The organism is Sinorhizobium sp. BJ1, assembly GCF_002531555.1.
Taxonomy (GTDB): Bacteria; Pseudomonadota; Alphaproteobacteria; order Rhizobiales; family Rhizobiaceae; genus Sinorhizobium; species Sinorhizobium fredii_B.
In genome coordinates this window covers 57,672-280,833 of sequence record NZ_NWTH01000005.1, presented here as the reverse complement: position 1 = coordinate 280,833, position 223,162 = coordinate 57,672, and the positions used below count along the sequence as shown (strand labels likewise).

General features: G+C 62.0%; 217 protein-coding genes, 8 pseudogenes and 2 riboswitches (2 of these 227 only partly in view). Of the genes and pseudogenes, 89 read left to right on the top strand and 136 right to left on the bottom strand.

What is annotated here, in order from left to right; translation table 11 throughout:
• A protein-coding gene (locus tag CO676_RS09815) for a VOC family protein (protein ID WP_097520626.1) crosses the window boundary here: on the top strand, positions 1–314 show its 3' portion. 109 nt of this gene lie to the left of the window's left edge; the window shows 314 of its 423 coding nt (coding positions 110–423); the start codon falls outside the window, past its left edge; its stop codon occupies positions 312–314.
• A gap of 114 nt (positions 315–428) precedes the next feature.
• On the opposite strand, the gene CO676_RS09810 is transcribed toward CO676_RS09815, so the two are convergent.
• From CO676_RS09810 to CO676_RS09790, 5 genes are all read right to left on the bottom strand, one after another.
• Positions 429–1,307, bottom strand: a complete 879-nt coding sequence (locus CO676_RS09810; protein ID WP_014764767.1) for a cytochrome c1 — start codon at positions 1,305–1,307, stop codon at positions 429–431.
• Between the two features lie 32 nt (positions 1,308–1,339).
• Positions 1,340–2,620, bottom strand: coding sequence for a cytochrome b N-terminal domain-containing protein (locus tag CO676_RS09805; protein ID WP_014764768.1), 1,281 nt, complete (start codon positions 2,618–2,620; stop codon positions 1,340–1,342).
• 14 nt (positions 2,621–2,634) lie between these two features.
• A complete protein-coding gene (gene petA, locus CO676_RS09800; protein ID WP_014764769.1) occupies positions 2,635–3,213 on the bottom strand; it encodes a ubiquinol-cytochrome c reductase iron-sulfur subunit in 579 nt (192 codons plus the stop codon).
• A gap of 309 nt (positions 3,214–3,522) precedes the next feature.
• Entirely contained in the window at positions 3,523–5,388 is a 1,866-nt protein-coding gene (locus CO676_RS09795) for an ABC transporter ATP-binding protein (RefSeq protein WP_097520624.1), read from the bottom strand.
• 103 nt (positions 5,389–5,491) lie between these two features.
• On the bottom strand, positions 5,492–7,345 hold the full coding sequence (locus tag CO676_RS09790; RefSeq protein ID WP_014764771.1) for an ABC transporter ATP-binding protein: 1,854 nt from the start codon (positions 7,343–7,345) through the stop codon (positions 5,492–5,494).
• Positions 7,346–7,827: 482 nt separating this feature from the next.
• Here CO676_RS09790 and CO676_RS09785 point away from each other — a divergent pair, with 482 nt between their 5' ends.
• Positions 7,828–8,289, top strand: a complete 462-nt coding sequence (locus CO676_RS09785; protein WP_014764773.1) for a tRNA (cytidine(34)-2'-O)-methyltransferase — start codon at positions 7,828–7,830, stop codon at positions 8,287–8,289.
• A 101-nt stretch (positions 8,290–8,390) separates the two neighbouring features.
• On the opposite strand, the gene CO676_RS09780 is transcribed toward CO676_RS09785, so the two are convergent.
• Entirely contained in the window at positions 8,391–8,963 is a 573-nt protein-coding gene (locus CO676_RS09780; RefSeq protein WP_097520622.1) for an NADPH-dependent FMN reductase, read from the bottom strand.
• A 78-nt stretch (positions 8,964–9,041) separates the two neighbouring features.
• Here CO676_RS09780 and soxR point away from each other — a divergent pair, with 78 nt between their 5' ends.
• Positions 9,042–9,539, top strand: a complete 498-nt coding sequence (soxR, locus tag CO676_RS09775) for a redox-sensitive transcriptional activator SoxR (RefSeq protein WP_014764775.1) — start codon at positions 9,042–9,044, stop codon at positions 9,537–9,539.
• On the opposite strand, the gene CO676_RS09770 is transcribed toward soxR, so the two are convergent.
• Positions 9,449–10,714 (bottom strand): MFS transporter, encoded by a 1,266-nt coding sequence (locus CO676_RS09770; RefSeq protein WP_014764776.1) that lies wholly within the window; start codon positions 10,712–10,714, stop codon positions 9,449–9,451. The two genes, soxR and CO676_RS09770, sit on opposite strands and share 91 nt — an antisense overlap.
• Positions 10,715–10,888: 174 nt before the next feature.
• Positions 10,889–11,149 (bottom strand): hypothetical protein, encoded by a 261-nt coding sequence (locus tag CO676_RS09765; RefSeq protein ID WP_014764777.1) that lies wholly within the window; start codon positions 11,147–11,149, stop codon positions 10,889–10,891.
• A 229-nt stretch (positions 11,150–11,378) separates the two neighbouring features.
• Here CO676_RS09765 and hemF point away from each other — a divergent pair, with 229 nt between their 5' ends.
• Together hemF and CO676_RS09755 are read left to right on the top strand one after the other, a co-directional pair.
• Positions 11,379–12,290, top strand: a complete 912-nt coding sequence (gene hemF, locus CO676_RS09760) for an oxygen-dependent coproporphyrinogen oxidase (protein ID WP_097520620.1) — start codon at positions 11,379–11,381, stop codon at positions 12,288–12,290.
• Between the two features lie 78 nt (positions 12,291–12,368).
• On the top strand, positions 12,369–12,647 hold the full coding sequence (locus tag CO676_RS09755) for a BON domain-containing protein (protein ID WP_014764779.1): 279 nt from the start codon (positions 12,369–12,371) through the stop codon (positions 12,645–12,647).
• A 19-nt stretch (positions 12,648–12,666) separates the two neighbouring features.
• Here CO676_RS09755 and CO676_RS09750 read toward each other — a convergent pair whose 3' ends face one another.
• The 4 genes from CO676_RS09750 to CO676_RS09735 all read right to left on the bottom strand — a co-directional run bounded on the left by CO676_RS09750 (position 12,667) and on the right by CO676_RS09735 (position 16,796).
• Positions 12,667–13,281: an ABC-type transport auxiliary lipoprotein family protein gene (locus tag CO676_RS09750; RefSeq protein WP_014764780.1), complete on the bottom strand. Its 615-nt coding sequence runs from the start codon at positions 13,279–13,281 to the stop codon at positions 12,667–12,669.
• Between the two features lie 79 nt (positions 13,282–13,360).
• Complete coding sequence (locus tag CO676_RS09745; RefSeq protein ID WP_014764781.1) at positions 13,361–14,731, bottom strand: MlaD family protein; 1,371 nt, start codon at positions 14,729–14,731, stop codon at positions 13,361–13,363.
• 87 nt (positions 14,732–14,818) lie between these two features.
• Positions 14,819–15,628 (bottom strand): ABC transporter ATP-binding protein, encoded by an 810-nt coding sequence (locus CO676_RS09740; protein ID WP_097520618.1) that lies wholly within the window; start codon positions 15,626–15,628, stop codon positions 14,819–14,821.
• A 13-nt stretch (positions 15,629–15,641) separates the two neighbouring features.
• Positions 15,642–16,796 (bottom strand): ABC transporter permease, encoded by a 1,155-nt coding sequence (locus CO676_RS09735; RefSeq protein WP_014764783.1) that lies wholly within the window; start codon positions 16,794–16,796, stop codon positions 15,642–15,644.
• A 205-nt stretch (positions 16,797–17,001) separates the two neighbouring features.
• Between CO676_RS09735 and dgcA the strand changes: the two genes are divergently transcribed.
• Entirely contained in the window at positions 17,002–17,985 is a 984-nt protein-coding gene (dgcA, locus tag CO676_RS09730; RefSeq protein ID WP_097520616.1) for an N-acetyl-D-Glu racemase DgcA, read from the top strand.
• Here the strand turns inward: dgcA and CO676_RS09725 are convergent.
• Positions 17,937–19,157 (bottom strand): MFS transporter, encoded by a 1,221-nt coding sequence (locus CO676_RS09725; protein WP_014764785.1) that lies wholly within the window; start codon positions 19,155–19,157, stop codon positions 17,937–17,939. The two genes, dgcA and CO676_RS09725, sit on opposite strands and share 49 nt — an antisense overlap.
• A 93-nt stretch (positions 19,158–19,250) precedes the next feature.
• A complete protein-coding gene (locus tag CO676_RS09720) occupies positions 19,251–20,090 on the bottom strand; it encodes a UDP-2,3-diacylglucosamine diphosphatase (protein ID WP_097520614.1) in 840 nt (279 codons plus the stop codon).
• 176 nt (positions 20,091–20,266) lie between these two features.
• On the opposite strand from CO676_RS09720, the gene CO676_RS09715 reads away from it, so the two are divergent.
• The 4 genes from CO676_RS09715 to CO676_RS09700 all read left to right on the top strand — a co-directional run bounded on the left by CO676_RS09715 (position 20,267) and on the right by CO676_RS09700 (position 25,706).
• Positions 20,267–22,579: an NADP-dependent malic enzyme gene (locus tag CO676_RS09715; RefSeq protein WP_097520612.1), complete on the top strand. Its 2,313-nt coding sequence runs from the start codon at positions 20,267–20,269 to the stop codon at positions 22,577–22,579.
• A 172-nt stretch (positions 22,580–22,751) separates the two neighbouring features.
• Positions 22,752–23,489, top strand: coding sequence for a LuxR family transcriptional regulator (locus CO676_RS09710; RefSeq protein ID WP_014764788.1), 738 nt, complete (start codon positions 22,752–22,754; stop codon positions 23,487–23,489).
• 154 nt (positions 23,490–23,643) lie between these two features.
• The gene (locus tag CO676_RS09705; RefSeq protein ID WP_014764789.1) at positions 23,644–24,288 is read left to right on the top strand and encodes an acyl-homoserine-lactone synthase; all 645 of its coding nucleotides are present in this window, start codon (positions 23,644–23,646) and stop codon (positions 24,286–24,288) included.
• Positions 24,289–24,587: 299 nt separating this feature from the next.
• Positions 24,588–25,706, top strand: coding sequence for a DUF2865 domain-containing protein (locus CO676_RS09700; RefSeq protein ID WP_041415462.1), 1,119 nt, complete (start codon positions 24,588–24,590; stop codon positions 25,704–25,706).
• Here the strand turns inward: CO676_RS09700 and bluB are convergent.
• The 4 genes and pseudogenes from bluB to CO676_RS09680 all read right to left on the bottom strand — a co-directional run bounded on the left by bluB (position 25,660) and on the right by CO676_RS09680 (position 30,155).
• Complete coding sequence (gene bluB / locus CO676_RS09695) at positions 25,660–26,415, bottom strand: 5,6-dimethylbenzimidazole synthase (RefSeq protein WP_014764791.1); 756 nt, start codon at positions 26,413–26,415, stop codon at positions 25,660–25,662. The two genes, CO676_RS09700 and bluB, sit on opposite strands and share 47 nt — an antisense overlap.
• 43 nt (positions 26,416–26,458) lie before the next feature.
• Positions 26,459–26,670, bottom strand: a riboswitch (cobalamin riboswitch).
• A gap of 112 nt (positions 26,671–26,782) precedes the next feature.
• Positions 26,783–27,598, bottom strand: a pseudogene (locus CO676_RS09690) (SDR family oxidoreductase).
• Positions 27,599–27,645: 47 nt separating this feature from the next.
• A complete protein-coding gene (locus tag CO676_RS09685; protein WP_097520610.1) occupies positions 27,646–28,470 on the bottom strand; it encodes a TolB family protein in 825 nt (274 codons plus the stop codon).
• A 2-nt stretch (positions 28,471–28,472) separates the two neighbouring features.
• Positions 28,473–30,155 carry an NAD+ synthase gene (locus tag CO676_RS09680; RefSeq protein WP_014764794.1) on the bottom strand — a complete coding sequence of 561 codons (1,683 nt, stop codon included), beginning with the start codon at positions 30,153–30,155 and terminating at the stop codon, positions 28,473–28,475.
• A gap of 266 nt (positions 30,156–30,421) precedes the next feature.
• On the opposite strand from CO676_RS09680, the gene CO676_RS09675 reads away from it, so the two are divergent.
• The gene (locus CO676_RS09675; RefSeq protein WP_014764795.1) at positions 30,422–32,341 is read left to right on the top strand and encodes an LTA synthase family protein; all 1,920 of its coding nucleotides are present in this window, start codon (positions 30,422–30,424) and stop codon (positions 32,339–32,341) included.
• A 601-nt stretch (positions 32,342–32,942) separates the two neighbouring features.
• A complete protein-coding gene (locus CO676_RS09670) occupies positions 32,943–33,869 on the top strand; it encodes a hypothetical protein (RefSeq protein ID WP_041414453.1) in 927 nt (308 codons plus the stop codon).
• Between the two features lie 88 nt (positions 33,870–33,957).
• Here the strand turns inward: CO676_RS09670 and CO676_RS09665 are convergent, their stop codons facing one another.
• The 5 genes from CO676_RS09665 to rpiA form a co-directional block, all read right to left on the bottom strand.
• Positions 33,958–34,353: a GFA family protein gene (locus CO676_RS09665; RefSeq protein ID WP_014764797.1), complete on the bottom strand. Its 396-nt coding sequence runs from the start codon at positions 34,351–34,353 to the stop codon at positions 33,958–33,960.
• Between the two features lie 118 nt (positions 34,354–34,471).
• On the bottom strand, positions 34,472–35,845 hold the full coding sequence (locus tag CO676_RS09660; protein ID WP_014764798.1) for a 3-deoxy-7-phosphoheptulonate synthase class II: 1,374 nt from the start codon (positions 35,843–35,845) through the stop codon (positions 34,472–34,474).
• Positions 35,846–35,974: 129 nt separating this feature from the next.
• The gene (gor, locus tag CO676_RS09655; protein WP_014764799.1) at positions 35,975–37,366 is read right to left on the bottom strand and encodes a glutathione-disulfide reductase; all 1,392 of its coding nucleotides are present in this window, start codon (positions 37,364–37,366) and stop codon (positions 35,975–35,977) included.
• A 181-nt stretch (positions 37,367–37,547) separates the two neighbouring features.
• Positions 37,548–38,093 (bottom strand): DUF2059 domain-containing protein, encoded by a 546-nt coding sequence (locus CO676_RS09650; RefSeq protein ID WP_014764800.1) that lies wholly within the window; start codon positions 38,091–38,093, stop codon positions 37,548–37,550.
• Between the two features lie 118 nt (positions 38,094–38,211).
• Positions 38,212–38,907: a ribose-5-phosphate isomerase RpiA gene (gene rpiA, locus CO676_RS09645; RefSeq protein ID WP_097520825.1), complete on the bottom strand. Its 696-nt coding sequence runs from the start codon at positions 38,905–38,907 to the stop codon at positions 38,212–38,214.
• A gap of 218 nt (positions 38,908–39,125) precedes the next feature.
• Here rpiA and CO676_RS09640 point away from each other — a divergent pair, with 218 nt between their 5' ends.
• Entirely contained in the window at positions 39,126–39,809 is a 684-nt protein-coding gene (locus CO676_RS09640) for an HAD family hydrolase (RefSeq protein WP_014764802.1), read from the top strand.
• Positions 39,810–39,832: 23 nt separating this feature from the next.
• Here the strand turns inward: CO676_RS09640 and CO676_RS09635 are convergent, their stop codons facing one another.
• Complete coding sequence (locus CO676_RS09635) at positions 39,833–40,240, bottom strand: GFA family protein (protein ID WP_097520823.1); 408 nt, start codon at positions 40,238–40,240, stop codon at positions 39,833–39,835.
• Positions 40,241–40,331: 91 nt separating this feature from the next.
• Complete coding sequence (locus CO676_RS09630; RefSeq protein WP_097520609.1) at positions 40,332–42,227, bottom strand: murein L,D-transpeptidase; 1,896 nt, start codon at positions 42,225–42,227, stop codon at positions 40,332–40,334.
• Between the two features lie 509 nt (positions 42,228–42,736).
• On the opposite strand from CO676_RS09630, the gene fumC reads away from it, so the two are divergent.
• Positions 42,737–44,128, top strand: a complete 1,392-nt coding sequence (fumC, locus tag CO676_RS09625) for a class II fumarate hydratase (protein WP_014764806.1) — start codon at positions 42,737–42,739, stop codon at positions 44,126–44,128.
• A gap of 159 nt (positions 44,129–44,287) precedes the next feature.
• Complete coding sequence (locus CO676_RS09620) at positions 44,288–45,358, top strand: GGDEF domain-containing protein (protein ID WP_097520607.1); 1,071 nt, start codon at positions 44,288–44,290, stop codon at positions 45,356–45,358.
• A gap of 52 nt (positions 45,359–45,410) precedes the next feature.
• On the opposite strand, the gene CO676_RS09615 is transcribed toward CO676_RS09620, so the two are convergent.
• Both CO676_RS09615 and CO676_RS09610 read right to left on the bottom strand, forming a co-directional pair.
• A complete protein-coding gene (locus CO676_RS09615) occupies positions 45,411–46,019 on the bottom strand; it encodes a pyridoxamine 5'-phosphate oxidase family protein (protein WP_097520605.1) in 609 nt (202 codons plus the stop codon).
• A gap of 91 nt (positions 46,020–46,110) precedes the next feature.
• Entirely contained in the window at positions 46,111–47,028 is a 918-nt protein-coding gene (locus tag CO676_RS09610) for an alpha/beta hydrolase (protein ID WP_097520603.1), read from the bottom strand.
• A gap of 47 nt (positions 47,029–47,075) precedes the next feature.
• Between CO676_RS09610 and CO676_RS09605 the strand changes: the two genes are divergently transcribed.
• The gene (locus CO676_RS09605; protein ID WP_014764810.1) at positions 47,076–47,561 is read left to right on the top strand and encodes a MarR family transcriptional regulator; all 486 of its coding nucleotides are present in this window, start codon (positions 47,076–47,078) and stop codon (positions 47,559–47,561) included.
• Between the two features lie 14 nt (positions 47,562–47,575).
• Here the strand turns inward: CO676_RS09605 and CO676_RS09600 are convergent, their stop codons facing one another.
• Complete coding sequence (locus CO676_RS09600) at positions 47,576–47,950, bottom strand: DUF971 domain-containing protein (RefSeq protein WP_014764811.1); 375 nt, start codon at positions 47,948–47,950, stop codon at positions 47,576–47,578.
• A 262-nt stretch (positions 47,951–48,212) separates the two neighbouring features.
• Here CO676_RS09600 and moaA point away from each other — a divergent pair, with 262 nt between their 5' ends.
• Positions 48,213–49,262, top strand: coding sequence for a GTP 3',8-cyclase MoaA (gene moaA, locus CO676_RS09595; RefSeq protein ID WP_097520601.1), 1,050 nt, complete (start codon positions 48,213–48,215; stop codon positions 49,260–49,262).
• Between the two features lie 71 nt (positions 49,263–49,333).
• Here moaA and CO676_RS09590 read toward each other — a convergent pair whose 3' ends face one another.
• Entirely contained in the window at positions 49,334–51,886 is a 2,553-nt protein-coding gene (locus CO676_RS09590) for a methyl-accepting chemotaxis protein (protein ID WP_097520599.1), read from the bottom strand.
• A 461-nt stretch (positions 51,887–52,347) separates the two neighbouring features.
• Here CO676_RS09590 and CO676_RS09585 point away from each other — a divergent pair, with 461 nt between their 5' ends.
• Genes CO676_RS09585 through mobB form a run of 3 tightly spaced genes read left to right on the top strand, consistent with a single transcriptional unit; the run spans position 52,348 to position 54,437 of the window.
• Positions 52,348–53,256 carry a DMT family transporter gene (locus CO676_RS09585; RefSeq protein ID WP_097520597.1) on the top strand — a complete coding sequence of 303 codons (909 nt, stop codon included), beginning with the start codon at positions 52,348–52,350 and terminating at the stop codon, positions 53,254–53,256.
• Between the two features lie 12 nt (positions 53,257–53,268).
• Positions 53,269–53,925 (top strand): molybdenum cofactor guanylyltransferase MobA, encoded by a 657-nt coding sequence (mobA, locus tag CO676_RS09580; protein WP_097520595.1) that lies wholly within the window; start codon positions 53,269–53,271, stop codon positions 53,923–53,925.
• Positions 53,922–54,437: a molybdopterin-guanine dinucleotide biosynthesis protein B gene (gene mobB, locus CO676_RS09575; RefSeq protein ID WP_014764816.1), complete on the top strand. Its 516-nt coding sequence runs from the start codon at positions 53,922–53,924 to the stop codon at positions 54,435–54,437. The genes mobA and mobB overlap by 4 nt, the downstream gene beginning before the upstream one ends.
• A 184-nt stretch (positions 54,438–54,621) precedes the next feature.
• Here the strand turns inward: mobB and CO676_RS09570 are convergent, their stop codons facing one another.
• Positions 54,622–56,916, bottom strand: coding sequence for an OmpA family protein (locus CO676_RS09570; RefSeq protein WP_097520593.1), 2,295 nt, complete (start codon positions 56,914–56,916; stop codon positions 54,622–54,624).
• A 390-nt stretch (positions 56,917–57,306) separates the two neighbouring features.
• Between CO676_RS09570 and CO676_RS09565 the strand changes: the two genes are divergently transcribed.
• The 4 genes from CO676_RS09565 (at position 57,307) to CO676_RS09550 (ending at position 60,312) form a co-directional block, all read left to right on the top strand.
• Positions 57,307–58,089, top strand: coding sequence for an ABC transporter substrate-binding protein (locus CO676_RS09565; protein ID WP_097520591.1), 783 nt, complete (start codon positions 57,307–57,309; stop codon positions 58,087–58,089).
• Positions 58,090–58,249: 160 nt separating this feature from the next.
• On the top strand, positions 58,250–59,053 hold the full coding sequence (locus CO676_RS09560) for an ABC transporter permease (protein WP_097520589.1): 804 nt from the start codon (positions 58,250–58,252) through the stop codon (positions 59,051–59,053).
• Positions 59,050–59,880 carry an ABC transporter permease gene (locus CO676_RS09555; RefSeq protein ID WP_097520586.1) on the top strand — a complete coding sequence of 277 codons (831 nt, stop codon included), beginning with the start codon at positions 59,050–59,052 and terminating at the stop codon, positions 59,878–59,880. Before CO676_RS09560 ends, CO676_RS09555 begins: the two co-directional genes overlap by 4 nt.
• 165 nt (positions 59,881–60,045) lie before the next feature.
• Positions 60,046–60,312: an usg protein gene (locus CO676_RS09550; RefSeq protein WP_014764821.1), complete on the top strand. Its 267-nt coding sequence runs from the start codon at positions 60,046–60,048 to the stop codon at positions 60,310–60,312.
• A gap of 30 nt (positions 60,313–60,342) precedes the next feature.
• Here CO676_RS09550 and CO676_RS09545 read toward each other — a convergent pair whose 3' ends face one another.
• Positions 60,343–61,068: a DUF2270 domain-containing protein gene (locus CO676_RS09545; RefSeq protein WP_097520584.1), complete on the bottom strand. Its 726-nt coding sequence runs from the start codon at positions 61,066–61,068 to the stop codon at positions 60,343–60,345.
• Between the two features lie 224 nt (positions 61,069–61,292).
• On the opposite strand from CO676_RS09545, the gene CO676_RS09540 reads away from it, so the two are divergent.
• From CO676_RS09540 to CO676_RS09530, 3 genes are all read left to right on the top strand, one after another.
• On the top strand, positions 61,293–62,117 hold the full coding sequence (locus CO676_RS09540) for a class I SAM-dependent methyltransferase (RefSeq protein WP_097520583.1): 825 nt from the start codon (positions 61,293–61,295) through the stop codon (positions 62,115–62,117).
• A 69-nt stretch (positions 62,118–62,186) separates the two neighbouring features.
• On the top strand, positions 62,187–63,056 hold the full coding sequence (locus tag CO676_RS09535) for an NAD(P)-dependent oxidoreductase (RefSeq protein ID WP_097520580.1): 870 nt from the start codon (positions 62,187–62,189) through the stop codon (positions 63,054–63,056).
• Positions 63,053–63,751, top strand: a complete 699-nt coding sequence (locus CO676_RS09530) for a DNA alkylation repair protein (RefSeq protein ID WP_097520578.1) — start codon at positions 63,053–63,055, stop codon at positions 63,749–63,751. Before CO676_RS09535 ends, CO676_RS09530 begins: the two co-directional genes overlap by 4 nt.
• Positions 63,752–63,821: 70 nt before the next feature.
• Here the strand turns inward: CO676_RS09530 and CO676_RS09525 are convergent, their stop codons facing one another.
• The 3 genes from CO676_RS09525 to CO676_RS09515 all read right to left on the bottom strand — a co-directional run bounded on the left by CO676_RS09525 (position 63,822) and on the right by CO676_RS09515 (position 65,716).
• Positions 63,822–64,310 (bottom strand): Lrp/AsnC family transcriptional regulator, encoded by a 489-nt coding sequence (locus tag CO676_RS09525; RefSeq protein WP_014764826.1) that lies wholly within the window; start codon positions 64,308–64,310, stop codon positions 63,822–63,824.
• Positions 64,311–64,374: 64 nt separating this feature from the next.
• Positions 64,375–65,010 carry a uracil-DNA glycosylase family protein gene (locus tag CO676_RS09520; protein ID WP_097520576.1) on the bottom strand — a complete coding sequence of 212 codons (636 nt, stop codon included), beginning with the start codon at positions 65,008–65,010 and terminating at the stop codon, positions 64,375–64,377.
• Positions 65,003–65,716 (bottom strand): thermonuclease family protein, encoded by a 714-nt coding sequence (locus CO676_RS09515; protein ID WP_097520574.1) that lies wholly within the window; start codon positions 65,714–65,716, stop codon positions 65,003–65,005. The genes CO676_RS09520 and CO676_RS09515 overlap by 8 nt, the downstream gene beginning before the upstream one ends.
• 168 nt (positions 65,717–65,884) lie before the next feature.
• Between CO676_RS09515 and CO676_RS09510 the strand changes: the two genes are divergently transcribed.
• The gene (locus CO676_RS09510) at positions 65,885–67,420 is read left to right on the top strand and encodes a HAMP domain-containing sensor histidine kinase (protein WP_097520572.1); all 1,536 of its coding nucleotides are present in this window, start codon (positions 65,885–65,887) and stop codon (positions 67,418–67,420) included.
• Between the two features lie 21 nt (positions 67,421–67,441).
• Here the strand turns inward: CO676_RS09510 and CO676_RS09505 are convergent, their stop codons facing one another.
• Together CO676_RS09505 and cobT are read right to left on the bottom strand one after the other, a co-directional pair.
• Positions 67,442–67,855, bottom strand: a complete 414-nt coding sequence (locus CO676_RS09505; RefSeq protein WP_097520570.1) for a diacylglycerol kinase — start codon at positions 67,853–67,855, stop codon at positions 67,442–67,444.
• A 239-nt stretch (positions 67,856–68,094) separates the two neighbouring features.
• On the bottom strand, positions 68,095–69,111 hold the full coding sequence (gene cobT, locus CO676_RS09500; RefSeq protein WP_097520819.1) for a nicotinate-nucleotide--dimethylbenzimidazole phosphoribosyltransferase: 1,017 nt from the start codon (positions 69,109–69,111) through the stop codon (positions 68,095–68,097).
• Between the two features lie 147 nt (positions 69,112–69,258).
• On the opposite strand from cobT, the gene CO676_RS09495 reads away from it, so the two are divergent.
• The 3 genes from CO676_RS09495 to CO676_RS09485 are packed head-to-tail and all read left to right on the top strand — an operon-like array spanning position 69,259 to position 71,008.
• Complete coding sequence (locus tag CO676_RS09495) at positions 69,259–70,047, top strand: adenosylcobinamide-GDP ribazoletransferase (RefSeq protein ID WP_097520821.1); 789 nt, start codon at positions 69,259–69,261, stop codon at positions 70,045–70,047.
• A 41-nt stretch (positions 70,048–70,088) separates the two neighbouring features.
• Positions 70,089–70,310: a DUF1289 domain-containing protein gene (locus CO676_RS09490; RefSeq protein WP_097520569.1), complete on the top strand. Its 222-nt coding sequence runs from the start codon at positions 70,089–70,091 to the stop codon at positions 70,308–70,310.
• Positions 70,307–71,008 carry a TIGR02281 family clan AA aspartic protease gene (locus CO676_RS09485; protein WP_097520567.1) on the top strand — a complete coding sequence of 234 codons (702 nt, stop codon included), beginning with the start codon at positions 70,307–70,309 and terminating at the stop codon, positions 71,006–71,008. Before CO676_RS09490 ends, CO676_RS09485 begins: the two co-directional genes overlap by 4 nt.
• A gap of 9 nt (positions 71,009–71,017) precedes the next feature.
• On the opposite strand, the gene CO676_RS09480 is transcribed toward CO676_RS09485, so the two are convergent.
• From CO676_RS09480 to CO676_RS09445, 8 genes and pseudogenes are all read right to left on the bottom strand, one after another.
• Positions 71,018–71,779, bottom strand: a complete 762-nt coding sequence (locus CO676_RS09480) for an ABC transporter permease (RefSeq protein ID WP_014764834.1) — start codon at positions 71,777–71,779, stop codon at positions 71,018–71,020.
• Positions 71,776–72,702 (bottom strand): ABC transporter ATP-binding protein, encoded by a 927-nt coding sequence (locus CO676_RS09475; protein ID WP_014764835.1) that lies wholly within the window; start codon positions 72,700–72,702, stop codon positions 71,776–71,778. Before CO676_RS09475 ends, CO676_RS09480 begins: the two co-directional genes overlap by 4 nt.
• Positions 72,703–72,876: 174 nt before the next feature.
• A complete protein-coding gene (bigR, locus tag CO676_RS09470) occupies positions 72,877–73,224 on the bottom strand; it encodes a sulfite-sensing transcriptional repressor BigR (protein WP_014764836.1) in 348 nt (115 codons plus the stop codon).
• Positions 73,225–73,236: 12 nt separating this feature from the next.
• Entirely contained in the window at positions 73,237–74,127 is an 891-nt protein-coding gene (locus tag CO676_RS09465) for an MBL fold metallo-hydrolase (protein ID WP_014764837.1), read from the bottom strand.
• Between the two features lie 140 nt (positions 74,128–74,267).
• Positions 74,268–75,133, bottom strand: a pseudogene (locus tag CO676_RS09460) (sulfite exporter TauE/SafE family protein).
• A gap of 196 nt (positions 75,134–75,329) precedes the next feature.
• Positions 75,330–76,553, bottom strand: coding sequence for an extensin family protein (locus CO676_RS09455; protein ID WP_097520565.1), 1,224 nt, complete (start codon positions 76,551–76,553; stop codon positions 75,330–75,332).
• Positions 76,554–76,759: 206 nt separating this feature from the next.
• A complete protein-coding gene (locus CO676_RS09450; protein WP_097520563.1) occupies positions 76,760–77,302 on the bottom strand; it encodes a Kazal-type serine protease inhibitor domain-containing protein in 543 nt (180 codons plus the stop codon).
• A gap of 206 nt (positions 77,303–77,508) precedes the next feature.
• Complete coding sequence (locus CO676_RS09445; RefSeq protein ID WP_097520561.1) at positions 77,509–79,317, bottom strand: methyl-accepting chemotaxis protein; 1,809 nt, start codon at positions 79,315–79,317, stop codon at positions 77,509–77,511.
• 202 nt (positions 79,318–79,519) lie between these two features.
• Here CO676_RS09445 and CO676_RS09440 point away from each other — a divergent pair, with 202 nt between their 5' ends.
• Entirely contained in the window at positions 79,520–79,906 is a 387-nt protein-coding gene (locus tag CO676_RS09440) for an acyl-CoA thioesterase (RefSeq protein WP_097520559.1), read from the top strand.
• 115 nt (positions 79,907–80,021) lie between these two features.
• On the opposite strand, the gene CO676_RS09435 is transcribed toward CO676_RS09440, so the two are convergent.
• Positions 80,022–80,375 carry a DMT family protein gene (locus CO676_RS09435; RefSeq protein ID WP_014764842.1) on the bottom strand — a complete coding sequence of 118 codons (354 nt, stop codon included), beginning with the start codon at positions 80,373–80,375 and terminating at the stop codon, positions 80,022–80,024.
• Positions 80,376–80,616: 241 nt separating this feature from the next.
• Between CO676_RS09435 and uvrB the strand changes: the two genes are divergently transcribed.
• Both uvrB and CO676_RS36985 read left to right on the top strand, forming a co-directional pair.
• On the top strand, positions 80,617–83,673 hold the full coding sequence (uvrB, locus tag CO676_RS09430; protein ID WP_097520817.1) for an excinuclease ABC subunit UvrB: 3,057 nt from the start codon (positions 80,617–80,619) through the stop codon (positions 83,671–83,673).
• Positions 83,674–84,555: 882 nt separating this feature from the next.
• Positions 84,556–84,948: a hypothetical protein gene (locus tag CO676_RS36985; protein ID WP_348628059.1), complete on the top strand. Its 393-nt coding sequence runs from the start codon at positions 84,556–84,558 to the stop codon at positions 84,946–84,948.
• Positions 84,949–85,263: 315 nt separating this feature from the next.
• Here the strand turns inward: CO676_RS36985 and CO676_RS09420 are convergent, their stop codons facing one another.
• The gene (locus tag CO676_RS09420; RefSeq protein WP_041415469.1) at positions 85,264–85,851 is read right to left on the bottom strand and encodes a J domain-containing protein; all 588 of its coding nucleotides are present in this window, start codon (positions 85,849–85,851) and stop codon (positions 85,264–85,266) included.
• 549 nt (positions 85,852–86,400) lie between these two features.
• Here CO676_RS09420 and CO676_RS09415 point away from each other — a divergent pair.
• Complete coding sequence (locus CO676_RS09415; protein WP_014764845.1) at positions 86,401–86,613, top strand: cold-shock protein; 213 nt, start codon at positions 86,401–86,403, stop codon at positions 86,611–86,613.
• 131 nt (positions 86,614–86,744) lie between these two features.
• On the opposite strand, the gene dusA is transcribed toward CO676_RS09415, so the two are convergent.
• Together dusA and CO676_RS09405 are read right to left on the bottom strand one after the other, a co-directional pair.
• On the bottom strand, positions 86,745–87,902 hold the full coding sequence (dusA, locus tag CO676_RS09410) for a tRNA dihydrouridine(20/20a) synthase DusA (RefSeq protein WP_097520557.1): 1,158 nt from the start codon (positions 87,900–87,902) through the stop codon (positions 86,745–86,747).
• A gap of 280 nt (positions 87,903–88,182) precedes the next feature.
• Complete coding sequence (locus tag CO676_RS09405; RefSeq protein ID WP_014764853.1) at positions 88,183–88,431, bottom strand: hypothetical protein; 249 nt, start codon at positions 88,429–88,431, stop codon at positions 88,183–88,185.
• A gap of 428 nt (positions 88,432–88,859) precedes the next feature.
• On the opposite strand from CO676_RS09405, the gene CO676_RS09400 reads away from it, so the two are divergent.
• The 5 genes from CO676_RS09400 to CO676_RS09380 all read left to right on the top strand — a co-directional run bounded on the left by CO676_RS09400 (position 88,860) and on the right by CO676_RS09380 (position 91,953).
• Positions 88,860–89,099 (top strand): DUF982 domain-containing protein, encoded by a 240-nt coding sequence (locus CO676_RS09400; RefSeq protein ID WP_014764854.1) that lies wholly within the window; start codon positions 88,860–88,862, stop codon positions 89,097–89,099.
• A 412-nt stretch (positions 89,100–89,511) separates the two neighbouring features.
• Positions 89,512–89,721 (top strand): hypothetical protein, encoded by a 210-nt coding sequence (locus CO676_RS09395; RefSeq protein ID WP_012708291.1) that lies wholly within the window; start codon positions 89,512–89,514, stop codon positions 89,719–89,721.
• A gap of 219 nt (positions 89,722–89,940) precedes the next feature.
• Positions 89,941–90,627, top strand: a complete 687-nt coding sequence (locus CO676_RS09390) for a fumarylacetoacetate hydrolase family protein (RefSeq protein ID WP_097520555.1) — start codon at positions 89,941–89,943, stop codon at positions 90,625–90,627.
• A gap of 57 nt (positions 90,628–90,684) precedes the next feature.
• Entirely contained in the window at positions 90,685–91,215 is a 531-nt protein-coding gene (locus CO676_RS09385; RefSeq protein ID WP_014764856.1) for a gamma carbonic anhydrase family protein, read from the top strand.
• Between the two features lie 84 nt (positions 91,216–91,299).
• A complete protein-coding gene (locus CO676_RS09380; RefSeq protein ID WP_097520553.1) occupies positions 91,300–91,953 on the top strand; it encodes a phytochelatin synthase family protein in 654 nt (217 codons plus the stop codon).
• Positions 91,954–91,956: 3 nt separating this feature from the next.
• Here CO676_RS09380 and CO676_RS09375 read toward each other — a convergent pair whose 3' ends face one another.
• Genes CO676_RS09375 through CO676_RS09365 form a run of 3 tightly spaced genes read right to left on the bottom strand, consistent with a single transcriptional unit; the run spans position 91,957 to position 94,074 of the window.
• Positions 91,957–92,352 (bottom strand): Fur family transcriptional regulator, encoded by a 396-nt coding sequence (locus CO676_RS09375; RefSeq protein ID WP_097520551.1) that lies wholly within the window; start codon positions 92,350–92,352, stop codon positions 91,957–91,959.
• Positions 92,352–93,173: a zinc ABC transporter permease subunit ZnuB gene (znuB, locus tag CO676_RS09370; RefSeq protein ID WP_014764859.1), complete on the bottom strand. Its 822-nt coding sequence runs from the start codon at positions 93,171–93,173 to the stop codon at positions 92,352–92,354. Before znuB ends, CO676_RS09375 begins: the two co-directional genes overlap by 1 nt.
• Positions 93,166–94,074: a metal ABC transporter ATP-binding protein gene (locus tag CO676_RS09365; protein WP_097520549.1), complete on the bottom strand. Its 909-nt coding sequence runs from the start codon at positions 94,072–94,074 to the stop codon at positions 93,166–93,168. Before CO676_RS09365 ends, znuB begins: the two co-directional genes overlap by 8 nt.
• Positions 94,075–94,230: 156 nt before the next feature.
• Between CO676_RS09365 and znuA the strand changes: the two genes are divergently transcribed.
• Positions 94,231–95,232: a zinc ABC transporter substrate-binding protein ZnuA gene (gene znuA / locus CO676_RS09360; RefSeq protein WP_097520547.1), complete on the top strand. Its 1,002-nt coding sequence runs from the start codon at positions 94,231–94,233 to the stop codon at positions 95,230–95,232.
• A 98-nt stretch (positions 95,233–95,330) separates the two neighbouring features.
• Here the strand turns inward: znuA and CO676_RS09355 are convergent, their stop codons facing one another.
• Positions 95,331–95,702 carry an RcnB family protein gene (locus CO676_RS09355; RefSeq protein ID WP_097520545.1) on the bottom strand — a complete coding sequence of 124 codons (372 nt, stop codon included), beginning with the start codon at positions 95,700–95,702 and terminating at the stop codon, positions 95,331–95,333.
• A gap of 127 nt (positions 95,703–95,829) precedes the next feature.
• Positions 95,830–97,455, bottom strand: a complete 1,626-nt coding sequence (locus CO676_RS09350) for a glycoside hydrolase family 43 protein (RefSeq protein ID WP_097520543.1) — start codon at positions 97,453–97,455, stop codon at positions 95,830–95,832.
• A gap of 344 nt (positions 97,456–97,799) precedes the next feature.
• On the opposite strand from CO676_RS09350, the gene CO676_RS09345 reads away from it, so the two are divergent.
• The gene (locus CO676_RS09345) at positions 97,800–98,375 is read left to right on the top strand and encodes a TRAP transporter small permease subunit (RefSeq protein ID WP_097520541.1); all 576 of its coding nucleotides are present in this window, start codon (positions 97,800–97,802) and stop codon (positions 98,373–98,375) included.
• Complete coding sequence (locus CO676_RS09340; RefSeq protein WP_014764866.1) at positions 98,372–100,159, top strand: TRAP transporter large permease subunit; 1,788 nt, start codon at positions 98,372–98,374, stop codon at positions 100,157–100,159. Before CO676_RS09345 ends, CO676_RS09340 begins: the two co-directional genes overlap by 4 nt.
• A gap of 103 nt (positions 100,160–100,262) precedes the next feature.
• On the opposite strand, the gene CO676_RS09335 is transcribed toward CO676_RS09340, so the two are convergent.
• The 9 genes from CO676_RS09335 to CO676_RS09295 form a co-directional block, all read right to left on the bottom strand.
• On the bottom strand, positions 100,263–101,369 hold the full coding sequence (locus tag CO676_RS09335) for a TRAP transporter substrate-binding protein (RefSeq protein ID WP_014764867.1): 1,107 nt from the start codon (positions 101,367–101,369) through the stop codon (positions 100,263–100,265).
• Positions 101,370–101,660: 291 nt separating this feature from the next.
• The gene (gene mgrA, locus CO676_RS09330; RefSeq protein WP_014764868.1) at positions 101,661–102,689 is read right to left on the bottom strand and encodes an L-glyceraldehyde 3-phosphate reductase; all 1,029 of its coding nucleotides are present in this window, start codon (positions 102,687–102,689) and stop codon (positions 101,661–101,663) included.
• A gap of 216 nt (positions 102,690–102,905) precedes the next feature.
• On the bottom strand, positions 102,906–104,039 hold the full coding sequence (locus CO676_RS09325; protein WP_097520539.1) for a Gfo/Idh/MocA family oxidoreductase: 1,134 nt from the start codon (positions 104,037–104,039) through the stop codon (positions 102,906–102,908).
• A gap of 15 nt (positions 104,040–104,054) precedes the next feature.
• Complete coding sequence (locus CO676_RS09320; RefSeq protein ID WP_097520537.1) at positions 104,055–104,816, bottom strand: sugar phosphate isomerase/epimerase; 762 nt, start codon at positions 104,814–104,816, stop codon at positions 104,055–104,057.
• 123 nt (positions 104,817–104,939) lie between these two features.
• Positions 104,940–107,414 carry a glycoside hydrolase family 2 protein gene (locus CO676_RS09315; protein ID WP_097520535.1) on the bottom strand — a complete coding sequence of 825 codons (2,475 nt, stop codon included), beginning with the start codon at positions 107,412–107,414 and terminating at the stop codon, positions 104,940–104,942.
• Positions 107,415–107,488: 74 nt separating this feature from the next.
• Positions 107,489–108,574 (bottom strand): ABC transporter ATP-binding protein, encoded by a 1,086-nt coding sequence (locus CO676_RS09310; protein WP_014764872.1) that lies wholly within the window; start codon positions 108,572–108,574, stop codon positions 107,489–107,491.
• A 6-nt stretch (positions 108,575–108,580) separates the two neighbouring features.
• Positions 108,581–109,513 carry a carbohydrate ABC transporter permease gene (locus CO676_RS09305; protein WP_048657419.1) on the bottom strand — a complete coding sequence of 311 codons (933 nt, stop codon included), beginning with the start codon at positions 109,511–109,513 and terminating at the stop codon, positions 108,581–108,583.
• Between the two features lies 1 nt (position 109,514).
• The gene (locus tag CO676_RS09300; RefSeq protein WP_014764874.1) at positions 109,515–110,423 is read right to left on the bottom strand and encodes a sugar ABC transporter permease; all 909 of its coding nucleotides are present in this window, start codon (positions 110,421–110,423) and stop codon (positions 109,515–109,517) included.
• Positions 110,424–110,629: 206 nt separating this feature from the next.
• Positions 110,630–111,865, bottom strand: coding sequence for an ABC transporter substrate-binding protein (locus CO676_RS09295; RefSeq protein ID WP_014764875.1), 1,236 nt, complete (start codon positions 111,863–111,865; stop codon positions 110,630–110,632).
• Between the two features lie 515 nt (positions 111,866–112,380).
• Here CO676_RS09295 and CO676_RS09290 point away from each other — a divergent pair.
• Positions 112,381–113,442 (top strand): LacI family transcriptional regulator, encoded by a 1,062-nt coding sequence (locus tag CO676_RS09290; RefSeq protein ID WP_097520533.1) that lies wholly within the window; start codon positions 112,381–112,383, stop codon positions 113,440–113,442.
• Between the two features lie 50 nt (positions 113,443–113,492).
• Here the strand turns inward: CO676_RS09290 and CO676_RS09285 are convergent, their stop codons facing one another.
• Complete coding sequence (locus CO676_RS09285) at positions 113,493–114,167, bottom strand: hypothetical protein (RefSeq protein WP_014764877.1); 675 nt, start codon at positions 114,165–114,167, stop codon at positions 113,493–113,495.
• A gap of 221 nt (positions 114,168–114,388) precedes the next feature.
• On the opposite strand from CO676_RS09285, the gene CO676_RS09280 reads away from it, so the two are divergent.
• Positions 114,389–114,988: a YdeI/OmpD-associated family protein gene (locus CO676_RS09280; protein ID WP_097520532.1), complete on the top strand. Its 600-nt coding sequence runs from the start codon at positions 114,389–114,391 to the stop codon at positions 114,986–114,988.
• Positions 114,989–115,009: 21 nt separating this feature from the next.
• Here CO676_RS09280 and CO676_RS09275 read toward each other — a convergent pair whose 3' ends face one another.
• From CO676_RS09275 to CO676_RS09255, 5 genes and pseudogenes are all read right to left on the bottom strand, one after another.
• Positions 115,010–115,522, bottom strand: coding sequence for an SMI1/KNR4 family protein (locus CO676_RS09275; protein ID WP_097520530.1), 513 nt, complete (start codon positions 115,520–115,522; stop codon positions 115,010–115,012).
• A 205-nt stretch (positions 115,523–115,727) separates the two neighbouring features.
• Positions 115,728–115,997, bottom strand: a complete 270-nt coding sequence (locus tag CO676_RS09270; protein WP_097520528.1) for a hypothetical protein — start codon at positions 115,995–115,997, stop codon at positions 115,728–115,730.
• Positions 115,998–116,097: 100 nt separating this feature from the next.
• Entirely contained in the window at positions 116,098–117,528 is a 1,431-nt protein-coding gene (gene gndA, locus CO676_RS09265) for an NADP-dependent phosphogluconate dehydrogenase (RefSeq protein ID WP_097520526.1), read from the bottom strand.
• A gap of 177 nt (positions 117,529–117,705) precedes the next feature.
• On the bottom strand, positions 117,706–117,864 hold the full coding sequence (ccoS, locus tag CO676_RS09260; protein ID WP_097520524.1) for a cbb3-type cytochrome oxidase assembly protein CcoS: 159 nt from the start codon (positions 117,862–117,864) through the stop codon (positions 117,706–117,708).
• Positions 117,861–119,004 (bottom strand): annotated as a pseudogene (locus CO676_RS09255) (HAD-IC family P-type ATPase); the annotation flags it as partial. The gene ccoS and the pseudogene CO676_RS09255, both read right to left, overlap by 4 nt.
• Positions 119,005–119,061: 57 nt before the next feature.
• On the opposite strand from CO676_RS09255, the pseudogene CO676_RS09250 reads away from it, so the two are divergent.
• Both CO676_RS09250 and CO676_RS09245 read left to right on the top strand, forming a co-directional pair.
• A pseudogene (locus CO676_RS09250) lies at positions 119,062–119,417 on the top strand (SRPBCC family protein); the annotation flags it as partial.
• Positions 119,414–119,762, top strand: a pseudogene (locus CO676_RS09245) (VOC family protein). The pseudogenes CO676_RS09250 and CO676_RS09245, both read left to right, overlap by 4 nt.
• 545 nt (positions 119,763–120,307) lie before the next feature.
• Here the strand turns inward: CO676_RS09245 and CO676_RS09230 are convergent.
• From CO676_RS09230 to CO676_RS09170, 13 genes are all read right to left on the bottom strand, one after another.
• Entirely contained in the window at positions 120,308–121,018 is a 711-nt protein-coding gene (locus CO676_RS09230) for a PAS domain-containing protein (protein WP_014764885.1), read from the bottom strand.
• Between the two features lie 314 nt (positions 121,019–121,332).
• Positions 121,333–122,256 (bottom strand): lipid A biosynthesis lauroyl acyltransferase, encoded by a 924-nt coding sequence (locus tag CO676_RS09225; RefSeq protein WP_097520522.1) that lies wholly within the window; start codon positions 122,254–122,256, stop codon positions 121,333–121,335.
• A gap of 11 nt (positions 122,257–122,267) precedes the next feature.
• Positions 122,268–123,296, bottom strand: a complete 1,029-nt coding sequence (locus CO676_RS09220) for a zinc-binding dehydrogenase (protein ID WP_014764887.1) — start codon at positions 123,294–123,296, stop codon at positions 122,268–122,270.
• Between the two features lie 43 nt (positions 123,297–123,339).
• Positions 123,340–124,623: a beta-ketoacyl-ACP synthase gene (locus CO676_RS09215; RefSeq protein WP_097520520.1), complete on the bottom strand. Its 1,284-nt coding sequence runs from the start codon at positions 124,621–124,623 to the stop codon at positions 123,340–123,342.
• 11 nt (positions 124,624–124,634) lie between these two features.
• Positions 124,635–125,834: a beta-ketoacyl-ACP synthase gene (locus CO676_RS09210; protein ID WP_014764889.1), complete on the bottom strand. Its 1,200-nt coding sequence runs from the start codon at positions 125,832–125,834 to the stop codon at positions 124,635–124,637.
• A 2-nt stretch (positions 125,835–125,836) separates the two neighbouring features.
• Complete coding sequence (locus CO676_RS09205) at positions 125,837–126,313, bottom strand: 3-hydroxyacyl-ACP dehydratase FabZ family protein (protein WP_014764890.1); 477 nt, start codon at positions 126,311–126,313, stop codon at positions 125,837–125,839.
• Positions 126,314–126,428: 115 nt separating this feature from the next.
• A complete protein-coding gene (locus CO676_RS09200) occupies positions 126,429–126,707 on the bottom strand; it encodes an acyl carrier protein (protein WP_012708338.1) in 279 nt (92 codons plus the stop codon).
• A gap of 245 nt (positions 126,708–126,952) precedes the next feature.
• A complete protein-coding gene (locus tag CO676_RS09195) occupies positions 126,953–127,303 on the bottom strand; it encodes a glycerophosphodiester phosphodiesterase family protein (protein ID WP_348628058.1) in 351 nt (116 codons plus the stop codon).
• A gap of 22 nt (positions 127,304–127,325) precedes the next feature.
• Complete coding sequence (cbiB, locus tag CO676_RS09190) at positions 127,326–128,309, bottom strand: adenosylcobinamide-phosphate synthase CbiB (RefSeq protein WP_097520518.1); 984 nt, start codon at positions 128,307–128,309, stop codon at positions 127,326–127,328.
• A complete protein-coding gene (gene cobD, locus CO676_RS09185) occupies positions 128,310–129,311 on the bottom strand; it encodes a threonine-phosphate decarboxylase CobD (RefSeq protein WP_097520516.1) in 1,002 nt (333 codons plus the stop codon). It lies immediately after the preceding gene.
• A gap of 2 nt (positions 129,312–129,313) precedes the next feature.
• Entirely contained in the window at positions 129,314–130,609 is a 1,296-nt protein-coding gene (locus CO676_RS09180; protein ID WP_097520514.1) for a cobyrinate a,c-diamide synthase, read from the bottom strand.
• Positions 130,606–131,448: a uroporphyrinogen-III C-methyltransferase gene (gene cobA, locus CO676_RS09175; RefSeq protein ID WP_097520512.1), complete on the bottom strand. Its 843-nt coding sequence runs from the start codon at positions 131,446–131,448 to the stop codon at positions 130,606–130,608. Before cobA ends, CO676_RS09180 begins: the two co-directional genes overlap by 4 nt.
• 112 nt (positions 131,449–131,560) lie before the next feature.
• On the bottom strand, positions 131,561–132,019 hold the full coding sequence (locus CO676_RS09170) for a cobalamin biosynthesis protein (protein WP_014764896.1): 459 nt from the start codon (positions 132,017–132,019) through the stop codon (positions 131,561–131,563).
• Positions 132,020–132,506: 487 nt separating this feature from the next.
• On the opposite strand from CO676_RS09170, the gene CO676_RS09165 reads away from it, so the two are divergent.
• Positions 132,507–133,292, top strand: coding sequence for a TSUP family transporter (locus tag CO676_RS09165; RefSeq protein ID WP_097520510.1), 786 nt, complete (start codon positions 132,507–132,509; stop codon positions 133,290–133,292).
• Between the two features lie 197 nt (positions 133,293–133,489).
• Complete coding sequence (locus CO676_RS09160) at positions 133,490–134,146, top strand: methyltransferase (protein WP_245424288.1); 657 nt, start codon at positions 133,490–133,492, stop codon at positions 134,144–134,146.
• Here CO676_RS09160 and cobO read toward each other — a convergent pair.
• From cobO to cobU, 4 genes are all read right to left on the bottom strand, one after another.
• Positions 134,118–134,762 (bottom strand): cob(I)yrinic acid a,c-diamide adenosyltransferase, encoded by a 645-nt coding sequence (gene cobO / locus CO676_RS09155; RefSeq protein WP_014764900.1) that lies wholly within the window; start codon positions 134,760–134,762, stop codon positions 134,118–134,120. The genes CO676_RS09160 and cobO overlap by 29 nt on opposite strands.
• 10 nt (positions 134,763–134,772) lie before the next feature.
• Positions 134,773–138,789, bottom strand: a complete 4,017-nt coding sequence (gene cobN, locus CO676_RS09150; RefSeq protein WP_097520508.1) for a cobaltochelatase subunit CobN — start codon at positions 138,787–138,789, stop codon at positions 134,773–134,775.
• Between the two features lie 228 nt (positions 138,790–139,017).
• Entirely contained in the window at positions 139,018–140,082 is a 1,065-nt protein-coding gene (gene cobW, locus CO676_RS09145; protein ID WP_014764902.1) for a cobalamin biosynthesis protein CobW, read from the bottom strand.
• A gap of 3 nt (positions 140,083–140,085) precedes the next feature.
• Complete coding sequence (gene cobU / locus CO676_RS09140; protein ID WP_014764903.1) at positions 140,086–140,613, bottom strand: bifunctional adenosylcobinamide kinase/adenosylcobinamide-phosphate guanylyltransferase; 528 nt, start codon at positions 140,611–140,613, stop codon at positions 140,086–140,088.
• Positions 140,614–140,747: 134 nt separating this feature from the next.
• Positions 140,748–141,143: riboswitch (cobalamin riboswitch) on the bottom strand.
• Positions 141,144–141,382: 239 nt separating this feature from the next.
• On the opposite strand from cobU, the gene CO676_RS09135 reads away from it, so the two are divergent.
• Positions 141,383–142,399: a FecR domain-containing protein gene (locus tag CO676_RS09135; RefSeq protein ID WP_097520506.1), complete on the top strand. Its 1,017-nt coding sequence runs from the start codon at positions 141,383–141,385 to the stop codon at positions 142,397–142,399.
• Positions 142,400–142,457: 58 nt separating this feature from the next.
• Here CO676_RS09135 and CO676_RS09130 read toward each other — a convergent pair whose 3' ends face one another.
• A complete protein-coding gene (locus CO676_RS09130) occupies positions 142,458–144,623 on the bottom strand; it encodes an adenylate/guanylate cyclase domain-containing protein (protein ID WP_097520504.1) in 2,166 nt (721 codons plus the stop codon).
• 150 nt (positions 144,624–144,773) lie between these two features.
• On the bottom strand, positions 144,774–146,228 hold the full coding sequence (locus CO676_RS09125) for a cobyric acid synthase (RefSeq protein ID WP_097520502.1): 1,455 nt from the start codon (positions 146,226–146,228) through the stop codon (positions 144,774–144,776).
• An 808-nt stretch (positions 146,229–147,036) separates the two neighbouring features.
• Between CO676_RS09125 and CO676_RS09115 the strand changes: the two genes are divergently transcribed.
• The 3 genes and pseudogenes from CO676_RS09115 to CO676_RS09110 all read left to right on the top strand — a co-directional run bounded on the left by CO676_RS09115 (position 147,037) and on the right by CO676_RS09110 (position 149,366).
• Positions 147,037–148,035 carry a glycine betaine ABC transporter substrate-binding protein gene (locus tag CO676_RS09115; RefSeq protein WP_097520500.1) on the top strand — a complete coding sequence of 333 codons (999 nt, stop codon included), beginning with the start codon at positions 147,037–147,039 and terminating at the stop codon, positions 148,033–148,035.
• Between the two features lie 193 nt (positions 148,036–148,228).
• Positions 148,229–148,327: pseudogene (locus CO676_RS35980) on the top strand (proline/glycine betaine ABC transporter permease); the annotation flags it as partial.
• Positions 148,320–149,366 carry a glycine betaine/L-proline ABC transporter ATP-binding protein gene (locus tag CO676_RS09110; RefSeq protein ID WP_014764910.1) on the top strand — a complete coding sequence of 349 codons (1,047 nt, stop codon included), beginning with the start codon at positions 148,320–148,322 and terminating at the stop codon, positions 149,364–149,366. The pseudogene CO676_RS35980 and the gene CO676_RS09110, both read left to right, overlap by 8 nt.
• Positions 149,367–149,414: 48 nt before the next feature.
• On the opposite strand, the gene CO676_RS09105 is transcribed toward CO676_RS09110, so the two are convergent.
• Complete coding sequence (locus CO676_RS09105) at positions 149,415–149,825, bottom strand: 4-oxalocrotonate tautomerase family protein (RefSeq protein WP_097520498.1); 411 nt, start codon at positions 149,823–149,825, stop codon at positions 149,415–149,417.
• A gap of 105 nt (positions 149,826–149,930) precedes the next feature.
• On the opposite strand from CO676_RS09105, the pseudogene CO676_RS09100 reads away from it, so the two are divergent.
• Together CO676_RS09100 and bmt are read left to right on the top strand one after the other, a co-directional pair.
• Positions 149,931–150,789: pseudogene (locus CO676_RS09100) on the top strand (LysR substrate-binding domain-containing protein).
• A gap of 122 nt (positions 150,790–150,911) precedes the next feature.
• Complete coding sequence (gene bmt / locus CO676_RS09095) at positions 150,912–151,928, top strand: betaine--homocysteine S-methyltransferase (RefSeq protein ID WP_014764913.1); 1,017 nt, start codon at positions 150,912–150,914, stop codon at positions 151,926–151,928.
• 88 nt (positions 151,929–152,016) lie between these two features.
• On the opposite strand, the gene CO676_RS09090 is transcribed toward bmt, so the two are convergent.
• The 3 genes from CO676_RS09090 to CO676_RS09080 all read right to left on the bottom strand — a co-directional run bounded on the left by CO676_RS09090 (position 152,017) and on the right by CO676_RS09080 (position 155,983).
• A complete protein-coding gene (locus CO676_RS09090) occupies positions 152,017–153,984 on the bottom strand; it encodes an acyltransferase family protein (RefSeq protein ID WP_097520496.1) in 1,968 nt (655 codons plus the stop codon).
• 153 nt (positions 153,985–154,137) lie between these two features.
• Positions 154,138–155,292 (bottom strand): pyridoxal phosphate-dependent aminotransferase, encoded by a 1,155-nt coding sequence (locus CO676_RS09085; RefSeq protein WP_097520494.1) that lies wholly within the window; start codon positions 155,290–155,292, stop codon positions 154,138–154,140.
• 52 nt (positions 155,293–155,344) lie between these two features.
• A complete protein-coding gene (locus tag CO676_RS09080; RefSeq protein ID WP_097520492.1) occupies positions 155,345–155,983 on the bottom strand; it encodes a PAS domain-containing protein in 639 nt (212 codons plus the stop codon).
• Between the two features lie 117 nt (positions 155,984–156,100).
• Between CO676_RS09080 and CO676_RS09075 the strand changes: the two genes are divergently transcribed.
• Positions 156,101–156,445, top strand: a complete 345-nt coding sequence (locus tag CO676_RS09075) for a hypothetical protein (RefSeq protein ID WP_097520490.1) — start codon at positions 156,101–156,103, stop codon at positions 156,443–156,445.
• Positions 156,446–156,580: 135 nt separating this feature from the next.
• On the opposite strand, the gene CO676_RS09070 is transcribed toward CO676_RS09075, so the two are convergent.
• The 5 genes from CO676_RS09070 to CO676_RS09050 all read right to left on the bottom strand — a co-directional run bounded on the left by CO676_RS09070 (position 156,581) and on the right by CO676_RS09050 (position 162,522).
• On the bottom strand, positions 156,581–158,575 hold the full coding sequence (locus CO676_RS09070) for a VWA domain-containing protein (protein WP_179875440.1): 1,995 nt from the start codon (positions 158,573–158,575) through the stop codon (positions 156,581–156,583).
• Complete coding sequence (locus CO676_RS09065) at positions 158,572–159,102, bottom strand: RNA polymerase sigma factor (RefSeq protein ID WP_097520488.1); 531 nt, start codon at positions 159,100–159,102, stop codon at positions 158,572–158,574. The genes CO676_RS09070 and CO676_RS09065 overlap by 4 nt, the downstream gene beginning before the upstream one ends.
• Before the next feature lie 91 nt (positions 159,103–159,193).
• Complete coding sequence (locus CO676_RS09060; protein WP_097520486.1) at positions 159,194–159,961, bottom strand: phosphodiester glycosidase family protein; 768 nt, start codon at positions 159,959–159,961, stop codon at positions 159,194–159,196.
• Positions 159,962–160,138: 177 nt separating this feature from the next.
• On the bottom strand, positions 160,139–160,840 hold the full coding sequence (locus tag CO676_RS09055; protein WP_097520484.1) for a 4Fe-4S dicluster domain-containing protein: 702 nt from the start codon (positions 160,838–160,840) through the stop codon (positions 160,139–160,141).
• 107 nt (positions 160,841–160,947) lie between these two features.
• Positions 160,948–162,522, bottom strand: a complete 1,575-nt coding sequence (locus CO676_RS09050; protein ID WP_097520482.1) for a trimethylamine methyltransferase family protein — start codon at positions 162,520–162,522, stop codon at positions 160,948–160,950.
• A 517-nt stretch (positions 162,523–163,039) separates the two neighbouring features.
• Between CO676_RS09050 and CO676_RS09045 the strand changes: the two genes are divergently transcribed.
• On the top strand, positions 163,040–163,738 hold the full coding sequence (locus CO676_RS09045; protein ID WP_014764923.1) for a cobalamin-binding protein: 699 nt from the start codon (positions 163,040–163,042) through the stop codon (positions 163,736–163,738).
• Between the two features lie 106 nt (positions 163,739–163,844).
• Here the strand turns inward: CO676_RS09045 and CO676_RS09040 are convergent, their stop codons facing one another.
• The gene (locus CO676_RS09040; RefSeq protein WP_080605651.1) at positions 163,845–164,003 is read right to left on the bottom strand and encodes an entericidin; all 159 of its coding nucleotides are present in this window, start codon (positions 164,001–164,003) and stop codon (positions 163,845–163,847) included.
• A gap of 39 nt (positions 164,004–164,042) precedes the next feature.
• Here CO676_RS09040 and CO676_RS09035 point away from each other — a divergent pair, with 39 nt between their 5' ends.
• The 3 genes from CO676_RS09035 (at position 164,043) to CO676_RS09025 (ending at position 165,899) form a co-directional block, all read left to right on the top strand.
• The gene (locus CO676_RS09035; RefSeq protein WP_014764924.1) at positions 164,043–164,666 is read left to right on the top strand and encodes a DUF1638 domain-containing protein; all 624 of its coding nucleotides are present in this window, start codon (positions 164,043–164,045) and stop codon (positions 164,664–164,666) included.
• Between the two features lie 199 nt (positions 164,667–164,865).
• Positions 164,866–165,684 carry a formyl transferase gene (locus CO676_RS09030; protein ID WP_014764925.1) on the top strand — a complete coding sequence of 273 codons (819 nt, stop codon included), beginning with the start codon at positions 164,866–164,868 and terminating at the stop codon, positions 165,682–165,684.
• Between the two features lie 20 nt (positions 165,685–165,704).
• Entirely contained in the window at positions 165,705–165,899 is a 195-nt protein-coding gene (locus CO676_RS09025; protein WP_097520480.1) for a hypothetical protein, read from the top strand.
• 25 nt (positions 165,900–165,924) lie between these two features.
• Here the strand turns inward: CO676_RS09025 and CO676_RS35975 are convergent, their stop codons facing one another.
• Complete coding sequence (locus CO676_RS35975; RefSeq protein ID WP_080605652.1) at positions 165,925–166,074, bottom strand: entericidin; 150 nt, start codon at positions 166,072–166,074, stop codon at positions 165,925–165,927.
• A gap of 830 nt (positions 166,075–166,904) precedes the next feature.
• Between CO676_RS35975 and CO676_RS09010 the strand changes: the two genes are divergently transcribed.
• The 6 genes from CO676_RS09010 (at position 166,905) to CO676_RS08985 (ending at position 172,407) form a co-directional block, all read left to right on the top strand.
• Positions 166,905–167,207: a virulence factor gene (locus tag CO676_RS09010; RefSeq protein WP_014764927.1), complete on the top strand. Its 303-nt coding sequence runs from the start codon at positions 166,905–166,907 to the stop codon at positions 167,205–167,207.
• Positions 167,200–167,781 (top strand): methylenetetrahydrofolate reductase C-terminal domain-containing protein, encoded by a 582-nt coding sequence (locus CO676_RS09005; RefSeq protein WP_014764928.1) that lies wholly within the window; start codon positions 167,200–167,202, stop codon positions 167,779–167,781. The genes CO676_RS09010 and CO676_RS09005 overlap by 8 nt, the downstream gene beginning before the upstream one ends.
• On the top strand, positions 167,778–168,869 hold the full coding sequence (locus tag CO676_RS09000) for a methylenetetrahydrofolate reductase (protein WP_014764929.1): 1,092 nt from the start codon (positions 167,778–167,780) through the stop codon (positions 168,867–168,869). Before CO676_RS09005 ends, CO676_RS09000 begins: the two co-directional genes overlap by 4 nt.
• Positions 168,870–168,990: 121 nt before the next feature.
• On the top strand, positions 168,991–169,953 hold the full coding sequence (locus tag CO676_RS08995; RefSeq protein ID WP_014764930.1) for a methyltetrahydrofolate cobalamin methyltransferase: 963 nt from the start codon (positions 168,991–168,993) through the stop codon (positions 169,951–169,953).
• 2 nt (positions 169,954–169,955) lie between these two features.
• Positions 169,956–170,288 (top strand): hypothetical protein, encoded by a 333-nt coding sequence (locus CO676_RS08990; RefSeq protein WP_014764931.1) that lies wholly within the window; start codon positions 169,956–169,958, stop codon positions 170,286–170,288.
• A 70-nt stretch (positions 170,289–170,358) separates the two neighbouring features.
• Positions 170,359–172,407, top strand: a complete 2,049-nt coding sequence (locus CO676_RS08985) for an ASKHA domain-containing protein (protein ID WP_097520478.1) — start codon at positions 170,359–170,361, stop codon at positions 172,405–172,407.
• Positions 172,408–172,428: 21 nt separating this feature from the next.
• Here CO676_RS08985 and CO676_RS08980 read toward each other — a convergent pair whose 3' ends face one another.
• The 3 genes from CO676_RS08980 to CO676_RS08970 form a co-directional block, all read right to left on the bottom strand.
• Positions 172,429–172,896 carry an SRPBCC family protein gene (locus CO676_RS08980; protein ID WP_097520476.1) on the bottom strand — a complete coding sequence of 156 codons (468 nt, stop codon included), beginning with the start codon at positions 172,894–172,896 and terminating at the stop codon, positions 172,429–172,431.
• Positions 172,865–173,227, bottom strand: coding sequence for a metalloregulator ArsR/SmtB family transcription factor (locus tag CO676_RS08975; RefSeq protein WP_048657420.1), 363 nt, complete (start codon positions 173,225–173,227; stop codon positions 172,865–172,867). The genes CO676_RS08980 and CO676_RS08975 overlap by 32 nt, the downstream gene beginning before the upstream one ends.
• Positions 173,228–173,288: 61 nt before the next feature.
• The gene (locus CO676_RS08970; RefSeq protein WP_014764934.1) at positions 173,289–174,203 is read right to left on the bottom strand and encodes a LysR substrate-binding domain-containing protein; all 915 of its coding nucleotides are present in this window, start codon (positions 174,201–174,203) and stop codon (positions 173,289–173,291) included.
• 131 nt (positions 174,204–174,334) lie between these two features.
• Between CO676_RS08970 and CO676_RS08965 the strand changes: the two genes are divergently transcribed.
• A complete protein-coding gene (locus CO676_RS08965) occupies positions 174,335–174,685 on the top strand; it encodes a hypothetical protein (RefSeq protein ID WP_223843350.1) in 351 nt (116 codons plus the stop codon).
• Between the two features lie 115 nt (positions 174,686–174,800).
• Positions 174,801–175,001, top strand: a complete 201-nt coding sequence (locus tag CO676_RS08960) for a hypothetical protein (RefSeq protein ID WP_014764935.1) — start codon at positions 174,801–174,803, stop codon at positions 174,999–175,001.
• 354 nt (positions 175,002–175,355) lie between these two features.
• Here CO676_RS08960 and dmeF read toward each other — a convergent pair whose 3' ends face one another.
• Complete coding sequence (dmeF, locus tag CO676_RS08955; RefSeq protein WP_014764936.1) at positions 175,356–176,348, bottom strand: CDF family Co(II)/Ni(II) efflux transporter DmeF; 993 nt, start codon at positions 176,346–176,348, stop codon at positions 175,356–175,358.
• Complete coding sequence (locus tag CO676_RS08950; protein ID WP_097520813.1) at positions 176,345–176,617, bottom strand: metal/formaldehyde-sensitive transcriptional repressor; 273 nt, start codon at positions 176,615–176,617, stop codon at positions 176,345–176,347. Before CO676_RS08950 ends, dmeF begins: the two co-directional genes overlap by 4 nt.
• Positions 176,618–176,995: 378 nt before the next feature.
• Between CO676_RS08950 and CO676_RS08945 the strand changes: the two genes are divergently transcribed.
• A complete protein-coding gene (locus CO676_RS08945; protein WP_097520475.1) occupies positions 176,996–178,000 on the top strand; it encodes a GlxA family transcriptional regulator in 1,005 nt (334 codons plus the stop codon).
• 39 nt (positions 178,001–178,039) lie between these two features.
• On the opposite strand, the gene CO676_RS08940 is transcribed toward CO676_RS08945, so the two are convergent.
• Positions 178,040–179,371: a diguanylate cyclase gene (locus CO676_RS08940; protein WP_097520473.1), complete on the bottom strand. Its 1,332-nt coding sequence runs from the start codon at positions 179,369–179,371 to the stop codon at positions 178,040–178,042.
• A 285-nt stretch (positions 179,372–179,656) separates the two neighbouring features.
• Complete coding sequence (locus tag CO676_RS08935; RefSeq protein ID WP_097520471.1) at positions 179,657–180,490, bottom strand: response regulator; 834 nt, start codon at positions 180,488–180,490, stop codon at positions 179,657–179,659.
• Positions 180,491–180,721: 231 nt separating this feature from the next.
• On the opposite strand from CO676_RS08935, the gene CO676_RS08930 reads away from it, so the two are divergent.
• The 5 genes from CO676_RS08930 (at position 180,722) to CO676_RS08910 (ending at position 184,312) form a co-directional block, all read left to right on the top strand.
• Positions 180,722–182,131 carry an adenylate/guanylate cyclase domain-containing protein gene (locus CO676_RS08930; RefSeq protein ID WP_097520469.1) on the top strand — a complete coding sequence of 470 codons (1,410 nt, stop codon included), beginning with the start codon at positions 180,722–180,724 and terminating at the stop codon, positions 182,129–182,131.
• Positions 182,132–182,211: 80 nt separating this feature from the next.
• The gene (locus tag CO676_RS08925; RefSeq protein WP_041414477.1) at positions 182,212–182,454 is read left to right on the top strand and encodes a hypothetical protein; all 243 of its coding nucleotides are present in this window, start codon (positions 182,212–182,214) and stop codon (positions 182,452–182,454) included.
• 57 nt (positions 182,455–182,511) lie between these two features.
• Positions 182,512–182,922: a GFA family protein gene (locus tag CO676_RS08920; RefSeq protein WP_097520467.1), complete on the top strand. Its 411-nt coding sequence runs from the start codon at positions 182,512–182,514 to the stop codon at positions 182,920–182,922.
• A 171-nt stretch (positions 182,923–183,093) separates the two neighbouring features.
• Positions 183,094–183,753, top strand: coding sequence for a dihydrofolate reductase family protein (locus tag CO676_RS08915; RefSeq protein WP_014764945.1), 660 nt, complete (start codon positions 183,094–183,096; stop codon positions 183,751–183,753).
• A gap of 139 nt (positions 183,754–183,892) precedes the next feature.
• The gene (locus CO676_RS08910; RefSeq protein WP_014764946.1) at positions 183,893–184,312 is read left to right on the top strand and encodes a CBS domain-containing protein; all 420 of its coding nucleotides are present in this window, start codon (positions 183,893–183,895) and stop codon (positions 184,310–184,312) included.
• 81 nt (positions 184,313–184,393) lie between these two features.
• Here the strand turns inward: CO676_RS08910 and CO676_RS08905 are convergent, their stop codons facing one another.
• Positions 184,394–184,657 (bottom strand): hypothetical protein, encoded by a 264-nt coding sequence (locus tag CO676_RS08905; RefSeq protein ID WP_097520465.1) that lies wholly within the window; start codon positions 184,655–184,657, stop codon positions 184,394–184,396.
• 376 nt (positions 184,658–185,033) lie between these two features.
• Between CO676_RS08905 and CO676_RS08900 the strand changes: the two genes are divergently transcribed.
• Positions 185,034–185,666: a TerC family protein gene (locus CO676_RS08900; RefSeq protein WP_014764948.1), complete on the top strand. Its 633-nt coding sequence runs from the start codon at positions 185,034–185,036 to the stop codon at positions 185,664–185,666.
• 238 nt (positions 185,667–185,904) lie between these two features.
• On the opposite strand, the gene CO676_RS08895 is transcribed toward CO676_RS08900, so the two are convergent.
• A complete protein-coding gene (locus CO676_RS08895; protein ID WP_097520464.1) occupies positions 185,905–188,511 on the bottom strand; it encodes a mechanosensitive ion channel family protein in 2,607 nt (868 codons plus the stop codon).
• A 280-nt stretch (positions 188,512–188,791) separates the two neighbouring features.
• Here CO676_RS08895 and CO676_RS08890 point away from each other — a divergent pair, with 280 nt between their 5' ends.
• From CO676_RS08890 to CO676_RS08880, 3 genes and pseudogenes are all read left to right on the top strand, one after another.
• Complete coding sequence (locus tag CO676_RS08890) at positions 188,792–189,274, top strand: hypothetical protein (protein ID WP_097520462.1); 483 nt, start codon at positions 188,792–188,794, stop codon at positions 189,272–189,274.
• 3 nt (positions 189,275–189,277) lie between these two features.
• Positions 189,278–190,507: an HlyD family secretion protein gene (locus tag CO676_RS08885; RefSeq protein ID WP_097520460.1), complete on the top strand. Its 1,230-nt coding sequence runs from the start codon at positions 189,278–189,280 to the stop codon at positions 190,505–190,507.
• 16 nt (positions 190,508–190,523) lie between these two features.
• Positions 190,524–190,804 (top strand): annotated as a pseudogene (locus CO676_RS08880) (SulP family inorganic anion transporter); the annotation flags it as partial.
• A 92-nt stretch (positions 190,805–190,896) separates the two neighbouring features.
• Here CO676_RS08880 and CO676_RS08875 read toward each other — a convergent pair.
• From CO676_RS08875 to CO676_RS08865, 3 genes are all read right to left on the bottom strand, one after another.
• On the bottom strand, positions 190,897–191,364 hold the full coding sequence (locus tag CO676_RS08875) for a GFA family protein (protein ID WP_097520458.1): 468 nt from the start codon (positions 191,362–191,364) through the stop codon (positions 190,897–190,899).
• A gap of 108 nt (positions 191,365–191,472) precedes the next feature.
• Positions 191,473–192,033: a DUF924 family protein gene (locus tag CO676_RS08870; protein WP_097520456.1), complete on the bottom strand. Its 561-nt coding sequence runs from the start codon at positions 192,031–192,033 to the stop codon at positions 191,473–191,475.
• A gap of 234 nt (positions 192,034–192,267) precedes the next feature.
• Positions 192,268–194,043, bottom strand: a complete 1,776-nt coding sequence (locus CO676_RS08865) for an SLC13 family permease (RefSeq protein ID WP_097520454.1) — start codon at positions 194,041–194,043, stop codon at positions 192,268–192,270.
• 329 nt (positions 194,044–194,372) lie between these two features.
• Between CO676_RS08865 and CO676_RS08860 the strand changes: the two genes are divergently transcribed.
• Complete coding sequence (locus tag CO676_RS08860) at positions 194,373–194,651, top strand: hypothetical protein (protein ID WP_014764956.1); 279 nt, start codon at positions 194,373–194,375, stop codon at positions 194,649–194,651.
• A 32-nt stretch (positions 194,652–194,683) separates the two neighbouring features.
• Positions 194,684–194,977, top strand: a complete 294-nt coding sequence (locus CO676_RS08855; protein WP_014764957.1) for a hypothetical protein — start codon at positions 194,684–194,686, stop codon at positions 194,975–194,977.
• A 91-nt stretch (positions 194,978–195,068) separates the two neighbouring features.
• On the opposite strand, the gene CO676_RS08850 is transcribed toward CO676_RS08855, so the two are convergent.
• From CO676_RS08850 to CO676_RS08840, 3 genes are all read right to left on the bottom strand, one after another.
• Positions 195,069–195,407 (bottom strand): DUF1515 family protein, encoded by a 339-nt coding sequence (locus CO676_RS08850; protein ID WP_014764958.1) that lies wholly within the window; start codon positions 195,405–195,407, stop codon positions 195,069–195,071.
• Positions 195,400–195,651: a hypothetical protein gene (locus tag CO676_RS08845; protein WP_041414479.1), complete on the bottom strand. Its 252-nt coding sequence runs from the start codon at positions 195,649–195,651 to the stop codon at positions 195,400–195,402. The genes CO676_RS08850 and CO676_RS08845 overlap by 8 nt, the downstream gene beginning before the upstream one ends.
• A gap of 120 nt (positions 195,652–195,771) precedes the next feature.
• Positions 195,772–196,590 (bottom strand): hypothetical protein, encoded by an 819-nt coding sequence (locus tag CO676_RS08840; RefSeq protein ID WP_097520452.1) that lies wholly within the window; start codon positions 196,588–196,590, stop codon positions 195,772–195,774.
• A 333-nt stretch (positions 196,591–196,923) separates the two neighbouring features.
• On the opposite strand from CO676_RS08840, the gene CO676_RS08835 reads away from it, so the two are divergent.
• Positions 196,924–197,766, top strand: a complete 843-nt coding sequence (locus CO676_RS08835; RefSeq protein ID WP_097520450.1) for a glycosyltransferase family 2 protein — start codon at positions 196,924–196,926, stop codon at positions 197,764–197,766.
• Between the two features lie 160 nt (positions 197,767–197,926).
• Here the strand turns inward: CO676_RS08835 and CO676_RS08830 are convergent, their stop codons facing one another.
• The 14 genes from CO676_RS08830 to CO676_RS08770 all read right to left on the bottom strand — a co-directional run bounded on the left by CO676_RS08830 (position 197,927) and on the right by CO676_RS08770 (position 211,454).
• Positions 197,927–198,451, bottom strand: coding sequence for a hypothetical protein (locus CO676_RS08830; protein WP_245424286.1), 525 nt, complete (start codon positions 198,449–198,451; stop codon positions 197,927–197,929).
• Entirely contained in the window at positions 198,424–199,635 is a 1,212-nt protein-coding gene (locus CO676_RS08825) for a hypothetical protein (protein WP_014764963.1), read from the bottom strand. The genes CO676_RS08830 and CO676_RS08825 overlap by 28 nt, the downstream gene beginning before the upstream one ends.
• A 124-nt stretch (positions 199,636–199,759) precedes the next feature.
• Positions 199,760–201,109 carry a tail fiber domain-containing protein gene (locus CO676_RS08820; protein ID WP_014764964.1) on the bottom strand — a complete coding sequence of 450 codons (1,350 nt, stop codon included), beginning with the start codon at positions 201,107–201,109 and terminating at the stop codon, positions 199,760–199,762.
• Between the two features lie 7 nt (positions 201,110–201,116).
• Positions 201,117–201,563: a GNAT family protein gene (locus CO676_RS08815; protein WP_014764965.1), complete on the bottom strand. Its 447-nt coding sequence runs from the start codon at positions 201,561–201,563 to the stop codon at positions 201,117–201,119.
• Positions 201,560–203,173 carry a hypothetical protein gene (locus CO676_RS08810; protein ID WP_097520446.1) on the bottom strand — a complete coding sequence of 538 codons (1,614 nt, stop codon included), beginning with the start codon at positions 203,171–203,173 and terminating at the stop codon, positions 201,560–201,562. The genes CO676_RS08815 and CO676_RS08810 overlap by 4 nt, the downstream gene beginning before the upstream one ends.
• A complete protein-coding gene (locus CO676_RS08805) occupies positions 203,170–203,772 on the bottom strand; it encodes a hypothetical protein (RefSeq protein ID WP_014764967.1) in 603 nt (200 codons plus the stop codon). The genes CO676_RS08810 and CO676_RS08805 overlap by 4 nt, the downstream gene beginning before the upstream one ends.
• Positions 203,769–204,365 (bottom strand): hypothetical protein, encoded by a 597-nt coding sequence (locus CO676_RS08800; RefSeq protein ID WP_097520444.1) that lies wholly within the window; start codon positions 204,363–204,365, stop codon positions 203,769–203,771. The genes CO676_RS08805 and CO676_RS08800 overlap by 4 nt, the downstream gene beginning before the upstream one ends.
• The gene (locus CO676_RS08795) at positions 204,362–204,685 is read right to left on the bottom strand and encodes a hypothetical protein (RefSeq protein ID WP_014764969.1); all 324 of its coding nucleotides are present in this window, start codon (positions 204,683–204,685) and stop codon (positions 204,362–204,364) included. The genes CO676_RS08800 and CO676_RS08795 overlap by 4 nt, the downstream gene beginning before the upstream one ends.
• Positions 204,682–204,858 (bottom strand): hypothetical protein, encoded by a 177-nt coding sequence (locus CO676_RS35170; protein WP_014764970.1) that lies wholly within the window; start codon positions 204,856–204,858, stop codon positions 204,682–204,684. The genes CO676_RS08795 and CO676_RS35170 overlap by 4 nt, the downstream gene beginning before the upstream one ends.
• 66 nt (positions 204,859–204,924) lie before the next feature.
• Entirely contained in the window at positions 204,925–205,920 is a 996-nt protein-coding gene (locus CO676_RS08790) for a DUF5309 domain-containing protein (RefSeq protein ID WP_097520442.1), read from the bottom strand.
• A gap of 158 nt (positions 205,921–206,078) precedes the next feature.
• Positions 206,079–207,032, bottom strand: coding sequence for a hypothetical protein (locus tag CO676_RS08785; RefSeq protein ID WP_014764972.1), 954 nt, complete (start codon positions 207,030–207,032; stop codon positions 206,079–206,081).
• 159 nt (positions 207,033–207,191) lie between these two features.
• Positions 207,192–207,428 carry a hypothetical protein gene (locus CO676_RS08780; RefSeq protein ID WP_014764973.1) on the bottom strand — a complete coding sequence of 79 codons (237 nt, stop codon included), beginning with the start codon at positions 207,426–207,428 and terminating at the stop codon, positions 207,192–207,194.
• A gap of 541 nt (positions 207,429–207,969) precedes the next feature.
• Positions 207,970–210,024 (bottom strand): phage portal protein, encoded by a 2,055-nt coding sequence (locus CO676_RS08775; RefSeq protein WP_097520440.1) that lies wholly within the window; start codon positions 210,022–210,024, stop codon positions 207,970–207,972.
• The gene (locus CO676_RS08770; RefSeq protein ID WP_179875439.1) at positions 210,024–211,454 is read right to left on the bottom strand and encodes a terminase large subunit; all 1,431 of its coding nucleotides are present in this window, start codon (positions 211,452–211,454) and stop codon (positions 210,024–210,026) included. The genes CO676_RS08775 and CO676_RS08770 overlap by 1 nt, the downstream gene beginning before the upstream one ends.
• A gap of 149 nt (positions 211,455–211,603) precedes the next feature.
• On the opposite strand from CO676_RS08770, the gene CO676_RS08765 reads away from it, so the two are divergent.
• The gene (locus tag CO676_RS08765) at positions 211,604–211,945 is read left to right on the top strand and encodes a GFA family protein (protein ID WP_097520439.1); all 342 of its coding nucleotides are present in this window, start codon (positions 211,604–211,606) and stop codon (positions 211,943–211,945) included.
• A gap of 35 nt (positions 211,946–211,980) precedes the next feature.
• Here CO676_RS08765 and CO676_RS08760 read toward each other — a convergent pair whose 3' ends face one another.
• The gene (locus CO676_RS08760) at positions 211,981–212,136 is read right to left on the bottom strand and encodes a DUF3309 family protein (protein WP_014764978.1); all 156 of its coding nucleotides are present in this window, start codon (positions 212,134–212,136) and stop codon (positions 211,981–211,983) included.
• A gap of 297 nt (positions 212,137–212,433) precedes the next feature.
• Here CO676_RS08760 and CO676_RS08755 point away from each other — a divergent pair, with 297 nt between their 5' ends.
• Positions 212,434–212,838: a hypothetical protein gene (locus tag CO676_RS08755; RefSeq protein ID WP_041414483.1), complete on the top strand. Its 405-nt coding sequence runs from the start codon at positions 212,434–212,436 to the stop codon at positions 212,836–212,838.
• Positions 212,839–212,881: 43 nt separating this feature from the next.
• On the opposite strand, the gene CO676_RS08750 is transcribed toward CO676_RS08755, so the two are convergent.
• Positions 212,882–213,319 carry a hypothetical protein gene (locus tag CO676_RS08750; protein WP_332908277.1) on the bottom strand — a complete coding sequence of 146 codons (438 nt, stop codon included), beginning with the start codon at positions 213,317–213,319 and terminating at the stop codon, positions 212,882–212,884.
• Positions 213,320–214,797: 1,478 nt separating this feature from the next.
• Between CO676_RS08750 and CO676_RS08745 the strand changes: the two genes are divergently transcribed.
• A complete protein-coding gene (locus tag CO676_RS08745) occupies positions 214,798–214,992 on the top strand; it encodes a hypothetical protein (RefSeq protein ID WP_179875438.1) in 195 nt (64 codons plus the stop codon).
• Between the two features lie 105 nt (positions 214,993–215,097).
• Positions 215,098–215,277 carry a hypothetical protein gene (locus tag CO676_RS08740; protein WP_097520435.1) on the top strand — a complete coding sequence of 60 codons (180 nt, stop codon included), beginning with the start codon at positions 215,098–215,100 and terminating at the stop codon, positions 215,275–215,277.
• 29 nt (positions 215,278–215,306) lie between these two features.
• Here CO676_RS08740 and CO676_RS08735 read toward each other — a convergent pair whose 3' ends face one another.
• From CO676_RS08735 to CO676_RS08720, 4 genes are all read right to left on the bottom strand, one after another.
• A complete protein-coding gene (locus tag CO676_RS08735; RefSeq protein WP_097520433.1) occupies positions 215,307–215,708 on the bottom strand; it encodes a BA14K family protein in 402 nt (133 codons plus the stop codon).
• 208 nt (positions 215,709–215,916) lie between these two features.
• Entirely contained in the window at positions 215,917–216,441 is a 525-nt protein-coding gene (locus CO676_RS08730) for a BA14K family protein (RefSeq protein ID WP_097520432.1), read from the bottom strand.
• Positions 216,442–216,613: 172 nt separating this feature from the next.
• Entirely contained in the window at positions 216,614–217,219 is a 606-nt protein-coding gene (locus tag CO676_RS08725) for a hypothetical protein (RefSeq protein WP_097520430.1), read from the bottom strand.
• A gap of 135 nt (positions 217,220–217,354) precedes the next feature.
• On the bottom strand, positions 217,355–217,855 hold the full coding sequence (locus tag CO676_RS08720) for a helix-turn-helix domain-containing protein (RefSeq protein WP_014764989.1): 501 nt from the start codon (positions 217,853–217,855) through the stop codon (positions 217,355–217,357).
• Between the two features lie 318 nt (positions 217,856–218,173).
• Between CO676_RS08720 and CO676_RS08715 the strand changes: the two genes are divergently transcribed.
• From CO676_RS08715 to CO676_RS08700, 4 genes are all read left to right on the top strand, one after another.
• Complete coding sequence (locus tag CO676_RS08715; protein ID WP_041415481.1) at positions 218,174–218,863, top strand: helix-turn-helix transcriptional regulator; 690 nt, start codon at positions 218,174–218,176, stop codon at positions 218,861–218,863.
• Positions 218,864–219,079: 216 nt separating this feature from the next.
• Complete coding sequence (locus CO676_RS08710) at positions 219,080–219,406, top strand: hypothetical protein (protein ID WP_014764991.1); 327 nt, start codon at positions 219,080–219,082, stop codon at positions 219,404–219,406.
• On the top strand, positions 219,403–219,669 hold the full coding sequence (locus tag CO676_RS08705) for a hypothetical protein (RefSeq protein ID WP_041414486.1): 267 nt from the start codon (positions 219,403–219,405) through the stop codon (positions 219,667–219,669). Before CO676_RS08710 ends, CO676_RS08705 begins: the two co-directional genes overlap by 4 nt.
• Positions 219,670–219,771: 102 nt before the next feature.
• On the top strand, positions 219,772–220,209 hold the full coding sequence (locus tag CO676_RS08700; RefSeq protein WP_223843352.1) for a hypothetical protein: 438 nt from the start codon (positions 219,772–219,774) through the stop codon (positions 220,207–220,209).
• A gap of 102 nt (positions 220,210–220,311) precedes the next feature.
• On the opposite strand, the gene CO676_RS08695 is transcribed toward CO676_RS08700, so the two are convergent.
• The 3 genes from CO676_RS08695 to CO676_RS08685 form a co-directional block, all read right to left on the bottom strand.
• A complete protein-coding gene (locus CO676_RS08695) occupies positions 220,312–220,992 on the bottom strand; it encodes a pentapeptide repeat-containing protein (protein WP_041414488.1) in 681 nt (226 codons plus the stop codon).
• A 238-nt stretch (positions 220,993–221,230) separates the two neighbouring features.
• Positions 221,231–222,229, bottom strand: coding sequence for a Tim44 domain-containing protein (locus tag CO676_RS08690; RefSeq protein ID WP_097520809.1), 999 nt, complete (start codon positions 222,227–222,229; stop codon positions 221,231–221,233).
• A gap of 347 nt (positions 222,230–222,576) precedes the next feature.
• A protein-coding gene (locus CO676_RS08685; protein WP_179875447.1) for a glycosyltransferase family 2 protein crosses the window boundary here: on the bottom strand, positions 222,577–223,162 show its 3' portion. 425 nt of this gene lie beyond the right edge of the window; 586 of the gene's 1,011 nt are visible here — the last part of the coding sequence; its start codon lies beyond the right edge, outside the window; the stop codon is at positions 222,577–222,579.

Below are 223,162 nucleotides of genomic sequence, written 5' to 3'. Positions count from 1 at the left end.
AATTTGAAGACGGCGCGGTCGTCTTCTTCCACATGGGCGATGATCTGATACTGGCGCTATATCCGGCGCCGTCGCTTTCCAAGGATGCGAAGATCAGCGTGACAGAGGCGCGGCTTGGCGCCGTATCGATCGGTCGTATCGTCAACTCGAAGGCCGAAGTCGATGCAATCATGAAGCAGGCGGCGGACGCCGGCGCCGTCGTAACCGACCCCGCGTCCGATCGTTTCTGGGGCGGCTATTCGGGCTACTTCCATGATCCGGACGGACATCTGTGGGAAATCGCCTGGAACCCGCAATGGACCGTCGAGGACTGAAGCGGTCCGAGGGACGAGCGCGGATCGCGTCGAGAAAAAAGGCTCCATGCAAAAAAGCCCCGGTTTCTGCCGGGGCCTTTCTCCGTAACGCGGTCTGGCAATGCAAGCTTCCGATCAATGTTCCTTGTTGGCGTAAACCGACTTCTTCGTCAGATAGATCAGGCCGGTGAAGATCAGCAGGAACACCATGACCATGAAGCCGGTGCGCTTGCGGTCTTCGAGATGCGGCTCTGCGGCCCACATCAGGAATGCCGAGACGTCCCTGGCGTACTGGTCGACAGTCTGCGGTGCACCGTCGTCATAGGTGACCTGGTCGTCGGAGAGCGGTTTCGCCATCGCCAGCGCCGAGGCGCTCACGAAGTACGGGTTGTAGTGCGTCCCTTCGGCGACCTGAACACCTTCCGGCGGCTCCTGGTAGCCCGTCAGCAGCGCGTGGATATAGTCCGGACCGCCTTCCTGGTAGGGCCAGAAGATGTCGAAGACGAATTGCGGGAAGCCGCGCTCGATGCCGCGCGCCTTGGCGATAAGCGAGAAGTCCGGTGGTGCGGCGCCGTTGTTGGCGGCCGCTGCGGCTTCCTTGTTCGGGAACGGAGACGGGAAGTGGTCGGACGGAATGGCCTTGCGCGTGAACATCTCGCCATCGCCATTCGGGCCGTCCTGCACCTCGTAGTTCGCCGCAAACGCCTTCACCTGGGCGTCGGAATAGCCGAGGCCGTGCTCAAGCGTGCGGAATGCGACGAGCTCCATCGAATGGCAGGCAGAACAGACTTCGGTGTAAACCTTGAGACCGCGCTGCAGCTGGCCCTTGTCGTAGTGGCCGAAGAGGCCGGCGAAGGTCCAATCCTGCTGTTCCGGCTTGTGCAGCGGATAGTGCGGCGTAGCGCCGGCGGCATGCTCCTCGCCGCCTGCTTCCTCGCCTTGGGCCAAAGCAGCCCCCAGACCGAGACCGGCGACGACAGCGAGTGACAGAATGCCTGTAACAAGCTTTTTCATTTTTGTGAGTTCCTTATCAATCGCTGTTCCGGTCAGGCGTGCGCGGTCTTCGGCTGCGCCTTGGCATTCTGCTTCTCCAGCACCGCCTCGGTGATGGAGTTCGGAATGCGCTTCGGCGTTTCGATCAGGCCGAGGAGCGGCATGATGACGAGGAAGAAACCGAAGTAGTACAGCGTGCCGAGCTGCGACATGACGACGTACAGGCCTTCCGCCGGGCGGGAACCGAGCCAGCCGAGCATCAGGGCATTGGCGACGAAGATCCAGAAGAACAGCTTGTACCAGGGACGGTAGACGGCCGAGCGGACCTTGGACGTGTCGAGCCAGGGCAGGAAGAACAGGACGATGATCGAACCGAACATCACCAGAACGCCACCGAGCTTGGAGTCGATCGGGCCGATGTTGAAGGTGATGGCGCGCAGCATCGCGTAGAACGGCAGGTAATACCATTCCGGAACGATGTGAGCCGGGGTCTTCAAGGCGTCAGCCGGAATGTAGTTGTCCGGGTGACCGAGATAGTTCGGCATGTAGAAGACGAACCAGGCGTAGACGATGAGGAAGATCGAGACGCCCAGCGCATCCTTCAGCGTCGCATAGGGCGTGAAGGCCACGGTGTCGGTCTTCGACTTCACTTCGACACCGGTCGGATTGGTCTGGCCGGTGACGTGCAGAGCCCAGATGTGCAGGACGACAACGCCGGCGATCATGAAGGGCAGCAGGTAGTGCAGCGAGAAGAAGCGGTTGAGCGTCGGCTGGTCGACGGCGAAGCCGCCAAGCAGGAACTGCTGGATCCACTCGCCCACCAGTGGGAAGGCCGAGAAGAAGCCGGTGATAACCGTTGCACCCCAGAAGGACATCTGACCCCAGGGCAGAACGTAGCCCATGAAGCCGGTCGCCATCATCAGCAGATAGATGACGACGCCGAGAATCCACAGGATCTCGCGCGGCGCCTTATAGGAGCCGTAATAGAGACCGCGGGCAATGTGCAGATAGACCGCGATGAAGAAGAAGGAGGCGCCGTTGGCATGCAGGTAGCGCAGCAACCAGCCATGGTTGACGTCGCGCATGATCTTTTCGACCGAGTTGAACGCAACGCTTGCTTCGGCGACATAGTGCATCGCCAGCACGATCCCCGTCAGGATCTGGACGATGAGCATCACCGAGAGCATCGCGCCGAAGGTATAGGCATAGTTCAGGTTGCGCGGCACCGGATAGGAGACGAACGAGTCGTGAACGAGGCGCGGCAGCGGAAGACGGGAATCAACCCACTTCTCTATGCCCGTCGTTGGCGTGTAGGTTGAATGTTCAGCACTCATTATCAGTAGTCCCCTCAACCGATCTTGATAACTGTGTCGGAAACGAACGTGAAGGTCGGCACGGCGAGGTTTTCCGGTGCCGGGCCTTTGCGGATGCGGCCGGCCGTATCGTAGTGCGACCCGTGGCAGGGACAGAACCAACCGCCGAAATCGCCGGCCTGCCCGAGCGGAACGCAGCCGAGATGCGTGCAGGAACCGATCATCACGATCCAGTTTTCCTTGCCCTCGCCGGCGGAGCGATCGAGATCGGTCGCTTGCGCATCGGTGGTGAGATTGGCGTTGCGCGCGACCGGGTCCTTGAGCTCTTCGAGCGGCACGGCCTTCGCGTCCTCGACTTCCTTGTCGGTGCGGTTGCGGATGAAGACCGGCTTGCCGCGCCACTTCGCCGTCAGCGACATGCCGGGCTGGAGGCTCGAAACGTCGACCTCGATCGAAGCAAGCGCGAGCGTCGATGCATCCGGGCGCATCTGGTCGATGAACGGCCAAGCCGCCGCGCCGGCGCCGACAACGCCGGCCATGCCTGTGGCCAGATACAGGAAATCGCGGCGAGTGGGCTCGCCCAAGGTCTCGCTTGAAGTGTCGTGTTCGCTCACGGCTAAACCATCCTCTCACGCAATGTGCGGAAACCGCATCCGCCCCCGGCGCGTTTCCTTCCCTTCCCAGGTCTCGAAGCGCACCCTATCTTCACGCTGCCACCCTGCCCGACTTGCAGCAGCAAGCCTTGGCGGGCGTCAGAATCCGGAGAATCCTGCACGCAGAATCCCCAACAATCCGGCGCGTTCTATGCTTGATCGTGAACTATGTCCAGCCTTCACAAGAGGAGGTGGGCAGATTGTCGCGGGGGAGAGAGGCAGTCAATGAGCACAAGGGGTTGACGCGGTCGAGGGGCGTGTTGGCGCCCCCTATTCCGCCGCCTCTTCCTGCGCGATGAAACCGCCGGACTGGCGCGCCCAGAGTTCAGCATAGAGGCCGCCGCGCGCGATCAGCTCGGCGTGGCTGCCATCCTCGACGATATGTCCTCGGTCCATCACGACCAGACGGTCAAGTGCGGCGATCGTCGATAACCTGTGAGCGATCGCGAGCACCGTCTTGCCCTGCATCAGTCGCTCCAGATTGGTCTGGATCGCTGCCTCCACTTCCGAATCGAGCGCCGAGGTCGCCTCGTCGAGAACGAGAATGGGCGCGTCCTTGAGCATCACCCGGGCGATCGCAATCCTCTGCCGCTGGCCGCCGGAGAGCTTGACGCCCCGTTCGCCGACATGGGCGTCGAAGCCCCTGCGGCCGCGCTGATCCTGCAGACCGACGATGAAGTCATAGGCTTCCGCCTTGCGCGCCGCTTCCGTGAGCTGTTCGTCCGTCGCACCGGGCCGGCCGAAGAGAATATTGTCGCGGATCGATCGATGCAGAAGCGACGTGTCCTGGCTGACCATGCCGATCTGGGCGCGAAGCGATTCCTGCCGGACCGTGGCGATATCCTGGCCGTCGATCAGAATCCGGCCGCCCTCGAGATCGTAGAAGCGCAGCAGCAGATTGACCAACGTCGACTTGCCGGCACCGGAGCGGCCGACGATGCCGACCTTTTCACCGGGGCGGATGGTGAGAGAAAAATCATCGATGACGCCGCCACCCTTGCCGTAGTGAAACGCCACCTGCTCAAAACGGATCTCTGGCCGGTTTACGGTCAGATCAGGCGCGCCGGGCCGATCGACGAGGCCGATCGATTGGGAGACCAGCTCGGCCGAATTCTGGATCGTGCCGATATTGCGCATGATGGCGTTGAATTGCGACATCATCCGCCCGAGCAGCATGTTGAGGCGCAGCACCAGCGCCAGCGTGAAGGCGACCGCACCCGAGCTGACCGCCCCTGCAAGCCATAGGTGAACCGCGTAGACGGCAATCGCCGCGATCATCATCCCCGAAAGTAAGGCCTGCGACGCCCGCACGCCCGTCAGAAGCCGGGTAAATGGGATGACCGCCCCTTGGAAGCGGTCGAAGCCCGCGCGGATGTAGCGATCATTCTCCTCGTCGCTGCCGAAGAGCTTGAGCGTCTGGATGTTCGAATAGGCATCGACCATGCGGCCGTTCAGCATCGAGGCCATTTCCGCGGTGTCGCGGGCGTGCTTGCGCACGCGCGGAACGAAATAGCGGGCAAGCGAAAGGAAGACAACGATCCAGAAGGCCACCATCGCCGCCAGCCGCCAGTCGAGCTGGGCGATCAGCGCCATGGTCGACGCAGTATAGATGAGGATGAACCAGATGACCTGCAGCAAGGATACGATCAGGTCGCTCGTCGCTTGCGCGCCCGACCAGACCTTGGTGACGATGCGACCGGAAAAGTCGTTCTGAAAGAAGGTGAGCGATTGCCGGGCTACGTAGACATAGGTCTGCCAGCGCACCAGGTTGAGAAAGCCGGTGATGATCGCCTGCTCCTCGACCAGCGCCGCGAGCGCCACGGCCAGGAAACGGAACACCAGCACCGTCAGCAGCATGAAGAGCAGCTCCGGGCCGTTGGAGGCGATCAATCCGCTCCAGCCATCCTGCGGCCGGATGGTGTCGAGCACGTCGACCAGCCGGCCGACGAAATAGAACAGTCCCGCTTCGAGCATGGCGACCAGCCCGCCGAGCGCCGCCATGGCGAGGAACGGACCTTTCGCCTGACTTACATAGAACCAGGCGAAGCCCCAGAGCGACCTTGGCGGCTGCAGCCGATCGCGCGGCGCGAAGGGGCTGATCCAATTCTCGAAGATGGTGACGATGGCGCGCAGCATTGTTCCGATAATAGGGGGCTGAGACCGGACGGCAATCCGTTTCCGCCGCCGGCCTGATTACAAATGCGTAAGCTTTTGCCCTGAAACGCGAGGAGGCGGCGGATTACTCCGCCGCCTCCTCCTTTTCGACATCGTCGGCGATGAAGCCGCCGGACTGGCGCGACCAGAGATCGGCGTAGAGCCCACCCTTCGCAACGAGCTCGGCATGCGAGCCGGTCTCGACGACCCGCCCCGCCTCGAGGACGACCAGGCGGTCCATTTCGGTCAGCGTCGACAGGCGGTGCGCGATGGCGATCACCGTCTTCCCGGCCATCAGGGCGAAGAGGTTCTCCTGGATCGCCGCCTCCACTTCGGAATCGAGCGCCGAGGTTGCCTCGTCGAGAATAAGGATCGGCGCGTCCTTGAGGAAGACACGGGCGATCGCAATTCTCTGCCGCTGGCCGCCCGAGAGCTTCACACCCCGTTCGCCGACCTGCGCGTCGAGCCCTTGCCTGCCCAGGTTGTCCTCGAGCGCCTGGATGAACTCCCAGGCGTTGGCTTTCTTGGCTGCGGCGATGACCTGCGCGTCGGTTGCCTCCGGGTGCCCATAGGCGATGTTGTCGCGAATGGAGCGATGCAGGAGCGATGTATCCTGCGTCACGACGCCGATCTGCGAGCGCAGGCTGTCCTGGCTGACGGCTGAAATATCCTTGCCGTCGATCCGGATCACGCCGTCCTCGAGATCGTAGAAGCGCAGCAGCAGGTTCATCAGCGTCGTTTTGCCGGCACCCGAGCGGCCGACCAGGCCGATCTTCTCGCCGGGACGGATGTCGAGCGACAGCCGATCGATGACGCCTTTTGCCTTGCCGTAATGGAAGCGGATATCCTCGAAACGGATCGCCCCCTTCTCGGCCGTCAGCGCTACGGCATCCGGCTGATCGACGATGTCGTGCGCCTTGGTCATCATTCCCATGCCGTCATAGACCGTCCCGATATTCTCGAAAAGCGCCGAGACTTCCCACATGATCCACTGCGACATCCCGTTGATGCGCATGGCAAGACCGATCGCAACGGCGATTGCTCCGACCGAGATCGCGCTGGTGAGCCAGAGGTAGATCCCAAGCGAGCCGACAGCGAAGAGCGCCACGCAATTGTTCGTGTAGACGCATATGTGGAACAGCGTGACCTTGCGCATCTGCCGGTAGACGGTGTCGAGAAACTCCTCCATGCCGGCGCGCGCATAGGTTTCCTCCCGCCCGGCATGCGAGAAGAGCTTCACCGTGCTGATATTGGTGTAGCTGTCGACGATGCGTCCCGTCATCATCGAACGGGCATCCGCCTGCTCCTTGGAGATCTTCTGCAGGCGCGGCACAAAGGTGGTTACGATCACGACATAGATGACCAGCCAGATGGCAAGCGGCGCGACGAGCCGCAAGTCGGCCGCCGCGACGACGACCAGCATCGTCGTGAAATAGCTCACCACATAGACGAAGACGTCGAGGATCTTCATTACCGTTTCGCGCACGGCGAGCGACGTCTGCATCACCTTCGTGGCGACGCGACCGGCGAACTCGTTGGCGAAGAAGGTCATGCTCTGCCGAAGCAGATACCGGTGCATCTGCCAGCGCGCCATCATCGGATAGTTGCCGAGCAGCACCTGATGCATGATGAATGAATCGAGCGCCACGAGGGCCGGCAAGCCGATGAGGATCAAGGCTGCCATCCAGGCAAGCCTGCCCCCCTCGGTGGCGAGGAAGGTTTCACGCTCGGCATTGGACAGCCAGTCGACGACGTTGCCGAGGAACTGGAACAGCGCCACCTCGCCGATCGCGATCAGCATGGTGCAGACTGCCATGATGAGCAGCCAAGGCGCCGCGGGCCTGGTGTAGTGCCAGCAGAAGGCAAAGAGGCCCTTCGGTGGAAGCGTCGGCTCCTCCAGCGGGTAGGGATTGAGGCGGGATTCAAACCAGCCGAACATTAATTAGCTCCTTCAGATATTTTGAAGGAAGGCGGGTCGCCCCGCATTCTTTATCTTCGGAAAATTCGAAACCGGAGGGGATGCCCCGAATCGAGCTGCGCCCTCCGGGAAACCGGAGCACGCGTCATTCGATCGACAGAATGAAAGGGCGCGGAACCGGTCAGGCCTGGAACGGCCAGGCTACTTGCGGGAGGCGGGTCAACATCAGAATGGTCATGCATGCCTCCGTCGGTTCGCGTTGAAGAGGATTGAGCTTTACCTCTATTCCCGCCATTGCGCCAGATTGTCGCAGCCGTTTTCTTGCCTATTTTTTCACCGGGATCAGGTCTGTTGCCAATACGGCACAGATTAGCAAAGGGAAATTCGGCAGCGCGGCACGCAATCTCCCGCGCCCAATCCGGCAGTGGATCACGAGGCAATATGATGCCATACGGCCTCGCACGTTTTCGCGTCTCACCATCCTGCGTCTTCGGTACAGGCTCATGAACGACCTCCGCATCGCCCTCTACCAGCCGGATATTCCGGGCAATACCGGAACCATCCTTCGTCTCGCAGCCTGTCTCGGACTTGCCGTCGACATCATCGAGCCGGCGGGCTTCGATCTTTCCGACCGCAACCTCAAGCGCGCCGGCATGGATTACATCGCGGCTGTCACACTCACCCGCCATGTCAACTGGGAGCGCTTCGAGACATGGCGGGCGGAAACCGGCCGGCGGCTGGTGCTCGCTTCCACCAAGGCCGCCGAGCCCTATGCGCGCTTCGACTTTCGGGCCGACGACATTCTTCTCTTCGGCCGGGAAAGCGCCGGCGTGCCGGATCATGTCCATGACCGCGCCGACGCCCGCATCCTCATTCCGATGGCGCCCGGCCAACGTTCGCTCAATATCGCGATGGCGACCGCCATGATCGTCGGCGAGGCGATGCGGCAGACCGGCACGTGGTGACATGGTCGTCAACGCGCTGACACAAAGCAAGGTGAGATTGCGGCCGCGCGTTCCTGCAGCGAGAACGCCCGGCTCGCCCTCGTACGAAGATGCCGCGCTCGTCATGCGGCGATCTCGCTGTAGGGCGTAGTCTTGCGGGCATATTTCAGCGTTCGCGCCCACCAGGTGAGCCGGTCCATCATCAGGAACAGCGGCGCGCGCAGTTCTTCGGGCTTGTAGAGATTCCCGGCAGCGTCGAATTTCGACCAGGCCTTCGGAAGCGCAACACCGTCCCTGAGCGTCACCGCATGCAGCTCTCCGAAGACCTGGCGCAATTGCTCGACGGCGCGGATACCGCCCGAGGCGCCGCCGTAGGAGACGAAGGCGACAGGCTTGGCGTGCCAGGGTTCATAGACCGCGTCGATCATTTCCTTCAGCGCCGCGGGATAGCCATGATTGTATTCCGGCGTGATGACGATGAAAGCGTCCGCTTCGGCGACCTTTCGCTCCATCCATTCGGCCGGGTCTGCCGATTTCTCGCCGCGGGAGCTTCTCAGCCGCAACGGATCGATGATCGTCAGGCGGAAGACGTCGGATGCCGAAAGCTCGCGGATAAGCCAGCTGGCAACGGTATCGCAGAACCGGCCCTGCCGCGCGCTGCCGTAGATCAAGGCGAGGGTCAACTTCTCTGTCATGCGGGATCAGCTCCTAGTTGTCGGCTACAGGAAGCTCATGCTATAGAACCTCAACTATAGTTGAGGTCAAGAGCGCCCGTGAAAAAAGAAAATGACAGTGAATTCAAGCGCGAGCTGACGGTCGGCGAAGTGGCCGAACGCAGCGGCATCGCCGTCTCGACGCTTCATTTCTATGAAACGAAGGGGCTGATCCGCAGCAATCGCAGCCGCGGCAACCAGCGGCGCTATCCGCGCTCGGTGTTGAGACGTGTCGCTGTCATCAAGGTCGCCCAGCGCACCGGGATCCCACTGGCTGAAATTCAATCCGCCCTGTCGGTGCTCCCCAACGATCGGCCGCTGACGGTCGAGGACTGGGGCCGGCTGTCGAAGACCTGGCAGCAGCAACTCGACGATCGCATCGCCAAGTTGACTTCGCTGCGCGATCAGCTGACCGGCTGTATCGGCTGCGGCTGCCTTTCGATGCGGGACTGCCCGTTGCGCAATCCCTATGACGTGCTTGGGTCCGAAGGTGCAGGACCGCGCCTGATGGATCCCTCCGACAGCGTCGAGGACGCGGAATATGCACCCGGAGCTTGAGCGGTAAGCGGCCTCATCCGGTTGAGAAGCATCATGCTCGTCAAGGTACCGACGGAGCAAAAGAGCGCAATCGAAAGCGCCCAGCCATTCCCGGCTACGCCGAGGACGAATGAGAAGAATGGGGGTGCGGCGGCGAAGGCAAGGTTGAGCGGCAGCCCCAGGCGCGCCATCACCAACCCATATTGGGCCGGCGAGAAGAACACGAGCGGCATCGTCGCCCGGCTGACTGACATGGCGCCGCTCGAAAGGCCGTAGAGCACGAGGAAAAGTACGATCGATCCCTCGGTGCCCCCGCCGAGGATCAGAGCAAGCAATGCCAGGGGCATGATTGCCGCCGCAACGAAACCTGTCGTCAGCCCATCCCAGCGGTTGCCACCGAGGAAATCGAAAAGCCGCGCCGAGAGCTGAATGAAACCGATCGCCGATCCGAAGCCGACCGCGAGATAGTCGGGCACGGCATAACTGCGAAAAAGGTCGATGACGACGAGCTGAAAGCCCCAGGTGACGAAGCCGTTCAGCGCAACGGCTGCAACGATAAGCGCAACAAGCCGCCGATCGCGACGGGTCTTCGGCCGCTCCTGCCCGTCCGTCGCGGCGCGAGCTGCCTGGCCCACCGGTTCGCTTCGGGGCAGACCGAAGAAATGCAGCGGTGCACAGACGAGCAACATCATCGCACCGTAGATCACGAGAGTGCCGCGCCAGCCGAGCGCTGCCTCGAAGAACACGGTGACGGGCCAGGACACACTGGGTGCCAGCGCCATGGCGAGCATCTGCGCTCCGATCGCGCGGCGCGCGTCATCGCCGGCGATCTCGGTCAGGAAGACATGAGCAGAAGTCGTCAGCGTTGCAACACCAGCGATGCCAAGGACAGACCAGGCGACGAAATAAGTGATCGGCCCGTCGCCGCTCGCGAGCAGCCACAAGCCGGGTGCGGCGAGCGCCGAACCGGACGCGAGCACCAGGCGCGCGCCGAAGCGCGCATAAAGCGTCCCAAGCGGCGGCGAGCACAGCGCCATAGCCACCAGCATCACGGTCGGACCGAGATAGACCATCGATGGCTCCAGGCCGAGATCGCCAGCCATTCCCGCCGCCGTGACCGATACGAACATGAACATCGCGCCCCAGGCGACGATTTGCGTTACGGACAGGACGATTACCGAGCGGAAGACGGGCATGAGGTGAAGGCCGGTGAAAACGCACGCAGAAAGGGTGCCGAGAAGAGTGTCGGCAACTGTCTAGCGCGCCGGCGGGACCTTGGCGAGACGAATTGTCCATCACAAAGCGGAAGCTTTTGTCTCACGGACCGACCGCATGTGGCGGTCTTCGCCCCGGGCGGGAAATGCGGTCGTTCAGTCAGCGCTCGGCAGGCGCCGCATCGTGAACTCGATCTCGTCGCCCTCGAGTTGGCGCCAGCTCTCGACTTCCGTCCAATAGGCGGCCTTGGGCCAGGTCTCGAACCATTCGCGCGCCTTGGCGCGGGCGGCGCTGCGTTCGAGACGGAAGGTTTCGCGTACGAACAGGCTGCCGCCTCGCGCGGGGTGTTCCCGGCGGTGTCGGGCGATCTGGCGCCGCAAGCCATCGAGCGGCGGTCCTGGGGGTATCTTCGCCATGGCTGTACCTCTGATCATAAAGATAGGATGGGCACCGCCCCTTGGCCAGTCCATCGTCTCCAGCGCCTGCCAGCCATCGCCACGACCAAATGCCCGAGGCCCGTCATTGCTGTAGACTACCTTGGAGAAAGAGCCGCCGTTGCCATTCGGCCAAAAATATGGACTGTGACGGCGGCGACAGAATCGGCGGTCTCCTCTGCGGGATGCCGCAAATTGGAACTTGAACTCCATGGAAAGACCGCAATTGCCGCAGGAGCTGCCTGCAGACATCGAAGACAAGAAGGCCGAGGCGAAGGCCTGGTTCGAGAGCCTGCGCGACTCGATCTGCGCGGCCTTCGAGACAATCGAGGAGGATTTGACTGGGCCGTTGTCGGATCGTCCGCCGGGCCGGTTTGTCGGCAAGGATTGGCTCCGCGAGGAAGGCACAGGCGGCGGCGGGCGCATGTCGATGATGGAGGGCCGCGTCTTCGAGAAGGTCGGCGTCCATACATCGACCGTCTTCGGCGAGTTTTCCCCCGAATTCCGCAACCAGATCCCCGGCGCAAGCGAAGATCCGCGCTTCTGGGCGTCAGGCATTTCGCTGATAGCCCATCCGGTCAATCCGAACGTGCCCGCCGTGCACATGAATACGCGCATGGTCGTGACCACGAGCAACTGGTTCGGCGGCGGCGCGGACCTCACGCCCGTTCTCGACCGCCGGCGCCTCATGACCGACCCGGACACGGCTGTCTTCCACCGGGCGATGGAGATCACCTGCGACCGGCATCCGGTCGCCGATCATGCGAAGTTCAAGCAATGGTGCGACGAGTACTTCTTCCTCAAGCACAGGAACGAACCGCGCGGCACCGGCGGCATTTTCTACGATTGGCTGCACTCGCCCGAGGACATGGGCGGCTGGGAGGCCGATTTCGCCTTCACCCGGGACGTGGGCAAGGCGTTCGCGATTGTCTATCCGAAAATCGTCAGGGCAAATTTCAACACGCCATGGACGGAGGCAGATCGCGACGAACAGCTCGTGCGTCGCGGCCGCTATGTGGAATTCAACCTCCTCTACGACCGCGGCACGATTTTCGGCCTCAAGACCGGCGGGAACGTCGAGTCGATCCTGTCGTCCCTGCCCCCGGTCGTGCGCTGGCCCTGATTGCGCCTCCGGCTCAATGAAGAGCCGAACAAATCCCGAGGCTGCGGCGTTTTCTCCGGAACGAGGAGTGATCGCCGCATGATATTCAAGAAACGCACATTCTTCGGCCAGGAGCCCGAGAGGGAAACCCCCGAGCATCCGGCCGAACTGGAGCGCCGGGTTGCACACTGGCTCGCCGTCGCGCCGGGGCTCGATGCCGCCGACGTCACAGTGACCTGCACCGGCAACACGGTCCTGCTAGGCGGCACGGTTGCCACGGAGGACGAAATCGTCCGAGCCGCGGAAGCGGCAAGCCGTGTCGAAGGCGTCAGGGAAGTCATCAACCGAATCAAACGCGCCAAAGCGGGCACGGGATGACGCGGAGCAGCTGTCGCCGCTAGATCGACCGGAGCATCCAGCCGACGATATCCGCCGCCACGTGAGCGAAGGCAGAGTCGAGGGCTGCGACAAAGGCCGGATTGCCGGCGCCCTGGACCGGCGCGACGGCACGAAAGACCTGCTGCCGGCGGACGGTACCGGAGCGGTCGTCCAGTATCTTGGCGAAGATCTCGACGACGGCCGTGTCAGGGCCATCGGTGGCTATCTCGAAGGCCCGGAGTTCGGTGACCAACTGATAATCTATAGCAAGCCCCTGGCCAGGCTTGCCGACACGAACCTTGCCCGTGTTGTCGAAAGTCTGAACGAGCCGATCCTGCACCATGCGCGGCAGACTATCGCCCCATTGCGCCCCGGCGAGATACCGAAGTTCCGATTTCGAAAGGCGAACGACGATCTGGTCGCTGCCGAGCGTCTTCAGGGCCGTCGGCTCCGGCACCAGTATCTGGCGGTTCGTCGCTGCCGGGCGCTCGACGACGGGCGTCGACGCCAGGCTGAATGTATCATTGGCCGCCTGGCGCGTGCCACAGCCCGCCAGCATCGTCGCCAATGAAAGAACCGCAGCAAACCGGGCCGTTCCCGCTCCACGCCATGCTACCAGACCCGGAAAACCCATACGCAATTATCCCCAAACAACGCGGCGCCGTTCGGCTCCCCGCCCCCATGCAACCCGCCCGCGACCGATGATCAGCGAATCACCGCCGCGTGCGGCCATCATATTGCTTAACAGTCTCGCCGCCGAATAGCAGGCGCTGTGGATTTCGATCGAAATTGGAAATCGTACTCTGCAGGCTTTGCACCGTTCGCCGTGTTTCCGTGACAAGCGTCTCCATGTCACGCAAGCCGGAATTGGAGAAACGCTTCAGGTTGTCGGAGATAGGACCGATTTGAGCGTTGAGGTTGTCGGCCATCCGGCGGAACGATTCAAGCGTCGAGCGCGCCTCTGCCGAAAGCGACGGCGCATTCGCGTCGCCGAGGAAGCCGTCGACCTTCGCGAGAATGCCGTCGACGCGGTTCGATGCCGCATTCAGCTTGTTCGACATCTCCGTGAAGTCGGTGATCGTCTGGTCTATGTCCTCCTGGCGGGCCGAAATCTTGTTGGCAAAATCGGACACCTGGGCGGCGACCTTGCGCGCATCGGCGCTCGCCGCGGAGATGTCGTTGACGACCAGCCCGACCTTCTGTGTATCGACGGCAGCCACCAGCGCATCGACGCGCTTCAATGTCTGCTGCGCGTTCTTGCCGAACTGGTCATAGGTCTCCACGGTGCGCCTGAAGCCGGCGACTGCCTCCGAGACCCCGCCGGAAGCTGCCTTGAGGTCGTTGCTCACCTCTTCGACATTGCTCACGATCGTATCGATCTTCTTCGGATCGACCGACTTGATCAGCCTGTCTGCGCTTTCAAGCGTGACATCGAGCTTCTTCGACGCAGCGCTGACCGATCCAGACAACTCCTCGACGCTCTTCAGGAATTGATCGATCGCGTCGGAATTGTCGGCGAGCGCCCTGGAGAAACGTTGCGCATTGCCGATCGTCGCGGTCAACGGGCCACGAACTTCGGTGACGAAGCCCTGAATGTCGCCGATGGCGCTGTTTGCCCGATCAAGGATCTGGTCGGCGGTCGCAAGCAGGCTCGTAACGCTCGACTGGTCGGCAAGGATCCGCGCCTGCGTCCCCTTTTCGAGTGCGCTCTTGAGGATGTTCTCATCGCCTTTTCGCCCGCCGCTAAGCTCGATATAGGCCGCTCCCGTCAAACCCTGGATTTCCAGCGTCGCCCGCGTGGACGTCAGAACCGGCGCATCGGCCGATACCTCGGTGAGGGCGATCGAATAGCGCGGATCATTGGCGTCGATCGCAAGGCTGTTGACGGTACCGACATTGATGCCGTTGAACCGCACCGGTGAGCCGACCGACAGGCCGTTGGCAGAGCCTGGAATGTTGACGACGAGTTCGACCATCTCGCCGCTTCGGCCGTATTGTGACATCCAATAGACGAAACCGAAGGCAGCGGCGATCACGAACACCGTGAAAAAGCCGACAATGGCATAGTTCGCTTTTGTTTCCATCGGTTCCGACTACCCCTGCGGCCCTTGCCGCCCTTTCACCTGCTTCGACAACAGTTCCGCCGAAACTATTTTAGCACCTTTGCCGCATCAGTCGTGCTCGCGCACGATCGCCCTCGCCCGCTTGCCGCGAAAATAGGATTTCACCCACGGCTCGTCGCAGGCAAGCATGTCCTCGATGGTCCCCTCGACCAGGACGTGTTTCTGGCCGAGGACGGCGATCCGGTCGCAAACTGAAAACAGGCTGTCCAGATCGTGGGTCACCATATACACGGTCAATCCAAGCGTGTCCCGAAGCTTGGCGATCAACTCGTCGAATTCCGCCGCGCCGATCGGATCGAGGCCTGACGTCGGCTCGTCGAGGAAGACGAGATCCGGATCGAGCGCCAGCGCCCTTGCCAGTGCGGCGCGCTTGATCATACCGCCGGAAAGCTCCGAAGGATATTTTTCCGCCGCTTCCGGTGCCAGGCCCACCAATTCGATCTTCAGACGCGCCAATTCATCCATCAGGTCTTGCGGTAGATCGAGATATTCCCGCATCGGCACCTGGATGTTCTCCCGCACCGTCAGCGCGGAAAAGAGCGCGCCATGCTGGAAGAGAACGCCGAGACGCATGTCGAGCGCGATGCGTTCCTCATCACTCACCTTGTCGTACTGCGCGCCGAGGATCTCGATCGTTCCGGAGCGCTTCGGCAGCAGTCGAAGGACCGTGCGCATCAGCACCGACTTTCCCGTCCCGGAAGCTCCGACGAATCCGAGGATTTCCCCGCGCAGCACGTCGAGATTGAGTTTGTCGAGGACGATATTGTCGCCGAAGCCGACCGTCAGGCCGCGAACGGAAAGGACGGTCTCGCGCCTTGCCGCCTGCTCCGGTTGCTTTTCCATGACCGCCTGAACCATTTTTCCGCCCACCTCAGAAATCGATCGCCGCATAGAACATCGCGAACAATCCGTCGATGAGAATGACGACGAAGATCGACTTGACGACCGACGATGTCACGCGGCGGCCGAGGGATTCCGCACTGCCGCCCACCTTCAGCCCCTCGACCGCGGCGACGACCCCGATGATCAGCGCCATGAAAGGCGCCTTGATCATGCCGGCCGCCACCGAGGAGAAATCGACGGCCTCCTGCAATCGGCCGAGGAAGGTCGGAATCGTAATGCCAGAATAGGTCCAGGCAACGAGCGCCGCCCCGGCGAGTGCGGCGAAGTTCGCGATGATGGTCAACAGCGGCAGCACAATCGTCAGTGCCACAAGCCGCGGAAAGACGAGCACGCCGACCGGGCTCAAGCCCATGACCTTCAGCGCGTCGACCTCTTCGCGCATCTTCATCGAGCCGATCTCGGCCGTGATCGCACTGCCCGAGCGGCCCGCGATCATAATCGCCGTCAGGAGCACGCCGATTTCGCGCAGTTGCAGGATGCCAACCAGATCGACAACGAAGATTTCCGCTCCGAAGGACCGAAGCTGAAAGGCGCCCTGTTGCGCGATGATGGCGCCGATCAGGAAAGACATCAGCGTGATGATCGGTGTCGCCATCACGCCCATGCGGTCGATCTGGTGGACGATCGCCGCAGGCGAGACGCCGGCGTGGCGCCCGAGCTTCATCTGCGCACCGCGGACAGCCGAGCCGAGAATATACATGGCGGCAACCGTATCGGTCCAAATCGATACCGTCACTTCACCGATCGGCGCAAACAGCCGCTGGAAAAGCGGGTCCTTTCGCTTCGAACGCTCGGGCTGGCGCAATTCTCCGGGCAGTGCGCGCACCAGTTCGACATAGCGCTCGCCGCCGTCGCTGAAGCGAACCTCCCCGCCGGCCTCGCTGCCGATGCCGTTCATGAAGCGGCGGATGATCCAGGCGCCGGCCGTATCCATCGCCGTGATCCCGGAAAAGTCGAATTCGTTACGGCCGCTCGCCGGCTTGCCGAGCCGCTTAAGCTTGTTGGCCATGGCTTCTGCCGTCTGGTGTCGCCAGTCGCCGCTGAACACATAGCGTCGCCCGGTCCCCCCGTCGGCCTCGGCGAGGGCGACATCGGCAGCATTCTGGGAAGGCGCTCGCGTCACGTGATCTTGGTCTTTCAATTGCTATTCGATAATCTCTTAAACCAGATTCGATCTTAGGACAAAATCGCCTAGAAATTCAAAGTCGTACAGCACGCTTTGTACGACCAGATGCGACCCAAAAGACACAGCGCGGCATGACCGGCACAGCACCCGCCAAGCATCGAGGGGGCTGCGCGGCCTGCCGCGACCCTTTCGGAGGACACCAATGTCGATCTCGCTTGCAGCCGCCGTCGAACACTTTCCGATCGCCGGTGCCTTCACGATCTCCCGCGGCTCGAAAACGACGGCGAGCGTCGTCACCTGCCGCATCGGCGACGGCACGGCGTTCGGCCGGGGCGAATGCGTGCCCTATGGCCGCTACGGAGAATCGATCGATTCTGTCCTGAGCGAGATCGAAGCGGTTCGCCCGCTGATCGAAGCCGGCATGACGCGGCTGGAACTGCAGGAGGCGATGAAACCGGGTGCGGCCCGCAACGCGGTCGATTGCGCGCTCTGGGATCTCGAGGCAAAGCAGCGAAATACGTCGGCCGCTACACTTGCCGGCATAGCTGATCCGGTCTCCCTGACGACGGCCTATACCATCTCGCTTGTCGAGCCCGAAGAGATGATGGCGCAGGCCGCCAAATACGCCCATCGCGCCCTTCTGAAGGTCAAGGTCGGAACGGCTGACGACACATCGCGGATCCGTGCCGTCCGGAAAGGCGCACCGGATAGTCACATCATCCTGGATGCCAACGAAGGCTGGACTCCGGAAAACCTCGCCTTCCACTTTGCTGCCTGCGCCGAAGCCGGTATCGATCTCATCGAGCAACCCCTGCCGGCAGGGAGTGACGCGGCGCTGGCGCATGTGGACCGCGCCGTTCCCGTCTGTGCGGATGAAAGCGTGCACGCGACCGCAGACCTCAAGGCGCTGGTTGGGCGGTACGATGCGGTGAACATCAAGCTCGACAAGACCGGCGGCCTCACGGAGGCGCTGCGCATGCGCGAAGAGGCCAAGGCGCTCGGCCTGAAGATCATGGTGGGCTGCATGGTCGGCAGTTCGCTCGCCATGGCCCCGGCGATCCTCGTTGCGCAGGGGGCCGACTTTGTCGATCTCGACGGTGCGCTGCTGCTTGCGGAAGATCGCAGTCCTGGTCTCCGCTACGAGGCCTCCCTCGTCTTCCCGCCCGATCCGAGCCTGTGGGGCTGAAGGTACCACCCGGCGAAAGCGAAGCAGCAGCCGGAGAGCGCCACGACCGACATCGAATAGAAGCCGGCGACGCCGAACCAGGCGTAGAAATAGCCGGAGAGAAACGTGAAAATTGCGGTGAAGATGCCCGTGTAGAAGAAATAGATGCCCTGGGCGGAGGCCTCCTGCTCCTCGGCGACCCGTTCGACCAGCTTGTGCTGCATGCCGGTATGCATGATCGCATAGGTGAAGGCATGAAAGCACTGGAGGACGAAGTAGCCCGAGAAGCCCAGGTCCATCGGGAAGATCAGCCAGCGCACCACCGCCAGCAAACAGCCGGAGAAGATCATCGTCCAGACGCTGAAACGCCGGATGATTGCCTTGGCGAAAAAGAACATCAGCACTTCCGCCGCCACGCCGGCACTCCACAGGGCGCCGATCTGCGTGCCGCTGTAGCCGATCTGCTGCCAGTAGATGGCCGAGAACGCGAACAGCATCGCATGGCTGCTGTTGACCAGCGTGACGCCGATCAGCAGCAGTTGCAAATCGGGCTGTCGCAGCGATTGCGGCGGCGGTTCGGTGATCGCCGTGATTGGCGAAGGCCGGCGCGGACGGCCGATGCGCGGGGCTGCGCAGGCCATCACTACGGTGAGGCCGAAACCCGCCGCCATCGCCGGCAGCACCATCGTGCCGCCGATGAGACCGATCATCCAGCCGCCGAGCATCGTCGCGCCGATAAAGGCGATCGACCCCCAGACGCGCATCAGCGCATAATCGAAACCCCAGCGACGCACGCCCGACAGCGCAAGCGCCTCGACGATCGGCACGTAAGGCGAATACGCGGCCGATTGCAGGGCATAGATCACCAGCACAGGCCAGAAGCCCTTGGCAAAGAAGAGGACGAATGCCAGGGCAAGAGAAAGGCAGCCCGACCAGATCAGCACGATGGTGCGCTCGCCGAGCCGGTCCGCCAGCACGCCCGCCAAGGGCGCGGTGATGACGCGGATAAACATCGGAACGGCAAGCACCACGCCGATCTCGAAATCGCTCATCGAAAGGCTGCTGAGCCAGACCGGAAAATACGGCATGGCGAAGCCGTTGACGATCAACGGCGCGCAGAAGAGCAGCGCGATGCGGAGCGCAAAACGACGCGGCGGGGGCCCCAGGACGGGGGGCGCTGATGCGGGAATCATGGGAGGACCTGATGGCTGTCAGCAACCTCTAGCACGGCTGCCCGCTGCCTCGCCAGTCGCTAGTTTTAGCCAGTTGGCCCGGGGACGGTGGCTTCAGGCTGCCTGCGGTGCGGCAAGCGTCACGGGCAATTCCTCGACCGTGGTCTCCGCCGCCGTCACGCCGCCCTGCAGGCTATGCCAGGTGATCAGTTCCATCGTGCCATCGAAGTGCTCGGCGATCGCCGTGCAGCTTTCGACCCAGTCGCCGGTATTGATGTAGCGGATCTCGTCGATATCCTCGATCACGGCGTGGTGGATATGGCCGCAGATAACGCCCTGGGCATGGTGTCGGCGGGCTTCCTCCGCCACGACTTTCTGGAACTCTCCGATGAAGTTCACCGCGTGTTTGACCTGCAGCTTGGCCCAGGACGAAAACGACCAATAGGGCATGCCGAGGCGGCGGCGGACGGCGGCAAGGCCGATATTGATGGCGATCGCCATGTCGTAGGCCCAGTCGCCGAGATAGGCGAGCACTCGCGCGTTGCGCACCACGACGTCGAATTCGTCGCCATGCAAGACGAGGTAGTTGCGCCCGTCCGCTCCTTCATGCATGTGGCGTGCCGCGACCTCGATACCGCCGAAGTGGACGCCCGGGAAATCCCGCATGAACTCGTCGTGATTGCCGGGAATATAGATGATGCGCGAACCCTTGCGCGCCTTGCGCAGCAGCTTCTGGACGACGTCGTTGCAGGACTGCGGCCAATTCCAGCTGCGCTTCAGACGCCAGCCGTCGACGATGTCGCCGACAAGAATGATAGTCTCGGCCTCATGGTGGCGCAGGAAATCGAGCAGATAGTCCGTCTTCGCCGCCTTCGAGCCCAGATGAACGTCGGAAATGAACAGCGTCCGCAATTTCCGAACCGGATTCTGTTGAGATCCCGATACCGCAGCCATGCGATCCTCGCCTTCTCGAGCTTTGTGTCGTCTCGTCAAAACCAGACTCGTGTTTCAGGAAGATGACACCGACACGTAGCCGGCGGGATCACACGGACGAAAAGCGCTGCCGTGAAACTGTACGTGGAGGGGAAATCATGCCAAAAGGCCGCCATCCAGAAACAGGGATGCTAGGTATGACCACGGGCGACAAAGCGAAACCTCAAGCGGCTCCGGCAAGCGGAGACATCGACCAGCAGGCACTTTTCTTCCACCGCTATCCTCGCCCGGGCAAGCTCGAGATCCAGCCGACCAAGCCGCTCGGCAACCAGCGCGACTTGGCGCTGGCCTATTCGCCCGGCGTCGCCGCACCCTGCCTCGCCATCAGGGACAATCCGGAGACTGCTGCCGATTTTACCGCACGCTCGAACCTCGTCGCCGTGGTCTCGAACGGCACGGCCGTGCTCGGTCTCGGCAATATCGGCCCCCTCGCCTCCAAGCCGGTGATGGAAGGAAAAGCCGTCCTCTTCAAGAAGTTCGCCGGCATCGATGTTTTCGATATCGAGATAGACGCACCAACCGTCGAACGCATGGTCGATGTGATTTCCGCCCTTGAGCCGACCTTCGGTGGCATCAATCTCGAAGATATCAAGGCGCCGGAATGCTTCGAGGTGGAGCGACGCCTGCGCGAGATGATGGAGATTCCGGTCTTCCACGACGACCAGCACGGGACGGCGATCATCGTCGCCGCTGCCGTTCTGAACGGCCTCGAACTGGCCGGCAAGGACATCTCCAAGGCGAAGATCGTCGCCTCGGGTGCCGGAGCCGCGGCGCTTGCCTGCCTCAATCTTCTCGTCATCCTCGGCGCCAAGCGGGAAAACATCTGGGTCCACGACCTCGAGGGCCTCGTCTACAAGGGCCGTGAGGTCCTGATGGACGAATGGAAGGCCGTCTACGCCCAGGACAGCGCCAATCGCGTGCTCGCCGACAGCATCGGCGGCGCCGACGTCTTCCTGGGGCTTTCGGCGGCGGGCGTCCTCAAGCCCGAACTGCTCGCCCAGATGGCGGAGAAGCCGCTGATCATGGCGCTCGCCAACCCGACGCCGGAAATCATGCCGGAAGTCGCGCGCGCGGCGCGGCCGGATGCGATGATCTGCACGGGCCGTTCCGACTTCCCGAACCAGGTCAACAACGTTCTCTGCTTCCCGCACATCTTCCGCGGCGCGCTCGATTGCGGCGCCCGCACCATCAACGAAGAGATGAAGATGGCGGCGGTGCGGGCGATCGCTGGTCTGGCACGCGAGGAACCGTCGGATGTCGCAGCCCGTGCCTATTCAGGGGAAACGCCGGTCTTCGGACCCGACTACCTGATCCCCTCGCCCTTCGACCAGCGGTTGATCCTGCGCATCGCCCCGGCCGTTGCCAAGGCTGCCGCCGAAAGCGGCGTTGCCACCCGTCCGATCCAGGATTTCGACGCCTACCTCGACAAGCTCAATCGCTTCGTCTTCCGCTCCGGCTTCATCATGAAACCGGTCTTCGCGGCGGCGAAGAACGCCACCAAAAACCGCGTCATCTTTGCCGAGGGAGAAGACGAACGGGTGTTGCGTGCCGCCCAGGTGCTGCTCGAAGAAGGTACCGCCAAGCCGATCCTGATCGGCCGCCCGCAGATCATCGAAACCCGCCTGCGCCGCTATGGCCTGCGAATCCGGCCCGATGTCGACTTCGAGGTGGTCAATCCGGAAGGCGATCCGCGTTATCGCGACTATGTCGACGACTACTTCGCTTTGGTCGGCCGCCGCGGCGTCATCCCGGAAGCCGCCCGCACGATCGTGCGTACGAACACGACGGTGATCGGTGCGCTGGCAGTCAAGCGCGGTGAAGCCGACGCATTGATCTGCGGTGTCGAGGGACGCTATAGCCGACATCTGCGCGACGTTTCGCAGATCATCGGCAAGAAGCCCGGCGTGCTCGACTTCTCGGCTCTCAGCCTGTTGATTTCTCAGCGCGGCGCGACCTTCTTCACCGACACCTATGTGAGTTACAATCCGAGTGCCGAAGAGATCGCCCAGATGACCGTGATGGCGGCGGGAGAAATTCGCCGCTTTGGGATCACGCCGCGCGCTGCCCTCGTTTCACATTCGAACTTCGGATCGCGCGATTCCGAAAGCGCCGCCAAGATGCGCGCCGCACTCAAGCTCGTCCGCGAGCTCGCACCCGATCTCGAGGTGGACGGAGAAATGCACGGCGACGCGGCAATCTCCGAAACGCTGCGCGAGCGGGTGATGCCGAACAGTGCGCTGAAGGGCGAAGCCAACCTGCTCGTCTTCCCCAATCTCGACGCCGCCAACGTGACGCTCGGCGTGGTCAAAACGATGACCGACAGCCTCCATGTCGGACCGATCCTGCTCGGCTCGGCGCTGCCGGCGCACATCCTTTCGCCGTCCGTCACGTCCCGCGGGGTCGTCAACATGGCGGCTCTCGCAGTGGTCGAGGCAAGCCATCCCGCCTAGGGATGGCTCTCCGGACTATCGCGCCTTAGGCGATTTCCCTGGCCAAGTATCGCGAAATGCAACCTTGGGTGGATTTAATCCAAAGAGTTGCACCGATTACGAAATATAGCACTAGACAAAAACCGCCAGGCTAAACCATGTTTATTCTAGGGGCATGAATCGGTGTTACGGCATGACTAATCAACAGGCTGTCCTCGATCTGCTAGATATCGTCGAATATGGCGGGTGCGCGGAGCCGCAGCAATTCTTCGCCTTGATGCGTCGCACGTTCGATATCGCGCATCTCCTCTATGTCGAAGCGGAGCCGACGGCCGAAGGCCTCAAGGTCTGCCGGCTGCATCACACCTTCGGGGCCTATGCCGAGGAGCTCTATCTGTCCCGTGGTCTTCACCGGATCGATCCAATCCTTCGGCTTGCCCTCGGCGGCGTGAGACCCGTTGAATGGGCGACCGCCCGCCGCCGCTTTCCGGAATGCGAGCCGCTCTTCCAGGCTGCCGAGGAAATCGGCTTGGCAACGGAAGGCGTCGCTCTGCCGCTGCCTTCACCGACCGGACGCCTGGCGCTGCTCGCAATCAGTGGCAACATGTCGCCAGCGGAATGGTCCGAATATCGTCGATGCCACCTGCGCGACTTCCAGCTGGCCGCCAATCTTTTCCATGCCTCGATGCTTGAGAAGGCGGCGATGGTCGATGCGATGGACGAGCGCGATACGCGATTGACCAGCCGGGAGACAGAGGTCTTGACGTGGTCGGCAGCCGGCAAAAGCTATTGGGAAATCGCGACGATCCTCGGCATTTCCGAGCGCACGGTTCGTTTCTTCATGAGCAATACGCGCCGCAAGCTCAACGTCGTGTCCAACACTCAGGCCGTTGCGCAGGCGGTCCGCCATGCGCTGATCCCCACCATCTGAAGGGTGGATTTACCATCTGAGCTCGACCCATTGGCCGAAAACCCCACAAATTTGGTGGGAAAAACCTCCGGATTAAACTGTCACTACCGACAGTTACATGTGTCACCCGAGCCTGACAGCATCGCTCCATCGCGCAAACACGATGGAGCGAAAGATGATCAGGATAGTGAACGGAAACGCTCGCGGACAGCACCCGCAGGCCATCGACGAGATGTTTCGGCTGCGCAAGCGCGTCTTCCATGACTTTCTGAAATGGGACGTCAAGACCGAGGGCAATTGGGAAATCGACCACTACGACAAGGCCAATCCGCTTTATGTGATGTCGTATTCGCCGGACACCGGAAGGCTTCGCGGTTCCCTGCGACTTCTACCAACGCTAGGGCCGAACATGCTGGATGATACATTTCCGGTCCTGCTCGGCGGAAATCCGGAAATCCGCAGCGCATCGGTTTGGGAATCGAGCCGCTTCTGCATCGAACCGGATATCTCCCAGGACCGGACGTCGAACCAGGTGACGGTCGCCGCCGCCGAGCTCATGTGCGGCGTCGGGGAACTGGGCCTTGCCTCCGGCATCAGCCATATCGTCACCGTCACCGACGTCTTCCTCGAGCGGATGTTCCGCCGGATGGGGTGCCCGGGAGAGCGCATCGCAGAGCCGCAGAGGATCGGCAATGTCTACGCGGTCGCTGTCGCTTGGGAAGTGACGAACAGCCTTCTTCAAAGAATGAAGGCCGTTGCCGCCATCGAGGGCACTGTGCTCGAACGGCCGATGTCGCTCGAAACCGCCAGAGCGGCCTGATCTGTCGCCGGGCCGCTCACTCGGCCCGGCCGTTTCTGCTTCCAAACGCATTAACGCAAATGCCGACTCGCCGTTGCGCCCTCGCATCAACGTCGTATGATGTCAGGAAACAGGCGCCCCGCTTGTTCCGCGACTACTGCCTGTTTCTTTAAATCGCAGCCGATTTAAGGAAAACAAATATGCAGCAATTCAAGGTGCTACAGCGTCCTTTGTGCGTCTGAAAAGACGCACGGCGCTGTGGCGGGGCGAAACGCAGGAAAAGACGAGTGCCAGTGTTCAGAAGTGCGGCGTCCTGGAGGATGATGCGCCTTGCTGCAGCGCTCCTGCCGCTCGCCTTGTGTATGGCCGGACAGGCTTCGGCCGCAAGCGTATGCGAACGCCTGAGCGCCCGCCTCGCGGAGCTGCCGGCGGCCTTCACCACAACCGCCGATCTCCGCGATTTCACCGGCGCGGTTTCACGCCAGAACATCGAAATTCGCCGCGCAAAGAACGAACGCCGGCGCATGGCATGCAGCAATGACTCCGTCGTCTACATCGACAGCGAAAATGAAGCTGCCTGCGCCGAACTCGACGATGCGATCGGCCGGATGGAGGACAATCTCCGCACGCTCAAGGCGCAACGACGGCATTTGATTTCCAAAGGCAATGACGACATGCGCCGGCGGATCGTCGCCGCCATGGAGTTGAATGGTTGCTCAAGAGAAGCCGGCCTGAACTGGGACGAGACGATCCCTGACGAGACGATTCCTGACGAGTCGAGCACCGAAGAGGCTCACGTTCACCGCAACATTCTCGAAGACTTCCCGCCGGACGGCGAGGACTATCCGTTGCTGTTCGACGGTCCAGCGGACGACTTCACATTCATGGAGGACGGCGCTGCAGGCGGCCTCAGGACCATGTGCGTGCGTACTTGCGACGGCGCATTTTTCCCGATTTCGTCGAACGCGACACCGGCCGACTTCGGACGCGATACCGAGCTTTGCCGGGCACGATGCCCGGCAGCCGACACGGAACTCTACTATCACGTGCTGGCCACCGAGGAGAGCGAGCAGATGATTTCCGCGTCGACGGGCAGGCCGTACACGGAACTCCCCAACGCCTTCGCCTATCGTACCCGCGGGGTCGGTGCGCCCGGTATCTGCGGCTGCCAGATACCCAAGGTCGCAACGGGTAAGAGCAGCAACAATTCCGCGTCAGGAACGAAGCTTTCGGTGGTCAGCCCCTCCGTCGTGACGATCAAGGGCACGGCTTTGCCGGCGTCCGGATCGCCGGCAGCAAAGCCTGTGGAAGAGCGCCCCTACGACCCCACGACCAGCAAGGTCCGCGTCGTCGGCCCCGCCTTTCTGCCGCAGCAAGAGAGCGCGATCGATCTCAAGAACCCTCGGGGGCCGCGCTATCAGCCGCTGCAGAATGAATGACCTGGTCGACAAACCGCTTCCCGCCGTCGCGAAGGCCCCATCTTTCCTCGAAGATCAGGTCCTCGAGCGGTACCCGTTGCCGCCAGCCCTTCACCGCTAGTTCCGGTTGCTGGTAGAGTCGGTCGACAAAACCGAGGCACAGCCAGGCGACGATTTCGATGTGTTCGGGCATGCCGAGGATCGCCTTGATCTCGTCCTCGTGGAAAATGCTGACCCAACCGACGCCGACCCCCTCGGCCCGCGCTGCGAGCCAAAGGTTCTGGACCGCGCAGACCGTCGAGTAGACGTCCATTTGCGAATTATGCGTGCGCCCGAGCACGACGGCGCCGCCGCGCGTGCGATCGCAGGTCACGCAAATGCTGAGCGGCGCCTTGCGTATGCCCTCGAGCTTGAGTGAGCGATATTTCGCCTGCGCCTCGCCTGAAAACATGCCGGCGGCTTCCTCATTGGCGCGCCGGAATGCCTGCCAGACTTTCTCCCGCGTCTCGCTCCGGCGCACGAGCACGAAGTTCCACGGCTGCATGAAGCCGACGGACGGGGCGCGATGCGCCGCATCGAGCAAGCGGGAAATCAGAGGCTCGGGCAGCGGTTCAGGCAGGAACTCGTCGCGTACGTCGCGGCGCGTCTCGATGGCGCGATAGACGGCGGCACGCTCGTCCGGTGAAAAGGCACCGGCCGCCGTAAGGCAGTCGTTCGGGTCAGGCAGCATCGTTCGATCCCCAACAATGCACAACCTCCCGCCGTCCATGCGGGGCCGGTCTATCTTGTCAGGCCGGTCTTCTGACTACGGATCACTCGACTGGGCCGCCTTCCCGGATCGCATCAAGACCCAGTGGCAAAGCTCTGAAAACGTTCAAAGCTGTTTTGGCGCAGCCGTCCCCATCACAGCGTTGGGCACGTGCCGGAATTCAACCGGCTTCCCGATTCTCCCGCCTCAGCGGGCACCTGACGGCCGCATATGGGCACAGGCGCAGGCGAAAGGCAAGACTACAGCACGTGCGTCTTATCAGACGCACAAGATCGCAGTAGAGCTTTGGATTGCTGCATGTTTCTACATGCAGCAGGCCGAGAGCGACTCAAAGCGGCGCTGTCGGATGCGGCGATCCGTCATACGCACCCCAGATTGACTGGTCGAAGCAGATCACCGAGCCGGTCATCAGACCGGACTCGTCGGAGGAGAGATAGGCGCACGCGCGCGACCTCGGCGGGATCGACGAGCCGCCCGAAAGGCTGGCTTGCCGCCGCCTTCTCCAGCCAGTCCTCGGGAGCGCCGTGATATTCCCGTTGGATGCGGTCTTCGCCTTCCGATGCCATCCAGCCGATGTTGAGGCCGTTGACGCGGATGCGGTTGCGCAGCAGCGCATAGGCGGTGTTCTTCGTCAGCGCCTCCAGAGCACCCTTGGATGCGCAATAGGCGGCGATGAAAGGCTGGCCCGCCTTCGCCGACATCGAACCGATATTGACGATCGTGCCTTCGGTCTTCTCACACCGCATCACCTTCACCGTCTCCTGCATCAGGAAGGAGGGAGCACGCACGTCTATCGAAAACATGCGATCGAAGAGTTCCGCGTATCGAGGATCGTGCCGCGGTCGGTGATTGCGGCGGCATTGACGAGCCCATCGACTCGGCCAAATTCACGATCCCAGGCCGCAACGACCGCCCGGGCGTCCTCCACGCGCTCCAGGTCCGCCTGGACATAAACGACCTTCGCGCCGGTCGCCTCACCGATCTCGGTCGCCTTTGCCTCGCCCTTCGCCGCATGGCGCCCGCAGATGACGATGCCCGCAGCGCCCCGTTCAGCGAACAGTCCCGCAATCGTGGCGCCGAGCCCCTGCGTGCCGCCGGTCACGACGGCGACCTTGCCGTCCAGCCGGGCGTAGTCTTTTCCCATGAATTCCTCCCATAGATCTGAGAGCGAACCGTCGGCTCGCCGTTGGCTCACGCGGGCCAATACCGCACGAAGGCGAAAGCCTCGCCCGAGGGCGACCAGTTCGGAACATTGATTGTCCCCTGCCCGCCGAAGAGCTCGAACAGGACGCGCGCATTGCCGCCTTCCGGATCCATCAGCCGAAGCCGCACATCGAGGTCGCGGGGGTGGTCGAAGACCTGGCCATCATAGGAAAGCACCAGCAGATGCTTGCCGTCTGGCGACGGATGCGGGAACCAGTCGCCATAGGAGCTGTCGGTAACGCGCTGGACATCGCTGCCGTCCGGCCTGATCCGCCAGATCTGCATGCGGCCGGTGCGGCTCGAGTTGAAATAGATCCACGCGCCGTCCGGCGACCAGTCCGGTCCGTCGTTGCGGCCCTCGCCATGCGTCAGCCGCCGCTCCTCGCCGCCATCGACCGAGATCGTGTAGATGTCGAAGACTTGGTCGCGGATGCCGCAATAGGCCACGGTCCGCCCGTCCGGGGACCAGCCGTGCCAGTAGGACGGCAGGTTGCGCGTGACGAGCCGCGGCGTGCCGCCCGCGACCGGCAGCAGATAGATCGCCGACTTGCCGAATTCGGTCTTGTCGCTGATCGCAAGCATTCTGCCGTCCGGCGAGATGCCGTGATCATTGTTGCAGTGGCGGGCAAAGCCCGTGTCGATCTCGGTAGGGTCGGCCCCGTCGAAACCAAGTCGATAGAGCCTGCCGTCGCCGTTAATGATGAGGAATTTGCCGTCAGGCGACCAGTTCGGCGCCTCGACGAGCCGCTCCGTCTGCCACACGACGCGCGTCTCTCCACTTGCGATATCGAAGATCTCGACCGAGCTACGCATGGCTAGCCCCTGTCACGGAAACGGTTGGTGATCGGGTAGCGCCGATCGCGGCCGAAATTCTTCTTGGTGATCTTCACGCCCGGCGCCGACTGCCGGCGCTTGTATTCGGCGATGTAGAGCAGGTGCTCGATCCGATGGACCGTCGCCTCGTCATGCCCGCGGGCGACGATTTCTTCCGTACTCAGTTCCTTCTCCACCAGGCACTCGAGAATGTCGTCGAGCGCCGGATAGGGCGGCAGCGAGTCCTGGTCGGTCTGGTTGGGGCGGAGTTCGGCCGAGGGTGCCTTGTCGATGATGTTCTGCGGAATGACCTCGCCGGAGGGACCAAGCGCGCCGGGCGGCACGGCACCATTGCGCCAGCGCGACAGCGCATAGACCTGCATCTTGTAGAGGTCCTTGATCGGATTGAAGCCGCCGTTCATATCGCCGTAGAGCGTGGCGTAGCCTACCGACATCTCCGATTTGTTGCCGGTGGTCACCACCATCGAACCGAATTTGTTGGAGATTGCCATCAGGATCGTTCCGCGCGTGCGGCTCTGCAGGTTCTCCTCGGTGATCCCGGACTCGGTTCCCTCGAAAGTATCGGCGAGTGCACTGAGAAAACCTTCAACCGGCTCCTCGATCGCGACCACGTCATAGTGGCAGCCGAGCGCCTTGGCGCAGGCTTCGGCGTCCTTCAGCGATTCCTGCGAGGTATAGCGATAAGGGAGCATGATCGTGTGGACCCGCTCCTCGCCGAGCGCGTCCACCGCGAGCGCCGTGCAGATCGCCGAGTCGATGCCACCGGAAAGGCCGAGCACGACGTTCTTGAAGCCGTTCTTGTTGACGTAGTCCCTGAGCCCCAGCATGCAGGCTCGATAGTCCGCCTCGTCGCTTTCCGGCAGGCGCGACCGAAGCCCGTTGGTCGAGACCCAACCATCTTCACCCCTCGTCCACTCTGAAATCGAAAGCGCCTCCTCGAACTGACTCATCTGGAAGGCCAGCGAGCGGTCGGCATTGAAGCCGAAGCTTGCGCCGTCGAAGACCAGTTCGTCCTGCCCGCCGATCTGATTGGCATAGATCAGGGGCAAGCCGGTTTCTATCACCTGCTTTAGAACGATCTGGTGGCGGACATCGACCTTGCCGCGATAATAAGGCGAACCGTTCGGAGAGAGCAGGATTTCGGCGCCGCTCTCCTTGAGAGTCTCGCAGACGCCGAGCTCGCCCCAAATGTCCTCGCAGATCGGGATGCCAATGCGAATGCCGCGAAAATTCACCGGACCCGGCATCTCGCCTGCATCGAAGACCCGCTTTTCGTCGAACTCGCCGTAGTTCGGCAGGTCCACCTTGTCGCGGACCGCGATGATCTTGCCCCCGTCGAGGACCGCCACCGAATTGTGCCGCTGGGCAGCGGCCTGACGCGGGAAGCCGATGATGACCCCCGGCCCTCCGTCTGCCGTCTCTGCGGCGAGTTTCTCGACGGCGCGCAGGCAGGACTTCAGAAAGGCCGGTTTCAGCACGAGATCTTCGGGCGGATAGCCGGACATGAAAAGTTCGGTGAACAGCACCAGGTCGGCGCCTTGGCGCGCCGCGTCGGCGCGCGCTTCACGCGCCTTTGCCAGGTTGCCGGCGATATCGCCGACGGTCGGATTGAGCTGGGCTACGACGATCCGCAGCTTTGAAGGTACGGCTTTCTGTGGGGTCATGGCAGGCCTGTCGGTTTTCCTCGGCGAATGCAACCAGCTTAGGCTTTGTTCTTACCGCATCCGGTGGGAAAAAACCCACTCCCAATCGCAGTGCCGCCGGAAAAATCCGAAAAATCCTGCGGTTCCCGTCCCTTAACGAATAGGCCCGCGGCCCTTCGACGCGGCCGGAACCTGAGGATCATCATAGCCGTTTCGCCATTCATCCCCTGTTCAAGATGACAGTCGTATGACAGTTGAGCGAAAGATTTATGAAATTGGAGAAGTTTTTGGCCAGTATCGATTCCGCCGCGAGAGGTTCTCAGGTCTATGTCGAAAGGCCGAGCTTTTCCGTTAGACATGCAAAAACCCTGGCGGGCGGCCGCAGCGCACTGTTTTCGCTTTTGATCGCGACGGCGATCGTTTTTGCAGTCGAGCTCCTCGTCCGCCAGTCAACTTCCGACACGATCGCCTATTTTATCGATCCGATGCGGCCAGCCTGGACGACGGTTGCTGCGTTCTTCCTCGTCATGCTGACGCTGGACGCGCTTTTCGGACGCGAACACAAGGGCGCGCTTCTCGTAGCGCCGCTCGCCATCGTACCGGCCTTTATCTGCCAGCAGAAGCAGGTCTTCCTGTCCGACCCGCTTTACCCGACCGATTTTCTGTTCGGCCGGCAGATCGTGGAACTGATGCCGGTGCTGGTGAAGGACAGGCCATGGACCGCCGTCGGCGTCGTTCTCGGCATTCTGGCGACCATCATCGTCATCGGGCTGCTGCTGCGCTACGCCTGGCGGAACTTTCCGAAGCTGGCGCGCAAAGAGCGTCTCGCGCGGGTAGCCTTCGCCCTGCCGCTCATCGTCGCCTTCTGGAACATCATGGATTACAACCAGTTCTCTTGGGTCCGCGACCGATTGCGGGTCATCCCGATCATGTGGGACCAGACCGAGAACTACCGGCACAACGGCTTTGTGCTCGCCTTTGCGATCAATTTGCCGATGGCGAATGTGAGCGCCCCGGCCGGTTACATGGCGAATGCCATCGAACGCATTCCCGTAAAGCCGCTTCCCGCCGGAACCACGCATCGGGGCAAGCCGGACGTGATCGTGCTGATGAGCGAATCCTTCTGGGATCCGACGCGCCTGCCTAAGGTCAAGCTGACACCCGACCCGATGCCGACGATCCGCGAATTGCAGGGCGGCAATGTCTTCTCGCCCGAATTCGGCGGCATGACGGCAAATGTCGAGTTCGAAGCGCTGACAGGCTTTTCGAACGCATTCCTGCCCTATGGCAGCATTCCCTATCAGCAATATATTCGCAATCCGATCCCGTCGCTCGCCACCTTCTTCCGTGGCGAGGGCTATGTCTCACGCGCCATCCATCCCTTCCAGGGGTGGTTCTGGAACCGCACCGCCGTCTATAAGGCCTTCGGCTTCGATACGTTCCGCTCGGAGGAGAACTTGCCGCCGATGCAGAAGCGTGGGATTTTCGCCTCGGATGAATCCCTGACGAAGGAGGTCATCCGCCAGGCGGACGCAACGGACGATCCCTTCTTCTTCTTTGCCGTGACGCTGCAGGGCCATGGGCCGTACGAGCCGAATCGCTACGCGAAGAACACGATCAAAGTCGAGGGCGATCTGCCGGAAAGCGACCGCCAGGTTCTCGCCACCTACGCCCAGGGCATCAAGGAAGCCGACGACAGTCTGAGAATGCTCATGGACTGGGCGAAGCAGCGGGACCGCGAGACGATCATCGTTCTCTTCGGCGACCACCTGCCGCCGCTGAACACCGTCTATACCAGCACGGGTTACATGAAGGACGTGACGGCGGAGCGCAAGGGATCGAAAGACCAGATGAAGGCGGAGCACGAAACGCCGCTCGTCGTCTGGTCGAACAAGACCGGTGCGCGCAAGGATATCGGCAGCATCAGCCCGGCCTTTCTCTCCTACGAGATCCTGAAGCAGGCCGGCTACGAGCACCCGTACTACACGGGCTTCCTCGGCAAGGTTCACGACCACTTCCGTGTTCTCGACCGCTATATGCTGATCCGCAAGAACGGCAAGGAGGTCGCAAACTGGCTGCGCCAACCGAAGATCCCGCCGTCCCTGCGCGACTATCGCTTCCTGCAGCACGATATGATGTTCGGCAAGCGCTATAGCACCGAGCGCTTCTTCAAGTCCCACGCCGAACTCTTCAGCGCGGGCTTATGAACGTATGCGGAAGCGACTTGTCGGCCCGGCGCCCCCGCCGGGGCCGATCTTCATTTCGAACTTTGCTCAATAGATTTCCGACTGCGAAACCGATCAGCGCATTCTGATGCGAGCTGTAAGCGAGATGCGGCCGCTGTAGATTCTCGGAATTCTTCGACGGTTTACGGGAGCCCTTGTTTTGCGGAATTGCCGCGCCCTGCTGCCCGGTTGTTGGCCTCTCCAAACACGCGCAATCCATACGCGAGTACCATTTGCTAAAATACCAAATAGACACGGTGTATTAACGGTTTTCGCGCATCGTACAGACGCATGGATGCTCAGAATTAAACTGCAAGTTCAGCGGAAACGGTGTCATGTCTGCTTTCAAGCACCATTCTGCGCGGGTCCTGAGGGCATCGGTCAAGCCGATATTCGTGCCGGCGATTGGCAGCCGTCTATCACCCGCTGGTCGCATCGGCCCCGCAAATTCCCCTAAATTTTGCGTGAACCCAAACGGTGTACTTGCGCGTTTAGCCCAAGGTGAGTTCTTATGTCGATTGCACTGGGGCACGGCGTAAGCGATGCGTTTGGTGCGTGGAGAGATCGGGAGCACGCGCAGCAGATGCAGCGGCTTGCAGGGACGGAAGATGCCGAACGGAAGACTCCACCCGCCTATACGGTGGATGCTCTGTTGCAAAATCCTCGGTTCCTTGAGGTCTTGCAGGCCGGCGCACGTACCCTCATTTCCATCAACGACCTGTTTCCGCGCGTCGCCCGCCTGGTGGCCGCCCACCAGAAATGGATGCTCACGCAAGCCGCCTATGCTTTGCATCTGGAGCGCGACCGAGACAACGCAGACTCCGGCATAACGGCAGCGCGATTGCTGAAAATCATGCGCGAAACGGGCGCTGCCAGCCGGAACACGGCAACGGCCTTCCTTGCGGAACTCATTGCCTACAAACTGCTCCGCCCCGCAAATGGCGGCCGCACCAAGAGGACGCGTCCACTCGAGCCGACGGAGATCAGCGAGAACGCCATGCGCCTCTGGTTCAGGACGCAGATGAGCACGCTCGATCTGTTGGATGGCGGATCGCGGGTGAGACGCGTCGAGGCCGATCCCACCATATTCGAGCGCGCGCAGCCTCGTGTCGCAAAACGGCTGCTCTCGGACGCAAGATGGACACAGCCTTCAGAAGGCGTTGCGATCTTCGTCTGGTCGGAATCTGGCGGGGTGATCCTCGACGACCTGATGGCGCGCGCCCCAAGTCTCCTCGCCGTTAACGGCAAGGTCTGGATAGACGTCAGCCTTGCAAGACTTGCGGAGCGCTACCTGATCTCGAATACGCATATTCGCCGCCTGTTCGCGCGCGCCGAGGCCGCCGGCTTGATCGGCAAGGGAGACGATGGAGCGCGTGGCCGCTACTGGTTGAGCAGCCGGCTTGTCGAGGAATACGCTGCGTGGGAAGCCGTCAAGTTCGAAGCTCTGGCGGACGCTTTCGATCAATCCGTCGTGGCGGTCCCTGACCCAACAGCGCCGCGCATCTCATGAGACGCACAAAGATCGCTGTAGCACTTTGAACGCTGTAAGTTTTCATCCTCAAATCGGCTAGGCTTCAAGGAAACATGCAGTAGGCGCGCTACCGAGACTCGGCGAAGCGCGGCAGGTCGTCGCCGATGTCATAGAAGTCGCCCTTGTCGGCGCAGAAGATGTGATAGCCGGGCTCCAGCCCTGTCGGCCCGTCAAATGTCCCCGCCAGGATCGAGGTATAGTCGAGTCCGTCCGCCTTCCAGAACAGCGCCGAGCCGCAATGCCGGCAGAAGCCGCGCCGAGCTGCGCTGCTCGATCGGTACCAGGTAATCTCGTCGGCGCCTTGGACATCCATCTGGTTGTCGAGCACATTCGTGGCGGCGTAGTAGAGGCCTGTCTGCTTTCGGCATTGGGAACAATGGCAGAAAATCAGTTCCCTCAGCTTTCCCTGCGTTTTGAACCGCACCGCGCCGCAAAGGCAGCCGCCCTCGTGGATGTCCGTCATTCCCCTCTCCCTTCAGCAAAAAGCCGGGCCAGCTTCACAAAGCTGACCCGGCCCTGTCAAATTCAGAAGACGCGCCGATTGTTCAGAAAAATTGAGCCATCGGCGCGGTTGCGATCGCTCAGCCGTTGACCACCATCTTCTTCTCGTCGCGCCCACCCTTCATCCGCTCGGCGAGCAGGAAGGCAAGCTCCAGCGCCTGGTCGGCATTGAGGCGCGGATCGCAATGGGTATGGTAGCGGTCGGCGAGATCGTCACCGGAAAGAGCGCGCGCGCCGCCGGTGCACTCGGTCACGTCGTTACCGGTCATCTCGATGTGGATGCCGCCCGGATGGCTGCCCTCGGCACGGTGGATCTGGAAGAAGCTTTCGACTTCCGAGAGGATCCGCTCGAAAGGCCGGGTCTTGTAGTTGTTGAGCGTGATCGTGTTGCCATGCATCGGGTCGCAGGACCAGACGACCTTCTTGCCTTCGCGCTCGACGGCGCGGATCAGACGCGGCAGGTGCTCAGCGACCTTGTCGTGACCGAAGCGGCAGATCAGCGTCAGGCGGCCGGCCTCGTTGGCCGGGTTCAGCAGGTCGATCAATTCCAGGAGGCCGTCGGCGGTCAGCGACGGACCGCATTTCAGCCCGAGCGGGTTCTTGATGCCGCGGCAATATTCGATATGCGCATGGTCGGGCTGGCGGGTGCGGTCGCCGATCCAGATCATATGGCCGGAGGTGGCGTACCAGTCGCCGGAGGTCGAATCGACGCGTGTCAGCGCCTGCTCGAAGCCAAGCAGCAGCGCCTCGTGGCTGGTGAAGAAATCGGTCTCGCGCAGGCTCGGATGGTTCTCCGAGGTGATGCCGATCGCCTTCATGAAATCCATCGTCTCGGAAATCCGGTCGGCGAGCTTGCGGTAGCGCTCGGCCTGCGGACTGTCCTTGACGAAGCCGAGCATCCATTGATGCACGTTTTCAAGATTGGCGTAACCGCCCATCGCGAAGGCGCGCAACAGGTTGAGCGTTGCGGCGGACTGGCGATAGGCCATGATCTGCCGCTCCGGATTGGGGACGCGCGCCTGCTCGGTGAACTCGATGCCGTTGATGATGTCGCCACGGTAGCTCGGCAGCGTAATATCGCCCTGCTTCTCGACGCCCGAGGAGCGCGGCTTTGCGAACTGCCCGGCGATACGGCCGACTTTGACGACCGGCTGTTGCGCCCCGAAGGTCAGCACCACCGCCATCTGCAGGAAAGCGCGGAAGAAGTCGCGGATGGTGTCGGCGCCATGCTCGGCGAAACTCTCGGCGCAGTCACCGCCCTGCAACAGGAAACCGCGGCCCTCGGCCACGTTGGCAAGCGCACTCTTCAGACGCCGAGCCTCACCGGCAAAGACGAGCGGCGGAAACTTCGCGAGACGGCCTTCAACAGCCTCAAGCGCTGAGAGGTCCGGATAGTCCGGCACCTGCTGAATGGGTTTTTGCCGCCAGCTGTTCGGAGTCCAAGTCTGTGCCATTTCCATCACCTGTTGTCTGACGCAGCCAGGGCCGCGTCGCGGATGCGGGCTTATAAACGTTAACAAGGAGCTTGGAAAGTCATTCTACCAGAAAACATGGGTTGCTTTCGAGCCAAACGGAACCGCGGTTCAGGCAACCCGCTCGCCCTTCCTCACACGGTAGCTCGGCTGATACATGGTCACCAACTCCTCCGCCGCCGTCGGGTGCACGGCCATGGTGCGGTCGAAGTCGTCCTTGGTGCATCCTGCCTTCAGCGAGATCCCGAGCAGTTGCGCCATTTCGCCGGCGTCGTGGCCGAGGATATGGGCGCCCACGACCTTGCGGTCCGCGGCATTGACGAGGAGCTTCATGATCATCTTTTCCTTGCGCCCCGAAAGTGTCGCCTTCATCGGGCGGAATTCGGCACGGTAGACTTCGAACTCGTCATATTTCCGCGCGGCCTCCTCCTCGCTCATTCCCACCGTACCGATCTCCGGCTGCGAGAAGACTGCCGTGGCGATCAGGTCATGATCCGGCGAAGTGGGATTGTTCTTGTATTCCGTCTCGATGAAGCACATCGCCTCATGGATCGCCACGGGCGTCAGTTGCACGCGGTCCGTGACGTCGCCGAGCGCATAGATTCCCGGTGCGCTGGTGCGTGAGAAAGCGTCGACGATGATGGCGCCGCGCTCGTCGATCTTGACGCCGGCATTCTCGAGCCCGAGGCCCTTCGTGTTCGGCACGCGGCCGAGAGCGAGCATCACCTGATCGACGGCGATTTCGCCATGCTTCATGGTCCTTGCAATCCGCTGGCCATCGGCGCCAGCCGATATCGACTGGATGATATCCTCGCAGAGGATGCGGATGCCCTTCTCTTCCATCGCCGCATGCAGGCCGCGTCTCAGATCCTGGTCGAAGCGAGAGAGAATCTCCTTGCCGCGATAAATCAGCGTCGTTTCGACGCCGAGGCCGTGGAAGATGTTGGCGAATTCGACGGCAATATAGCCGCCGCCGGCGATCAGGATCGATTTCGGAAGCTCCGGCAGGTCGAAGGCTTCATTCGAGGTGATGCAGAGTTCGTGTCCCGGCAGCGCGTCATGCGGGCTGGGATGGCCGCCCACTGCGATCAGGATGCGCTCCGCAGTGACCGTGTTGCCGCTCGCGAGCAGTCGCACCGCATTGGTTCCGGCGAGTTCGGCGCGCGTGTTCAGGATCTCCGCACCGGCACTTGCAAGCCCCTTGCGATAAAGGCCCTCGAGCCGGGAGATCTCCTGTTCCTTGGCCGCGACGAGCTTCTTCCAGTCGAAGCGGCTTTCGCCGACGCTCCAACCGAAGCCGGCGGCATCCTCGAAATGCTCGGAATATTGGGAGGCATAGACATAGAGCTTCTTCGGCACGCAGCCGCGGATCACGCAGGTGCCGCCGTAGCGAAATTCCTCGGCGATCGCCACCTTCTTGCCGAGCGCTGCCGCCAGCCTTCCGCTTCTGACGCCAGCCGAGCCGCCGCCGATCACGAAGAGATCATAGTCGAAAGCGCTCATGGAGAACTCCTGGAAAGCAATGGAATACCGATAGGAAGGCCGTTGGTCGGAACGTCAGGCTCGCGATGAAACGACGAGCCGGAGTCGCCTTTCGCCCCTGATATAGTATTGCGATGCAGAAAAGGAAAAGCCCGGATCGCTCCGGGCCTCGTAAATGGACGAGCCAAGGCTCGCCGCAAGCTTACTGCTGGGCGGGTGCCTGCGTGCCGGCATCTGCGGCAGGGGTGCTGCCGATCTTCTCGTCGAGCGACTTGGTGGCATCGTTGGCGAGGTCGCGCGAAACGCCGGCTGCCCAGATGTCGGCCGCCTTCAAGAGTTCGCGCGAGGCGATCGGACCGTCGTTCAGCAGCTTCTTGCCGGCCCCCGAGCTATAGAAAGCCGTGATGGCGTTGAGTTCCTCGACCGAAAAGGTCTTGGCATAGATCGTCGCTGCCTCGCGTTCCAGATCCGAGCGGCGTGCCGCCAAACCAAGCGCCTTCTCGTCAACGGTCGCCGAAATCAGTTCCTGGTGGTTCGGTGAAGCCTGAATGAGCGAGTTCTTCAGCCGTTCGGCAAGATTCGGCAGAATGTTGTCGAAGCTGTTGGTGACGCCGAGCGCTGCAATGGTGGCGCGAGCCGCCTTGATCTGATCTTCCGTCACGTCCTGCGCCATTACGGCCGGCACGGACGCCGAAAGAAGAACGGCTGCGGTTGCGAATGCGCGGGCAAAACCTGTGATTTTGTTCATTTTTATCAATGCTCCTGTGTTAGCACATGTCGCCCGGCCAATTGCCGCCGCCTGGCATTCATGTGCGGAATTTCACTTTTGCGCCATGGGCGCGGCGCGAGGTCAGATCGGCTTGGCCTCAGCCTGCCGTGAGCGTGCGCGCCCCCTCCGGACCGGCGATGATCGCCAGCGACGCCATCCCGATGAAGAGCCCATGCTCGACGACTCCCGGAATCGCATTCAACTCGGCCGCAAGCGCCTCTGCATCAGGAATACGGCCAAAAGATGCATCCAGAATGAGGTGCCCGCCATCGGTCGTGAAGGGTCCGTCGCCCGAGGCGCGCAGCGCGATGTCGCCAGTCAAGCCAAGACGCGCGGCAACTTTCTCGATTGCCAGCCGCGTTGTTGTCTGACCGAACGAGTTCACCTCGATCGGCAGCTTGAAGGCACCAAGAACGTCGACGACCTTCGATTCATCGGCAATGACGATCATCCGTTCCGAGGCGCTCGCGACGATCTTTTCGCGCAGCAGCGCTCCGCCACCGCCTTTGATCAGGCACAGTTTTCCGTCGAGCTCATCGGCACCGTCGATGGTCAGATCAAGCTCGGGCAATTCGTCGAGCGATTTCAGCGGCACGCCGAGTTCGAGGCAAAGCCGCGCCGTCCGCTCGGAGGTCGGCACACCTTGGATCTGATAGCCGGAGGCGACTTTCTCGGCCAGCAGCCGGACGAATTCCTCGGCCGTCGAGCCGGTGCCAATACCCAGCCGCATTCCACTTTCGACATAATCAAGCGCCGCCTGCGCGGCCTTGATCTTCATCTGGCGGGCGTCCATGCGCCACTCGCTCCCCTTCATGACCCGGCCGGCGAGCGGCCATCGGCCATCTCCCGTCCAATTTCCGCTGAGACACTTACACGCCCATCGCCGCAAACAAAAGCCAAAATGCGTGGGCTTGCGCCGGATTTCGGCAGCGCTACCGACCTAGGTCGCCATTGCATTCTCCGTGGACTTCGCCTACCCGAACGGATAGGCTTTTATAGAACGAGGTTCCCGTGTCTCCGCCCCTTGTCGTCTTCGATCTCGACGGTACTCTCGTCGACACCGCCCCGGACCTCGTCGCCAGCCTCAACCACGCGGTCACGCAAGCAGGTATCGAACCGGTTACTTACGCCGATCTCACCCATCTCGTCGGCCATGGCGCCCGCGCTATGATCGAGCGGACTTTCGCAATGCGCGGCAAAGCGCTCAGCGAGGAGGAACTGACCTGGCAGATGAGGGAGTTCGTGGACTTCTATCATGGCTCGATGCCGGGCGAATCGCTGCCTTATCCGGGGCTGATAGCGGCGCTCGACCGCCTGCAGGACGCAGGCCTCAAGCTTGCCGTCTGCACCAACAAGCCGGAGATGCTGGCGAAGCGTCTGCTCGACGGGCTCGGCCTGATGGACCGCTTTGCCGCCGTTTCCGGCGGTGACACCTTCTCCGTCCGCAAGCCTCACGCCGAACACCTCCTCTCGACGGTGGCCAATGCCGGCGGCGTCGCGGAACGCGCGGTGATGGTCGGCGACAGCCTCAACGATATCCTCGTCGCCCGCAATGCATTGGTTCCATCGATCGCCGTGCCATTCGGCTACTCCGATGTGCCGATTGAAAGCCTTTCGCCCGACCGGATCATCAAGCACTTCGACGAACTCACCCCAGAACTCGTCAGAACGCTTCTCGGCCGCGACAAGAAATGAAGCGTCGGTTTAGGGGGCGGAGTTCAAAGGTGCCGAACCTCGGCCGGCCTCGCTCCCCAATTGTCGTTCAGTCCGTCATAATAGGTCACCGGCGCCGCGATTAGCTCATTGATGTCAACGGCGTGGAGACAAGCAACATTGATGTTGTAATAGGGACTCCCGGTCATGTTGGGCATGTCGATCCGTTCGAAAGGATGGATTCCGCAACGCTTGCAGAAAAGATGGTGCGCGACCGGATTCCTCCCCTGAAAGTCAGTTAGTTCCTCCTCGCCGGCAATAAGGCGAAAAGCCTTCGGCCTGGCACGGGCCGACCAAAGGCGCATCTTCGTGCAGATTGAACAATTGCACTTGCCGGTGCCGGCACTGATATCCAGATCGGCCTCGAAGCGGATAGCGCCGCAATGGCAGCTGCCCGAATAGGTTCTCAGCATCGAATGGTCCCATCGCATGGCTTTAATGCGCGAAGGCCCCGCGCTTGGCAGGGCCTCCCTATTTTCGTTGGCATGATGCACATGGCAGCCGTCAGCCCTCGGCCTGCTGCCGAACCTTCCGCGTCGCTTCAAAGGCCCGATTCATGTACATGTCCCGGTCATAGACGTCGTTGAAATACTCGACCTTGCCATCCTTGTTCGGCCATGCGGTGAAGTAGGAAACATAGACCGGCACTTTCTGAGGCACCGGCAAAGCCCTGTTGTGCCCCTGGGCAATCTCTCTGCCGACATCGTCCATGCTGATGCCGAGGACGGCCGCGGCCATGCGGCGCGGGTCGGCAAGACGGACGCATCCGTGGCTGAGCGCGCGCTGGTCGCGCTTGAAGAAGCTCTTCGACGGCGTGTCATGCATGTAGATCGCATGGGAGTTCGGGAAGAGGATCTTCAGCTCGCCAAGCGCGTTGTCGCTGCTCGGAGGCTGGCGCACGGCGACCGAATTCGTCGATCCGTACCAGTCGACGGCGTAGGACGGAACGACCCGGCCGCCGACCTCGACCTGATAACCCATACGGTCGAGATAGCTCGGATCGCTGCGCAGCTTCGGCAGCATTTCGTTGACGATGATCGACTGCGGCACGCCCCAATAGGGATTGACCTCGACGGTCTGGATCTCGTCCTGGAAGAAATAGGTCTGGTTCGCCTTCGACCCGACCACGACCCGCATGGAGAACTGCTCCGCGCCATGGTCGGTATAGTAGGCCATGAAAGCGGGCTGGTTGATGAAGACGTAGCGACTGCCAAGATCTTTTGGCAGCCAGCGGGCCTGCTCCATCGCGATCTCGATCTTGTTGATCTTGCTGGAGGTCGTGTCGCCGCCAGTCAGCACGCGGATCGAGGCCTGGCCGACGACACCGTCCGCTTTCAGCCCTTGCTCCTTCTGAAAAGCTTCGACGAGCGAAACCAATTCGGGCGTGTATTCGGGCGTCCCCTGATAACCAGCCAGCACGACCGCGTGCTCGGCCTTCAGCGCCTCGGAGGCCTTCTGCTTGATCCCGGAAACGATATTGGCAAGTTCCGGATTGTTGTCGCCTGGCTTCAACAGCGTTCCCGGCGCGATCTCGACGCGCGGAGCGGCGACCGTTTCGGCTCTAAGCCTTTCGAGCTCCTGCTTCAACACCAGGAATTGCGGGCTTTTCGGAGTCTGCTCTTCGATCAGGGCTGCGACGTCGGCACTCGTTGCGGCTTTATCGAGAAAGGAGACGAGATCGACGCTCTTACGCTTGAAGTCGTGATAGCCGGATATCTTGTTCGGGTCGATGCGGCCTCGCACCGTGTCCTGAACATAGGTGAGGACCGCGGCGGACATGGCGATCTCGAAACGCACCAGATCCTTTTCCCGCGTCACTGTGTCAGCGCGATCGAAGTTATCGGCCGGAACGGCGATGGCATAATCCTGCGGATCGAGCCCGATCCTTGCCGCGTCGGCAAGCACCGTGAGAGCGGATCGGGCCCGCGCATTCAGGCCATTGCCGTCGATCCAGACGAAATCGGTTCGGCCGGCATAAAAGGCTTCAACCGCCTTCGCTACATCGGCCGGTGCGCGCACCTCGACTTGCGGCAGAAATTGGCGGGCATCAGCAAGCGGAATCCGAAGCATGGGCGGAAGGCCGTAGTTCTGCACCGAGCCCGTGACGACAGGATCGAGCAACCGATCGGTCGCAATCTTGCGCATCTGTTCGGGCTTGTAGGTGTAATAGCGGGGACTGGAAACCCGCGGCGGCTTTGCCGCGCTCCTGTCTTCGAGGCGCTGCGGCGCCATCATGCCGTAACCCGGCTGACCTGGATAAGCCTGTTCAGGCGCGGTGCGCTTTCTGCCGCCGCGGATGAAGTCCATCAGCGTAATCGCCGAGGCAGGCCGCACATCCATGGTTGCAATCGCACAGCTGCCCATGAGCGCGACAATCGCTACCGTTCTGATAGTTTTCATAAGAATAAACGTCCCCGTATCGCGTTGCCGCCGAATTCGGCCGCTGCCAGATTCTCGCCCGCCCTCGTGCCCGAAGACTTATAGAAAAGGATGGTGAATGAAAAGGAAACGACCAGCGCTCGATGTTGATCAACTGCCCTGAAACCTCTCGCCCGCGTGTCGCGCGCAGATTCGCAAGCCTCTGATTTGCATCTACTTTGCACCAATCGCTTCCGCTTCGGCGTTCCCTGCGGCACTGGGAGTGCCAAAAAGGAAGGCGCCGCCTGTGACAGAATCGCCACAAGAATGCGCGTGAGGCGACGGCGTTGTGCAATGCTTCCATTCGCTGGCCGCAATTGCCGCATCGCAGCAGTATTCAAACGATTGTAGCTCGCTGCAGGTCCCCTGCAGCCCTTTACAAGCCGGCATGGTCGGGGCAGAGAGATGCCCGGCACCGGGGAGGACAACCGGCGGACAACCGGCATCTTCGCCTCGGCTTGATGAAGCGCATCACGAAGGCAGGTATCACGATGACATCGACGCGCACGGAAACAGATACGTTCGGCCCCATCGAAGTGGCGAACGACCGCTACTGGGGTGCCCAGGCCCAACGCTCGCTCGGCAATTTCAAGATCGGCTGGGAAAGACAGCCGCTGGCGATCGTCCGGGCGCTCGGCATCGTCAAGCAGGCGGCAGCCCGCGCCAACGTGGCGCTCGAGCGCCTCGATCCGAAGATTGGCGACGCCATCGTCAAGGCGGCCCAGGAGGTGATCGACGGCAAGCTCAACGATCATTTCCCGCTCGTCGTCTGGCAGACCGGCTCCGGCACTCAGTCGAACATGAATGCCAACGAGGTCATTTCCAACCGGGCGATCGAATTGCTCGGCGGCGTCATGGGGTCGAAGAAACCCGTGCACCCGAACGACCACGTCAATATGAGTCAATCGTCGAACGACACTTACCCGACGGCCATGCACATCGCCTGCGCCGAGCGGGTGATCCATGATCTGCTGCCCGCGCTCAAGCATCTGCACAAGGCGCTTGAAGAGAAGGTCAAGGCTTTCGACCACATCATCAAGATCGGCCGCACCCATACCCAGGATGCGACGCCGCTGACCCTCGGCCAGGAATTCTCCGGCTATGCGGCACAGGTCGCCTCGTCGATCAAGCGCATCGAGATGACGCTGCCCGGCCTTTGCGAGCTCGCCCAGGGCGGCACCGCCGTCGGCACCGGCCTCAATGCCCCGATCGGATTCGCCGAGAAGGTGGCGGCGGAAATCGCCGCGATCACCGGCATCGCCTTCACTTCGGCGCCGAACAAGTTCGAGGCACTCGCCGCGCACGATTCGATGGTGTTCAGCCATGGCGCCATCAATGCGACGGCCGCCGCCCTCTTCAAGATCGCCAACGATATCCGTTTCCTCGGCTCGGGTCCCCGCTCCGGCCTCGGCGAACTCGCGTTGCCGGAGAACGAACCGGGCTCCTCGATCATGCCGGGCAAGGTCAATCCGACCCAGTGCGAGGCGCTGACGCAGGTCTGCGCCCAGGTCTTCGGCAATCACGCCTCGCTCACCTTCGCCGGCAGCCAGGGCCATTTCGAGCTGAATGTCTACAATCCGCTGATGGCCTACAACTTCCTGCAGTCGGTCCAGCTTCTCGCCGATGCGGCGATTTCCTTCACCGACAATTGCGTCGTCGGCATCGAGGCGCGCGAAGACAACATCAAGGCGGCGCTCGACCGATCGCTGATGCTCGTCACCGCGCTGGCGCCGAAGATTGGCTACGACAATGCCGCCAAGATCGCCAAGACTGCGCACAAGAACGGCACGACCCTGCGGGACGAGGCTGTCGGCGGCGGCTACGTGACGAATGAGGAGTTCGACGCGATCGTCCGCCCGGAAACGATGATCAGCCCCGCCTGATAGCTCACCGGCCGCGGTTGCCCGCCGGCGCCGCGGCCAACCTCACGCAAGTTTAATTCGAATTGCATGGATGCGCCCAAACAGTCGTTAAGACTCCACAAAACTTTTGTCCCTAAAAAATAGCAGACATTTAAGAAAATAATTTTAAGGGCTTGGCATATGCAGACGGCAACCTCGAACAAGACGCCGACTCCCGATATCGCTGCGCAGATTACCCATGCAATGCGTATGATGGGCGTCGCGCCGATACCGCGCAATTACGAGCTTTACTACGAGGCCTATCTGGGCTCGAACCCGCAACTGTCGAAAGAACTTGCGGCGCTCGGCAGCCGCGCCACACAGGACGAGCTCGACGCCATCGGATCGCGCTATTTCAGCCATATCCACCATTCGCGCGGGATCGAGCGTGCCCATAGCACGCTGGCGGAAAAGCTGACCGAACTGGTCACTCTCCTGCGGGACGAACAATACGCACTCGAGAGCTACAACAGGGTTCTCGACGAGGCTTACCTCAACATCACCAACAAGAGTGCCGCGAGCGCCGACATCCTCCGCCACGCGATCGACATTTTGAGCGAAGCGACCGCCGATACGATGAACCAGGGCAAGGAGCGTGTTCAGACGGTCGTTCAGAAATCCTTCGAGATGGAAGCGATTCGCCAGGAGCTCGATGAGTACAAGCGCATTGCCAATACCGATTCACTGACGCGGCTCGGCAATCGGCGTGCCTTCGACGAGACCCTCGCCGCGGTCTACAACAATGAGCAATTGCGCAACTACACGGGTCTGCTCGTCGTCGACATCGACCATTTCAAGAAGGTCAATGACAGCTTCGGCCACCCGGTCGGGGACAAGATCCTCTCCACCGTCGGCACCGTCATTCGCGCCAATCTCCGGCGCGACGCCTTCGTCGCCCGCACCGGCGGCGAGGAGTTTGCCGTCATCCTGAACGACAGCACGCAGGAGGAATGCCTGCAGGTCGCCGACCGCATCCGCAGCGTTCTGTCAAACACGCCGTTCAAGAACTCCAAGACTGGCGCCAACTACGGCCCGATCACCCTCTCGGTCGGCGTCTGCATGGCAACGGCGGCGGACGATCCACTCGATCTCTACCACAAGGCCGATATAGCGCTCTACGCGGCCAAGAATTCCGGTCGCAACAGGACGGTCCTCTTCGAGGACGGCATGCGTAAGGATTCCGGACGGAACTGGTTGATCTATCGCCGCTAAGCAGCGCCGCGTATCTATGGGCACCAGGTTCATCGTCCACGACGAGCGGTTGCTACCACATCGTCTTCGCCGCGCGACCCGGCCATTCCCCGTCGTAGGTGTCCTTGTCGAAATCGGCCTTGGCCGCCTTCAGGAGGGTCCCGGGGGTCGGCAGCGACGTCGGTTCGACGAAGCGTTCCGAGTTCCAGAGCTGCGAGCGCAGCAAAGCCCTGGCGCACTGAAAATACACTTCGTTGATCGTGACGACGACAACCGTGCGGGGATGCTTGCCGTCGACCTCGAAGGAGCCGATCAAGGCGGGATCGACACTGACGACCGCTGTCCCGTTGATGCGCATCGTGGTGTTCGAGCCGGGAACGAGGAATAGCAGCGCCACCCGCGGATCACGGACGATATTGATAAGCGAGTCGATGCGGTTGTTGCCCCGCCAATCGGGCATCAACACGGTCTTGTCGTCGGCGATCCGTACGACCGATAGGTCGTCGCCGCGCGGTGAACAGTCCAGCCCTTCCGGGCCGACGGTCGCCATTGCCGCGAAGGGCGAGGCCTCGATCATCTGCCGGTATTCGGCCGTGAGCGCATTTGTGACCTTGACGATCGATGTCTCGCCCGCTTCACCGTAGAGCGCCTTCAATTCCTCAACCGTCCTGATGATCGTCATTTCTCCCTCCGACCCGGCGATCCGCGCCTACGCCAGCAGCCCTATGCTGTGCGCTCGTTTGGGGGAATAGCATGACGCCCCGATGACGGCATCATGCGATCTTTCTGAGATGAGCCTCTTGTTCATCTTCGCCGAGGAAAGCGACGATCCTCTCGATGACCGGAGGCGCGGAAACGATGCGACGGTGGCCCAGGCCATTCGCCCAATGCAGTTCCACATTCGGCCCGATCGCACCATAGCGGCGCGCGTGATCGGCGGAGACCTCCTTGTCGTCTTCGGCATGGACGACAAGGACCGGCTTTCTCAAGGCACTCAGAACGCGTACCGCGTCAAAGCCCTCCACGCGGCGGCCCGACAAGCGCTCGACCATGCCTTCGAAAGCCGCCTGAGCGACCGGCGCAAGGCCCATGATCTTGCCGAAGCCCTTGAAGAGCCAGGCCATTTCGCTCGGCGCGCCAATCAACACCAGCTTGGCCGGCATGCGCGCGGGCGCGTCGCAAAGCACGCCTCCCGCCGCACAGGCGAGGCTGGCACCGCCGAAGGAATGGCCAATGCCGACATCGAAACCATCGAAGTGACGCCAGGCGGCATCGATCGCCCTCACCGCCTGCGGCATGGTGAGGGACCGACCCGGCGAGGCGCCATGCCCCGGCCAATCGAGCGCGACCACCTCGGCGCCCGCCGCCAACAAGCCATCGATAAGCACGGCCAGATAATCGCTGCGCGATCCCCAGCCATGTGCGAGCAGCACGCGCGGTCCCCTTCCGCTCCCACGGCGCTCGAAATGACGGGCAAAAACCCAACCGCCCGCGAAAGAGAGCGTCACTTTTCGCGATTGCTCCATCAGCGGCGCCGCTGCTTTCAGCAGTGCCCGTTCCTTGCCGTTCTTCGGCTTCCGGTTGGGGGTAAGGCAGAATATCCGAAACGCCAATTCGCCGGCGGCAGCGGGAGAGATCGCCGAAACGGCCTGCAGCGAGAGACGGATGACCTGGGTCGCAAAGGATGCCATAGTGAAACGAGCCTTAAAAGTTCAAGCATGAACATAATTGTACAACGATGAACAAAAAGCAAGTGACTGCCGAACATCACCACTTCCCCTGGGATCACCCGCGCTTTCGAAGCTGGATTGCCGTCGGGCGTGCCTGCCAACTGATGCAGCAGACATTGACGCGCCGGCTGGCCCATCTCGACGTCAAGCCGCCGCATCTCGATATCCTGATCAACCTTTACCGCTTCGACGGCATCACGCAGCAGGAGCTCGCCCGCAAGCTGCTCGTCGGCCGCTCCAACATGAGCATGCTGCTACCGCAGCTCGAGCGGCGCGGCCTCATCGAACGCCGCGGTGACGCAAGGGACAAACGTGTGCTGCGGTTATCGCTGACGCCGGCCGGACAGACCCTGACCGAGGAGGCGATGGAGATTCAGACTGCGATCATCGAAAGCTCGCTTGGCGGTGCTCCGATCGAGGATTGCATGAAGATCGCGGAATCGATGGAGCGGGTGATCGCCACCCTGCTCAAAGAGGATTACGAGCTTTCCTGATGTCGATGGAGTGATCAGCGCGGCTTCTCGGACCTGTCGCGGGACATGCCCTTTTCGGCGAGCTCCCGCTCATAGGCCCCGAAAAGCTCGTCGCCCTTCTCGCCGAGTTCGCGCAGATAGGTCCAGGTGTAAATACCGGTATCGTGGAAATCGTCAAAACCGATGCGGACCGCATAGTTGCCCGTCGGCTGTACAGAAATGATCTGCACATTGCGCTTGCCCGGCACGGTCACCCGTTGGCCTGGTCCGTGGCCCTGCACTTCCGCCGACGGGGAAAGCACCCGCAACATTTCCGCCGAGAGATCGAAGGAGGCGCCGTCGTCGAAGCTCACGGTCAGCCGGTTGCGATCCTTCGAGACACGCAGTTCGGTCGGCCAGAATTCACTCATCGTCATCGCTCCGTTTCTACTGCATGTTTCCTTAACTCGTAGCCGATTTAGGATAAAAACATGCAGCAATTCAAAGTGCCACAGCGACCTTTGTGCGTCTGAAAAGACGCACGGCGCTGTGGGTCACCGCTGAGTAAAGCATAATTGAACCGGCGAAAATCTCCCGGAGGTGTCTTTCCCGATATTTGAAACAGTTTGCGACAGTATGCGCCTTGACGCGACCTCTTTTGGTCACGACATTGAGCGCGCAGGGAGAAAAGACTTGAACACGGCCGCCATAGACCAGACCAACGCACGACCGCTCGACAAGATGACTGCACCGATGATCGACCCCTTTGGCCGCATGGTCACCTATTTGCGCGTGTCGGTTACCGATCGTTGCGATTTCCGCTGCACCTATTGCATGGCGGAGCACATGACCTTTCTGCCGAAGAAGGATCTACTGACGCTCGAAGAGCTGCAGCGGCTCTGTTCCGCCTTCATCGCCAAGGGAGTGCGCAAGCTGAGGCTCACCGGCGGCGAGCCGCTGGTGCGTAAGAACATCATGTTCCTCGTGCGCGAACTCGGCAAGGAGATCGAAGCGGGCCGGCTCGACGAGCTCACCTTGACGACAAATGGCTCGCAGCTCTCGAAGTTCGCCGCCGAACTGGCCGACTGCGGCGTGCGCCGGATCAACGTGTCGCTCGATACGCGCGATCCGGACAAGTTCCGCGAGATCACCCGCTGGGGCGAACTGGCGAAGGTCATCGAAGGGATCGATGCGGCACAGGCGGCCGGCCTCAAGGTCAAGATCAACGCGGTGGCGCTCAAGGGCTTCAACGATGCGGAAATTCCCGACCTGATGCGCTGGGCGCATGGCCGCGGCATGGACCTGACGCTGATCGAAACCATGCCGATGGGCGAGGTCGACGAGGATCGTACCGATCGCTACCTGCCACTCTCGGAGATGCGCGAGCGGCTCGAGACGCAGTTCACGCTCAGGGATATCCCCTACCGTACCGGCGGCCCGGCTCGTTACGTCGAAGTGTCGGAAACCGGCGGCCGGCTCGGCCTCATCACACCGATGACCCACAATTTCTGTGAGAGTTGCAATCGCGTCCGTCTCACCTGTACCGGCACACTCTATATGTGCCTCGGCCAGAATGACGCCGCCGACTTGCGCGCCGCGCTCCGCACCACGGATGACGACGCCTATCTCTCTCAGGTGATCGACGAAGCGATAGGCCGCAAGCCGAAGGGCCATGATTTCATCATCGACCGCGAGCACAACCGCCCGGCCGTGGCCCGCCACATGAGCGTAACCGGCGGCTGACGTTTCGTCCCTGTGAAAAGAGAACCCCCGCTGTGCGACACAGCGGCGGTTCTCTTTTGCACGATTCGTTTTTAGGCCGCGTAGCCCGAGCCGTAGCGCGGCTGGCCATAATCCGGGGACGCCCCGCCGGTGCCGGTCTTGAACCGCTCGATCTTCTCGTTCAGCACCTCCACTTGCCGGCGCAGGCCGTGGATTTCCGCGGTGTTCTCCTCGACCATGGCGGCGTTCTGCTGGGTGATCAGTTCGACCTCGTGAACGGCAGAATTGACCTCGTTGAGGCCCGTATACTGTTCGGCGGCAGCCGCTTCGATATTGGCGACAAGCTGGTGAATGGTTGCGATATGATCGTTGATGACCGACAGGGCATCGCCGGTCTCCTGTACCAGCGCGACGCCGCTTCGCACCTGGGCGGAGCTTGCCGAGATCAGCCCCTTGATCTCCCGCGCCGCTCCGGCGCAGCGCTGCGCCAGTTCACGGACTTCCTGTGCGACCACCGCGAAGCCGCGGCCCGCCTCGCCGGCCCGCGCCGCCTCGACGCCGGCGTTCAGCGCCAGGAGGTTGGTCTGGAAGGCGATCTCGTCGATCACGCCGATGATCGTGCCGATCTTCTCCGACGAGCGATTGATCTCCGCCATCGCATCGATCGCCTTGGCGACGACCTGACCGGAATGCTGCGCGTAGGAGTTCGTCTCGTCGACCGAAATTGTTGTCTTGCGGGCACTTTCGGCGGTCGTCCGGACGATTTCGGTAAGCTGCCGCAGCGCGCGTGAGCTCTCCTCCAGCGCCGCCGCCTGTTGCTCGGTGCGGCGCGCCAGATCATCGGCCGATGCCGAGAGATTGCCGGTGCCACCGGTGATCTCCTCGGTGACGAGGCGGACATCCATCAGCGTGGCGCGCAGAGCGTCGACGGCATTGTTGTAGGTCCGCGCCATCATCACATAGTCGGCCGGCAGATCCTCCGCCATGCCCTCTTCGAGGTTGCCGGCGGCAAGCTGGGCAAGGACGTCCGACAGCGCATTGAGGGCCTGCATCTGCTCGGCTTCGATTCGGGCGCGCTCCTCGGACCGGCGCGCCTCCTCCTCGGCCGACAAGGTACGGGCAGCCTGGGCTTCGCGCTCCAGCCGCACGTTTTCCACGGCATTGTCGCGGAAGACGGCGACGGAACGCACCATGTCGCCGATCTCGTCGCCGCGATTGCGCCCTTCTATCGCCACCTCCAGGTCGCCATTGGCGAGACGCGTCATGGTTTCGGTCACCCGCTTCAGCGGGCCGCGCAGCGTTTCGACGAGCATCAGCCCCCCGATGATCGCAAGCAAAGTGCCGGCGACCATCGCGATGATCGAGACCGTCGCCGAGCGCTGGCTGTCCTGCTTGCCCGCTTCCTGGGCGCTACTGACGAAGCTCTCCAGCGTGCCGCTCGCTGCGGCGACAAGGCTCGACGCCTCGGCCTTGGCGGTCTGCCAGCGGGCGCCGACATCGATCAGCGCGCCGGTGCCTTTGTCGATATTGTCTAGCGACGGTCCGAGCTTGGCCGGCAGGTCGCGCAGCGCGGCGTTCTTGGCGCCGAGTTCGGACAGCTTGCCGGCCGTTTCGCGGACAGTGTTGATGTCGGCGACGATCGGCTCGCGGCTCGCCACGTCGAGGCGACGATGCAACTCGCTGATATGCAGTCGGGTGCTGGCCAGCCCCTTGAACGTGTCGTCCATCAAGGCGATCAGCGTCTTCAACGTCGAAATTTCTCCGTCCATGCCGACGAAGCGCTTGGCGGCGGTATCGGAATTCTTCGCCGCCTCCTTGGCGAAGTCGGCCTCGTACTTCGAGAACTTGCTGAGGATCGGCACAAGCGCGTTCTTCTTGGCCTCGCTGTCCTGCGCGGCCGCCAGGATCGCCTGAATCTTCTGGGCCTGCTCCTTGATCTCGCCGATCGGCTTCTTGACCTTGTCGGAGGCAATCCTCTCCGACTCGCCGATCTGCTTCATCAGGTGCGGCAGCAGCTTGTTTGCCTGTTCGATCTTCGCATCGGGATTGACGGCCATCGTCACCGGCAGGCGGAACTTCTTGATGCGCTCGGCGAGGCCCTGATAGGCGGCCGCATCGAAGAGCAGGGCCTTGGCGAAGGCTTCCTTCTCGCCCGATTCATTGCGGAGGATGTCGATCTGCTTATAGGCGCCATTGCCGTTCTTGGTCATCTCGGCGAGCGCCGTTTCCAGCGATTTCGTCACCGTCTCCCGTTCGACCTGGACTGTCCAAAGCTTGTCGGCCTGGCCCCGCATCTCTTCGCCGAGGGCGACGACGGAAGCGATCTGCGCCCGGTCCTCCTCACGCGTCAGCAGAGACTCCAGGCCTTTCACGCCCTCTTCCTGCTCGTCGATCATCTTGGCAAGCAGGCCGCGGCTGTCCTCGCCGGGATTGTCCAGGAAGTCCTGCAACGCGCTGCGCAGCGCCTGGAAATCCGACAGGTTGTTGATGGTTTCGCGCGTCACGGTCATGTGGCCGTTGAGCGTACGGGCCGTAAAGAATCCGACAAGGCCAATCCCGGCGATCAAGGCCACCAGCGGAACGACGAAAAGAAGGACTTTCGTAACGATGCGCAGGCGCTGCAGAAGACGATCGATGACAGACATCGCGAACCCCGATTTTTGTTATGGAGGGACATGTCCGCGCGGCTGGTATGCTTGACGGTGGCTCGCCTTCGGACGTTACGCCGTTGCAAAGCTCCGGACTGGCGCATCGAGGCGACAGCACAAGCATTAACGACTGCCGGCGGAAGCACCTCCCTGGCTTCGGCTGGCAATTCAGGATCGACGGCAGAGTATTTCCGAGCCGTCGCCCGCCGATCGCGTCATGCGATTGGACTGCGGAATCATCGGCACGATAGGCAGCGAAACTTAAGAATCCGCGAATGGACATCATTCTTGCGGGAGGCGGGTAGCCACAATGTAGCATTGCCCGCATCGCAGCGCTTCCGATGCAAACACGTGCTTGAGTTTACGCGCGTTGGAGGCCAAAGCTTTATCAGTGGGCGGCAGCCGATGGATTCGCCCATTCCCACCCGGAAACGCGCCCCAGCCGAAGGTCATCAGGAATGCATTCCTCAGCCAATATCCGCGGCATCGTCTTCATGACGCTTGCCATGGCCGGTTTCTCCTGCAACGACGCGCTCGTCAAATCCGTCACCGGCGCCATGAATACCGGGCAGATCATGTTCATCCGCGGCCTGATGACGACGCTGATGATCCTTGTGATCGCATACCGCTTCGGTGCCCTGCGCCCTGTTCGCACCGTCTTCAGGCCGGTCATCATGCTGCGCATCGCCATGGAGGCGCTCGCCTCGCTGACCTACATTTCCGCACTCGGCCAAATACCGCTCGCCAATGCCTCGGCAATCATGCAGGCCTTGCCGCTGGCCGTCACGCTCGGCGCAGCGCTCTTTCTGGGCGAGCCTGTCGGCTGGCGGCGCTGGACGGCGATCGTGATCGGCTTCCTCGGTGTCCTGATCGTGCTTCGGCCAGGGCCGGAAGGCTTCACGCCGGCCGCGCTGACCGTCGTCGCCTGCGTCTTCTTCACGGCAACACGCGACCTCTGCACCCGCCGCATCGGCAGTGACGTGCCATCGCTGTTCATTACCGTCACGACCGCATTGGTAACGACGCTGGTGGGAGGCGCGCTCATCGTCCCGTTCGGCGGCTGGCAACCGGTGTCAGTGACGTCCTTCACCCATCTCGCCGGCGCCAGCGTGCTCCTCATGCTCGGCTACCAGACCATCGTGCTTGCCATGCGCGACGGCGACATTTCGGTGGTCGCGCCCTTCCGTTACACAGGCCTTCTCTGGGCGATCACCATCGGCATCATTTTCTTCTCGGAGGCACCGGACCGCTGGATGCTGACCGGCGTTGCCATTATCGTCGGCTCAGGCCTTTACACCTTCTATCGCGAGAGCCTGCGCGGCCGGCAGCCCGTCGCGCAGCGATCTCTCGCCGGCCCCCTCGAATAGAGGAGCGCAAGAATGGCCGAGCACGCTGCCGATTCGAACCTCCTTCCGCCCGCAGTCATCCTCGCCGGCGGGCGCTCGTCGCGTATGGGTAGACCAAAGGCCGCCGTCGTGCTCGGCGGACAAACCATGCTTGCCCGGGTCGTCGAGCGTCTGTCGCCACAAGCCGCGAGCATCGCCGTCAACCTCAACTCCGACCCGGGCATTGCTCTGCCGAGCGGGCACCCGGTCATTGCGGACACGATGTCCGGCTTGCCCGGCCCCCTCGCCGGCGTTCTGGCCGCCCTGCAGCACGCCAGGAAGGTCGCGCCGGAGGCGAGCCACGTTCTGACGGTGCCGATCGACACGCCGTTTTTTCCGGCCACGCTCACAGCCCGGCTACAGGGCGCGCTGATCGTCGGCGACGAGATTGCCGTCGCTTGGTCCCTCGGCGAGATGCATCCGCTCTTCGCCCTTTGGCCGCTTTCGATCGCCGACGATCTCGACGTCTGGATCCGCACGGATGAGAAACGCCGTGTACGCGCCTTCATTGCACGCCATCCATCGGTCGCGGTAGACTTTCCGACGGTGACGACGAAGGCGGGGCTGCTCGACCCGTTCCTCAACATCAACACCCCGCAGCAGCTTGAAGAAGCTGAAGAATGGCTAAACCGCCTTGAGGATTCCGCATGATAACCGCACCCAAGATATTCGGTATCGCCGGCTGGAAGAACTCAGGCAAGACCGGTCTAATGGTCCGACTCGTCAGCGAAATGACCCGACGCGGCTATGTGGTGTCGACCGTCAAGCATGCCCATCACGACTTCGACATCGACAAGGTCGGTGCCGACAGCTACCGCCACCGCGAGGCCGGTGCTCATGAGGTGACGATCGTCTCCTCGACGCGCTTTGCGATCATGCATGAATTGCGCGGCGCACCAGAGCCGAGCTTCGAAAATATCCTGGCGCGGCTCGCACCCTGCGATCTCGTGCTGATCGAGGGCTACAAGCGCGAACCGATTCCCAAGATCGAGGCCCGCCGGCTCGAATCGGCCAATCGCGAACCGCTCGCGCCCAGCGATCCGCATATCGTCGCGATCGCTGCCGACCATCCTGTTACCGGCACCGATCTTTCCGTCTTCGATCTGGACGACACGGGAACGATTGCCGATTTCGTCGAGAAGACGGTCGGCTTGCGGCGCTGAGCATCGGACTTCGCTCACTGCTTGCTCGAACGGTCCAAACGCTGCCGCGCCGCGGGTAGCTGTTTCGCCGCCCTTTGCAGCCACTCAGCCGCATCCGTGGCGCCACAATAAAAATCGGGGCTGGTTACCCAGCCCCGATTGAGAGCAACGGCGGCAGCAGAAGCCGCCGCCTCGAGTTTAGATATTATCGCTGCGCGACCGGACGCACCAACGGAGTGACGCGGCGGATCGTGACACGGCGGTTCTCCTGCTCGGCCTCCGGCGTGCGGATCTTCAGGAAGCGCTCGCCATAGCCCTGGGTCACCAGGTTTTCCGCCGGAACGCCATAGACCTCGGTCAAGAGCACCGCGACGGACTCCGCGCGCTCATCGGAGAGCACGAGATTCGACCGGTCGTCGCCGACGGCATCCGTGTGGCCCTCGATGAAGAAGGTTTCACCCGGATCCTTCTCGAGGACCTTGCTCATTGCGTCCGCGACGCTGCGAAGTGTCTTTGCCTGCGACATCGATACTTCCGCACTGCCCGTGGCGAATTCGATGGTGTCGAGATCGATACGACGGACCTTGTCGCGCAGGCGCGCGGAGTGGCGAACCTCGTCGATCGTGTAGACGCGCTCGACCGATTCCACCGGGGGTTCGGACAGGAACTCGTAATAATCCCGGTCCGGATCTTCGGCCACATCGACGATATACTCGTCAACCGGTATGGCAAGGCGCATCGGCGGCAGATCGTAGCCGACGTCGACGATCGCCGGCCGATCCTCTTCATATTCCGGCGTATACATCATCACATATTCATTGCCGTCCCGATCGACGCGCGTGCGCGTCAGGATATCGCCGTAGCGATTGTAGACGGTAACGATCTGGTAGCCGCCGGGGCGAACGATCGTTTCTCGGACGCGGCCACCCGAAAGATTATCGTAATACGACTCTTCCGAATTCCGCCGCAGACGCGGCCGGTCGTCGCCCCTGACGAAGATGCGGTCGCCAACGCCGAGGATCACACGGTCGTCGATCTCCTCGACGACCTGCACTTCCGTCACGTTATTTTCGGTCGTGTTGTTGACCGTGGTATTGTTGACAACGGTGTTGTTGATGACGGTATTATTGACGATGTTGGTCGTCTCCGGCACGGCAAAGGCTGGAGCTTCCTCGATCCGCTCGCCTTCCTCCTTCATCACGGCCTCGATCCGTTGCGACAGTTCCTCCTTGGACTCGACCGGGATCGCCGCCCGCGCCTGCGCGGACGCATCGTCGGTGGGAGGCGCTACGCTTTCCTCCTTGGCCCGCAGTTCCTCGCGCTGCTTGCGCCGGGCTTCGCGCGCCTGGTTGCCGCCTGAGTTGTCGGCATCCTTATCGCTGTCGAGCACGGCCGCCCCCTTGTCGACGGGAAGCACGACAGTGTCGTCGGAGGCAGCCGGGTCCTCGGCGACCTTCTGCTTTTCTTCCTTCGTGCGCTCATCGACCACTTCGGGAGCGGGCTGGCCCTCGGGCTGCTCTCCTTGCAACTGCTCTGCCGTTGCGGGTTGTTCCGCACCAGGAACCGGCTGCTGTTCGCCTTCGCCCGTCTGTTGGGCCGGAGCCTCAGTCGCTGGCTGCTCGGCGGTCGTTTTGCCTTCAGGCACGACAGCCGGCTGCTCGGCGGCTTTTTGCTCGTCGGTTTGACGCTGCTCTTCGGCCTGTTGCTGGCGTTTCTTGCGCGTGGGAGCCTGTTCCTCGGCCTGCTGCGGAGTGCCCTCCTCGGCGGCCGGTTGCTGCTCTTCAGCCTGTTGCTGGCGCTTCTTGCGTCTTGGAGTTTCCTGCTCTTCAGCCTGCTGCGGAGCGCCCTCCTCGGCAGCCGGCTGCTGCTCTTCGGCCTGTTGCTGGCGCTTCTTTCGGGTGGGAGCCTGCTCTTCAGCCTGCTGCGGAGTGCTCTCCTCGGCGGCCGGCTGCTGCTCTTCAGCCTGTTGCTGGCGCTTCTTGCGCCGTGGAGTCTGCTGCTCTTCAGCCTGCTGCGGAGCGCTCTCCTCGGCGGCCGGCTGCTGCTCTTCTGCCTGTTGCTGGCGCTTCTTGCGTCGTGGAGCCTGCTGCTCTTCGGCCTGCTGCGGAGCGCTCTCCTCGGCGGCCGGTTGCTGCTCTTCGGCCTGTTGCTGGCGCTTCTTGCGTCGTGGAGCTTGCTGCTCTTCAGCCTGCTGCGGAGCGCTCTCCTCGGCGGCCGGCTGCTGCTCTTCTGCCTGCTGTTGACGCTTCTTGCGCCTTGGAGTTTCCTGCTCTTCGGCCTGCGGCTGCTGTTGTTCCGCCTGTCCCTGGGACTCCTCCTCAGCGGCACGCTGCTTGCGTTTCTTCAGCAGCAGCAAATCCTCCGGAGACGGCTGTTCGGTGCCTTCCTGCGCGACTTCGAACGGCGCCATCAGGCTATCGGCAAGCGCCGGTTGGACCGCAAGAGAAGCCGCGAATACGGGCAAGGCCACCGTTGCGAAAAGTTTGGATCGAATGGACATTGTCTTCCTTCCTCTTGTAGCTCGGCGCCTCGCGCGCCACGCCACAGTTCAAGCCGCATCGCATCGGCACAGGGCCATGACCCGCGGTTCCGACATTTTTGTGTCGGCCGGAAATCCGTAGTCGAACTCCGCAGCCACGGATCGGTTCCGCCCAAAGGCCTATCGGAGCCGACATTAACCATTCCTGAACGGAACGTTCATCCGCCCCCTTCAACCATGAGACAACAGCAAGAGAACATTTCGCGTTTCGCGGTGGGTGACGCCGCTTTCCTGTTGATTTTTACAGGAAAAGCGTACGAATATCGCCGCAACCGGCGGGCAAAGCCGCCGGCGCTATTTGGCATCCGCGCACAAGAACAGACCGGGTGCCGGCCAACAGAGAGGATAATCATGCGTATTTCCAGACGGCTGGCAGCCGCCGCATCGGCTGCCGTTTTCGTGCTCATGGCAGGCGCTGCCTTGGCGGAGGGCGAAAAGGTCGTGATCGGCACCGAAGGCGCTTATCCGCCCTTCAACAACCTCGAGGCTGACGGCTCACTGTCGGGCTTCGATATCGACATCGCCAAGGCGCTTTGCGAAGAAATTAAGGCCGAGTGCACCTTCGTGACACAGGACTGGGAGGGCATCATCCCGGCACTGATCGCCAAGAAGTTCGACGCCATCATCGCCTCCATGTCGATCACCGAGGAACGCAAGCAACAGGTAGACTTCACCAAGAAGTACTACAACACGCCGCCGGCCATCGTCGTACCGAAGGATTCGCCGATCACCGAGGCGACCGAGGCTGCGCTCGAAGGCAAGGCGCTCGGCGCACAAGGCTCGACCACGCACTCCAACTACGCCGAAGCGCATATGAAGGGTGCGGAACTCAAGCTCTATCCGACCGCGGATGAATATAAGCTCGACCTCATCAACGGCCGCATCGATGCCGCCATCGACGATGTCGTCGTCATCTCTGAATGGCTGAAGAGCGAAAACGGCGCTTGCTGCAAGCTGCTCGGCACGCTTCCGATTGACCCGGTCATCAATGGCGAGGGTGCCGGCATTGCCGTCCGCAAGGGCGACGACGCGCTGCGCGAGAAGTTCAACAAGGCGATCGACGCCATCCGCGCAAACGGCAAGTACAAGGAAATCAACGAAAAGTACTTCCCGTTCGACGTCTACGGCAGCTGATCGCTGCGTCTTCCACGACGTTTCAGCGCTCAGGCCGGACAGTCGCGGTTGCGAAGAAAATGCAACGGTGGATGGGCTTGCCCTTCCACCGTTTTTGTTTGACAACAAAACGAAATATGCGCCATCGCGCCAATAAGAACGGATAAGGGGATCTGAAGGCATGAGCGGACTGTTTGCCGCCCTGTTCTCCGGCCTTGCCTGGATTGCGTCGATTATCGATCCATTCTGCGGGCCGGCCGGGGTTTTTCGTTGGTTCGGTGCTGGCACGCTCCTGGCGTGCGGCGATACCGGCTGGGGCGACGAGATCGCCTATGGGTTCCTGGTGACCGCGAGCCTCGCCCTAGCCACCCTGCCCCTCGGGCTGGTGATCGGATTCTTCGTCGCGCTTGCCAAGCAAGCGAACGAAGGATCGTTGCGGCTCGCGGCCAACATCTACACCACGATCTTCCGCGGTCTTCCGGAACTCCTGACGCTGTTCATCGTCTATTACGGCCTTCAGATTCTCGTCCAGCAGTTCCTGGCGACCCTTGGCTACGAAGGCCCCATCGAAATCAATGCCTTTGCCGCCGGCATGATCGCGCTTGGCGTCGTTTTCTCCGCCTATTGCTCTGAGGTGCTGCTTTCTGCCTTCAAGGCCATTCCGCATGGCCAGTACGAAGCGGGCGATGCCCTCGGTTTTCACCGCGGCAAGACGATGCGGCTGATAATCCTGCCGCAACTCGTGCGCATCGCGCTTCCGGGTCTCGGCAATCTGTGGATGGCATTGCTCAAGGACACGGCGCTCGTTTCGGTCGTGGGCCTACCCGACATTCTTCGCCAGACCGGCATCGCCGCGCGCGTCACCAAGGAAGCTTTCCAGTTCTTCGGCATCGCCTGCATCCTGTTCCTCATCCTGGCGATGGTCTCCTCTATCGCATTCTCGACGCTCGAACGCTGGACCAAGCGGGCGGAGATGCGCCGATGAGCATTGCCGACACCATGATCCCGCCACAGGCCCCGCCTCCGGTGCCGCCCAGGCCCTACACGCTGTCGCGCTTTTTCGGCAGCGTGGCGCTCGGTATCTGGTTCGCCCTCGGCGTCGGCATCTTCTTCACCGTCGTCGAAGGTTGGGACCCGGAAAAGTTCTCGCGCTACGGACCAAGCTTTCTATCCGGTCTCGGGGTGACGCTGATGCTCGTCACCTCGTCGATCCTCATGGGCGCGGTTCTGTCGCTGCCGGTCGCCCTCGGGCGAATGTCGAAGCACAAGTTCTGGTCCTGGGCTGCCTATGGCTATGTCTATTTCTTCCGCGGCACGCCGCTGATCACGCAACTCTTCCTCGTCTATTACGGCCTTGGCAGCTTCCGCCCGCAACTGGACTCCATCGGCCTTTGGTGGTTCTTCCGCGACGCCTGGAACTGCGCGCTCTTCACCTTCACGCTGAATACCGCCGCCTATCAGGCCGAGATCCTGCGCGGAGCGATCGAAAGCGTGCCGCGCGGCCAGCATGAAGGTGCGGCTGCCCTCGGCCTGCCGGAGCGCGTCGCCTTCTTCAAGGTCATCCTGCCGCAAGCGATGATCGTGGCGCTGCGCCCCTATGGCAACGAGATCATCCTGATGATCAAGGGTTCGGCAATCGTCGCGATCGTCACCGTTTTCGACCTGATGGGCGAGACGAGGCGCGCCTTTTCCCGCACTTTCGACTACCAGATGTATGTCTGGGCAGCAGTGCTCTATCTGCTGATGGTGGAGTTGCTGCGCAATATCTGGGGCTGGCTCGAAGCCCGGCTGACGCGCCATCTCAAGCGCTGAGGCGCAACGCCGCGTAGCAGGATGGCTTGGCAGCACTCGTTTCCATTCGCTGCCAAGCCATTGTTTTCCCGATCTAATTTCCACCGCTACGCCAATATTAGGTCTTGATTAACAAATCAAGCGCTTCATCATAGGGACCAACCTTTGTTAGAAGCGAGGTCCTTGATGGCAAACGACATGGAACTGCAGCTCAGAGGGTACGGCCTGACGACGGCCCAGATACTCTACCGAATGCCCGACCATCCGGCCCTGTTGCAAACCTACATCTGGCAGCACTACGATGTCGCCCCGGACTTTCCCGAAATGCGCAGCTTTCTCAAGTTCTGGCAGGAGAAGCTGGACGGCCCGCTGCATTCGGTCCGCTATGTGCATCGCAAGCTGATATCGGCGACGGAATGGCGAGCGCTCAAGGGCGAACTCATTCTTCACTGAAAGTGTCGCCACTTCACTGAGCCGCCGCGGTCAGACATGCACTTCGCCGTGAGCAAGTTCGCCCTCGTGAGCTTCCTTGTGAAGCGAGCCGTAGAGAACGACGCCGTAGAAGAGCGCAACGGCGATCATGACGCTCCAGCCCGGCAAGAGGCCCAGCGCTGCATTCTCGGTCACATCCGCCCAGGATCGGACATGGCCGAAAGGTTCGCCGGTGGAGGCCATCTTCGGCGAGGATATCTTCAGCGTCCAAGCAAGCAGCAGGATCAGATACATCCAGCAGTAATTGCGCTGCAGCCGCCGGCAAACCGCATCCCTGTAAGTCATCAGGAAGGCCGGCCTTCGCAGGCTCTGGGCAATTGACGCCGACCATTTGAAGCTCTGCGTGCCTTCCGGGGCAAGGATTTGTGCGAAATAACCGCGTTCAAGTTGCCGCACGCGCGCGCGATAGACATCGAAGAAACGGTAGCGCCTCGCTTCGATCAACAGCAGCAAGGTGATCAACAGGATCGCAAAGAGCAGCACGCCGTGATGCGACGTCGGCGTTGACAGCGACACGGAAAGCATCGCCGCAACCACCGTAATTGCCCAGTTGGACGTGCGGTCGATGCGATCGCGCCAGCCGGCCATCCGCCCCAGTTCGCCGCGGTAATAGTGCACGATGGTATTGATCGTCTCCTGCGACGACTGCGGCAGAGGCGGCCCCTGCCGATCCGGCAGCTCCGTTTCCAATGTCCGCGGGCTCAGTTCAGCAGACATCGGCATCCTCCCGACTTTTCACCCTTTTCATGATCATGACTCCAATCGCTCTCCGGATAAATCCCGCCAGATGGCGCGCCGCCGATTTCTTAAGGAAATGCGAAATGCGCCCCAATAGGCAGGGAGTAGGCCAGCGGCCACAAACGGAGGAAAGGAGATGTCAAGCAAAGGACGACCGCTGACGGGCAATTGCCAAAGGTCTCCCGCAGTCGTAAGAAGCGCCCATGACACAAAAGAACACAAAGATCGACGAGGAAGCGCTAGCGGAAGCCTATAACCGCGCCCTTTCCCTGGAAAAGTCCGGCAATTTCGATGCCGCCGCGGCAGCTTACCGCGAAGTGCTGGATCTTGATCCGGATGACCACGGGGGAGCTTCGGTCCGGCTTGCGTCCATGGGTCGGGGCGAGACGCCGCTCAAGGCACCGGATGCCTATGTCGCAACGCTTTTCGACCAGCATGCGGACGTCTTCGACAATGTGCTTGTCGATCAGCTCCACTATTGCGTGCCGCTCCTGGTCCGCCAACGCGTTCAGGCCCTGGAACTCGGCCCCTTCAAGCGGGTGCTCGATCTCGGCTGCGGCACGGGACTGACCGGCGGCGCGTTGCGCGACCTTGCGGAAGACATCACCGGCATCGACCTTTCCGAGAACATGGTCGAGATTGCCCATGAGAAAGACCTCTACGAGACGCTCTACGTCGCCGAGGCGGTCGATTTCCTCGACGACAACGAAGAGGCGCCGTTCGACCTGATCGTCGCAACGGATGTGCTGCCCTATATGGGCGCGCTGGAAGCCCTCTTCTTCGGTGCCGTCGACAATCTCTTGCCGGGTGGCCTGCTGATCTTCTCCAGCGAAACTCTTCCCGATGAAGCATTCGCGGGGCACCCCTTCATGGTCGGCCCGCACCAGCGTTTCGCCCACTCGGAAGCCTATCTGCGCGACCGGCTCACCGCGACCGGATTCGAGATCGTCGAGGTGACCGACATCACGGTACGCTTGGAAGAAGGTGAGCCCATTCCCGGCCAACTGGTGATAGCCCGCTTTCTCTGAGCGCTCGGCCTTCCTCCTTCCGCCCAATTCCGCTAAATCTTTGGCCAATTGGAAACAGGAGCATTCGCAATGGCCAAAGTCGCATTCATTGGTCTCGGCGTCATGGGATATCCGATGGCCGGCCACCTCAGGACCCGCGGCGGACATGACGTGACCGTCTACAACCGCACGGCCGCCAAGGCCGAACGGTGGGCGGCCGAATTTGGCGGACGCGCGGCGGCGACGCCCGCCGAAGCGGCAAAGGGCCAGGACTTCGTTTTTACCTGCGTCGGTAATGACGACGACCTTCGATCGGTGACCATCGGCACGGACGGCGCCTTCGAAACGATCGGCTCCGGCGCAATCTTCATCGACAACACGACGGCGTCCGCCGAGGTCGCCCGCGAGCTCTATGCCGCAGCCCACGCCAGGGGCGCCCATTCCATCGACGCACCGGTTTCCGGCGGCCAGGCAGGTGCCGAAAACGGCGTGCTGACGGTAATGTGCGGCGGCGAAGCCGAAGCCTTCGATCGGGCCAAACCCGTCATCGAGGCCTATGCACGAATGGTGGGACTGATGGGCCCCGCCGGCGCCGGCCAACTCACCAAGATGATCAACCAGATCTGCATTGCCGGCCTCGTTCAAGGCCTCGCCGAGGGCATTCATTTCGGCAAGAAGGCGGGGCTCGACATCGACAAGGTGATCGAAGTCATCTCCAAGGGCGCAGCCGGTTCCTGGCAGATGGAAAACCGCCACAAGACGATGATTGCCGGCAAGTATGATTTCGGATTTGCCGTCGACTGGATGCGCAAGGACCTCGATATCGTGCTCGCCGAGGCCCGGCGCAACGGCGCCAAGCTTCCCGTCACCGCCCTGGTCGACCAGTTCTATGCCGATGTCCAGGCCCTCGGCGGCAATCGCTGGGACACCTCGTCCCTCCTCGCCCGCCTTGAAAAGTGACGCTCTCGCCGATGTCCTCGGCCGAAGAGATCCTCGGTCATCTGCGTGGCCTCGGCTCTTTAGAGAACATTGATCGCTTGGGCCGCTTCGGCATCGCGACCGAAGCGGCCTTAGGCGTATCGAATGTCGAGCTTCGCCGCGTCGCGCGGCAAGCCAAGACCGATCACCGCCGCGCCCTCGCGCTCTGGCGATCAGGCATCCGCGAGGCGCGCATCCTTGCGGCCTATACTGCCGCCCCCAAGGCGTTGACACTCGAGGAGGCACGGCTTTGGGCCGGCGACTGCAATTCCTGGGAAGTGGTCGACACTGTGGCCGACCTCTTCGTAGCAGCGCGGTTCGAGCAAGTGCTTATCCCGGAATTCGCCGGCGATGGCCGGGAATTCGTCCGTCGCCTTGCCTTCGCGATGATTGCGACCTGCGCGGTGCATCTGAAGCAGGCGCCGGATTCGGCGCTGCTCGCATGGCTGCCCTTGATTGAGGCACATGCCGACGACGAACGCAATTTCGTGAAAAAGGCCGTCAACTGGGCGCTGAGGCAGATCGGCAAGCGCAGCGCCGCCTGCCACGGGCCGGCCCTGACGCTCGCGGAAAAACTCGCGTCGAGCGGCAATCGCGCGGCCCGATGGACGGGCAAGGACGCTGCTCGAGAACTGTTGGATGCGAAGGTCCGCGGCAGGCTGGGTCTTGCGGATTGAAAACAGAAACTAGCCAGCAAATTAGCGATGATAGAAGCGGAAGTTACACTGCCGCATCAACTGCGACAAGCTATTCCTCGCTGCTCTTCGCCTGATCGATGGCCATGTAGTCGAGCGGCAATTGCGTCGTATATTTGATCTGCTCCATGGCGAAGGCCGAGGAGACGTCGCGAATTTCGATTTTGGCGATCAGCCGCTTGTAGAAGGCATCGTAGGCGGCAATATCCGGCACGACGACGCGCAGCAAATAATCCACGTCGCCGCTCATGCGGTAGAATTCCACCACTTCCGGAAAATCGGCCACCACTTCGGAGAAGCGGCGCAACCACTCCATCGAATGGGAACTGGTGCGAACCGAAACGAACACCGTCACCTTGGTGTTGACTTTGACCGGATCGAGCAGCGCGACGCGGCGGCGGATGACGCCCTCTTCTTCCATCTTCTGAATGCGCCGCCAGCATGGCGTCGTCGAAAGCCCGACCTTCTTGGCGAGGTCGGCAACGGCCAAAGTCGAGTCCTCCTGCAGAAGACGCAGGATCTTGCGGTCCAGACGGTCCATGGAAAATCCTCTCGAATATTTTTCCCTCTATAGCGCGGAATTTATGAAAATAAAGAAAATTGTTTCAGCGGATCAGGGCTTCGACGCGCTCGCGCAGGAAGGGAAGCAGCTCTGCTTCGAACCACGGATTTTTCCGCAACCAGCCGGTGTTGCGCCAGCTTGGATGGGGCATGGGCAAGACGGCCGTGCCGGAATTGTGCTGCAGGTATCGGCGCCAGGCGCGCACGGTGTCGGTCATGGATTTCGGACAATCCGCTCCGAGATGCCAGCGCTGCGCATAGTGGCCGACCGCCAGCACGAGTTCGATCTGCGGCATGGCATCCATCACCCGCTGGCGCCACAACGGCGCGCATTCGGCGCGCGGCGGCAGGTCGCTGCCGTGCCTGTCGTAGCCGGGAAAGCAGAATCCCATGGGCACAATGGCAAAGTTGCATGGATCGTAAAAAGTGTTTCGATCGACCGCCAGCCATTGCCGCAGCCGGTCACCGGAGGCGTCGTTGAAGGGAAGCCCGCTTTCATGCACCCGCAAGCCCGGCGCCTGGCCGGCAATCAGGATGCGCGCGGTAGCGGAAAGGACTGCCACGGGCCGCGGCTCATGTGGCAGGCGAGAGCCCTCGCCGCGCGCCGGATCGTCACGGCAGAGGCGGCAGGCCGCGATCGCGGCACGCAGTTCCGGCAGCCGGTCCCCGGCGCTAGACACCGCCGATCTCCTTCGCCATCCTCCACGCCTCGTCTTCGAGCCACTGCAGGATGAGTTCGAGCCAGTCGCCGGCCCGGTGCGGCGCCTCTTCGGCCTCGCCCAGCGAGCGGCGCCATTCCTGCGGCCGGACGAAGTCCCCCGCCCAAAGGCCGGCTCGACGATTGCGCGCCTGTTCCTCCTCGTCGTGGTAGAGCCCGTAGCTGATGGCATGGCCGGAGAGAACCAGCTCGCGGCCGACGTCGCGCCCACTGGCGTCGCACAGGCCGACATCACGGCCGAAGCGGTCGCGGCCATGGAGGCGACAGCGGGTCGTCGTTCCGTCGATGAGGTCCTCCAGCCGCCGCCGCGCCTCAGCACCGCAGTCCCACCTCGTCCCATCGCGTTGGCACCTCTGGCCATTCTCCGGAGCGTCGATACCCTCGATCCTCACCCGGCGGCCGTCGAGACGCAAACTGTCTCCGTCACTCGCGACCGCCACGCCGCGCAGTTCTCCGGTGACGGGCTTTTCCGGCGGTGGCAGCCTGGAGGCCACATATGCGCCAAGGCTCAACAGAAGCAGGAACACCCAGCCGCCGATCAGGCCGCCGCGTCCCTGCGAGCGGTTGCTGCGCTGCAAACTGCCCGGCCGCCCGAATACGAAGCGCCGGCGGGGCGGCACCGGCTTTCCGCCACCGGCAATACGGAACTTGCGCTGCCCTGGCTTCAAGCGGCGACCTCTCTGTTTGGCGTCAGCATAAGGCTTCGCCCATTGTCACGCAGCGGGCACGAAAAACGCAATCGCGCCACAATGGTTTTCGAATCCTTCCTATGGGCAGCAACTTCTTAAGGATTGCATCCTAGACTGCAAGCCAGACGCAATTCCCGACCCACGAGCATGAGCATCGCCGTCAGCACATCGACTGATAAGATCATCGTCGACAAGTCGCGACACCATCGGAACAAGGCTGTTTCGAAGGCGGTGCGCGCGACTCGCCAGCGGCTGCAGACCGGTTCGTCCGCCCCTTCCGGCTTCGACCGCGAAATGCTCCTCCTCCACGTTGATGCCGTACTGCATGGCGCTATCGCCGTCCCCCTGCTCGTCGGTCTGATCTCGGCGATCGGCGTCTACCTTTCCGCGGAGCCGAGCATCCTCTTTTGGGGCCTGATGACGCTCTCGGCTCATGCGGTCACGGTTTACCTGGCGCGCAGGGCAAAGCGCCAGAATATCGGTGCGGAGAAAGTCGCCATCTGGCGACGCCGCTTTCTCGCCGGCCAACTGCTCATGGGGCTTTGCTGGGCAATTTTCGCCCTGCAGGACTGCAGTGCCTGCGGCAGGGCCCAGTTCGCACTCTTCGAAGGCGCCGGGCTCTTCATCGCGCTTGCCGCCACTGCGATGGGCACGTTTCTGCTGCGCAACGCCTTGGTCTATACCTTTCTGCCGGTCGTCGCCGCGCTCGGTTTCTCTTCGCTGGCGGGTGGCGATCCCATCCATGTCGGACTGACCGGAATCCTGTCGCTCTCGCTTGTTTTTCTCGCCTTCATGACCGAGCGCATGAACAAGGCGAACGTGCACATCCTCTCCATGCAATCGGAGAAGGATGACCTCATCGCCGAACTTGAAGTGGCAAAATCCATGTCGGACGAGGCCCGCCGCCGTGCCGAAGAGGCGAATCTCGCCAAGTCCCGCTTCCTTGCATCGATGTCGCACGAGCTGCGCACGCCGCTCAATGCCATTCTCGGCTTCTCGGAGGTGATGTCGACGGAGGTGTTGGGACCGCTCAATAATCCGACCTACAAGGAGTACACGGTCGATATTCACCGTTCCGGCGAGCATCTCCTGAACCTCATCAACGAGATCTTAGACCTGTCCCGCATCGAAGCCGGTCGGTACGAGCTCAACGAAGAGGCGGTCAGTCTCGTCGAGATCGCCGAGGATTGCATCGGTATGGTGCAGCTTCGCGCCCGCGGCAAGAACATTACGATCGAGCCGCAGTTCGAACAGGGCATGCCTTCCGTTTGGATCGACGAGAAAGCGATGCGTCAGGTCGCTTTGAATCTTCTCTCGAATGCCGTCAAATTCACGCCTTCCGGCGGCGAGATCACCGTCAAGGTCGGCTGGACCGCCGGCGGCGGGCAATACATTTCCATCAAGGACAATGGCCCGGGCATTCCCGAGGAGGAGATCCCGATCGTGCTTTCGGCCTTTGGCCAAGGGTCGATCGCCATCAAGAGCGCCGAACAGGGAACTGGTCTCGGCCTGCCGATTGTCCAGGCGATCCTCGCCAAGCACAATGGCCAGTTCATCCTGCGCTCCAAGCTCCGCGAAGGCACCGAGGCGATCGCCATCCTGCCGCCCCGCCGCGTCCTGCAGAGCCTGCCGCCGGTCGAGGACGTCCCCTCGCCCGCGCGCCGCCGCAAGAGCTTCGCCTGATCGAGCGTTTACGCTCCGTCGTCAGCCAAGGTAGTGCGCCAGGAACACCACGTAAAAGGCATAGGTGGCGTTCGCCAGGATGAGGCAGAGACAGGCGAAGGACCCGAGGTCCTTGGCGTGCCTACCCATATCCGAGATTTCCGGTGAGACGCGGTCGACGATCTCTTCGATCGCCGTATTGATCGCTTCGAATGCCATCATCAGCAGGAACAGGATGGCCATCACGACATACTGGACGAAGCTGGCGCCGACGGCGACGAAGGCAACCATTGCGACGGCGAAGGCAATCAGTTCGTGGCGAAAGGCCGCCTCGCCGATCAGCCGCTTCGCGCCGCCGAGCGAATAGCTCGCGGCCGCAAAGAGATGGCGGATGCCGGTATGCTTTGTGACAGAGGCGGTGCGACCGTTGCGGGAGGTGGTGTTCTTGGCGTCCATTTCGTCTCGACGAGCTTGAAACTGCGAAGCTTCGACATTCCGATTGCGGCGAATGCGAGGCCGGCTTCAGTTGAAGTACGCGCCAGACATCATCTCAATCCGGCGCAACGCTATTTCGCCTGAAACCGGAACGCGCCCGCTCCTCCCGATATGCGAGAAGACGCTCCGCATCAAGACCTGCAGTCGCCAAGCATAACATGGCCGACAGTCGACCGACAGGAATGGACGAAGCCGGTGCGTCAATCCTTGTTGCTGACGCCGGCCTGGGCAAAGGTCGCCATCCCGCCATGGCAGGCGGCTGCCGCCTTGACGATACCCGCGGCAAGGGCTGCGCCCGTGCCCTCGCCGAGCCGCATGCCGAGCGCCAGGAGCGGCGTCTTGCCGAGCTTGTCGATGGCGCGCATGTGCCCGGGCTCTCCCGAGACATGGCCGATCAGGCAATGGTCGAGTGCTGCCGGGTTGGCGGCCTTGAGGATCGCCGCCGCTGCCGTTGCCACGTAGCCGTCGATGATCACCGGCACTTTCTGCATGCGCGCCGCGAGAATGGCGCCAGCCATCGCCGCAATCTCGCGCCCGCCGAGCCGGCGCATCAGTTCGAGGGGATCGGACAGGTGATCGCGATGCAACGCCACGGCCCTTTCGACCGCCGCGAACTTGCGCCTCAGCACCTCGCCCTCGGAGCCGGTGCCCGGCCCGACCCAGTCCTCGGCCGTCCCGCCATAGAGGCCAAGGTTGATCGCCGCTGCGATCGTCGTGTTGCCGATGCCCATCTCGCCGATGCAGAGCAGGTCCGTGCCACCGGCGATCGCCTCCATGCCGAAGGCCATCGTCGCGGCGCAGTCGCGTTCGGACAGAGCCGCTTCCTCGGTGATGTCGCCGGTCGGATAATCGAGCGCGAGGTCGAAGACCTTGAGTCCAAGGTCATGGGTGACGCAGATCTGATTGATGGCCGCACCGCCGGCGGCAAAATTCTCCACCATCTGTGCCGTAACCGACGAGGGAAAGGGTGTGACGCCCTGCCTGGTAACGCCGTGGTTGCCGGCAAAGATCGCGACGAGCGGCCGGTTGACCGCAGGCGGGCGGCCCGTCCAGGCAGCGAGCCAGAAGGCGATTTCCTCGAGACGGCCGAGCGCGCCCGGCGGCTTCGTCAGTTGCGCGTCCCGCTCGCGGGCCGCGACGAGCGCCGCCGCATCGGGGCCCGGCAGGTTACGCAACAACGCGCGGAAATCATCAAACGGCAGGCCGCTGGCACTCATAAGAAATCCTTGCATATCCGAAAGGGCGTTCGGCACCCTCATAGAGGCTGCCATCGCTCCCGGCAACGGCATTTGCGCCAAATGCTGTCGCCGGAGCATGATCCGGCAAAGGGCCGCGATTCGGGTGGTTCCGACCTGGGAGAGACTATGCGCATTGTTGGCGATCTCTGTGATGATCTGGCGCGATCGGCGGCGTTCCTGAGCCGCATCCCCATGCCTCAGCGGCACTTCGTCGGCCATGACGGTCGACTGAGCCGCGCCGTGCGTGCCTTCCCGCTCGCAGGCATTCTGATCGCCCTCCCCGCGGCGTTGCTGGGGGCGCTCCTGGACGTGCTTCAAGCAAGCACGCTGTTCACCGCTTTCCTGATCGTTGCCTTGCAGGCACTCGTTACCGGCGCGCTGCATGAGGACGGCCTCGGCGATACGGCCGACGGCCTCGGCGGCGGCCGCGATCGCGAATCCGCACTGGCGATCATGAAGGACAGCCGCATCGGCACCTATGCAGCCGTAGCCCTCATCCTTTCCTTCGGCCTGCGCGTCTCGGCGCTCGCTTCCTTCCTGCCGCTTCTCTCACCTATGGGCGCCGCATCCGCGCTTCTCGCAACTGCCGCCCTCAGCCGTACCGCCATGGTCTGGCACTGGTCGCGCCTGCCGCCAGCGCGCCGCGATGGCGTCGCCGCCGCGGCCGGCGTTCCGGAGCCGCGCGCGACGTCACAAGCGCTTGGATCCGGAGCGCTCCTCTCGCTTCTGCTGTTTTATGCGGCCGGGGTTCCTCTGATCGCGGCTCTGCTCGCTTTCACCGCATTCGCCCTCACCGTGCGGGGATTCGGCAGGATCGTCTCCCGCAAGCTCGGCGGCCATACCGGCGACACGATCGGCGCCACGCAGCAGCTGACGGAAGTCGCCGTTCTCGGCGCTCTTGCGCTGGCGATATGAAAGACCGATATAATTCGACCAACCAGAGCAGAGCACGCCCGATGGAATCTCCCTGCATTCTCGTTTGCGCGATCGATGACCGGACAGGCTACTGTTTCGGCTGCGGGCGTACGCGAGATGAAATCGGCTCCTGGACGCTCTACTCCGATGCAGAACGGCACAGCATCATGCAGGCGCTGCCGGCGCGGCTGGAGACAGTCGAGCGCAAGCCGCGACGCGAAACACGCAGGGCCCGGTTGGCGCGGGAACGAAGCGGCTCATGAACCGTCTGATCCTTCTGCTGGCAATCCTCGCCGTTGGCCTCGCACTCCTGATCTTTAATCACGACAGCGGCCAGACTTTCGGCATGAACAATGACGACTTCGGGCGGCTCGTTTCGCTCGCAGCCATTGCGACGCTGTTTGCTGCCGGCATCCTTCACAGCCGACGCCATTTCGGGGAGAGTGTGCGCCAGATCGCCCTATGGCTGCTGATCGCCGTTGGTCTCGTTTCCGGCTATGCCTATCGCGTCGAGCTTCAGACCTTCGGCGACCGGGTGCTCTCCGAACTCATGCCCGGCCGGACGATGGTCGTCACCGACGGCGAGGGGCAGCAGGAAATCGTGCTGCGCAAGCGCCTCGACGGCCACTTCCAGGCCGACGCGACGATCAATGGCGAGGCGGTCAGCATGCTCGTCGACACAGGAGCCAGCAGCATCGCCCTCACCTACGAGGACGCCGAGAGGATCGGCCTCGACCCGGAAAGTCTCGGCTATTCGGTGACGGTGATGACTGCAAACGGCCGGACGCTGGCCGCTCCGGTTACACTGGAGCAAATTGCCATCGGCCCGATCGAGCGGCGAAACATCCGCGCAATGGTCGCCGCCAAAGGCAACCTCGATCGCAGCCTGCTCGGCATGAGCTTCCTCTCGACCCTGGACTCTCTGCAGATGCGCACCGACGAGTTGCGGCTGCGGGACTAGATCCAGCCGTCAATTGCGCAGCCTGTAGCCGGTGCGGAAGATCCAGGCCAGCACGGCCATGCAAATCGCGAGGAAAGCGACGATGATCACGGCGCTCGCGAGCGGATTGACGTCTGAAATCTCGAAGAAGCTCCAGCGGAAACCACTGATCAGATAGAGTACCGGATTGAAGTGGCTCAGCGTCCGCCAGAATGGCGGCAGCATATCGACCGAGTAGAAGCTTCCTCCAAGGAAGACGAGCGGCGGGACGACCAGCATCGGGATCAGGTTCAATTGCTCGAAGTCTTTCGCCCAGATGCCGATGATGAAGCCGAAAAGGCTGAAGGTCACCGCCGTCAGCACGAAGAAGAAGATCATCGCGAAGGGGTGGGCGATGCTGAGATCGACGAACAGTGACGCGGTGATCAGAATGATCGTGCCGATCATCAAGCCCTTGGTCGCCGCCGCGCCGACATAGCCGAGAACGATTTCCAGCATCGAGATCGGCGATGACAGCACTTCGTAGATCGTGCCGGTGAATTTCGGGAAATAGATGCCGAAGGAGCCGTTTCCGATGCATTGCGTCAGCAGCGTCAGCATCATCAGCCCGGGCGTGATGAAGGCACCGTAGGAGACGCCGTCGATCTGCTGGATGCGTTCGCCGATCGCCGCACCGAAGACGATGAAATAGAGCGAGGTGGAGATGACCGGCGACACCACGCTCTGCAGCAGGGTGCGGCGCGTGCGCGCCATCTCGAAGAAATAGATGGACTTGACCGCTTCGATGTTCATCGCCCCGCCTCCACGATCTCGACGAAAATATCCTCAAGCGAACTCTGCCGCGTCGAGAGATCCCGTAGCCTGACCCCGGTCTCCGCGAGCGTCGCGAGCAGCGCGGTAATGCCGGTCCGATCGGCGCTCGTGTCGTACTCGTAGATCAGACTCTGGCCATTGTCCTCGAGCGTCAGATTGTAGGACGACAACGAGTCCGGGATGCGCTCCAACGGTTGGGCGAGATCGACGCGCAGCTGCTTGCGACCAAGCTTCGTCATCAGCGCGTTCTTGTCCTCGACCAGAAGGATTTCACCGCCATTGATGACGGCGATCCGGTCGGCGATCTCTTCCGCTTCTTCGATGTAGTGCGTCGTCAGAATGATCGTCACGCCCGAAGCGCGCAGCCGCTCGACGACCTCCCACATGCTCTTGCGCAGGCTGACGTCGACACCAGCGGTCGGCTCGTCGAGGAAGAGCACCCGCGGTTCGTGCGACAGCGCCTTGGCGATCAGTACGCGCCGCTTCATACCGCCCGAAAGCTCGCGCAGCATGTTGTCCTTCTTGTTCCAGAGCGACAGATCCTTCAGCACCTTCTCGATGTGGGCCGGGTCCGGCTTCTTGCCATGCAGGCCGCGCGAAAAGGAAACGGTGTTCCATACCGTCTCGAAGGCATCCGTCGTCAGCTCCTGCGGCACGAGCCCGATCATCGCCCGCGTCTGGCGGAAGTCGCGCACGACGTCATGGCCATTGACGGTAACCTCTCCGCCGCTCGGATTGACGATGCCGCAGATGATCGAGATCAGGGTGGTCTTGCCGGCCCCGTTTGGCCCGAGCAGGGCGAGGATCTCTCCCTCCTCGATATCGAGGCTGACACCCTTCAGCGCCTCGAAGCCGGAGGCATAGGTTTTCGACAGGTTTGAAACGGAAACAATAGAAGCCATGAAAAAACGGATCCGAATGCGGGCAATATCGGCAGGGTTGCCGCTCCTATATGGGCCAAGTCACGCTGTTTTGCAGCCCATGCCGCGCAAATTTAAAGGTGACGCTCCGTCAAATGATATCCGGGGCAGCGACGCTGAGAGGCCCGACGCCACCGCCGCGCTCCAAAAGGGCGATCATGGGCTGCCATCCCCGCCAGCATCTCCCTGGTGGCAGAAGATCTCATAAAGCGCCATGATCAGCCGCTCGGCTTTGTCATCCGCCAGCCGATAGAAGATTTGTTTGGCGTCGCGGCGCGTTGCGACGATGCCCGCTTCCCGCAGTACGGTCAGTTGCTGCGACAAGGTCGGCTGGTGGATGCCGAGCGTCTCCTCCAACTGGCCCACCGAGTACTCGCCTTCGACAAGCGTGCAGGCGATTATCAGCCGGTTCTGGTTTGCGAGCGTCTTGAGCAACGCCGCGGCTTCGCCCGTCCGCTCGCCCATGTGCGGGCGGACGTTTCGGAATTTCGTCAGCGTTCGCATCTCCATCTCCTTTCAGCCCCATGCCGCTCCCTTGAGCGCATTGAGCGGAAATTTCAGATAGCGCGCGCCATTGGCCTCTGGATCCGGCAAGCGACCGCCGCGAATATTGACCTGCAATGCGTGCAGGATCAGCTTCGGCATCGGCAGAGATCGGTCGCGTGCCTCCCGCAGTTGAACGAACTGATCCTCAGTGACGCCAGCAATATGCGTATTACAGCGCTTCTCCTCGCCCACGGTACTTTCCCAGCGCGGCTCGCGGCCTTCCGGTCGGTAATCGTGACCGGTGAAAACCCGGGTTTCGTCCGGCAGCGCAAGAATCTCGGCGATAGAGCGCCACAGCTGACGTGCGTCGCCTCCGGGGAAATCCGCCCGGGCCGTCCCGCTGTCGGGCATGAAGATCGTGTCGTGGACAAAGGCCGCGTCGTCGAAGATAAAGGTCACGGAAGCAAGGGTATGGCCTGGCGAATAGAGCACCCGTCCTTCGATCGATCCGAGATGCAAACGCTCGCCCCCTTCAAACAGGCGGTCCCATTGCGAACCGTCCACAGCAAGCTCCGGCCAATTATAGATCGCCTTCCAAAGCTTCTGGACGCGCACCACTTCGGAGCCAATGCCGGTCGGCGCGCCGGTACGTTCCTTGAGATAGGCCGCGGCCGAGAAATGGTCCGCATGCGGATGGGTGTCGAGTATCCATTCGACCGTCAGGCCATTCCGGCCCACATATTCGAGGATCAGGTCCGCCTGCTCGGTTGCCGTCGTACCCGATTTCTCATCGAAATCGAGCACCGGGTCGATGATGGCGCAATGCTTTGTCAGCGGATCGGAAACGACGTACTGGATGCTTCCCGTGCGACACTCATAAAAGCCTTTGACGTCCGGCTTTGCAGTTGCAGCTGCACACATCGTTGCCCCCATTTCATCAAAATACAATTAAATATAATGTAATCGTTCGGCCGAACAAGTGACCCAGGACGACGTCAATCTCGCGTCGCGCGTTCAAGAGCTCGGAGAAGCGGATTATCGCACAGGCGCGATACGGAGGGTCACCCAATTTCGGGTTGCCGGCGATGCCATGATGCGGGCCCGCTTATCCCGGGCCAGCCGTAGAGGCTGTAAAGGAAGCGCAAGGCTATCAAGGTCATGAAAATACCGAATACCGCCTCGAGCTGCCTTCTGTCCATCGCATGGGCAAGACGAACGCCGAGCGGCGCCACCAGCAACGAGACCGGAATGATCAAGGCAACTGCGATCCAGTTGACGAAGCCGGTCGAGAGCGGCGGTAGACCCGGCTCGCCCCAGCCCGCCCAGATGTAGCCGAACAGTCCGGGGATCGAAATCAGCACGCCGACGCCGGAGGATGTCGCGATCGCCTGATGGATGGGCCCGTTGTAAAGCGTCATGAATGTATTGTTGAGCACGCCGACGCCGACACCCATCAGCCCGGACAAGATGCCGATCACCGCCGACCAGCCACTTGACCGGATTCTTCGGAAGCTCCGTGCCGAGGCGCCAGGTCGCGCGGTTGAAGATCATCCGCAACGCGACCGCGAACGCAATGACAGCGAAGATCAGCCGCAAGGTCTCGCTGCTGACATAGGCCGCGATCACGGTGGCGAGGATGGCGCCGAGCGGAATGGCAAGGATCCAATTGCGCAACAAGGCCGTGTCAGCGCCGGTAGTGCAACAGGAAGGAGCGCACCGAGGTGGGGACGATGATCGCCGTCGAGGTGCCCACCGAAAGATGCATCCGCACCGCGTCGTCGACACCAAGAATCCCAAAGACCTGAAAGAAAACCGGTACGAGGATGGCACCGCCGCCGACGCCGAAGAGGCCCGCAAGCACGCCGGATACGACGCCGGCCGCGGCCAGCGCCAGGGCAAACATCATCAGTTCCGAGAGCGGCGGCATGGAAAAATCCGATCGTGCTGAAGGCCGGCAGCGGATGTGGATGAGTGCCATCACTGTCATGAAACGGTGATGGATTTCAATCACCTTCAAACGGCGCGGAGCGGCCCCGCTCTCGTGATTTGCACGCCGGAGCCTCCCCTATGCTCCGGCGTTTTGGCCGGCCCCCGCCGGCCTCTTTTTTTTGTGTCGCCGACCGCTAATCGCAATGCCGGTAGCCGGATTTACGCGTCCGCAGATCAAAGTGGAAATGGTCCTTGTGGAACGGATCGCTGCCGGGGCCGAGCACGGTGTGGAAATACTTGCAGCTATCGGCGCGCACGGCCTTTAACAGCCCGCGCTCCCGGAAGGCGAAGAAGCCCTTCCGGCGCACGTCGATCTCCTTGCCGTTCTTCAAGACGAATTTGCCGACGTCGATGGCATTGCCGCGCGCATGTTCCGACATTGGATTGCCGCGGCGCGAGTTCATCGTCCGGCAGGAATAGCCGCCGAGCGGCTTGATCGTCTTGACGCCGGACCAGTAGCGGTAGCGCGAAGACGGCGCGAGTTCGTACTTCACCCACTTGGCAAACGCTTCGGTCACTTGGCAATTGAGCTTCACCGCAGGCTTGACGGCAATGTTGCCCGAAAGGCCGCTGATCTCGACCGGATAGTCGATGCCGCAAGACGGTCCGTTATAAATGCGCGGCACATCGCGGAAGATGACGCCGAGCCTCTTCAGTCGCTGGCGGCAGGCGATCTCCGAGCGAGGCATTTCGCCTGTATATTCGGGCGCCGAGAGAGGATTGCGGGCGCGCGGCAGGAAGGCGACCTGCTGCGGCTCCTCGGCACGCCGACCGGCCTGCGGCGTGACGTGTCGCGCCCTCGTCGGCTCTTCGGGCGAGATTTGCTCCGGCGTCAGCGGCGGCAGATCGGGATCGTGGCCCGGAGATGCTTCCGCTGCGGGCGCAAGCTCGGCGGAGCCGCCGAGCTGACGCACATTGTCCTCGCCGATGCCGCCGACAACCGGCTGAGTGGCGTTGCCTTCGGCAATGTCACCGGCCTGCTCCTGCGCCAGGCCGACGACCGGCTCGACGCCCAACATTGCATCCATATTGACGCCTTCGGGCGGAACCGACATTGGGCCGGCGCTTGCGACTTGCGTCTCAGCCATATCCGGCTGGCTGTCGATCATCGGCAGACTGCCCTGCGGCTCGGCAGCGCCAGCGGTCCCGTCACTGAGGGTCGATACCGGCCCTTCCGACGGATAGGCGGCCGCCGCCTGTTCCGGTTTGGTTACGACGCGGCTCGGCCTGATGGCGCCGACACGGGAGGCGCCGTCGACCCTGGTCGGCGGCGAAAGTGCGTCAGTGCTGCAGGCCACAAGCGGAATGGACAGCAGCAGCGCCGTCAACGGTCGATGGAGAAGAGAAACATACGCCATACCAATTGCCGCCTTCGTCCATGACAAAGCCACGACTTTGTCGGTCCATCGCCCGCCCGCAATCAAAACGTGGCGCCCCGCTATGTCGCCAAGCGGGCAAGCGGCCGAGAAAGACGGGTTCAGGCCGTACTATATGCAAACGTGGTAAATGAAGCGTTTGCTCGACACCAAAAGTGGCGCGAGTCCTGCCTGGGGTCGCTGTCTCCTCAACCGCACTCGCCGCGATGGACAATGCGGAAACCAGCGGCGCCGGCTTCGCAGGCATTTGGAAAGGTCGAGAGCCGCCCGCCGCGCTGGCCGCAGACGGGAGCATATTCCCGCGTGCAAAACTGCTGGGGCGGCGCGGGATCTTCGCTGCGCCGGCATTCGCCCGACCCGATCACCCGGAATCCGTCAGCGCGCGCCTCACAGGCATTCGGAAATGATCGCCTCAGCCTGCCGCGCTCGCCGCAGACCGGTGCGAATTCGCGGGTGCAGGCCTGCTCCACCGGCGGACGGAAATCCGGCCGGCATTCGCCTCGGTGAAGGACGCGAAAGCCGTCGGCGCGCGCGTTGCAGGCATTGGGGAAGGTTCTGAGGCGGTTGCCGCGTTCGCCGCAGACCGGCGCGAATTCCATCGTACACATTTGCGGCGGACGGACCGGCGCGGGCCCAGGTTCGTCGACGACGACCGTGCAGGCGGAAAGAAAGCCGATCACCATCAAGATCGAAGCGGTCGGCCGCGAGATGAAAAGCTTGAGAAGCGACATGGAAATCCTCCGCGATCATCTTTGCCTCGAGCGAACTGCAACGGCCGCCCTCTCCCGAGCGTGATCTCACCTGCAATGGACGGTGCCGTCAAGTTCCGCGAACCGAACCCCCTGCATACAACTGCGGATAGAATGATGTTGAAACAAAGAACCCGCGCTCTTTCGAACGCGGGCCAGTCTGGCAATTGGTCTTCTATTTTGTTGTGTCAGGCCGCCCGACCATAGGCGGCTTGGCCGTCGCGCAGGCGGAACCTCTCGAGCAGCGACTTCAACTCGCGGCTCTCCTGGGCCAGCACCTGGCTCGCGGCGGTTGTTTCCTCGACCATGGCCGCGTTCTGCTGCGTCATCTGGTCCATGCTGTTGACGGCAGTGTTCACCTCCTGGAGACCCGTCGCCTGTTCGCGAGCCGCGGTGGCGATCGAGGCGACCTGTTCATTCACTTGGTTGACGAGGGCCTCGATCTCCTTGAGGGCGTCACCCGTGGAGCGTACGAGCTCGACGCCCGCGCCGACTTCCTTGACCGACGTGCCGATAAGACCCTTGATTTCCTTCGCTGCCCCGGCCGACCGTTGCGCAAGCTCGCGAACTTCCTGGGCAACGACCGCAAAACCGCGCCCCGCCTCGCCCGCCCGCGCCGCTTCCACGCCGGCGTTCAGCGCCAGCAGGTTGGTCTGGAAGGCGATCTCGTCGATGACGCCAATGATCTGGCTGATGCGGCTCGAGGAATCCTCGATCCGCCCCATGGCATCGATCGCGTTACGGACGATGCCGCCGGATTTCGCCGCACTCGCCTTGGTCTCGTTGACCATGTCGCGCGCCTCGACGGCGCGATCCGAGGCGTGACGCACGGTCGAGGTAATCTCGTCGAGCGCCGCGGCCGTTTCTTCCAGGGCGGCCGCCTGCTGTTCCGTCCGCCGCGCCAGATTGTTCGCCGCCTCGGAAATATCGCCGGCACTGCCATGCACGATCTCGGTCGATTGCGAGATCGCCCCGATGACATCCCGAAGCGCGGCAACGGCAGCATTGAAGTCATGCTTGAGCTTGCCGTATTCCGGCGCGATCCGCCCGACCTCGGCCGTGAGATCGCCGCTTGCCAGCCGCTCGAGAGCGGCGCCAAGTGTTTCCATCGCCTCGGCCTGGGCGGCGGCGGTCGAGCGCTGCAGTTCTTCATTGCCGCGCCGCTCGGCGTTCAGCCGATCCTGCTGCTCGACTTCGCGCGAGCGCAGTTCCAAGCGCTCCTTCACGGAATCCCGCAGTACCATAAGTACCTTGGCCATCTGGCCGATCTCGTCGCCACGGTCCGTTTCCGGAATTTCCGAGGAAACGTCTTCGTCGGCGATCGCCTGCATGGAGACCTTCAGTTTCTCAACCGGCCGCACCACGCTGCGGACGATCGCCAGTGCCGCCAGCAGGATCGCCAGCGCCGCCGCTGCAAGAATGCCGCCCACCTGCCAGGCGCGCTCGCGGAACATGGCCGCCAGATCGTCGGCATAGACGCCGGTGCCGACAACCCAGCCCCAAGGCTTGAAGCCTGCCACATGCGAATATTTCAGCACCGGTTCCTCGGCACCGGGCTTCGGCCAGTAGTAGTCGACGAAGCCCCTGCCCTGGGCCTGCACCGTCTTGACGAATTCGACGAACAGGAACTTCCCGTTGGGATCCTTGTTCTGGGAAAGATCCTTGCCGTCCAGTTCCGGCTTGATCGGATGCATCACCATCGTCGGATGCATGTCGTTGACCCAGAAGTAGCCACTGTCCTGGTAGCGCATCGCCTTGATCGCTTCCAAGGCACGTTTCTGCGCCTCCTCGCGTGAAAGCGTTCCGGCCTGTTCCTGCTTATGATAGGCCTCGAATACCGTAACGGCGTTGTCGTTCATCGCCGAAAGCATCGCCTTACGCTCGGCGACGAGCTTGTCCTGCGCCTGGACCACGCCGAAGGTCAGCGCCGCCGCCATCACCAACAACGCAAATGCCACCAGCGCGTAAAGCCGCGCCGAAATCCGAAATCGTCTCATCCCAGCCTCCCTTTCAGTGGCTTGCAGGATAAAGGGAGGAATTTGCGAAGCTCCTAACAAAGATTTGCTAGATTTTACGATGCAGGATTAACTTTTCGGCAACCAAGGCGCGTGCCGGAGAGGGTGCGAGATTTGGTGCTGGCCTCTTTTTCGGATACCCGCCATACGCTAAACCTTTTGTCGACAACGGGGGACAGGCCGCATGAATGCAGTGATCAAGCCGAATGGCGAGCTAACCTTGCGCACCCTGGCGATGCCCGGCGATGCCAATGCCGCCGGCGACATATTTGGCGGATGGGTGATGGCGCAGATGGACCTTTCCTGCGGCATCCGCGCCGCCGAACGTGCCCGGGGCCGCGTCGTCACCGCCGCCGTCAAGGAAATGGCCTTTGCGCTACCGGTGAAGATCGGCGACACGCTGTGCATCTATACGGATATCGTCAAGGTCGGACGCACCTCGATGACCCTCAAGGTCGAGGCCTGGGCGCAGCGCTATCTCTCGCATGTGATGGAGAAGGTTACCGACGCCATGTTCGTGATGGTGGCGCTCGACAGTACCGGGAAGCCTACGCCCGTGCCGGCGGAATAGCCATGGACGAGCCCGCGCCGGATCCGGCAATCTTTTCCTAGCGCCTTGCTCTACCAGTTTACCTGGATGGCGGGAGAAGGTCGCGGCAGCGGGATGAGGGGCAATTCATCCGGCCTCAGCCCTTGAAAATGAACGAGGCGCCGAGCGCGATCAGCGCGAAGCCGACGAGTTGATGCCAGCCGATCGGCTCCTTCAGCCAGAAGATCGAAAAGAGGACGAAGATGGTGAGCGTGATCACCTCCTGCATCGTCTTCAACTGCGCCGCCGAATAGACGGAATGGCCGATGCGGTTGGCGGGTACCGCCAGCCAATATTCGAAGAAGGCGATGCCCCAGCTGGCGGCGATGACGATATAGAGTGGCGAGGACGTGAACTTCAGGTGACCGTACCAGGCGAAGGTCATGAAGACATTGGAGGCGAGCAGCAGCAGCACCGGCCAGACATAGGCGGGATTGACGGCAAAGGGCATTGGGACCTCGGGAGGACGCGAATCGGTGACCGAGGATGATCCGGCCGCCGTCCTCCTCGCAAGCGTCTTCGCCGTATCCGGAGCGGATGTGCCCTGCTTTTTCCGCACGATTTCTCGCGACCAGCAGCTGCCACATGCTGTCGGCTCTACGCCACCGTCCTCGAAAAATCCATCCGCTTCGTTTCCCTTTTGTACTCCTTCCCCCTTGGCTTTCGGCCTGACTCTGTCCATATTCCCCGCCATGGCCCAGAAACCGAAAAAATCCCCGAAAAATTCGTCCACACCCAGCGGTTTCGGGGAAGCCCCGCAGGCGCCGCTTTCCGGCACGCCGCTGTCCGGCAACGTCTCCGACTGGGTGAAGCAGCTCGAGGCTGAGGCGGAGGCGTCGACCTTCGAGAGCCGGCGCGAGGTTGCTTCGAAGGCGGGCAAGCACCGCAAGAAGGTCGAGATTGCCGCATCGAAAGCGACCTCGGACGGTGAAGAGAGATCGGCCGAAGGCCGCAAGCCCGAACCGGCGTCCGAGCTGACGCGAGGCCCCCGCGGAGCGAAGGCGCAACGCGCCGACAGCGCGAGCGGAAAGACCATCAGCGGCAAGACCGCACGCGGCACCTCGATGGGCGGCAGTCACGACCCGAAGACGCGTGCTGCCGCCGGGCTCAACCCAGTCGCCGGCCTCGATGTAGCGCTCGAGGATGCCGACAAGCTGACGACGGGCTCCGGCGTCACCGCCACGGTCGATGCGTTGGCGAAGCTCATCGAGAGCGGCAATCCGCTGTTCAAGGACGGTAAGCTCTGGACGCCGCACCGGCCTGCCCGACCGGAAAAGTCTGAAGGCGGCATCGCCATCCGCATGCAATCGGACTACGAGCCCGCAGGCGACCAGCCGACCGCGATCGCCGATCTCGTCGACGGTCTCACCACCGGCGAGCGCAACCAGGTGCTGCTCGGCGTCACTGGCTCCGGCAAAACCTTCACCATGGCCAAGGTGATCGAGGCGACGCAGCGTCCGGCCGTCATCCTGGCGCCGAATAAGACGCTCGCCGCCCAGCTCTATTCCGAGTTCAAGAACTTCTTCCCGGAAAACGCCGTCGAGTATTTCGTCTCCTACTACGACTACTATCAGCCGGAAGCCTATGTGCCGCGCTCCGACACCTATATCGAGAAGGAATCCTCGATCAACGAGCAGATCGACCGGATGCGCCACTCGGCGACGCGCTCGCTGCTCGAACGCGACGACGTCATCATCGTCGCCTCGGTCTCCTGCATCTACGGTATCGGCTCGGTCGAGACCTACACGGCGATGACCTTTCAGATGAATGTCGGCGACCGGCTGGACCAGCGGCAATTGCTCGCCGATCTGGTGGCGCAGCAATACAAGCGCCGCGACATGGATTTCCAGCGCGGCTCCTTCCGGGTGCGCGGCGACACGATCGAGATCTTCCCGGCCCACCTGGAGGATGCCGCCTGGCGCATCTCGATGTTCGGCGACGAGATCGACGCGATCACCGAGTTCGATCCGCTGACCGGCCAGAAGACCGGCGACCTGAAATCGGTGAAGATCTACGCCAACTCGCACTATGTGACGCCGCGGCCGACGCTGAACGCCGCCACGAAGGCGATCAAGGAGGAGCTGGCGCAACGCCTGGTCGAACTGGAGCGCGCCGGCCGCCTGCTGGAGGCGCAGCGCCTCGAGCAGCGCACCCGCTACGACCTCGAAATGCTCGAGGCCACCGGCTCCTGCCAGGGCATCGAGAACTATTCGCGCTACTTGACCGGCCGCAGGCCCGGCGAACCGCCACCGACGCTGTTCGAATATATTCCCGACAATGCGCTGATCTTCATCGACGAAAGCCACGTCACCATTCCGCAGATCGGCGGCATGTATCGCGGCGACTTCCGCCGCAAGGCGACGCTGGCCGAATACGGCTTCCGCCTGCCCTCCTGCATGGACAACCGGCCGCTGCGCTTCGAGGAATGGGACGCGATGCGACCCGACACGATCGCCGTCTCGGCGACGCCCGGCGGTTGGGAGATGGAGCAGTCCGGCGGCGTCTTCGCCGAGCAGGTGATCCGCCCGACCGGCCTGATCGACCCCCCGGTCGAGGTGCGCTCCGCCAAGACGCAGGTCGACGATGTGCTGGGGGAAATTCGCGAGACCGCCGCCGCCGGCTACCGCACGCTGGTCACGGTGCTGACCAAGCGCATGGCCGAGGACCTCACCGAATATCTGCACGAGCAGGGCGTCCGGGTGCGCTACATGCACTCCGACATCGACACGCTGGAGCGCATTGAGATCATCCGTGATCTCCGCCTCGGCGCCTTCGACGTACTGGTCGGCATCAACCTGCTGCGCGAGGGCCTCGACATTCCCGAATGCGGCTTCGTCGCCATTCTCGACGCCGACAAGGAAGGCTTCCTGCGCTCGGAAACCTCGCTCATCCAGACGATCGGCCGCGCCGCCCGCAATGTCGACGGCAAGGTCATCCTCTATGCCGACACGATCACCGGCTCGATGAGCCGGGCGATGGAGGAAACCGCCCGCCGTCGCGAGAAACAGATGGCCTACAACCTCGAGAACGGCATCACGCCGGAATCGGTGAAGGCGAGGATCTCCGATATCCTCGATTCGGTCTACGAGCGCGACCACGTCCGTGCCGACATCTCCGGCGTCTCCGGCAAGGGCTTTGCGGATGGCGGCCACCTCGTCGGCAACAATCTGCAGGCGCATCTCAATGCGCTGGAAAAACAGATGCGCGATGCCGCCGCCGACCTCGACTTCGAAACCGCCGCGCGGCTGCGCGACGAGATCAAACGCCTCAAGGCCGCCGAACTCGCGGTCCTCGACGATCCGATGGCAAGAGAAGAGGCGAAGTCGCAAGAGAGCGGGAAACGGGGTACGAAGAGCGCCCCCAGCCCGAGCTCTCCTGTTGCGGGGGAGATGTCCGGCAGGACGGAGGGGGGTACCTCGTCCACCGGCTACTTCCAGAAACCCTCCCTCGACGACATGGGCCCGGGCACCGACACCGAGCGCCCGCTCTTCCGCAAGCCGGATCTCGACGAAATGGGCCGCGACGTGGCGGTCCCCGCGGGCCGCAAGTCGGAAGGGCAATCGCTGTTCAGGAAAAACACCCTCAACGAGATGACCGTCGGGCGGACCGAGAAGCCCATCACTGGCCACGTTCCGGAAAAGCCGATCCTCACCCGCGCCAAACCCGGCATCGGCTCCTATGAGGACCAAGCGGACGAGAAGCGGCAGAAGGGCCGAACGAAAGGAAAAACGGGGCGGCCGGGGCGGTAGTGGATCGATGGACTCGATTTTCACGAACCCATTTTTCACTACATTTACGGAAAAACCTCCCCAGACTAATAGAAGTCTCGTTCAGCCGAGTCTTGGGGGTACTTACAACGCGCTCGCACGCATACGTGTAGATATACACGGCAGCAGCCTGATCGTAGCCGACGAGTAGGTTCTCAATTGTGTCAACTTAAGCCATCACATCAGCAAGAGTATCGTTGCGTCGAACCTTAAATGAATGGGCCACTTCGCCCCTTTTTGCGCCAGAATTATGCATCGCCTGCATTAGCACAACGTCAGTATTTTCTGGATCAACCCCAATGGGAAGCTGGTAGAGCACGCTTTTCCCTATATGGACAATCCGCTTTGACATGCCGGCTCTAACACAAACTGAGCGAAAACTCGACTCACCATAAGGTAGCTGGAGCTTGCCTAGACACTCGCGCTAGTCAGGGGGATGCCCCTCCTCCTCCGCCGCCCGACCGATCGATCGGCACACAAGCGCAACGTGAGAAGACGTGTACTCACGCGCTACACCCTATCATTTTCCAGGTCAATTTACGCGCCCACCCCGTTTTCCCGTCCTCACGCAGCCAAAAACCCTAACTTTATAGGGAACATTCCCGCAAATTGCGAATTTCAGTGCCATCTAATTTAGGGAGAACGAAGATGCGCATCTTGGAGACATTTTTAACGAGCACCGGCCTGGCGCTGGTTTCGGCTGGATTTATTGCATCGGCCCCGGTTCCGGCACAAAGCCAGGATGGTCCCATCCTTATGGCTCAACAGTGCAGCCCCCTTACAGACGCGAACTTTGCGGCTTGCTGCGCGGCGGAGAACCGAACCGACATCCTCACGTCCGCGCAGATCGCGCAATGTCCGCCTTTGGCCACGGCAGTAATCACGCCCACCAATCCGTTCTCAACGACTAACGCCGGCGGCGGCGGCCCCGCCGCAGGCGGAGGTAACGGCGGCGGCGGCGGCGGTGGCGGCGGCGGCGGCGGCAACGGCGGCGGCGGCGGCGGCAATGACGGCGGCGGCGGCGGCAATGACGGCGGCGGCGGCGGCAATGACGGCGGCGGCGGCGGCAATGACGGCGGTGGCGGCGGCAATGACGGGGGCGGCGGCGGCAACGACGGCGGCGGCGGCGGCAATGACGGCGGCAATGACGGCGGTGGCGGCGGCCAAGATCACGGCCAGGGCGGGCAGGATCGGGGCCAGGGCGGCCAGGATCGGAACAGGGACAACCGAGACCCCGGACCGGGTAACCAGGATTAAGGCAAGTGAACCCAGGATCTGGACGAAACCATTAGCGTAGTTTCGACGAGCGTATCCCAGCGCTCGCTGCCAATGACCTATAAACTAGTCGCGCCGGCTCACCCAACCGGCGCGACCAAAACCCTCCCCTCGGATTGGGAGAAGCAAAGCCACAGCTCCTCCCGTCCTGCCGGTCCCGCCGGAAATGAAGGATCCGGCCCTTTTTCGCCCGCTCGTTTGCTCTAGTCTTGGCTATGCTTGGCGCCGACCGCTGCCGTTCCGCCAGTGGAAGCTGACAAAGGGACCGCGGCGTCACGATTCCTCAGAATGCTTGGACTACTCCGCCGCCCGTGCCTCCACCTGAAGCGGCTCCATCTCATACGAATAGCCTTCCAGCATCGCATAAGCCTCCTCGATGATCTCGATCTGCGCTTCGGCATTCTTGATCGCGTCGCTGATCGACTGGCTGCGGGCGCGCAGCATCGAGCCGAGCACGTCGGTGTCCGGCCGCCGGCCGAGACGGTCCAGGTGCTTGCGGACGCGCGAGCGGTGGCGTTCGAGTTCGAGGATATGGAAGCGGGTCTTGACGATGTCGTCGGAGAGCTTGCGCCGCATCGCCGCCACCGGGTCGAAGCTGCCGGGCTCGCGCAGGTCGAGAATGAAATCGTTGACGAGTGTCTCCAACATCATCAGGCCCTTGAGCTGCTTGGGATCGACGAGCTGCGGATCGTAGCCGGTGTCGTCATAGACTTTGCGGCGCACCGGATCTTTCAGAAGATCATAGGCCGCCTGCAGCTTGCCGAACTGCTCGGCATCGCCGCCGCGGTCCGGATGGGCTGTCTTCACCGCCCGGCGATAGGCCGCCCGGATCGCCCGCTCGTCGGCGTCGCGCTCAATTCCAAGGAGGGCATAGGGATCGATCACGGCCACCTGCTTTCGTCGACTTGCAATTTTCTGTCCGGTTCAGACCTACCGGTTCGCTGTGCCAGCAGCAAGTCCAGTGGATGCGAGAAGACGCGCCACGCTCAGCCCAGCGTCGAGACGAAATTGTGGTCGAAACGAGGCAATCCACGACATTTGTCCGTCACTTCGACTTCCAGAAACACCGGACATAGCACGGCCTTGCGCGGACACTGCGACAGCCGGAACTCTTCGCTTGCCTTTTCCCCGAAATACTGCCACTCCTAACCCCGTTCGGGCGATTTCAATCCCGGAGACTGGACTTTCGTTTGAGCCCGGCCAAGACCGGGACTGCCGCAAGCGGCATCGTAGACGTCTTTTCCCCGAATCGTGACCACTCGACGCCTTTCAGCACCCTACATGGTTCCCTGGATCGGGACCAATTAGGGAGACGCTGAAGACGACATGTTCGTTTCCTTTTAGGGGCACGAACACACTACCTCAAGCAGCCAAGGCGTGCTATTGAAGCGCTGGGTTGCGGCAAAGACAGACTGAAGGAAAAGGACTTCTTCCATGGCCACCAAGGGCATCGTAAAATTCTTCAACCAGGACAAGGGTTTTGGTTTCATCACGCCGGATGGCGGCGCGAAGGACGTTTTCGTCCACATCTCCGCGGTTCAGGCCGCCGGCCTCGCGACGCTCAAGGACGGCCAGCAGGTCAGCTTCGACACCGAGCCGGACCGCATGGGCAAGGGCCCGAAGGCGGTCAACCTCCAGGCTATCTAAGCCGGACGTTCAGATCGGATTATGAAAGATGGCGCTTCGCAAGAGGCGCCGTTTTTCGTTGGGGGGAAGTTTGCCACAGCGCGGTCGCTCAAGGGACCCGCCATGCCCCTTGCTGGGCTCGGCCTACAGCCCTATTCCGCCGCCTGGCGGGCCATGACCGCCTCGAACACCGCGTCGAAGGCGGCATGGATCACCTCCGGGCCGGCGCTCTTGCGGGTGGCGTCGGCGGAGAGAATCTGGCGATAGCGCCGGGCGCCGGGCCAGCCTTGGAACAGCCCGACCATGTGGCGGGTGACATGGATCAGCCGGCCGCCATTTTCGATATGGGCGGCCGCGTAGGCCGCCATGGCGTCGCGCATGTCCGCCCAGAATGCGAGCGACAGGCAATGGTGGCGATCGGAAAAGGCTTCCGGCTTGAGCGGCGCGGCTGCGGCGCCGGTCAGCGGGTGGGCGAAATAGACATCCGCGGCCGTGAGCAGGCCGCTGTCGTGGTAGGCGGCGCGGCCGAGCATGACTCCGTCCAGCGGCGCTCCGTCTGCCGCCTCGGCCGCGGCAAGCCCCGGTGCGGACGCAGGGAGCAGTCGCGGATCAAGATGCGTGAGCGCTTGATCCAGTGTCTGAAGACCGCCATTGAGGCCGATGAAAAGATTCGGATTTTCTACCTTCAGTCGATGCACGAGCCCATAATCGAGCGGCGGGATCTCCCGGTTCTCCCGCGGCGACAGGCCCTGCAGCCAGGCCTTGCGGGCATGCACCCAGACGGCATCCGTGCGTGCCTCCTTGACGCGGGCGACGAGCGCGCGAAGCGCCACCTCCGGATTCTGGTCGTCGACGCCGATGCGGCACTTGACCGTGACCGGGATCGTCACGGCCGCCTTCATCGCCGCCACGCATTCGCCAACCAGCGCCGGGTCCTGCATCAGGCAGGCGCCGAAGGTGCCGGACTGCACCCGGTCCGAGGGGCAGCCGACATTCATGTTGATCTCGTCGTAGCCGAAGCCTTCGGCGATCCGCGCCGCCTCTGCCATCTTCGCCGGATCGCTGCCGCCGAGTTGCAGCGCGACGGGGTGCTCCGAGGCGTCATGGCCGAGCAGCCTATTCCTGTCGCCGCGCAGGATCGCATCGGCGACAATCATCTCCGTATAGAGCAGCGCATGGCGCGAGAGCTGCCGCGCAAAGAAGCGATAGTGACGGTCCGTCCAGTCGATCATCGGTGCAACGGCAAAGACCGGCGCCTTGAAGTACCGGCCCTTCTCAGACGTTTCGACCGTTTGCGACGTCTCTCTCATGGTCTGGTCAATTCTCTTCAATTCTCTTGCCCGCTTCCCCCGTATACGGCAGAGCCAATTTGACGACACGTGTAGCGTCGAATTGAGCGCGGGATCCGAGCATAAGCACCAGGCGGAACGCGGCCTTATACTGTGCCGATCCAAATAAAGCGAGATGGCGCGGCCGTTCAGTGCGCACGCAAATGCTAGCTGGCATGCGTGCGGAGAAAACAGACGTGCCGCGGAGGCTCGTTCGCCGGGTTGAATAACCCGCATCGGTGAGGCGGCGGGATGTCTCGCGCTACCGAAATCCGGCCTGGCGAAACCACTCCTGGACGCCGGCCAGTACCGCCGCCTTGGCGCCTTCGAGCGTCGACGCATAATGGAAGCTCGGATTGTTGGTGCCGTTACAATGGGATATCCGCCAAGCCCAGTCGCTCATCGTCTCGCGTTTCATGACGAAGGCGACTTCATGCCGGCCCAGCATTGCACAATAGGTCCCGTTGCGCAGTGGCAACCAGGTCAAACGAATATCTGCAACCTCTATCATTTCAGCCTCCCCAGCAGAAAAGATATAGGCCGGCTATCAAGTGCTTGAAACCCCGCCATTTAAGGGGCTTGTGAGCCGTAGGGGCGAAGAAAAGGCGTCGCGAACGGGAACAACCCTGGATAGGGAATCGGGGGCTTGGCGAAGATACGGCAACGCCCGGCCAGTCCCTCGCCAGCATTGCGCACCAATACCCAAGTCCGACTTCGCGAAATTGCGGACAAACGGAAAATCATGCGCTAGATTGAAGACCCTCGCCCGGCTGGCGCCCGCAGACAACGCGCGGAACCGGGCCGTGGCCGGCGACGTTTTTGCATTGAAACCCGAAATGCGGGAGGAGCAGCGCGCGAGGGGGCCCTCCACCCGGCTGTCTGTACCGAAATCGCGGTGCTCCGGGACTTGTCGGTGTATCGCACCCCAGGAGGAGAAGCATGCATAAAATGTTGTGGAACCGTCCGATCGAGCTTGGATTGACCGGCGGCGACGTGCGTGTGGTCAATGGGCCGTCCGATGCGCTCGCGTGCCTCGCGGGCCAGTGGCCCCACCGTGGGCCCTATTACGTCGCAGCGCGCAGCGCCTGCCGCGCGGCAATATGCGGTCGGCGGACTCCTGACGAGGCTCGCAGGCTGTTCATTTTCGCGGTCGAGGAAGCGCACCTGTCGGCTCATTGACCGGAGAGACGCGCCGCCAGCAAGCCAGTGTTCAGCGTCTGTGTACGCTGGGACGTCTATTGTTGCTATATGCCTACCGAAAAACGCCTCAGTAGGCAGGAATTATATTATTAATAGGTAGTTCGCACCTGGATAAATAGTATTAATAGCATCTGCGCGCGGCTTTGCTTGAAGATCAGAGTCGTTTCTAATATAAGCTATGGCGCAGGCTTTAAGTCATCAGCATGCCTTTGGGCCTGGCCGGATTTCCGGCCGATCTTGAAATGACACGGAAATCTCCGCGAAACCGCCAGATTTCTGTCGTGAAGCGTTCATTTAAAGCACGTATATTCTGAGGTGCCTCACAAAGAACAAGTTCGGAGTGTTTAACTCCGGATCAAAAGGGAAAAGAAAATAATACGGGAGAGACATCATGATGAGAGAGAGCAATCTCCGACGAATCGTCGAAGTCAGCATGAAGCGCGAAACCGGCCGCAAGGACATCGGCATCATGACCGTACGCCAGGCCCTTGAACTTCCCGAAGTACCGAGCCTCGAATACAGCCACCCGGAACTCAACTCGCGGTCCGACGGTCGCTTTCTGACCCGCGACCAGCTTGAAGCCTATGCCCGCTGCGCCTGACAGCAGACCGCGCGTGGCCAATAAATCATCCTCGGCATAAGTTTGCCTTTTGCCGGAGCCCGTCCGGCTGCTAACGTCCCACCCAAAAGAATCGCTACAGCACCAACCGTCAACACCGGCATGGTAGGTCGCTGTAGCGTTTCGACTTCCCGCAGAAATCTTTCGCCCTGATAATTCTTTTGCTCGGGCCAGCCTGGGTCATGCGAGAACCGGACGACCATGGACACCGTCATACCGCCCTCACCGCCTATCCTCTTGCCGATTTCCGAAAGCCCGGTCGGCTTTCCCGTGCGGCGGGTCTATTGCGTTGGCCGCAACTATGCCGCCCATGCGCGCGAGATGGGACACGATCCCGAGCGCGAAGCCCCGTTCTTTTTCCAGAAGAATGCTGACAACCTGTTGCCGCCCGGCCAGGATTTCCCCTACCCGCCGCTCTCGTCGGATGTACACCACGAGGTGGAACTGGTCGTTGCCCTCGGAAACGGCGGAGCGGATATCCCCATCGATGAAGCGTTCGCGCGTGTCTATGGCTATGGAGTCGGTATCGATTTCACGCGCCGCGACCTGCAGGCGCAGGCGAAGGAGGCCGGCCGACCCTGGACCGCGGCCAAGGCATTCGAGCATTCCGCGCCGATTTCCGCGATCGTCCCGGCGACGGCGGTCGGCCACCCGACGAGCGGCAATATCTGGCTGAAGGTCAATGGCGAGACGCGCCAACAGGGCGATCTCGGCCAAATGATCTGGACGGTCCCGGAGATTATCGCCGAACTCTCGCGCCTCTTCACACTGGCCCCCGGCGACATCATCATGACCGGAACGCCCGCCGGCGTGGGCGCCGTGCAGCGCGGCGACATCGTTACGTGCGGTGTCGATGGGGTCGCGGCGCTCTCGGTCAAAGTCGTTTAGTCGCTCCCGGATAGGGGAAAGCCGCGCACCCGGCGCTACAAGCAGAAGGAATGAGTCATGCCACTCTACGCGCTCGGTCCGCTGCAGCCGACCACGCCGCCGCAAGGCAGTTACTGGGTGGCGCCGGACGCCAATGTCATCGGCCAGGTTGAGATCGGCGATGAGGTCGGCATCTGGTTCGGCGCGACATTGCGGGGCGACAACGAGCCGATCCGCATCGGCGCACGCACCAATATCCAGGAGGCGGTGATCGTCCATGTCGATCCGGGCTTCCCGGTGACGATCGGGGAAGGCTGCACGATCGGCCACAGAGCGATCATTCACGGCTGTATGATCGGCGACAATTCGCTGATCGGCATGGGTGCCACCATCCTGAACGGCGCCAGGATCGGCCGCAACTGTCTGGTCGGCGCCAATGCGCTGATCACCGAGGGCAAGGAATATCCCGACAATTCGCTGATCATCGGCGCACCGGCCAAGGTGATCCGGACGCTCGACGACGCAGCCGTGCAAGGCTTGAAGCGCTCGGCCGAACATTATGTGAAGAATTGGCAGCGTTACGCCGCACAGTTCAACCGGCTAGATTAAGCCTGCTTGGTTCAAGCAGAACGAGGCATGGGCGCTGTGAGCGCGTTGCGCTATGCTCGGGCCACTACTTCAGAGATCAGAGCAATGAGGCGTGGACTTCTCGTCGGTGCCGTAATCGGTCTCGCCGCCATCCTCAGCGGTGCGTACGCATTGCGGCCGGCCGAAGTCTCGCCTGCCGCGATCCGCGCCTCGGTCGACCAATCACCGGAACTGCTGAACCGCGCCCGGAGCTTGCCGGTCGCCTTGAGCTACGAACGAAGTCTGACATGGCAGGCAAATGGCTCCTTCTGCGGCCCGGCCAGCGTCGCCAACCTCTTTCGTTCCATCGGAGAAGGGGAAACGAGCGAAGCCGAGGTTCTCGCGGGGACCGGCTGGTGCCGCCTCGGTTTCTGCTGGATGGGGCTCACGCTCGACGAACTCGCCGAGGTGGCGAGAGCCCACACGGATCGCCGTGTGACCGTGTTGCGCGATCTGACGCCGGACGAGTTTCGACGCCATTTGCGGGCGAGCAACGATCCGCGCAAGCGCTATATCGTCAACTTTTCACGAGAGGCAATCTTCGGCGCGGGCGTCGGCCATCACTCGCCGCTCGGCGGCTATCTCGAGGCGGAGGACCTGGTTTTCGTGCTGGACGTGAACGAACGCTTCAGGCCCTGGCTCGTCCCGCGCGAAAAGCTCTATTCGGCGGTCGACACATTGGACGGCGAACACAAGCGCGGTTTGCTGCTTATTGAATGAAGCTCAGGCGCAGCTCTTGCAGTGACCGCGGATCTCGATGGTCGTCTTCTCGGTCTTGAAGCTCTGGGCGCGAACCAGCGTCGACAGTCGCTGTTCGATCGCCTCGTCATGGAACTCGGTCACCTGCCCACAGCCCTCGCAGATGGTGAAGGCGGTGACGCCGTGGTCATGCTCATGGTCATGCGGGCAGGAGCAGGCCACGAAGGCATTGAGGCTTTCCAGTCGATGGACGAGACCGTATTCCAGAAGCTTGTCGAGGGCGCGATAGACCTGGAGCGGCGCCCGGAAGCCCTGATCCCTGAGCTTGTCGAGGATCGTATAGGCGCTCAATGGTCCGTCCGAATGAGCGAGCGCCCCCATCACCAGCGACTGGTTTTTCGTCAATTGGGGCGTACCCATCAGTTTCCTCCATGCGAAGAATGTGACGCGCGCTCCAGCCGACCGACAGGCAGCAGGCTCAGCACGAAAAGCGCCAGCGCAGCAACGACGATTGACGGTCCGGATGGGGTGTCCCAGTGGAGCGAACCGAACAGACCGCCGGCAACCGCAACGGCGCCGATCAGCGAGGCAAAAACGGCCATGACTTCCGGCGACCTGGCGAAGCGGCGCGCAGTCGCCGCCGGAATGATCAGCAGCGAGGTGATGAGGAGAATACCGACGATCTTCATCGCAATCGCGATCACCAGCGCCATCAGGAGCATGAAGAAGAGCCGGGCGCGTTCCGGCTTCAGCCCCTCTGCCTCCGCCAGTTCCGGGTTGACGGTCGAGGCAAGCAACGGCCGCCACAGATAGATAAGTGCGAAGATCACCAGAATGCCGCCGCCCCATATGATCTCGATATCGGCCTCCGAAACCGCGAGGATATCGCCGAAAAGGAAGCCGACGAGATCGATCCGGACCCAGGTCATGAAGGCGACGATGACCAGGCCGATCGACAGCGCCGAGTGCGACAGGATGCCGAGCAGGGCGTCGGTCGACAGCGCGCCGCGCTTCTGCAGGAAGAGAAGCAGCAGCGAGACGACCGAAGCGACGATGAAGACGCTGACCATCAGATTGAGTTCGAGAAGCAGTGACAGCGCCACGCCAAGCAGCGCCGAATGGGCCATCGTGTCGCCGAAATAGGCCATGCGCCGCCAGATGACGAAGCAGCCGAGCGGTCCCGCGATCATGGCGATCCCGATGCCGGCGACGAGCGCGCGAATGAAGAAATCGTCAAGCATCGCGCTTCTCCGCCGTCTCATATCCGTGCAGCCGCGTGTGATGGCCGCAGCCGCAGTCCGCATCGTGGTCGTGGACGTTTTCAGCCTCGTCATATTGATGATGGCCATCGCCCGGGAAACAGCTCTCGGTAATGCTGCCGTCGGCGTGCAGCACCCGCCCGTCCGGCAGGTGCGTATGGTCGTGGTGGTGACTGTAGACGGCCAGTGCGCCGGCCGCCCGCCGCCCGAAAAGCTTCAGGTATTCCGGGCTCTGGCTGACGGTCTGCGGCGTGCCGCGGCAGCAGACATGGCCGTTCAGGCAGACAACCGTATCGGTCTCCGCCATGACGATGTGCAGATCATGCGAGATCAACAGAATGCCGCAGCCGGTGCGGTTGCGGATCTGCTTGATCAGTTCGTAAAGCGCGATCTCGCCGGAAAAATCGACGCCCTGGACCGGCTCGTCGAGAACGAGCAGGTCCGGCTTGCGGGCGATTGCGCGCGCCAGCAGCGCCCGCTGGAACTCGCCGCCGGAAAGGTGCTGCACCTCGGCCTTGGCCATATGCAGCATGCCTGTCGACGCCAGCGCCTCCTCGATCTCGCGTCCCTTCAACGGCCCGGTGACAGTCATCAACCGCTCGACCGTCAGCGGCAGGGTCCAATCGACGGCAAGCTTTTGCGGCACGTAGCCGACCTTGAGCCCGGCCATCCGCTCGACATTCCCTTCGTCGGGCTTCAGCACGCCGATCGCGGTCTTCGCAGTCGTCGATTTTCCCGAGCCGTTCGGGCCGATCAGGGTGACGATTTCGCCGCGGCTGATCGAAAATTCAACGCCACGGACGAGCCAGCGCCCATTGCGGCGCACGCCCGCATTGGTGAGGCTGACGAGCGGAGTGACGTCTGGCGATCGGAAATTCAGCATCGAAAAATTCCGGTTTTGGCGATTGCCTCTGGCTATCGCACACGTTATAGCATAACGCAATTGATGTAATAACATTACACGGCAATGTCGCGCAACATCGGAGGTGCGAATTCGCCGATGCATGTTGAACTTTGAACTGCAAGCTCGGAGAACCCTATGAAATCGACGCCTGCCCTCCTCCTGCTATCCACTGTCCTCCTGTCGTCGCCCGCGTGGGCGGAGACGCCGAACGTGGTGGCTTCGATCAAGCCTATCCATTCCCTCGTCGCCTCGATCATGCAGGGCGTCGGCGAGCCCTCCTTGATCGTCGAAGGGGCCGCCTCGCCGCACACCTACAATATGAAGCCGTCGAACGCCGCCGCGCTGCAGGCGGCAAAGGTCGTGTTCTGGGTCGGCCCCGGTCTCGAGATCTTCCTTGAAAAGCCCCTCGAAGCCCTCGGCAGCGCCGCCAAGGTGGTCGAACTCAGCGAGGCGCCCGGCATCGAGAAGCTGAAATTCCGCGAGGGTGGCGCCTTCGAGGCGCATGACGACGGCGACGAGCACGGCGCAGAGGAAGGCACCCATGTGGGGCACGACGCCGACGCCCATGGCGCCGCAGCGGAGGAGGCCGAGCACGACCACGGCCACGGGGAAGGCGAGTTCGACATGCACATGTGGCTCGACCCGGTGAATGCCAAGGCCATGGCCGCCGAGATCGAGAAGACGCTCGCCGAGACCGACCCGGCCAATGCCGCGGCTTATGGGGCCAATCTGGAGAAGCTCAATCAGAGGCTCGACGCGTTGGACAAGAGCCTTGTCGAGACGGTTGCGCCGATCAAGGACAAGCCCTTCGTCGTCTTCCACGACGCCTATCAATATTTCGAGCACCGCTACAAGGTCAGGGTCGCCGGCTCGATCACCGTCAGCCCGGAGGTGCTGCCGGGTGCGGAACGGCTTTCCGAGATTCACGCCAAGATCGAGGATCTTGGCGCCACCTGCGTCTTCGCCGAACCGCAATTCGAGCCGAAGCTGGTCAATGTCGTCATCGAGGGCACGCCGGCAAAATCCGGCACGCTCGACCCGGAGGCGGCCACCCTCGAGGCAGGCCCGGATCTCTACTTCCAGTTGATGGAAGGCATCGGCGCTTCTTTGAAGGGCTGCCTTTCGTCGGCGAGTTGACGTCGTCCTCCGAAGACGGCGAAGGCGGGCTCGCAAGAGCCCGCCTTCCATGAGGATGCATAACCCGGGCAGATCCTCCGGGCCCTGTCTTTCAAACGCTAGTTAACGGAAGCCAAGCCGACGATGACGCCTGTGGCAAGGCTGATCAGCAGGAAGTCATTGTCGACGCGCACCCATTGCTGGCCACGCGGTGGCGGCCGCAGTCTATAGCGACGATAATCGCGGACATAGGCCATATGGCGCCGCTCGGCCGGGCTCAGCCGGTGACCGCGCGCCCAGCGATATTTCTTGATTATCACGCGCTTTTCGATGGTCTTATCGACTCGCTTGTCGAGATGGCGCTCGATCGGCCGGTGTCGATAGCGTTCATGCGCCTGTGCAAGCTCGAAAGACGAGCCAGCCGTCTGAGCGAACGCCATTGGCGTTGCAAGGAAGGAACTGGCGACAAGCGCGATCAGGAGGCGTTTCATGGGGTTTCCTTTCGTAGATGCCCCTTGAAATTAGCCCTCGGTCGCTGAACCGAATATGAAATGCGATATTACAATTATGTAATGATAACCGGCACTTATAAGCGACTTCTGATAAAGAAATCTCAGATTACACCGCAAGCGCCTCGTAGCGAAACACGTCGAAATCCGCCGGCATGCCACTGCCGGAGGTGTCGAAGGCGAACATGCCGGCGAAGGCGCCGGTGAAGGAACCATGCTCGCCGCGGCCGCCCTCGTCCGAAATCACGCCTGCATCCAGCGCGGGTCCGATCGACGCCCAGTCCTGCTGCGCCGACGCCCGCCAGAAGAATTGGAGATCATTGCCCCTGATCTCCATCGCCAGATGAATCGGGCCTTCCGGAACCGCAGCGCCGCTACCGGCCGGATACTCCAGACGCCCGTGCGGGAAATCGCCCGGGCATGAAAGGATGCTGACGACACGGCCAAGCGTCTCGTGCCAGGTGACGCCGAGAGCATGGAACTTGTGGCGGTTGTAGTAGTGCGTCAGGCCAGCGACCTGCTGGTAGGTGTCAGGCGCGAAGTCGACGACCGTCTCGGCTCGGAATGAATGATGCTCCTGGCGTCTGGCGACCAGGGCCTGCTCGAACCAACTACCGATGCTTTCGCGGCCGAACAGGCGCAAATGCCCTTCCCGCCTCTCCAGCGAAAAGATCCGCTCCGGCAGCGGGGTGCGCAGCCATTGTAGCTCGGGCGCAAGCACCCCCTCGTCGAAATCCGTCTCGATGACGGCGGGCTTCGGAACGACGCTCGTCTCGGCCGGGGCTGGCACGGTAATCTCCGGCACAACGCTGCCGCTCTCCAGATAGAGCCAGCCATCCTCCCGCCAGGCGCACTTCTGCAGCGCCGTCTCGCGGCCGAGCGTGCAGCGGCGATGCGGCGGCAGCGGCCGGCCGCAAAGATGCGTGTGATAGGCTTGCCCGTCCGGCGTCTCGACATATTGGCCGTGGCCGGCCCGCTGCAACGGCGCTTCCGGATGGTCCTTCGAGGTGATGAGATGAACGTTCGGATGCATCTCATAGGGGCCGTCGATCGCCCTCGAGCGCGCCATAGTCACCGCATGATCATAGCCCGTGCCCCCTTCCGCCGTGGTCAGGTAATACCAGCCGTCACGCTTGAAGAGATGCGGCCCCTCGACGAGCCCGAGCGAACTGCCGGCGAAGATGTTCTTGACCGGGCCGACGAGCTTGCGCGTCCGCTCGTCCCATTCCTGCAGCAAGATGCCATCGAAGGCCGGATGCTTCGGCGCGCCACCGAAGCTTTCGGAGCGGTGGTTCCACTGCATGTTCAGGAACCATTTGCGGCCGTCGTCGTCGTGGAAGAGCGACGGATCGAAGCCCGACGAATTGACATAGACCGGATCCGACCACGTCGCCTCCACCGCTTCGGCCGTGACGATGTAATTATGCGCATCCTTGAAGTTGCCGTCGAAACGCTTGACATCCGTATAGACGAGCCAGAACAGCCCGTCGCAATAGGAAAGGCACGGCGCCCAGATGCCGCAACTATCGGGATTGCCGCGCATGTCGAGCTGGCTTGCACGCTCCAGCGGCCGCCGGACGAGGCGCCAGTTCACCAGGTCGCGCGAGTGGTGGATCTGCACGCCCGGATACCACTCGAATGTGGACGTCGCGATGTAGTAGTCGTCGCCGACGCGGCAGATCGACGGGTCGGGATTGAAGCCCGGCAGAATCGGATTGCGGATCGACGCGGCCATGTTTCCTTCCTCCGTTTGCACGCATCCAGCCCGAAACTCTGGGCCGTTGCAAGGCTTACGCTTCGCTTTTCCTACCAAGGAACTGAGCCTCGAGACGGGCTGCCGACTCGGCTTGTCGGCGCCGGGCCGCAAGCGGCGTGGGGACATCGAAGGCAAGGCGACGGGTTCTGCCGCGCGCTTGCGCCTTCGATCTAGGCATTCCCGAGGTCTCCCCACCCTACTTTCGTATATGGGCGTGCCGCCAAGCGGAAAAATGGACGCTCAGGCTTGAAAGGAGACTTGAAATCGGCACTGTGACTGTGCTTGGCAAGATAAAAAACCAGCCAATGCGGGGAGGTATTTTGATGAAACCGTTACTCGGCATCAGCCGATTGATAGACGTTGTGACCGAGAAGATCGGCAAGGCGGTCTCCTGGCTCATTCTCGTCGCCGTGCTCGTCAGCGCCGGCAACGCGGTCGTGAGAAAAGCGTTCAACGTCTCGTCCAACGCCTGGCTCGAGGCGCAATGGTATCTCTTCGGTGGCGCCTTCATGCTCGCGGCCGCCTATACGCTGAGCCAGAACGAGCACATCCGCATCGATGTCGTGTACGGCATGTTTTCGCGCCGCGTGCAGCATTGGATCGACCTCTTCGGCCACGTCTTCTTCCTGATGCCGTTTGTCCTTTTGATGCTCTATTATTTCGTGCCTTACGTGCGGATGTCCTACGTCTCCGGCGAGGTCTCCTCCAGCGCCGGCGGACTGATCATTTGGCCCGCAAAGGCCATCCTGCTGGCCGGCTTCATCCTGCTCGCACTGCAGGGTGTTTCGGAAATCATCAAGAAGATCGCGATCATGACCGGCAATATGGACGATCCGACTCCTTATGTGCCGACCCACGCGCCGCTTGAGGACGCCGTAGTTCCGGAGGTGCGCCCGTGATCGAATTCATCGCAGAAAACCTGGCGCCGATCATGTTCCTGTCGCTGATCGTGTTCCTGCTGCTGGGTTATCCCGTCGCCTTCTCGCTCGCCGCAAACGGCCTGCTGTTCTTCATCATCGGCGTGGAGCTCGCACCGCTGTCGGATTCGATCAATCTCTCCTGGCCTCTGCTGAACGCGTTGCCGGAACGTTTCTGGGGGGTGATGTCGAATGACACATTGCTTGCCATCCCCTTCTTCACCTTCATGGGAATCGTCCTCGAACGGTCCGGCATGGCGGAAGACCTGCTCGACACGATTGGGCAACTGTTTGGCCCTGTTCGCGGCGGCCTTGCCTATGCGGTGATTTTCGTGGGCGCCCTGCTTGCTGCCACGACCGGCGTCGTTGCTGCCTCGGTCATCGCCATGGGGCTGATCTCGCTGCCGATCATGCTGCGCTACGGCTACGACCGGCGCGTCGCTTCCGGCGTTATTGCTGCGTCCGGCACGCTCGCCCAGATCATCCCGCCGTCACTGGTGCTGATCGTTCTTGCCGACCAGCTCGGCCGTTCGGTCGGCGACATGTATGCCGGCGCCCTGATCCCGGGTCTCGTGCTGACGTGCCTCTACATGGGCTACATCCTGCTCATGACGTTCCTGAAGCGAGACTCCATGCCGGCGTTGCCGCTCGAGGCCCGCACCCTCGGATCGGGCGTGACGTCGCTCGTCGTCGCGCTCGCCGTCGCCGGCGGCATCGCCTATGCGGCCCATGTTTTTCTTTCCCCGACACAGGGTGAGAACGCGGACATCCTCGGGGCGGCCGTCGGTGTCGCGTTCATCTATGTGGTAGCCCTGATCGACCGGACGATGAAGATCAACGCGCTGTCCCGGCTGGCACAGCAAGTCATCATCGTGCTGATCCCGCCGCTGGCGCTGATTTTCCTCGTGCTCGGGACGATCTTCCTCGGCATCGCGACGCCGACCGAAGGCGGAGCGATGGGTGCCGTCGGCGCGCTGATCATGGCCGCGGCCAAAGGTCGGCTGAACATGGAGGTCGTTCGTGCGGCACTCGCCTCGACGACGCGCCTGTCCGCCTTCGTGCTGTTCATCCTGATCGGCGCCCGCGTCTTTTCGCTCACCTTCTACGGCGTCAACGGCCATCTCTGGGTCGAACACTTGCTGGTCGGGTTGCCGGGCGGCGAGATCGGCTTCCTCATCGCCGTCAACCTGCTCGTTTTCTTCCTGGCGTTCTTCCTCGACTTCTTCGAGCTCGCCTTCATCATCGTGCCGCTGCTCGCACCGGCAGCCGACAAGTTGGGCATCGATCTGATCTGGTTCGGCGTGCTGCTCGGCATCAACATGCAGACGAGCTTCATGCATCCGCCCTTCGGCTTCGCGCTCTTCTACCTGCGCTCCGTCGCAGCCCGGGTGCCCTATCTCGATAAGGTGACCGGTAAGATGACGCAGCCGGTGACTACCGGCCAGATCTATTGGGGTGCCGTACCCTTCGTCGGCATCCAGATCCTGATGGTGGCGCTGACGATCCTCTTTCCGCAGATGGTCATGCATTACAAGGGAAGTGGCGCCACGGTCGATCCGTCCACGATCAAGATCGAGGTGCCCGGCTTCGGCCAGGGCGGCGGTGGTTTGACCCTCCCGGACAACGGCGGCGGTCTGGGTCTTCCCGGTGGACTGCAACTTCCCGGCGGCAGCCCGCTTGATGGCGGCCAGCAACCGGGGCAGCAGAACGCTCCCCAGCAGAACAACCCGGCGCCCGACCTCAGCGCACCGCCGTCCTTCAAGTGAGCAAAAGGGCCGGCCCCGCAGGCCCTTTCTCATTTTCTTCCGAACAAAGAAAAACCCCGGAGCGCCGCTCCGGGGTTTCCTGTTTCGATGAATGAAGCTGAGCTCAGACCTTGCCGTTGCGCTGCTGGATCATCATGAACGTATCGTAGTTGTATTCGGCGATCTGGGCGTTCAGATAGTACTCGCCGCGGAAAGCCTTGATCGACTCCCAGATCTTCTTGAAGGTCGGGTTCGCGGCTTCCATCTCCGCATAGACCTTGTTGGCCTCGTCGAAGCAGGCGGAGAGGATTTCCGGGCTGAACGGGCTCAGCTTCGCACCGGCGCCGACCAGACGCTTGATCGCCGACGGGTTGAGGTAGTCGTACTTCTGCAGCATGTTCGCATCGGTCGCCTGGCATGCAGTGCGCAGCAGCGACTGATAGCCCTTCGGCAGGCCATCGAAGGCCGCCTTGTTGAACATCGCATGGACCGTCGGCCCGCCTTCCCACCAGCCGGGATAGTAGTAGTAGGGCGCGACCTTGTAGAAGCCGAGCTTCTCGTCGTCATAGGGGCCGACCCATTCCGCGGCGTCGATCGTGCCTTTTTCGAGCGCCGGATAGATGTCGCCGCCGGCGAGTTGCTGCGGCACGACGCCGAGGCGTTCCATCACCTTGCCGGCGAATCCGCCGACGCGCATCTTCAGGCCCTTCATGTCGGCAACGGTCTTGATTTCCTTGCGGAACCAGCCGCCCATCTGGACGCCGGTATTGCCGCCCGGGAAGCCGACGAGGCCCTGGCCGCCCAGGAATTCGTTGAACATGTCGATGCCGCCGCCGTGATAGTGCCAGGCGTTCATGCCGCGCGCGTTAAGTGCGAAGGGTACGGCAGCACCCAGCGCCCAGCTCGGGTCCTTGCCCCAGTAATAGTAGGCGACCGTATGGCAAGCCTCCACCGTGCCCGCCGCCGTCGCGTCGGCTGCCTGAAGGCCGGGGACGATTTCGCCGGCAGCAAAGACCTGGATCTGGAAATTGCCGTCGGTGGCTTCGGACACGTATTTCGACAGAACCTCCGCGCCGCCATAGATAGTATCCAGCGACTTCGGGAAAGACGACGTCAGACGCCAGGTTACCTTCGGAATGCTCTGCGCGATGGCCGGCGCAGCGAGCGCCGTCGCGGCAGCCGCACCCAAGCCGCCGAGGCTTGCGTTTTTGATGAATGAACGGCGATCCATAATTCCTCCCAATTTCCCGCCATGACGGTTGCAAGCACGTGTAGCTGCCCGCGACCGTTGCTTGAGCCATTCCCCGGCGCGCATCCGCATACCGAGAGCTCGTTCTCCTCGTTTACCAGTCGCAAGAGGACAAACATCCTCCCGAAAATCGGACCGGCGACAGTGCACCATACATATTCACTAATGCGTGTCCAGCGGTGGCTTTCAGCCGCCACCCCCTACTTTTGTACAGGCTCTGGAAACCGTGTCGGATTGCCTGAAATCAAGGCGAATCAAAGAATTCAGCTGTGGTCAACGCTCGGCCGAAGATGCCCAGAGATTGACGTCCGCTTCCCGGGCATAGAGATCGATCTCGGCCAGTTCCTCCGCCGTGAACGTGTCGTTCTCGAGCGACTTGACGCAATCGACGATCTGCTCGGAACGGCTTGCGCCGATCAGCGCCGAGGTGATGCGGCCGCCGCGCAGAACCCAGGCCAAGGCCATCTGCGCCAGCGTCTGACCGCGCCGCTCGGCAATGGCGTTCAACTTGCGGATGTTGTCGGTGATCGCCGGACGAATGAAGTCCTTCTTGAGGAAGTGATTCTGGGCGGCGCGGCTGTCCCCGGGGATGCCGTTGAGATACTTCGTCGTCAGCATGCCCTGGGCGAGCGGCGAGAAGACGATCGAGCCCATGCCAAGCCCTTCGAGCGCGTCGACGAGGCCGTCATCCTCAATCCAGCGGTTGAGCATGGAGTAGCTCGGCTGGTGGATGAGGCATGGTGTGCCGAGGTCCTTGAGGATCGCTGCCGCCTCGCGGGTGCGCTGCGAATTATAGGAGGAGATGCCGACATAGAGCGCCCTTCCCGAGCGGACGATGTAGTCGAGCGCGCCGCAGGTTTCCTCGAGCGGCGTGTCCGGATCGAAGCGGTGGGAATAGAAGATGTCGACATAGTCGAGCCCCATGCGCTTCAAGCTCTGGTCGCAGGAGGCAATCAGATATTTGCGACTGCCCCATTCGCCATACGGCCCCGGCCACATGTCGTATCCCGCCTTGGACGAGATGATCAGTTCATCGCGCAGGCCGGAAAATTCGGTCCTGAGGACCTCCCCGAAGGCAGTCTCGGCCGAGCCGGGCGGCGGCCCGTAATTGTTGGCGAGATCGAAATGGGTGATCCCGAGGTCGAAAGCCGTCCGGCACATGTCCACCTTGCGCTCGTGCGGCGTGTCGCCACCGAAATTGTGCCACAGCCCCAGCGAGATCGCCGGCAGCTTCAGCCCGCTCCGGCCACAGCGGTTGTACTTCATCTTCTCGTATCGGTTTTCCGCCGGTTGCCAGACCATGGGTGAAATTCCTTCGTTTCAGGTTGGGTGCGTTTGAATACCCCTCCCCAACCCCTCCCCACAAGGGGGAGGGGCTAGGAGCCCGCAGCAACGGCCTGCCAAGCTCCAGCCCCGAAGACTGGAGCAAGGGTCGACGCGAAAGCGAAATCGGAGCGGCACCGGAAGCCCCTCCCCCTTGTGGGGAGGGGTCTTCCTGAACATTAAAGGGGGCTCTGTTTACCGCAGAAGCGCCTGCGCCTCATCGATGCCGAGTGCTGCCGGCTGGGTGCAGGTCGTCGAAAGCGTTACGAAGCGGCCCTCCTCGCCCGATTTCAGGATCGACACCATGACGTCGACCGCATGCAGGGCGCGGTCGAGCGAGCAGCGCGCGTCACGTCCATTCAGGATCGCCTCCGCCAGGTCGGCGAGACCGGCCGTGCGGTAGTTGGCGATCGGGCCGAGCGGATGCTGCCAGTTGTTGACGGCGAAGGGATGCTCCCACATTTGCAACGGCTGGATGTCCTTGTCCTGCCCGCTTGCTTCGACCGTCCCCCCGAAGAAATTCGGATCCGGCACGAACAACGAGCCCTCAGTGCCGTAGAGCTCCATATGGGTGTGGCGATGCGACCAGACGTCCCAGCTTGCCGATAGGGTGATCGTGGCGCCGTTGTGGAATTCGAGCAGCGCATGGATGTTGGTCGGCGTCTTGACCGGGATTACCTCCCCCTTGCGCGGCTCGCTGGTGATGGTGCGGGTCCGGCTCGCCATCGAGGAAAGCGCTGCGACGCGTTTCACCGGTCCGATCAGGTTGACGAGATTGGCGATGTAATAGGGCCCGAGATCGAGCACCGGTCCGCCGCCCGGCAGAAAGAAGAAGTCCGGGTTCGGGTGCCACATCTCCATGCCGGTGCTCATCACATGGCAGGTGCCGGAGGTGATGCGGCCGATCTTGCCGGCATCGATATGGGCACGGGCAAGCTGGTGCGCGCCGCCGAGGAAAGTATCGGGCGCCGAGCCGACCATCAGTCCCTTTGCCCTGGCGATCGCCCGGAGTTCCTCCCCCTGCTCGATCGTCAGGACCAGCGGCTTCTCCGAATAGACGTGCTTGCCGGATTCGAGAATTGCCTTCGAAACCGGGAAATGCGCATCCGGGATCGTCAGGTTGACGACGATGTCGATCTCCGGATTGACCAGCATTGGCTCGATGCTCTGCGCACTGACGTCGAACTCAGCCGCACGCGCCTCGGCGGCGGCCGGGTTGATGTCGGCGCAGGCGACGACCCTGATGCCCTTGAAGAGCGGCGCAAGCTTGAAATAGGTGGTTGAAATGTTGCCGCATCCGATGATGCCGACACCGAGTTCCTTTGCCATGGACGTATCCGCTCCTCAGTAGGACTGAATGGAAGCCAGCGAGCGCTTGGCGAAGCGCCTGAAGTCGCTGGGGTTGTCATGTTCTGCGATGAAATACTTGGCCGAGGTCTTGGAGAGCGCCTGGATGAGCGCCTTCCAGCCGAGCGTGCCCTGGCCGACATCCGCCCAGCCGTCCTCGTTCGCATTCTCGCCCTTGGGCGCGATGTCCTTGACGTGGACGGCGGTGATGCGGTTGCCGTATTTCGAAATCCAGGCAAAGGGGTCGGCATTGCCACGCACGATCCAGGCGATGTCCGCCTCCCAGGAGAGATCCGTGCCGCCGGCAAAAATCAGGTCGAGCGGCACCGAGCCGTCCGCAAGTGCATGGAACTCGAAATCATGATTGTGCCAGCCGAAGTTGAGCCCCGCGTCGCGGACCGGCTTGCCGGCTGCTTGCAGCCGTACACCGAAGGCGCGCCAGCCGGCCGCGTCAGTCGGACGCTGGTCGGGCATCAGATAGGGGCAATAGATGGCGCGGATACCGAGCGCCTTGGCGATCTCAAGGACCCGGCCCGGATCCGTCTCGAGCATGTCGAGCCCGAAATGGGCTGTCGGCATGGCGAGGCCATTGCGATCGAGGCCGCTCTTGAAGCCAGCGATCTCTCCGTCGGTCAGCGACGCGTAGAGTGCACCGTAACCTTCGACCTGGGTATAGCCCGCTTCGCCGAGTGCGGAGAGCACTTCGGCAAGAGGCGGGAAGTTGCGGGCGCTGTAAAGCTGGAAACTGACGTCTTTCATCGAAAATCTCCTCGTGGGTTTTGCGCGAATGGGATTTCGCGGGAATAAAGGTGGAAGCGGCTGGCGCCGCATCGTTGGTTCAAAGGGCGGAACGCGTTCTGACAGAGTGCCGCTTCATCTCGCTCAGCCTCTTCCTTGGCAGGATTCGAGATCGTAAGCGCCGAAACACGGAACAGCACCCTCGGTGAGCGGCGCCTTTGGCGTAAAGCGAACGACTTTGGATTGGCCAGCGGTCAGATCGAAGGCATTGTCGGAATAGCGGCCCTCGACATCCGCCTCGACCATGACGTGCAGCGCGAGACCGGTCGCGGTCAGGGTAAGGTCGAAACTCCCGTCGGACCGCGGCGCCGCTTCGAGCGTCAGCCCGGACGGCGCGAGATCGAGCGCCTTGTAGGTGCCATGGACGTAATGGCCGTCGCCGCGCATGCCGTTGGATGCCTCGAACGACCAGAACAGGAGCGCATCCTGCGGAATGTCGCTCGCGGCGATGGTGACGAGCGTCGCCGCCCGGTCGGGCGAGCAGGAGCCCATCGCCGCCATCAGCGGGCGGCGGCTGCCGTCGAGCGAAACGAGGAAGGTCTCGAGTTCGATTGTCACCGGCTCGGGCGTGTCGTTCGCTACAGAGAAGGCTATCTCCCGGCCGTCCGACGTCGGAATGGCGGCAACGGCCACCGGCTGGAAGAAGCGCCGCGCCATGTAATGCATCGCTTTCCAATGGCCGCCATAGTCGAGGCTCGACCAGGAGGCGACAGGCCACGTGTCATTGAGCTGCCAGTACAGCGTCCCCATGCAATGGGGCTTCAGCGAGCGCCAGTAATCGACTGCCGTCCGGATCGCCAGGCCCTGCTGGATCTGGCTCAGATAGACGAAGCTAGGGAAATCCTTCGGGAAGCGGAAATAGCGGAACATGGTGCCGGCAATCCGCTCGTTACCGCCGGCGTTTTTCTGATGCGCCTCCATCACCGGCGAGGCGATATTAAGATCGCTGGCCTCGGCGAACTGCCGGATCACCGGCATCGACGTATAGGACTGGAAGCCGAATTCCGAGCAGAAGCGCGGCCGAACGGTCCGATAATTGTCGAAGGACTTGTTCTCATGCCAGACGGACCAGTAGTGCATGTCACCGGCGCCGTCCGCATGCCAGGCATCGCCGAAATTGAGATAGCCGACCGACGGGCTTGACGGCCACCAGATCGCCTCGGGCGAGGCAGCCTTCATCGCGGTCTCGACGGTTCGGTTCAGCCGATCATAGGAAACGAGGTAACGATCGCGATCCTTGCGGCTCTCCTCGAACCAGGTCAACGCTCCGACGAGTTCGTTGTCGCCGCACCAGAGTGCGATAGACGGGTGGGAATGAAGCCGCTTGACCTGATAGTCCACTTCGGCGGCGACGTTCTTGAGGAAGTCCGGCGTCGAGGGGTAGAGATTGCAGGCGAACATGAAGTCCTGCCAGACCAGCAGGCCGAGCCGGTCGCAGAGGTCGTAGAACCAATCCGGCTCGTAGAAGCCGCCGCCCCAGACGCGGATCATGTTCATGTTGGCTTCGACGGCGGAACGCAACAGGTCCTCGACGCCATCCGGCGTGACACGGGACATCAGCGCATCCGCCGGTATCCAGTTCGCGCCGCGGCAGAAGATGTCGCGGCCGTTGATGCGCAGCGCGAAGCGGCTGCCGGCTTCGTCCTTGTCGGTAACGAGTTCGAGGCTGCGAAAGCCGATCTGGCGCGTGATGCTCTCCTCAGGCGTTTCCACCTTGAGGATCGAGAGCGCCGGCTCCCCGCTGCCGGCCGGCCACCAGAGCCTCGGTTCCGCCACGTTGAACACATGGGTGATGCGAGTCTCGCCCGCCGCGACGCTGCAGTCCAGCCGCTCGCGCAGGCCGACGAGCTCGAAGTGGATCGGCAGGATACCCGGATCGCGGGCATGGAGCTCGACCGTCACCTGCAGGTCGACAGAACCATCCTCCAGCCAGACCTGTCGCGTCGTGACATCTTCGATCCGCGCCGTCTCGAGCCGGCAGAGCGCCAGCGCGCCGTAGACACCGAGCGGCGCGATGGCGATGTTCCAATCCCACCCGAAATGGCATTGCGGCTTGCGCAGCATATTGCCGTTGGCGATCGGCGAGTTGCCGTCGTGATAGGGTACGTAAAAAGGCTGCGCTGCCTGGCGCCGAGCACCCTCTGCAATCGACGAATGAAGCACGATGCGGATTCGGTTCTCTCCGGCGACAAGCGCCTGCGCAACATCGGGGCGATGGCGGCGGAAGCAATTGTCCGCCTGCAGAACGAGGCGATCATTGACGAAGACCGAGGCGACAGTGTCGATGCTCTCGAAATCGAGATACCAGTGTCCTTCGAGATCGCCTGCATCAATGGCGACGGTGCGCTCAAGCACCCACTCCTTGTGGGCCACCCATTGGATATCCGCCTCGTTCCGGCCGCGATAGGGTTCGGATATGATGCCGGCCCGCTCGAGCGCGCAGTGCACGTCGCCCGGAAGAGCAATGGTCAGCGCGTGGCTGTTATCCGCCGAAGCGAGCAGCCAATCGCCGGAAAGGTCGATGCGGATGGCGTCGCGGTTGATGATTTCGGAAGGCATTCCCAGAATCCATTCGTTGGCCGGCGATTGGCGACGGCTTTTTTCGGAAGCCGTCGGCCCCCATCAGACATTAGTCAGAGCCGGTTTTCCGAGACCGCGTCGAAGATCGAGGCGACGGCCATGTCGAAGGTGAGCCGTACCGTGCTGCCCGGTGGATAGCGACGCTGGCCAGCGATCCGCACGGACATCGATTGTCCGGCAAGTCTCAGCCATAGGAGATTGTCGGCGCCCATCGGCTCCTCGATATCGACGACCGCCTGGTGCACCGCGTCGCCGTCGCGCGCCTCGTCGACCTTGACATGTTCCGGCCTTAGACCAAGCACCACCTTCTGACCGGGCTGCAGCTTCGTTTGCGCCGGATAAGCCGTCACGTCGAAGGCGACGCCGCCGACCCGAACGAAATTGCGGCCGTCCTTCGCTTCCACCTCGCCGCGGAAGAAGTTCATAGACGGCGAGCCGATGAAGCCCGCAACGAAGAGGTTCTCCGGGGCATTGTAGATCGTCATCGGATCAGCAAGCTGCTGGATGACGCCGCTCTTCATGACGGCAATCCGATCGGCAAGCGTCAGCGCCTCGATCTGGTCGTGGGTGACATAGATCATCGTGTTCTTCAGCGACTGGTGCAGCCGCTTAATCTCGACGCGCAATTCGGATCGCAGCTTGGCGTCGAGGTTCGACAGCGGCTCGTCGAAGAGGAAGACGTCGACGTCGCGCACCAGTGCCCGGCCGATCGCCACACGCTGCCGCTGGCCGCCGGAAAGCTCCGACGGCTTGCGCTTCAGCAACGGCTGTATCTGCAAAATCTCCGAGGCGCGCTTCACGCGCTTGTCGATTTCAGGTTGCGGAATCTTGGCGACCTGCAAACCGAAGGAGAGGTTCTTCTCGACCGTCATCTGCGGATAGAGGGCGTAGGATTGGAACACCATGCCGATGCCACGATCCTTCGGCTCCTCCCAGGTGACGTTGCGATCCTTAATGAAAATCTGCCCATCGGACACGTCGAGCAGGCCGGCAATGCAGTTCAGCAGCGTCGACTTTCCGCACCCGGACGAACCGAGCAGAACGAGAAATTCGCCATGGTCGATATCGAGATTGAGCTTGTCGAGAACCGTTACGGCACCGAAGTTCAGCGACAGATCCCTGACGGAAACACTTGTCATGCTTGCTTATCCTTTCACTGCACCGGCCGCGATGCCGCGGACAAAGAGCCGTCCGGAGACGAAATAGACGACGAGCGGAACGGCCCCCGTCAAAATCGTTGCCGCCATGTTGACGTTGTATTCCTTCACGCCCTGCACCGAATTGACGATGTTGTTGAGCTGGACGGTCATCGGGTAATACTCCGGCCGCGTGAAGACGACGCCGAACAGGAAGTCGTTCCAGATTCCGGTGACCTGCAGGATCATCGCCACCACGAAGATCGGCAACGACATGGGCAGCATGATCTTGAAATAGATCGTCCAGAACCCGGCACCATCGACGCGCGCCGCCTTGAAGAGCTCCTCTGGCAAGCCGGCGAAGTAATTGCGGAACAGCAGGGTGAGGATCGGCATGCCGAAGATCGTGTGCACGATGACGAGGCCGGTCAGCGTTCCGTAGACGCCCATTTCTCGGAGCACGATGACGATCGGATAGATCATCACCTGGTAGGGAATGAAGGCGCCGACGATCAGGATGGTGAAGAAGAGGTCTGCCCCCTTGAACCGCCAGTTCGCAAGCGCATAGCCGTTTACCGAGGCGACCGCGATCGAGATGATCGTCGATGGCACGGTGATGCGGACCGAATTCCAGAAACCGCGCGAAAGCCCGTCGCAGTTGAGGCCGGTACAAGCCTCGGCCCAGGCCTTCACCCAGGGCTCAAAGGTGATCTCGAGCGGCGGCGCGAAGATGTTGCCGACGCGGATTTCCGGCATGCCCTTCAGTGAGGTCATGATCATCACATAGAGGGGCAGCAGATAGTAGAGAGCCACGACGATCAAGGTGCCGTAGACGATGATGTTGCGCCGCGAGAGCCGCCTGCGCGGCTTGCGCCCGCTGGGACCGGTAGTGATCCGTCCGGCTCCCGCATCGGCGGTGAGCGTCCCGTTGCTGGTGACCATGTTATCCACGCTTGCGGCCTCCCCCGAATTCCAGATACGCCCACGGCACGATGATGATGGCGACGGTGACGAGCATCATGGTGGAGGCGGCGAAGCCCTGCCCCAGGTTCTGGGCGAGGAACATGTAGTCGTAGACGTATTTGGCCGGCACTTCCGATGCGATCCCCGGCCCGCCGCTCGTCTGCGCCACCACGAGGTCATAGACCTTGACGATGCCGCTCGCGATGATCACCAGGGTGGTGATGAAGACGCCGCGCATCATCGGGATGATGATCAGCACATAGGTCTTCCACATCGGGATGCCGTCGACCCGCGCTGCCTTCCAGATGTCCTCGTCGATGCCGCGCAGGCCTGCGAGCATCAGACACATGACGAGACCCGTACCCTGCCAGAGCGCGGCGATCAGGATGCCGTAGATGACGATGTCGGCGTCGTAGAGGGGATCGAAGGAGAAACTCGTCCAGCCGAGCGAGCGAACGATCGATTGGATGCCGTATTGCGGATTGAGCAGCCATTGCCAGACCAGCCCGGTCACGATGAAGGACAGGGCGAAGGGATAGAGCATGATCGTGCGAAAGGTGTTCTCGAAGCGGATCTTCTGATCCATCAATGCGGCGAGCACGAAGCCGATCACCAGGCTGAAGATCAGCGAGAAAAACCCGTAGACTGCAAGGTTCTGGATGGAAATGATCCAGCGCGGCGCCGCCCACAGCCGCTCGTACTGATCGAGCCCGACGAAAGAGAGGCGCGGCAGCAACTTTGAACTCGTGAAGGAATAGACGACGGTCCACATTGTGCCGCCGAGGAAGATGACCACGGCTGTCAGGATCATCGGGATAGAGGCGATCTTCGCATTCAGGTTGCGCAGCCACTGGTTCGGCCTAGCCGAACCACGTGTGAGAGCCGTCATGTTTCCTCCTCCGGAACTGCGACAATGTCTGAGGGTGGCCGGCCCATGCGACGACTAAGCCGCCGAGCGCCAAAACCGACCACGAGCGTAGCCCCTGCCCTCGTCTGCCTCTGCCGCCGCACCGCCTCATGCGGATCCGGCGCGGATTTTAGGACGAGAGCTTGGGCGACGGCCCCGCCAGCAGCGAGGCCGTCAAGAGGCCGCGATCAATCTGCCGCCGCGATGATCTCCGCGAAGCGCTTCTGCGCGTCTTCGGGCGTCATGGAGGCGTTTGCGAAGAACTCGGAGAAGAGGTCTTCCTTCTGCTTCTGGCTGTCGGGCGACAGAAGCTGGTCAGTGCCTTGGATCACATTGCCCTTGGCGAGGATTTCGAGGCCCTTCTTCATGCAGTCATTGGCGGTCGCGAGGTCCACGTCGCCGCGCACCGGCAACGAGCCTTTCTTCAGGTTGAACGCAACCTGCGTTTTCGGATTGATCAGTGTCGATGCCAGCACCTCCTGCGCCTTCGACTTTTCCTCATCCTCGAGCAGCGGGAAATAGAACGCATCGCCGCCGGTCGAGATCACCTCGTTCACGCCGAGACCCGGAAGGCAGGTGTAGTCGACACCAGCTTTCTGGCCCGCGACCTGGAACTCGCCCTGCGCCCAGTCACCCATGATCTGGCCGCCAGCCTTGCCGGTGATCACCAAGTTGGTTGCCTGATTCCAGTCCTGAACATTGCTGCCCTTCGACAACTTGCGAGCATCGTCGGCAGCCTTGAAGACCTTGGCAATCTCGGGTCCGGCAGCCACTGCCTCGTCCTTCTTGGCAAAGACGCTCTCGAAGACGTCCTTGCCGGCAATGGCCACCATCAAGACGTCGAACGCTCCTGCCGCCTGCCACGGCTGGCCACCGACCGCAAGCGGTATAATCCCGGCCTTTTCAAGCGCCGGTGCCGCAGCGACGAACTCGTCCCAGTTCTTCGGAACCGGAACGCCTGCCTGCTTGAAAGCGGCATTCGAGAGCCATAGCCACTGCCAGGAGTGGATGTTGACGGGTGCGCAATAGATCTTGCCTTCGATGGTGCAAGAGTCGAGCAGGCTTGCCGGTTTGACGATCTCCTTCCAGTTCTCCCGTGTGGCGACATCGGTCAGGTCGCGCATCAGACCAGCCTCAACCAATTCCTGCGCCTGACGGCCATGGTTGAACTGGGTTGCGCCCATCGGGTCGCCGCCGGTGATGCGGCTGATCATGATCGGTCGCGCCGTTCCGCCGGAACCGGCGATCGCACCGTCGACCCATTTGTTGCCGGTCGCGTCGAAGGCCTTCGCCAGTTCGGCGACCGCTGCGGCCTCGCCGCCGGACGTCCACCAATGCGTGACTTCAAGATCGGTGGCGTGAGCCAGGCCAAACGGCAGGGCCACGGTTGCGGCCAGAGCGCCGGCCAAAGAACGCAATTTCATGAGTCTCCTCCCTCACTGTAACGTTACCGTAAAAAACTTAGTTCAAACCATTTGGCGACGCAACACCCACAACGGATAATTCAAATTAATTAGAAATCCACATCCGCAGATTGCATCGGCAGTTCCTCGGACGTCTCCTTTGTTCCCCATTCGTATCCGATGCCATTACGCGGGCGGAAGACGATAAATACTTGATTTGTCACAAACAACTAATGAAATATGTAGTTGCAACGGGCGCCGCGATTTCGCATGCGCAGCATGGAACTTCGCGGACGCCAGATTCAACCCTCTGTTTATGCTCTTCGCAGTGCAACAACAAAAAAGCTCGACATTGCTCCTGTATCGTTACAGATTTCTTGGGCGATTTCGCTCCGCCCCGATATGGTACGTCTGGGCAAATCGTATATAACGGCGGCAATTGGCCAGGAGACGGGCTATCGCTATGGTGTCGGCACCGCGATTGCGGTTCGAAACCGATGCGGGGGGGTCCGAACAGCAGGTTATACGTGACGGGCATGGAAGGCAGGGCAAAGAACAGGCCAGCGGCAGCGCCGCCAGCGGAAGGCGGCAGGCCGACACTGAAGACGATCGCCTTCATGACCGGGCTCGGCATCACAACCGTTTCCCGCGCGTTGAAGGATGCGCCCGATATCGGCGCGGAGACCAAGGAGCGCGTCCGGTTAGTTGCAAAGCAGATCGGCTATCAGCCGAACCGTGCAGGCGTGCGCCTCAGAACCGGCAAGACCAATGTGATAAGCCTTGTGCTGACGCTGGAGGAAGAGATCATGGGCATAACCAGCCCGATGGTCATCGGCATCACCGAAATCCTCGCCGGCACGCCGTACCACCTCGTTGTGACGCCCTACAGTTCCTCCAAGGATCCGCTCGGCCCGATCCGCTACATTCTCGATACGGGGGCCGCCGACGGCGTGATCATCTCTCGAATGGAGCCGCACGACCCACGCGTGAGGCTGCTCACCGAACGTCAATTGCCGTTCGCGACGCATGGACGGACAGAGATGGGGATCGCCCACCCCTATCACGACTTCGACAACGAGCGCTTCGCCTACGAGGCCGTGCGCAGGCTCGTCGAGCGCGGCAGGCGCCGGCTGGTGCTCCTGGAGCCGCCGCCGCACCTCACCTTCCATTCGCATATGCGCACCGGCTTCGAACGCGGCCTCAAGGATTTCGATGCAGAGTCGGTGAGCTTCCACCAGGTCAACATCGACTACAGCCTGGTCGCCACGCGCGATGCCTTCGAAAAGCTGATGCGCTCGGAAGAGGCCCCCGACGGCATCGTTTCCGGTAGCGGTTCCGGCGCGATTGCGCTGATCGCCGGCATCGAGGCGGCACGGAAGAAGCTTGGCGAAGACGCAGACATGGTTTCCAAGGTGCCGAGCGACTTCCTGCGTTGGCTGCGTCCGGAGGTGATGACCATGTACGAGGATATCCGCCTGGCCGGTCGGGAGCTCGCCAAGGCGGTGATCGGCCATATCGAGGGAAAGCCCCCCGAGACCCTTCAAAGCCTCAGCCAGCCGGAGTTTCAGCCTCCGATGGCGAGGTCGGCCAAGGCATAGAGGTATGCTATCAGGCATCGGCCGAAGTGGACCGCAAGTCTCACAACGCCTCAGAGGACACAGCCGCACCTCGCGGATCGGGCATAGGAGACGATCTCGTCTCGCTTGCTGCGTGCGCCGCCGAGGAACTCATCGACGGCCGCGGCAACGTCGTTCGGCCGGTACCGCGCCCAATGGCCGAGGCCGTGGAGGGCTGCCTCCTGACACGCGATCGAGTCGAGTCTTAACGATCGACGCATCACGTCGATCGCCGCCCTGTGCATGAGATCGCACGCCGGATCGTCGGCAAGCGCCAAACATGGGAACTCGTCCCACCACATGTAGCAGACGGTGTTAAGCGGAGCCGCCCCGGGTTCGTCGATGTGGCCCAACACGGCGGCGCAGCGCGACGCGAACAGGTCGGCGAAGACAGTCTCGATCGCCTCGACGCAGCGCAGCCGCGCTGCCGTGGGCGTGGTTGTCTTGTAGAACCACCCGTTGTCGCCCGAGGCGCTGGTGCTCAGCAGGTAGGTGAAGCCCTGAGCGATCTGCGCGTCGGAGAAGAAGGCCAGCGAACGCTCGGTCGTCGAAAAGAGTCTGGTGAAGTAATCGATGGCGACAGGCGGCTCCGGATCCCACCACGGAGGGTCTTCATCGAAGAACCAGGGATTGCCATGCGGCCGGATCGAGTGGCTGAACGCATGCTCGAGCCAATCATCGTAGCTCAGGTTCGACACCGCAGGCATGCAAACCTCCTCCTGCAGGGCTTACGTCGCCGACACGCTGGCCTGCCGGCGCGTTTGGCCTTACCTTCTCACGAGCCCGTCGCGCGCGCCAGTCGCGCTCACCGAGTTTCGTCATCGCCTGCGCGTACTCGCGGAACTTAAGGGCTGGAAGGCAGAAGGGCCGCCTTGTAGGCTGCCCGGTGCAAGGTTGAAATTTCAGCCGACAGGAGGAAAGTTGCTTCATGCCGCCCGTCAAAGTCGATCCCGAAAAGGTGCACGAGTTCGAGACCGCCGAGAGCTTCTATCGCTGGCTCGGCAACCACCATGACAAGGAGGACGAGGTCTGGATCAAGATCCACAAGGTGGATTCGGGGCTACAGTCGATCACGCCGAAGGAAGCCATCGACGTGGTGCTCTGCTGGGGCTGGATCGACGGCGTACGCAAGGGCCTCGACGACAAGAGCTATCTGCAGCGCTACACCCCGCGCGGCAGGAAGAGTACCTGGAGCCAGATCAATGTCGACAATGTTGCACGGCTGGTCGAAGAAGGCCGGATGACCGAGCACGGTCTCAGGCAGGTGGAGATGGCCAAGGCCGACGGCCGTTGGGACCGCGCCTACGGGAGCGGCAAGGACATGAAGATTCCCGACGATCTCCAGGCCGCGATCGATGCGGAACCCAAGGCTCGGGAAATGCTCGGCAAGCTCAGCGAACAGAACCGCTTCGCGCTTGCCTTCCGCACCCATAACATGAAGACGGAAGTCGGTCGGAGGAAGAAGATCCAGACCTTTGTCGAAATGCTGAAGTGCGGCGAGACGATTTACCCGCAGCGGGAGAAGTGAGGCGGCCGAACGCGTGCCGTATCATTTTCGTGGGGCGAGCAACGGCAACCTGAATAGCTGTCTGTAGAAGGTGCAATCCGTCATCAACCGCGCGAGAAATTGGTTGAAGTTCCGTGCATACGCGGATTTCCCGAAAGGATAGTACACAGCAGTTCCATGCCCTCGCCTGAAAACCAGAACTGAATTGTTTCCCAGACTGAAGAAGGGAACTTCGTCGTCGTCGATGAAGTCAGGATAGATACGCCACTCGACCGAGTTACGGCGCAATATCTCGGCAATACTCGATGTGCTTAGGAAGGAATTCTCGTAATCGAGAGTATCCCCGCCGTTGATATCCGCTGTCAGCCGCCCGGTCCCAATCTGCTGCAAGAAGGCGAGATATACCGGCGGCAGAGCGTCACCAAATTCACGTTCGAAATCCTGGATTTCAGCTTCACCGTGAGGGACGAACAAATTCGGTGTCGTGTGGTCATTGCGATCACGCACGAATTGCCGATACCAGCCCCAGACTTCCGGAACTATGGTCTCTTCCATTCCTTGGTAACCTCTCAGTGACTTCCAACGCCTGACGTCCTGCCAAACGAATGGGGCGGCGCATGTTTGGCCGCCCCATTGCCCCCACAAAGCAAGTTCCGCTGAGACGTTCAACCCACTGCCCACGGCCTGGGTGGCTGTCGGCGCCGTCGATGCGGGCGTTGCCGTTCCGCGCAAATGCGGGATTATATTGCGGCCGTACGCTTCATATGCTCACGGCTGGCCAATATTTGTCGTCGGTAAAATCCGCCGGAATCGGATTGAGCTGTTGCAGTTTCTCGGCAACGAAATCGATCTGCATCTTCAGGTACTGGATCGGTCTCGGGATCGGCGCCCCGGTGGCGAGGCTGCGTACCCGCCATTGCTCGTAGCCCGTCGACTTTATGCGTCTCTCCGCCTCGTCGCGGATGCCTGCCGGCCCGGTGCCGGGCCTGGTTTCGATCGCTTTGCCCCCTTCGATCACTCTGAATTTCATGCTGCCTTCCCGATTGCTCCCTTGCTTGAGATGCCGTGAGCTTGTCGTGAAAGGGCGGCCAGCGCCACCCTTCCTTTGGTAGAAGCGGTCTAAACTGATCTTACGCGTTCAGCCCGCTGCCCCACGGGCCGTGGTGGCTGTCGGCGCCGTCCACGCGATCGAAGCCGTGGGCGCCGAAGAAGTCGCGCTGCGCCTGGATCACGTTGGCCGTGCCGCGGCCGCGGCGGTAGCTGTCGAAATAGCCGAGCGCCGAGGCGAGCGCCGGCACCGGCAGGCCGCCGAGCACGGCCGCGGAGACGACGCGGCGCAGAGCCCCGTCCGTCTCTTTTACCATCGAAGCGAAGGCAGGCGTCACAATCAGATTGGCCGCATCCGGCGCCTTGGTAAAGGCGGTGGTGATCTCGTCGAGGAATTGCGAGCGGATGATGCAGCCGGCGCGCCAGATCCTGGCGATCGTCGGCATCGGCAGGTTCCAGTTGAACTCCTTCGAGGCCGCGGACATTACGGCGAAGCCCTGGGCATAGGCACCGATCTTGGCGGCGAGCAGCGCGTTCTCCAAGTCCTTGATGAAGGCCTGCCTGTCGCCGACCTTGAACTCGCCGACCGCCGGCAGGCCGAGGATCCTCTCGGCGGCTTCTCGTTCCTCCTTGGCGGCGGAAATGCTGCGGGCGGCGACGGCCGCTTCGATGGCAGTCGCCGGAACGCCCATGTTCTGCGCTTCGATCACCGACCACTTGCCGGTGCCCTTCTGGCCGGCCTTGTCGAGGATCAGGTCGACGATCGGCTTGCCGGTCAGCGGGTCGGCGGCCTTCAGCACCTTCTCGGTGATCTCGATCAGATAGGAATTGAGCCGACCCTTGTTCCAGGCGCCGAAGACCTCGCCGATCTCCTGCGCGGTCATCTTCAGCCCATCGCGCAGGATGCCGTAGATTTCGGCGATCATCTGCATGTCGGCATATTCGATACCGTTGTGGATGGTCTTGACGAAATGACCGGCGCCGTTTTCGCCGAGCCAGGCGACGCAGGGATCATTGTCATATTTCGCAGCGATCGAGGTCAGCACCTTCTCGACACGGCGATAGGACTCTTCGGTGCCGCCGGCCATGATCGACGGCCCATGGCGCGCACCTTCCTCGCCGCCGGAAACACCCATGCCGATGAAGGTGAGGTCCGAGTCCTTCAACGCGTCGAAGCGGCGCATCGTGTCGCGGAAATTGGCGTTGCCCGCGTCGATCATGATGTCGCCCTTCGAAAGATAGGGCTTCAACGCCTGCATCTGCTGGTCGACCGGATCGCCGGCCTTGATCATGATGATGATCGGACGCGGCGGACGGATCGCGGCGACGAACTCCTCGATCGTCTCGCAGGGAACGATCTGCTCCTTGAGCGCGCCAGCCTCCGCGTAGAATTTGCGCGTCGCGTCAACCGTGCGGTTGAAAACGGCGATCCTGTTTCCTTTTTCAGCGATATTGAGCGCCAGGTTCGATCCCATGACGCCGAGACCGATTAGGCCGATTTCCGCCTTTGACACGTGATTGTCTCCATTGGACAGGAGAGGCTGGCATCGACCGCGATGACCGTGTGCCGACCCCTTGAATTTGATCTGCGCATGTAGGGCACCTCACAAGAAAAGCGACGGGCGAGACATGCGGCGGCGGAGGCTGTTTTGGCATTCAAATCGATTTACGACAAGCCATTCCCGACAAAATCAATGCTTCTCCGGCTTGCCGTCGCCGTCGTCGAGCACGCGCCATGACGCGCCGTCGAGATCCTCATATTGTCCGCTCTTCAGCGCCCAGAGAAACGCGGCAAGACCGAGGCCACCGAGAAGCAGCGCGATCGGGATGAGATCGATGAGAGTGTTCATCGGGCGCTTCCTGCCGGTCGCAAGAGCGAGCGAAGAGCCGGCGCCTCAGCGGTCTTCGCGGACGCAAGGCTTCGCAATCTCAGGGCATTCGCAACGCCGATCACCGACGAGGTGGACATCGCGATCGCCGCCACCAGCGGCGTTGCATAGCCGAGAATTGCGATTGGAACGGCGATGAGGTTATAGCCGATCGCCGGGCCGAAATTCTGGCGGATCAGCCGGCCGGCCCGATGCGAGATTTCGATGGCGAAGGGAACGGCGGTCAACGGTGGTGCATGAAGACGAAATCGGCAGCCTGGCGCCCGACGTCGGCCGCCGTCCCCGGCGCCGTCGAAACATGGGCGGCGCGAAGTGCCGGGGCATCGTTGACGCCGCCGCCGACCATCAATACCCGATGGCCTCCGGATGCGGCGGCAAAAGCCCCCCTCTTGTCGCGCGGTGAAAGCTCGGCCCGCCATTTTAAAATTCCGAGCCTGCGGCCGATCTCCGCCACGACTGGCTCCCGGTCGCCGGAAAGAATGCCGGTCGCAAGCCCAGTTTGTGCAGGGCGGCGACGCTCTCGCGTGCGGCTGGGCGCAGGCGATCTTCGAAGCGGAAGCAGGCAAGCTCTCGGCCGTCAAGCGAGAGGATCGCTTCCGGCAGCCCGCCCGAGACGCCGCTGCCGCCAGAGGCGAAGCTGCGGCTGCCAAGCCGATAGACCCCATCCGGCGTCCTGGCTTGAATGCCCGAACCCGGAATTTCGCTTATGTCCCCTTCCAGAAAACTGCCGGCCACGTGGTGCAGCGCGACCGCGATCGGATGGCGCGAATGCGCGGCGAGCGCCGCGGCGGTCGCCAACGCGTCAGGCGAAATCTCGTTCTGATTGACCAGCCGCGGCTCGCCGATCGTCAGGGTCCCGGTCTTGTCGAGAAGCACCGTGTCGATCCCGGCGAGGCGCTCCATGGCCGAGCCGTCCTTGACCATCACCCCTCCCTGGAAGAGGCGCCCCCGCATCATGTGGTCGAGCGTACGACCGATCAGCAGGAAGAACAGCAGGGTTACGGACGCATCGAACCAGGCATGTTCACCATGGCCGATCGTTTCATAGAGCGACATGCAATAGGAAAGCGTCACCGCCAGCGCGATCGGCACATCCATGTCTATTTCATTGACTACAATCAGCTCCTTTCGGCCCACTTCTCGTTGTAGGATCGCTGTCACGAGAAAATGCCGCTTTGGGCCTCGGGGCTCTCCTCGGGGCTTACGCGCGACGGAGACGAATGGATTGCGCCCGGCCCGCTCGGCAACGCCCGCGTCCGCTTCGCTCCCGACAATCAGCTCGGCGCCGTGGACCATCTCGTGACGCTCGAGAACGGCGCGAAGGTTCACAATGCGTTGCGTGTCGTACGAATGGCGATGGCGCGGAAGTGATGTTCACTTTGCTGAGACAGGCCGACATGAGCGACGAGCAGTTCGCGGCCGACGCCGCCTGTGTGGAGAAGGATCTCGCCGCGTTGAAGGCCATGCTGGAAACAGGTAACGAGAAGACAAAGACGGGAGAGGACATGCCATGATCGGCAACGACCGACGCATCGACTATATCGAATTCAACGTTGCCGACATCGCAGCGAGCAAAGCCTTCTACGGCAGCGCCTTCGGCTGGACCTTCACCGACTACGGTCCGGAATATTTGCGAATTTGCGGACGGCCGGCTCACCGGCGGCTTTACGACGATCGGATCGGTCCGCAGCGGAGGGCCGCTCGTCATCATCTATGCCGACGACCTGGAGGGCGCCCTGGCCCGTGTCGAGGGCGCCGGCGGCAAGATCCTCAAGCCGATCTTCCCCTTCCCCGGCGGCCGGCGCTTTCACTTTGCCGATCCGGATGGTTACGAGTTGGCGGTCTGGTCCAAGCAATAGTGGCGATGACGGCGAAGGATTAGTCGCCGAAGCGGATGAAAAGCGCGCTGACAAGGCCGAAGACGACGATGCACTGCAGGATGAACATGGGCCATTCCTGTGACATCACGCATCTCCTTTCGAGTGACGCCGCCACAATGGATCAGCTGCAAAGGGCGACGCCCGAACGCAGGTGCCTCTCGCGGCAAACGCCGTTTTCAATCGGCATCGGCGGCCTCCGACAAAGTTTAGCATCTCCTGTTGATTTGCGCACAGAAAAGCCGCGCGCCCCTGAAGGGCGCACGGCAAATGCGCACAGCCATGCTTTGGCGCTCGATGCCTCTGCTACTCGCCGCCGCCAAGCGAATGAACGAACACGGCGAGTTGCTTGACGGCCGTATCGCCTATGCGGGGCAGCCACGGCATCCTCGCTCGGCACAACTGCATGTTTCCTTAAATCGCAGCGATTTAAGGGTAAAAACATGCAGCAATTAAAAGTGCTACAGCGACCTTTGTGCGCCTGAAAGGCGCACGGCGCTGAAGGACGAGCGGCCGCATCATGGCGGTCAAGCGGCCACCGCCCTCCGCCTGTCGGCATGTTCCTGAATAACCAGGATGGCGCCGATGAGCTTGCCGGCACATGATCGGCAGGGTGTCATGCGGCAGCGGACGACGACGGTGCGGCCATCGACGGTCTTGGCGAAGGTGTAATCGATTACCTCGCCGGCGAAGCAGCGGTCGAGATGAACCTTGACGCGCTCTTCGAAGCGCCGAAAGCCGATGAACTCGACGACATGTCGGCCGATCAGATCCATCGGCCGGCGTTCGAGATGGATGGCATGCGCGGCATTGGTGTAGAGGTACCGGTAATCCGGCGTGATGACCGCGACGCGGTCGGGAAGACAATCTAGGATCGCCTCGTTCAGCAAGCCCTCGTCGGCGCGCCCTTTGGTCGGCAGTTTCGGAGCCCGGTCAAGGTCGAGCCCGGCGAGATCAGTAGTTCCTGTTGCCGCAAGATAGCGATCGATCAGCGACTTCAGCAATCGCGAGTGGCGCAGCACACAGGCGAGGTCGTCCGCCTCGGCACGCAACAGGTCCACGAGAAATTGGAACTGAAGGCGGGCATCTTCGATGCTCGCGGCCTTCTCGTCGTAGACGGCTCTCAAAATCGGATCGAGCTCTCGATCTAGTATGCCGACCAAATGCTCGTCTGCGACCTTTACCGCATACTGCAACTGCGAATACTTGAACCAAAACAGCTCAATCAATTCGTTCAATTCGCAAACCTCATTCCCACGGCAAAGCTTGCGCCAATGCGTTCAAAGGCGAGCCAGTACAGCTGCAAATTTGTAAATTTTGATCGAACCCCTGATGCGACGCGAGACCGCCTTGCACCTTCCACGCCCTCAGCGCAAGGACGAGTGTACACGCATCGCGTGGTCGTTCAACTGCAGAAGGCAGAGCGAATCGGCCGCAAACGTTTTCGACGCCGAGTTTTGCAACATGTTCGATATTCGAGGCGAACTGTACCTCGCGGCGCGCGCCGTGCAAGCACGCCTAGTGACGCGGCAGACACATCCGAGATGATTGGCTAGAGATAGCGCTTGATATGCCAACGGTCGTGGTACCAGAGCCACTGGCCCGGATATTCGCGAACCCAGCTCTCGACCTTGTCGTTCAGCATCTGCGCCGTTGCGTTGACGTCGACGCTGCCATCGGCCCTGCGGGGAATTTCGACCGCCGGTTCGATTTCCAGGCGGAAGCGGCCGCCGGGGAGACGGATGCAACGGGCCGGATAGACCTCGCAATTGAACTGGCGGACCAGTTTTGCGAGCAGCGGATTGGTCTGGACGTCCTGCCCGAAAAACTTCGTCTTCAGCCCCTTGCGGAACTTCTGGTCGACCAGCACGCCAACGCCGCCGCCACGCTCGAGCTGGCGGGCAAGTGCGAAGGAAGAGCCCGCATGCGACGGCACGAGGTTGCCCATCCGCTCCTTGCGGAACTCGAATACCTTCTCCGCCATGTAAGGATTGTTCGGCGGCCGGAAGAGCACAGTCACGTCCAGCCCAAAGGCAGACCCCGCCACCGGCAGCATCTCGAAATTGCCGCTATGCGCCGTGAAGACGATGAAGGCCCGTGGATTGTCGCGCAGTTCGAGGAAGAGCGGTATGCCCGAAACCTCCACCCTGCCCGGCTCCGCACGGTGCGGATCGAAGTCGAACAGCCGGTCCAGGAAGACGTACTCGGCGGCGAGCCGGCCCATATTACCCCAGCTTTCGAGCGCGATCTCCTGTATCCAGCCGTCGCTCTTTTCCGGAAAGGCATTGCGCAAATTGGTGAGCGTCAGCTTGTAGCGGCGGGTCTTCGGACCGATCCAGCGAGCAACGCGATCCATGAAATTGATCGCGCTATCCGCCGGAAAGAGCTTCAGGATATTGAGCAGCAGGAACACGAATTGCGCGATCAGCCATTGCCGGAAGCGATCGGCAGCGAGCACCAGCCGTGTGATCAGCATTCGCACCGGGGTCAATCCATCCGCAGAATGATCTTGCCGAAGATCCGGCGCGACTCCATGCGCTCGAGCGCGCGATCGATGTCGGCAAGGCCGACCTCCGTATCGATCACCGGATGAACGAGGCCGCTTGCCATTTTCTGCATGGCGTTCGCCATGTTCTCCATGCGGCAGCCGAACGAGCCGAGCAGCTTCAACTGCTGCTGGAAGAGCATCATCAGGTTCATGTCGGTCGAGACGCCGGATGTCGAGCCGCAGGTGACGAGACGGCCGCCCCGCTTCATCGACAGCATCGAGCCTGCCCAGGTATCCTTGCCGACATGCTCGAAGACGACGTCGACGCCCTTCTTCTTGGTGAGCTTCCGCACCACGCCCTCGAAGCGGTCGGTGCGGTAGTTGATCACGTGATCGGCCCCGAGCGCCCTGGCCTTTTCGATCTTGTCGTCGGAGCCGACCGTGGTGATGACGGTGCAGCCGATCTTCTTGGCGAGCTGGATCGCCGCCGAGCCGATGCCGGAGCCGCCGGCGTGGACGAGGATCGTTTCGCCCGGCTCGAGCTTGGCGTTGTCGAACAGCATGTGCTCGACGGTCCCGAAGGTGACCGGAGCGAGCGCCGCACCGACCGCGTCGACACCGGGCGGTGCCGGAACCAGCAGGCGCGCCGGCAGATTGATCTTCTCCTGGGCAAAACCGTCGAGGTGGAAGCCGTGCACGCCGCCGACATGCTCGCAGAGATTGTCGCGCCCTTCCTTGCAGGGACGGCAGAGGCCGCAGGTGCGCGCCCCATAGATCGAAACGAGCTGGCCCGGCAGAACGCTCGCCACACCCGGGCCGATGCTCTCGACGACGCCGGATGCTTCCGCACCGATGACCAGCGGCATCTTGCGTTTGGCGAAGGCCATGCCGCGCCAGCCCCAGACGTCGATATGGTTGAGCGCAACCGCCTTGACCCGGAGCGTCACTTCGCCGGGACCGGGCGCCTCCGGCTCCGGCAGGTCGGTGATTTCGAGCTTGCGGTCATCGAGCAGTTGCAGGGCGCGCATGGTCTTTCCTTTGCGGAAGGCAGGTATTCAATCGTCGAGCGGCTTAGGCCGGCTCGGCGGTCATCACGAGGCTGGCGTTCTGGCCGCCGAAACCGAAGGAATTCGACAGGACGGCAGTGACCTGCTGGCTACGCTTCGCGTTCGGCACGACGTCGAGAACGATCGCCGGATCCGGGTTCTGGTAGTTGATGGTCGGCGGCAGCGTGCCGGTGAGCATCGTCTGGATCGAAAAGACCGCCTCGACCGCCCCGGCGGCGGTCAGCGTATGGCCGATCATCGACTTGTTGGACGAAACCGGGATCGATGGCAGCCGCTCGCCGAAGACGGCCGACATCGACAGATATTCCATCTTGTCGTTCTCCGGCGTCGATGTGCCGTGCGCATTGATGTAGCCGATGCCGGTTTCAGCGATACCTGCGTCAGCGAGCGCGGCGCGGATCGTCGCGATCGCCGGCCCGCCATCCGGCGAGGAGCGCGTGCGGTGGAAGAGATCGGCCTTTTCACCGCAGCCCTTGAGAATGCCGTAGACGCGTGCGCCGCGGGCGATGGCCGCTTCGAGCGATTCGAGCACCAGAGTGGCCGCGCCTTCGGCGATCACGAAGCCGTCGCGATCTTTGGTAAACGGCTTCGACGCCTTTTCCGGCGGATCGTTCTGGGTCGACAGCGCGGAAAGCAGCGAGAAGCGGATCAGCGCCTCGGCGCTGACGGAGCCGTCGGTCGCGACCGTCAGCGCTCGATCGGTGCGGCCCTGGCGGATCGCCTCGACGCCGAGCTGGATGGCGGTGGCGCCCGAAGCGCAGGCCGTCGACAGCGTCACAGGCAAGCCGCGCGTACCGAAACGATCGGCGAGCCGCTCGGAAATCGAGCCGAACAGCACCGCCTCGTGGAAGATCGGATCGGCCTTCTGGCGCATGGCAGCGAGGAACCGGTTATAGGCGTCGCCTGGCCGCTCCGAGGCCGGCGCCCGGTCCGCGAGCTCGAAGCGCGCGTTCCACTCCGGTTCGATCGGCGGCGCAGCCAGGAACAGCGGGCCCTTGAAATCGCCGGAAAGGCCTGCCTGCGCGAGCGCTTCCAGAGTCGTCTCGCGCGCCATCGCATAGGAGCGTTCGACAGCGTTTTCGGCCGGAATCTCAATGAAGTCGACCGTGCCGCTGATGCGGGTCGAAAGCCCCTCGGTCGGGAAGCGGGTGATCTTGTGAATGCCGGAAACGCCGCCGCTGAGCGCCGCCCAGTTGTCCTCCAGCCCGTGACCGAGCGAAGTGATGACGCCCATGCCGGTAACGGCGACGATCGGACGGCCGAGGTGGTCGGTGTAAGCTTTGCTCATGCTCGAGCTCCTTATTCCGCGGACAGCACGGCGATCCCTTCGCCGCGGGCATGGCCGATGGTCGTGACGATCGCCGCCTTGGCGGGCGCCGTCATCAGCGCTTCGGCAGGATCGAAGGGCGGTACCTTGGCCGCATGCCCGAGCGAAAGCGCGGCAAGGGCCATGCCGACCGGGAACTGCGCCTCGATACCGTGGCCGACGAGACCGCCATAGGCGCGGACCGGCCGTCCGGCCAGCTCCGAATCGAGGAAAGCCTTCTCGCGCCGCGCCAGGTCATGGAAGCCACTGGTGCCGGAAAAGACCACGGTCGACTGCGCCTCAAGCGCTGCGCCCGGCCGTGCCAGATCCCTAAGCCGTGCTTCAAGTCGGCCGTCCTCGCGGCTGCCCCGATCGCCTTCGATCGCACCAATGGTCGCATAGACGCGGGCGCCGCGGGCTTCGGCGTATTCGCGTGACTCCAGAACGAGGAAGGCGCCCACCGATCCCAGGATCATGCCGCCGCCGTTATCGGCTTTGCGCGACCAGATCGGATGCCACTCACCAAGGGCATGCCCCTGGATGGCTTCGATCAAAAGGATGATGTCGAGACGCTCGGCCGAAAAGGCGCCGCCGACGAGCGTATGCGTCGACTGCCCGGCCTTGATGCGGGCGAAGGCGGTTTCAATCGCCGAAATACCCGCCGCTTCCTCGCCCATGAAGGTGCGCGACGAGCCTGTCACCTTGTGCACGATCGAGATATTGCCGGCGAGCAGATTGGAAAGCTGGGCCAGAAAGAGCGTCGGGCGGAGCTCGGTCGTCAGCTTCTCGTTCAGAAGCTGTTCGCGATCGTTGCGCCTCAGGGCCTCGTCGACGATCAGCGAGTCGACATTGATGTCACGCTCGCCGCCACCGGCCGCGACGATCATATCCATGCTGCCGCAAGCTTCGAGATTGTCCTTGAGCCCCGCATCGTCCAGCGCGAGACCGGCTGCGAAGACGCCGAGACGCTGCCAATTCTCCATCTGACGCTGATCGCCGCGCTTGGCAATCTGCTGCGACCAGTCGATCTCCGGCAGAGGATGGACCGGATAGGGTGCAAAACGCTCCGTCTCGATGCGCGCCCTCGGCGGTTCGACGGCATTCAACAGGGCCACGTGCGGCTCGGCGCCAACCCCCTGGCTCGTTACAATGCCGACGCCGGTGATCACCACGTCGTTTGCGGATTTGGTCATCTTTACTTCTCCGAAGCGGCCGTCGCGGCCATCAATCCCACTTCCTCGGCGCGCTTGCGGACGATCTCGCCAAGCGGCACCTGATCGAACGGCATCGTCCTGAGCTTCAGCTGCGCGTCGCAGATCTTCTTGCCGCCCGAGGCGATCTTGGCCTTGGTCACCGCGAAGCCAGAGCCCTCGTGCTCGAGAAATGCTTCGATTTCGAGCTCGGCCGAAGGCTCGACGAATGTGCGCATCTTGGCGCCGTCGACCGACATCAGGAAGGGCATCGCCGCGAATTTGGTGGCGGCAAGCACGAGAAAGCCGGAAGCCTGTGCCATCGTTTCGATCAGTAGCACGCCGGGAACCAGCGGATAGCCGGGAAAATGGCCCTCGAACACCGGGCTCTTCTCCGGCACGACGGATCGCGCCGTGAGCCGGCCCGCCGCGAGATCGACGGATTCGACCCGGTCGACCATCTGGAAATATTCAAGCAGCATCAGGGCTCATCCCGTTCGTTTTGGGCTCAAGTAAAAATGCCGATGCCGCCTGTCAAGCGAAGGTCGCTGCAGGCGGCATCGGGAAACGGATCGAACCGTGTCAGCGGCGTGTCAATCAGGCCTTGGCCGCCCGAAGCTCATCGATTTTGGCACAGAGGTTCTTCAGCACGAAGTATTCCTCGGTCGACACCTTGCCTTCGTTGACTTCCTGGGTCCACTGCTCGAGCGGAATCTTGATGCCGAATTCCTTGTCGATCGCAAAGACGATGTCGAGGAAGTCCAGGCTGTCGATGCCGAGATCATCGATCGTGTGGCTTTCCGGCTTGATCGTCTCGCGATCGATCTCGCTCGTTTCCGCAATGATGTCGGCAACCTTGTCGAATGTAGCTGTCACGCGCTTACCTCTTGAAAATCGAGTCTTGGCGAACCCTATAGAAAAATGCACCGCAAAAGCCAATGCCTCCTGGTCTTTTGCCACTCAGATTTGAAAAACGGTGTTGCCAAACGGCGACCGGCTGCGGCTCGAGCGCAGATATGCGCCGGAAACGGGGGCCTGCACCTTCAAGCCGAGAATTGCAACATCGGCTGTTCACCCCCCCTCGGCTCGTCGTCGTGATCGCGCCGGCCGGAGCGCGGTTTTTAATCTCGATCAAGTGATCGCCAGCCAAAGCCGATAAATTGACATTCGCCGGACGCCGCCAGCGCCTCGTAGAGCGTCATCGTGCTCGGCAGCAGCTGCCGCAGCGTTGCGGGATCCACAGCCGAGACGCTGCGCGCATCTCCGCAAAGCCGTCGAAGGTCGTCATCATGCATGCAAACGAAGGCGCCGTCCTTCGTGAGGCGTATATCCGTCTCGATGGCATCTGCCCCAGCACCCTCGGCGGCACGCAGCGCCTCCACGGTATTCTCGGCAACAAGGGCAGCACCGCCGCGGTGCGCAATGATGAGAGGCTTGCGGCCGGAGCGACCAATCCACAAATCAGACGACATCGCCTTCTCCGACGCTGGACTTTCAGAATAGCAGGAACGGCAGAACGATGACGGCAGAGGCCAGAGCGAGTGCGGTGCAGGCGCCATAGAAGACGCCCACGGCGGCGTCGATATCGTCAATCGTTGCGACTGCGCGGCCGGAGCCGTTGATCATCGGCTCGTCCACCTTCGTTCCGCCGTAGACGCGCGGCCCGGCAAGCTGAATGTCGAGCGCGCCCGCCATCGCCGCCTCGGGCCAGCCGGAATTGGGCGAGCGGTGGAAGCCATGGTCGCGCTTTGCCACCTCGATCGCGGCTTTGGCCGCTTCGAGACCCCGTTTGAGACGGGCCCCAGCGGCAATGAGGAGAACCGAGAGCCGCGCCGCCGGAAGGTTGGCGAGGTCGTCGAGCCGCGCCGAGGCCCAGCCGAAATGAAGATACTTCGGGCTCTTGTGGCCGATCATCGAATCTGCAGTATTCAGCATCTTGTAGGCAAACAGGCCGGGAAGCCCGGCAACAGCGTACCAAAGGGCCGGAGCGACGACACCATCGGAAAGGTTTTCCGCGAGGCTTTCGATCGCCGCCCGGCAGACGCCGGGCTCATCCAGCGTTTTCGGATCGCGGCCGACGATCATCGACACAGCCTCGCGGCCACCCGCAAGACCGTCGCTGCGCAGGCCGTCAGCGACCTGGCGAACGTGATCGGCGAGGCTCTTCTGCGCGAGGAAAACGGCAACGGTCATTGCCTCGAGGACAAAACCAACAGCGCCGAGAACATCGAACAGGCGATTGAGCACCACACCGAACACGATGCTCGAGGCGAGGAGGACGAGGATGGTCACAATGCCCCGCATTTTCAGCCAGCCGCCGTCCGCCGCTCCACGATTGAGCGCCGCGTCGAAAACGCCGATCGCCTTACCGAAGAGCACCACCGGATGCGTTAGCCTCTCCCAGAGCCAGTCGGGATCGCCGACGAGGCGGTCGATGATGAGAGCCACAACGAGGACGAGGAAAATTTCGGCCGACATCTAGACTCCTGCCCGGCGCAAGGCTTCGGCCAGACGGCGGTCGCCAGCCGCGTCGGCGGCCAGCCCGATCCTCAGCCAACGCCGATCGTAGTCGAACTTGCGCGTCAGAATGCGCTCCTGGCAGAGCGCCGTATGAAGATCATATGCTCGTTCATGGTCGACGAGCGCGAAAAGCCCGGTGCCACCGATGACATCGATGCCGGCGCCGTGAAGCACTGCATGAAGCGCCGCATTCCGTTTGAGAATGCCATCCCTGATCGGCTTCGTGTCGCGTTCCATCAGCTTCGCCGAAACGGCGAGCGCCGGCCCTGACACCGCCCAAGGGCCAAGCCATTCGCGGAAGGATTCCGTGATCGACCCGCTTGCGACAACGAAGCCAAGCCTCAGGCCCGCGAGACCGAAGAATTTGCCGAAGGAACGGAAGACAACGACGTTGCCATGGGCGGCGACATCAGGGGCAACGCTTGCCTGAGGCTCGAGATCCCCGAAGGCTTCGTCGACGACGAGCAGGCCGTCGTGCGCCTTCATCGCCTCTGCCATGGCCAGAATTTCGTTGGGCTGGAAAAGCCGGCCGGTCGGGTTATTGGGATTTACGAGAACCACAATGCCGTGCGCCGCCGCGAGATCATCGGCGCGTGCGACAGTGTCGACGATGAAGCCCGCTGCCTTCAGGACGCGCGCGTATTCGCCATAGGTCGGCCCGAATATGGCGGCGCGCCTCGTCGGGTCAGCAAGCCGCGGCAGCAACTGAATGACGGCTTGGGTCCCGGGCACCGGCAGCGGCAGGAGATGGCTGGTCCTGTAATAGCCGCGTGCGGCTGTGCGCGCTGCCTCCTCCAGATGCCGATCCGGCAAGCGATGCCAGACCCGCGCGTCGATCTCCGGCAGTGCGACCGGACACGGATTGATGCCGGTCGAAAGGTCGAGCCAATCGTCGGGCGCACCGCCGAAGCGGGCCGCAGCCTCGGTGATTCCGCCGCCATGGACAATCGGCGCAATCATCGTCACTCCGCAAGATCGATGAGATGCATGAAGGAGCCGGCAACAGTCCCGCGGCGAAGGCCGGTGCGGCCGAGATCGACGCCTGCAGCATCCACCACGGCGAAGAGCGGCTCGGCCGCCCCTTCGGAAAGGATGGTCGAATAGTGAAATTCGTGCGCCGTCATCGGTCCCTCGAAAAACCCATTGTCGATCGGCGCGACGCGCCGGTAGCCGAGATGCCGCCTGCGCTCCGCGAAACTGGTGACGAGCGGCAACAGCCCAAGCATCTCGTAACGTCCGCCGCCCGCCGCGACAAGCCCTTCGCCCAGCGCCATGTAGCCGCCGCACTCCCCGTAGATGCGGACGCCTCGCCCGGCCGCAGCCTGCATTGCCATGCGGAAGTGCGAAGCACCGGCGAGCATCTCGGCGTGCAATTCCGGATAGCCGCCCGGCAGATATACCGCGTCGGCGCCGACATCGGGCGCTTCGTCATTCAGCGGTGAAAAGAACGAGATTTCCGCTCCCTGCCTGCGCCAGCCGGAGAGCAGATGCTCGTAACTGAAAGCGAAGGCGACGTCGCGAGCGACGGCGATCCGCTGGCCGAGCGGACTCAGTGCTTTCGCTTCCGGCGGCGTATCCGCCCGCAAGGGAAACGCTACGGCGAGGATGGCATCAACATCGCAGCCCGACGCGACGCGCATCGCCGCATGGTCGATGAAGGCTTCGAGCGCCCCGTGCTCGCCGGCCTGTACGAGACCCAGATGCCGTTCTGGCAGCGTCAACGCGCCATCCTGGCGCAGCACGCCGAAAATCGGGACGGCTGCGCGGTCGAGCGCGTCGCGCAGCATCGCCTCATGGCGGTCGCTGCCCACCCGGTTCAGGATGACGCCGGCGACGCGCACATCATCGCGGTGATCCATATAGCCGCGCACCAGCGCCGCGACCGAATGGGAGAGACGGGCGCAATCGACAACCAGGATCACCGCCAGCCCGAGCGTTGCGGCCAGATCTGCCGGCGATCCCGTGCCGTCGGCGGCGCCGTCATAAAGCCCCATCATCGCCTCGATGATGAGCGTGGAGCCGTCCTTCGTCGCGGCCGCAGCGTTGGCGAGGCGCAGTTCCGGCCGCATCGCCCAGGGATCATAGTTGAGACAGGGCTTGCCGCTTGCGGCGGTGTGGAAGGCCGGATCGATGTAGTCCGGGCCCGCTTTGCCTGGTGCGATGGAAAAGCCGCGCCGCGTCAGCGCCCGCAGCAGGCCGAGCGTCACCGTTGTCTTGCCCGAGCCGGAGCTCGGGGCAGCAATCATCAGACCGCTCATGCCGGGTTCCGGCGTATGCGGTTCGAGAATGGGTCCGCGGTAAGCGCGCGGCCACTGAGCGCGCCCACCCAGTCGAGCGACGGACGCAGCCGAACGACTTCCCCGACGACGACGATTGCCGGCGGCTCCAATCCCGAAGCCGCAACATCGGTTTCGGCACGGGAAAGCGTGGTCTCAAGCACCACCTGCTCAGGCGTCGCCGCATTGCAGACGAAGGCGACCGCCTCGTCGGGCGAACGGCCGGCGGCGATGAGGTTCGCCGAAATCTGACCGATATGCTTCATCGCCATGTACATGACGATGACCGGCGACCCCTTGGCGATGCCTTCCCAATTGATCCGGTCCGGCACCACGCCGGAGGAATCGTGGCCGGTGAGGAAGGTGACTGCGTGATTGACTTCACGATGGGTCACCGGAATGCCGGCATAGGCAAGCCCGCCAATGCCCGCGGTGATGCCGGGCACGATGCGGAACGGAATACCGTGCTCGACAAGCGTCAAAGCTTCCTCGCCGCCGCGGCCGAAGACAAACGGGTCACCGCCCTTGAGGCGCAGGACTCTGAGCCCGGCGCGGGCCAGTTCGACGAGGCGGAGCGAGATGTCGCGTTGCTTCGGCGACGGCTTGCCGCCGCGTTTGCCGGCAAATTCGAGTGCGGCGCTCGGCTTGGCAAGCTTCAGGCAATCGGCATTCACCAGCGCATCATGAACGATCACATCCGCCTGGCGGAGCGCATTGGCGGCATGAAGCGTCAAAAGCCCCGGGTCACCGGGTCCGGCACCGACGAGCCAGACCGAACCGGGATCGAGTTCGGCAAGGCCGGCAAAAAACGCATCCGTCACGGCTTGTTACTCCGGGCCTGGCGAAACATCTGAACTAGTTCTCTTTGGAAGGAAATTACGGCAGAGCATTGAATCTGCGCATCAAACACGGAATGGTTGGCAGTACGAACCATCAGACGGTCTCCGAGGCGCCTGTTGCGGCACTGTGAGGTCCGGCGTAGTGGCGCGGCCCCGCGATCGCTGCCGTCGCGCGGGCCGAGCGGATCTTCGGAACGAGCAGGACTGCATCGCACCCTGCCCCCGCCAGCGCCGCTCCCTCGGCGACGCCATGGCAGCCTGTATGGGCAAAGACGATCTCGGAAGGATTCTGCAGTCGGGCCGCCTCCGCCTCGAGCGTCGCCGCCTCGAAGAAGCGGACGGGCACCGAAAACCGCCGGCCCGCCGCATGAATGGCGGGCTCCTCGGAGCGCGCGTCAAGCGAAGCGACGAACGCGACATCTCCTTCGGCCGCGCCCGCGTCAGCGAGCGCCTGCTCGGCAAGCGCGATCACTTCCTCCGGTTTGGCGTTTCGCTCGCAGCCGAGGCCGAGAACAAGTTTGGCGGTCGGGTCTGGTCTCTTGACCGAAGGCATCTGCGGCGCGGCTCCCCGGCAGCGCCCCGCATCCATCCGGACGCACAAAGCCGCTGCGACTCATTGAACATCTGCGCGGCTTACTCCAATACCCACTGGTGTTGGAACCGCGCAGCGGTCGGCGTTCCAAACGAAGCGCCGGCCTGGGCAGACAGCCGCACCGGTCAGGACAGCACCGGATCGGGCCCCCTGAATGGGTCGACCGCACCGGACGCTCTTTCGATCCGCTCGCACGGACGCCGTCGTATGATCGTCATTTCTACCGAAGGCCTTCCGGGCGGTCAAACCGGATTGCGGCATCCCGGCGTCGTAAACGGTCCATCGGGCAGCGTCGGCAATGGATGCGCCGCCGTTCTGGCCAACGAAGGCAACGAGCCTGCAGCAGAAGAACAGCATTTTCTGCAGAAATTGCCGCCGACGAGCCTTTGCTTTTCGCGGCCGGCTCTGACACAAGGCGGAAGCAATTCCATTTCGTCTCGAGCCCTCCGTGACCGATCTCGCCCTTCATCTCCTGCTCTTTCTGTTCGCGGCCGCCTTCATCGCCGGCTTCATCGATTCGATTGCCGGCGGTGGCGGGATGGTCACCATTCCGGCCATGCTGATCGCCGGCATTCCGCCGCTCGAAACGCTTGGGACCAACAAGCTGCAATCGCTCTTCGGCTCCGGTTCCGCTAGCATCGCCTATGCGCGACACGGCCATGTCAATCTGAAGGAACAGTTGCCGATGGCGCTGATGTCGGCCGCGGGGTCCGTGTTCGGCGCATTGATCGCGACGGTCGTTCCAGCCGATGCGCTCAAGGCAGTGCTACCCTTTCTGCTGATCGCGATCGCCGTCTATTTCGGCTGCAAACCGAATGTCGGCGATATCGAAAAGCACCGCCGCATGTCGGCATTTCTCTTCACCCTCACCTTCGTGCCGCTAATCGGTCTCTACGACGGGGTTTTCGGACCAGGTACGGGCTCGTTCTTCATGCTCGGCTTCGTCTCGCTTGCCGGCTACGGCATCCTCAAGGCGACGGCCCACACGAAGTTCCTGAATTTCGGCTCCAATCTGGGCGCCTTCATCGTCTTCGTTCTCTACGGCGTCGTTCTCTGGAAGGTGGGGCTGATGATGGGCGCGGGCCAGTTTCTCGGCGCGCAAGTGGGCTCCCGCTATGCGATGGCGAAGGGGGCGAAGATCATCAAGCCGCTGCTTGTCATCGTCTCGATTGCGCTCGCGATCCGCCTGCTGGCGGACCCGGCGCATCCGTTGAGGATCTGGCTGGGCATCTAAATTTCCAGCTCGCGCACCGATGAAAACTGCGCTTCCGTCGCCTTGGCGCGTTCCCCAACGTGTTAACCAAGACGCGAAAGGCTCGGATGAACCTCTAGTCGCTAGAGAGTGTGACGTCGTCTGCGTTATCCCGAAGCGCGACAGCCTGAAGGCAAGATCGCCGCAAAACCAATGCCGTTCGCCCCCGAGGAGCCCCGATGTTCACGACGATCCCTGCGATCCTCATGCTTGTTCTCGGCCTCTTTACGCTGGCGCTGGCGATCCATCGCCGCCTTCAGACGGGGCGATCCCCTGTTGTCCTGACCTATGGCGACGATGCCGAAGGTTTCGCCGGCCGGCTTTTTCGCGTCATCGTCGCGGCGCTTATCCTACATCTGCTCGCCGTGGCGATCGTTCCCGCAAGCGTCGATGCCCTCCTTGGGCGGATCCCGGCTCTCGATCAGTCGCCACTCGCCTGGCTCGGGCTGGCGTTGATGGCTCTGGGCGTGCTGACGATGCTGTCGCAATGGTCGATGCGCGGTTCCCGGAAGATCGGGATACCCGAGGCGCAGGATGCCCCGCTCGTCACCGATGGCCTATATGCTTTCTCCCGCAATCCCATTTATGTCGGCATGGTGACGGCGCTGGTCGGCACCGTGCTTGCCGTCCCGAACGTCCTCTCGTTGGCACTTGCCCTTTCCGCCTGGATCTCGATTTCCTACAGATCCGCATGGAGGAAGCACATCTCTCCGACGCCTTCGGTGAAGCCTATCTGCACTATCGCCGGCGCGTTAGACGCTGGCTTTGACGGTCATGACAGCAAAGGCCATCGCGAGCTCTCGCCCATCAGAACTCGATGCCCTTCTGCGCCTTGATGCCGGAGCGGAACGGATGCTTGACGAGTTCCATCTCGGTCACAAGATCGGCGATCTCGATCAGACCTTCCTTGGCGTTGCGGCCGGTCAGCACCACATGCGTCATGTGTGGCTTCTCCTCCTGGAGGAAACGTACGACCTCGGCGATGTCGATGTAGTCGTAGCGGAGCGCGATGTTGATCTCGTCCAGCAGCACCATGGAATTGCGCTCGTCGCGGATCAGTTCCTTCGCCTTCTCCCAGGCTTTCTCCGCCATCGCCACGTCGCGGGCGCGGTCCTGCGTCTCCCAGGTAAAACCTTCGCCAAGCGTGTAGAACTGGCAGAGATCGCCGAAATGCTTGTCGATCAGATCGCGCTCGCCGGTCTGCATGGCACCCTTGATGAACTGCACGACGGCGCAGGGCATGCCGTGGGCGATGTGGCGGAAGATCATTCCGAACCCGGCCGTCGACTTGCCCTTGCCCTTGCCCGTGTGGACAATGACCAAGCCCTTCTCGTCGGTCTTCGTTGCCATGATCTTGTCGCGCGCCGTCTTCTTCTTCGCCATCTTCATGGCGTGACGGGCTTCGTCCTTCTCGGCGACCGGCTCGCCGGTATTTGCGGTTTCGTCGCTCATAATGTCCTCCCTATTCGTTTCCGGCGCGCGGACGGTCAGTCGCCGCGCCGCCGGACAGGCTGTTCAGTTCAAATCGCGCCGAGTTGGAACGCGGGGTCCACAGACCGCGATTGACCGCCTCCAGGAGCCGCTCGGCGATCTCAGCAAGTGCGGCCGGGTTCTTGTCGCGCAGGAAGCCGAGAACCTTCTCGTCGGCGATGAAGGCGCGGTAGGCCGCCTCGAAATGATGGTCGCGCACGGCGCCCGTTGTCGCGGCGAAGGCGAACATGTAATCGACCGTCGCCGCAATCTCGAAGGCGCCCTTGTAGCCGTGGCGCATGACCCCATCGATCCACTTCGGATTGACGACGCGGGCCCGCACCACGCGGCCGATCTCCTCATCGAGCGAGCGGATCACCGGCTTTTCCGGGCGGGAGTGATCATTGTGGTAGATCGCCGGGCGCTTCCCCTTGAGATGCTCCGTGGCGGCGCTCATCCCCCCTTCGAACTGGTAGTAGTCGTCGCTGTCGAGTAGGTCGTGCTCGCGGTTGTCCTGATTCTGGACGACGGCCTCGATCGTCCGCAGGCGCTCCTCGAAAAGCCCGCGCTCCGCCTTGCCGTCTTCGCCTGCGCCATAGGCGTAGCCGCCCCAGGTGAGATAGGCCTCGGCGAGATCGCTGCGCTTGTCCCAGCCTTTTTCGTCGATCAGCGCCTGAAGACCCGCTCCGTAAGCGCCGGGTTTCGCGCCGAACACGCGATAGGAGGCGCGCCTTGAGGCTTCTTTCGGCTCGATACCCCTTTCCTCGAGCCGCCGGGCTTCGGCCCGCATCCGGGCGGCGATCATGTTGTCGGCGTCGTCTTCGTCGAGCGCGCCAATGGCACGGATCGCCTTGTCAAAGAGTGCGATCTGCTCCGGAAAGGCGTCGCGGAAGAAACCGGAAATCCGCAAGGTAACGTCGACGCGCGGGCGGCCGAGCACGGCAAGCGGCACGATCTCGTAGCCTGTGACACGACGCGACGCCATATCCCAGACCGGCTTGGCGCCGATCAGCGCCAGCGCCTGGGCAATATCGTCACCGCCGGTGCGCATGTTGGACGTTCCCCAGGCCGTCAGCCCGAAGGAGGACGGCCATTCGCCATGGTCCTGCAGATAGCGGCGGATCAGCAACTCGGCCGACTTCTTGCCGAGCTCATAGGCCGCCGGGGTCGGCACGGCGCGACTGTCGACGGAATAGAAGTTGCGACCGGTCGGCAGCACGTCTGGACGGCCACGCGTCGGCGCGCCGGAAGGGCCGGGCGCCACGAAGCGACCGTCGAGACCGGTGAGAAGGCCGTTGATCTCGGCCGCGCCCGAACGCTGGATGGAAGGCCTGAGCCGCCCGTCGATCTCCTCGAGGACGGCCTGGGTGTTGGCCCAATCGTCCGGGCAAGCGATTTCGCCCGACACCAGTTTCGTCGCGAGAAGTTCGATGCGCTCGACTGTGTCGCCGGCAGTGCGCCAGGGGGCGTCCGTGAGATTAGCCAGGAAACCGGGTTTCGGGCCGGTCCAGGGTGTGGAGAGGATGCAATCGAGGGGATCGAAGGGATGTGAGCGAGCAGCAACAACCCCCTCTTCCCTGCCGGGCATCTCCCCCACAAGGGGGGAGTGTGACTCGCTGCTGCCACTCGTTCCCGCAACTCTGTCAGAAACTGCGGCACCATCGGAAGTCGCAGGACGCATCTCAAATTCGACCGCCGTCGAAGAGGGAGCGCTTGCCTCCAGCCTCTCCCCCCTTGTGGGGGAGATACCCGGCAGGGCAGAGGGGGTTTGGCCACCCAACCCCAGATCCGCCGCTATCGCCCGCTGCAGACTCTGGTCGCCGCCCTCGCCCAAACCGCGCGGCACCCGGGCGAGCGCCACGGTGAGATCGGTCAGCAGCCGCCCCTCCGGCGCCATGCCGAAGACATGCAGCCCATCGCGGATCTGCATCTCCTTGAGGTCGCAGAGATAGGCGTCGAGCTTTTCGAGCGCCTTGTCGTCGCTATCGCCCTTATCGATGCCGGCGTCATGGTCGAGGCCGATATCGCGCACGAGATCGAGGATCTGGCGACTGAGCAACCGCAGCCGCCGCGGATCGCCGCCGGCCGCCTCGTAATATTCGTCGACCAGGGCCTCTAGGTCCTTGAGCGGTCCGTAGGACTCGGCCCGTGTCAAGGGCGGCGTCAGATGGTCGATGATCACGGCGCTGGTGCGGCGTTTCGCCTGCGTCCCCTCTCCCGGGTCATTGACGATGAAGGGATAGAGGTGCGGCGTCGGGCCGAAGACGGCCTCCGGATAGCAAGCCTCCGAAAGTGCCAGCGCCTTGCCGGGCAGCCATTCGAGATTGCCGTGCTTGCCCATATGGATGATCGCGTCGGCAGCAAAGACCTGGCGCAGATAGGCATAGAAGGCGAGATAGCCGTGCGGCGGCACGAGATCCGGGGCGTGATAGGTTTCCTTGGGATCGATATTGTAGCCGCGGGCCGGCTGGATGCCGACAAGGACGGCGCCGAAGCGGGCAAGCGGCAGCGCGAAGGCGCCATCGAGAAAGAAGGGGTCGGCCTCCGGCGCACCCCAGCGCTCGCGCACCTCCTGCTGAATCTTTTTCGGAAGAGCGGCGAAGAAGCCCTTGTACTCACGCAGGGAAATCGTCTCGCGGATTTCCCGGTCGCGGCTCGCCGCATTGGTCGGCCCGGCCATCAGAAAGCGGATCAGCGCATCGCCGTCCTCGGGCAGGTCGCCGATTGCATATCCTTCCGCCGCCATTGCCTTCAGCACCTGGATCGTGCCGGCCGGCGTGTCCAAGCCGACGCCATTGCCGAGACGGCCGTCGCGGTTCGGATAATTGGCCATCACGACGGCGATGCGGCGCGCCTTCGGCCGAGTGCGACGCAGCCTCGCCCAGTTGGCAGCGAGCCGTGCGGCGAAGCGAACACGATCGGCAAGCGGCTCGTGGCCGACGATGTTGGCTTCCACGAGCGGGTCGTAGACCGATGCCGCCTTGAAGGAGACGGCGCGCGAAAGGATGCGTCCGTCCACCTCCGGCAGAGCGACATTCATGCCGAGATCGCGCGCCATCAGCCCCTGCGGCGAGGCTTCCCACGCTTCCCGAGAAGAAGCGGAAAAGATCACCTGCAAAACCGGCGCGCCGGTGGATTCCAGCACCGTCGGCTGGCGGTCGGCGCCGGGTGCCGAGACGGCAAAGCCGGTGGCGTTCATCACCACGTCGGGTGCGGCTTCGGCAAATATCGCCTCGAGCGTGCCGATCGAGACCTGATCCTTGAGGCTGGAAATGAAGACGGGAAGCGCGCGCATTCCCTCCTCGGCCAGCGCCTCGATCAATGCCTCGACGGGTTTGGTCTCACCGCTCTGGACGAGGGCGCGGTAGAAGCAGATGGCGACGGTGGGGATGGATTCCTTCGTCTCTTTGGAAGCCTTGCCCCCCTCTGCCAAACGCATCCACTCGCCGACCCCGATCACGCCTTCGCCCGGCCACCAGATGCCGGCCTTGAGCAAGGGGCGCGCTGGCTGCGGCTTCTCGCCTCCATCGATCAGCGCCTCGGCATAGTCGAGGAACAAGCCCGCATTGTCGGCACCGCCCTCGGTGAAATAGGCCCAGAGACGCTGACGGTCTTCCGCCGAAACGGTCGAAAAAGGTTCAAGGCCGGGGTCTGGCTTGTCGTCACCCGGCAGAACGGCGATCTGGAACTTGCCAGCGACGGCCGCGGCATAGAGCGCCTCCAGTATGTAGCGAAAATAGCTGGCGCCGCCGAGCGGCCGGACGACGATCAGCTTCGCACGACGCGCCGTGCGTTCGACATAGGTGTCGACCGACATCGGATGCATGAGCGCCATCAGGCTGGCGATACGCAAGGTCTTCGCACCCGTGCGCCTGCGATGGGCGGCGGCGATCGAGGCGAGTTCCGTATCGGCCGCCGACAGAAACAGGATATCGGCCGGGCTTTGGCCGAGATCGATCGCTTCGTTGCCGTCCGCGATCGTGCCTTTCTGGGCTAGGAGGAGATGCATGGATGCTCCTCGTGGATGGCGTGAGAAGACCCGTCTCCAACACCTCCCCACAAGGGGGTGGGGGTGGGGCTGAACCGTGCCCGACGCGTCGGTTCGCCAAGCATCAGCCGTTTGTGCCATGCCGCCGTGCCTCTTGACCGGCAGCGTTGCGGCGGACGCCAACGAAGCCCCTCCCCCTTGTGGGGAGGGGCTGGGGCGGGGTTATTCCCATACGCGCTCAAAATCGCCTCACACCAGCGCCGAGATTGCCGCGCGCACCGCGGTCTCGTCCATGTCGTGCAGGCCGATGACGACGAGGCGCGTGCCGCGCGTCTCGCCGGGTGCCCAGGCGCGGTCGTAATATTGATCGACGCGGGTGCCGACCGCCTGGATCAGGAGACGCATCGGCTTGCCGGGTACATCGGCGAAGCCTTTGAGCCGCAGCACGTCGTGCTTGGCAATAACCCCCTTGAGACGGTCGACGAAGACAGCTGGATCGGCGATCGCTCCGAGCTCAACAACAAAGCTGTCGAACTCGTCGTGGTCGTGCTCCTCGCCGGCCTCATGCTCCATCTCGTGATGCGATTTGCGGTTGGCGATCTCGCCTTCCGTGCCGACCCCGAGGCCGAGCAGGATCGCGGCCGCCACCTCGCCGTTCCTTGCCTCGATCATCGTCGGCTTGCGACTGATACGCGAGGCAACCTCTTCGCGTACGGACTTCAGGCCGGCGGCATCGATAAGATCGGTCTTGTTGAGAACAATGAGGTCGGCGGCGGTCAGTTGGTCCTCGAAGAGCTCTTCGAGCGGGCTCTCGTGGTCAAGGTTGTCGTCATTGACGCGCAGTGCGTCGACCTTGTCGTGATCGTCGGCAAAACGGCCCGCGGCAACGGCGGCGCTGTCGACGACGGTGACGACGCCATCGACCGTCACTTCGCTGCGGATGTCCGGCCAGTTGAAGGCGGCGACCAGCGGCTGCGGCAGGGCCAGACCAGAGGTCTCGATAACGATATGGTCGGGGCGGTTCTCGCGCTCGAGCAATTTCGTCATTGTCGGTATGAAGTCGTCGGCGACGGTGCAGCAAATGCAGCCGTTGGTGAGTTCGATAATGTCCTCTTCCGAGCAGGCTTCCGCTCCGCAGCCTTTCAGCACGTCGCCGTCGACGCCGAGATCGCCGAACTCATTGATGATCAGGGCGATCCGCTTGCCGTCGGCATTCTGCAGCAGATTGCGAATCATCGTCGTCTTGCCGGCACCGAGGAAGCCGGTGATGACGGTGGCGGGGATCTTGCCCGGTTGGGCCTTCGCGAGTGTCATGAATCAACCCTTCATTTTCAGCGGCAACCCAGCCGCGACGAAATAAACTTCGGCGGATTTCTCCGCGACGATCTGATGGAGGCGGCCGGCATGATCGCGAAAGTCGCGCGCCATGCGGTTCTCCGGAACGATGCCGAGACCGACCTCATTCGAAACGAAGACAAGCCGCGCCCGTGCCGCCGGAAGCAAGGCGGCAAGATCCGCGAATTCGGCTGCCATGTCGCGCCCCTCCATCATCAGGTTTGTCACCCAAAGCGTGAGGCAGTCGACAAGGATGGCGCACCCCGGAGCATCCAGGCGGCGAAGCAGTCCGGAAACATCGATCGGCTCCTCATGCGTCGTCCAGCCCTTGCCCTGCCGCGCGGCCTGGTGGTGAGCGATGCGGTCGCGCATTTCCTCGTCATAGGCGCGGCCGGTCGCGACATAATGCATCGGGAGCCCCGAGGCTTCGACGAGCTTTTCAGCGAAACTGGATTTTCCGGAGCGCGCGCCGCCGAGCACGAGGACTGGGCCGGCGTTCGAGATTGTCATCCGACCCGGCCTCGCGCGATGAAACCTGTGGGGCTAGGACGGCCATAGGAAGCGGCTGCGTGACCAGCACGCGCAGAAGACAATGTGTAAGCCACGACAACCTCCGTGCTGGCGTTGGGGAGAACTCCCCCGGGCGAAATGCCCTGATGGACGGCAGGTCTCCTGGCTCTCGGCGTCACGGGCAAGCACTGCGCAGGTGCGCGCAGCGATGCTGGGCCCGAACGGGTCCGCCTCGCCTTCCCGGCGTTTGCTGGCTCGTGAAGGCGGACGATTCGTAGAAGAAGAGGCGTCCAGCCCAGCTGCTCACGATACCACGCCAGTGGCTTTTCCGGCGCGCCCTCCGATCCCGCGAAAACTGCCCCGTGCAGGTTCATCGGAAGAGGAGCGGCATGCCCAATGGCGAACCCTGACCGTTCTACAGTCGCGGGGTCGGCTGCGATAAGGGCGCCCGGTGTGGGTCCGCCCGTCACATTCCCATTTACTCCCCCGCGCCGCTTCGGTGCGGGGGAACCATCCATCGTCGTTAATTATGAAGCGCAGGCGGCAAAGTCAATCGACCGGCTGCGACGCGAGGCCGGCGAATTGCGGCAGCGCGGCCGCGTCGCCGACCGTATCCGATCCTCATACTCCAAACGGGTAGGCAGACACCCTTCCCCACCGCATGGTAAAACGCGCATCTCGAACCTGACGCGGGATACATGTTTCGCACAGGTTTTTCGATCATGTCCATGGCACTGAGTTTCTCAGTACAGCCTTGGTGGGGGGTGCGATGGCATATCTGCGTCGTGCCGCATTTGTCGCGCTAAGCGTCGCGCTTTACGGCTCTATGCCAAGCAAGGCCGCCGAACCAATCGGCCAGGCGATCCGCATCCAGACCCAGGTGAGCGGGGCGCGCGGACCGCTGGTCGTCAGGGACCCGGTCCATCGGGACGAGCGGATTCGAACATCCAGATCGGGACTCGGCCAGTTCGTGTTCCGAGATGGAAGCAAGCTCGCCGTGGGTGCCGGCTCGTCGGTCGTCATTGACAGGTTCGTCTTCGACGACTCGAAATCGGTGCAGAAGCTAACCGTTGCGGCGGCGAAGGGAACATTTCGCTGGATCAGCGGCAACTCGAAACACGCGGCCTATGAGATCCTGACGCCGGCCGGAACGATAGGCGTTCGAGGCACCGTCTTCGACTTTTACGTCGGCGGCGACGGCACGACCGCGGTGGTCCTCTTGAGCGGCGCTGCCGAATTTTGCGGCCGAGGAGGCTGCCAACAGCTGACACGGCGCTGCGACTGTGTCGTCGCCCGCCCGAATGGCGACATGACACGTACAAGGCGGGTCGATCGGAGCACCCTCAGGACACTCGGCAATCAACAGGCGCTGCCGTTCCTCTCCGGCAAGCAGCAGCTCTCGCCCGGATGGAGCGGCACCGGCTGCGGCCTCTCAGCGGCGATCCAAATCCGTCCTGATCCGCCACCCCCCCGTGCCGCGCCGCCAACCAAAACGGCTCCCCCTATCGAGAAGCCGCCCAAACCAGATAAACCCAGCAAGCCCGACAAGCCCAGCAAACCAGATAAGCCCAGCAAACCAGATAAGCCTAGCAAACCAGACAAACCCAGCAAACCGGACAAGCCCAGCAAACCGGACAAGCCCAGCAAACCGGACAAGCCCAGCAAACCGGACAAGCACGGCAAGCCGGACGGACATAAGGATAGACTGAGCAAGCCCGACAGGCCCCACAAGCCAGACGGGCCACGTGACCATGATCACTCGCGTTACGATCGGACGCCAGGATGATGGTGATTGCAATTGAGATCTTGAGAGAAGCAGCGCGGTCCCCGGCGGCGAAGCCGCCCTACTCGGCAACCGCGTCCTTCGCCGTCGGCTCATTGACGAAGTGATCGCCGCGCCGCGAAATCCGGCGGTAGAAGTCCGACAAACCTGGCGCCAGCGCGGACGCCTTGAGCTTTGCGGCTCCCAGAGTGCGACGGCTCTCGGTGGAGCGCGTGCGCAAAGCCTCAATCAGCCGCCGGTGGATATCCTGCAACTCGGTGAATTCGCCAGAGGCGGCAAGTCGCTCGTCACCCACGGTTGCAAAGAGCCTCGTTCGCATGCTCTTGCCCTTGAGCCCCAACGCTCCGGCCTCTAGCAAGGCACAACCACCAGCCAATTTTGCCGTCGTCTCGGAGACAAGGATATCGAAACCGACCTCCTTGCAAGCGGATTCGATGCGCGCCGCCACATTGACGGGGTCGCCAACGGCCGAATAGTTGAAATGCGTCTCGGCTCCCATGTTGCCAACGCAGGCAAGCCCCGTGTGGATGCCAATGCCGATCGCGACCTTTTGTCCCGCTCCAAAACCGAAAGCGTCCTTGTCATTGAGGCGAGCAAGCGTTTCTCGCATGGCCAAGGCGGCACGAACGGCCTTGCGTGGATGGTCGGCGACGTCGACGGGCGCATTCCAGAAGGCCATGATCGAATCGCCGATGAATTTATCGAGTGTGCCCTCGTTTTCGATGACATGCCGGCTCAACGCATCGAGCAGCGTATTCAAGAAACCGACGACCTCCGTCGGCGCCAATCGTTCGCTGATCTCGGTGAAATTGCGGACATCGACGAACATGATAGTCAATTCGCGATCGTCTCCGCCGAGGCGCAAGGCGTTCTGCGTGTGCTCGATGCGATAGAGCAGCGAGGGCGACAAATATTGACCGAAGGCGCGCCGCACGACGCGGCGCTCCCTATCGGTCACGAGGAAGCGGTAGGCCGTTGCCGCGAAGTGCGTGATCGACGCGGCAAGGATGGGGGCAAGCGGGTCGAGGAGCAGTCCCAGATGGAGAAAGGCGACCCAGGAGGCCGCGAGAGCCAGTCCGGTGATCAATAGCCCGCAGGCGAGCGCCACGCCCGGGCTGACGAAGGTCGTCAGCACCACGAGCAGACTGCCAGCAACCGCGATCGAAAGGATCTCAAGTCCGTTGGCCCAGTCCGGACGCGAGAGGAAGCGACCGGACAGGATCTGCTCGACGGCCTGGGCATGGAGCGAGACGCCGGGGACGTTGTGCCCGAGAGCCGTGGTCCGGATGTCCAGCAAACCGGCAGCCGACGTGCCGACGAAGACGATGCTGCCTTCGACCGCGGCGCTAACCTCCTGGGGAGCGGCGGCTGAGAGCACCTGGCCGGCCGACACATATCTCTCGGCCCGATCCTCGCTGACATAGAGCCAGAGTTCGCCGGTCGCCGTGACCGGAACGGCAAAATCGCCGATCTTGATCCGGGTTATGGTATCGGGCACATCCGTTGCGCCCGCCAGGAGATAGGTGGAGGCGCCCTGTGCGACACGCAGCGCCTCGAGTGCCAGATTCGGATAGAGTTGCTCGCCGTCGCTGAGAAGAAGAGGGATCGCTCGTACGACCGCCGTCGGGCTGCCCGGATTGAGGCTGATATGCCCGATGCCGGTCGCATTGGCCTCGAGCTGCGGCCGGAGCGGCGTTGCGGCCGTGAGACGCGGCGGTGCATCGAACGGGCTTTCGCCCGTGAAGGCGAAACCTGCCTTGACCGGCGGTCGATAATTTCCCTCGGTCGACAGGCCGAAACCCAGCACGACCGGCTTATCGGCAATCGCGCCGGCAAAGATCTCGTCATTGTCCGGCAGTCGTTCCAGCATAGCGGGATCGATCCCCATGACGTCACGCACAACGGTGCGCGGCGACAGTCGATCGGGCTCGGCGAAGAGGATGTCAAAGGCAATGACGGCGGCACCCATCTCCGAGAGCCTGTTCACCAGGGCGGCCAAGCGGTCCCTTGGCCAAGGCCACTGGCCGAATTCCCTGAGCGACGCCTCATCGATATCGACGACCCGCACGGGGAGGTTTTCGAAGGGCCGCGGCGCCAGGCGCTGGTACTCGTCGAAGGTGATCTCGCGGGCGAATCTCAGCAATTGCGGATCGTTTGCACGCAGCACCGTCAGCGCCGCGACAATTGCCAATCCGATAAGGACGCCGACCAACTGGGCGCGTGTCATAATCGCCGACCTTTGTGCCGGACGGCGGCACGACCGGCTTCTCTCAAGAAAAACAGGTCTGCCGCCTCGCCGGCCATGCTGCATCCTTCGCAGCGGCCTTGCAATATCGACCAACGGGGGAGTCTCACGGGATGGCAGCGCTACAACTTGCTACCCAAGCAAGCGGTCGAGCCAGGCGCGGTCGAGCACGCCCTCCAGTTCGGCGGCAATCTCGTCCAGCGCGCTGTCGACCGACTGACGATAACTCGCTTTGCCGGCTTCAATCCCCAGGCTCCTCAGCAGTGCGGCGCGGTAGGCATCGCTGCCGAAGAGACCGTGGAGGTAGGTTCCCATCACCCGGCCATCGGGCGACATCGCCCCATCGGGGCGGCCGTCGATCGTCACGGGCGCGCGTTCGCAATCCGGCCCGATGGTCTCGCCGAGATGGATCTCGTAGCCCTCGAGTGCCACGCCATGCTCCAGCGACCAGGCGCGGCTGTTGCGAACGGTCTTTTCCGGTGCCATCTCCGTTTCCGCCGAAAGCAGCCCTAGCCCGGCAATCTCGCGCTCGCTTCCTTCGATGCCGAGCGGATCGGTAACCCGGACGCCCAGCATCTGATAGCCACCACAGATGCCGATCACCCGGCCGCCGCGCCGGACGTGGCGCTCGAGATCGCGGTCCCAGCCCTGCGCGCGAAAGTCTCTGAGGTCCGAGATTGTCGATTTCGAACCGGGGATGACCACAAGCCCCGCGTCCTCCGGCAGCGGCATGCCCGGCCGAACGAAGACGAGCTCGACTTCCGGTTCTGCCGCAAGCGGATCGAGATCGTCGAAATTGGCAATGCGCGACAGGACGGGCACGGCGACCTTCAAGGCCTTGCCGCCGCCGCGCGCCAGCTTCTCGAGAACGACGGAATCCTCGGCCGGCAGCCGCCCGGCGCTTTTCAGCCAGGGCACTACACCGAAGCAAGGCCAGCCGGTGAAGCGGCCGACGGCCGCGATACCATCGTCGAAAAGCGTGACGTCGCCGCGAAACTTGTTGATGAGATAGCCGGTGACCATCCGCCGGTCGTCCTCCGGCAGGATCGCGTGGGTGCCGACAAGCGAAGCGATGACGCCGCCGCGATCGATGTCGCCGACGAGAACGACCGGGACATTGGCGCGCGTGGCGAATCCCATATTGGCGATATCGCCGGCTCTGAGGTTGATTTCGGCCGGCGAACCAGCACCCTCGACGACGACGAGATCCGCGCCGGCCGAGATATGCTCGAAACTCTCCATCACCGTGCCGAGCAGCTTCGGCTTCAGCGCCTGATATTCCCTGCCCTTGGCCTGCCCCGCGACCTTGCCCTGCAGGATGATTTGGCTGCCGACATCGGATTGCGGCTTCAGAAGCACCGGATTCATGTGCACCGACGAGGGCACGCGCGCGGCGAGCGACTGCAGCCACTGCGCCCGGCCGATTTCACCACCGTCATCGGAGACGGCCGCGTTGTTCGACATGTTCTGCGGCTTGAAGGGCATCACCCTCAGGCCGCGATTGGCGGCGAGCCGGCAGAGGCCCGCCACCAATACCGATTTTCCGACATCCGAGCCGGTCCCCTGGAGCATGATCGCGCGTGTCATGCGATCTCCGTAGCATCGAAAGCTTCTGTCGCAAAGCCCTGTCTCGACGTCATTTCACCGCATTTGCGCAGGCTCCGATCACGGCGTGTGTCACCCGCTCATCAAGCTTGCGACGAACCTTGGAGCGCTGGCCAAAATGCGACATGCGACGCCGAGTTTGGCATCGAGAAATATCCGCCGCACGCCTATATCGCCGCCATCGCAACAACCGGAAATGAGCCCGGACTCCCAAGGCAGGAAAAATCCATGCTATTCATCTTCAGCAAACCCAACTTCGTTCAGATCGCCTGGAATTCACAGGCGCCGCGCAGTCAGTCCCGCGTCCGCAATATGCCGGTCGATTCCCCGTTAGGCCCCCTCGGCTTTATCCGCACCTCAAACGTCGGATAATCGGCTTTTCGTGCTCTGACTTTTGGCGGCATTCTCGGTCCGTGCAATTGGACCGCGTCCTGATCGCGTCCACCGTCCGGACGGGCCTCCCGCCCCGCAGGATACCGAGGTTGCCAAGGAGGCAGGTCCGGTACGCAACACCTGAACCGGACCTGCGGCAGTCGCCCGCCGCAGGCAAACAATTAGCCTGACATCCTTACCGGATGGTTAGTGAGAGCTTAACCAAACATGAATTCGCATCTTTTTCGAATTCATCGCGCGATCCTTGGTCGAAAGAGCAACCGGCGCGGCCGCGTCTTTCCCAACAGGAGTGCCTCGAACGGCAGCTCATTCCAAAACATTTGAAGAGGTTGATTTCTCTTCGAAAACACCTAGGCTGATTGGTCGTGGGCCGCGTAAAGGCGGGAGGCCTGGGAACATGACGAAACTCCTTGCAATGACGTGCGCGGCTGTTGGCATCTGGGTCCTGGCCGAACCGACGCGGGCCGCCGAGTGCGGCGAGATCAGCATTGCCGAAATGAATTGGGCTTCGGCAGGTATCGCCGCCCATGTCGACAGACTTATTCTCGAGAACGGCTATGGCTGCACCGTGTCTCTGGTCGCCGGTGACACGATGCGGACCTTCGCCTCGATGCACGAGAAGGCGGAGCCCGACATGGCACCGGAGCTCTGGATTCATTCCGTGCGCACGCAACTCGAAGCGGCCGTCAAGGAAGGCCGCCTTATTCAGGCTGCGCCGATTCTCAGTGAAGGCGGCGTCGAAGGCTGGTGGATTCCAAGATTCCTCGCCAATGCCCATCCGGAGATCAAGACCGTCCAGGATGCCCTGAAGCATCCGGATCTGTTCCCCGCGCCTGACGATCCCGCCAAGGGAGCGATCCACAGTTGCCCCTCCGGCTGGAACTGTCGGATCTCGACGGCCAATCTTTACAAGGCACTCGGGGCGGAGAAAGCGGGCTTCAAGCTTGTCGACCCCGCTTCGGCGGCCGAGCTTGACGGCTCCATTGCCGAAGCTTTCGAGAAGAAGACGGGTTGGCTCGGCTACTATTGGGCGCCGACGGCGATCCTCGGCAAATATGAAATGATCCGGCTCTCCTTCGGCGTCGATCACGACAGGGCGGAATGGGACTCCTGCTCGGCCGTGCCGAACTGCCCAAGTCCAAAGGTCAACTCCTATCCGGTCTCGGACGTGTTTACCGTGGTGACCAAATCCTTTTCCGAAAAGGCAGGCGTCGCCATGGATTACGTGAATGTCCGGGGATGGGACAATGCGACGGTCAACAAGATCCTCGCCTGGATGGATCAGAACCGTGCGACCAACGAGGACGCCGCACGATATTTTCTCGAGCACTTTCCGGACATATGGGCAAAATGGGTGAGCCCGGACGTCGCAGAAAAGGTGAAGGCGGCGCTTTGAGGCCGGCCGCGCGGTGGATTCTGTTGCGTTCTGTGGTACTCCCTATCGCATGTTTCGCGACGAAGCGGCCGCGCCCCGCGTCGCAAATGGCACAGCAGCGGACTTGTTCCGCTGTCACATTGCTCGAGGGGAACCTGGAAGCGGTTGCGCCCGTGCACGCGCTCAAAGAAGCGCAACGGCGGAACGCAACTCCAGCGGTGTTGCACTGATCGGCAGCGCCATCATTTTCGATCGTGCCAGCCAAGCCTTCGGTAGGTGGCTGCAGAAGCATTCGGAGGTAGTTTATGGCTAGTCGCGCAATCGAGGTGAAAAACCTCTACAAGATCTTCGGCCCGCGCGGGCACGAGTATATAATTCCCGTCAAGAACGGCATGGGCAAGGCCGAGCTAAACGAAAAACACGGCCATGTCCTCGGCCTGCAGGACATTAACATCTCGATGCCCGGTGGCTGCATAACAGTGGTCATGGGGCTTTCCGGCTCCGGCAAGTCGACGCTCATCCGTCACATCAACCGGCTGATCGACCCGACCGCCGGCGAAGTGCTCTATGACGGCGTCGACGTCTGCAAGATGAATCAGAACGACCTTCGCCAGTTCCGCCGCAACAAGACGGCGATGGTGTTCCAGAAGTTCGCGCTTCTTCCGCATCGCACCGTGCTTGAAAACACCGTTTACGGCCTGGAGATCCAGGGGGTCGACCAGCGGGAGAGCGAAAAGCGGGCGCTCGGCTGGATCGACCGTGTCGGCCTCAAGGGTTTCGAGAAGCACTATCCAAACCAGCTTTCCGGCGGCATGCAGCAACGCGTCGGTCTCGCCCGGGCGCTGACCAATGACGCCGATATCCTGCTGATGGACGAGGCTTATTCGGCGCTCGATCCGCTGATCCGGATGGACATGCAGACGGTGCTGCTCGACCTGCAGAAGGAGCTGAAGAAGACCGTGGTTTTCATCACCCATGACCTCGACGAGGCGTTGCGCCTCGGCGACAAGATCGCGATCCTGCGCGACGGCCGCGTTGTGCAGCAGGGGTCCGGTCAGGAAATCGTGCTCTCGCCGGCGGACGACTACATCACCGCCTTCGTCAAGGAGGTGAACCGCGGCCGGGTGGTGCATGTCGAGACGATCATGCGGCCGCTGTCCGGAAATCCGGAGGGGCTCGCGATCGCCGCGGGTACGGTCCTCGAGGCGGCCGCCCGGACGATGACGGGTGCGCATATCAACACGGCCCACGTCATCGACGCCAACGGCCGCCCGATCGGCGCCGTCGACCTGCAGTTGATCATTGGCGCAATGGTGACGCCGACCAGCCACAGCGACCGCAAGGCGGCGTAAAGGCCTCCGTTGAGAAAAGGGCGCCGGGTTCGGCGCCCTAACCGCTTTCTAAGCGGCGGCCTGCAAGTTGCCGCTGATAAACCGGAACTCCTGCGTCTTGCCGCCATAGCCATAAGCGGCGGCAGGCACCTCGTGGACGAGCACGTAGCTTTCGGGGTGGACCTCGCCGAGTAGGGCTTCGAACGCGAGATAGACCGCCTCGACATAGCTGGCGAGTTCCTGTTTTAAATTGGTCCCGTCGACAACCTTGATATCGAGCCAGAAGCTGGCTGTCTGCTGCGAAGCCATCGACTTTCCCCCGGCGAACCAGTGGTGCGGGTCGATATAGCTTATCGTAATCGCCGTGACAGCCGGATCCTTGCGCAGATGCAGGCGTGTCAATTCGCTGACGGATGCCGCGATTTGCGCGGACAGATCGGGGTTCGCGGCCGCGGAGACGGCGATGTTGATGATCGGCATAAGAATTCCTTTCTTGGATGGTTTAGACGACGAGGTAAGCTTGTCATCTTCATCACATCAGAAAAATCGAATTGTTCTGCAGAAATAATTCTGCATTATCGAACTATGAGAATGATCGACCCTGAGCTCCTGCGCACTTTCCTCGCCTTTGCAGAGGGCGGATCGCTCGCCCGTGCCGCGGAAGCCGTCAATCGCTCGCCGTCTGCCGTGACGGCGCAGATGCAGCGGCTGGAAGCGCAGGTCGGCGAGCCTCTTCTCGCACCAGCGGGGGCGATCCTTGACGCCTACGGGCGAGGATTTCGTCGCTCATGCCCGCCGTATCCTCGATGCGCATCGCGACGCGTGGCTCAGCCTCAAGGGCGCCCGGGCGGACGGCCGGGTGGTGCTCGGCAGTACCCAGGACTTCGCCGACACAACGCTTCCGGCCTTGCTTCGCCGCTTCGCCCGGTCGCATCCGCGCGTTCGCCTCGATCTGCGGATCGGCCGCACGAAAGAACTGACGGCGGCTTACGAGCAGGGCCAGATCGACATACTCCTGGCGATGCGGCAGACATCGTCAGCAGACGAATTGCTTATCCTGCGCGAAGCGATGATCTGGTTGAGCTCGGAGCATCGCATGACCTCCGCCAACACCGATCTCGCATTGGCAGTGCTCGACCCGCCCTGCGGCTTTCGCACCGCCGCCATTTCCACGCTCGAGGCAATCAACCGCCCCTTCCGGATCGCCGCGACCAGCCCGAGCCTGTCAGGCCTGCGTGCCGCGGTCCTGAGCGGCATTGCGATCACGGTGCGCACGGATCGGTTTCTTGGTACCGGCATTGTCCCCGCGCCGCGACAGCTCGATCTGCCGGCGCTGCCAATTGCGGAATTCAGCCTGCGCCTGCGCCTGAACGCAGAGCAGGTCTCGGTCGATCTCGCTGCCCTGCTGGCGGATGAATTGCCGCGGCTGCCAACGGGCGCTTGATCCTCCGAATCCGATTACCGTCCACTTCGAGCCTCGATTCATATTTAGCTTGCTTCCTCACGCGCAAACACATAAAGATATGTTTATATCTTGCTACACTTTAGTTCAGCCGGGAAAAGCCGATGTCCATTGCAGCCAACGCTCTCTCCGATCTCCTCGCCCAGAAGGGCGTTTTGCTTGCCGACGGTGCGACCGGGACGTCGCTCTTCGCCATGGGTCTTGAGGCTGGCGAGGCGCCGGAACTCTGGAACGAGACGAAGCCGGAAAACATCACCAAACTGCATCAGGATTTCGTCGACGCCGGCGCCGACATCATCCTGACCAATTCCTTCGGCGGCACGCGCCACCGGCTGAAGCTTCACCAGGCGGAAGATCGTGTGCATGCGCTCAACAAGCGCGCCGCCGAGATCGCCCGTGCCGTCGCCGACAAGGCGTCGCGCAAGGTCATCACCGCCGGCTCCGTCGGTCCGACCGGCGAACTGCTGATCCCGCTCGGTGCGCTCTCCTATGAGGATGCCGTTTCAGCCTTCGTCGAGCAGATCGAAGGTCTCAAGGCCGGTGGCGCGGAAGTCGCCTGGATCGAGACGATGTCTTCGCCCGACGAGATCCGCGCGGCAGCCGAGGCCGCAACAAAGGTCGGTCTCCCCTACGTCTACACGGGCTCCTTCGACACCGCCGGCAAGACGATGATGGGGCTGCATCCCAAGGACCTCCACACGGTTGCCGCGGATATCGGCGAGGGCCCGGTCGCGGTCGGCGCCAATTGCGGCGTCGGCGCATCCGATATCCTGTCGTCGCTCCTCGACATGACCGCCGCCAATCCGGAGGGCATCGTCGTCGTCAAGGGCAATTGCGGCATTCCGGAGTTCCGCGGATCGGAGATCCACTATTCCGGCACGCCGCCGCTGATGGCCGAATATGCGCGGCTTGCCATGGACGCCGGCGCCAAGATCATCGGCGGCTGCTGCGGCACCTCATGCAATCACCTGGCGGCGATGCGGCTTGCCCTCGACAATCACGCGAAGGGCCAGCGTCCGTCTCTCGAGGTGATCGTCGAAAAGATCGGCCCCTTGCGCAACAAGACGGCCAATGAAGCTGCCGCCGCTCCGGCACGCGAAAGACGCAGCCGCCGCGCTTAAAGCCTCTCACGGCTCGGTGGAATCAATTTTTTCACCGAGCAGTGTAGGATTTCGTCAGCGCAGATGCCAAGCGCCGCCAGATCCACGACTAAAGGTCGGAAACATCAAAGGCGCGCGTAGGCTTCACCAAGCGAGAGAGGACATCCTGTTCTGCCGCGTCCACGAAGGCTCGGTAGAAGTTGAACGAGAGACCCATCTGGCGTGAGCCCCCGGCAGAGAAATGTCCGTGATCCTCGAATAGGGCGACGCCCTTATCTTCGACTTTGCAGAAGTCCCCGTCGCAAAGGTGGTCCATGAAGCTGACCACAGGATATTCATCGGCGATGTCCGCGATGACTTGGAGCACGCCTTTGTTGCTGGCCCGGACATCGCCCAGCGACAGCTCACAGCGCTCAGTCGCTTGACCAAGAAGCCTCGCCCGCGCAACGCAGAGGCCGGTATCCCTGCCATTCTGCGGCGGCGGTGCTACCGAAACCGTATTAAAACCGTTGGACTCAAGCCAAGCAAGCGTCGAGCGGAAGTCATCCGTCAGGATCTTTATGTCGGAGGGAACCTCCCGACGTCCGTCGAGAAGTACCGTCTTCTCGTTCATATATTGGCTGAGCTGCGATGAGAGGACAACGTAGCGGATCGACTTATTGGCAAGCAAGAAGCGCCTGACGTCTGCATTGTGCTGCGCGCATTCCTCCGACCAGCCGCGGCCCAGCCGCGGCAAAATGGGCGCCAGGTTCAGAAACGGGCCGCAATTGTTCTTGGTGAGTTGCACCAGTCGCACATCGGGTTTTGAAGCGATGATGCCGTCGACAAGGTGTCGGGCGTACGAGTCGCCCCAGACTGCAATTTCCGGCCTGGGATTCGTCGCGCATTTGAGATCGACGACAGCGTCGCATTCCTTGGCGAGACCGACGCTCGGTTCGATTAGCCGCGCAAGCTCACGGTTTTGGAATGCGAACCCGTCGGTCCCGTCAAGACTCAGCCCCGCGCCGATTGCGACGCTGGCACCGGTGAGCGTCAAGGCGAAAACGGCGCCACGAGCCACGCGAGCCGGTTTGCGGAACGGCAGTTCGATGTAGCGCCAGCTTAGATAGGCAAGTACCAAACACAGCCCCAGCAAGAGGATGTAGCCCATGGGGGGAATCTCGTCGATCGCGCGTAAACGCGCAAAGGCCAAGACCGGCTGATGCCAGAGGTAGAGGCTATAGCTGATGAGGCCGATCGCCACCAGCGGCCGGGCGCTTAATAGCCTGCCGACAAGCGTGTCCGCCCGCCCAAAAGCGAGTACCAATGCGGTCCCAAGCACCACGGGCGCTGTTGTCCAGCCAGGATAGAACGCCGACTCACGGACGAGAAAGTAACTTGCAACAATGGCAAAGAGACCGAGCCCGGCGGCAAATTCGCGAAGGCCTCTGGAAAGACGGATACGCTCCTGACCAGCGAGCGCCAGCATCGCCCCGACGCCGAGTTCCCAAAGACGGCTTGGCAGCAGGTAGAAGTTTGCCGCCGGCTCAACGCGGGCGAGAATCTGGGTGGCACCAAAACTGAGGACAACACCGACGGCCGAGACCTTCAGTACCGTCTCCGCTGGATAGCGGCGAAGCGCCAGCAGAAACAACGGAAGGACGATATAGAACTGTTCTTCGACCGCCAGGGACCAGGTGTGCAAGAGCGGCATCAATTCGCTGCTTGGCGCGAAATAGCCGGTCTGGTTCCAGAACACGAAGTTCGATCCGAAAAGATTCACGGCATAGAGACCCTTGCCGAAGTCATTGAGCTCCTGCGGCAGCATCCACATGACGGCGAAGATCGTCGACACGACGCATACGAAGAACAATGCCGGTGCGAGCCGGCGCGCACGGCGCTCATAGAAGGAGACGATGCTGAAGCGGCCCTCACGAATTTCGCGGTGAATGATCGACGTGATAAGGAAGCCGCTTATGACAAGGAAGACGTCGACACCTGCAAATCCGCCCCCAATGAAATCGAAACCAGCGTGAAAGAGAAGGACGGGCACGACTGCGATCGCGCGCAGTCCATCGATTTCGGGTCTGTAATGCATCAAGGAAGAAAACGCCTATTGGATGAACGCCCGTTACCACGGACTTCGCCGACGAGCCACCGCGCCGCCTGGTATATTCACCTTTGTGCGAATTCTAAGGCGCGTTGTTTCGGTGGGTCGCCGGCCGCCGCCGGTTAGAACGATAGCCGTGGCTTACGCGCTGAGCACCTGACTGCGCCCAGCGTTGAGATGTTGGCGCCAGGCATCCAGTCCCGCCTCCATTTTCTTCCGACCGAAGCCGACGCGGAAGCGGTCCTGCGGGATCGGCAGGAGGTCGGACGTGAAGAGGCCTGAAGGAAGCAACAGCACGCCGGATTCTTCGAGCAACTGACGGCAATGCGCCTCGACTCCATCCACGCCGAGATAACGGGCGAAACCGACGCAACCGCCATCGGGCGGGAGCCATTCATAAAACTCCGGGAACTTCGAGAAGAAGTCACCGAGCTTTTCGAGATTGGCCGCGCAAAGTGCGCGATTGCGAGCGAGAATGCGTTCGCGCGATTTCAGTGCGATCGTCGCCAGCACTTCCGACGGTCGAGAATTGCAGATCGACAGATAGTGCTTCATGCCCTCCATGCGTTTGAGCAACGCGTGGTCCCGGCAGGCGATCCAACCGATCCTGAGGCCCGGCAGACCATAGGCCTTCGACATGACGTTCAGCGAAACACCCCCTTCGAAAAGCTCGGCCGTCTGCGGCAGGCGCTTGGCGTCTTCGCGCTCGAGTCCGCGATAGACCTCGTCGCTGAAAAGATGGATGCCGCGCTCGGCGCAGAGCTCGGCGAGTTCCCGGAACGTCTTCTGATCGGCGATCGCGCCAGTCGGATTGTTGGGAAAATTGACGGCAATCAGTCTTGTATTGGGCTTCAGCGCCGCGCGCACATCGGCAATGTCGAGCTGCCAATCATTCTCGGGCCGAAGCGGCACCCCGCTCACCGACGCGGCGATCGTCAACGGCAGCGTCTCCATCGATTGATAGTTCGGGACGGTGACGATGGCATGGTCGTCGGGGCCGAGCAGCGCGACCATGGCGCAATAAAGCCCCTCCTCCGCTCCGGCGAAACAGAGAATGTCTGCCGCGTCGAGGCCCTCGTAAGTGACCGCAATCGCCTCGCGCAGCGCCGGTGCCCCATAGGTCTCGGTATAGCCAAGCGTCAGCCGCTCCCAGGCGTCGCGATCGGCGTCATCGGCATGGGACAGCAATTCGGCCATCGTCATGGTTTCGCTGTCGCTGGCGGTCATGTGGTGGCGCGCGGTAAACTCCCAGCGCGAGAAATGCTTTTCCAGCCGGAATGGCGGCAAGACCGTCATGGTTTCGTCCTCCTCGTGCAGGTCGGTCGGGCGGCATACGTGGTTCGGAAGTTCAGCCGCCGTTCTCTTGGCGCGCGGCGGCAAGATAGTTGTAGATCGAAGCCCGCGAGGCGCCGAGCAGGCTCGCCAGGTGATCGACGGCGTTGCGCGTCTTGAAAAGGCCCTGCTCTTCGAGCGCCGCCACAAGAGCGACGCGGTCCGCGCGCTTCAAGGCGGAAAGCGCAAGGCTCTTCGCCTTCAGCCAGCCATGGAGCGCCGCATTGATCTCCTCCCGCCAATCGCGCGAGAAGAGCGCCTGTGGCCGCGGTTCCGGGGTGCCGGCAAAGGCCGCCAGCAGCTTCACTGCGGCATCAATCCGCGAGACATCGAGATTGATGCAGAGAAGACCAATGGCGCCGCCGTCTGTATCGCGCAGCACGGCGGAAACCGACTTCAGCCGGCGCCCATCCGGGCCAGTCTTTTCATAGGGTCCGAGCACCAAGGCGTCGCCTGTCACCTCGCCAAGGCCATCCGAGATGAGCGACTCCATGCCCGGTGCCCGTCCAGAAAAGGCGTTCCACAGCGCCGCGATGCGGCCGGTGGCAAGATCGTGGAGAACGACCTCCGCATGCGGATAGAGCAGCGCGCTTATCGCCGCGGCGGATGACCGATGCATCGCGAGATCAGAAGGAATGGCGGGTTCGATGTTCATGAGCACATTTGGCCGGACGTTGGATTTTTTGTCAATATTTGATTTTATGTCTATTGTTGCGGATCGCCTGCGCCTCGCCTATCCCGTGGGTCGTTCGATTCGAGGGGAGACGATTCCATGAGCACAACAGCCGCCTTTCCGGACAGGGACACGACCGCTACCAAGCTTTGGAGCTTTGGCGAAGCGGACCAGGCCTTCGTCAAGCTGCTGATGGAGAACCCGGAACAGGATGAGAACCTGATCGAGGGGCTCTATCGCCATCTCGACCTTACCGCCGAAGCGCGCTTACTGAATTCCTTGAAGCTGGAGAAGCTCGGCCAGTGGCTCGGCAACGAGGCACCGGCCCGGCTTCAGATGCGGCTCATGGAAGCCGCCCGTTCCAGCCAGCATCCGGCCTATCAGGCGTTCAGGGCTGGTCTGGCCAAATCCGGCGGCTTGGAGAGTGCCTTTTCAAAAACTTGAGCGAGCTAGGTTCGGAGCATGGGCGCTGCATCTTTCAGTTCGCGGCGCCCGTGCTCTCAGCTGACCGCTCGCCGTCGCGGCGAGCGGCGTTTCCCGTTTCACCGCCTGCGGATCGCAGCGGCGGACAAGCGGTCATCATTCACCCGAAACCCCTTTTGCCAGCCGAACCAGATTGACGAACTCGCCGCGATATCCGAACGGGTCCGCCCCCTTGGCACCGGCTGCGAGATCGGCAATCGCCGCATAGGGATAGTCGGCAAGCGCCGAATTTCCGGCGAGCTTCTGGCCGAAGGCCGCGACCGACACGGAAAGGCGGACATCCGCAGGTGCTTCCGCGAGCGAGGGCACCGCATTGGCCTCAGTGACCGGCGTTGTGATCAACTCGCTCTTGGCGTCGTCCGGTTTCTTGTAGCGGATCTTCAGGAAGGCGAGTTCGCCACTGTTGGCGGTCGCGTTGGCCGAGGGTTTCTCGGCCGTCGCATAACGCAGGTCGTCGTTGAGGACCGCCGGGCTGCCCTTGGGCGTCACCTCGTAGATCGCCGTTACGCTGTGGCCGGAGCCGATATCGCCCGCATCGACCTTGTCGTTGTTGAAGTCCTCGCGCTTCAACGCGCGCGTCTCGTAGCCGATCAGCCGGTATTCGGCGATCGCCGCTGGATTGAACTCCACCTGCAGCTTGACATCCTTGGCGATCGGGAAGAGCGACGAACCCGCCTCCTCGACGAGCGTCTTCTGGGCTTCCGCCAGTGTGTCGATATAGGCTGCAACGCCGTTGCCGTTCTGGGCGATTGTCTGCATCAGCGCATCGTTGTAATTGCCGCGGCCGAAGCCGAGGACGGAGAGGAAGATGCCGCTCCTGCGCTTCGTCTCGACCAGCCGCTTCAAGTCTTCGTCGCTCGATGGTCCGACATTGAAGTCGCCATCGGTCGCCAGCAGGATGCGATTGACGCCGTCCTTGACGAAGGCTTTCTCCGCCAGTCGATAGGCTGCGTCGATGCCCGCAGCACCGGCTGTCGAGCCGCCTGGCTGCAGCGTGTCGATCGCCGCCAGGATCTTCGCCTTGTCCGTGATCGATGTGGGCTCCAGCACCGTGCCGGCATTGCCGGCATAGGTGACGATCGACACCGTGTCCTCCGGCCTCAACCGATCGACCAACAGCCGGAAGGCATTTTTGAGGAGCGGCAGCTTGTCCGGTTCGTCCATGGAGCCGGAGACGTCGATCAGGAAGACGAGGTTGGCTTTCGGCGCCTCCTTCTGAACCAGCTCATAGCCCTTGATCGCCACATGCATCAGTCGCGTTCCGGCGTTCCATGGCGTCGGCGTCACCGTGACAGTGGCCTTGAACGGCTCCGCCGCCGCAGTGGGGCGCGGCCAGTCATACGGAAAATAATTGACCATCTCCTCGACGCGGACGGCATCGGGAGAGGGCATCTCGCCCGCCATCAGCGAGCGGCGGACGAAGGAATAGGAGGCTGTATCGACATCGACGGAGAAGGTCGAAACCGGCTCGGTCGCGACGCTCTTGACAGGATTTGCATCGGCGTTGCCGAAGCGTTCACGGTTCTCGATTGGCGGCGGGAGGATATCGCTCGGCGCTGCTGGTGCCGGCATGATTTCCATTCGGCCGCGCGCAACAACTCCACCCGCTGCGCCAAGAGGTGCCGCGACGTCCATCGCCTGGCTCGCCACCGCTTCTGCCTCCGGTCCGGCGGCCGGCTTGCTCGCCGGCTGCTCGGCAACTTCGGCCTTCTTCTCCTCTAGAAGCATTGGCGCGGTGGCATCAGCCGAGGACGCGGCCAGCTTGGCTTGCTCGCGCTTGGCGGCGATCTCACTTTCGAAACCGATCGGTGGCCGATTGCGGACAAATTCCAGAGTCAGGAAGGCGGCGGCAGGTACGACGATCAGCGTCGCCAATGCCGATCCGGCAAGCAATTTGCGGTTCATCATGGGGCCCCATATCCGGTTGAAGATGGAGCTTTGACGAGCGGGCCTCGCCGATCCTTGGGTTGCTGTCGAATTTTCCGCCGCCCCGTCATAGGCGTGCATCGCGGCGGCGAGAGCCCGCGCCCGCGCCTCGTCCGTCGGCTTCGGCGGCGTCCGTCCGGACAGCATGTCGAGTTCGTCAGTCATTGCACTGCCTCCTTGCCGAGCAGCGTCCGCAGGCGCTTGCGCGCCTCGTGGACGTGCCAGGAGATGGTCGCTTCCGAGCAGCCGAGCACGTCGGCGGCTGCCGCATGGCTCAGGCCCTCGGCATAAACGAGCAACACGGCATCGCATTGCTTTTCCGGCAGTGCCCGCACCGCCGCCCAGAGCGCCTCCCGCCGGTCCTCGTCATCGCTTCCTGAACCAGCTTTCAATGCGGGATCGGACGCATAGGCCTCGAGTTTTCGTTCGTTGCGCGCCTGCCGGCGCCGGTGATCGCGCGCCGCATTCAGCGTCAACGTATAGAGCCAGGTTCGGAACCGACTGGTGCCGCGGAAACCGCGGATCGCTGCGCCTAGCCGAATGCAGACGTCCTGTGCGATATCCTCCGCGTCGGTCTCGCTGCCCGACCAGCGCCAGGCGACCGCATGGACGAAATCATAGTGGCGCTCGATCAATCGGCCGAAGGCCTCGCGATCCCCCTTCACCGCCCTGTCAACGAGTTCCGCGTCCAAGTCCCTGCCCGCTCTTGTACTGTTCGACTATTAGACGTCCGCCGATCGCCGTTCCTTGGGGGCCCGAAGCAAAAAAGATTCTGCGCTGGGTTCATTTCGGAAACCGGGCGACGACGGCGATGATCGGCCCGAGCGGAAACAGCCGGTCGTGACGACTGATCTCCGGTGCGTAGAGGCTCGAGATCGTGCCGTCGAGGAAGAGCGCGTTCGGGCAACCAAGCGGGTCGCGGAACAGTGTCGCAAAATCATGGAAGCGCACCGGCCGCTTTGAAACCGCGAAAACGACCTCGCCGCTTTTCGTGACGCCGACGCCGTTGCGGGTCTTCAGGCTGTCGCTGTCCGGCAGGAAGCGCGGGTGAAGCGCGCCGTCAATCACCAGCATCGGTCCGGACTGCGTTGCGAAGCGCGCCTTGATGCCGGCATCGCGATAGGCCTCCGCCGCCATCACCCCCGCCTTGCCGTCGCCGACATAGAAGAGGCCGTTCGGCAATAAATGGAAATTGCCCCAGCCGGGGTTGGTATTGAGCTGCGCCTGCTCGACACCCTCTTCGACATGCAGACCGACAGGAGAAAGGTCCTCATGATACATCCCACCGTTCATGGCGAAGGCGATGTATTCGTCCCGCTCGCGCAGTTCGAGTGAAAGCGCCTTGAAGGACTTGAACGGCGCACCAGTCTGGTCCTTGTTGTAGAGGCGAATGTCGCTCGCGGCGGGATCGAAATTGCAGGCGATATAGTCCTCGCCCAGATGGCTTACGGTGCGGCAGGCGGCAGTTGCGGGTTCGGCCAATGAGGGCTTTGCAAGACCAGCCGTGAGGATGGCGGCGCCGACGAGAAAGGCTTTGGGGAACAGCGGCATGGGGCTGGGGTCTCGCGTGAATCGTCACCCGCAGCATTGCATGAATTGCGGCAGTTTGATGCGCACGATCTTTTCGAAAATTGTAAGCTCGGCGACTCAATCATGGCGCGTCCGCGGCGCAGGAAATCTTCGTCACCTACCTATCGGGCGACTGGAGCCGACCGACGTTCACCGGCTTTACAGGCTGAGCGCCGCCATATGGAAACTGAGTTGCGCAGGCGAATAGCGGTAGTCCCATCCGACAGGACAGGCGTCGCGTGAAAGACAACCTCGGGCGAGGCAGCCGCCTGCCGCCTCGGCCTTGAGATGCGCGCGACAGCGACCGACTTCGAAGGTGCCAGACGCCAGAGCATCGGCCGGACAGGCGGAAATGCACGGCTTCGCTTCACAAATTTCGCAAGGGTGGCCGGCCATAACCGAGCCCGTCTGCGGCAACGCGCGGTCAAAGCCAAGCGCACCGCGATAGCCGTGCCAGAGGCCATAATGCGGGTGGATCAGGATGCCGAGCGGTGACGGCTCCAGTCCCTCGGCGCGCATCGCCCACTGCTGGAAAGGCTGCCACGGTGGATCGGACGGGAAATAGGCTGTGGCAGCGACCACCTCCGCCACGGGACAGATCACTCGCTTCGACCAGTTGTCGAGCGGATCCGAACCGCCGCGAGACGGCTCGCCTTCGCGCCAGGTCGTGAACGGCTTCCAAATCGAGCCGCCGATATTGCCGATCAGCACGACGCTCGCAGCAGGCTCGCCGCCGTTGAGCTGGGGTGCGGCTTCCCCCGGCGCAAAATTCACGGTGCCGCGCAAAAAAAGTCCGTGCGGCTCGAGAGCCGCACGGAGCGTTTGGAGAAGATTGTCGACACAACCCGGGGCCGCCGTCATTTCGGCTTCGGCCCCTGAGTCTCATAATGCGGGCGCCAGACCTCCTTCTGGATCATGTCGGCCACCTGCGCCGCGCCGCCTTGCTCCCTGGCTCGCTCGGGAGCCTTTCAGGTGAAGGCGTCGGGCATCGAGTCCTTGCGCTTGGCGATGTAGTCCTTGAGGGCTTCGTCGATTGCCGGATCGAGATAGGGCGCCTCGTAGTGTTCGAGCCAGCTGCGGGCGAGCGCATTGGCGCGCTGCTCGATCCGCTTCTCGCCTTCGATCTCCCACTGTTCGAAGGAATTGTTGTCGGCGAGCGGCGAACGGTAGAAGGCCGTCTGGAAGTTGGCCTGGGTGTGGGCGCAACCGAGATAATGGCTGCCGGGACCGACTTCGCGGATCGCGTCGAGCGCCTGGGCGTTTTCGGAAAGATCGACGCCCTCGGCCATCTTCTGCATCATGCCAAGCTGGTCCTGGTCGATCATGAACTTCTCGTAGGACGAGACGAGACCGCCTTCGAGCCAGCCGGCTGCGTGCAGCACGAAGTTGGTGCCGGCGAGGAGCGTCATGTTGATCGTGTTCGCCGACTCGTGCGCCGCCTGAGCATCGGGGACCTTGGAACCGCAGAGCGAACCGCCGGTACGGAACGGCAGGCCAAGGCGCCGGGCGAGCTGGGCCGCGCCATAGGAGACCAGCGACGGCTCCGGCGTGCCGAAGGTCGGGGCGCCCGATTGCATCGAGATCGACGCGGCAAAAGTGCCGAAGAGAACCGGTGCGCCCTTGCGGATGAGCTGGGTGAACGCGGCACCGGCGAGTACTTCAGCCAGAATCTGCGTCAGCGTGCCGGCAACAGTGACGGGGCTCATCGCGCCCGACAGGATGAAGGGCGACAGCACGCAGGCCTGGTTATGGCGTGCGTAGACCTTCAGCGCACCCACCATCGTCTCGTCGAAGACCATCGGCGAGTTGGCGTTGATCAGGTTCAGCGTGACGGTGTTGTTCTCGACGAAATCGTCGCCGAAGACGATCTTCGCCATGGCGATCGTGTCTTCCGCACGCTCCGGCGCCGTCACCGAGCCCATGAACGGCTTGTCGGAATATTTGATATGGCTGTAGACCATATCGAGATGGCGCTTGTTGACGGGGACGTCGACCGGCTCGCAGACCGTGCCACCCGACGAATGGACGGACGGCGCCATATAGGCGAGCTTAACGAAATTGCGGAAATCCTCGATCGTCGCATAGCGGCGGTTGCCCTCGAGGTCGCGTACGAAGGGCGGGCCGTAGACCGGCGCGAAAACCGTTGCCTTGCCGCCGATATGGGCATTGCGCTCCGGGTTGCGTGCATGCCAGGTGAAGTTCGACGGCGCGGTCTTCAGGAGCTCCCGGCAGAGCCCTTTCGGGAAATGAACGCGTTGGCCGCGCACATCGGCGCCGGCCGCCTTCCACAGCTCGAGCGCCTCGGCGTCATCGCGAAATTCGATGCCGATCTCCTCGAGAATGACGTCGGCATTGCGCTCGATAAGCTGCAGGCCCTCCTCGTCGAGCACCTCATATTCGCGAATCTTGCGCTGGATATAGGGCAGAGACGGTCCCGGGCCGCCGCCGGTGCGGGATGCGCGGCGCGCTGCCGCTCCGCGTCCCTCGCCACGCGCGCGGCGTCCGCCGCCTTCGACCGCGCCTTGTTCTGTAACGTCGCTCATTCGCTCATTCCTCTCCCGCCGCGCCCTAGCATGAAGGACGCTGCAATATATCGGTAGGTGGGCGCATAATCCTTTCCGCAGGTCGAATCCAGTGGCGGCACCATGCGCCCGGCATGGATTTGGCCTAATGCTACCAAGCCGCCGGAACCGTACGGGTCTTAATGCGCCAACAGGTGGCGCAACTTAGACACTCGACCGGCGCGTGCCCGCACAGGGACTGCGGTCGCGAGGACAAGGGCAGCACTCCTGCAAAATCTCCAAAGGATTGCGCAAGCGCCCGAACTAACGCCTTGAACTGTTGCATAATTTTACCCGCTGACAGTTTCCGTATCCGCGCATTTTGCGATAGGACTATCAAACGCGCGAGGCGTGAGAGCCGCGTCGTCGTTTTCATCATCTGCGACGTCGCATTCGAAAAGAGTTTTTTAGGCGCCGCCCGCTATGGATGGGGCAACGCGTCCGGAGTGATCGTGCCACCCGCGCGAAACGGCTATGCCAGGAACCGAGGAACCCTACTATGGCAGACGATGAAATCATTCTCGAGGACCTTTCCGACGAGGAACTCGTGCAGCAGATGCATGACGACCTTTATGACGGTCTCAAGGAGGAAATCGAGGATGGAACGAACATCCTCCTCAAGCGCGGCTGGACTCCCTACGATATCCTCACCCAGGCGCTCGTCGAAGGCATGCGCATCGTCGGCATCGACTTCCGCGACGGCATTCTCTTCGTGCCGGAGGTGCTGCTTTCCGCCAACGCGATGAAGGCCGGCATGTTCATCCTGCGTCCGCTGCTTGTCGAAACCGGTGCGCCGAAGCTCGGCAAGATGGTCATCGGTACCGTCAAGGGCGACATTCACGACATCGGCAAGAACCTCGTCGGCATGATGATGGAGGGCGCCGGCTTCGACGTGGTCGACCTCGGCATCAACAATCCGGTCGAGAACTATCTGGAAGCGATCGAACGCGAGCAGCCGGACATCCTCGGCATGTCGGCGCTCCTGACGACGACCATGCCTTATATGAAGGTCGTCATCGACACGATGAAGGAAAAGGGCCTGCGCGACGATTATGTCGTCCTCGTCGGCGGAGCGCCTCTCAACGAGGAATTCGGCAAGGCCGTCGGCGCCGACGCCTATTGCCGCGACGCGGCCGTCGCCGTTGAAACCGCCAAGGACTTCATGAAGCGCAAGCACAACAAGCTCGCTGCCGGCTGAGCCTGAACGATCATTCGAGAAGAAAGCCGGCTGCATCGGTGTAAACCGCAGCCGGCTTTCCATTTTGCGGCAGAAGGGCGCGGATGAGGCGCCCCTACCTCAATCGTCAGTTCGCGGCCCCCGCGACCCGGCGGCCAGCCGACTCTGTCGCGTTGACCGTATTCGCAGTATCCTGTCCCATGCCGCGGATTGTGTTGGCGCAGGAACTCAGGGTCGTCAAAGCCACCAGAATGGCGCCGATCGTTGCGAGAGTCTTCGTTGTCATGACTATGATTCCTTCATGTTGCTGCAAGGACGAATAGAGATGGAAAACGCAACGTCGGCAAGAGAACGTACACAACCAAAGAAAGTTCATGTCATTGGGTGCGGTGCCATCGCGCGCGAAATTCTTGCCATCTGCGAGGCCAACAAGCTCCAGCATATCGAGCTCAACTGTCTGCCCGCCATCTGGCACAATACGCCGGAAAAGATCGTGCCCGGCCTGCGTGAGGCGATCGCCCGGGCCCGCGCCGACGGTTTCGAACGCATCTTCATCGCCTATGCTGATTGCGGCACCGGCGGGCTCATCGATCGGCTCTGCGAGGAGGAAGGCGTCGAGCGGATCCCCGGCCCGCATTGCTACTCGTTCTTCGCCGGCAATGCCGATTTCGCCGCGCGCTGGGACGACGATCTCACCGCCTTCTTTCTCACCGATTTCCTCGCCCGCCAGTTCGAGGCCTTTGTGATCGAGCCGCTCGGCCTCGACCGCCACCCGGAACTGCGTGACATGTATTTCGGCCACTACCGCAAGCTCGTCTATCTTTCGCAGGTGGAGGACGAGGCTCTGCAAGCGAAAGCGCGCCGCGCTGCGGAGACGCTCGGGCTCGCGTACGAATATCGATACACCGGTTACGGTGATCTCAGCCGCTCATTGATCGAAGTGTCATAAACGCGGATCAAATTCCGCGTTGAGTTTTATTCACGGCGCAGAAGCGCCGAAGGCTCCCCTGGTCTTATGCTGAATCGGTTTCGCCATCGTCGCGACAGCCAACCCGCTTAAGACGTCGGTAACGTCTGTGTAGGCATATCTGTTACTGCGCCGCCGCCACGGCCTAGGAAGTCCGCCCAGAACAATCCTTCCCGAAGTCATGTACCGATCGAATAGCGCCCTCTCGGAGAAAGAAGCGGAACCGGCAGGCTCGGCCGGCCGGCGCATCGTCGTCGTTACCGCAGGGGGTGAAAACCCGAATATCCTGATCAACGCGCTCGCCGCCCATTATTGCGACATCGTCGTGCTGCAGGAGCAGCCGGAATCCAAGGTGGTCTTTGTCAGACGGCGCGCCCGAAAGCTCGGATGGAGCACGGCTCTTGGCCAACTCGCAACGATGATCGCCTCGCGTTTCGGCAAGCGCTTCTCGCGCCGGCGAGCCGCCGAAATTCTGCACCAGTATGGCGTCTCTGCCGAGACCAACCGCTTGGTGCCCGTGCACCACATTGCCTCGATCAACGATGCCGAGGGCCGCGCGCGGCTGACGGCGCTTCAACCCGCCGTGGTCTTTCTGGTCAGTTGCCGCATGCTGAAGCCGGAAACCCTGGCTATGGTTCCCTGCCCGATCCTGAACTTCCATGCCGGCATCAACCCGCAATACCGCGGTCTGATGGGCGGCTATTGGGCGCTCCTCAGCAATGAACCGGAGAATTTCGGCGCGACCGTTCATCTCGTCGATGAAGGCGTCGACACTGGCGCCATTCTCTACCAGTCGCGACAGGTGCCGAGTCGCGCCGATACGATGCACACCTATCCGCTGCTCCAGACCGCCGGATCGACAGACGTTGCGATCCGGGCGGTCGAGGATGCGCTCGCCGGAAAACTCCGACCGGTGAATGTCACCGCGCCTTCCCGGCAATGGTATCACCCGCCAGTCTGGACGTGGGTTTGGAACGGCATGCGGCGTGGGATCTGGTAGACCGGGAAACAGGAAACCTGATGCAGCAAGATCGCTATGAACTCGTGCTCGACCCGACGGACCATTGGATCGTGTGGGACAATATGACCGGTGTGCCGGCCGTGTTTGCCGACCAGATCCTAGCCGGGCTCACCGAGTCCGAGGCGGAAGCAACTCTCAGAGTGCTCGTCGCAATCGAGCGGACCCGCCCGACATCAGCGGAGGATGCGGCATAGTCGCTTCGGCGCTGCGAACGCTATCCTACTGAGCAGCCCCCAAGACGCGTTTGGTCGCACTATCCACAGCGTGACCTGTCTGCGTACTGTCCTGTCTGAAGCCGCGCGCAGTGTTTGCGCAGGATGAGAGTGTGAGCAGCGCAAAACACAACATTGCGATCGCAGTCCTTGACATCATAACCTCCAGGTGTGTCGGCACATCCGATGGAAATGATGCTCGTTTGCGCGAAATCAAGCGGCGCGGATATCTCGGGTCTAGGGAATACTAGCGCCACGCCATATGTCATACCCAATCCATGACTGGAGAATCATGATGAACCCCAAATCATTGATTGTCGCAGCTGCGATTGCACTTTTGTCGGTAGCCGGATGTGTCAGCAACCAGGCCAGCCAACAGAACACCACCCCTCCTCCTCCAAGCGCATCCGGCGGTTCTGGCGGTGGTAGCATGGGCGGCAGCCAGGGCAGCGGAAGCTCCGGCTATTGAACGGACAGCCGAGCGTCCGCTTCGAACAATCCACGCCGCCTGTCTGTCGCAGGACAAACGCGCCGTGAGAGTCTCAATAGTAGGGCGTGTCTCACACCCGATCTGTTGCTATGCTACATGTTTGCCGGGCGTGACGTGAATGGCTATAAATGACCATGCTCTAGTATTCTGAGCCAGCCACACAAACGCTTCTCAAGCCGACATCCCCCCGCGACGTCACCATCCAAATCAGGGCGCTTTCCAGGGCGCGTTTCGGCGCCGCGAATGACAAATACCGCCGCCAAGATACCCGTGACGCATTTCGCTCGTATACGAACCGTGGAGCGTCGTTTTTGGACATATCCGACGTCGTGGCAAGGTGAGCCACGGTGCGTGGACATGCGCATTGTCGGCATTACAGCGCCGCGCGTCAGAACTGACACGTAAAGGACGATGTAACACTTTGACTCGGCGCATAATCCATTCCGAAAACCGATTTCGGTTTTCGGCGTTATGCGCTGGAGGAGAACAGGAATTCCATGGCAGACCGCATCATCGTTTACTGGCGCGATATCCCCGCCCAAGTCATCATCAAACAGGGCCGCAAGAGCGCCAAACGCGAGCTTTCGCTGCGCTTCACCGAAGCGATCGACATGTGCGCCATGCGCACCGGCGCCGCCGAGACCGACGACTATCTTGCCGAGTGGCGCAAGGCCGAACCTGTTTCGGTTTCAGACGATCTCGAGGCGGAGGCCGACAAGGCGGCCGCCGAATTGGAGGCTGCTTACGACAGGGACAGGCTTGTTGCGCTCGTCAAGGCCGGAGGGCGGGACAATGCCTGACGCCAAGGTCGTCACCGGCAACGCGCAGCCCGCAAAGAAGGCGGCCACGGGCGCCTTTACGCCGACCAACGTGTCCCCGAGCCGCCGTTCGCGCCACAAATATACGGTCCGGCTCTGGGCGGTGCGCCACTCGCGCTTCCTCGAGTGGTTCTACAATCGCTTCGCCGACATGTTCCTGATGCTCCATCCTCTCTGGAACGCCATTGGCTATAGCCGCGTTGAGCGGCCGGTGACCTTCGTCGAACGCCACGTCAAAGGCTTCCTTTTCGACTGTCGCATGTGTGGCCAGTGCGCGCTGTCCTCGACCGGCATGTCCTGCCCGATGAACTGTCCGAAGCAACTCAGGAACGGACCTTGCGGCGGCGTTCGCGCCAATGGCAACTGCGAAGTGGAACCGGACATGCCCTGCGTCTGGGTTCAGGCGTGGAAGGGTTCGCAGAACATGGAAAAAGGCAACGCGATTATGAACGTCCAGAAGCCAGTCAACCAGTCGCTGCGCGAAACCTCGTCCTGGTTGCGGGTGACGGCGGAAGCCGCAGCGAGCGCTGAGGCGAACAAGGAAGACCAGCGATGAGCCCGGACATCAACCCTTTAGATCCCGGTGCACCGCTCGATCCCCTGCCCGGCCATTCGTCGCGCGGCCGGCTGGAGCGGGTGCTCCGTCGCGGCGAGTTTGCCGTCACCGCCGAACTCAACCCACCGGATAGCGCAAATCCTCAGGACGTCTACGAGCGGGCGGCGATCTTCGACGGCTGGGTCGACGGCATCAATGCCGTCGACGCTTCGGGCGCCAACTGCCACATGTCGTCGGTCGGCATCTGTGCGCTGCTGACGCGCATGGGCTACTCGCCGATCATGCAGATCGCCTGCCGCGACAAAAACCGCATCGCCATTCAGGGCGACGTACTCGGCGCCTCGGCCATGGGCGTACAAAACATCATGTGCCTGACCGGCGACGGTGTGCAGGCCGGCGACCAGCCCGGTGCCAAGCCCGTCTTCGATCTCGACTGCATGTCGCTGCTCGAGACCGTCAGGATCATGCGCGACAACTCGAAATTCCTTTCCGGCCGCAAGCTGACGACGCCGCCGCAGGTCTTTCTTGGTGCGGCGATCAACCCCTTTGCCCCACCATACGATTTCCGGCCCTACCGGCTGGCAAAGAAGATCGAGGCGGGTGCCCAGTTCGTCCAGAGCCAGTATTGCTTCGACGTGCCGATGTTCCGCGAATACATGAAGAAGGTGCGCGACCTCGGTCTTCACGAAAAATGCTTCATCCTTGTCGGCGTCGGCCCGATGGCTTCGGCCAAGACCGCGCGCTGGATCCGCTCCAACGTGCCGGGCATCCACATTCCGGATTCGATCATCACACGCCTTGAAGGCGCTCAGGATCAGAAGAAGGAAGGCAAGCAGCTCTGCATCGACATCATCAACGAGGTGAAGGAGATCGAGGGCGTTTCCGGCGTTCACGTCATGGCTTACCGCCAGGAGGAATATGTGGCGGAGATCGTCCATGAGTCCGGCGTCTTGAAGGGTCGCAGGCCCTGGAAGCACGAAGCGACACCGGCGGAAACGCTGGTCGCCGAACGGCTCGAGCATCTGCGCGAAGGCATCGAGGAAAACCAGCAGCAGATGGCGGAGGCCGCGGCTCACCATCCGCATTGAGACAAGACCGCCGCTCGCGGCTTTATCAGAGGAAAACCGGCGCTTCGGCTCGTCCCGCGCCTTACAAACACAGACGGGGCCTATTACATAGCCCCACGCTTCAAGGATCAGAGGATCTTATATGACCCGCACCATCGTCGCTTCCGCCACACGCGAGATCGTCATCGGCTTCGACCAGCCCTTCTGCGTCATCGGCGAACGCATCAACCCGACCGGGCGCAAGAAGCTCGCTGCCGAAATGATCGAAGGCAACTTCGATACGGTTATCAAGGACGCGCTGGAGCAGGTCGCCGCGGGCGCGACGATGCTGGATGTCAATGCAGGTGTGACCGCTGTCAACCCCAACGAGACCGAACCGCCGCTGCTCGTCAAGACGCTGGAGATCGTCCAGGGCCTCGTCGACGTGCCGCTGTCGATCGACAGCTCCGTGACGGCTGCGATCGAAGCAGGCCTTCGCGTCGCCAAGGGCCGGCCGCTGGTCAACTCGGTCACCGGCGAAGAGGAAAAGCTGGAAGCGATCCTGCCGCTCGTCAAGAAATACGACGTACCGGTCGTGGCGATTTCCAACGACGAAACCGGCATCTCGATGGACCCGGACGTGCGCTTCGCCGTCGCCAAGAAGATCGTCGAGCGCGCCATGGATCACGGCATCAAGCCTCACGATATCGTTGTCGATCCGCTCGTCATGCCGATCGGCGCGCTTGGCGATGCCGGCCGGCAGGTCTTCGCGCTGCTGCGCCGCCTGCGCGAGGAATTGAAGGTGAATACCACCTGCGGCCTCTCCAACATCTCCTTCGGCCTGCCGCACCGCCACGGCATCAATGCCGGCTTCATCCCAATGGTGATCGGCGCCGGCATGACCTCGGCGATCATGAATCCCTGCCGTCCGCAGGAAATGGAAGCCGTGCGCGCCGCAAACGTCTTGAACGGGACTGACGCGAATTGCTCCAACTGGATCATGACCTATCGCGACCACAAGCCGGCCGAAGGCGGCCATGTCGTGGCCGCGGCGTCACCGGCAGCCGGCGGCGGACGGCGTGGCGGACGTGCGGCTCGCGCCGGCGGCGCGGCAAGGGGGGAATAGTCATGGCAAGACATTCCCTCGCGAGCGATCTGATGGCGCTGTGGTTCCAGGCGCCGATGGTCATTGCCGCCCGCACACAAGCCATGGCGTTTGCCGCCATGACCGGCTCTGCAACGGACTATGCCGAAAACAATCGCATGGTGACGGAGAAGATGGCCGCAGTCGCGGAAAGCGTTGTTGCAGCGAACGTCGCCATCGCGAAAGAGGGAATGGGACTCGCATCAGCATTTGCCGCCGGGAAGACCGTTTCCGACGGCCACAACCGCGTGACGGCCGCCGCCCTGCGCCCCTATGCCAAGCGCGTGCGGGCCAACGCCCGCCGGCTCTCGAAATAAACTGGCGCCGCGCGTCGCTTCGGACGCGCGAGGTCGCTCAAACCCCTTGGATTGCTGGCGAGACAGGAAAATGTTGAACGTGCCGCCGAAGGACAACAAGACCGATCCGCTGGTGCTGTTCATGCCATCGGGCAAGCGCGGGCGCTTCCCGATCGGCACGCCGATCCTTGACGCCGCGCGTTCGCTCGGAGTCTATGTCGAGAGCGTCTGCGGCGGACGCGCGACCTGCGGACGCTGCCAGGTCTCCGTGCAGGAAGGCAATTTCGCTAAGCACAAGATCGTCTCGTCGAACGAGCATATCTCGCCGGTTGGCCCGAAGGAACAGCGCTACGCGAGCGTGCGCGAACTGCCCGATGGCCGGCGCCTTTCCTGTTCCGCCCAGATCCTCGGGGATCTCGTCATTGACGTGCCGCAGGATACGGTCATCAATGCGCAGGTGGTGCGTAAAGCTGCGTCGGACCGGGTGATCGAGCGCAATGCCGCCGTCCAGATGTGCTATGTCGAGGTGGACGAGCCGGACATGCACAAGCCGCTCGGCGATCTAGACCGGATGAAGGCTGTTCTGGAGAAGGACTGGGGCTGGAAGGATCTCTTGATTGCTCCGCACCTGATCCCGCAGGTGCAGGGCATGCTGCGCAAGGGCAACTGGGCGGTGACCGCCGCGATCCACCGGGACATGGATTCCTCGCGTCCCTTCATCGTCGGTCTCTGGCCGGGATTGAAGAACGAGGCCTATGGCATTGCCTGCGACATCGGCTCGACGACGATCGCCATGCACCTGGTGTCGCTCTTGTCCGGCCGTATCGTCGCCTCCTCCGGCACATCAAACCCGCAGATCCGCTTCGGCGAGGATCTGATGAGCCGCGTCTCCTACGTGATGATGAACCCGGATGGCCGCGAGGCGATGACCAAGGCGGTGCGCGAGGCGGTGAACGGCCTGATCGGTAAGGTCTGCGCCGAGGGCGAGGTCGACCGCCACGATATCCTCGACATGGTGATCGTCGGCAACCCCATCATGCACCACCTGTTCCTCGGCATCGACCCGACCGAGCTCGGCCAGGCGCCGTTCGCGCTCGCCGTTTCCGGCGCGCTGCAATATTGGGCGCATGAGATCGACATCGAGGTCAATCGCGGCGCCAGACTCTACATGCTGCCCTGCATTGCCGGCCATGTCGGGGCGGACGCCGCCGGTGCTGCACTTTCGGAAGGCCCGCACCGGCAGGACAAGATGATGCTGCTCGTCGATGTCGGCACCAATGCCGAGATCGTGCTCGGCAACCGGGAACGCGTCGTTGCCGCCTCCTCGCCGACCGGACCGGCCTTCGAGGGCGCCGAGATTTCCTCCGGCCAGCGCGCCGCCCCGGGCGCGATCGAGCGCGTCCGCATCGACCCGGAAACGCTGGAGCCGCGCTTCCGCGTGATCGGCGTCGACAAATGGTCGGATGAAGAGGGTTTCGCCGAGGCCGCCGCAGCGGTCGGCGTCACCGGCATCTGCGGTTCGGCGATCATCGAAGTGGTCGCCGAGATGTATCTGACAGGGATCATCTCACAGGACGGTGTGGTCGATGGCGGCATGGCCGCAAGAAGCCCGCGCATCGTTCCGAACGGCCGCACCTTCTCCTATCTGCTGCATGACGGGGATCAGCGCATCACCGTCACGCAGAACGACATCCGGGCGATCCAGCTGGCCAAGGCGGCGCTCTATGCCGGGATCAAGCTCTTGATGGAAAAGCAGGGCGTCGACCGGGTCGATACGGTCCGCTTTGCCGGGGCCTTCGGCTCATTCATCGATCCGAAATACGCTATGGTGCTGGGCCTGATCCCGGATTGCGACCTCGATGAGGTAAAGGCTGTCGGCAATGCCGCCGGCACCGGTGCCCTGATGGCGCTCCTCAACCGCGACCACCGTCGTGAGATTGAGGAAACCGTGAGGAAAATCGAGAAGATAGAGACGGCTCTTGAATCGAAATTTCAGGAGCACTTCGTCAACGCCATGGCGATGCCGAACAAGGTCGACGCCTTCCCGAAGCTGGCCGAAGTCGTTGCGCTACCGGAGCGCAAGGTGCTGGCGGACGATGGCGAAGGCGGGGGACGCAGGAGGCGTAGGAGCCGAGAGTAGGCGCGATCGGCGTCCGGCTTCTCACGCCGCCTTTGCGGCGAAGGAGGCCAGCAACCCGCCCCAACCTTTTTCAGAGTCGAGCACACCGCGCAGGTCGTGAGCTTTGGCGCCGTAGTTTGCCAGTTGGCGATGCTCGAGCGTCACGGTGGTCTCGTTTTCGCTCGTCGCTTCGAACCAGACTTCGACTTCGGTTTGGAACGCCGGGTCGAAGTCGAACTCGGCGTTAAGCTGCCACGCGAGAAGAATGCGATGCGGCGGATCGCACGCGATGACGCGGCCCCAATCACGCTCCTCGCCGGCATTGCCCACCTCGAACCATCTGCCGCCGGCTCTGGCCTCGACGCTCACCGTCTTCTGGCCGGACTCCGTGAGACTGTGCTCTCTGATCCACCACCCTCCCATGCCGTTGACGAAGACGTCGAAGGCCTTCTGCGGCGATGCGCGGACGATGACTGATTTACGTACCGGAACCGGTTCGATCATGTGCATGAGGTTCCTCCCGGTTGTTCTCACCTCTATCGTCTGCCTCGACGATGGATTTGAACGCGTCAAGCTGGTCGGCCCAGAAGCGGTCCACCCACTGCCGGAGCGGCCCCAGCCCGGCGGGATCTATGCAATAGATCCGTCGGGCGCCCGCGGCTTCGTCCCGGACGAGGCCTGCCTGCTTCAAGACCTTCAAGTGCTGCGAGATCGCCGGCTGCGATACTGGCACGGCACGCGCTAGTTCGGCGACCGACTGTCGACGTCCTGCAACGCATTCGAAAATGGCGCGGCGTGTCGGGTCGGCCAATGCGGCGAAAAGCTTTCCTTCATAAGTCATGACTTATTATAAGCTCATACTTATGGCGGTCAAGCTGGCGTCCAAGTTGCGGGAGGTCGGGCTAGACGGGCTCAGCCACCCTGCCCGCCTGCATCTGGAGGTCGGCGAAGGCCTCGCGGACGTGTTCGGCAACCGCGAGCACCGGTGCCGGCGCATCCTCGACCACTTTCAGACCGATGTCGTAGTGGCCGAGATCCGGCAGGCCGTCGCGCTCGCCGAGTTGCACCATCTCACCCTGGACGAGGTAGCGCGGCAGAGGCGCGATCGCAAGGCCGGCAAGCACCGCAGCCCGCTGTCCCGTTGTATAGGCGCTGAGGAACGCCACGCGGAACTTGCGGCCGGCCCGCGACAGCTTCTCCACCGCATCGGCGCGCCAGACACAGCCGTCCTCCCACATCGAAACCGGCAACGGATCGCGCAGATGCGCGTTGCCGCACTTGGCGCCAGCCCAGACCAGCTTTTCCTGCATGAGGATTTCGCCGTCCCTGCCCGCTTCGTCGGACAGGCTGTTGTAGATGGCGATATCGAGCCTGTGCTCGTCGACCCGCTTGCGCATGGCGTTGCTCATGCCGATCGACACATCAATTGTGACATTCGGGTACGTCTCGGCAAAGCGCTTCAGCACCTCGGGCAGGATGCGCTCGCCGACGTCCTCCGGCGCACCGACACGCACCACGCCGTTCATGTCGGGCAGCAGGAAGCGAGACACCGTTTCGTTGTTGAGCGACAAAAGCCGGCGGGCGAAGCCGAGCAGCAACTCGCCCTTCGGCGTCAACGAGACCGACCGCGCATCGCGCAGGAACAGCGTGCAGCCCAGCGTCTCCTCGAGCTTTTTGATCTGCATCGAGACGGCGGAGGGTGTGCGGTACACCGCTTCGGCAGCAGTCGTGAAATTGCCGGTTTCGGCAATGGCGACAAAGGTCTTCAACACGTCCATTTCCAGCAGCGGAAGCGCGTGGCGCAGCATCATGTTCATGGCGGCCTCCTCAATCAAAAAATCTGAAAGATAGCTTAACTCCATTTCGTTTGATTGAACATCACATCGGAGCGATAGTCAAGCTCGCAAGCAGGCGGGAACCACCCCGCATAACGCAAAGGAGCAAGGTCATGACCGCCCTGACATTGGCCATCGACAACGCCGCCGCAACCGCACGACGGATCAGTGGCACTCCTGCAAACCGTAAAGGCGTGCCGATGATGGACGCAGAAGGCTTGCAATTAAGAGGCTTCACCCGGCAGGCAGTCGACGACGGTGATTTCGTTCTAGCAATGCTGTCGCGAGCACGAATCTTCATCGAGCGGATTGCTGACAGAAGGCGCGCTACCAACGTCGCGAGAAACCGGGTGGAAACCCGGCGCCAATTGGCGAAACTGCCGGCCAGGGTCAGAAACGACCTGTTACAAGCGGAACAGAAGGTGATCAGGGCACCTGATACAAGCTGTTGCGTGGAGCCGTAACAGATCACGATGTTTGATGGAAAACATCAAGCATATTCGTTTGATTGATCAATAGGGTTGCGCCATAAAACGACACATGGTCGCGACCTTTTGAAAAGCTCAGAAGGAACCAGCAATGTCTACGAACCAGCACTCCTCGCCTTCATCAAGCCAGAGCCTCGCCGCTTTGCCCGGCCTTTTCAGCCTGCGTGCCCGCGCCTGGGCCGCTTGGAAGCGGCATCGCAACGAGCGCATTCTGGAAAACCTCTCCTACGATACGCTGAAGGACATCGGCTACCCATCGGTCGATGACGCGGTGCATAAGACGGAGCAATGAAAAGTGACACGACCTGTCATACGCCCCGCAACTGCTGGGTGATGAGACGATGAAGGGCATTCCCGCAAACGGAATGCCCTTCATGTTTTCGGCTGCCTGCTGATCGAGGAAGAGAAACTGTCGCCTCTTCAATGCATAAAGATTGCGTCCACCATCCGCCGAAAAATAGCCGTCGGTGGGTCTGCATAGAGGTCTTCGCATCGGCGATCCCGTTGAGACGGTCCGCGGCGAAGCGCTGCCGATTAAGGGGATTGGTCGTCACGTCTACCGCCGAATGCCTCTCCGGGATGCGCACGAACGAATCACGGCACGCGAGGGCAAGCCCGCCGGCTGACTACAGCGCCGCGCGTCTTATCAGACGCACAAAGGTCGCTGCAGGGGCTCGACTTCGATGGTCACATGCGAAAGTTCGCGCAGATGCGCGAGCTTGCGGCGATAGAGCGATGGACTCTTCGGATTTCTGCTCACCAGCGAGACAATGGCGCCGTGATGGCCGGGGCCGAGCTGCCAGACGTGCAGGTCGGTTATCCGGTCACCATCCGTCTCGATCGCCGCGCGGATGTCCCCCGGCAGGCGCTCGCCGGCTGGGAGATAGTCGAGAAGGACGCTGCCCGTGTCGCGAATGAGGCTTAGCGACCAACGAGCGATCACCAATGCGCCGACGACACCCATCAGCGGATCAAGCCATATCCAGCCATTCATGCTTCCGACGGCCAGCGCGACAATCGCCAGAACGGAGGTGAGCGCGTCGGCGAGCACATGCAGGTAAGCTGCGCGCAGGTTGTTGTCGCGGCCAGCCGCGTCATCGTGATGATGGTGGTCACCGCGGCCATGGTGCGCATGGTCATGGTCATGATGGCGCAGAGCATGGTGATGCGAGTGATTGTCCCGAAGCAGCCAGGCACAGGCAAGATTGACGACGAGGCCAAGTGCGGCGACGGCGATCGCCTGCGGGAAGCTGATCGCGATCGGATTAGAGAGCCGTACGAGGCTCTCCCAGCCGATAAGCAGAGCGATAAGGGCGAGCGTCACGGCGCTTGCAAAGCCGGCGAGATCGCCGAGCTTGCCGGTGCCGAAAGTGAAGCGCGGATTGCGGGCATTGTGCCGGGCGTAGACATAGGCAAGGGCCGCAATCAGCATGGCGGCGGCGTGAGTGGACATGTGCCAGCCGTCCGCGACCAGCGCCATCGAACCATAGATGGTGCCCGCGGCGATCTCTGCCACCATCGTCGCCGTCGTCAACGCGATGACGAACCAGGTGCGGCGCTCGTTGCGCCGGTGGTCGCCGCCGAGAAAGACATGATCATGGCCGAACCGTGCGGATTCGTTGAGACTGGCTTCGCTCATTTCAGGTATCTCCTGACGACCTCGATCAATTCGGCAGCGCCCTGCTCCCGATCCGTTCCCGCGCTCGGGCCTGCCACGTGCGCAAGGAGATGATCCTCGATCAACTCCAGAGTCAGCCCTTGGACAGCACCGCGCACGGACGCCACGAGATTGAGGATGTCGCCGCAAGGCCGTTCGGCCTCAAGCGCACGCTCAATCGCCTCCATCTGCCCCCTGAGGCGACGGACGCGTGCGATGAGCTTCGCCTGGTTTCTGATCGTGTGAGCCATAGTGTAGCCCCCTACCCTATAATAAGCACAAATACAAGATCCCTGCGGCGGGGCGCCGGGCGGCATCTTGTCAGATACCGACATCAGCGTCGTCCCGCGTCGGATTAGTCGCAATTGACAAAACTGCAACCAGGGAAGGCAAGTTGAACCTCCGCGTCGCGAGGGGACGTTTCTAGCCGGTTTGCGCCACCACAGCCGGGCGTTCTGTCGCTTTTTACCAAATCGCCGGAGTATCGCCGTTGACGCCTCCATTTGCCTCATGTCGCAATGCGAAATTTCTTCTCGGTCGCGGCTTTCCATGTCAATGTCGCAAATCGACAAGCCGCATGACATATTACAAGCGACGAATAGACACCCTCGTCCAGCATGGGAAGCCTCATGAACAAGCCTCTGACCAAAAAGCGCTCGCTCGTCTTCTTTCTGGTGCCGAACTTTTCAATGCTGCCCTTTTCCGCGGCGATAGAAACGCTCCGCATCGCCAACCGCATGCTTGGCTACGAGGCCTACACATGGCGCCTCGCTTCGACCGATGGTCAGAAGGTCTTCTCATCCGCCGGCATCGCACTCGAGGTCAACACCTCGCTTGCGGACGAGCGCAAGTTTCTGGCGGGCGAAAACCGTCCGTCCATGGTGCTGGTCTGTTCGGGCGTTTATGTCGAGGAGTTCCAGAACAAATCGGTCAATGCCTGGCTGCGCGAAGTCTACAATCGCGGCGTCGCCGTCGGCAGCCTCTGTACGGGCGCCCATGTGCTGGCCTCCGCCGGTCTGCTCACGGGCAAGCGCTGCGCCATCCACTGGGAAAACCTGCCCGGCTTTTCCGAGAGCTTCCCGCAGGCGGAAGTCTATGCCGACCTCTATGAAATCGACAGCAACATCTACACCTGCGCTGGCGGCACCGCTTCGCTCGACATGATGTTGAACCTGATCGACCAGGACTTCGGCGAAAGCCTGGTCAACCGAGTCTGCGAGCAGGCTTTGACCGATCGCGTTCGCGGTCCACATGACCGCCAGCGGCTTCCACTCCGCGCCCGCCTCGGCGTGCAGAATGCCAAGGTTCTCTCGATCATCGAACTGATGGAGGCGAACCTCTCCGAGCCGCTTTCGCTCCTCGAGATCGCCGAAAGCGCCGACCTGTCGCGCCGCCAGATCGAGCGGCTGTTCCGCCAGGAGATGGGCCGTTCGCCGGCGCGCTATTATCTGGAGATTCGCCTCGATCGCGCCCGGCACCTGCTGATCCAGTCGTCGATGCCGGTGGTCGAAGTCGCCGTCGCCTGCGGTTTCGTCTCCGCTTCACACTTCTCCAAGTGTTATCGCGAACTCTACAACCGCTCGCCGCAGCAGGAGCGCGCCGAGCGCAAGCTGACGCTGCAAATGGCGCGTTGAACGAGTTTGGTAGTAGGCCGACGTTCGGCCTACTGCCGCTTACGACGCCAAAGCATCGAGCAGCGTGAGCTCGGAGATGACGCGGTTTCGCCCGGCATGTTTCGCCATGTAGAGGAACTGGTCGGCGGCGTGCAGGTAATTCTCGAAAGCTTCCGGCGCTTCGATCGTCGCAAGGCCGATCGAGACGGTGATCGCCAGTTCCTCGTCGTCGGCGACGATCTTTGATTTCGCGAGCTCCGCCCGCAGCCTTTCACAAAAGGCGAAGGCGTCACGCACGCCGAGGCCATCGAAAAGAATGCCGAACTCCTCGCCGCCCAGGCGCGCCAGGAGATGCTCTTCGCCGACCAGCGTTTTCAATCGCCGGGCAACGTGCTTCAGCACGAGATCGCCGATTTCGTGGCCGTAGGTGTCATTGAGGCGTTTGAAATGGTCGATGTCGAGGACGGCGATCGATGTCCCCTCGCCGCGTCTGAGATATTGATCAACCAGGCGCGGCCCGGTCATGAAGAAATGCCGGCGGTTGAATGTCCCCGTCAGGTAGTCGCTGGCCGCCGCGAGCTTCAGGGCCTGAATACGCTTCTGTAGCGTGGCGGCGTGACGGATGCGGCCGCTGAATTCAGTCTCGAGGAAAGGCTTGCGGATGAAATCCGCCCCGCCGGCTTCGATGAAGCGCGCCGCCAGGCGCGCATCTCCTTGGTCCGAAAGGCCGATGATCGGCACGGCATCATCGCCCTGACGCTTGTGCACCTCTTCGAGCAGGGCGAGACCCGCTAGGTCGGCGAGACCCGTATCGGTGACGATGACGTCGATGATCTCGCCCTGGTCCAGGACTTGCAGTGCTTCCCAGGCCTCCGACGCCTCGATCACCGCAAACAGCCCACGCCGCAGGATGCCCGCAAGGTCCTGTCGCGAGGTCGCACAGGAGTCGACAAGCAGCACCGTGGTTCGACCCTTGGTGAGGACCCGGTCGACCGCCGCGATCAGTCGCTCGATCGATTCCGGCTCGTTCTTGACGATGCAGTCGGCAACGCCTCGATTCAGAATCTGATCGCGGGTGCGGTCGTTGAAGGCGGCCGTGAAGACGATAGCCGGTACATTGTTCGCGAGGATAAAGTCCAATGCCTCGCAATTCGGCGCGTCGGGCAGGTTGAGATCGAGAACCGCAAGCGAAAACGCCCATTCCCCCGCCGCAGCGACCTCAGCCTTCACCGCGGCGAGCGAGGCGCAATGGGCGACATTTATTCCGTGCGTGAGCTCCAGCCCGTGCTTGAGAGCGGCCGCGAACATTCGCGAATCCTCGACGAGCAGCAGACGCTTGTCGCGGTGCTTCTGAATATGGTTCGCCCGTCCCGACGCGCGGCGCAATCTCACGATCCCTGCAACCCCATCCCCTTCGGCAACCCCGTGCTTCAGTCGCAGCGACGCTGAGGCTTTTCGCCTCGGCGCGTACTGATCCCTGTGGCGGAGCCCCCATGGCCCAATCTGTATTTGCGCCCGTTCGCGCCGCTGACCAAACCCCCTTCGGTGAGAAGCGCGTATTCGGGAATTTCCCCATTTCTATTTGTCGCGATTGAACGGGCTGCCGGTTGCAATTTCGTTAACAGGGCAACCAGCAGCACGGAATTTCAATCGCTTGCTTAAGAAATTATACGCGCGTCAGGCGGGGATTTTCGGCCTTTCGCTCAATGTCTTGATCTTTGTCAGAGTATCGAGGTTCTGATTGACGCGGCAATAGAACTCCTCGTTAACGAAGGGACGCACGACGAAATCGTTACCCCCGGCCTTGAGGAAGCGCGCGGAAAGCAGGCGGTTGGTCGACGACGAAACGCCGATGATGCGCAACTGATGTGGACCATGGGCCGAGCGGATGCGGCGCGTCAGTTCGAAGCCGTCGATGTCCGGCATGTTGTAATCGGTGATGACCAGAGCGATGTCCTGATTGTTCTTCAGGATTTCCAGCGCTGCTGCCCCGCTCTCGGCCGAGCTCGTGCGAAAATTGTAGCGCTTTAACTGCGTGGTAAGCAGCGCCCGGGCCGTCGGGCTGTCGTCGACGATCAGCACATGATGCTTCTTGTTGGTGAGGAACCGGCAGACCGATTCCGCTAGCATGTCGACGGCGAAGACGCTGTCCTTGATGACATAGTCGACGATATCCTTGGCCAGGATCGCCTCGCGCGTCTTCTCCTGGAAGGAGCCGGTGAAGACGACGGTCGGCACGCTCATGTCGATCAGGTAGTTCAGCGCTTCGCCGTTTTCCGCACCCGGCAGGTTGATATTGGAAATGGCAAGCGAGGCCGGAAAGGAGGCATTCTCGACGGCAAACTGCAGATCCTCGTAGTCGCGGCAGACGATTACGTCGATATCGAACAACTCCTTCAGTCGCTTCGACACCATCGAGGAAAACAGGTTGGAGTCCTCGGCAAGCACAATGCGGTGCTCGCCAAGGGATTCGCCGGAATAATACATTCCGGAAACGCCGAAGAATGACATTGATCGCCTATGTGAAAGAGTGTCCCCGCAAGCATCGTAGGGGAAGAGACTTTATTGGGTGTTAATGGAGGCCCCGCAGGTACTGAGCGCGACAGCGAGGCTTGCGGAAAAAGCCATCTTTGCCGTCGCCGGGCGAAGCCGCGCCATCCGGTCTGGTTGCACGGAACTTCCGCTTGCTCCATCGCGATCAAATCGCCTGACCGTGGTGGATTTTCCGTATAGAATGCCCGCATGGGTGAAGCTCAGACTCTATTTGAAGTGCTGCGCCAGTCGGTGAAGCCGGAGGTCATCAATGCCTTCGAGCGGCTCGTTCGGAATGCGCCGGACAGCAAGCTCTGCCGCATCAATGCGCTCGCCTTTGCCGCCGCCGAAGGGCTCGACGAGGAGGAGACGATTGCCGCCTTCCTGCACGCCTCGCGGCTCGGTATTTTCGAGCTTTCCTGGAACGTCCTCTGTCCCGGCTGTGGCGGCGTGCTCGATGCCAATACATCATTGAAGACAGTGCAGAGCACCGAATATACTTGCGCACTCTGCGCCGCCGGCTATGAGCCGACCCTCGACGAGATGGTCGAGGTGACCTTCACGGTGAGCCCGCGGGTGCGCCACATCGAGGCCCATAACCCTCACGAATTGCCGGCGATCGAATATTTCCGCCAGATGTATTGGGGCTCCGGCATCGATCTGCCGGAAGACGATTACGAGGAGAAGTTCGACGAGTTCATTATCGAGACGCTGGAACTGCCGCCAGGTGAAAAGGCCGTCATCTCTTTGCAGCTTCCGGCGGAGTTCATCATCGTCTTCGAGCCGGTGACGCATGCGGCACAGTTTCTGGACGTCAGCGGCGAGCCGACCAGGGAGCGTCGGAACCTTGGCCTCGTCTTCGATCGCTCACACCGGCATGCCGAGACGCTGAAGATGCAGCCCGGCCCGCTTCGCATCCAGGTGGAGAACCATGCGGAGGTCCGCACCCTCCCCTCGGTCTGCATCGCCAACGAGGCGCTGCATAGCATGCTCGGTCGCCGTCGACCGTTCCTCACCGCCAAGCGGCTGCTCTCCAACCAGACCTTCCGCGACATCTACCGCACCGATACGCTCGACGTCGACCAGCGGCTGAAGATCACCAGCCTCACCTTCCTCTTTACCGACCTGCGCGGCTCGACCGAGCTCTACGAGCGTGTCGGCGACTTGGCAGCGTTCGACCTCGTGCGCGCGCATTTTCGAGTCCTGAACGAAATCGTCGCGGCCGAGGCCGGCGCCGTCGTCAAGACGATCGGCGATGCGGTGATGGCGACCTTCCCGACACCAGACCGGGCGGTCGCCGCGGCCATGCGGATGCGCGACGCCATGCGCAAGCTGAACGACGAACGCGGCAGCGAGGATTTGCTACTAAAGATCGGCATTCACGAAGGGCCGTGTATCGCGGTCAATCTGAACGAGCGGCAGGACTATTTCGGCCAGACCGTCAATATCGCCTCGCGCGTCCAGCACCTTGCCACCGCGCGCGAGATCTTCGCGACGGGCTCAGTGCTCGAAGACCCGCGCGCCTCCGGCCTTCTTTCGGACCGGGGCCTAAGCCCGATGTCGCACAATGTCACACTACGCGGCATCGCCAACGAGATCAGCATTTTTGCGATCCCGTGAGGCCGCCAAACCAGATATCCATCGTTCAGGAGAGGTTCAGGCTTGACGGCTGAATGTGGTGGCAGGTGAAGGAGTAAGCCATGCGTATCCCGCTGATTCTATTTACCGCCGCGGCAATGGTGGCCAGCACGGCCGAGGCCGGCAGCCAATCATCGAACACAAGCTCGAACAGTTCGTCCAATAACGGGGTCGTGAACGAGCGGATCGTCGATACCTATTGTGAAGACGGCTATTGCGAACGCCGCGTTTTCCGTCGGACATATCGCGAACGACGTCATGGCGGCGAAGGCGAATGGCGTCGCTATTTTGAATACGATGACTGAGCGGAAACCCAAGAGGCACATCGGGCCTGCCCCCGACGCGGATCGAGGTGATGCACAATGCGTTCTCGAACAGCCACGTGTTCATGCGGCCAGTTGCGCATCGAGGTCCAGGGCGAGCCGCTCGGCATCGGTGTTTGCCATTGCCTTGCCTGCCAGCGTCGTACCGGTAGCGTCTTTGCAGCCCTCGCCGGCTTCGCAGCACCTTACAAGGTTTACGGCACCGCGACTGAATATGTTCGCGTCGGCGACCAGGGAGCGAAGTTCAGGTTTCGCTTCTGTCCCGTTTGCGGGACAAACCTGTTCCACACGGAGGAAGGCGGCGATGAATCCTCGGTTGGTGTCGCAGTCGGCGGCTTTGCTGACCCCACTTTTCCGCCGCCGCAGGATTCGGTCTATGATTGCCGCCGGCACTCCTGGGTTCAACTGCCGCCGGGGACGACGATCTACGAGAAGAATCCCCTCTATTGAGGCTTTCACCGCCGAGACTCGAGCACCTATCGCGAGCGAAGTCCCCTTGCCCCACCAGCGACGCGACAGGAAGGGTCGATCAAACATCGAAATTATCGCCTGGCGACTGTCGGAATCAGCCGCTGCAATCCGTCTTGATCCATAGGAACATGGCGACGAAGGAGAGCGATAATGAGAAAGATCATTGTTGGTGCATTCGCAAGTCTTGATGGAATCATGCAGGCGCCGGGTGGGCCGCACGAAGATCCTGTCGGCGGCTTCAAGTATGGCGGCTGGGCCTTCCCCTATTTCGACGAAGCCATGGGAAAGGCGGTGGACGAGATGTTTTCCGAGCCGTTTGACCTTCTGCTCGGCCGGAAAACCTATGACATCTTCGCGGCGCATTGGCCCTATGCCGGCGCCGGCGACCCGATCGGTTCGCTGTTCGATCGAATCACAAAATATGTCGCGACGCGCAATCCGGACTTGAAGCTCCATTGGCAAAACAGTCAGACGCTCGGCAGCGACGTGCTCGCCACGCTTGCCAATTTGAAAAGCGAGGAAGGACCGGATCTGTTGACGCAGGGCTCGACCGATTTCCTTCAGACCCTTTTCCGCAATGATCTGGTCGACGAGATGTATGTCTCGTACTTCCCCGTCATTCTCGGAAAAGGCAAGAAGCTGTTCGGCGACGGAGCGACGCCAATGGCGCTGAAACTGGTCAGTTCGAAGGTTTCCGGAACCGGCGTCACGGTCAACAAATATGTCCGCGGCGGACCGGTCGTCACGGGTTCGTTCGAATTCGCGCAGCCATCCGAAGCAGAGCTGGAACGGCGACGGAAGTTGACCTGAGCGACCGCATTCGCTCCTGTGACCGCAACCGTCTGCGCGCATAGAATGCGCGTGCGAATTTCCCGTCAGGCCGTCAGTTTCCGACCATTAGCCATGATTTCAGGCGTATAATAGGGTTCGTGAACCATGGGAGGATATGATGAGAACCGAAGAAGCCATGCATTCCGGTGTTCGGTGGGTCGGCCCGGAAACGGATTTGCGGACGATCGCGCGCATCATGAAGGAAGAGGATATAGGCGCGCTCCCGGTCGGCGAGAACGATCGCCTGATCGGAATGGTGACGGATCGCGACATCACGCTACGAGCGCTGGCCAACGGCCGGGACGTCGCCTCCCTGACGGCCCGCGACGTCATGACCGAGGAAATCGTCTATTGCCGCACCAATGAGTCCGTCGAAGACGCCGTTCATCTGATGGAGTTGAAAAAGATCAGGCGGCTGCCGGTCATCAACGAAGACAAGCGCATGGTCGGCATGCTGTCGCTCGGCGATATTTCCCACTGCTCCAGCCAGGAAATGGCAGGCGAACTGGTCAAGGCGGTCAGCGCCCACCACGCCTGAGCTGCAGTAAGAAAAAATGTCCAGCTCAAGACCGCGGCGGCGGAAAAGCGCCGCCGCTCGTTTATTGGTGGCTGTTTTTCTTTACTTGACCACAACGGACCCGTTAACGATTTCGATTGTCTCATCACCTTGGAGACCGATGTGATCGCCGCTCGGCGCGGTAACGAAGCAGCCGCTTTGGCAGATCATTTCCGTAGCGCCGGAATCGACGACCACTTCGATCCGGCTTTCCCCCTCGACAATTACCAATATGGCGGATTGCCCATCCTTATTGGTCACCATCGCAGCATTCGCACCGCCGGCGACGAACGTGCCGCAAAGCAAGGCAGCAACAACTGTTTTCATGGCCTTCGACGCGCTACCCGCGCGCCGCCCCTTTGGCCGGTCATCCTTTCGCCCGTGGCAAAACTACCGGCCACCCCCTTCAGCCGACGCCAGCCCAAACGGTGGCGGGTGAATTGCATGCTTTTTACAAGAGAAGTGCTGAATAGGCGCTGAATGGAATATCAAGCAGCTGTTCAGAAGCAGTCGCGACCCCCACCCCGCGGGGAAGCTCACGACAGGACGGGCGAAATGCCCGATGCGACTGCTAATCGCCGATCTCCGCAATATCTTTTGGGCGATATCTTCCCTGCCCCTTGATCCCTCGATTGTTCACGGTCTATGCGTTTGCAACGCCGGCCCGGCGTTTCGGGGATACAGGGTATAAGGATTACCGCCTATGGAGATTTTCACGTCCGCCGGACTATTGGCGCTCATGCAAGTTATCGTCATCGACCTCGTACTTGCCGGGGACAATGCCGTCGTTATCGGCCTCGCGGCAGCCGGTCTGCCGATCGAGCAACGCAAGAAGGCGATTCTCGTCGGCATTATCGCGGCCACCGTGCTTCGTATCGTGCTTGCGGCCTTCACCGTCCAGCTTCTGGCAATCATCGGGCTCCTCCTCGCCGGCGGCATTCTCCTGCTTTGGGTCTGCTGGAAAATGTGGCGTGAGATTCGTTCCGGCGGGCACGAAGAGGTTGGACTGGACGCCGCCAACGCGCCGAAGAAGACTTTCAGACAGGCGGCGACCCAGATCGTCGTGGCCGACGTGTCGATGTCGCTCGACAACGTCCTCGCCGTGGCGGGCGCCGCGCGTGAGCACCCGACGGTCCTCGTCTTCGGGCTTATGCTCTCCATCGCGATGATGGGCATTGCCGCGAGCTTCATCGCCAGACTGCTCGCCCGCTACCACTGGATCGCCTATGTCGGTTTGGCCATCATTCTCTATGTCTCTATCGACATGATCTATCGCGGCGCATTGGAAGTATGGCCACACGTCGCGCCGGTCGCCCAGGCCTTGGCCGGGCTGTAGCAGCGGCTTCTGACGGGGCGGCCTCGCGCCGCTCGCTCGTTTTTGTCACCATGTTCGGGAGCCGGTGCCGTGAAGGCGCCGGCCCTTACGGCAGCGGTAGCGAAGGACGGCGCCGACAAGCGTGGCAAGTCGAGCTGGTGATACAGGTGGCCGTGCCAGGCATTCCGGCACCCCTTGCCCGTCCGCACCCTTGCTCGCAAGCCTCGCCGGTGGCCACGATATTCGAGGATCATTCTTCTCAGCGGCTGCTGCTGCGCTTTCCAACGGACCGGCCGCGCGTCTCACTCTCCTCCGCCGGCATCTCCGCCTTATCCTCCTCAAGCGCTGGGAACTCGACGTCGGACGGCGTTGCTTCCTCAGGCGTCGTGTCCTCTACCTTCACCGGGAACGGGGCACCGATCTCCTCGTCTCGGAAACGCTCGTAGATCGACACACGAATGTCGTTGCGGACATTGCCGGCCGTCAGCACGTCGGCGACATAGATGCGCAATTCGAAGCTCATGCGTTCGTCGCCGAACGCGGTGAAGCCGACATTGGGCGCCGGGTTCTTGAGAACCATCGGATGGGCGGCGGCAATTTCGTGAAGCAGATCGATCACCCGGCGCGGATCGCTGCCATAGCTGAGCGTGACGGAGATCTCGGAGCGTCCAAGCTTGTTGCGGTGGGTCCAGTTGCCGACCGACGCGTTGATGAGCAGCGAATTCGGCATCATGATCGACTGATGCTGGAAAGTCTCGATCTCGGTCGCGCGGACCGAGATGCGCCGGACGAAACCCTCGGTCGTGCCGCTGACGATCCAGTCGCCAACCTTGAAGGGGCGCTCGACAAGCAGGATCAGGCCGGAGACGAAGTTCGAGACGATGTTCTGCAGGCCGAAACCGACGCCGAGCGAGAGAGCACCGGCAACAAGCGCGAGGCTTGAGAGGTCGATGCCCGCCGCCGAAACGCCGATGAGCCCGGCGAGGGCGACGCCGATATAGCCGATGCCGGTGCGGATGGAATTGCGCACGCCGGCATCAACGCGGCTGCGCGCCATGATGTTGCCGTCGATCCAGCGCTGCACCCAACGGGTGACGACAAAGCCCAGCGCGAAGAAAAGCACGCCGGCGAGAAGGCCGACGAGCGAGATGGTAATCGTTCCGATCCTGATCTCGGTGACGAACCGATAGACCCACGACTCAATATCGGCGATCTGGAAGCCCCATTGCAGCAGGATCAGCGGGATAAAAAACGAAAGTACCAGGGCATAGATGGCGAGCCCGGCGGCAAGGCCTACTTGATCGAGTGCCACCTGCTCTAGATTGAAGCGGCGTTCGAGGTAGCGCCCTCCCATCGTCTCGGCGAAGGCGCCCTGCTTGGAAACCGATCTGCCGGTGAGAATGCCGATGTACATCGTCACCAGGATCGCGCCAGTGATGATGATTTGCGAGGCGATGAAGCGGGCGAGGCCGACATAGCCGGCGAGCGCAACGGCAATAAGCAGCGCCCCCATGAGGAGAAGCGAAATCCAGATGACCCGTGGCCAGGGCCTGCCCGGCGCGTCGAAGGCTTCCTCCGGCCTCAGCGTCGGCCGGATCCAGGCCATCGACATCAAGATGAGACCGATGACGATCGACGCAAGGAAGCTCTTGGCGACGGTCAGTATGACGGGAGAGCCAAGGGATTCGCTGATGCTTCCGGCGAGGTAATCGAGGATATTGACCAGCGCCATCGCGAAGATTGAAATGAACAGCATTCTCGCGCCGCGATCCGAAACGCGCACGAGGCGCCAGTTCGAATGCCGTGGCGACAGCACGGCCTTGGCAAGGCTGGTCACGAAGAGCTGCGCAACGCCAACAGCCAGGATGACCGCCAGGATTGGCGCAATATCCGGCCGCAATGCGTTGAAACTATTTAGGAAAAAGTAGCTCGACGCGGCAAAGGCGGAGGCCGACACCGTCGGGATCATGGTTGACCAGAACGCCACCGAAAGCTGCCTGAAATAGTTCGGCTGCTCCTCATCGCCGTCGTGCCGGAGGAAGGGCGAGAAAAGCCGGCGGCTGCCAGCCAGGAAGATCAGCGCAGCGCAGAGCGAGAGGAAGATCGCGGTGAGAAAGGGCACACGCTTGTAGTTCCAGGCAAATGTCAGCCAGCTGCCGACGCTGCGCGACAGCGCCTGGGTCTCGCCGATCGTCGTCGTAACCGCCTCGCCCAGCGTTGCCGCCGAGATTTCCGTGTGCTTCAGAAGCGTGTTCGAGAAGAGCGCACGCCTGGTCGCGGTGACGGAATTGGCAAGCTTCCTTGCCTCGACCGAGAGATTCTCCGCACGCCCCGTCAGGGCGTTTATCGCGCCGCGCTCGGCGAGCAGACCCTTCCTTTCCTCGGTCAGAATGGCGGCTTCCGGCGGTTGCCCCTCGCCGGGCGGATCGCCAAGTTCGGTAAGTCTCGCCTTGATTTCCTCCAGTCGGGGCCGCGTCGCGACGGTCGCGGCGAGGATCTGCCCGGAAAGCGCATCGACCTGCACCTTCAGCTCGGCGAGCAGGGTATCGTCATCCTTGGCGCTCTGGACGCGATCGGTAAGCCGCTTGAGGTCGCGTTCGGCCTGGGCGAGCTGCTCTTCCGCCTGCTGCAGCAATGGAGAACCAGCTGCTGCCCCGGCATCGTCTGCCTCACCTTGAGCCGGTTGAGCGGCCTGCGCAGGCTTGGTTTGCGCGGGCTGGGGCTGCTGCGAGGGCGCCGGCGCCGCAGGCGTGGCCTGTTGCGGTTGCGCCGCTTGTTGGGCCGCCGCGGATCCTCCGCCGGCCAGCGTCAGCGCGACGAATGAGACAGCAATCAACAAAACGGTCAACTTTCCAGCGGAATGCAATTCGATATCCTTCGAAATCCGGGGGCCGCACAGGCGGAGTCGCCGAAGCGATCAGTTCGTCCGATGTGCATACGGAACACGGCAAAAAGATGCAAAGCCGTAGCGGGGCGATGATTTCTACGTGAATCTCCGTCCGTTCACAATTATCACACCTCTCGGTCGTGCGCGGGACCGGCTTCAATCGGACCTTTATCGACGCATTCACCCAAATGGGAGACTGGGAAACAAGAAAGAGGTATGATGAACTGCGCGATACCGCGGTCTGCGTGAGGGAACGTAAATGGCAGACTCGATGCATTCGGCCGCAGTCGATCATCTACCCATATTCATCACAGCACCGGGCGACACGGATATCCTCTTCAACGTCATGGTCGTGTTCGTGCTGCTGCTGATCCTTCTGGTCGGCGTCCTGTACCTCAGGCTGCACGCTCTGCCGGAGCATATGGCGCACGGCGCCAGCAAGGTGCAGTTGCAATTGGTGGCTGTTTTGTCGCTGATTGCGCTCTTCACGCACAATCACCTCTTCTGGATCGCCGCGCTGCTCCTGGCATTGATCGAATTTCCGGACTTTTCGACGCCCATGAGTTCGATGGCCGACTCGCTGCAAAAAATCGCCCATCGGGACGAACGGCTTTTCGAAACCGCGGCGACGGAACCTCCCGTCACGCCGTCAAAACCTCATCCGGCGCAGCCCGAGCACCAATGGGCACCGTTCGAACCGGAGCCTTCGCCGAACGACACCTTATCAGAGCGGAGGGGGTGAGCCATGCTGGAGTTCTTGATCTGTTCGATGCTTACGATCCTTCCGGATTTCCTCTTCCGACGCTACGTTCAAGGAAAGCGGATCGGGCGAGAGATCAATCTTTATTCGATGTGGTTCGAACTCAGATGGGGCATCACCGCCTGTGTGATCCTGACGGTGTCGCTGATAACCCTGATTTTCTACTATCATCCGTCAACAAAGAACGTCACGGCGGTCTTCCGTACGGTCACCATATTGCCTGAGAGAAATGGGCGGGTGGCTGAGGTCTTCGTCGGCACGAACGAGAAAGTCGCCGCTGGCGCTCCCCTCTTCCGCCTCGATAACAAGGAACAGCAGGCGGCGCTTGAAACGGCCCGACGGCGCGTCGCGGAAATCGACGCCGAAACGGCTGTCGCCAAGACCGAACTGGCATCGGCCGACGGCCTGATCGCGCAGGCAGAGGGCGCCTACCAGCAGGCCCTCGATGAACTGGCCACACAGGTCGAACTCAATCGGCGCAATCCGAACGTGGTGGCAAAGCGCGAAATCGAAAGGCGCCAGGTTACCGTGGACGCTCGGAAGGGTGCACTCGATGCGGCCATTGCGAACAAGCAGACGCTGGAGACAAAGATCTCGACCCTGCTGCCGGCACAGAAGGCAAGCGCCGAGGCGACACTGGCCCAAGCTCAGGTGGAACTCGACAAGACCATTATACGTGCCGGAACGGCCGGCATGGTTCAGCAATTCGCCTTGCGGCCCGGCGACATCGTCAATCCGGCAATCCGGTCGGCCGGCATTCTCGTGCCCGATGATCGCCGCATAGGGCTGATTGCCGGCTTCGGCCAGATCGAGGCCCAGGTCATGAAACCCGGAATGATCGCCGAGGCGACCTGCATCGGCAAACCCTTCACCATCATCCCGATGGTCGTCACCGAGGTCCAGCAGGTCATCGCAACCGGGCAAATTCGCCCGACCGATCAGCTCGCAGACGTGCAACAAATGGCTAGACCGGGAACGCTGACCACATTTCTCGAACCGCTGTTTCTGGGCGAGTTCTCGGACATACCGCCGGGAAGCAGTTGCATCGCCAATGCTTACACCAGCAATCACGATGAGTTGCAGTCGCCCGACATAGGCACCTCGCGGTGGCTGTTCCTGCATATGGTGGATGCGGTCGGGCTCGTGCACGCGATGATCCTCAGGCTGCAAGCGCTGCTCCTGCCGGTGCAGACACTTGTTCTGACTGGGCATTGATCCGGAGGGCGTCCGAATGCCCTTTAACATCCCTCGACTGCCCCTTTTCGCCGGTCTCGACGGTTACCAAACGAGCGCCTTGCGCAGCGACGTCTCTGCCGGCCTGGCGATTGCCGCAGTCGGCCTGCCAAGCGCTGCCATCGCCTATCCCGCGATCGCCGGCCTTCCGCCGGAAACCGGGCTCTACGCCAGCATCGCGCCGCTGTCGCTTATGCGCTCCTCGGCCCCTCACGGAAGCTCATCGTCGGGCCGGACGCGGCAACGATGACGGTGCTCGCCGCGGTCCTTGCTGCGATCTTTGCAACGCCGGGAGTAACGACCGAGCGGGTCACCGTAAGCAGACCAGGTCCGCCTCGATAGACAGACCAGGTCCGCGTTGATAGAAAGTCTCACGCCTCCGGCTTCGCGGCCCATTCCGTATATTCTTGCAGCAGCCCTTCATAGTCCTCCATAGCCGGCACCGTCGCGTAGCTGTGAATGGCAGGCGTGATCGCCCACGGCAATTTCTCGCTCGTCCAGGTTTCGATGAAGGGTGTGAACCGGCCAGCGTCATCGAGCATGGTCGCGCGAACGTTCACGAACCAGTCCATTCCTTCGGGCCGCGTGAACATCCAGCTCATGCAGTGCGGACAGAAATAATGGCGCGTCGCGCCGTGCAGCCCGCCGATCACCGGGTCGCCCTTGGTTACGGCGAAGCCTTCGCTGGGGACCGCGACACTCAGTGAGTAGGCGCTCGCCGTCATGCGCTGACACCCTGTGCAATGGCATGCCATGGTGAGCAGCGGCGGAGCGCTGACCTTGATGCGCACTTGTCCGCAGCGGCACCCGCCTTCCCACGGCAGCGTCTTGATGCTCATGACCTTCCCTCCCTACGTGATCCCCACGACGCCATAAGTCTCCTCAGGCGTACAAAGGCGGCTGTACTTGTTTCGTTCAATGGGCTCCCCGTGATGACCACGCAGGATCTAGAATCCGGCGCCCGGCTGCGCGAGATATTCCTCCTCGGCCGGGGTCGAAATACGTCCCAGGATCGTGTTGCGATGGGGAAAGCGCCCGAACCGTTCGATCACCTCCCGGTGGCGGATGGCATAATCAAGATAGCCGGGATCGCCGAGCGCGGTAAATAGCTTCACCGACATCGTCTGATCGGTGAGGTTTTCGGAGTGCTCGAAGGGCATGTAGAAGAAAGGGCGCCATTCCGACGGCACCGCAATATCGGCGCTGGCACCGATGGCGAGCTTGGCTTCGCGCAACGCAAGACAGTCGGTCGCATAGGCCAGCGGGGAGCCGCGATACATGTTTCGCGGCAACTGATCGAAGAGGATGATGGCGGCGAGCCAGTTGCCTGGTGTCTGGCGCCAGATATCGTCGAGCCTTCTTGAAAGCACCAGATGCGACGTCTGAAAGCGCTGCATGCACTGCTTATCGAGCTCGGCACTTGGCGTGAACCAGTGGTCATAGGAAAGCTCCGTGAACCAGAATTTCAACACCTCTTCCGGCGTGCAGATTTCCGCTACATCGCTCATGTGACCGCCTCTCCTGTGACTCGTTCTTCAGATAGGCGCCGATCTTCCGGTTTCCAACGTCGATCTTCAATGTCGTTAAGCGCCGCCTTGAAGCCTCGCCGCAACTTGCCGGCGCCAGCAATGCGACAACGCTTCTGCTCTCCTCAACGCGCCGCGAATTGCTGAGTCTTACATATGCCCCGATGCGAGATGGGTCTGCTCGGTCCGCCTGCATTGAAAAGTCGGAGTGGAACCCTACCGCAGCGGCCAGACCCACATCAGCATCGGTACGGCGACAATAATGATGACGATGGAGAGCGGCAGGCCGAGCCGCGGATAATCGCTGAAGCGATAACCCCCTGGCCCCATGACCAGCGTGTTGCACTGATGGCCGATCGGCGTCAGGAAGTCGGAGCCGGCGCCGATCGCCACGGCCATCAGAAACGCATCCGGCCGGTAGTCGAGCGCGGATGCGAAGCTCGCGGCGATCGGCGCCATGACCAGCACGGTGGCGGCATTGTTGAGGAAGGGGGTAACCGCCATGGCTGCGACCAGGATGAGCGCGAGTGCACCGGCCGGCGGCAGATTGACTGCCATGTCGCTCAACCAGCCCGCGATCAGGTCTGAACCGCCGGTCGTACGCAAAGTGTCGCTGACTGGAATAAGCGCCGCCAGCATCACGAGGATCGGCCCGTCGACGGCCCGATAAACCTCCCGCAGCGGGATGACCCGAAAGACCACCATGGCAAGCGCGGCTGCGAAGAAGGCGACCTGCACCGGCAGAATGCCGACCGCCGTCGCTCCCATGGCGGCAGCCAACACGAGCAGCGGCACGGGGGCGCGTCGGATGGTCCCGAGTAAAATGTCCCGCTGCGCAAGCGGCAGACAGCTGAAATCCTGGAGGAAGGCCGGCAGGTCCGCCCGCGTCCCTTGAAGGACGACGATATCGCCGGCCCGCAACCTTATGCTGCCGAGGCGCTGCTTCAGCCGTTCGCCCTGTCGGCTTACGGCTAGCAGGTTGATTTTATGATTGTGAAAGAGAGCAAGCCGCTCCGCAGACATGCCGATCAGTGGCGAGCCGCTGGCAATCACCGCCTCGATCGCTTCGATTTCGGTGCGCGCCGTCTCGGCGGATGTGGGCGATCGGTCGCCGGATATTTTCAACTTCGCCTGGGAAACTATGCGGTCGAGCGCAGCGGGCCCACCTTCGAGCAGCAGGATGTCCTCGGCCTCGATCACCACATCGGGCAGCGGCGCCAGATGGGTGCCACGGCGGAAGATCGCAATGACGACCGCGCCGCCGTCGCCGAGCTTCACGAGGCTGCTTAGCGACTTGCCGATCGCCGGTGAGCCGGGCGCGACCACCGCTTCGGACGTATAATCGGTGATCTCGATCGCCTGCTGCACCGACACCTGCTGGCTCTTTCGCTCCGGCACCAGCCGATAGGCGAAGAGCAGAAAGATCGCTCCTACCAGGGCCAGCGAGGCGCCAACGGGCGTGAAATCAAACATGCTGAAGCTCTCGCCGGTCAGGTCCTGCCGCATCCGCGACACGACGACGTTGGGCGACGTTCCGATCTGCGTCATAAGTCCGCCGATCAGCGAGCCGAAAGCCATGGGCATCAGGAAGACCGATGGCTGGACGCTCGAGCGCCGAGCGAACTGGAAGGCGACCGGGATCATGATCGCAAGCGCGCCGATGTTCTTGATGAAAGCCGAAAGCACCGTGACGGTGACCACGAGGAGCGCGAGTTGCGCCCTCACCGAGTTGAGATCCGGGAGGAAGCGCTGGATCGCCGCGTCGACGACACCGGACCGTGCCACGCCGGCGCTGACGATCAGCGCGCTGCCGACGATGATCACGATATCGTCGCTGAAACCGTCGAACGCATGGTCGAACGGTACGATGCCGACGGCGACCGCAAGCATCAGCGCCGAACAGGCAACGACGTCATAGCGGAAGCGGTCCCAGATGAAGAAAACCATCATGGTGCCAATGACGAGAAACGAAAGAGACTGTTCGGCAGTCATGTACGATACCTGCGGCGGACTGGACGCGACACGCGCTGAGACGCCCGCAGGGCTGCAACGCGTCATTCCTTGAAAAGGTCCACGTTTCCCCGCACGCCGCAGCTTGCGTGTCCGACTGTCTAAATCGTCCAATCCGTCGGTTCTGCGCAACCGAAATGTTCAAGAATTTTCGCCAAATTGCCGTGCGTCACCAGGAATTCTGAGAAACCTCTGCCTCTCTTTGCTCGTTGCTGCTTCGGGAATACAATGGCGCACCAGTTAGACGTGCAAACAGCACCTGCTGGCGCCGCGCTCGCTGCGCCGTCGCGGCCGAAGCGGAGAACATTGCCATGAGGAGTGCCCTTCCCGCGATTTTCGCGGCTCTGATGATCGGCGCCTGCACCTCGTCACAAACCGTTGGCTATGGGCCCAACCTGGAGCCGATACCCGGCAGCATTACCTATGGCGGCCAGCCGCGCACCAAACTCACCAAGGCGCCGGTCGGCAGCACCGTGCCCCACCGCTTCTTCGACGATTTCGGGCGCCAGGTCTCGGAAACCTATATAATCGAACCGGATCGCTCGTTGCGGCTGACGAGCCGGCGCATCGACTACGATATCTTCGACTGACTCGGCAGGAACTCTGCAACCCGGAGATTGCCATGAAACACACACTTCCCACGCTCTGCACGGCCCTTTTGCTTGCCGGCTGCGAGATGACGACATCGTCTGTCGGCTACTCATACGGCCTTGAGCCCATTCCCGGCAGCATCACCTATGGCGGCCAGCCGCGTACGAAACTCACCAAGGCGCCGGTCGGCAGCATCGTGCCGCACCAGTTCATCGGTCCGTTCGGTCGTCGCGTTTACGAGACCTATGTGATCGAGCCGGATCGCTCGCTGCGGCTGGTCAGCCGGCGGTATCGGGATTTCCTTCTCTTCGACGACGACGACTGACCCGAAAGCAGACGTTCGAACCGGGCGTCGAGGGATAGATTTCCGACGGCACCGCGGCGTTCGCAGACCGCCGGCGCCCACACATACAAAGCTACGCTGCCCTGAGCAGCATGATTGCCCGTCTCGCCACATCGGCGAAGGTGACGCCGAGTGCCGCGCCGCCGATGCCTATGACGCCGAGCGCGCCCATGCCTATCAGCTTCCATTTGCGGACGTCTTCGGTCACCGGCTTCATCTCGGCGATCTCGTCTTTGACGAGCGTCATCGATCCCTCGAGCGTTCCAACGCGTTCGACGAGTTCGACCATGCGCCGGTTGATCGACGCCCGCCCGGCATCGGACCTGTCCTCGGACCGGCGGAAGTCCTCCCGCAGATTTTTCACCTCGGCAATCAGCGTCCCGAGCTGTTGGTGAACCGTGGCGTCAACCATCCTGGCGCTCCCCATGTCTCACGCATTCACTCTTGGCCCAGACGGACGCGGCGCAGAGGCCGACGACCGTCCGGTCTATCCTGCGCTGGTCTGCCGCCGTCGCACCGCGAGCCCCGACGAGGTCAGTGCCGACCACTTCGCGCAGGCCGCTGACATTTGCCGGCCCCGAAGTTCCACAGCCCGCCAGAAGCAGAGCAGGCATCATAGTCAAGGCGCTTCGCATCGGCGCTATTCGCTGCTTCATTGTTTTGCCTTTCGATTGAGTTGCGGACCGCTTGCGCACCATCCTCGCGAATTTGCAGCACGACCCAACAGAGGGCGGCCAGCACAAGCGTGCCGCCCAGTAGCCTGCCCCAGGGAGAACTCATCGCCCAAGCCCTATGGCTACCCGAACCGCCGGCATGGATGAAATTGCGTAAATTGCAAAGCCGACGATCGTCATCAGGATGGCGAGTTGTACGCGCCAGTCGAGCGCCACGAGGTTCAATTCCTTGAGCGCTGTGATGATGGTTCCACCGGCGGTCAACAGCCATGTCCAGAACCGCCCGGAACGGGCAACCGGCTTGCGCCGCAACTCGGGTCTCACCGTCGAGGACAGCACGTCCCCCGCCGATCCTGACGCCGCATCTGAGGAGCGAGAGGCAGCGAGCACCTCCTGGAGCACCGCTTCGAGCTTTCCAGGTTTCACCAGCGCCCTGTTGAGCCCGTCTCCGGCATAGCAGGACTGCCCGCGCTTCACCCGCCGCCACTCGCCTTCGCTCTCGGCAAGCACGGGAAGCGATGCCCATTCCATCGCCAGCCGCCGGCCGAACTCGCTCAGACTGATTTCGCCAGAAACGAAGCTTTCGAAGCCCCTGCGGTTCAGGAGATGAAGTCCCAAACTATCCTGCAAAGCGGGATCAAAGATCTGCTCCTCGTTGAGCCCCGGAATTTCCCTCAGGAGGCCAAGCAACGTCGCGCGCATGAATTGATAGCCGCCGGCGGCACTCGACCCATGCGCCCTCGACCACGTCTTCTGGGCCGCAATCACCTCGCCAAGCGTCATGGCGGTCAACGGTTTCGCCAAGGCATTCTGCTTGTGGGCATAAATCACATCATAGGAGGCGCGGTCACTGCTGCCGACTTCCGCTTCGCGGATGAAGCCGAGCAGAAGCGCCGCGCCGTGAGGCATGGTGTTGGTCATGTGGTTACCTTTGCTGCTGGGGAAAAGGATGATCGATCCCTTGGGAATTGAGAGTGGCGTATTCTCTTTCCGCGCTACTTGCTGTAGGGATGCCTCTTGTTGAGGCGGGGCATCTTTTCGTGGACAGGGTCCTTGTTACAGGAGCAAGCGGCTTTCTCGGCGGGCACATCCCACAGTTTATCTCGGAAGCCGAGGCTTCAGTGCATGCCTTGGGGCGGGCGCCATGACCGGGGCAACCGGATGTCGTGGGTGATGCTGGTGCGGATGTGTCCTGTTGCGGGTGGTGGCAACATTCTGTATGAGCAACACAATTCCAATCCCGAGACAATATAAATGGCGAAAACTAAAGTCGTGGTCGTCTTTCCCGTTTACAATGGCGAAAGAACCCTCAGCAGCAGTCTACAGTGCATCGCTGATCAGACATTTATAGATTTCGAAGCGATTATTCTCGATAATAAATCGACAGACGACACACTCCGCGTCGCTGAGCAATTTTGCAAAATGGATAGTCGTTTCTCCATTGTCCGAACAGAACAGCATGTGAGTGCGCCGGAGAATTTCGCTCGCGCTGTCCAAATCGGTGCAGCGCGTGGCGATTATTTCTGTCTGCGTGCATGTGATGACCATTCTTCTTTAGATTTCTTAGCGTGTCTGGTCGAGGCACTTGATCGCGACCCCACGAAATTACTTGCGGCGTGCTCGACAAAACTGGTTGGGCCGAACGGAAATCGAATCAAATCCCCAGATGATGCTATTTTTGGTTTCACCAAAGCGTATGTGTCCGGGCGCGTACCAAGAAACCTTACGTTTCCGGCAGAATGGATTTACGGGCTCTATAGGACCAGCGCGAAAGACATGCTGATGGCACGCTGGTTCGAACTGGGAAATCCTTGGTGTCTCGCATCCTATGTCGTATCAGAGCTTGTTGTTCGTGATTTGGTGGCGTACGTGCCCGGACCAACATACGACTTCACCGAAGGGTCCGGATCAGAGCAACGTTATGGAGCAAAGATTCTCCGTGAAAAATTCAATCAACGCTTGAGCTATACTTTAGGATGCTACAAGTTAAGGAGGAAACTTCCAAAGGTCAGTTTCATCACAAGATTGAAGTTCTTGAGGATGTGCTGGAACGATGCGCGGCGAAAGACGCGTTACAAGATTTTTTGGATTTTTTAACAATGCATCCTCTGATCAAAGCTTTTGGCTTCCAGCAGAGTATCATTGATCACCTGCAATACGGCAATTGAGGTTATCGCTCGGTCGTGCAGCAACGGTGGAAGGTCCCGACAACTTTGAGCTGCGCACAATTGCTGACAGCACATTGCAAGAGCGCGCGTTAAAGATCGAGCGCGACAGTCCACATCGCATCGATTTGCATGTCGGTTAAGCCGAGCGCCCGACCGGCCATTGTTGTCAGCGGATGCAATCGGCTGAACGAGGTAGCATATTCCCACTCAATTTGCGCCCGATCCTTTTCTTGGCCGTCCGGCATCGCGTCAATGGCAGCCGTCACTTGGGTCGGAGAAATCCCTGCGTCGACGAGTCCGAGACGCAATTGCCGCGCCGAAAGCGAAAGCATGGAAGCGCGTATCTGTTCTGCCGCCGGCGGTGTGTGAGACTGGATTGGGAAATTCGGATTTTCGGCGAGCCACTTGCGAATGATAGGGTTCAAACCGAAGGTATCATCGGGTCTTGACAGATATTCGCCGTCGTAAGTTTGTCCGCTCATGTCGGTCAGGTTGATCGAGAGCTCGTAAACTTCCGGCTCCGCCGTCGCAAAGATCGCATGGACCTCATTGAGCGTCATTCTACAGTGCGTAGTGCTAGTCATGTCTATGCGGTCCTTTGAATGATAAGCCAATCAGACGTAGCGACAATCCCCCGCACACGCCAAGTACCTGAAAGCGCTGTGCCTGCCCCGGAATAGCCGCTTTGAACGTAAGCGTTGGTGCTGTACAAACAGGGGATAACTGAAGCTTGCCGCGCGGGGTTGGAGCCGTTCTGCGCCATCGTGAGGATTGTCCCGATCGGGAAGCTGGTATTAGTGGAGGACGTTCCGGTGTAAACCTCCGCTGCTATAAACCCCAACGCATGGGTATGGCTCGTCCCGCTGACAGAATTCGTCGTCGAGTTGGTGATGTCGGATGGCGTGCCCAGCGTCAGCGTGCGGTTTGCCGAAATCGCGCCGCCGCCGGTCAGGCCGCTGCCGGCGATCACCTGTATTGCATTGCTCGCAGGCGTGTAACCATAGAGCGCGTTGACATCGGCAGCAGCGAGATTTCCGGAATGCCAGACTGTGTTATGCGCCGCCACGGAGCTGTCGTAGAATTTCAGCGCGTCGATGCTGTTCACATTCGATAGGTACAGATAGTCTCCGGTCAAGTCATTCGCAACGCGAAGACCGTCACCATTCGCCGTGCCGTCGCGGTGCTGAATGTAGCCCTGGCGAGCCGTCGCCTTCCAGAAACCTACATAGGGGTCGCCCGTCGCCGAGCCGATGAGTTTGATGGCTTCGCTATCCGTAGTTACGGCGATCTGGGTGAAATCGACATAGGCGCCATCGAGTCGAGCTGAGGGTATCGTACCGGTCGTGAGATTCGACGCGCTGTTGGCGCCAAGCGTCACGCGCGCCGCAGCGGCATCCGCATCGTTGAGCACCGTCTGCGCAAAAGCTGAAACTCCGAGCGTCGTAAGTGCGGCGCCGGCGGTCGCATCATCCAGCAGTGTCCGTGCAAATGGCGTCAAAGCCGTCGTCGCATATGCGTCCGACGCGGTCGTGTAGATCATCTTGTCCGCGCTCGTTGCAAGACCAGCAATCGAAGCGAGCGCCGCGCTTGCGGCTTGAGCACCAAGTGCTGTACGCGCCGCGCTGGCGCTTGTGGCGCCCGTTCCGCCTGCGGTAACCGGCCGCGCGGCATTGGCGTCGGCGGTGAGGTCGTCGATCAGCGCGTTATAGGGCACGCTCTGGATCGTCGTGTTCGGCACCCCCTTGGTGCCGGCGGGTGGGGAATAGACTCCGCCTGTTCTTGGCAAGATAGCCTCCATGAAAAAGGCCTCCGAATGGGAGGCCGCTTAGCGATTGGAACGATGATTTGGGCGGACTGCCGCCCGTCACCTCCGCGAGACCAAATTGCGCGTCAGGCCGGATGCGCGTCTTGCCGCGATGCCTCTACTTCCGCCCCTCCCCCGCCGCGAAAAGCCGGCCGTAATCCACCCGGCGCATGCCGTCCGGCCCGCGGCTCACCACGTCCGGGTGGGTCTTTTCCACCTCCTGCGCCATCACGCCGATATGCTTCGGCCCGCCGGCGGGCTCGTCCTTGTAGCGGAACTCGTAGAGATTGTGCCCCTTGAGCCTGCCGACCTTCTCGACGTTCTTCTTGGCGCGGCGATCGGACTTCGGAAGGAAGCCCAGTAGAGAATCGAGCAGATTGCCGCCCGCCTGCTGCCGGGCGTTATAGGACGCCATCTGGTTCTGATAGTTCTGCTGCACCAGCCCGGCATAATCGACCGGCTGGATGCTCTGCCCCTGCGTCGGAACGAAATTCGGGTTCGTCACCTGGGCGCCGGAAAGCAGCGCAGAGATCTCGTTGATCGGCTGGTTGCGCTGCGCATATTGCTCGTTGAGATAGTTGGAACGCGCGGTGTTCTGCGCGTTGATCCGTGCTTGCTCCGCGTTGAAGCTCTGGTCTTTCAGCGCATTGTTGGCGGCCGTCACAGACTGGCTGTTCTGGTGCATCTGCTGTCTGGCATTGTTGCCGAAATCGGCGTTCTGCAGCGCCTGGCCGTAGGCCTGCGCTTGTGCCGCATTCTCGAAGCTCGCCTTCTGGCCGGCGAGATTGGCGAGCCGCGTCTGCTCCTGGCCGGCGTTCAGCACGGCGGCGATGCGTGCGTCGTTCGACGTCCGGTTCGCCTCGTCGATCGCCCTGTTGTAGGCTTCCGATCCCGGCTGAAGACCCTGGTTGGCGAGCCGCGTTTCCAGCGCCGAGCGGTCGCGCGCGAGTTGCGGGTTGAGCCTGGCCATCAGCGCATTCTCGTATTTCGACGTATCGAAGTCAGCCTCGTAGCTGCGGGTGATGTTGCCGGCATTGCCGACCGAGGTCTGAAGTTCGGGACCGCTGGAAAACTGCTGGTATTGCGGCAAGGCGAGCTTCGAAGGGTCGCCGGCGGCCGGGGCCTTCGAAATGTCCATCGGCTTGCCGAGCAGATCGTTCAGCCGGCTCGACTGCGCGGTGGCGAGCGTCGCGAGATTGAGGTTCGCCGAATCGTTCTGATCCTTTATCTTCTGCTGCATCTCCGAAAGCTTCTGGGTCGCCGTCGCCACGGGCAGATCATAGGCGTTCCCGCTCAGCGGATCGGTCCATTTTTGCGTCGTGTAGCTGTAGCTGAGGCTGCCGTCCGGCGTCACCTGGTTGACATTGCCCATGTAGCCGTTGGCAACCGCCGTGCCGACATTGGTCGCGGTCTGCGCCGCCGCCGTCGCCTTCGGATCCGGGGGAGTGGGCGCTTTCGATTTTCCCATAGAGCACCTATCGTTGATTGACGGGATGCGCCCGCCAGTCGTTGTCTGTCAGGGTGAAGATGATTTCCGCCTCCTCCCGCCCGCGAAGGCGGGGAATGCGGTGGCTCGTGAACCCGAAGCGCCGGGCGATCCCGACCATGCCGGCGTTCTCCTCCGAGACGCGCAGCACCGCCAGCTGGCAGCCGATCTCGTCGAAGGCATAATCGAACATGGCCTTCAGCACCGGCCGCGTCAGCCAGCGTTTGCTTGTGGCGGCGGCCGAAAGCTCGATCACGCCCGCTTCGGGTGAATAGTTGTGATAGACGACGCCGGCGACGAGCCTGCCCTCCTCCGTCACGCCGAGCGTGGTGAAGTCGGCAAAGCCTCTCTCGCAGCCGTCGATATGGGCGGCGACGAAGCCGGCGATCGCGTCGTTCTTCGCGGGGTCGCCCGCCCCGCCCCAGATGATGTTCACGCGCTCGCCTCCCCGGCCGCGACCTGCAGTGTGGCGAGGTCCACTTCGATGTCGAGTTTCACCGCGCCGCCGGAGGTGATGACGCAGCCGACCGCCAGCATGTCGCCGCTCGCGCGCACGTTCTGGCGGAAATCGTAGCGTAGCGCCTGCGATACGCCGTCCCAGCGCGCCACGTCCCAAAGGCCGACGTCCCATTCCGGAGAGGCCGTGTCGCCTTCCGTCACTCGATCAAACGGCGGCGCGGTCCGGTCGAAGTCGGCGCGGGCGAAGAGCTGCACTTTGGGCCGGATCTTGGCGCGAAAGTACATATGCGCCATTGTCGCCGCCGTCCGCTGGCCGAATTGCCCGGCCGGCGTGAACTGCGACAGATAGGTGGCCGCAAAGGCCAGCCCATCGTCGGTGCCGCCCGTGTCGCCTTGCCAGCAATAGCCCTCGCGCGAGCCGAAGAAGAGCCCGCCTTGCAGCGTCTCGAAGCAGTTGGCCCGCCAGTTGCTGATCGTCGCCCATCGCCCGCTCAAGACATTCAACACGAAAGTCGTGTCGCTGACGACGCTGTTGTCCGGAAAGGCGACGAAGACCAGGTTCTGCTCTACCCATGGCTTCAGCGTCCAGCCTGAGCCGGTTGCGTTCGCCGCTAGCCTCCAGTCGTCCTCTATCGGCCGTGAAATCGACACCTGGCTGAGTGCGGCACGATCGCGCTGAAACACCTGCGACATCGGCGTCAGCCCGTCCGACGTCGCAATCAGCACGTCACCGCCGACGCGGATCCAAGCATTTTTCCCAAGCGGCTTGCCGATCTGGTACACGCCCTTCAATGCGAAATCGCTGGCGCCCGAAGGATCCGAGCCGGCATAGACGGCGATCTCCCCTTCCGTCGAGACGAAGACGCAGAGATCGGAAAGGCCATCGCCGCTTTCGAGCGACCAGGAAAAGCCAGTGAGCAGCGAACCGCCTTTCTTCATCACGCCGCCGAGCGGAAACACGGCCGCAGCCCCGCCGATGGCGTTTACCGGCAGATAGTAAACGTCGAGCGTCGCGTTCTTGAGGAAGAACTCGCGGTTCTTGAACAGCCAGCCGTGGTTGAGCTGTGCCATGGTCGTGCTGTCGGAAAAGGTAATCGTCGGCGTCGTCGTCCAGACGCTGCCGTCATAGATGCGTCGCGTGTCGGCCCCGTTCAGGCAGACCAGAAAAGAGCCGCCGGCTGTGGTGTGCTGGAACGCGCACCAGTCGCCACCGTTCAGCCCGCTGACCGCCGCCGCCGTCGTCGCCGGTGGGGCTGCCGGCGCGGTCATATTGTAGATCGCGCTGGTCGTCGCCATGAACAGCTTTTCGTTGCTGCCGAACTTGTATTTGAAGGCGCTGCGGATGGCGCCCCCATCGGCAGCGAGTCCAACCTTCCGGGAGCCCCCGCGGATCCTGCAGCCGGCAAGCGTCGGCAGGAAGTTCACCAGCACCGTGGCCGAGCCCGGTGTCTGCGAGGCCATGTCAGCGGTCGTCACCAGTCCGCCTTTCGGCGCCGGGAAGGTCAGCGGCTTCGAGATCTGGAGTCGGCCGATGCTCGCCGGCCCGCGGTTGGTCTGCGGCAGGCGGCCGGGGCGAATAGTTGTCATGATGACCCCCTGTCCGCATTGATCTCCTGCAGGAGATCCGCCTCGAACTCGGCGAGGTTGTCCTCGAAAGCTAGCCCCTTCTGCCGCTTCCAGCGCCAGATCAGCCCTTTCTTCAGCAGCCGTTCGGGAAAAAGCGTCGTGTCGTCGTCGGCCCGGAACGTATCGCGCTCTTCGTAAGGGTCGCCGAGCACCCAGTTCTTCGAGAGATAGTCGATCGTCGCGCCGGCGGCCGTGGCGGCCGGCGAGAAGAGCATCTCCTTGCCGCGGAGGTGGCAATAGGGCTCCCCCGAGGCAACGCCGACGATCACGGCCCATTGCGCACCGTTGGTGACCGTCCGGAAGAAGCGGCCGTCCGACGCTTGCACCGCACCTCCGGGTGCCAGCCTCTGGTAGTCGGCGGGCAGGATCTCCGGCGACGCCGAGACGGCATGCGTCTTCAGCATCCGTTTCCAGTCGACGCGCCGCGCGATCTCGGCGCCCGCTTCCTCGGCCAACGCCACCATCGCCTGCGCGTTCGGATCGTTCATTCCGTAGACGCTGTCGAACCGATCAAGCGAAACGATGTCCGCGACTTCGTTGATTACGCTCAGCAGCGTCATGGCGTCAGCCCTCCGATGACGATTTCGCCATTGCCCCAGCGCAGGCGTTCGTCGGCAAGCCCGAGCCCGGCCATCGCCTGGCGTTTCAGCGTCTCGGCCGCGCCCGCCTTGGCGGCGTCGCGCTCCCAGACGGCGATCTCCTCGACGACCGCGTAGAGATAGACGTCTGGCGCCTTTTCGATCAGCCAGTTGCTCGGCGCCGTGGGAGTGAGCGGTGGAATCTTCGCGTAGTAGGTCAGGTAGAGATTCTCGCCGCCCTTCTGCCGCACCTGGATCGCACTGCCGACGATCGCGTAGCCAATCGACGCACCGCCGGAGGTGACGTGACCGCTCAGTTCCTGCAATGCCAGCGCCCGCAGCGCACGATGATCGGAGCCAAGCACCTGCCGCGCCTCCAGGAAATCGGCAGGCAGGGTGCCCTCGCCTTCGGCAAGCGGCATCGTCATCGTCTTCTCCATGTCGGCGACGCGCAGGACGCGGTTGAGTTTGAGTTCGGCAAGCGCGAGGAAGCGCGGGAAAAGATGGGCGACGTCATCGCGGCCGGAATAGTCGCCGGCATCGACGAGGAGCGACGCATAGTCGGATATTGTCATAGGTGTCCCTCGAAGCTGCGCCAGGCGCGATTGTCGCCGTCGTTGAGCCACCGCTTCACATAGCGGTCGTCGCCTTCGGAATGGGCTCGCACCAGGTTTTCGGAATGCGCGAGGTGGAGCGGGATCGAGGCGACTTTGGTCCACTCGCCGAAAGCATTGCCGGCGGTCGCATGGCGGGTGAATTCGTTCTGTCGGACGAGGTTTTCGACCGGATAGTCCGTCCGCCAATGGGTTCTGTTGCCGTCCTCCATCACCCAGACGGAGCGACCGGTGTGAAAATCGTAATCGAAGAGCTTCCAGTCGCCGTCGCGTACAATCATCCTTCGTCACCTGGAAGAGGATCGTTGCGCTCGGCTTTGCCCTGTGCGATCAGGATCTTTGCCGCCTTGACTGGCAAATCGAGTTCGGTGCCGGCTGGAATCCGTTCCTCGTCAATCGCCCAGGTATCATAGAGAAGCCTGACGGGTACCGTGGTCGTCTTTGTGTCTGCCATTCATTTCTCCCGAAAACAGGGACCGACGCGCAGTCGGTGCGCTTGAGCCGAAACTTGGAACCCGGGCTAGCTTGCGGAGCTCAATCCGAAGAGGTCGGCGGCAACGCCAAGACCCCGCTCGTTGTGTACCTTCAGGGTGCCCTCGCCGATGATGACGCCCTTGTCGGCATCGCCGGTCTTGGCGACGTCGCGGTCCTCCTGGATCTGGCGCAGCCACAGGAAGGAGAGCATGTCGGTGTCGATGAAGAAGGCGTTGCGGGCGACCGCGCCGTTCACCGCCTGTACCCGGTTCGGGTGGATCATCACCGTGCCGAACGGGCCCTCGTAGTAGTCGGCCGTCGCGACGATGGTGTTGCGCTCGCCGCCCTGCGACACCGCGTACCGGAAAGGCGCGACGTTGCTGTCGGACATGAAGGTGACGAAGACGGATTTGACATAGGGAGAGACAGAGACGTGACGGAAGTTGGCACCGTTCTGGTAGCCCTGCTGCATTACGGAATCGAGGATCGCCTTGGTGAAGGCACGCTGCGTGCCGTCGGTCGGCGCCACGGTCAGACCGGTGCCGATGTTGAAGCCGCCATTGGCGCCGCCGGCGCCCCTGGAAGCGTTGCTGACGATCCAGGTGCTGAGCGATCCGAATTCACGCGTACTGCCGGCGACCGTTGCGTTCGTGTCGATGATCGCGAACTCCACGTCCTTCCGAATTTCGACGCCCTTCTTCAGCTTCTGGTACTTGCGCTTCTGCACGTTGCCGGCCTCCGCCGTCACCTCCTGCGTCGCGGAGATGATCCAGTCCTTGCGCATGATCTGGGTATAGTTGCCGAGCCTTGTCGGCGGGGTGATTGCGCCGAAGGCGTATTCCTCGCCCTCCTCGCGAATATTGGCGCCGGGCGCGGCCAGTTCGTCCGTCTCCCATTCCGGGTGATAGGTCGTGCACTTGCCCTTCTCGATCAGCGAATAGATCGGTGTGTCTTCCGGGGTGATGCGCGACACCACATCGGAAAGCTCCTCGCGATTGCCGACGGCCTGCGTCGTCTGAAATGTATTGGTTAGAACTGCCATTTCCTGATCCTTCTATGATGATGAGACGCACCGGCCGCTCGGCCGAGGAGGCGCGGAAGCCGATTTTTGATGGGTTGCCTTTGCCGTGGGTAGCCGTTCTCGCATCCGCTACCCTCCGTCACGCAAGGGGGGCGCGGTCCACCCAGGTCTTCCTGTCGCTATTCGAAATCGACCGCCATCGCGTCGCGGATCGACCCGCTTCTCGCGAGCCGCCGCATTGCCTCGCGACTTTCACGCTGCTGGCGCTGTGCTTGGTTCTTCGCCTTCATCCGCGGCGCCGTGGCCGGTGCCACGGCCACCTTCTGCAAGGCCTTTGCCCTCGCTCGTTCCGCAAGAAGCCCGAGCCTGGCATAATGCGCGAGCTTGAAGAGTCGGTGGTCGACGACCTCGCGAACCTCCTCGTCGGAAAAGCCGAGTTCCCTCGCCGCCTCGAAAGCGTCTGCGAAGAAGGCTTGCCGCCCTTCATCCTGCCCGGTCTGCGGAAAGGCCACGAGGAGCTTGGCGTTCTCTGCCTCCAGCCTATCTTCACTCGCAGCGGCTTGAAGCTCCGCCGCAACGGCTGCCGATCCTTCGCCCAGCGCCATTACCCGCGCAAGCTGCTCCAGCCCCGCCTGGTGTACCGCCCACTGTCGCTGATAGGCCTCCGGATCGTGGAGCTTCAGCTCCTCCGGCGGCTCCGCGGGGATCTCGGCCGCGATCAGCTCCGCAACCGTGTTGGCCGTAGCCGCGACCCGGCTGCTCATGCTTTCGAGCATCCGCTCGCGGTTGGCGAGATCCTGAGTCTTGTGCCGGTAGTCGCGGTCACGCATGTAGCCGAGCTTCAATTCCTCGAGCGGAATTGCTTCCCCGCCCTCGAGCGTCACGATGATGTTCTCGGTTTCATCGGTTGCCTCCTCCTCGTCAGGAAAGATTGGCTCATCGCCTTCCCCGGCAGGATCATCCGGCTGGTGAACGTCGTCTATGGTCTCGCGGTCCCGGGCTTCTTCGTCCTCATCTGGCAGTTTGGCCTCGTGCGGCTCCCGGAAGTCGAGCTTGTCGAAGCTTGCGGGATCATGCGAGCCGACAACGGTTTTGCTCCCGCGGGTAGGCGGGTTGGCACTATCGTTCATCATGGAAAGACCTCTTGAGAGAATTTCGGCGTGCAAGTGCCGCTTTCGCGCTTTCCCACACCGTGAAATTCGCGAAGTTTCAGAATGCTGCACCGATTTCATGAATCAGTTTGGCAATAAGGCGCTTGAGGGCGGCCGGCCTGCCGCCCAATGTACCTCGCTTCACACCGGCGCGTTCGCGCCTTCGGCCTTGGCTTGCTCCGTCAGGAACTTCAGCTTTGCGCAGAAATTGCGGACCGCCCGCGCTTCGGCCGCGAAGGCGGCCCGCGCTTCGTGGTCCGTGAGTTTCGCGTTGATACAGCCGTTGATAGCCGCCGCCTCCAACTCCTGCATCAATCGCTCGAACAGCGGATTGTCGAGAAGCGCCCGCGCCGCCGCCTGTTTTTCCTCTGGCTTCATCTCAGTGCCCTTCTTGCGAGCCGACCGACCCACCGAGCAGCGCACACGACAGGATTGCTTTTTGTCTGGAGTTTTTACCGACTGCTCGGGAGGGGGTCGTGCAGGCACCCTCGGCTGCGCGGGATGCGAGCCGGATAGAAGCGGCATCGATTTGCCGAAGATGAGTGGGTATGCCCCGAAGACGACCAGCCGCCGCCGGGCAGCTTTTAGTCGCGCTCGGGAGAAAGCTGCGTTCCCATCGTCGTAACGCCTACATCCGGCGTGCCGTCGGTTGCCCAGCAGGAGCATGGCTCACCGGCGGGACCGGTGCCATAGGGGCAAACCTGAGCCGGCGTCGAGCATTGTCGGGGGCTTGGCTTGGCTGCCGTTTTGGTTGCCGCTTGGACCTTGCCCGACGCGCGTGCGGACACCGCTGGCGTAGCCGATTCGCTGCAAGACGAAAGGATGAGCGGAAGCGTGGCAAGGAACAAGCAGAGGTAGCGAACGTTTTTCATGCCATAGCCATATTCTGAGGCGCGGCAGGTTTCAACCCTCCAACTTCTCATCCCGATAGTCCTCCGATATCGACCGCCGTGACCGGCTCGCCGCTCACTGCCTCCGCCATATTCTGCTGTCGTTTCAGGTTCAGTTCGGCGTCGATCTGGTATCGCCTCAGCGCGCCTTTCTGCTGAAGCTCTGCAAGCTTCAGCTCGCGCTCGATTTCCAGCCTCCGCCGGTCGGTTTCGGCCGAAAGCCGCGCCTTCTCGGCCTCGACCTGAACCCGCATCTGCAATTTCTGCATCTCCGGGTTCGGCTGCTCGGCCCCGGCCTGCATCCGCCGCTGGATCTCCTCGGGCGTCGGCTTGGTGAAATAGAGATCGGGCGATTTCAGCCCCGCCGCTTCCACCGATTTGGCGATACCGTTGTAGAGGTTGTCCGGCGAGACATAGGGATTGTCCGGCCCGAGCGTCATCAAGAGCTTCTCCTGCAATTGCTGGATCATCTGAATCGTCATCATGTCGCGCTCGCGCGTGCCGGCGCCGAGCCCGGTATTGACCGTCGCATCCATCTCGGCGCTCCAGTGGCGCGGGTCGAAGGTCACCCATTGGCCGCGCAGGCGAACCGCGCGCGGCCGGTCCTGGTGCTTGATGACGAGCCGTAACAATCCGCGAAAAACGCGCCTTAGCCCCTGTGCGAAGGTGCGCACCATCAGTTCCGTTTGGCCGATGCCCGCCTGTTCGATCAGTGCCGTCGCGCGCGCCGTCATGTTCTGAAGCGCGTCCGGCGCCAGCCCGCTCGACGCATCCGAAATCCCGGTGCGGTCGGTCGCCTCCTGGTCGAGATAGGAGAGCATAGCGAAGGATTCCTTGGCGACGAAGGGCACCATGGTGTAGCCGAGCGCGGCACGCGCATCGATCCCTTGGCTGATGCGGATCGGTTGGCCGAACTTCGGGTTGAGCACCGCTTCAGGGTTGGCGATCGCCCCCTCCTGGACGATCGGCTGCTGGTTGTTCTGCCAGTAGAGATTGTCGAGCGTCTGGCGCATCAGCACGGTTTTCACCCGCTGGATCTCCGCCATGTCGTCGGTGACCGAGCCGCCCTCGCGCTGGTGCGGCCGCCGCTCGACGATCAGATCGGCGAAGGGCACCTCGTCCCATTCGTCGTTGGAGAGCAGGTGCTCCTCGCCTGTGCCGCCGGCAAAGACCAGCCGGCGCAGTTCCGCGATGCCGTCGTCGTCAGCGTCCACCTTCACGTAGAGCTCGTAGTAATCCACCTCCTCCAGCGCCTTCGGCACCGCATCACGCGCCTCGAAGGCACCGCGCCGGCGGGTGAACTCCTCGTCGTCGCGGCCGCTGTCGCTCGTCGAGGCGGGCAGTCCTTCAATCAGGTCGCGGTCGTAGCCCATCGCGATCAGGTCGGAGCGGCGCATGCGCGTGGCAATGCCGGTGATCGGGCTGTCCCCGATCGAGATCGCATCCGGATGGATCAGGAATTCCTCGAGCGGAACCGCCGCCAGCCGTGGCATCCCCCGCTCCGCGCGCCGTCTGATCTTGACACCATAGCTGGGCTGATCGATCACGCCCTGCGGCGTTTCCACCTTTTCGATCGTCCGCGATTGCTCCAGCACTTCGACTTCGTCGTCGCCGACGAGTTGAACGAGCGCCGCCTCGTCGAGACCGGTATGGGTCGAGACGGCCATCGACGTGTGCTTCTCATACCACCAGCGGATCACGCCATTCCGGAGCTTCAGCGCGTCATGTGCCGCGTCCTGCACGGCGTCGTAACCGTCGCTTTCGGGAAAGACGACATAGTTGATGTAGTCGGTCGCTTGGCTTGCCGCGGCCTCGTCGCCCTCGTTGACAGGCGCATATTCCACCACTTTGTCGTTGCCGAGAATAGTGCGGATCAGCGAAGGCAGCACCTTCTTGATCGCGGCGCGCACGTCGCGCGAGACCACCTTGGATCGGTTCGCATCCGTCGGCACGTCCTTCATCGTGCCGTCGTAGTATTCCATTGCCTTGATGCGCTCGATCGCGAGTTCGTCGCGATAGTTTTCGCAGTCCTTCACCAGCTCGGTGACAAGGGCGCACAGGCGTTCATCGGTCATTGCGGCCATCAGAGAACCTTTCGGGCGGTGAAATTCCAGTTGGTGTTGCCGTTGTTCGCTCTCGCGTATCGCTTCATCATCAGCGCGTAGCGCGAGGCGGAGATCAGGTCGTCGCGTTCCTTGACGATCCGGCCGTCCTTGCGGTGATAGAGGCGGAATTCCTCGAACCATTCCGTACAGATGGAAAACACCTTCCAGCGGCCGGTCTGCATCCGCTGCAGCATGTCGGAGAGCCCCGCCTCGACCCCATTGGTGCCGTCGTCGAAGGTCGCCCGCTCGCTAAGAAGCGCCAGTCCCTGCGCGCGATATTGCGCCGCAAGCTGCTCGCCGCTTCCCTTGTCGTGCTGCAGGCCGTCATGCGGCCAGGCGAAGGGAAGCCAGGCGCCCCAAGGTTTCAGCGCCGCGGCGTGGATGATCGGCGTCGCCTCCCGCTCCCGATAGATTCTGGTCACGTAGAAGACGTCGGCGTCGCGATCCCAGGCGCAGCCGGCAGAAGCGAAAGGGTGGTCCCAGCCGAAGTCGAGCCCGCCAATCTGCACCCAATGTTTCGGGACATCGAAAGGATCGACGCGAATGCTTTCTTCCGTCACCGGAAAGATCCGGCCCGAGCCGAGTGCCGGGACGCCCTTGGTGCGGGCCTCCCGCTCGTGTGCGGGATAGCTCGAGATGATCCGCTGCCGCTCCTCGGCCGTATAGTGTTCCGCATCCTCGATCGTCATGTTGATGACCTCGCGATCCGGCGACTTTTCCATCAGATATCGCGCCACAACGCTGCTCAGGCCCTTGAGCGGCGTGAAGGTCACGGCAATAGAGCCACGCGTTGCGTTGGTGCGGGTGATGCCCTCGAAATAGACATCCTCCGGCGGCTCTTCGTCGAACCAGACAAAATCGACCGTGTTCGCCTGCCATTTGCCGCGCCCCTGCTCATAGGCCTTGAAGAGCAGCGTCGAAACGCCGCCGGCGACATGCCGGACCGTCACGCTGTCGAGTGCCCCGGAGGCGCCGGAGCGCCGGCTGGTGGCATTGATCGCCGCCTTCGGAATGAAGCCTGTGCCCCAGTCCTCCTCGGTAAGCGGCGGCCCGACGAGTAGCCGCTGCACGCCGTCGCGCGTCAGTTCGTAGGACTCCGAACCGGCGAGCATGACAATCGGCTTGTCGAAGCGTCTTCCTTGCCACCAACCGGGATACCGCCCGGTCAGATGCATAGCTGCTTCTGCCGCTCCGGCCAGGGTCTTGCCGAGCTGATTGCCGGCCATGAACAGCCGCTCTCGATAGCTGGCACCCGCCGCATGAAATTCCCGTTGCTTTGCGTAGGGCCGATAACGCGCCAGAATGTCGGTCCGCCGACGCCGGTCGAGCTCCGCCATGAGCATGACCTGCTCTTTCAGCAACGCCGAGATCTCAAGCGTAGGCGCCCCGGATGTGCTCGGTGGTGTCATCCGCGGGGAGGTCCTGTTTTCTGGACAAGCGCGAGCAGCAGTAGAGGCCGGCCGATGATGTCGGCGCTGGACTGCGATGGAATAAGTTCAATAATGGGTCAGGCGATTATGCCCGTTGATTACTCGGGCGCCGACCAGGAGACGCAATCATGATCGAAGGCCATTGTCATTGCAGGTCGGTCCGCATCGTCGTACCGGTCCGCCCCGAGACGCTTGGGGACTGCAATTGTTCGCTCTGTAGTCGGCTCGGCGCGCTCTGGGGCTATTACACCCCGAGCGAGGTTACGGTAAGTGACGAGAACAAGCGCCTCGTCGGCTATGTCCAGGGTGACAAGACGCTGACTGCATTCCATTGCAGCAACTGCGGCTGTACCACTCACTGGTCGCCGATTGGTCGCGGTTCGACAAAGATGGGCGTGAACTTGCGGATGTTCGACCGCGCTGTGTGGGAAGATATCCCGCACCGCCTGATCGATGGGGTGAGTTGGTGAAGCCGGCGGGTGCCTCCGGGGGCTCCCGCCGAGCGTCATATCCTGCCCATCAACAACAGAACCAACAGCACTACGACAAGCACTCCAAGGAGTCCGGAAGGGCCATAACCCCAGCTGGCCGAATAGGGCCAGGCCGGAACGGCGCCGATCAGGAGCAGGATCAGAATAATGAGAAGGACAGTTCCAAGCATATCGCGATCCTCCGCTGCACGACTCGCTGCTCTGGCAACTAAATCATGCAGCAATGTAAGTTACTGCAGCGTTTTTATCGCGTCTTAGAGAACGAGGGCGCTGCAAACTGCATTCACATCCTATCGAATGCCGAAAGGTCTCGGTTGGTTCCGTTTTCGATATCGGCCGGAACGTCCGGAGCGAATGACGGATGTGCCGAAGGGAACAGCATGCAAGCTGCAAAGGCGTTTTTATCAGCTCGTTCTCAGCAGTTGGAGAACATGCTAAAATTCCACCGGCAACAGGGGGGAAACCAAATGCCACGTATTGCAAATCTCTATTTCAAAACAGCCATTATCTTCTTGATCCTGGGCATTTCGATCGGCCTGCATATGTCCATCGCCGGGGACCACAGTGCCACCGGTGCGCATGCTCATGCCAACTTGCTGGGCTGGGTAACGATGGCGATCTTCGGCGGCTATCACGCACTCAATCCGCAAAAGGCGGCAAGACGCCTGGCGATGATCCAGTACGCCGTCTACACCTTCGGCGTGGCCGTCCTGATCCCGTCGCTCTACCTGATGCTCTCGGGCAATGCCGCAATGGAACCGGTTGTCGCCATTTCGTCGCTCATCGCCTTTGCAGGCGTTCTCCTGTTCGCCGTGATCATCTTCTCGAGCAGCGAACCGGCTGTGGCAACCGCACCTTCGCCGGCGCGCTGAGCCATTCTCTGGAAATGGGGAAGGCGGTCGGCTCTCGCCCCGGTCATACTGTGTCCTGAGCGCTCGCCACCTGCCCATCACCGTCGTCCTCGGGCTTGACCCGCGGACGCAAACTTAAGCCACCAGCGCGCGCCGGCCGTCCTGGCCGCCGCGAGCGGGTTTTCTTTGGTTCGAGCAACGGCCGGATGACCGCATCCAGCGCGCGGATCCGCTCGATCAGCTCCTCATCGGACAGGCCATCCATGCACCCGGGAGCGGTGTTCATAACCTTTGGCAGGATCGATGAGACGAGCTTCAGGTAGGCCTCCGGCTTCTCCTCGCGGATGCGCGCGACCACAGCGGCACCATGCGCCCCGAAATCCGCTTGCACCGCGTCCAGGAATGTGCCGCCCAAACGGCCGCGGCCGTCCCTCACCCGCAGTGCCGGAACCCCATCCTCGTTGATATCCTCGGCCTCGCGCACCGTGCTTTCATCGTCCAGCATTGATCGGTCCTTCTGTTCACGTATCAGGCGCTCGCAGGGTCATTGGGCGCGCGGCGTGTGTATAGCCGCAATCGCAATCCATGATTGCACCGGAATCGCGATTCAGATTGAATCCGAGACGCGACCGGCTGCGACCCCGCGGCCCGACATTGGTAGATCGAAACATGCGTTCTGTATTTCCGTCAGCTTTTCTCATTGCCGCTTCACTTTCGCCCGCGTTCGCGGCGGGCCAGAGCGGCGAACCGCGCTACCTTTTTAAGGCTTGGCAACAGCTATCGCCTCAGTGTCTACGCCGATCCGGACGATCCCGCCCCCCTGCTGTGTCTTCGCCGACAAGATGGAAACAGCCTTCATTAATGGCGGAAATCCGCACGCCGAGCTCCTCTACTATCGACTACCCACCGGCCGCGTCGAATTCGGCACCATTTACATCGCGTTGGAAGATCTGCGGTAAACGCCGTCGCTCAACCCAACACCGGCTCCACGCCTGTAAGCACAACCCAACACGAATGATAGCAGCCGTGCGTCTGCTGCGGTCGTGCTCTCTTTTGTCGGGTCTGAACAGTGCACCTCTAAGCTTTCCACATAGGCTCTTGCTTCCGCCGGGCTCATGCATCCAGGCCTCGGGGGCAAGCAGGGTATGTCTCTTTGCCCGCGACCCTCACTCCGACAGTCCGGAGCGGCCGGCGATGCCGTCACGCTCACACGCCGCGCCGTTGTCGGCGTTGCATCGTGCGAGCATGAGGTCGACGCGTCGTGCCTCCGAGCCCCTTGCGGGTTCAGATCGACGCGAAGGCGCATCGCCGGCCGCATACAGCGCCGCGGCGTCTTGAGACGCGCAGGCCGCCGTAAGCCATGAAAGGAGAAACTGCAAAAGCCGCCGGCGACCATCGGGGCCTAGCTTAATCAGAGCTGTCTGTGCGGAAACCGGAGCGGCTGTCGGAGCAGCCGACTTAAGGACAAAATTCCTATCGTTGATTTATGGAATACTCCACCTGCCCTCATCACGCAAGCGCCGTGCATAGACTGGAAGGTCGAATTCCCGTTTAGCCACAGATTTGTGCGATCGGTCTGCACGGCGGAACCAATCGCGTCTGCGGAAACTGTTATACAAACGTATATTATAAACTTCTTGCATAATACATTAGGCTCTGTTTCAATCCTCAAAGGGTTGATGCAGAAGGGCTGGGCCTAGGTCTTTTGAAGGATGCTTTAAACCGGATAATACCACCAGATAGCCCGGCATTGCACAATTTGCGGATGCTGGGCTCATGCTGGCGCCGGACGCGCCGTATTATGATCTGAGTGCCGGCGGTCAGCACCATTTAAGCTGACGGCCTTATTTAAACAGACTGCCAAAAACGCGGTGCGAACCGCATCTATTTTAGAACCTAAACATATTACCCGCGTCCCGGCCGCGCCGGGAACCAGAAAGGCCCCCACGCATTGCCTTCGCGGGAGAAGGAGTTGATCACATGCGCAATCATTGGATTTATGTCGCCATCGGATTTGTCGCCGGCGCTGCATTGTTTCTCTCCACCGCCTGGCAGCGCACGCCGCCGGTCCAGGAAGTCACCCTCAAGATCGAAAAAACCAGCCGCCTGCAAGCCCCCTCCATCCAGACCTCGTTCGTAATGGAGCGCTTCGGCCCTGCCAAGGCGATAGAATAGCAACTCGACAGCTCCCTCGACCTCTCACCCTTGCCTTTCGTCAGCGGATGAGCAAGGTACTCGCGCCGAGCCATTCGGCCGACACGAGAAGCGAGGGAGTCTGCCTTGAATTCTGACAATAAGGCCGCGGCGACGATAACGGTCGAAAAGCGGATGAATGGCCGCTGGGCCTTCGTACTCACCTATCGCGGCGTGACCTACCCTGCCCAAGGCGAATTTGGCAGCCAGCTTCAGGCGCAAGCAGCGGCCCAGGCCGCGATGAAGCTGCTTGAGAAGCGGGGCTGAAACGATCCGGACCCGCCTGCCTTCCGTGGTCAGTCGTAGGGCGAGTTGCACTGACGGCGGCGGCCGTTGAACGGCTGATAGCTATTGTCGTCCAGGCGATACGAGGCATAGCGCTCGAGACACCAGCGCAGATGGGCATTCAAGTCGAGGCGAATCTCGCGGCGCGGTTGCACGCGCGACTCGGGTCTCCCCGGCAGAGGCCCGCCAACCGTCGCCCCTGGGCCTACCCCGATGTCCGGCCTTCGTCCCTGGTAGCGCGAGCCATAGCTCGGATACCGTGGCAGGATAAATTCCCGGTATTGTCGTTCGTTAAAAAGCTCATGCTTGGTCATGCCCCCGCAGGCGCCCCCGATGCATGTCTGTGCCTCCGTCGGCACAGCACTCACCAGCGTGCTCGCAAGCGACAAAGCGATGATCGATGGTGTTTTCACTGGCTCGCTATCTTCTCGCGCAACAGTGCTGCGCGTGTGTCTTTAAGAAATCGTGCGAAAGCGTGGGTTGTCACTCATCTTAGCAGGGTATCAACCGCACTGCGCTTCAATTTCTCGCGCCAGTAGCACCGCAAACGGCAGATCGCCCTGCCCGCCTCCTTTCCCGAGGCGGGCAACGACCATGACGGGGACTTCGGCTACAGCTTGCTCACAGATAAGGTGAAACGCAGAGTCGACGTGGGCCGTAATAGGGCTGATACGTGTTGTCGTATGCCCTATACGATCGATAGCGCGAATAGCACCACCGCGTATGGGCACTGCCCCCGGCATAGTACGCCGGTGGAGCGTAGTATGGCCGGGGTGCATAGTATGGCCGGGGTGCGTAGTATCGGGGCTGTGCTAGCAGCCCGCCGATGATTGCGCCTGCCGCAAAACCGCCGAGGGCTGCACCGAAATCGTCATCGCGATCGCGGTAGCGACGATGGCGGTAATACCCACCTCGGTTCCGATACGAGCCATACCTCGGCCAGCGGTCGCGGTCCCGCCCGCGAAAACAGGGATATCGGCATCCGCGCCCTTTGAATTGTTCACCCCGTTCGTAGGAAAACTGCACCCGCTGAACATCGGCGGTCTCCGCCCTTATCGTGGGCATTGTGGGAAACGCCTCTGCGGGCGGCGGAACGCTGCTCATCGCCGTCGCCAGCGACAGGGCAATGATTGCTAGCCTTTTCATTGCCTACACCTTTCGTAGGATATTAATCCCTTCAAAAGAGAGAATGGCCGAATTCTGTTTTTGTGCCAGCACTTAGAGACTGATCACGAAGTATTGATCGCGTTAGGCCAAGCGCTTGGCCGGCTGGTTGCAGCTCACCCTCTGCCAGCCAAACTGTTATAGGATATTTTTCCTACCGGTGATTAAATGAATACTCTCTCTCACCGTAGTCGCGCAAGCCCTTATCGAAGACAAGAGCGTTCAAGCCACGCTTCAGCCACAGCAATTGTGCCTCGGGCATCATCCGCAAGCCCTCATAGTCCATGACGCAGACATTGAAGACCGTGGTCTTGACCTGCCGCCCCTCGTCGCATCCGAGCAACAGGCCTTCGAGCCACATCATTCTGATTTGATGGTGCCGTTCCCCGTTCGTCTCGGGGGGATGCCCGTGCACCCGATCGATCGCCTGGGCGCGTACGCTCGGAAAAGGAATGCCAGTAAGGTGATAGTATCGCGCCATCACGGCCGCGTAGTCGTCGCCCGCCTCCCGCTGCGCTTCCGTGATCCGCCCATCCAGGAACAGGCGCCCAAGCGTATAGCCGGCAAAGTTGCTGCTCGTTGCTAGCCCGTGCATGCGCTTCCGCGCCGCGAGCGCCACGGCCATGACCTCCTTCTCGCTCTCGCGCTTCGACCAGTCCGGCTTGATCTTGCCGCAGGCGAAGCGCTCGGCATTCATTTTGCGCGGACGTCCGAGTTGGGCTTTGCGCTTTGCGCGGAGCTTCTGGGCTTTGCTCATCATGTTTATCCTTTCGACAATGGAGGGAGAAAAATGGCAGCGGTTTTCCGCCTCTGCCGGCTCGCGCCGTCGCGCGGCCGGCGAGGCATCAGCTTGCGCCGTGGTTGGCAGAACGAAACTGTCCTGAGCGGACGCGCGTTAAGGCACCCGGCCTTTCACCGCGGCAAGTACGGTCGTGTGATCGCGGTGGAAAATGCGACCGATCCGAGGCAGCGATAGATCCCTTCGTTTCTCGTAGACCGCGCGCATACAAGCGTGCCGGGGCTCGACCAGCCGACGATCGCGCCGGACGCTGATGACGTCCGCCCAGGTCACCCCCGGAAAGTCCACAAGCACGGCGGCCACGATCTCCTCGATCGTGGCTCGGTCGTCCTCCGGCTCCTCGTCGCCTCCCTCCGCTCGCCGACCGGAAAGCAGCGTTTGCGCCTGCGCGAGCAACCGCGCCTCCGCATCGGCCAGGTCGTCCTCAAGTGCAACGATCCGGCGTGTTTTTGCGACATTCTCCGCGGCGAGTTCAGCTACTTGCGCCTCGAGTTCGGCAATTGCCGCCGATCGGCCTGCCTCTCTCATCGCGCCGACCAGCCGCTCGCGAACGTCACGATAGTGCCGATGTTGCCTTGCGAGTTGCGAATTCGTCATACATCCCTCCCCGCTGCAGTCCCGAGCGCCGCTTGACGTTCCTCCCCGCTCCGATCCCCGGCCTCCGCAGAAACACGCGGCCACTTCAAGAGCATACGTAGGAATCAAGTCCCGCAGGGCCAGACTCGGTCGCTCCTTCTACGCTCCCATTCAGCCCGTTGCTCGATCGCACGTTGGGCGATTGCGTCCTTTCCTTCGGAGATCGGATATGGATGGTTCATAGGCGCTCGTCTCCCTTGCTGACTCACCCATAAATGCCATCATGCATGTTGCAATGTCAACATGATTGATGTTATGCGTGTTGCTATGTTCCATGTTATGAATGAAAAAGCTGAACGACTGCGGCGGGCGCGCATCAAGGCGGGATACCGCTTTGCCTCCGATGCGGCGAACGCCCTTGGCATCGTCGCCTCGACCTATCGCGCCCACGAGAATGGCCAGAACGAATTTGAGTTTGCCGAGGCCAAGATCTACGCGCGCAAGTTTAATGTCGATCCTGTTTGGCTCATGGGTGACGCAGCGGGCGCAGAGATCAGCGCTCCGATCCCAGTCCCCGAGCCGGGAGTGGTCGACCCACCGAACGCTGGCCCTCCCACCAAGGTGGTCGGACGGGGGAAGAAAATCCCTGTCTTCGGCCAAGCCGTCGGCGGTGTAGATGGTGAGTTTCTGATGAATGGTACTGTGTTGTATGAAGTCCTGGCGCCGCCCATTCTCTCGGAAATTACTGGCGCTTACGCGGTGTCAATATCTGGGGATTCCATGTATCCGCGATACGAGGACGGCGAAGTTTGCTTCGTCGACCCCGAACGCCGCGTGAGGAAGGGCGACTATGTGATCGCGCAGATCCGCTTGGAAGAGGGCGGCGCCCTGCTCGCCTACGTGAAGAAATTCGTCCGGCACAACAGTTCCGAACTGGTGCTTGAGCAGTTCAATCCCCAGAAAGAATTGCGCTTCGAGGCGCACACAGTACACTCCGTCCACTACATCGCTCTAGCCGGCAACGCCTGAAGACCTCGTCAGGAGGTACCACATCCCAAAGAACATCTTGGGCATGCCCTGCCATTGCCTGCCGTTTCGAAACCGGAGCACACGACTCCTTCCGTGATACACGCATCAACACGATTCGTGTTGACACTAAACATGTTGAGTGTCATGTTGTAGGGGCGACACACACCGCAGCCGCGGCGGGGACGCTGCCGGCTTGAGAAAACGAGGGACCCACGGATGTCCATACCAGTCATAAAATCCAATCTACACGGTCACGTGGAAGAACTCTTCTCGGCCGATCTCCTGTTATCGAGCGACGCTGAAAACCAGACGGCGCTGAAGACATTTCTCTCCTCCACCTACTCCAGTCTCGCCTCGCTGGCTTGGCATCTCGGCGCCGACGGTGACGTTTTTCAGCGCGAAGCCGTACCCGCGTCCGAAATCACCGACGATGCCTACTTCGAAAGAAATCTCGAGCACGAGTTTGCTGGCGCGCGAGACGATCAATCGCAGAATTCCCACGGAACACACAACCATCGCCAGCAGTTCGGGGGATCCTTGTGATGCGCGCCGAGACCTATGCCGTCGTCAATCTCGCTGCCTTGAACCTCATCGAGGCGGTAAGCGCCGCCTATTATGTCACGGAGGAGGAAGTTGCGGCCCGCCACGAGTTCCGTGCTCACGAGATGCTGAAGAAAATCGCGGCATCATTGGGTTACCAAGTGGCCACGGTTGTCTCCAGCGGGAAACCCGGAGAAGATCCGGATGGCAGCCCTCCCTCTACCCATCGTGGCTTGAGGCTCGTGTCCAACGCATGCGTCGAATGACTGGTATACAGTTATCCGACCTCCAAATTCGCGGCTGGAGCAAATATGACCGGCGCAGTCTCGGAAAGATCTTACGAACCTCTGGGCCCGGGGGACCTTCGAATGATCGCCTCTGTCGCTATGCGCAGCCTTCGCGCTGTTTTTGATCGCGCACCAGTGGCCGGCCTTTATCGCAAGCGTCTGCTCCTGCTGGCCCTCGCCCAAGGGAGCGCGCTCCACTATCTCAATGGAAAAAACGGCATAAAGGACGTCGACGTTTGGGCGTTCTTCGAGGCCGGTCCTGCAAAGCCGTTTCCGCATCGGAAACGATGGTGCACCGACCTCGGTCCGTCACGTTTCGGCAAGCATCCCGACGATGCCGGTTATTCCGGCCGCCGCCTCGATCTCATGGGGCGATCGATCGATGTGGTCAGCGGCGAAAACCCCGAGGACGCTGTGCGGCGATGGTTGGCTTCCGATGCGAAATCGGCCGTCGCTCTACGGCAGAAGCCGGTATTCTGCCTGTTTCCAGAGTGTTCCTTCGGCAAACGGATCAACTGATCCCTACAAGGAATTGCGGTTGTCGTCGAATTGATTCGATTTCAAGAAACATGCGTCGGTGTAACACCTGTACCCGCACTCTTTCGCGGGAGCCTGTGCCACTCAGTCGTCATCGGGAGGGCACGGCCATTTGGACGGCGCCGTAAGGCCAGCGGGAAGTTTCGTTGCAGCATCGCCGCAAGCGAGATCGACTTGGTCCTGAGTAAGACCCTTCGCAGCCGAAAGGTCCAGCCCCTCGATCCTCGTCAGGAACAGGAAGGCCCGGTCGAAGTCGAGTGGCCCTTCGAAAAGGGCGCCGCTCAAGTTGGCGCGCGAGAGATTGGCCACGGAAAAACGCGTTCCAGTCAAAACGGCCTTGCCGAAATTGGCGCGGCCGAGTTCGGCCTTTTCGAAGTCGGCCCCCGTCAGCCGCGCGCCGGTGAAATCGGCGCGCTGCAGCTCGGAACTGACGAATAACGCACCCTCGGCGGAAATACCGGAGAAGTCGCCACGATAGGCCTCGACCCTGGAGAAGTTCGCTTTGTCAGCCTTGGCGCCGGCGAGCGAGGCGCGCACCAACGTGGCCTTCTCCAGATTTGCCGCAGTAAGCTCGGCACCACTCAGGTCCGTGGAGGCAAAATCCGTATCGACCAGATGGCTGCCTTTCAGATCGCTCCCACCGAGCATCAATTGCCTCTTGTTGCACTCCCGCCAGTCCGCCCCCGGTCCCGGCAAGCTCTTGCAATCCGCCGCTGCCGCGCTGCAGGCAAAGCTCGAGGCGATAGCGACAAGACATACAGCCATGGCGCGCCGTTTAAAGCCCTTGCTTAAAGCCGCTCCGTGCTCGGCCAATGTTGGTGCCCACAAGGCCATGTCAGTCCGCCCCCGAGAGGAATGTCCATTTTATTATCCAACGCGCCGGGACGAAAGCCGGCGGTCGCTTCGAATATCTTCTCCGCCGAGCGCTGTCTTCCTACGAAGGAAAATATGACAAGCCAGCGTCTCGACGGGTTGGCAGCACCGTCCGGCCTTTGCCGCTTCCCTATTCCTCAACCGCCTGTATCGCGGAGACCTGCCAGTCGCCGCCTGCCTTGCGCACAAAGGTCCACAATTCCACGGCTTCGGTCGGACGTTCGGCATCGCCACTGACCACTCGGCCGGTCGCGCGGTCGAGCATCACGTCGATGCTTTCGTAGCGCATTGCGACCGTTGCGTAATCGGTGCCGCTCTCGTTCCAGGCCTCGGCGACATCGCCTTGGACAAGGTGAACGTCGCGGACGTCGTTCCTGACGCCCTTCGTCGCGTTTTCGCCGAGCTCTTCGGCGAGATAGGACATGGCCTCCGGGGTCGTCAGCCGCCGCAAGGCCGCGTAATCTTCGGCCGCATAGGCTCCCTGCAACTCTTTCAACATCGCTTCAAACCGGTCGCGGTCGCGTTGCTCGATTCCGATCTCGTCCGTCCGTCCACCCCCGGCGGCCGCAGACGCTGTTGCTGAGGCAGCGGCGGCGCTCGCGCCGAGCCCCTCACCGATCCGCGGCATGCGGAAGGATGCAGGCGCGGTTGCGGATGCGGAAGACTGCGCCGACGGAGATGGCGTCGAATAGGCAGGGCGTTGGCCGCGGCCAAAGAACCGCATCGCCAAGGAAACGACCAGGAAGATCAGGCCAAGCTGCAGCAGCAAACCAAGAAAACCGATGCCACCTCCAAAACCGTGGCCGAGCAGCATGCCGAACAGTCCGCCCATGAGCAGGCCGCCCAGCATCGACCCGCCGAAACTGTTGAAGAAGCCGGGACGGTTTGCCGTCCGGTTCTGCGTCGTCGGGTTGGTCGCGTTCGGTGCATTCTGCCGTGGCGTCATGGTCCGCTCGATCGGCGCGGCCGGGGTCGGCGCCGTGCGCGTTACAGGCGCCGTAGAAAAGGTCCGGCTGCCACGCGAGCCGAAGCCGCCGCCCGCCCGCCGTGCTTCGGCAGCATCAACCACCGTCAACATGACCACAAGGCCAACCGCCATTATCGACAGAACCCGTCCAAAACCGTGCATTTCCATCTCTTCCCGTTTTTAATCCTGCCGCCCGCGCGCGGCCACGCAAGGGGCATATAGAGTTTATGTCGCTGGAGTTTAAGGGTTTGGACCGAATTATAAGGGGCCGCAGCGTGCAACCCCAAAGCACTCCCAGAATGTCGCTCGAATTCCCTGAGGTCCTACTGCATGTTTCCTTAAGTCGTAGCCGATTTAAGGATAAAAACATGCAGCAATTCAAAGTGCTGCAACGACCTTTGTGCGTCTGAGAAGACGCACGGCGCTGTAGTCCGCACATGCATTGCAGGCTCTGCTCGAGGGTCTTCGCATCATCTTCCTCACCATCATCTCGCCTGCCAATCGCTGCGTCATCTCTGCTTCGTTGCTTCCCGCGCCCCGTTTTGCTCAAGTGCGAAGGGGATGGGCGCGATGAAACCGAGGTCAAGCAATTGCCTTGATCCGCAAAACCGCACGGAATGCTCGTAAGCAAAATCGAATTCGCCGGTTTTCTCCAGGTCGTTCAACATCTTGCGGTATATGGCCGCCCCGTCGAAATACTGCCCGTCGCTTACCGCCTGCTCGATCTTCTCACGGTAGTCTGAAAAGAATTTGAAGTGCAGGAGCACCCCGGAAATCTCCAGGAAGTTTCTCTCGCACGGCAGCGGCTGGTGAATGCTGACGCTGAGACTACAATTCCTGTCCCAGAAGATCAGCGGATATTTGATAAGTTCCAGCACATGCGCAAACTTGCGCTTCCGCGGCCCGCCCGTGATACTTATCGCCCGCTTCGTGTAGGTAAGTTCATACCCACTGCCGTCGAAATGGTCGGCGATTTCCCAAGGCATGCGATGATCATCGGGGCCGAGGGCGGCTGAGCCGAGCGGCGCGATCGGGTACATGTCGATCATGGGAGCGGCGAGACGCTTTTCGCCCCGCCGTTCGAGTACCCGGATG

What these genes read in the sequence shown, in the direction of transcription:
- CO676_RS08720 (WP_014764989.1), bottom strand. Translation starts at nt 217,855, where the DNA reads ATGACGAATTCGCAACTCGCAAGGCAACATCGGCACTATCGTGACGTT.
- CO676_RS09405 (WP_014764853.1), bottom strand. Translation starts at nt 88,431, where the DNA reads ATGATAGAGGTTGCAGATATTCGTTTGACCTGGTTGCCACTGCGCAAC.
- CO676_RS08905 (WP_097520465.1), bottom strand. Translation starts at nt 184,657, where the DNA reads ATGAAAACAGTTGTTGCTGCCTTGCTTTGCGGCACGTTCGTCGCCGGC.
- CO676_RS08790 (WP_097520442.1), bottom strand. Translation starts at nt 205,920, where the DNA reads ATGGCAGTTCTAACCAATACATTTCAGACGACGCAGGCCGTCGGCAAT.
- CO676_RS09490 (WP_097520569.1), top strand. Translation starts at nt 70,089, where the DNA reads ATGGAATCTCCCTGCATTCTCGTTTGCGCGATCGATGACCGGACAGGC.
- CO676_RS09540 (WP_097520583.1), top strand. Translation starts at nt 61,293, where the DNA reads ATGACACAAAAGAACACAAAGATCGACGAGGAAGCGCTAGCGGAAGCC.
- CO676_RS08700 (WP_223843352.1), top strand. Translation starts at nt 219,772, where the DNA reads ATGATCGCCTCTGTCGCTATGCGCAGCCTTCGCGCTGTTTTTGATCGC.
- dmeF (WP_014764936.1), bottom strand. Translation starts at nt 176,348, where the DNA reads ATGAGCGAAGCCAGTCTCAACGAATCCGCACGGTTCGGCCATGATCAT.
- CO676_RS09495 (WP_097520821.1), top strand. Translation starts at nt 69,259, where the DNA reads ATGCGCATTGTTGGCGATCTCTGTGATGATCTGGCGCGATCGGCGGCG.
- CO676_RS08945 (WP_097520475.1), top strand. Translation starts at nt 176,996, where the DNA reads ATGAACAAGCCTCTGACCAAAAAGCGCTCGCTCGTCTTCTTTCTGGTG.
- CO676_RS09465 (WP_014764837.1), bottom strand. Translation starts at nt 74,127, where the DNA reads ATGTGTGCAGCTGCAACTGCAAAGCCGGACGTCAAAGGCTTTTATGAG.
- CO676_RS08995 (WP_014764930.1), top strand. Translation starts at nt 168,991, where the DNA reads ATGACCCGCACCATCGTCGCTTCCGCCACACGCGAGATCGTCATCGGC.
- CO676_RS09205 (WP_014764890.1), bottom strand. Translation starts at nt 126,313, where the DNA reads ATGCTGCTTGAATATTTCCAGATGGTCGACCGGGTCGAATCCGTCGAT.
- CO676_RS08970 (WP_014764934.1), bottom strand. Translation starts at nt 174,203, where the DNA reads ATGAACATGATGCTGCGCCACGCGCTTCCGCTGCTGGAAATGGACGTG.
- CO676_RS08890 (WP_097520462.1), top strand. Translation starts at nt 188,792, where the DNA reads ATGGCAGACTCGATGCATTCGGCCGCAGTCGATCATCTACCCATATTC.
- CO676_RS08870 (WP_097520456.1), bottom strand. Translation starts at nt 192,033, where the DNA reads ATGAGCGATGTAGCGGAAATCTGCACGCCGGAAGAGGTGTTGAAATTC.
- CO676_RS08780 (WP_014764973.1), bottom strand. Translation starts at nt 207,428, where the DNA reads ATGAAGCCAGAGGAAAAACAGGCGGCGGCGCGGGCGCTTCTCGACAAT.
- CO676_RS09450 (WP_097520563.1), bottom strand. Translation starts at nt 77,302, where the DNA reads ATGTCGCTTCTCAAGCTTTTCATCTCGCGGCCGACCGCTTCGATCTTG.
- CO676_RS09600 (WP_014764811.1), bottom strand. Translation starts at nt 47,950, where the DNA reads ATGAGTGAATTCTGGCCGACCGAACTGCGTGTCTCGAAGGATCGCAAC.
- CO676_RS08980 (WP_097520476.1), bottom strand. Translation starts at nt 172,896, where the DNA reads ATGCACATGATCGAACCGGTTCCGGTACGTAAATCAGTCATCGTCCGC.
- CO676_RS09355 (WP_097520545.1), bottom strand. Translation starts at nt 95,702, where the DNA reads ATGAAACGCCTCCTGATCGCGCTTGTCGCCAGTTCCTTCCTTGCAACG.
- CO676_RS09435 (WP_014764842.1), bottom strand. Translation starts at nt 80,375, where the DNA reads ATGCCCTTTGCCGTCAATCCCGCCTATGTCTGGCCGGTGCTGCTGCTG.
- cobD (WP_097520516.1), bottom strand. Translation starts at nt 129,311, where the DNA reads ATGATTGCGCCGATTGTCCATGGCGGCGGAATCACCGAGGCTGCGGCC.
- CO676_RS08805 (WP_014764967.1), bottom strand. Translation starts at nt 203,772, where the DNA reads ATGACGCTGCTGAGCGTAATCAACGAAGTCGCGGACATCGTTTCGCTT.
- CO676_RS09315 (WP_097520535.1), bottom strand. Translation starts at nt 107,414, where the DNA reads ATGCCTTCCGAAATCATCAACCGCGACGCCATCCGCATCGACCTTTCC.
- CO676_RS09785 (WP_014764773.1), top strand. Translation starts at nt 7,828, where the DNA reads ATGAACGACCTCCGCATCGCCCTCTACCAGCCGGATATTCCGGGCAAT.
- CO676_RS09385 (WP_014764856.1), top strand. Translation starts at nt 90,685, where the DNA reads ATGCCACTCTACGCGCTCGGTCCGCTGCAGCCGACCACGCCGCCGCAA.
- CO676_RS08835 (WP_097520450.1), top strand. Translation starts at nt 196,924, where the DNA reads ATGGCGAAAACTAAAGTCGTGGTCGTCTTTCCCGTTTACAATGGCGAA.
- CO676_RS09765 (WP_014764777.1), bottom strand. Translation starts at nt 11,149, where the DNA reads ATGGCGAAGATACCCCCAGGACCGCCGCTCGATGGCTTGCGGCGCCAG.
- cbiB (WP_097520518.1), bottom strand. Translation starts at nt 128,309, where the DNA reads ATGTCGGCCGAAATTTTCCTCGTCCTCGTTGTGGCTCTCATCATCGAC.
- CO676_RS09350 (WP_097520543.1), bottom strand. Translation starts at nt 97,455, where the DNA reads ATGGCCGCGTCGATCCGCAATCCGATTCTGCCGGGCTTCAATCCCGAC.
- CO676_RS08795 (WP_014764969.1), bottom strand. Translation starts at nt 204,685, where the DNA reads ATGATTGTACGCGACGGCGACTGGAAGCTCTTCGATTACGATTTTCAC.
- CO676_RS08785 (WP_014764972.1), bottom strand. Translation starts at nt 207,032, where the DNA reads ATGATGAACGATAGTGCCAACCCGCCTACCCGCGGGAGCAAAACCGTT.
- CO676_RS09780 (WP_097520622.1), bottom strand. Translation starts at nt 8,963, where the DNA reads ATGACAGAGAAGTTGACCCTCGCCTTGATCTACGGCAGCGCGCGGCAG.
- CO676_RS09715 (WP_097520612.1), top strand. Translation starts at nt 20,267, where the DNA reads ATGACCACGGGCGACAAAGCGAAACCTCAAGCGGCTCCGGCAAGCGGA.
- CO676_RS09300 (WP_014764874.1), bottom strand. Translation starts at nt 110,423, where the DNA reads ATGACGGCTCTCACACGTGGTTCGGCTAGGCCGAACCAGTGGCTGCGC.
- mobA (WP_097520595.1), top strand. Translation starts at nt 53,269, where the DNA reads ATGGCCGAGCACGCTGCCGATTCGAACCTCCTTCCGCCCGCAGTCATC.
- fumC (WP_014764806.1), top strand. Translation starts at nt 42,737, where the DNA reads ATGACATCGACGCGCACGGAAACAGATACGTTCGGCCCCATCGAAGTG.
- CO676_RS09025 (WP_097520480.1), top strand. Translation starts at nt 165,705, where the DNA reads ATGCAGCAAGATCGCTATGAACTCGTGCTCGACCCGACGGACCATTGG.
- CO676_RS08965 (WP_223843350.1), top strand. Translation starts at nt 174,335, where the DNA reads ATGACCGCCCTGACATTGGCCATCGACAACGCCGCCGCAACCGCACGA.
- CO676_RS08745 (WP_179875438.1), top strand. Translation starts at nt 214,798, where the DNA reads ATGCGCAATCATTGGATTTATGTCGCCATCGGATTTGTCGCCGGCGCT.
- CO676_RS09060 (WP_097520486.1), bottom strand. Translation starts at nt 159,961, where the DNA reads ATGCCGCTGTTCCCCAAAGCCTTTCTCGTCGGCGCCGCCATCCTCACG.
- cobN (WP_097520508.1), bottom strand. Translation starts at nt 138,789, where the DNA reads ATGCATCTCCTCCTAGCCCAGAAAGGCACGATCGCGGACGGCAACGAA.
- CO676_RS09545 (WP_097520584.1), bottom strand. Translation starts at nt 61,068, where the DNA reads ATGTCTGCTGAACTGAGCCCGCGGACATTGGAAACGGAGCTGCCGGAT.
- CO676_RS08850 (WP_014764958.1), bottom strand. Translation starts at nt 195,407, where the DNA reads ATGGTTGACGCCACGGTTCACCAACAGCTCGGGACGCTGATTGCCGAG.
- CO676_RS09400 (WP_014764854.1), top strand. Translation starts at nt 88,860, where the DNA reads ATGCATAAAATGTTGTGGAACCGTCCGATCGAGCTTGGATTGACCGGC.
- CO676_RS08950 (WP_097520813.1), bottom strand. Translation starts at nt 176,617, where the DNA reads ATGGCTCACACGATCAGAAACCAGGCGAAGCTCATCGCACGCGTCCGT.
- CO676_RS09560 (WP_097520589.1), top strand. Translation starts at nt 58,250, where the DNA reads ATGAGCGGACTGTTTGCCGCCCTGTTCTCCGGCCTTGCCTGGATTGCG.
- CO676_RS08725 (WP_097520430.1), bottom strand. Translation starts at nt 217,219, where the DNA reads ATGATGAGCAAAGCCCAGAAGCTCCGCGCAAAGCGCAAAGCCCAACTC.
- CO676_RS09070 (WP_179875440.1), bottom strand. Translation starts at nt 158,575, where the DNA reads ATGACTGACGAACTCGACATGCTGTCCGGACGGACGCCGCCGAAGCCG.
- CO676_RS08900 (WP_014764948.1), top strand. Translation starts at nt 185,034, where the DNA reads ATGGAGATTTTCACGTCCGCCGGACTATTGGCGCTCATGCAAGTTATC.
- CO676_RS09525 (WP_014764826.1), bottom strand. Translation starts at nt 64,310, where the DNA reads ATGGACCGTCTGGACCGCAAGATCCTGCGTCTTCTGCAGGAGGACTCG.
- CO676_RS09295 (WP_014764875.1), bottom strand. Translation starts at nt 111,865, where the DNA reads ATGAAATTGCGTTCTTTGGCCGGCGCTCTGGCCGCAACCGTGGCCCTG.
- CO676_RS09795 (WP_097520624.1), bottom strand. Translation starts at nt 5,388, where the DNA reads ATGCTGCGCGCCATCGTCACCATCTTCGAGAATTGGATCAGCCCCTTC.
- CO676_RS09270 (WP_097520528.1), bottom strand. Translation starts at nt 115,997, where the DNA reads ATGAAATTCAGAGTGATCGAAGGGGGCAAAGCGATCGAAACCAGGCCC.
- hemF (WP_097520620.1), top strand. Translation starts at nt 11,379, where the DNA reads ATGGAAAGACCGCAATTGCCGCAGGAGCTGCCTGCAGACATCGAAGAC.
- CO676_RS09285 (WP_014764877.1), bottom strand. Translation starts at nt 114,167, where the DNA reads ATGCCTGCGGTGTCGAACCTGAGCTACGATGATTGGCTCGAGCATGCG.
- CO676_RS09745 (WP_014764781.1), bottom strand. Translation starts at nt 14,731, where the DNA reads ATGGAAACAAAAGCGAACTATGCCATTGTCGGCTTTTTCACGGTGTTC.
- CO676_RS09010 (WP_014764927.1), top strand. Translation starts at nt 166,905, where the DNA reads ATGGCAGACCGCATCATCGTTTACTGGCGCGATATCCCCGCCCAAGTC.
- CO676_RS08975 (WP_048657420.1), bottom strand. Translation starts at nt 173,227, where the DNA reads ATGACTTATGAAGGAAAGCTTTTCGCCGCATTGGCCGACCCGACACGC.
- CO676_RS09225 (WP_097520522.1), bottom strand. Translation starts at nt 122,256, where the DNA reads ATGCTGATCACACGGCTGGTGCTCGCTGCCGATCGCTTCCGGCAATGG.
- CO676_RS08930 (WP_097520469.1), top strand. Translation starts at nt 180,722, where the DNA reads ATGGGTGAAGCTCAGACTCTATTTGAAGTGCTGCGCCAGTCGGTGAAG.
- CO676_RS09220 (WP_014764887.1), bottom strand. Translation starts at nt 123,296, where the DNA reads ATGCGCGCCCTGCAACTGCTCGATGACCGCAAGCTCGAAATCACCGAC.
- CO676_RS09375 (WP_097520551.1), bottom strand. Translation starts at nt 92,352, where the DNA reads ATGGGTACGCCCCAATTGACGAAAAACCAGTCGCTGGTGATGGGGGCG.
- CO676_RS09810 (WP_014764767.1), bottom strand. Translation starts at nt 1,307, where the DNA reads ATGAAAAAGCTTGTTACAGGCATTCTGTCACTCGCTGTCGTCGCCGGT.
- CO676_RS09565 (WP_097520591.1), top strand. Translation starts at nt 57,307, where the DNA reads ATGCGTATTTCCAGACGGCTGGCAGCCGCCGCATCGGCTGCCGTTTTC.
- CO676_RS09720 (WP_097520614.1), bottom strand. Translation starts at nt 20,090, where the DNA reads ATGGCTGCGGTATCGGGATCTCAACAGAATCCGGTTCGGAAATTGCGG.
- CO676_RS09650 (WP_014764800.1), bottom strand. Translation starts at nt 38,093, where the DNA reads ATGAACAAAATCACAGGTTTTGCCCGCGCATTCGCAACCGCAGCCGTT.
- CO676_RS09725 (WP_014764785.1), bottom strand. Translation starts at nt 19,157, where the DNA reads ATGATTCCCGCATCAGCGCCCCCCGTCCTGGGGCCCCCGCCGCGTCGT.
- CO676_RS09750 (WP_014764780.1), bottom strand. Translation starts at nt 13,281, where the DNA reads ATGGGTTTTCCGGGTCTGGTAGCATGGCGTGGAGCGGGAACGGCCCGG.
- CO676_RS08885 (WP_097520460.1), top strand. Translation starts at nt 189,278, where the DNA reads ATGCTGGAGTTCTTGATCTGTTCGATGCTTACGATCCTTCCGGATTTC.
- CO676_RS09105 (WP_097520498.1), bottom strand. Translation starts at nt 149,825, where the DNA reads ATGCCGATCATCAACATCGCCGTCTCCGCGGCCGCGAACCCCGATCTG.
- CO676_RS09195 (WP_348628058.1), bottom strand. Translation starts at nt 127,303, where the DNA reads ATGTCGTCTGATTTGTGGATTGGTCGCTCCGGCCGCAAGCCTCTCATC.
- CO676_RS09395 (WP_012708291.1), top strand. Translation starts at nt 89,512, where the DNA reads ATGATGAGAGAGAGCAATCTCCGACGAATCGTCGAAGTCAGCATGAAG.
- CO676_RS09290 (WP_097520533.1), top strand. Translation starts at nt 112,381, where the DNA reads ATGGAAGGCAGGGCAAAGAACAGGCCAGCGGCAGCGCCGCCAGCGGAA.
- CO676_RS09210 (WP_014764889.1), bottom strand. Translation starts at nt 125,834, where the DNA reads ATGACCAAATCCGCAAACGACGTGGTGATCACCGGCGTCGGCATTGTA.
- CO676_RS09345 (WP_097520541.1), top strand. Translation starts at nt 97,800, where the DNA reads ATGAAACCGTTACTCGGCATCAGCCGATTGATAGACGTTGTGACCGAG.
- CO676_RS08920 (WP_097520467.1), top strand. Translation starts at nt 182,512, where the DNA reads ATGCGTTCTCGAACAGCCACGTGTTCATGCGGCCAGTTGCGCATCGAG.
- CO676_RS09510 (WP_097520572.1), top strand. Translation starts at nt 65,885, where the DNA reads ATGAGCATCGCCGTCAGCACATCGACTGATAAGATCATCGTCGACAAG.
- CO676_RS08825 (WP_014764963.1), bottom strand. Translation starts at nt 199,635, where the DNA reads ATGGAGGCTATCTTGCCAAGAACAGGCGGAGTCTATTCCCCACCCGCC.
- CO676_RS35975 (WP_080605652.1), bottom strand. Translation starts at nt 166,074, where the DNA reads ATGTCAAGGACTGCGATCGCAATGTTGTGTTTTGCGCTGCTCACACTC.
- CO676_RS08865 (WP_097520454.1), bottom strand. Translation starts at nt 194,043, where the DNA reads ATGACTGCCGAACAGTCTCTTTCGTTTCTCGTCATTGGCACCATGATG.
- CO676_RS08760 (WP_014764978.1), bottom strand. Translation starts at nt 212,136, where the DNA reads ATGCTTGGAACTGTCCTTCTCATTATTCTGATCCTGCTCCTGATCGGC.
- cobO (WP_014764900.1), bottom strand. Translation starts at nt 134,762, where the DNA reads ATGAGCGACGAAACCGCAAATACCGGCGAGCCGGTCGCCGAGAAGGAC.
- CO676_RS09610 (WP_097520603.1), bottom strand. Translation starts at nt 47,028, where the DNA reads ATGGCATCCTTTGCGACCCAGGTCATCCGTCTCTCGCTGCAGGCCGTT.
- CO676_RS09305 (WP_048657419.1), bottom strand. Translation starts at nt 109,513, where the DNA reads ATGGTCACCAGCAACGGGACGCTCACCGCCGATGCGGGAGCCGGACGG.
- CO676_RS09080 (WP_097520492.1), bottom strand. Translation starts at nt 155,983, where the DNA reads ATGAACATCGAACCCGCCATTCCTTCTGATCTCGCGATGCATCGGTCA.
- CO676_RS09740 (WP_097520618.1), bottom strand. Translation starts at nt 15,628, where the DNA reads ATGGTTCAGGCGGTCATGGAAAAGCAACCGGAGCAGGCGGCAAGGCGC.
- CO676_RS09040 (WP_080605651.1), bottom strand. Translation starts at nt 164,003, where the DNA reads ATGACAACGAAGACTCTCGCAACGATCGGCGCCATTCTGGTGGCTTTG.
- uvrB (WP_097520817.1), top strand. Translation starts at nt 80,617, where the DNA reads ATGGCCCAGAAACCGAAAAAATCCCCGAAAAATTCGTCCACACCCAGC.
- CO676_RS09535 (WP_097520580.1), top strand. Translation starts at nt 62,187, where the DNA reads ATGGCCAAAGTCGCATTCATTGGTCTCGGCGTCATGGGATATCCGATG.
- CO676_RS09085 (WP_097520494.1), bottom strand. Translation starts at nt 155,292, where the DNA reads ATGACGGTCTTGCCGCCATTCCGGCTGGAAAAGCATTTCTCGCGCTGG.
- CO676_RS09790 (WP_014764771.1), bottom strand. Translation starts at nt 7,345, where the DNA reads ATGTTCGGCTGGTTTGAATCCCGCCTCAATCCCTACCCGCTGGAGGAG.
- rpiA (WP_097520825.1), bottom strand. Translation starts at nt 38,907, where the DNA reads ATGGACGCCCGCCAGATGAAGATCAAGGCCGCGCAGGCGGCGCTTGAT.
- CO676_RS09110 (WP_014764910.1), top strand. Translation starts at nt 148,320, where the DNA reads ATGGCTAGTCGCGCAATCGAGGTGAAAAACCTCTACAAGATCTTCGGC.
- CO676_RS09030 (WP_014764925.1), top strand. Translation starts at nt 164,866, where the DNA reads ATGTACCGATCGAATAGCGCCCTCTCGGAGAAAGAAGCGGAACCGGCA.
- CO676_RS09310 (WP_014764872.1), bottom strand. Translation starts at nt 108,574, where the DNA reads ATGACAAGTGTTTCCGTCAGGGATCTGTCGCTGAACTTCGGTGCCGTA.
- CO676_RS09505 (WP_097520570.1), bottom strand. Translation starts at nt 67,855, where the DNA reads ATGGACGCCAAGAACACCACCTCCCGCAACGGTCGCACCGCCTCTGTC.
- CO676_RS08810 (WP_097520446.1), bottom strand. Translation starts at nt 203,173, where the DNA reads ATGACAACTATTCGCCCCGGCCGCCTGCCGCAGACCAACCGCGGGCCG.
- CO676_RS09005 (WP_014764928.1), top strand. Translation starts at nt 167,200, where the DNA reads ATGCCTGACGCCAAGGTCGTCACCGGCAACGCGCAGCCCGCAAAGAAG.
- CO676_RS09280 (WP_097520532.1), top strand. Translation starts at nt 114,389, where the DNA reads ATGCCGCCCGTCAAAGTCGATCCCGAAAAGGTGCACGAGTTCGAGACC.
- CO676_RS09620 (WP_097520607.1), top strand. Translation starts at nt 44,288, where the DNA reads ATGCAGACGGCAACCTCGAACAAGACGCCGACTCCCGATATCGCTGCG.
- CO676_RS09180 (WP_097520514.1), bottom strand. Translation starts at nt 130,609, where the DNA reads ATGAGCGGTCTGATGATTGCTGCCCCGAGCTCCGGCTCGGGCAAGACA.
- CO676_RS08800 (WP_097520444.1), bottom strand. Translation starts at nt 204,365, where the DNA reads ATGACAATATCCGACTATGCGTCGCTCCTCGTCGATGCCGGCGACTAT.
- CO676_RS09680 (WP_014764794.1), bottom strand. Translation starts at nt 30,155, where the DNA reads ATGACCCCACAGAAAGCCGTACCTTCAAAGCTGCGGATCGTCGTAGCC.
- CO676_RS09125 (WP_097520502.1), bottom strand. Translation starts at nt 146,228, where the DNA reads ATGACACGCGCGATCATGCTCCAGGGGACCGGCTCGGATGTCGGAAAA.
- CO676_RS09135 (WP_097520506.1), top strand. Translation starts at nt 141,383, where the DNA reads ATGGCATATCTGCGTCGTGCCGCATTTGTCGCGCTAAGCGTCGCGCTT.
- CO676_RS09585 (WP_097520597.1), top strand. Translation starts at nt 52,348, where the DNA reads ATGCATTCCTCAGCCAATATCCGCGGCATCGTCTTCATGACGCTTGCC.
- CO676_RS09805 (WP_014764768.1), bottom strand. Translation starts at nt 2,620, where the DNA reads ATGAGTGCTGAACATTCAACCTACACGCCAACGACGGGCATAGAGAAG.
- CO676_RS08755 (WP_041414483.1), top strand. Translation starts at nt 212,434, where the DNA reads ATGCCACGTATTGCAAATCTCTATTTCAAAACAGCCATTATCTTCTTG.
- CO676_RS09045 (WP_014764923.1), top strand. Translation starts at nt 163,040, where the DNA reads ATGGCAGACGATGAAATCATTCTCGAGGACCTTTCCGACGAGGAACTC.
- CO676_RS09075 (WP_097520490.1), top strand. Translation starts at nt 156,101, where the DNA reads ATGAGCACAACAGCCGCCTTTCCGGACAGGGACACGACCGCTACCAAG.
- CO676_RS09555 (WP_097520586.1), top strand. Translation starts at nt 59,050, where the DNA reads ATGAGCATTGCCGACACCATGATCCCGCCACAGGCCCCGCCTCCGGTG.
- cobT (WP_097520819.1), bottom strand. Translation starts at nt 69,111, where the DNA reads ATGAGTGCCAGCGGCCTGCCGTTTGATGATTTCCGCGCGTTGTTGCGT.
- CO676_RS09000 (WP_014764929.1), top strand. Translation starts at nt 167,778, where the DNA reads ATGAGCCCGGACATCAACCCTTTAGATCCCGGTGCACCGCTCGATCCC.
- CO676_RS08875 (WP_097520458.1), bottom strand. Translation starts at nt 191,364, where the DNA reads ATGAGCATCAAGACGCTGCCGTGGGAAGGCGGGTGCCGCTGCGGACAA.
- CO676_RS09685 (WP_097520610.1), bottom strand. Translation starts at nt 28,470, where the DNA reads ATGCGTAGCTCGGTCGAGATCTTCGATATCGCAAGTGGAGAGACGCGC.
- cobW (WP_014764902.1), bottom strand. Translation starts at nt 140,082, where the DNA reads ATGACACTCGCGAAGGCCCAACCGGGCAAGATCCCCGCCACCGTCATC.
- CO676_RS09275 (WP_097520530.1), bottom strand. Translation starts at nt 115,522, where the DNA reads ATGGAAGAGACCATAGTTCCGGAAGTCTGGGGCTGGTATCGGCAATTC.
- CO676_RS08765 (WP_097520439.1), top strand. Translation starts at nt 211,604, where the DNA reads ATGATCGAAGGCCATTGTCATTGCAGGTCGGTCCGCATCGTCGTACCG.
- CO676_RS09635 (WP_097520823.1), bottom strand. Translation starts at nt 40,240, where the DNA reads ATGCTGAGAACCTATTCGGGCAGCTGCCATTGCGGCGCTATCCGCTTC.
- CO676_RS08695 (WP_041414488.1), bottom strand. Translation starts at nt 220,992, where the DNA reads ATGGCTGTATGTCTTGTCGCTATCGCCTCGAGCTTTGCCTGCAGCGCG.
- CO676_RS09670 (WP_041414453.1), top strand. Translation starts at nt 32,943, where the DNA reads ATGCAGCGGCTTGCAGGGACGGAAGATGCCGAACGGAAGACTCCACCC.
- CO676_RS09665 (WP_014764797.1), bottom strand. Translation starts at nt 34,353, where the DNA reads ATGACGGACATCCACGAGGGCGGCTGCCTTTGCGGCGCGGTGCGGTTC.
- CO676_RS09415 (WP_014764845.1), top strand. Translation starts at nt 86,401, where the DNA reads ATGGCCACCAAGGGCATCGTAAAATTCTTCAACCAGGACAAGGGTTTT.
- CO676_RS09605 (WP_014764810.1), top strand. Translation starts at nt 47,076, where the DNA reads ATGAACAAAAAGCAAGTGACTGCCGAACATCACCACTTCCCCTGGGAT.
- CO676_RS08910 (WP_014764946.1), top strand. Translation starts at nt 183,893, where the DNA reads ATGAGAACCGAAGAAGCCATGCATTCCGGTGTTCGGTGGGTCGGCCCG.
- CO676_RS08840 (WP_097520452.1), bottom strand. Translation starts at nt 196,590, where the DNA reads ATGACCAACACCATGCCTCACGGCGCGGCGCTTCTGCTCGGCTTCATC.
- CO676_RS09215 (WP_097520520.1), bottom strand. Translation starts at nt 124,623, where the DNA reads ATGAGCAAAGCTTACACCGACCACCTCGGCCGTCCGATCGTCGCCGTT.
- cobU (WP_014764903.1), bottom strand. Translation starts at nt 140,613, where the DNA reads ATGACAATCTCGAACGCCGGCCCAGTCCTCGTGCTCGGCGGCGCGCGC.
- CO676_RS09455 (WP_097520565.1), bottom strand. Translation starts at nt 76,553, where the DNA reads ATGGCGTATGTTTCTCTTCTCCATCGACCGTTGACGGCGCTGCTGCTG.
- CO676_RS09365 (WP_097520549.1), bottom strand. Translation starts at nt 94,074, where the DNA reads ATGCTGAATTTCCGATCGCCAGACGTCACTCCGCTCGTCAGCCTCACC.
- CO676_RS09115 (WP_097520500.1), top strand. Translation starts at nt 147,037, where the DNA reads ATGACGAAACTCCTTGCAATGACGTGCGCGGCTGTTGGCATCTGGGTC.
- CO676_RS09485 (WP_097520567.1), top strand. Translation starts at nt 70,307, where the DNA reads ATGAACCGTCTGATCCTTCTGCTGGCAATCCTCGCCGTTGGCCTCGCA.
- bluB (WP_014764791.1), bottom strand. Translation starts at nt 26,415, where the DNA reads ATGCTGCCTGACCCGAACGACTGCCTTACGGCGGCCGGTGCCTTTTCA.
- CO676_RS08985 (WP_097520478.1), top strand. Translation starts at nt 170,359, where the DNA reads ATGTTGAACGTGCCGCCGAAGGACAACAAGACCGATCCGCTGGTGCTG.
- CO676_RS09480 (WP_014764834.1), bottom strand. Translation starts at nt 71,779, where the DNA reads ATGAACATCGAAGCGGTCAAGTCCATCTATTTCTTCGAGATGGCGCGC.
- dusA (WP_097520557.1), bottom strand. Translation starts at nt 87,902, where the DNA reads ATGAGAGAGACGTCGCAAACGGTCGAAACGTCTGAGAAGGGCCGGTAC.
- CO676_RS08915 (WP_014764945.1), top strand. Translation starts at nt 183,094, where the DNA reads ATGAGAAAGATCATTGTTGGTGCATTCGCAAGTCTTGATGGAATCATG.
- CO676_RS09090 (WP_097520496.1), bottom strand. Translation starts at nt 153,984, where the DNA reads ATGCATTACAGACCCGAAATCGATGGACTGCGCGCGATCGCAGTCGTG.
- mobB (WP_014764816.1), top strand. Translation starts at nt 53,922, where the DNA reads ATGATAACCGCACCCAAGATATTCGGTATCGCCGGCTGGAAGAACTCA.
- CO676_RS08860 (WP_014764956.1), top strand. Translation starts at nt 194,373, where the DNA reads ATGAGGAGTGCCCTTCCCGCGATTTTCGCGGCTCTGATGATCGGCGCC.
- CO676_RS09035 (WP_014764924.1), top strand. Translation starts at nt 164,043, where the DNA reads ATGGAAAACGCAACGTCGGCAAGAGAACGTACACAACCAAAGAAAGTT.
- CO676_RS09390 (WP_097520555.1), top strand. Translation starts at nt 89,941, where the DNA reads ATGGACACCGTCATACCGCCCTCACCGCCTATCCTCTTGCCGATTTCC.
- CO676_RS09590 (WP_097520599.1), bottom strand. Translation starts at nt 51,886, where the DNA reads ATGTCTGTCATCGATCGTCTTCTGCAGCGCCTGCGCATCGTTACGAAA.
- CO676_RS09710 (WP_014764788.1), top strand. Translation starts at nt 22,752, where the DNA reads ATGACTAATCAACAGGCTGTCCTCGATCTGCTAGATATCGTCGAATAT.
- CO676_RS09700 (WP_041415462.1), top strand. Translation starts at nt 24,588, where the DNA reads ATGATGCGCCTTGCTGCAGCGCTCCTGCCGCTCGCCTTGTGTATGGCC.
- CO676_RS09170 (WP_014764896.1), bottom strand. Translation starts at nt 132,019, where the DNA reads ATGCCTTCGGTCAAGAGACCAGACCCGACCGCCAAACTTGTTCTCGGC.
- CO676_RS08710 (WP_014764991.1), top strand. Translation starts at nt 219,080, where the DNA reads ATGTCCATACCAGTCATAAAATCCAATCTACACGGTCACGTGGAAGAA.
- CO676_RS09550 (WP_014764821.1), top strand. Translation starts at nt 60,046, where the DNA reads ATGGCAAACGACATGGAACTGCAGCTCAGAGGGTACGGCCTGACGACG.
- CO676_RS08770 (WP_179875439.1), bottom strand. Translation starts at nt 211,454, where the DNA reads ATGACACCACCGAGCACATCCGGGGCGCCTACGCTTGAGATCTCGGCG.
- CO676_RS09615 (WP_097520605.1), bottom strand. Translation starts at nt 46,019, where the DNA reads ATGACGATCATCAGGACGGTTGAGGAATTGAAGGCGCTCTACGGTGAA.
- mgrA (WP_014764868.1), bottom strand. Translation starts at nt 102,689, where the DNA reads ATGGTCTGGCAACCGGCGGAAAACCGATACGAGAAGATGAAGTACAAC.
- CO676_RS09755 (WP_014764779.1), top strand. Translation starts at nt 12,369, where the DNA reads ATGATATTCAAGAAACGCACATTCTTCGGCCAGGAGCCCGAGAGGGAA.
- CO676_RS09325 (WP_097520539.1), bottom strand. Translation starts at nt 104,039, where the DNA reads ATGGCAAAGGAACTCGGTGTCGGCATCATCGGATGCGGCAACATTTCA.
- CO676_RS08960 (WP_014764935.1), top strand. Translation starts at nt 174,801, where the DNA reads ATGTCTACGAACCAGCACTCCTCGCCTTCATCAAGCCAGAGCCTCGCC.
- CO676_RS08925 (WP_041414477.1), top strand. Translation starts at nt 182,212, where the DNA reads ATGCGTATCCCGCTGATTCTATTTACCGCCGCGGCAATGGTGGCCAGC.
- CO676_RS08845 (WP_041414479.1), bottom strand. Translation starts at nt 195,651, where the DNA reads ATGAAGCAGCGAATAGCGCCGATGCGAAGCGCCTTGACTATGATGCCT.
- CO676_RS09630 (WP_097520609.1), bottom strand. Translation starts at nt 42,227, where the DNA reads ATGAAAACTATCAGAACGGTAGCGATTGTCGCGCTCATGGGCAGCTGT.
- bmt (WP_014764913.1), top strand. Translation starts at nt 150,912, where the DNA reads ATGTCCATTGCAGCCAACGCTCTCTCCGATCTCCTCGCCCAGAAGGGC.
- CO676_RS09475 (WP_014764835.1), bottom strand. Translation starts at nt 72,702, where the DNA reads ATGGCTTCTATTGTTTCCGTTTCAAACCTGTCGAAAACCTATGCCTCC.
- CO676_RS08730 (WP_097520432.1), bottom strand. Translation starts at nt 216,441, where the DNA reads ATGAAAAGGCTAGCAATCATTGCCCTGTCGCTGGCGACGGCGATGAGC.
- CO676_RS08855 (WP_014764957.1), top strand. Translation starts at nt 194,684, where the DNA reads ATGAAACACACACTTCCCACGCTCTGCACGGCCCTTTTGCTTGCCGGC.
- CO676_RS09320 (WP_097520537.1), bottom strand. Translation starts at nt 104,816, where the DNA reads ATGAAAGACGTCAGTTTCCAGCTTTACAGCGCCCGCAACTTCCCGCCT.
- CO676_RS08935 (WP_097520471.1), bottom strand. Translation starts at nt 180,490, where the DNA reads ATGTCATTCTTCGGCGTTTCCGGAATGTATTATTCCGGCGAATCCCTT.
- bigR (WP_014764836.1), bottom strand. Translation starts at nt 73,224, where the DNA reads ATGCGAACGCTGACGAAATTCCGAAACGTCCGCCCGCACATGGGCGAG.
- CO676_RS08820 (WP_014764964.1), bottom strand. Translation starts at nt 201,109, where the DNA reads ATGGGAAAATCGAAAGCGCCCACTCCCCCGGATCCGAAGGCGACGGCG.
- CO676_RS08990 (WP_014764931.1), top strand. Translation starts at nt 169,956, where the DNA reads ATGGCAAGACATTCCCTCGCGAGCGATCTGATGGCGCTGTGGTTCCAG.
- CO676_RS09660 (WP_014764798.1), bottom strand. Translation starts at nt 35,845, where the DNA reads ATGGCACAGACTTGGACTCCGAACAGCTGGCGGCAAAAACCCATTCAG.
- CO676_RS08715 (WP_041415481.1), top strand. Translation starts at nt 218,174, where the DNA reads ATGAATGAAAAAGCTGAACGACTGCGGCGGGCGCGCATCAAGGCGGGA.
- ccoS (WP_097520524.1), bottom strand. Translation starts at nt 117,864, where the DNA reads ATGAACACTCTCATCGATCTCATCCCGATCGCGCTGCTTCTCGGTGGC.
- CO676_RS09445 (WP_097520561.1), bottom strand. Translation starts at nt 79,317, where the DNA reads ATGAGACGATTTCGGATTTCGGCGCGGCTTTACGCGCTGGTGGCATTT.
- CO676_RS35170 (WP_014764970.1), bottom strand. Translation starts at nt 204,858, where the DNA reads ATGGCAGACACAAAGACGACCACGGTACCCGTCAGGCTTCTCTATGAT.
- CO676_RS09160 (WP_245424288.1), top strand. Translation starts at nt 133,490, where the DNA reads ATGTTCACGACGATCCCTGCGATCCTCATGCTTGTTCTCGGCCTCTTT.
- CO676_RS08690 (WP_097520809.1), bottom strand. Translation starts at nt 222,229, where the DNA reads ATGCACGGTTTTGGACGGGTTCTGTCGATAATGGCGGTTGGCCTTGTG.
- znuA (WP_097520547.1), top strand. Translation starts at nt 94,231, where the DNA reads ATGAAATCGACGCCTGCCCTCCTCCTGCTATCCACTGTCCTCCTGTCG.
- CO676_RS09705 (WP_014764789.1), top strand. Translation starts at nt 23,644, where the DNA reads ATGATCAGGATAGTGAACGGAAACGCTCGCGGACAGCACCCGCAGGCC.
- CO676_RS09050 (WP_097520482.1), bottom strand. Translation starts at nt 162,522, where the DNA reads ATGAGCGACGTTACAGAACAAGGCGCGGTCGAAGGCGGCGGACGCCGC.
- CO676_RS09770 (WP_014764776.1), bottom strand. Translation starts at nt 10,714, where the DNA reads ATGCCCGTCTTCCGCTCGGTAATCGTCCTGTCCGTAACGCAAATCGTC.
- CO676_RS08775 (WP_097520440.1), bottom strand. Translation starts at nt 210,024, where the DNA reads ATGGCCGCAATGACCGATGAACGCCTGTGCGCCCTTGTCACCGAGCTG.
- gor (WP_014764799.1), bottom strand. Translation starts at nt 37,366, where the DNA reads ATGAGCGCTTTCGACTATGATCTCTTCGTGATCGGCGGCGGCTCGGCT.
- CO676_RS09440 (WP_097520559.1), top strand. Translation starts at nt 79,520, where the DNA reads ATGAATGCAGTGATCAAGCCGAATGGCGAGCTAACCTTGCGCACCCTG.
- CO676_RS09380 (WP_097520553.1), top strand. Translation starts at nt 91,300, where the DNA reads ATGAGGCGTGGACTTCTCGTCGGTGCCGTAATCGGTCTCGCCGCCATC.
- CO676_RS09335 (WP_014764867.1), bottom strand. Translation starts at nt 101,369, where the DNA reads ATGGATCGCCGTTCATTCATCAAAAACGCAAGCCTCGGCGGCTTGGGT.
- dgcA (WP_097520616.1), top strand. Translation starts at nt 17,002, where the DNA reads ATGTCGATCTCGCTTGCAGCCGCCGTCGAACACTTTCCGATCGCCGGT.
- CO676_RS09130 (WP_097520504.1), bottom strand. Translation starts at nt 144,623, where the DNA reads ATGACACGCGCCCAGTTGGTCGGCGTCCTTATCGGATTGGCAATTGTC.
- CO676_RS09055 (WP_097520484.1), bottom strand. Translation starts at nt 160,840, where the DNA reads ATGACGGCGGCCCCGGGTTGTGTCGACAATCTTCTCCAAACGCTCCGT.
- CO676_RS09570 (WP_097520593.1), bottom strand. Translation starts at nt 56,916, where the DNA reads ATGTCCATTCGATCCAAACTTTTCGCAACGGTGGCCTTGCCCGTATTC.
- znuB (WP_014764859.1), bottom strand. Translation starts at nt 93,173, where the DNA reads ATGCTTGACGATTTCTTCATTCGCGCGCTCGTCGCCGGCATCGGGATC.